Raw genomic sequence first — 230686 nt, 5'->3', positions numbered from 1 at the left:
CGGCGTCGGCGCCGTGTGGAACGTACTGAAGCCGACCCTCGGCTCCACAGTGGTCGTGCTCGGCGCCGGTGCCGTCGGCCTCTCGGCGGTCATGGCCGCCGCCCTCACCCCCGCCGCCACGATCGTCGCCGTCGACCGCGTCGCCGAACGCCTGTCGCTGGCCAAGGAGTTGGGGGCCACCCACACCGTCAACGCGGGTGAGACCGACCTCGCCGAGGCACTCGCGGGGATCACCGGCGGCCAGGGCGCCGACGGCGTCGTCGAGACCACCGGCAACGTCGGCGTCCTGCGCCAGGGCGTCGACGCGCTCGCCGCCCGCGGCACCCTCGTCATCGTCGGCGCCCCGCCGTTCGGCAGCGAGGTCGCCCTGGACGTGAACGGGATGCTCGGCGGCAAGCACGTCGTCGGCCTCACCCTCGGCGACGCCGAGACGCAGACCTTCATCCCCGCCCTGGTCAAGCTGGTGAAGGAGGGGCGGCTCCCGCTGCACCGCCTGATCAGCACCTATCCGTTCGCGGACATCGACCAGGCGGTACGGGACATGGGCGCGGGCAAGGCGATCAAGCCCGTGCTCACGTTCTGACCTCCGTGCTCACGTTCTGACCCCCTGGGTCAGTCGACCGTGAGGACCAGCTTTCCCGTGGTCCGGCCGGTGTCGCCCAGCGCATGCGCCTCGGCGGCATCGGCCAGCGGGAAGGTGTGTGCGATCGTGGGCCTCAGCTTCCCCTGCGCCACGAGGTCCGCGATCGCGCGCATCCCGGCCCGGTCGGCGTCCACGAGCATCCTCAGGGCCCGTACGCCGAGCCGCTCGGCCTCCTGGTAGAGGTCGTCCGACCCGACCGGCAGGATCGACACCACAAGCCCGCCCGGCCGCAGCACGCGCAGCGACTTCAGGGAGGTCTCGCCGCCGAGCGTGTCGAGTACGACGTCGACGTCCTTCACGGTCTCGGCGAAGTCCGTCTCCCGGTAGTCGATCGTCTCGTCCACGCCGATCTCGCGCAGGAAGTCGTGCTTGCCCGCGCTGGCCGTGCCGATCACGTACGCGCCGCGCGCCTTGGCGATCTGCACCGCCACGTGGCCGACTCCGCCGGCCGCCGCGTGGATCAGCACCCGCTGCCCCGGCTGGAGATCCGCGTTCTCGACCAGGGCCTGCCACGCGGTCAGGGAAACCAGTGGCAGCGCGCCCGCCTGGGTGTGGTCGATGACGGACGGCTTGTGGGTGAGGGCGCGGACCGGGGCGATGGCGTACTCGGCGTGCGCGCCGTGGCCGTAGGGGTACGGCAGCATGCCGAACACCTCGTCGCCGGGCTTGAAGGTGGCGACCCCGATGCCGACCGCCTCCACCACACCGGAGACGTCCCAGCCGAGCACGAAGGGCGGCTCGCCGAGGAAGCCGCCGGTCGCCCGGTGCTTCCAGTCGGTGGGGTTGAGGCCGGCGGCGCGGACCCTGATCAGTACCTGGTTCGGGCGCGGGCGCGGTCGCTCGACCTCCACCTGCTTCAGGACCTCGGGACCGCCGAGGACGTCCTGGCTGATCGCTCGCATCGTGTTCACAGTGCTCATGGTGAAACAGCCTGCCGGGAGCCTCCGGTCCGGGAAATGGCATGATTGCCAACCTTCGATAAGATCGTGCCATGACGCATCGGGAGCAGGGCGAAAGGGCCGAGCGGGCCGAGCGGGTCGTGGTGCTGGCCCTGGACGGTGTGTACCCGTTCGAGCTGGGCATCCCGAGCCGGATCCTCGGCGCGGCCGACGGCCGGTACGAGGTGCTGACCTGCAGCGTCGACGGCCGCCCGGTGCGCAGCAACGCGGACTTCACCATCGGCGTCGAACACGGCCCCGAGATCCTCGCCACGGCCGACACCGTGGTGATCGCGCCCGTCGACCCCTCGCACGTGGGCACCGACCTCCCGGACGAGGTGGTGGCCGCCCTCGCCCTCATCCGCCCCGACGCGCGGATCGTCTCCATCTGCACGGGCGCGTTCGTCCTCGCCGCGGCCGGTCTGCTCGACGGCCACATGGCCACGACCCACTGGCAGCTGGCCGACCGCTTCCGGCGCATGTACCCGCACATCGCCCTCGACCCCGACGTGCTCTTCGTCGACGACGGCCGGATCCTCACCTCGGCCGGAGCCGCCTCCGGCGTGGACGTCTGCCTGCACCTGGTCCGCCGGGACCACGGCAGCGAACTGGCCAACACGGTCGCCCGCCGCTGCGTGGTCCCGCCGTTCCGGGACGGCGGCCAGGCCCAGTACATCGAACAGCCGGTCCCGGAACAGGGCGCGGCCGGCACCGCCGCGACCCGCGCCTGGGCCCTGGAGCGCCTCGGCGACCCCCTGACCCTGGCCGACCTCGCCGGCCACGCCCGGATGAGCCTGCGCACCTTCGCCCGCCGCTTCAACGAGGAGGTCGGCCTCAGCCCCGGCCGCTGGCTCATCCAGCAGCGCCTTTCCCGGGCCCGCCACCTGCTGGAGGCCAGCGATCTGTCCGTGGACCAGATCGCCGGACAGGTCGGCTTCGCCACGGGTGCCTCCCTGCGCCAGCACCTGCACGCCTCCATCGGTGTCTCGCCCCAGGCATACCGGCGGACGTTCCAGACGGCGGCGCGCTGAACGTTCCGTACCGCTGCCGCGTCGGAGATCAGGAACAACGGCGGACGGACAGGGGCGGGGATGCGCGCAAGGCTGGTGGCAGTGGCGGTACTGGCGGCGACGGCGGCCATGGGGTGCGGTGCCGAGAAGGACGTGAAGGACGTGGTCGTCGAGGGGACAGCCCCGGCCACGCCCTACGAGGGACCGCTGTACGTGCCCACACGGGACCTGGACGAGAACAGCGAGGAAGCGGCCCTCGTCGAGTCGGGCGCGGCAGGACGGGCGTTGGAGTGTGACGGGGAGGTCTACTCGGGCGGTCAGGGTGAGACGTGGGGCAAGGGGGACGGCGGTTCGACACCCGAGGAAGGGCTGAAGCTGTACTTCGACATCGAGCAGCCGGAGATCCCCCGGTCCGGCTACCGCCTGGAGCGCGCTGAGGGCGACCGCGCGCTCTTCTCCTTCGACGTGAAGGGCAGGACCAAGGTCGCGGTCGTCGTCGCGAAGGACCAGAAGCACCGGCCGGGTTGGGGCCCGGAGACGAGTGCCTCCTGCGACCCGGCCGAACTCCCGGCGAGTTTCACCGACTCCGAGGAATTCGAGATCTGGACCGACCGGCAGGGGCGGCGGCTCCCGACCACCACCATCAGCAGCCACGCCGGCCCGGAACACTGCGACTGGCAGAGCGCGCACTTCCTGTACCTGGGCCGGGGCGAGGACCGGCGGCAGTACGTCCGCGATCCACAGTCGGCGTTCGAGAGTGACGCGCTGACCACCCCGTACGACGGGGACGTCCGTATGCCCGACGGCGCCCGCGACACCGGATACCGCCTGGCTGAACAGGAGTTGTGGCTCACGGACGATCGGTCCGTCGCCCACGTCCGCACTCCCGACGGCGTGGAGGCCTGGCCCGTCACGAAGCAGATGGTGGGGTGCATGTGACCGCTCACCTGCTGGCGTGCAGGGCGACCAGCAACTGCCAGACCTGGTCGGCGATGTCCCGGGTGTCGGCTTCGAGGAGTCCGTGCAGCCAGTCGGCCAGGACACCGGCGAAGGTGGCGGCGACGGCCGAGGCGACCAGCGGGGCGTCGGCCGCGCCCGCGAGTTCGCGCTCGCGCAGGCTGTAGGCGCGCAGATCCCGGTGCAGCACCCGGCCCAGGGGGCCACCGCCACCCGGGGTCAGCAGCGTGCGGTACAGCGCGGCGCGCGGAGCGAGCGAGTCGAAGAACTCGGCCAGCGCGGGCGGCGCGTGCACCGGGTCGGGCCGGCCGCGCCAGGCGTGCAGCGCGTCCACGGCCTCCCGTACGACGTCCGCGCAGGCGTCGACGGCCAGCGCCTCCAGGCCGTCGTAGTGGACGTAGAACGTGGCCCGACCGATGCCGGCCCGGCGCACCAGCGCGGCCACGCCGACCTCCTCCAAGGGGCGGTCGGCGCACTCGTCGAGCAGGGCCTGCCGCAGCCGCGCCCGGGTGCGCGCGGCCCGCGGGTCCTGCGGGGTGTCCCGGCTCACCGGGTGAGCAGGACGGCGCCCAGGGCGAGTGCGCCCGGCAGGGCCTGCGCGAACAGGATGCGCCGGTTCGCGGTGACCGAGCCGAAGACACCGGCGACCACCACACACACCAGGAAGAACACCTGCGCACCGAACCCGGTGGGATCCGAGGCGATCAGCCCCCACACCAGCCCCGCCGCGAGAAACCCGTTGTAGAGCCCCTGGTTGGCGGCCATCGGCGCGGTCGCCGCGGCCATCTCCCGGTCGAACCCGTGCAGTGCCCTGCCGGGCTTCTTCTGCCACAGGAACACCTCCAGCACGAGGATGTACGCATGCAACGCGGCCACCAGGCCGACCAGCACGTTCGCCAGGATCTCCATGAGCTGCCTCTGTTTCTTGGACGGGTGTCCACTATAGCTGGACAGCTGTCCAGGAAATCGCGCGGCCCCGAAGGTGCGTAAAGGGATTTGTCGATGTGTGGGTTCCTGTTCGGAGAGTGACGGAACCCTCACCTCCGCCGGGTGGCCGAGGTTGATCCTTTCGGGTTCAAACCCGATAAGCTCCCGTTCGACACTGCGAGTTGACGCGATCCGACCGATCGTCGCGCGGTGCGTACTCATGAGCGCGGTCCCCTTTGGCCACCCCCTGAACACTCCCTCAACCCCCCTCTGTTCGATCGTGTTGCTTCGAAGGATGCAGATGGAACTCGCCACTCCGCCGTCGGCGGCGCGGGCCCCTGTCGCCTGGTACAGCTGGTGGCTCATGCCGCTGGCCTTAGGAGGCGGGACGGTTGCCGCCACGTTCATGAGCGCGGACCGAATAACCACCGTCGTCGCGGGCGCCGCCGCGACGACAGTCGGCGTCGTGTGCGTTCGCCTCCTGCTCCGCACCCGCGGCCAACTACGCCGGGCGGAGGGCTCCTTCCGTACCTCGCAGGCCGAGCACTCCCAGCAGTGGCAGCAGCACGTCGCGGGCCTGGAGCGGAAGTTCTCCGCCGAACGCGCCTCGCAGGAAGCCCAGTTCGCCGACCAGGCAGTCGCCTACGACGTGCAACTGGCCGAGCTGTCCCGGACGTACGAGGAACGGATCGCCGAGCAGACCGCCGCGTACGAGGCACGGCTCGCCGACCAGGCCATGTCCTACGAGGCGCAGCTCGCCGACCAGGCCGAGGTCTGGAAGGAGCAGCTGACGCACCAGCAGGACGCGGTCGCCCGCCTCGCCGGCGAGCAGCTGCCCGACGCGCTGAAGCGGCTGCGTGCCGGCGAGGCCGTCGACGACCTGCTGCCCACCGCCAACCAGTGCGCGAAGGTCGACGCCGACCTCCAGGCCGAACTCCGCAAGATCCTCAGGACCGCCCTGATCGGCGTCGAGGAGGAGTTCAACCGCTCGACCTCCGCCGAGCAGGCCGTCATCAGCATCGGCAACCGCATCCACGTGCTGACCAGCAAGCTCCGCGGCCGGCTGCACGAGATGCAGGGCGAGCACGGCCGGCTGCCGGCCGTCGCCCGCGGCCTGATGGAGCTCGACCAGGAGATCGGCCCCGCCGACTGCCTCGCCGCCAGTATCGGCGTGCTCGGCGGCTCGGACCGGCCCGGCCGGCAGTGGCAGGAGCCGCAGCGGCTGCTGAGCGTGGTGCGCGGCGGCATCGGCCGGATCAAGGACTTCCACCGCGTCGAGGTGCGCCACCTGCCCGAACTCGGCGTCGACGGCGGTCTGGTCGACCATCTCACGCTGATCTTCGCCCATCTGCTGGACAACGCGGCCCGCTACTCGCCGCCCACCGAGCCGGTGCTCGTCTCCGGCAAAGAGGTCCCCAACGGCGTCGGCATCGAGATTCAGGACTCCGGCAAGGGCCTGAGCGAGGAGAAGAAGCGCGACGCCGAGAACGCCCTCGCGGGCAGCGCGGCCGGACCGGGCCTCGGTGGCATCTCCGAGGACGCCAACCTCGGCCTGCGGGTCGTCGGCGCCCTCGCCCGCCGCTACGGCATCCGCGTCACCTTCGCGGACTCGCCCTGGCTCGGCACCTCGGTCGTGGTCGTGGTCCCCCACACGTACTTCAGCCCCCTGCCCGCGGCCGTCCCCGCACCCCCTGTCGCCCAGTCCGCCACGGCGGCCCCCGCCCATGCCCCGGCCACCGCCGGGTCCGCGGCGCAGGAGACCGACGCCACGGACACCACGCCCGGCGGACTGCCCAAGCGCAGGAGCAAGCGGAACGAGGCGGCGCGGCCCCAGCCGGCCGAGCCGGCCGAGGAGACCGGCGTCCCGGCCGTCCCGCCCGACGCGTCCTTCACCGGCCTGGCCGCCTTCGCCACCGCCGGGCGCGAGCCCATCGAGGCGAACGACGGAGCGGCCGACGGCCCCGCGTCCGCAGAGCACCGCACTGAAGAGAGCGACTAGTCCACATGACGCAACATGGAACCGACGTGAGCTGGGCGCTGCGCGATCTGGTGGAATCCATCCCGGAGATCCGCTTCGCCCTCGTGGCCTCCAGCGACGGCAAGGCGATCACCTCGTTCGGTGCCGAAGACCCCGACGACGTGGACCGTTTCGCGGCCGTGGTGGCCGGCCTGCAGGCGCTGGCCCATCCGGTCGCCGAGCAGTTCTCGCGATCCGGCGGACAGCCGGGCCAATTGCGGCTGGCGATGATCGAGGTCGACGGCGGCCATCTCTTCGTCGTACGCGCGGGTGTGGAGACGTACCTCGGCGTCCTCGCCAGAGAAGGCCTCGACCAGGGGCTGCTCGGACATCAGATGAGGGATCTCGCCCGCCGGATGGGTGAGCTGCTCGGCACCACTGTGCGCCTGGAGGAGCACTCTGGATGAGTGCTCCCCGCCGGCCCACGGACCCTCCCCCAAGCTCTCGCCCTCGCCCGAGCAGGGGGGACCCCCAAGGTCTCGAGCGCTACTACGTCCTGACCGGAGGACGCAGTGGACCGGGCGGTTCGGCGTCGAGTCTCGACGTGGCGACACTGATCGTCTCCCGTACCGCCCCCGTACCGGGTATGCAGCACGAGCACGAGGAGATCCTGCGGCGCTGCCGCGATCCGCTGTCGGCGGCCGAACTCGGCGCCCATCTCGGACTGCCCTTCAACATTCTCGCGGTGCTGCTGGCGGATCTGCTCGAGGCAGGCCGCGTCGAAGCCCGTGACCCCATCCCGGCGCACCATGCCGGTCGCGGGCCGGACCTCGCGCTCCTTGAGGAGGTACTCAGTGGACTTCAACGGCTTTGACCATCCCGGCGGACCGGACCGCGGGGGCACCCGCTCGGTGAAGGTGATGATCGCCGGCGGGTTCGGCACCGGGAAGACCACGATGGTCCACTCGGTCAGCGACATCAAGCCGCTGACCACCGAGGAGACCCTCACCCAGGCCGGCGTCGGCGTCGACCGCCTCATCGGCGTGACCGACAAGACCGAGACCACGGTCAGTCTGGACTTCGGCAAGATCGGCATCAACGAGCAGCTGGTGCTCTACCTGTTCGGCACGCCCGGCCAGGAGCGCTTCTGGTTCCTGTGGAACGGCCTGTGCAAGGGCGCGCTCGGCGCGGTCGTCCTGGTGGACACCCGCCGGCTCGCCTCCAGCTTCCGGGCGATCGAGGAGATGGAGCGGCAGAACGTCCCCTTCGTGGTCGCCCTGAACGTCTTCCCCGACTCCACGGACCACCCGGTCGACGAGATCCGCGACGCGCTGGACATCTCCCCGCACATCCCGGTCGTGGCCTGCGACGCCCGCGACCGGGCCTCCAGCCGTGACGTACTCATCGCCCTGACAGGTCACCTGATGGAACGGTCCGCCGTGGCACTGGAGCTCCGATGACTGACCAGACCCCGAACGGTCCCGACGCCCCGAACGGTCCCGACGCCCCGGGCGGCTGCCCCGTCGCCCACGGCGGGACCGACGCCGCCCGGCTGTACGGTCCGGAGGCGGCGACCGACCCGCACGGCATCTACGAGCGGCTGCGCAAGGAACACGGTTCCGTGGCCCCGGTTCTGCTGGAGGGCGACGTGCCCGCCTGGCTGGTCCTGGGCTACCGGGACAACCGGCGGGTGCTGGACAACCCCCGTCAGTACAGCCGGGACGCCCGGATCTGGCGGGACTGGCAGGCCGGCCGCGTCGAGGAGACCTCGCCGCTGGTGCCGATGCTCGCCTGGCGCCCCGACTGCGTCTCCCAGGACGGCGAACCGCACCGCAGGCTGCGCGGAGCCGTCACGGACGGGCTGCTGGCCGCGTCCGCTCGCGGGGTGCGCCGCCATGCCACGCACTTCGCGAACCAGCAGATCGACGCGTTCGCGGACGCCGGACAGGCCGACCTGGTGGCGGACTACGCCGAGTACCTGCCGATGCTCGTCCTCACCCGCATCCTCGGGCTGCCCGCGGCGGAGGGCCGCAGCCTGGTCGAGTCCTGCGCCCAGGTCCTCAAGGGCGGCGAGGGGGCACTCGCCCACAACGACCGCATCGTCCACATCCTCGGCGAACTCGCCGAACGCAGGCGGGTCGAGCCGGGCTCGGACTTCACGACCGCCCTGCTCGAGCATCCCGCCGGCCTCGACCCGGACGAAGTCGTCAGCCATCTGCGGCTGGTGCTGATCGCCGCGCACACCACGACCAGCAACCTGCTGGCCCGCGTGCTGCAACTCGTCCTCACCGACGACTACCGGCTCGTCGGCCTGGTCAGCGGTCAGCTGAACATCTCCGCCTTGGTGGAGGAGGTCATGTGGAACGCACCGCCGCTGGCGGTCCTGCCGGGGCGCTTCGCCGCCACCGACCTCGAACTCGGCGGACACCTCATCAAGGAGGGCGACCTCCTCGTCCTCGGGCTCGCGCCGGGCAACGCCGACCCGGAGGTCCGGCCCGACCCCGAGGTGTCCGTCCAGGGCAACCAGTCGCATCTCGCGTTCAGCGCGGGCCCGCACGAGTGCCCCGGGCAGAACATCGGCCAGTCCATCGTCGAGATCGGCGTGGACATCCTGCTGCACCGGCTGCCGGGTCTGCGGCTGGCCGTATCGCCTGAGGAGCTCAGCTCGACCGCCTCCACCTGGGAGTCCCGGCTGGACAGCCTGCCGGTCGAGTTCCCCGTGTAGTGCCCGCCTCCCCGCTGCCCGGTCGGAGCACCGACCGGGCAGCGCCGGCCCGTCACACGGCCAGCAGGTCGTCCACCGAGCCCCGTCCGGCCAGTTCGGCGGCGGCCGCCGGGCCCTCCTTGGCCGCCGCGTAGCGGCCCGACACCAGCGCCCACTCGTAGTTGCCGTTGATCCAGTGCTGGACGGCCTCCACGCCGCTGCGCACCCGGGCCCGCTCGTCCTCGTCGAGACGGAGTTCGTCACACATCCGCGGGACGCGGGCCTCCAGTTCCAGGTACTCGTCGAGGCAGGCGGTCGTCATGCGGTACGCCTCGGCGGCCGCCTCCTCCCAGGAGCACCCCCGCTCCCGGTGCAGGACGGCGATCAGGTTGTGGCCGTCGCCCCGGCGCTTCTCGCGTTCGAAGGAGTGGATGTCGTTCATGAACCCGATGGTGTCCGCGGCCAGATCGCGCATCCGCTCCATCAGCGGATGGGCCATCGCCTGCGACGGCACCTCGAAGCCACGGCTGCGCTCGCCCGCGTCGATGCTGTGGTGGATGCCGACCGTACGGCGGCGGAACTCGGCGTACTCGGCCAGGCCCAGCGTTCCCGCGAGGCCACGGGCCGCCAGGTCGACCTCCTCGCAGTGCGCCACCAGGAAGCGCCCCCAGGAGGCGGCGAACCGGGTCCGCCAGGTCAGGGACATGCCATCGGAGAGGTGGTTCCAGACCTCCGCCCAGGCCAGGGTGATGGGGCAGACCACCCGGGGGCGGACTCCGGCCGGCCGCAGCGGGGTCACGATGAGCTCGCGCGCGACCTCCGCTATGCGGTCCGCGCGGTCCGGCCGGTTCGCGTCGAACTGGTCGTCGAAGAGGAAGGCCAGCGAGAACCAGTTCATCAGGACGACCATGTCCTCCGCCGTGGCGTGCGGATAGGTGCGGGCGGCGGCCTGGGGGAGGTCCCAGGACTTGTACTCCTCGAAACCGGCCAGGCTGCGTATCAGCCCCATGTCCCAGATCCAGCGAAGATGGCGTGCCCGGGCGTACTCCAGGTGCTCGCTGACGGGGGTGTCGAAGGGGAGATCGAACCGGACGTCCTGAGGCATGTGCTTCCTTTCGGGCGACGTGACGCAGAGCCCCCCGCCCCTGCGAGCGGGCGGTCGCCGCGACCGCCCTCGCACTCGAACTGGGCTTCTACGGCCGTAAGTTGAACCGAGAAGCAGTACGAGGCTGCCAGCGTAAATGATCTACGCCGGGTCCTGGCCCGTGATCTCCGTTACTGCTCACGCCAGTTGAGCTCCGGCGGCCGACTGAATCGGCCCGGCCGGGATATCCGGTAGGTACAGGGCGGCGGAACACCTCCGTTCCGCGCCCCGGACCCTCGGAGGAGACATGGCACTGGTCAAAACGGGTGTGGTCGTGCTCGACTGCGCCGAGCCCGAGAAGCTCGCCGTCTTCTACAAGGAACTGCTGGGCGCCGAGCAGACGCACGAGAGTGCGAACCGGGTCGAGATCAGGGGCGCCGACGGGATCCGCATGGCCTTCCGCCGCGATGTGAACGCCACGCCGCCGAGCTGGCCCCGGCCCGAGAACGCCCTCCAGGCCCACCTCGACTTCGTGGTCGAGGACATGGACGAGGCCGAACGCAGGGTGGTCGGCCTCGGCGGGCGGCCCCTGGAGACGAAGGACGCCGGCGGACCGTACGAGGAACGCGGTTACGCCGACCCGGCCGGCCACTCCTTCACCCTGCGCCTCGTGCCGTCGACTGCGCCGAAGCAGGGTTGAGGACTGTGGGGCGGGTTTGTGTCGGAGTGGGGCTGGGTCCTGTGGGTGTGTCTGTGCCGGAGTGGGGTTGAGGGCTGTGGGGCGCGTCCGTGCCGAAGCCGGGTTGAGCCCCGTGGGTGTGTCTGCGCCGGGGTGGGGTTGAGGGCTGTGGGGCGGGTTTGTGTCGGAGTGGGGCTGGGTCCTGTGGGTGTGTCTGTGCCGGAGTGGGGTTGAGGGCTGTGGGGCGCGTCCGTGCCGAAGCCGGGTTGAGCCCCGTGGGTGTGTCTGCGCCGGGGTGGGGTTGAGGGCTGTGGGGCGGGTTTGTGTCGGAGTGGGGCTGGGTCCTGTGGGCGCGACCGCGCCGGAGCGGGGGTGAGGTCCGCCGGGCGGCGTCAGCACCGAAGCCGGGTTGAGCCCGCCGGGCGGCGTCCGTACCGAAGCGCGGCTGAGCCCCGCCCGGGCGCGTTCGCGGCCGGGCGGGGCCGGGGGGCCGCCGTCAGTCCCGGCCGCCCTTCTCGCCGGCCGGCCAGACACCGGTCGAACGTTCGATGGCCTTGGCGCCCGTGCGGTCCACCGCGCTGCGTACCACGGCGAAGATCGCGCCCTGGATCGCGGCGGCCAGCAGGATCTCTCCCCAGCCGCGGTCCCGGTCCAGGGCGTCGGGCGCGTCGTCCTCGTGCCGGATGGCCTTCCAGGTCTTCTGGAAGGCCAGTCCTGCCAGCGTTCCGCTCGTCCAGCCCAGCACGAAGCCGACCGGCTTGTAGGCGAAGGGCAGTTTCTTCTTCTTGGCCACGTGAATCTCCTTGGTCAGCGGGTGGGTCGGTGGTCTTGGGGGACCTGCTCGTGCACGGGTACCGGACCCGGCGGCGTCCCGTCGCCGAACGGCCGGCCGCCCAGTTCCTGACGGTGATGGGGTGCCAGCCAGCCGGACAGGTCCGGTCCGAGGGGCACGATGCCGGTCGGGTTGATGCCGGTGTGCACCTGGTAGTAGTGCCGCTTGATGTGGTCGAAGTCGACGGTGTCTCCGAAGCCCGGCGTCTGGTAGAGGTCGCGGACGTACGCCCACAGGACCTCGTTCTCGGCCAGCTTCCAACGGTTGCACTTGAAGTGGCCGTGGTAGACGGCGTCGAAGCGGACCAGGGTGGTGAACAGCCGGATGTCCGCCTCGGTGATCGTGTCGCCCACCAGATAACGCTGCCGGGCCAGCCGGGGCGTCAGTAGCTCCAGGCGCCGGAAGACGCCCGCGCACGCGGCCTCGTACTCCTCCTGGTCCGTCGCGAAGCCCGCCCGGTACACGCCGTTGTTGACGTCCTCGTAGACCTCCGCCATCACCGTGTCGATCTCGTCGCGCAGCGCCCGCGGATACAGATCGGGTGCGCCCTCCCGGTGCAGGGCCGTCCACTCGGTGGCGAGGTCCAGGGTGATCCGCTGGTAGTCGTTGGTGACCAGCTTGCCGCTGGGCACGTCCACGATCGCGGGCACGCTCACGCCGCCCGGGTAGTCGGTCTCCCGCCGGTCGTAGGCCTCGCTGAGGTAACGGATGCCGAGGACGGGATCGCGGCCGTCGGGGTCGAGGGTGAAGCGCCAGCTGCGGTCGTCCTGGATCGGGTCGGCGACGGCGAGGGACAGGGCGTCCTCCAGGCCGAGGAGACGCCGGGAGACCACCGCGCGGCTCGCCCATGGGCAGGCGCGGCTGGCCACCAGCCGGTAGCGGCCGGCCTCCACCGGCCAGCCGTCCTGGCCGTCCGCGGTGATCCGGTCCGTGAAGTGGCTCTTGGACCGCTTGAACGCCTTCTGGCCGTACCCGCGGTTGCCGTCGTCTCCGGCACCCATGGTTCCTCCTTGCCTGTCCGGCTGCCTTTCGTGTGCCTTCCCTGGTGAACGCGTTCCCCGTTTTCCGCCGACGGCACGGTGTGAGCCTCATCGACCGGGGCAGTCGGCGGAGGTGACAGGGACATCCTCAAAGCAGAAGGCAGGCGAGAAGGCGGACGAGAGGGCAGACGAGAAGGCGGACCTGAAGGCGGAGCGGAAGCCCGACAGGAGTACGCGCGTCACCGTGCTCGTGGCGCTCGCGGCCAACCTCGTGATCGCGGTCGCCAAGGCCGTCGGCGGGCTCCTGGCGGCATCGCCGGCGCTGCTGTCGGAGGCCGCGCACTCCGTGGCCGACAGCATGAACGAGGTCTTCCTGCTCGCCGCGCTGCGCCGCAGCCGCCGCCCCGCCGACCGGCGTCACCCCTTCGGCTACGGCAAGGAGCGGTACTTCTGGTCGCTCCTCGCGGCCGTCGGGATCTTCGTGATGGGCGGCTGCTTCTCCTTCTTCCAGGGCTTCGAGGCCCTCAGGAACGGTGCCGAGGAGAAGTTCAGCGGGTATGTGGCGGGCCTGGTGGTGCTCGGCGTCGCTTTCGTGGCCGAGGGACTCTCGCTGCTCAGGGCCCTGTACCAGGTGCGCCGGCAGGGCCGGGGCATGGACGGTCTGCGCGACCCCGCCCTGCGCACGGTGGTCGCCGAGGACGGCACGGCCGTACTCGGCGTCACCCTCGCGATCACCGGCATGGCCCTGCACATGGTCACCGGGCAGGTGGTGTGGGAGGCGTCCGCGTCCCTGGCGATCGGCGCCCTGCTCGTGTACGTGGCCTACCGCCTCGGCCGCGAGGCACGGGACCAGCTGATCGGGGAGGCCGCCGACCCGGAGTCCAGCGGCAGGATCCGGGCGCTGCTTCAGGCGCAGCCCGAGATCGACAGCGTGGAGGCGCTGTTCACGATGAAGATGGGGCTGGACTCGCTCCTGGTGGCGGCCCGCATCGACCTGGTGCCCGGACTGGACAGCGAGCGGGTCGAGGAGGTCGCGGTGCGGATCAAGCGGTCCATCGCAAGTACCGTTCCCGAGACCGGCCAGATCTTCCTCGACGTGACCGACCGGCCCGCCGCCGAAGCAGGGGAAAGCCCCGCCGCGACGGGGGAACGCGGCGGGGCCTGACGCTCGGGTGCCCGGCCGATGCCGGTCCATGCCACCCCGGGCGAGAATTTTTTCCGGGAGGTTCAGTTCCCGTCCGAGGACTCCAGCACGAAGACCGGAATCTCCCGGTCTGTGTTCTTCTGGTAGTCGGCGTACGCCGGGTAGGCCGCGACGGCGCGCTCCCACCATTCGGCCTTCTCCGCTCCGGTGACCTCACGGGCCGTCATGTCCCGCTTGGTCGGCCCGTCCTGGAGTTCCACGTGAGGATCGGCCTTGACGTTGTGGTACCAGACGGGGTGCTTGGGCGCCCCGCCCAGCGACGCCACCGCCGCGTACCTTCCCTCGTGCTCGACGCGCATCAGCGGCGTCTTGCGGAGCTTGCCGCTCTTCGCGCCCCGGGTCGTCAGCAGGATGACGGGCATTCCCGTGTCCATCAGCGTCGTTCCCTTGGTGCCGCCGGAGCTCTCGTACAGCTCCACCTGGTCGCGCACCCACTGCTCCGGGCTGGGTTCGTAGTCGCCCTCAAGAGGCATGGCATCCGTCCCATCGTCGTTGATCAGGCCTTGCTCGTACCGGGGTTCAACATCGATACGAACGGCTTTCATCCGTACCACGTTCCCCGACGGCCCCGAAATGCGTCGCGCTGCCATTACTTCACGGGTAATCGCCCCGGTCCAGCACATACGGCACAGTCGGGACGGCACCGCACGACAGCCGTCCGTCCGAGGGAGAGGGCCCCATGACCACGACGACCCCCGCCACGACGACCCGCGCCGTGGTCGAGGAACTGCTGCTCAGGATCGGCCGGGGTGACCCCGAGCGGATCGCCGAGTTGTACGCCGAGCCCGCCGACTGGAGGCTGGACTGGCCCGAGGACGAGCACGGCCGCGGCGCGACCCCCTGGATCCGGCACCGCGCCACCCGGGCCGACGCCGCCGCCCACTACCGGGAGCTGGCCGCGCACCACGTCCCGGGAGAGGCGGCGACGGAGATCGAGCGCATCCTGGTGGACGGCGCCGACGCCGTGGTGCTCGGCGAGATCCGGCAGACCGCGGCCAGCACCGGGCGCGCCTATCGCGCCAGGTTCGCCCTGCATCTCACCGTCGAGGACGGACTGGTCGTCCGCCACCACGTCTACGAGGACAGCCTCGCGGTGGCCCGCGCCTTCGCACCGTGACCGCCGGCCCGCTCACGACCCGGACACCAGCATCCGCACGGCCAGCGCCGTCATCACGCCGCTCGACAGCAGCGCCGTCGCCAGCCGCCCACGACGCCCGGTCAGGGCCCGGCCCAGCAGGGCGCCACCCCCCGCCAGCAGCAGCTGCCAGCTCGCGGACGCGACCAAGGCCGCCAGGACGAACACGCCTTGTTCCAGGGGCCGCACGGACTCCTCGGCACGGCTGCCGAGCACCAGGGCGGCGAAGTAGATCACGGTGGTGGGGTTGAGCAGGGTGATCCCGAGCAGCGTCAGAAAGGCCCGCGCGGGGCTCGGCGGAGGCGGGTCGACACGGGTGGCGAGCCGGTGGCCGCGGTACTGCCGTAAGGCGGTGACGGTGCCGAGGACCGCGAGCGCCACCAGCACCAGGGCGGAGGCCCAGCGCAGCGGCCCGAGCGCCGGTCGCAGCGCACCCGCGAGGGCGGAGCCGCCGACCGTGGCCAGGAGGGCGTAGAGCCCGTCGGCGGCGGCGACACCGAGCGCGGCGCAGACACCGGTCCGCAGGGACGTACGGGCGGAGAGGGAGACGAGATAGGCGCCGACCGCACCGACGGGGATGGCGATGCCGTACCCCGCGAGCAGTCCCGCGACGAGCGCGGCGCTCATGAGCGCGCGGGCGCGGGCCTCCATGGACGGCCGGGCTGCTGCTGGACACGCACCGGACGAACGGCGGTGGCGGTCAGCGGCAGCGGGGCATCGGTTTTCAGCATGGCCAGATCCTGGGGGTGGCGGCCGTGCGGGGACAAGCGAATTTCCGAGGTGCGACGACCGGCCCCGGCCGGGCGGTGAATCCGGCCCTCCGATTCGTGTCCGGGCAGCGGCGATCTCCGGCCATATCGTGTCGGAGACGGTGGGCCGACGCACGGCGTACTGAGCTCGCCGGCCCCGCCCGACCTCAGCGGGACTCCAGCAGCAGTCGCGCCGCGTCGCGCGCCTCGGCGGCCGGCCCGGTGCTCCTGGTGATGCCCGCCGTGACCATGGCGCCCTCGGCCAGCAGGAACAGCGGGGCGGCCAGTGCGGCGGGCCGCCCCGCGTCGGCCACCAGCGAGGCGAGGTAGTCGCCGAACGCCCGCTTGTGCGCCCGTACTTGGGCCACCACCCGCTCCGAGGTGGCACCCAGTTCGCCGTACGAGTTGATCCACGCGCACCCGCGGAACCCCTCCTCGCCGAACCACTCCTCCAGCCAGTCGAAGACCGCCAGGATGCGACGCTCCGGATCGGCCTCGCGCTCCACATGTGCGGCCAGCCGGCCGCGCCAGCGCTCGTCCCGCCGCTCCAGATAGGCCTCGACCAGCTGTTCCTTCGCCGGGAAGAGCTGGTAGAGCCGCTTCAGGGAGACCCCGGACGCGCCCCGGACGGCGTCCATCCCGACGGACTGGATACCCCGCCCGTAGAACAGCTCCTCCGCTGCGTCCAGCACCCGCTCCCGGGCGACCGCGCTGTCCATGGACGATCACTCCTTGACGCGAGAACGGGCGTTCTCCTACGGTGACGATCGTACCGGAGAACGCTCGTTCTCCCTGTCGGCCACGGAGGAAGACATGACCGACCGCCCGCCCCTGCCGCCCTTCACCCGTGAGAGCGCCGCCCAGAAGGTCCAGGCGGCCGAGGACGCCTGGAACACCCGCGACCCGCACCGGGTGGCGCTCGCCTACTCGCCGGACTCGGTGTGGCGCAACCGCGACACCTTCGTCACCGGCCGCGCGCAGATCGTCGAATTCCTGACCGCGAAGTGGGCACGCGAGCACGAGTACGCGCTGCGCAAGGAGTTGTGGGCCTTCGACGGCGACCGCGTCGCCGTGCGGTTCCAGTACGAGTGCCGGGACTCGGACGGCCGGTGGTGGCGGTCGTACGGCAACGAACTGTGGGAGTTCGACGAGCACGGGCTGATGACCCGGCGCGAGGCGAGCATCAACGACGTGCCCATCGAGGAGAAGCAGCGGCGCATCCTCGGCCCGCGGCCGGAAGCCGAACGGGGGCGGCCCTTCCCGCTTGAGTAGGGTGCGCGGAATGACCGAACCGGACGGGAAACCCTTCCTCTACGTCGTCGTCTGCGCCGCCGGGATCGCGGCGGACGTCAGCCGGCTGATCGCCGCGGCCCAGGAGCGCGACTGGGAGGTCGGCGTGATCGCCACCCCCCTCGCGATGAACGGCTTCTTCGACACCGCCGCCGTCGAGGCGCAGACCGGGCGGCGGATCCGCTCGGCCTGGCGCAGCCCGGGCGACCCGCGTCCCTTTCCCCCGCCGGACGCGGTCGTGGTCGCTCCCGCCACCTTCAACACCGTCAACAAGTGGGCCGCCGGACTCGCCGACACCCTCGCCGTGGCGACCCTGTGCGAGACGTACGGCCTGGGCGTCCCGGTCGTCGCGCTGCCGTGCGTGTCCGACGCGCTCGCCGCCCACCCCGCCTACAACGACAGCCTCATACGGCTGCGCGCGATGGGCGTGCGGTTCGGCGAGCCGTACTCCGGCGAGCCGGGGGAGGACGGTACGCGCCCGGAGTTCGAGTGGGAGCGGGCGCTGGATCTTCTGGGGTGAGTCAGACGGTGACGTCCAGCGGAGTTCCGGCGGGCAGCCAGGTGAAGCGTGCGCTGAGATCGGCGTCGGCTGCTGCCAGCGCCGCCTCCACGGCCCGCCGTCCCTCCTGGAAGTGCGACCACCCCTCGTAGTGCACGGGCAGCACGGTTCGCGGGCGCAGCAGGCGGCACAGTTCCAGTGCCGGAGCCGCCGTCATCGTGTAACGGAGCGGACCGGTCAGGGGGAACCGCACGCCGCCCAGGTGCAGCAACACCGTTCCTACGTCGACCCGTTGGGCGACCTCGCGGACACCGTCGTACAGGACCGTGTCTCCCGTGACCCACAGCGCGCCGTGCCGCTGCCCCTCCCAGCGCAGCGCGAAGCCCGTCACCTCCCCGACCAACGGGCGGGACAGGGGCGGGCCGTGGCGGGCCGGGGTCGCGATCACCTCGATCGCCGGGCGGCCGGGGGACTCCAGGCGCCAGGTGTCCCACGGGGCGAGGCCGTGCGCGGTGCCGCCGAGCCGGACCGCCCCGGACCGCGTGGTCAGGACGACGTCCGCCGACGGCAGCAGGGCACGACCCGCCGTGTCCAGGTTGTCGGCGTGATGGTCGTGGGTGAGCAACACGGCGTCCAGCGGCGGGAGTTCGGACGTCTTGAGGGCCGGGCCGGAGGTCTTGCGGGACGAGGTTCCCCAGCCGAAGGAGTAGCGGCGGCCGGGCGGGTCGAACGTCGGGTCGGTGAGCAGCCGCCAACCGGCCGCCTCGATCAGCGTGGTCGGGCCGCCGATGTGGGTGATACGGGCCTCGGTCATGTGGTGGTCCCTTCCGGAAACCCGGGGCGGCACTCGTGCTCCGCCCCGGGCGCGCGGATCACTTGGCGTGCGACACGGCCCAGTCGAGGGCGAAGTCGGCGACCTCCTCCCAGCCCGGCGCGGCGGGCAGCAGGTGCGGGCGGCCCGCGTACTCCTTGACCTCGGTGACCGTGTTCGACTTGTAGTGCTTGGCGTTGGACTGCTGCACCTTCGGCGGCATCAGGTGGTCGTGCTCGCCCGCGACGAACAGCAGCGGAGCGCGGTCGTCGTTGTGGTAGTTCACGTACGTGCTCTGGTGGCCGGGGCGCAGGGTGGCCAGGGCGCTGTCGAAGAAGATGCTGCCGGAGGCGGGGATCGCGTACCGCTCGTACAACGCGCGGGACTCGTCCTCGGGGAACGTGTTGGTGAACGCGTAGTGCCACTGCTCGAAGTTCAGGGCGACCGCGCGATGCCGGTTGGCCGGGTTCTTCAGCACCGGGAAGGCCGCTTTGACCTGGGTCAGCGGCAGTACGGCGACGCCTTCCGTGGGCGCGGAGTTGATGGCGACGCCCGCCGCTCCGTACCCGCGGTCCAGCAGGAGCTGGACGAACACGCCGCCGGCCGAGTGGCCGATCAGGACGGGCGGCTTGTCCAGGCCGCGGACCAGGGTTTCCAGTCGCTCGACGATCTGCGGGACGGTGACCTTCTCGATCGGCGTGGTGTCGGCGTTCAGGGACTCGACCTCCGCCTCGAAACCGGGGTAGGCGGGGGCGAGTACGCGGTAGCCGCGCTTCTCGTAGTGGGAGATCCAGTGTTCCCAGCTCCTCGGGGTGACCCAGAAGCCGTGGATCAGAACGATGGTGTCCGGTGTGCTCATGGCCCCTCCTTGCGGGGGTGTCAGCGAGTGGCGCGGTATGCGGCCTCGATGTGCCGGACGACGCTGTCCGGGCGGGACATCATCACGACGTGGGAGGCGCCCCTGACCTCGACGACCCTGCTCCCCGCCCGCTCGGCCATGAAGCGCTGCACGGCGGGCGGGATGACGCGGTCGGCGGTCGCGACGACGTACCAGGACGGCACGGTCCGCCACGCCGGCACGCCGCTGGGGCCGCCCAGCCCGACCACGCTGCCCGGCCGTTGGGCCGCCGCCATCACCCTGGTCAGCGACGGCGGCAGGTCCTGGGCGAAGACGTCGTGGAACTTCGCCGGGTCGATGTAGCCGTCGATCCCGGGATCGGGGCTGCCGGGGACCGGGTACGGGCGGGGCAGCAGCGCACCCGGCAACCGGCTGCCCGGGAACATCTCGGCCAGACCGAGCGCGTTCTCGCCCTCGTCGGGGGCGAACGCGGCGACGTACACGAGGGCCTTGACGTTCGCGCGGCCGCGCCCGGCGTTGGTGATGACCTCGCCGCCGTAGGAGTGCCCGACGAGGATGACCGGGCCGGGGACGGTGTCGACGACGCTGCCGACGTACGCCGAGTCCTCGGCGAGGTCGCGCAGCGGGTTGGCGGGCGCGATGACCGGGAAGCCGGCCTTGAGCAGCCGGGCGATGACCTCGTTCCAGCCGGACGCGTCGGCGAAGACGCCGTGGACGAGGACCACGGTAGGTCTGGTGCCGGCGGTCGTGCGGGCGGCATCGGATGCCTCGGCGTCGGAGGCCTCCGCGGCCGCGGCGGCTCCCGTGGCGGCCGCGGTGGCGCCGAGTGTGGCGGCGCCCGCCGCGAGGAGACCGCCGAGCACGCGTCGGCGGGGGTGACTTTCGGGGACCATGCGAGAGCTCCTAGGAATCAGGGGAGTTCACGAGATGAGTTCAGGAATTCAGGAGTTGAGGAACTCGAGCAGGTCGGCGCCCAGCTGTTCCTTGTGCGTGTCCGTGATGCCGTGCGGGGCGCCCGCGTAGACCTTCAGCGCCGCGTTCTTGATCCGGGCCGCCGACGCCTTGCCGCCCACCTCGAAGGGCACGACCTGGTCGTCGTCGCCGTGGATCACCAGCGTGGGCACGTCGAAGGAGTCCAGGTCGGCGCGGAAGTCGGTGGCGGAGAAGGCGGCGACGCACTCGTAGGCGCCCCGGTGCCCGGCCTGCAGCCCCTGGAGCCAGAAGGAGTCCCGCACGCCCTGGGAGACACTGGCACCGGGCCGGTTGTTGCCGAAGAACGGCCCGTCGGCCAGGTCGCGGTACAGCTGCGAGCGGTCGGCGAGCGAACCGGCGCGGATCGCGTCGAACACCTCGACGGGCACCCCGCCCGGGTTGTCGTCGGTCTTGAGCATGAACGGCGGTACGGCTGACACCAGCGCCAGTTGCGCCACGCGGGCGGTGCCGTGCCGGCCCACGTAGCGGGCGACTTCACCGCCGCCCGTGGAGAACCCGACGAGCGTCGCGTCGCGCAGGTCGAGGGTGTCGACGAGGGCGGCCAGGTCGTCGGCGTAGGTGTTCATCTCGTTGCCGTGCCAGGTCTGGGCCGACCGGCCGTGGCCGCGCCGGTCGTGGGCGATCACCCGGAACCCGTGCGAGGCGAGGAACAGCTGCTGCGCCTCCCAGCTGTCCGCGTTCAGCGGCCACCCGTGACTGAGCACGACGGGACGGCCCGTCCCCCAGTCCTTGTAGAAGATCTCGGCTCCGTCGCCTGCGGTGACGTACGGCATGGAAGTGCTCCCGTCTGCGAGACGTGTTGTCGACCCGCGCATCGTCGTCCGGAGCGGGACCGTCCCGAATCCCGTGGAGCGCGTAGTCGTGACCGGGCTCAGAGCCCGGGCGCCTGGGCCAGCTGCCTGCGGGAGGTGATGTCGAGCTTGCGGAAGATCTTGCGCAGGTGGTAGTCGACGGTGCTCGCGCTGATGAACAGCCGGGCGGCGATCTCGGCGTTGGTGGCGCCCTCCTTGGCGAGGCGCGCGATGGTCAGCTCCTGCGGGGTGAGCGCGCTCGTCTCCCGGGCCGGTCCGCGGTGGGGGCGTTCCCCGGTCGCGGCCAGTTCCTGCGCGGCGCGCGTCGCGTACCCGGCGGCCCGCATGCCGTCGAACAGCTCCAGCGCCGTACGCAGCTGCTCCCGCGCGTCCTTGCGGCGCTTGCGGCGGCGCAGCCACTCGCCGTACAGCAGGTGGGCGACCGCGAGGTCCGCGCGGGCCCGAGTGCTGCGGAGCAGGTCGAGCGCCTCGCGGTACAGCGGTTCGGCGTCGGTCACGCCCGCCAGGAGGGCCCTGCAGCGCGCCAGCAGGCCCAGCGCCCACGGCGTTCCGGTGGCCCGCGCCCGGGACTCCAGCGTGCGCAGGACGGACGTGGCCAGGACGCGGTCGCCGCAGCGTACGGCGGCTTCGACCAGGTGGGGGAGGAGGCGGGAGTGGTACGCGAACACGTCGTGCCCGACGAGCTCGTGGGTGACGGAGCGGGCCCGGGCGTAGTCGCCGCTGCCGAGCGCCACGATCACCATGCCGATGCGGGCGATGGACTCGACCGCGCCGTTGCCCAGCCAGGTGCCGGCCTCCATCGATCCGCGCAGCACCGCTTCCAGATTCTCGGCCTCGCCGTGCCAGGCGAGCAGCTCGGGATGCCGGTAGAGCTCCCACATCTCGTTGGTGGCACCGATCGCCGCGCGGATCTGGTGGCCCTGGAGGTGCAGGTCGTCCGCGACGGCCAGCCTGCCGAGGATCGTCTCGTGCATCACCGTGCAGTACAGGGCGCTGTCCAGCTGCTGAAGGGCCCCGACCGCGCGGGCGACGTCCGCGGCCCGCTGCATCACCGCGCTCTGTGCGTCCTCGTCCCACAGCATCATCGACAGCGTGACCGTCGGCAGATAGGCCCGCAGCACGTCCTCGTCCGGCGTCTGGGGGTCCACCAGCATCGCGTGGGCCCGCCGCATGTGCGGGACCGCCCGCTCGTAGCCGTCGGTGACCAGCACCGCGAACGCGCGCAGCACCAGGTCGACGCCGGTCGCGGGCGCGGTGCGCGGCAGCAGGTCGTCCACCGCCCGGGCGATCTCGGCCACCGTCGTGTCCCGTATGAGGTGTTCGGCGGTGATGGCCCGGTCGACCGCCCGCAGCAGCGCCTCCCGGGCGAGGTCCGGTGCCCCTTCGGCGAGGGCCCGCGCGGCCCGCAGGCAGAGCGCCGGGGCCAGGGCGAACGAACCGGCGTCCCCCAGGAGCGTGCCCGCGTGTGCGCGCACCAGCAGCGCCCGGCCCCGGCCGACGTTCCCGAGCAGCCCCACGTCGAGCGCGTCGAGCAGCGACTCGGCCTGCAGCGGCGCGCCGGCACTCAGCGCGGCCTCGGCCGCCGCCAGCAGCCGCTCCGTACGGACCGCCCCCTCCGGCGTCAGCTCCGCCGCCCGGGTCAGAAACGTGGCCCGGGCCGCGTACCCGCCCCGACCGCCCGCCCGGTCCGCAGCTCGCTCCACCTCGGCGGCGATGTCCTCGTCCGGGCCGAGCGCGGCCGCCGCCCGATGCCAGGCCCGCCGGTCGCTGTCGACCGGGCGGTCGGTGACCTCGGCCAGCGCCCGGTGCGCGCGCCGCCGCTCGACGCCGGTGGCACCGCCGTAGACCGCGGACCGCACCAGCGGATGCCGGAACTCGGCGGTGGTCCGCAGCACGATGAGCCGCGCGGCCTCGGCCGGCCCCGAGTCCTGCGGCCCGGCCCCGAGCCGCCGGGCCGCGCTCGTGATGTAGCCGAGGTCGCCGCCCGGTTCGGCGGCGGCCAGCAGCAGCCAGGTCCGGGCCGGGGCGGGCAGCCCCCGGACCTGGTCGAGGTAGAGCGTCTCCAACCGGCTGCCCACTGGCAGCGGTTCGGGCAGGGCGAGGGAGCCGGCGAGCTGGTCGGCGGACAGTTCCTGCCCCAGGTCGGCCAGCGCGAGCGGGTTCCCGGCGGTCGCGGCCACGATGCGCGCCCCGACCCGGGCGTCGAGCGGGCGGGTGATGGCATGCCGGAGCAGTTCCAGGGCGAACGGCTCCTCCAGGCCCGCGACTTCGGCGACGGGCAGTCCCGCCGGCACCTCGAACCCGGTGCGCGCGGCCAGCAGCAGCCCGACGCCCTCCGCGTGCAGCCGCCGCCCCACGAAGGCGAACACCGCGAGGGACTCCTCGTCGGCCCACTGGGCGTCGTCGACGCAGACCAGTACCGGCCGGCCCTTCGCCGTCTCGGCCAGGAGGTTGAGCGTCGCGAGCCCCACCAGGAACCGGTCGGCGGGCGGACCGTCGGCCAGCCCGCAGGCCACCCGCAGCGCCTCGTGCTGGGCCGACGGCAGCCCGTCCGACTGCTTGAGGCCCTCCAGGAGCGGTACGAGAAGGCGGTGCAGTGCCGCGAAGGGGAACCCGCCCTCCGGCTCCACGCCCGCCACCCGCAGTACCCGCAGGTCGGCGGCCTGGCCGACCGCGTGGTCGAGCAGTGCCGTCTTGCCGATGCCGGCGTCACCGCGGAACACGACCACATCGCTCAGTCCCTCGCGCAGGGCCGTGACCAGTGTGCCGATCCGTTCCCGCTCTCCGGTGCGTCCGATGAGGCCCACGCCAACTCCCCCTGGAAGAACCCGTGTTGTGAGGTTCCTCTGTAGTTGTTGTGAAGATGCCTCATTCAAACAGGAACGGACACCGCGGGCGGCGGAACAACGGGACACGGGACCACTGTGGTGGACGTGGCCGACGGGAGCCGCTGTCGGACCTGGAGCGCGGGCGAAGTCGTACGCTCCTTTTCGTACCCATCCCGAAGGCAGGAGCAGCAACGATGCAGTACGTGAAGCTCGGTTCGACGGGCCTGGACGTCTCGCGGATCTGTCTGGGCTGCATGACGTACGGCCTGCCGGACCGCGGCGTGCACGAGTGGACCCTCGACGAGGAGGCGTCACGTCCGCTGATCCGGCAGGCGTTGGAGGCCGGGATCAACTTCTTCGACACCGCCAACGTGTATTCCGACGGCACCAGCGAGGAGATCGTCGGCAAGGCGCTCGCCGACTTCGCCCGCCGTGACGAGTTCGTGCTCGCGACCAAGGTGCACGGCCGGATGCGGCCCGGAGCCAACGGCGCCGGACTGTCCCGCAAAGTGATCATGACCGAGATCGACCACAGCCTGAGTCGCCTCGGCACGGACTATGTGGACCTCTACCAGATCCATCGCTACGACCCGCACACCCCGGTCGAGGAGACGATGGAGGCCCTGCACGATCTGGTGAAGGCGGGCAAGGTGCGTTACATCGGGGCGAGTTCGATGTACGCCTGGCAGTTCTCGAAGATGCAGTACACGGCCGAGCGGCACGGCTGGACCAAGTTCGTCTCCATGCAGAACCACTACAACCTCCTCTACCGCGAGGAGGAGCGCGAGATGCTGCCGCTGTGCGCGGACCAGGGCGTCGGCGCCCTGCCCTGGAGCCCGCTGGCCCGCGGTCGTCTGACCCGTGACTGGGGCACGGTCACCGAGCGCAGCGCGAGCGACAACTTCGGCAGCAACCTCTACTCCGAGGGCGACCGCACCATCGTCGAGGCCGTCACCCGCATCGCGGACGACCGGGGTGTCCCGCGCGCCCAGGTGGCCCTCGCCTGGCTGCTGCACCAGGAGACGGTGGCGGCACCCATCGTCGGCGCGGCCAAGCCGCAGCACATCGAGGACGCCGTGGCCGCCGTCGAACTCGAGCTCAGCGACAAGGAGATCGAGGAGCTGGAGAGGCCCTACGGCCCGCACCCGATTGTCGGTCACTCCTGAGGGGTCGGCCCAGGGCGGGGATCCGCGCGGTGCGAACCACGTGCCGCACGGATCCCCGCCCTCCGGTTTTTGTCGGCCCAATGGTTGGCGGATGAGTGGCGAAGAACGGTCTCAGGTGCGGTGGAGTGGCCGTTCAATGGTTGGCGCGAAGTCGACGCCCGAAGCAAGTGAATACCATTCCCGTTTGCGGCCCCTGATACCGCGGCACGGTAAAGCTGCTGCAAAGGGCCGCTATTGACCCGTTGTCGAATATGGGCGACCCGAACGCAATGCACAAAACCACGGGACGACTTGTTACACCTCGTTGACCTGTGCAAAAGTGGCCTGGTCGGCGCACGGACAATCTTGCTTTGCCGTGTGCGCGAGGCCTCTCCCGTGCGCTCCTCATGCTCCAAAAGAGCTTCCCCTGGCGGGCGTTCGAGATGCCGAACCCTGTGCGGACGGACTCCGGCGCCTCGTCGGCGGCACCGCATACCCATTGGTATGGACTTTGTGCAGAACGCCCTCGGAGGAATGCCGCTGTGAAAGACGCAGGCCTGTCGAATTCCCCGACTCCCGCTCGTCCCTCCGACGCCACGGACGAGCAACTGAGCGCCGAGCTCAAGAAGTGGAGCGGGGCGACGCCGGCGCTCCAACCAGTCGGTGAACTCCTGGACCGGCACTGGGAAGCGGCCTTCGCCTACGCACGGTTGTGCACCGACGGCGCCCGCCCCGCGGGAATGCTCACCACCGCCGCATTCACCCGGCTCTTCGGTGAAACGCTGCGCCAGAACGGGCCGACATCCGCCTGGCGGCCCCAACTGCTCGTCACCGTGCGCCGCATAGCGGCGGAATGGGACGCCGACGGCAGACGCGAGCTGCTGCACCCGGAGTTGAGAACCGAGGGCGGCGGGGACCGCATCGCCGCCCGCCTGCTGCCGCCGGCCAACCGCCGCCTGCTGTCCGGGGCGTTCCAGCGGCTGCCCCAGTCGGCCCGCTGCCTGCTGTGGCACACCGAGGTCGAGTCCGAACCGCTCGGCCTGCCCGCCGCACTGCTCGGCCTGGGCGAGGAGGACGCGGGCATCGAACTGCAGCGGGGCCGCGAGCGGTTGCGCGACGAGTGCCTCCAGGTCCACCGCGAACTCGCTCCCGAGCAGGAGTGCCGTCACTACCTCCGGCTGCTGGACGTGACCTATCGGCGCGGCGGTGCCGGCCTCGACGCCGACCTGAGCGAACACCTGGAGCGGTGCAAGCACTGCCGGTACACCGCCGACCAGCTGCACCAGTTCAACCACGGCCTCGGCGGCGCGCTCGCCGAGGCGGTGCTCGGCTGGGGCGCGCACGCCTACCGGGAGGCGCGCGCACACGTGGACGACGCTCCCGAGGAAGCGCAGGCCCAGCGCCCGGCCGTCGTGGGCGAGTCCTTCATGAGCGCGACGCCGGCCCAGCCCCCGGCCGCCCCGGGCGAGGCCTTCGTCCCGGCGCCGGACGCCCGGCCACCCGCCGTCGCGGGTGTGGCCTTCCAGGCGCCCGCGCGTCCGACCTCCGCACCCCGGGTCGGCCCGCGCCCCGCCTCCCGCCGTTCCGCCCACAAGGCCGCCCGCCGCGCGTCCCGCCGCAACCTCACCGCGGCCGTCCTGACCGTGAGCGGGCTGATCGTCCTCCCGCTGGCGTTGTGGTCCTCCCTCGGCTCCTCCGACGACAACGCCCAGGTCGACGACGGCCGTACGTCCGACGCCCCCGACGCGGGTACCGAGACCTCCGACCCGTCCTGGGCCGGCTCCGGAGAGGGCGAGCAGGGCACCATGCGCGGCCGGCTGCACAACGTGGCGTCCGGGCTGTGCGTCGGCGTGGTCGGTGCGAAGGCCGTCAAGGACGCGGAGACCGAGCTCACCGACTGTTCCGCGGAGCCTTCGCAGCAGTGGTCGTACGACGCCGACGGGCTGCTGCGCAACGCGGACGACCCCGATCTCTGCCTGGACTCCCACCTCGGCTACTCGGTGCGGCTCGCCCTGTGCACGGGCGCGGAAGAGGCAGCCGACAAGAGCATCCGCTACGACTTCACCCTCCAGGGCATGCTGGTGCCGCGCTGGGACCAGGACCTGGCCCTGAGCCCCTCCGCCACCGACGGAGCGGGCTCGCTGGTCGTGAAGACCCGTGACGACAGCCCCGCGCAGCGCTGGGTGATCGACACCTCGAAGACCGACCTCCAGATGGAGGTGGTCAACTGGGGCGCGGACAGCACCCTGTCGAGGGTGCCCGTGCCGACGCCCGAGCCGTCGAGAACACCGAGCCCGAAGCCCACGCCCACGCCGTCCGCGACTCCGTCGACGCCCCAGGCCACGCCCACGCCCGCCCCCACTCCGACGTATCCGTATCCCACCGACGGCAACTGCTACTACAACCCGTACTACTGCTCCGGGAACGGCCAGTACGGCGGCTGGCCCGGGTACGGCGGTTACGGCTATGGCGGCTACGGCTACGGCGGCGACGGCCGCGACCGCAACTGACCCGCCCCGCGACGGCAACCGGACGCTTCAGGCCCCGACGACCTGGAGCGACGCCCACAGCGCCACCACCGCGGGCACCAGCGCGGCCGGCGTGGCGAGCAGACCGAGCCGGGTGAACTCCTTGAGCCCGACCTCGTACCCCTGCCCGTGCGCGATGCGTCGCCACAGCAGCGTGGCCAGCGACCCGGCGTAGGTCAGGTTCGGCCCGATGTTCACCCCGAGCAGCACCGCGAGGAGCGCGCCCGGGCCGGCCGGGGCGGTCAGCGGCAGCAGGACCAGGACCGCGGGCAGGTTGTTGATCAGGTTCGCCAGGACCGCGGCCAGGGCGGCGATGCCGAGCAGCGCGGCCAGTCCCGTCCCCTCCGGCAGTGCGTGCCGCAGCGCGTCGGCGAGGCCGTTGTCGACCACCGCGCGCACGACGACGCCGAGCGCGAGCACGAACGCCAGGAAGGCCGGCGCCGCCGCCCGCACCACGGTCAGCGGGGTGGCCCGCCGCCGGACGAGAGCCCGACCGGCCAGCACCAGCGCCCCCGCCAGCGCGGCCCAGGCCGGCTCGACGTGGAGGGCGGAGGTCACCGCGAACCCCGCCAGCGTGCAGGCGACCGTGACGAGCGCGAACAGCGGCAGTTGTGGCGTCTGGGCGGTCACGGGGGAGTGGGTGACCTCGTCCAGGTCGCGCTCGAAGAAGCGCCGGAAGACCGCGTACTCGACGCCGATCGCGACCAGCCAGGGCAGCGCCATCAGTGCCGCGAACCGCGTGAAGCTCAGCCCGCTCGCCGCGAACGCCAGCAGATTGGTGAGGTTCGAGACCGGCAGCAGCAGCGAGGCCGTGTTCGACAGGTGCGCGCACGCGTAGACGTGCGGCCCGGCCCGGACTCCCATGCGGGCGGCGGTGGCGAACACCACCGGCGTCAGCAGCACCACGGTGGCGTCCAGACTCAGCACCGCCGTGATCGTCGACGCCAGCACGAACACCCCGGCCAGCAGCCGCCCGGGCGAGCCCGCCGACCGACGGGCCAGCCACGCCCCGCACGCCTGGAAGAGCCCCTCGACGTCGCAGAAGTGGGCCAGCACGAGCACCGCGGCGAGGAATCCGATCACCGGCCCGAGCTGCTCGGCCTCCGCCCGCGCGTGCGCCGGCGAGATCGCCCCGGTCATGATCACCACCCCCGCCGCCGGGACGGCCAGCACCGCCTCCGGCCATCCGTTGGGGCGAAGGACGGCCCAGGCGAGGACGGCGACGAGCAGAGCGACGGACAGGGCTTCGGCGAGCGGGGTGTTCAGGGCGGATCCTTCGGAACGTGGTCAGATGCTGCCCGGCCATCGAAGCAGGCGACGGTAAGAGGCAGGCGAGGACCCCGACAGGCGGCCGCTCAGGGGGCCGTCCCGGCGGCGAACACCGTCAGGAACACCGAGGACGTGTTGCCGGACACCGGCACCCGCCCCGCCGTCCACGCCACCTTCAGCGGGTCGCGCTCGTCCGGCGGGGTCACCAGCAGCGACTCGGGAGTGGCCGCCCGCGCCCCGCTGACCTCGGGATTGGAGAACGAGAGCCCGGCCCAGGCGCTCTTCCCCGGCGCCAGCGTGACCGTCACGGGCGTGTCTGCGGAGCGCCTCGGGTCCGGGCCCAGCTGCTTGCCGGACGCGTCCAGGAAGGCGGCGCCCGGATAGCCGCGCACGGTGCACGTCCGGTCGGAGGCATTGGTCAGGACGACCGGGAAGTTCCACTGCCCGGCACCCGGGTCGTTGCGCCCGACGGACGCGCGCAGCTCGGAGGTGTGGCAGCGGGTGCTCACGGCGGTGGGGGAGTCCTCGGCCGTGGGCGAGGCAGGGGGCGAGGTGGTGGGCGGGGCGGCGGACCCGCTGGGAACCGGACTCGGCGTGGGGTCGGCGGGGGCGGCCGAAGCAGTCGTACGGCCCTCGGTCGCGGGCGCGGCCGTACCGGCCACCTTCTGCGGCGGACTCGCCGTGCCGTCACCGCCGCCGCAGGCGGTCAGCAGGCCGAGCACCGCGACCGCGCCGGCGAGCCGGGCCGCCCGCGGCACGCCCTGGGACGTCTTCGCCATGTCTGTCCACACTCCCGGAAACTCCTCGCACGCGTGACACACGTGCGTACGGCGCCTTGTGCCCCGTCACTGAGGTCCGATGCGGCCGGGGACCGAAAAGTTCGCCCGTCATCCCAGGGAATCACGGCGGTCTGCCAGCCGTACGGAATCCAGGACACGGTCGGTCGCGGTCGCACCGCCGCTCTGCCGGATCTGCACATACACCTGTGGCTGTCCGCCGCCGTCCGCCGACGTGAGCCCGGCCTCCGTGACGGACCCGCCGCCCGGGCAGTCGCTCCAGCCGCGGACCCTGCCGTGCCAGACGCGGCCGGTGTAGGCGCGGGCGCCGTCGTAGTGGCAGCCGGGGTGGGCGAGGCCGGCGATCCGGGCGGTGACGTCGCCCTGCTCGCTCAGGCCGACGAACACGCCGTTCACGTCCGCGCCGAGATCCTGCCACCTGTCCAGGTGGTCCGCGACGACGAGCCCCGGCTCCTGCCCCGCGGGCAGACCGAGCACCCGCGGATCCCACCCCGAGTCGCGCAGCTGCCGCCCCCACGCGCCGGGTACCTCGGCGGCGATCCGGCCGGTCGCGTCCTCGACCCGTACGTCGGTGTCCCCGGAGGACCGGCTCACCAGCGCCGTGATCACACCGGCGGCCACGACCGCGAGCACTACGGCGGCCGACGCGACGCCCTTCGCGGACACGCGGCGAGGCCGGCCGGCCACCTGGGACGCCAGCCGCTCCAACTCCCCGGCGAAGGCCCGGGCATCGGGCCAGCGCCGCTCCCGGTCCGGGTGCAGCGCCCGCATCAGGGCGCGCCGGACACCGGGATCCAGGCCCGGACGCAGCCGGTCCGGGCGCACCACCTTGCCGGGCGGGCCCGGAACCGTGCCGGTGACCAGGTGGTAGCCGACGGCGCCGAGACCGTACACGTCGGCGCGCTCGTCGATGCCCGCGCCGGGCTCGGCCTGCTCGGGCGGCCGGTACCCCTCCGACCCCGCCGCCTGGGTGAGGCCGGAGGCCTGCGCGAGGCTCTTGGCCAGCCCCAGGTCGGCGAGCAGCACCCGGACGCTGCCGTCCGGGGCGCCGGCCAGCAGCACGTTGGTCGGCTTGATGTCCCGGTGCACGATCCCCGCCTCGTGCAGCGCGGCGGCGCCCAGGGCGGCCAGCGCCGTCAGCCGCAGCGCCCGGGGCACGGGCAGCGGACCGGCGGCGAGCAGGTCGGCGAGGGTGCCGCCGTCGGCGTACTCCATGACGAAGTACGGTCTGCCGTCCGGGAGTTCACCGAGGTCGTGGACCTGCACCACCCGCTCGGACCCGGCCCGGCGCAGCATCCGCGCCTCGGACAGGAACCGTTCGCGCACGTCCAGCCGCTGCGACCAGTTGTCGGCGAGGACCTTCACGGCCACCGGGGCGTCGAGTTCGTCGTCGTGGGCGAGCCAGACCGTGCCGAACGCGCCGGTTCCCAGGCGCCGTTCGAGTCGGTAGCGCCCGATCCGCTCGACGGAGTGCATACGACTATCATGCCTGGGCCGGGGTGATCCGCCGGGTTCACCGGGGCCCGGCGGGGTTCGCCGGCGTCCGCTTGGAGTCCGCGGGGGTTCTGGGGGGTTCACTGGGGTTCACCGGAGTCCGCCCGGGGACCGTCGGGTTCCGGTCCGGAGTCCGCCGGAGTTCACCGGGATTCGTCCGGGTTCCGCATCGAGTCCGCCAGGGTTCACTGGTGTTCCGCTGGAGTCCACGGGGTCCGCCAGGAGTCCGCGGGGGTTCACCGGGGTGCGCCCGGGATCCGCGGGGGTTCACCGGGGTGCGCCCGGGATCCGCGGGGGTTCACCGGGGTGCGCCCGGGATCCGCGGGGGTTCACCGGGGTCCGCCAGGAGTCCGCGGGGGTTCACCGGGGTCCGCCAGGAGTCCGCGGGGGTTCACCGGGGTCCGCCAGGAGTCCGCGGGGGTTCACCGGGGTCCGCCAGGAGTCCGCGGGGGTTCACCGGGGTCCGCCAGGAGTCCGCGGGGGTTCACCGGGGTCCGCCAGGAGTCCGCGGGGGTTCACCGGGGTCCGCCAGGAGTCCGCGGGGGTTCACCGGGGTCCGCCCGGGATCCGCGGGGGTTCACCGGGGTCCCCCGGGATCCGCCGGGGTTGACCGGTGTTCCGCCGGAGTCCACCGGATTCCGCCCGGGATCCGCCGTGATCCCGCCGAGACGAGCCCGAGGGGAGCAGCCCGTGCCGGACGCGGCACCGATCGAGGACCTCGCACGGCGGGCGGCCGCGGGCGACCGGGGCGCGCTGGACGAGCTGCTGGAAGCGATCCGGCCCGAAGTCCTGCGCCGCTGCGGGCGGTTCCTGCCCTGCCGGGAGGACGCGGAGGAGGCGGCGCAGGACGTGCTCCTCCAAGTCGCCCGGAAGATCGGGACCTTCGAGGGCCGCAGCCGCTTCAGCACCTGGCTCTACACCGTCGTCGCCAACTGCGCCCGCCAGAAGTACCGCGAGCTCAGGCGGCGGGCCGCCGAACAGCCGGCGCCGATCGACGCCGCCCAGTTCGTCGACCCGCGCACCACCAGCGTGATCGCCGGATCCCGCGTCGACCTGCTGGAGGCGCTGGAGCGGCTGGAGCGCGAACACCCGCACCTGGTCGCGCCGTTGGTGTACCGGGACATCTGCCAGCTGGAGTACGCGGAGGCCGCCGAACGGGCGGGCGTCCCGCTCGGCACGTTCAAGTCGCGGCTGCACGAGGCCCGCAGGCAGGTCCGGCCCTGGCTGTCGGCCACCTCCTGAAGCGCGCGCCGCTCACTCCTCGTCGGTCAGGCTGATCTCCGACCAGATCGTCTTGCCGTCGGTGGTGTGCCGGCTGCCCCAGCGCTGGGTGAGCTGGGCGACCAGGAGCAGACCCCGGCCGCCCTCGTCCCACGTCTTGGCGCGGCGCAGGTGCGGGGCCGTGTGGCTGGTGTCGGACACCTCGCAGATCAGCGTGGTGTCGTCGTGGATCAGGCGCAGCCGGATGGGGTGGGAGCCGTACCGGATCGCGTTGGTGACGAGTTCGCTGACCACCAGTTCGGCGGTGAACGCCGCCTCGCTCAGCTCCCATCGGCCGAGCTGGCCGACGACCTGCTTGCGGATCGGGGCGACGAGCGCCGGGTCGGCAGGGATGTCCCAGGTGGCGACCTGGGACGCGGGCAGCCCCCGGGTGCGGGCCAGCAGCAGCGCCACGTCGTCCAGCGCGCCGCCCGCCGGCAGCAGCCCGTGCAGGACGCGGTCGCAGGTCTCCTCCAGCGAGGAGGACGGGACCGCGAGGGCCTCGCAGAGCAGGGCGTGGCTGGCGTCCACGTCCCGCTCCCGGGTCTCGATCAGCCCGTCGGTGTACAGGGAGAGCACGGTGCCCTCGGTCAGTTCCAGCTCCGCGCTCTCGAACGGCAGGCCGCCCAGGCCGAGCGGCGGCCCCGGCGGCACGTCGACCTCCTGGGGCGCGCCGCCCGGCGGGAGCATGACGGGCGCCGGATGCCCGGCCCGGGCCATCGTGCAGCGCCGGGACACCGGGTCGTACACCGCGTACAGACAGGTGGCGCCGACCTCACCGGGGCGGCCCTCGCCGCCGGCCTCCGAGGACAGCCGTACGACGAGGTCGTCGAGGTGGGTCAGCAGCTCGTCCGGGGCCAGGTCGATGTCGGCGAGGGTGCGGACGGCGGTGCGCAGCCGGCCCATCGTCGCCGAGGCCTGGATGCCGTGGCCGACGACGTCCCCGACGACCATCGCCACCCGCATCCCGGACAGCGGGATCACGTCGAACCAGTCGCCGCCCACCCCCGCGCGGGCCGCCGGCAGATAGCGCGAGGCCGCCTCCACGGCGGCCGTGCGCGCCAGTGAACGGGGCAGCAGGCTGCGCTGCAGGGCGAGGGCGGTCTCGCGTTCGCGGGAGTAGCGGCGGGCGTTGTCGATGCAGACGGCGGCCCGGGCCGTGACCTCCTCGGCCAGGAGCACGTCGTCCGGGGTGAACGGGTCCGGCCGCCGGAACCGGGTGAGGACGGCCACGCCGAGGGTCTGGCCGCGGGCCTGGATCGGCACGGACATCGTGGAGTGGATGCCGTACTCCTTGATGCGGTCCTTGCGCACGGGGTCCCAGGCGAGCCACTCGGCGATGTCGCGGGTCTGGGTCGACGCCACGATGGTGTGGCCCACCACGAGGGAGTCGGCCTGGGGCGAGGGCGCGGGGTAGACGTCGACCTGGCCCGGCTTGGCCACGGCCTCGGGGGTGCCCGGGTTCACGGACTGGTGGGCCGCCCGGCGCAGCCTGACCGGCGCGGTCAGCCGGGCGGTGAAGGGCTCGCCCCCGGCCTCCGGCGGGTCCAGCAGGTCGACGCTGACGAAGTCGGCGAGGGCGGGGACGATCACGTCCGCCAGTTCCTGAGCCGTTCGGGTGACGTCGAGGGTGGTGCCGATGCGGATGCTGGCCTCGTTCACCAGCTGGAGCCGTTCCCGGGCCAGGTACTGGTCGGTGAAGTCGTGGGCGGCGACGCACACCCCCCGCACCCGCCCCTTGGTGTCGGTGATCGGCGCCATGCGGGCCAGCCAGGCGTTCATCCGGCCGTCGCCGCCGATCGGCACGTAGGTGCGCACGTCGTGCCCCCGGCCGGTGGCGAGCACGCGGTGCAGATGCTGCTCGATGTCCTCGCTCTGCGGTCTGCCGCTCATCTCGGGCACCCGCAGCCCCCGCACCCGCTCCTCGGGCAGTCCGAGCACCTCGGCCATGGCGGAGTTCATCCGGCGCAGCCGCAGCCGCTCGTCGTAGATCGCGACGGCGCAGGGGGACTGCACGAGCTCGGCCCGGTCCAGCGGGTCGTCGGGCGCGTGCGGGCCGTCGCCCGCCAGCGGAGTGACCACGAGCCAGTGGGCGGGGCCGTCCTCGGGCCGTCTGTGGTGGGCGAGCAGCCACACCGACACCGTCGATCCGTTGCCGTGGCGCAGCAGGAGGGTCCCGTCCCAGCGGGTCTTGTCCGGCTTGGGGAACTCGCCCGGGTCGGCGAGCAGCTCGACGGCGGGGCGGCCCACCACCTCGGCGGCCGGCCGGCCCAGGAGCAGGCGGGCGCCCTCGTTCCACTCGACCACCGTGCCCGCGTCGTCGACGACGGCCCGCGCCGTCGCGGCATCGTCGATCGGATACACCGGGCTCATCGTCGCCACTCCATCGCGGACACTCACAGTGAACAGGCGCGCCACATCGGTCCCAGCCTAGTGCGTCGCGCTCGCGCGCGGACGGGGAACCGCAGTGCGGGCAGTGGCCGCCTTCGAGCCGTGGTCAAGGGGGAAATCCGGCCGTTGTGACGCCCGGGGCAGAAGCAGCTCACCGCACCCTTGACGGGCGCGCGTGGCGCACCGTCAGAATCTGTTTGGTCACGATCAGTTGTGAGTACTTCTGGGCCCTAATGAGGGAGAGCCGCCATGACGGTCACTCGCAGATCGCTTCTCCTCGCCTCCGCGGCGGCGCCGGCGGCCGGCGCGCTCGTGGGCACCCCGGCGGCCTGGGCCGCCGAGGCCGCCCAGGGCGCGTCCGGTCGCCGGACGGTCGCGCTGCGCGACGGCTGGCGCTTCGCGCTGGTCGATCCGGGCGGGATCACCGACCCGACCGGTGAATACGCCGACGCCGCCGCCCCGGGGTACGACGACTCGGGATGGCGCGAGGTCGCGGTGCCGCACGACTGGAGCATCGAGCTGGCCCCGACCACGCAGCACGGCACCACCAGCGGCACCGGGTTCTTCCCCGGCGGCCTCGGCTGGTACCGCCTCGCCTTCACGCTGCCGCCCACCCTGGCCGGCAAGCGGATATCGGTGGAGTTCGACGGCGTCTACATGGACTCGTACGTCCACTGCAACGGCACGGAGGTGGGCCGCCACCCCTACGGCTACACCGGCTTCGCCTTCGACGTGAGTGACCTGGTGCACACCGACGGCACCACCGAGAACGTGATCGCGGTCAAGGTGCAGAACCGGCTCCCCAGCAGCCGCTGGTACTCCGGCAGCGGCATCTACCGCGAGGCCCGCCTGGTGGTCACCGATCCGGTGCACGTGGCGCGCTGGGGCACGTACGTCACCACGCCGGACATCACCGAGGAGCGGGCGCTCGTCCGGGTGCGGACCTCCGTGCTGAACGAGTCCGGCACCGCGAGCGAGGCCGAGATCCGCTCACTGATCAAGGACCCGGCCGGCCGCACGGTGGCCCGCACGGCCACCACGGTCACCGTCGGCACCGAGGCGACCGAGACCCACGAACTCACCGTCACCAGACCCAAACTCTGGGACTTCGCCTCGCCCCACCGCTACACCCTGGAGACCGAACTCCGCGTCGGCGGCAGAACGGTCGACACCTACCGCACCCCCTTCGGCATCCGCACCTTCCGCATCGACCCCGACGAGGGCTTCCACCTCAACGGCCGCTACGCCAAGATCAAGGGCGTCGACCTGCACCACGACCTGGGGGCGCTCGGCGCCGCCGTCAGCGTCGACGCGATCCGCAGACAGATGACCATCATGAAGTCGATGGGCGTCAACGCCTTCCGCACCTCCCACAACCCGCCCTCCCCGGAGATGATCGAGGTCTGCGAGGAACTGGGCATCGTGATGATGGTGGAGGCGTTCGACTGCTGGCGCAGCCCCAAGACGCGCTACGACTACGGCCGGTTCTTCGACGAGTGGGCCGACCGGGACATCACGGAGATGGTGCTGGCGGCCCGCAACTCGCCCGCCGTCATCATGTGGTCGATCGGCAACGAGATCTCCGAGTTCACCTCCACCTCCGGCCTCGCCATGGCGGACCGCCTGATCGCCGCCGTCAAGGCGTCCGACGACACGCGTCCGATCGTGATCGGCTCCCACCGGCACCGCAGCCTGCCCGCCGTGGGCTCCCCGGGCGACCTGATCCTCGCCAAGCTCGACGGCCTGGGCCTCAACTACAACACCGCCAAGTCGGTGGACGCCCTGCACGCCCGCTACCCGAACCTGTTCCTCTTCGAGTCGGAGTCGTCCTCCGAGACCTCCACCCGCGGCACCTACCAGGAGCCCGAACGCCTCAACACCGGCGAGAACCACACCCCGGGCAAGCGGGAGACCTCCTCGTACGACAACAACCTCGCCTCCTGGACCATGAGCGGCGAGTACGGGCACAAGAAGGACCGGGACCGGAAGTGGTTCACCGGGGAGTTCCTGTGGTCGGGCATCGACTACATCGGCGAGCCCACGCCCTACGACGTCTTCCCGGTGAAGGCGTCCTTCTTCGGCGCGGTCGACACGGCCGGCTTCCCGAAGGACATGTACTACCTCTTCCAGAGCCAGTGGGTCGGCGAGCCCATGGTCCACCTGCTGCCGATGACCTGGAACCACCGGCCCGGGGACACGGTCGAGGTGTGGGCGTACTCCAACGTCGACACCGTCGAGCTGTTCCTCAACGGCAGGTCGCTCGGCACGCGGCGGTTCGACACCAAGAAGACCACCGACGGCCGGGCGTATCTGGAGACCACCGAGGCGACCGGTGACGACAAGACCTTCACCGACGGCCCCTACCCCGGCAGCTACACCAGCCCGAACGGCAGCGCGGGCAAGCTCCACCTCACCTGGAAAGTGCCGTACAGGCCCGGCGAGTTGAAGGCGGTCGCCCGCCGCGGGGGCAAGGTGGTCGCCACCGACGTCCTGCGCACCGCCGGGAAGCCGCACGCCGTACGCCTCACCGCGGACCGCAGGTCCCTCGCCGCCGACGGCCGTTCACTGGCCTTCGTGACCGCGGACATCGTGGACGCCCGCGGGGTGATCGTGCCCGACGCCGAGCACCTGATCTCGTTCGAGGTCAGGGGCGGTTCCCTCGCCGGTCTCGACAACGGCCGCGAGGAGAGCGCCGAGCGCTACCAGGCGAGCACCCGGACCGCCTTCCACGGCAAGGCACTCGCGATCGTGCGGTCCGGCACCGAGCCGGGGCCCTTGAAGGTGACCGCACGGGTGGAGGGCCTGCGGTCGCACACCGTGAGCGTGCGGGCCACGCCCACCCGGTCGGCGGCCACCACCCCGGCCGCCGCCTTCGCGCCCGACCATCCGGCGCCCGTGAACTACCCCCACGCGGACGCCAGTTACTCCGGCCGCCCCGACACCCTCCCCGCCGCGATGCTCGACGGCGACCCGGCCACCGGCTGGTCCAACGCCTTCACCAAGGCGGCCACCGCCCTGCTGCCCGCGTTCAACGGCGCCAGGGCCGAGGACTGGGTCTGCGTGGACTTCGGGCGGACCCGCACCTTCGACCGCGTGGAGATCTCCTTCACCCTGAGTACGACCCACAGCCTGCCCGCCTCCGTGGTGGCCGAGGTGTGGGACGGCAAGGCGTATGCGCCGGTCGAGGGAGCGGCCGTGGACTGGGCTACCGCTTCGGACGAAGCGACGGTCGTCACCTTCGACGCCGTCCGCGGCTCGCGTCTGCGGCTCACCCTGACCAGCAGCCATCCGGGCGAGGCCCGGGGCGCGGTGCGCATCAGCAGGCTGGAGGTTCCGGCGGGCTGAGCGGCTCCCGGAGCGGTCCGGACGGGTGCCAGTCCCGTCCGGACCGTTGACGCGGTGTCATGTATCGCACAAACATGGCCTGCGTCCGCATCTGGGAGCGCTCCCACGAGGAGCGTCACCCGCACCTCCCCCGAGGAGCCCAGACGTGAAACGACGCAGAACCGCCTTGCTCTCCCTGACGGCCCTGATAGGGGCGGCACTGGTGGGCCTCCCCGCCTCCGGGGCCGCCGCCGACGAGGTCGAACAGGTCAAGAACGGCACCTTCGACACCACCACCGCCCCCTGGTGGACCACCAGCAACGTCACCGCGGCCCTGTCCGACGGACAGCTCTGCGCGGACGTGCCGGGCGGCACCGCCAACCGCTGGGATGCCGCCGTCGGCCAGAACGACCTCGCCCTGGTCAAGGGGGAGTCGTACAGGTTCGCCTTCACGGCGAACGGTTCGCCGGACGGACATGCCGTGCGCGCGATCGTGGGCCTGTCGGCGGCGCCGTACGACACCTACTTCGAGGTGACCCCGCAACTGAGCGTGTCGGGGAACTCGTACTCCTACACCTTCACCTCGCCCGTCGACACCGCCCAGGGGCAGGTCGGCTTCCAACTCGGCGGCGGCGCCGACCCGTTCCGCTTCTGCATGGACGACGTGTCGCTGCTGGGCGGGGTGCCGCCCGAGGTCTACGAGCCCGACACCGGTCCCCGGGTGCGCGTCAACCAGGTCGCCTATCTGCCCGCGGGACCGAAGAACGCCACGCTCGTCACCAGCGCGACCACGAAACTGCCCTGGGAGCTCAAGAACTCCACCGGCGCGGTGGTCGCCCGGGGCTGGACCGTGCCGCGAGGCACCGACGCCTCCTCCGGGCAGAACGTCCACTCGATCGACTTCGGCGCCTACAAGAAGCAGGGCACGGGCTTCACCCTGGTCGTCGACGGCGAGACCGGCCGGCCCTTCGACATCGGCACGGGCGCCTACGAGAAGCTGCGCCTGGACGCCGCGAAGTACTACTACACGCAGCGCAGCGGCATCGCGATCCGCGACGACCTGCGCCCGGGCTACGCCCGCCCCGCCGGCCACGTCGACGTGCCGCCCAACCAGGGCGACTCCGCCGTCCCCTGCCAGCCCGGCGTCTGCGACTACACGCTCGACGTCACCGGCGGCTGGTACGACGCCGGCGACCACGGCAAGTACGTCGTCAACGGCGGCATCTCCACCTGGGAGCTGCTGAGCACCCACGAGCGCGCCCTGACGGCCCGCACCGGACAGCCGGCCAAGCTGGGCGACGGCTCGCTCGCCATCCCCGAGAGCGGCAACAAGGTGCCGGACATCCTCGACGAGGTCCGCTGGGAACTGGACTTCCTGCTGAAGATGCAGGTACCGGACGGACAGCCGCTGGCCGGCATGGCCCACCACAAGATGCACGACGAACAGTGGACCGGCCTGCCGCTGCTGCCCAGTGACGACCCGCAGAAGCGCGAACTGCACCCGCCGAGCACCCAGGCGACGCTCAACCTGGCGGCGACGGCGGCACAGGCGGCCCGCCTCTACCGGCCCCACGACACGACCTTCGCGGCGAAGGCCCTCGCCGCCGCCCGCAAGGCATGGACGGCCGCCCTCGCCCACCCCGAGAGGTACGCCGACCCGAACGACGGCATCGGCGGCGGCGCCTACGCCGACTCCGACGCCACCGACGAGTTCTACTGGGCGGCGGCCGAGCTGTATCTCACCACGGGGGAGAAGGCCTTCGCGGACCACGTCCTCGCCTCGCCCGTCCACACGGCCGACATCTTCGGCCCCCTCGGCTACGACTGGGCCAGGACGGCGGCAGCGGCCCGCCTCGACCTCGCGACCGTGCCGAGCAGGCTGCCCGGCCGGGACAAGGTGCGGCAGTCGGTGATCAAGGGCGCGGACCGCTACCTGGCCACCCTGAAGTCACAGGCCTACGGCATGCCGTACGCCCCCGCCGACAACCTCTACGACTGGGGCTCCAACCACCAGATCCTGCACAACGCGGTCGTCATCGCCACCGCCTACGACATCAGCGGCGCCTCGAAGTACCGTGACGGGGCCGTCCAGAGCATGGACTACATCTTCGGCCGCAACGCGCTGAACATGTCGTACGTGACCGGCTACGGCGAGGTCAACTCCCACAACCAGCACAGCCGTTGGTACGCCCGCCAGCTCGACCCGAGCCACCCGGCCCCGCCCGACGGAACCCTCGCCGGCGGACCGAACTCGAGCATCCAGGACCCCTACGCACAGAGCAAACTCCAGGGCTGCGTCGGCCAGTTCTGCTACATCGACGACATCCAGTCCTGGTCGACCAACGAGCACACCATCAACTGGAACTCGGCCCTGACCCGGATGGCGTCCTTCGTGGCGGATCAAGGCTGACGCGCTCACGCTCCACCAGTTCCCCCGGCCGCTCATGGGCGGTCAGGGTGTGGAGCCGGGCCTGGTCGAGCGGCTGGTGCACCTCGACGTACTCGCCGTGCGGCAGCCGCTTGATCACGCCCGTCTCACGACCGTGCAACACCAGCTCCCGGTCCCGGAGTTGGAGCCCGAGGCAGATGCGCCGGGTGACGACGAAGACGACTACCGGGACGACGAACACCGCGATGCGCACCGCCCACGTCACCGCGTTGATCGACAGATGGAGACGGGTCGCCACGATGTCGTTGCCCCCGCCCGCCAGCAGGATCAGGTAGGCGCTGATCCAGGCCGCGCCGATCGCCGTACGGACGGGCCGGTTTCGCGGGCGGTCGAGGAGGTGGTGCTCCCGCCTGTCGCCCGTGATCCGGGCCTCCAGGAACGGATACACGCCGATGAACAGCAGGAGGAGCGGGAAGACGACGATCGGTATCAGCACCCCGAGGACGAGCGTGTGGCCCCACAGGGTGATCTCCCACCCCGGCATGACCCGCACCAGTCCCTCCGCGAAGCCCAGATACCAGTCGGGCTGGGCGCCCGTGGAGACCTGGTCGGCGCGGAAGGGACCGTACGCCCAGACCGGGTTGATCGTCGCCACGGCCGCGATCAGCGCCAGCACCCCGAAGACCAGGAAGAAGAAGCCGCCCGCCTTCGCCAGGTACACCGGCATGAACGGGGCGCCGACGACGTTGCGTTCGGTCCGTCCGGGACCCGCGAACTGGGTGTGCTTGTGGTACACGACCAGCAGGATGTGAGCCACCACGAGCGCCGCCATGATGCCCGGGATCACCAGGACGTGCAGCGCGTAGAAGCGGGCCACGATGTCGTCGCCGGGGAACTCGCCGCCGAACAGGAACATCGAGAGGTACGTCCCCACGACCGGGACCGCCAGCAGGGCGCCGTCGACGAACCTCAGGCCCGTCCCGGACAGCAGGTCGTCCGGCAGCGAGTAGCCGAACAGGCCCTCGAACAGGCCGAGGAAGAGCAGGGACCAGCCGAACAGCCAGTTGATCTCCCGCGGTTTGCGGAACGAGCCGGTGAAGAAGTGCCGCATCATGTGCGTGAACATCCCGGCCACGAACACCAGCGCCGCCCAGTGGTGCAGCTGCCGGATCAGCAGCCCGCCGCGCACGTCGAAGCTGATGTCCAGCGTGGAGGCGTACGCCTCGGACATGCGGACGCCGTTGAGCGGGGTGTAACTGCCGTGGTATGTCACCTCGTTCATCGACGGATGGAAGAAGAGCGTGAGCCACACGCCGGTGAGGATCAGGACGACGAAGCTGTACAGACAGATCTCGCCGAGCAGGAAGGACCAGTGGTCGGGGAAGACCTTGCGCAGGTACCGCCTGCCGAGGGTGTGGATGCCGAGACGGCCGTCGAACCAGTCGGCCACCCGCTCGCCCTTGCTTGTCACGTCTCCTCCCGGTGCACGTGCGTGAGCTTCTCGGGGTTGGTCACGATGTAGACGCCGGACACCTGGTCGCCCTCGGGGGTGAGGTCCATGACCATCACCGCGTACGGCGAGTCGCCCTCGAACAGCACGGCCGCGTCGTCGCCGTTGACGCGCCGGTAGCGCAGGTCCAGGTTCCGCGGGGTGCGTCGGCCGGCGTAGCCGGTGATGAGACGGACGGCCTTGTCCCGGCCGTGCACCGGGCGCAGTCCCGCCGGTTTGCGCAGGCCTCCGCCGTCCGTCCACACCGTGACGTCCGGCGCCAGGATCTCCATCAGCTCCGCGATGTCCCCGCCGAGCGCGGCCCGCACGAACCGCTCCGTCGCCTCCCGCCGCACTCGCGGATGCGCCCGGTACAGCGGCCGCCGCGCGTGCACATGGCCCCGCGCGCGATGCGCCAGCTGCCGTACGGCCGCCGGGGTGCGGTCGATGATCTCCGCGATCTCGGTGTGGGCGTAGCCGAACACCTCGTTCAGGACGAACACCGCCCGCTCCAGCGGCGTCAGGGACTCCAGCACCACCAGCAGCGCCATCGACACCGACTCGGTGCGCAGCGCCGGATCCTCGGCCCCGCCGTCGTCGCCCGCGACCAACGGCTCGGGCAGCCACGGACCGACGTACGTCTCCCGGCGGCGGCTGACCGCGGCGCGGCGGGCCAGCGCGTGGTTGACGGCGATACGGACCAGATACGCCCGGGGATTGTCGATGCCGTCCAGCGAGGCGCCGCCGCGCCGCCCCGTCCACGACAGCCAGGTCTCCTGGAGCACGTCCTCGGTGTCGGCGACACTGCCCAGCATGTTGTAGACGACGCCGAACAACAGCTCCCGATGCCCGAGGAACACACCGGTCGCATCGCCCGGCGGCCCGCCGGTCTCGGAACGGTCGGAAACGGTGTGCTCGGACATGTGTGGGCCTCCCCAGTGGCGCGCTCACCACTGCGACGGCGGGCGGGTGCCGGAATGTGACATCAGGCCGGTGGAATGTGACCCACGCCTCACCCCCGGGTGGCCGCCAGGTACCCGCCCGGTACCGCTGAACTACGTGCTTGACCTGGGGATATTTACGAGTAAGTACCCGCGCGGTACCGTGAAGGCATGCCAGCTCTCAACGTGGAGTTCAGCGACCGCGAGCTAGAGGACCTGCGGCAGATCGCCAAGGAGCGGGGAACGTCCATGAAGGCCCTCGTGCGAGAGGCGGCCGCCGCCGACATCGCCCGGCACCGAGCCCTGCAGGAGGGCGCGGAGGCCTTCCGCCGGTTCTTCGCGGCCCACGCCGACGAGTTCGCGGAGGCCTTCCCGGACGACGAACCGGCCGTCAAGGGCGAGGGGCGGGTCGCCTGACCCATGGCTCCCGTCGTCCACATCGACGTGCCCTGGCTGCTCCAGCGGCACGAAGAGGTCCTGCCCGACCAGCCCACGATCAACGACTTCTCCGCCTTAGTCGCCGCCGTCGCCCGGCACCGCGTCGACCCGCCCCGCCTCGGCGTGGACTCCGACCCGGCCTGGCGGGCCGCCGCCCTGCTGCACACCCTCGCCCTGCTCAAGCCGCTGCCGTCGGCCAACGCCCGCTTCGCCTGCGCGACGGCGGTGGCGTACATGTTCGTCAGCGGCGTCGGCATCGACCCGCCCTACGGCGCCCTCGTCGACCTCGCCCGCGACCTGATCTCCGGAAAGACGGACGTGTACGGCGCGGCGGACCGGCTGCGGTCCTGGCAGATCTGAGGCTCCCGGGCGTCGATCCGCCGTCCGCCCTCGGGGCCGCCGGCCGAGGGCGGGAGGAACGGGGCCGGCGGCCGACTGCGCGCAGAAGAGCCTCCCCCAAGCTCTCGGCTTCGCTCGAGCCCGGGGGGACCCCCACCCTGCGCGGGGGCCTCCGAGGAAAAGGCCGGTTCCAGTGCACTGCGCGGCCGGGTGTGCCGGGAGCGTGCGCACGGCTCCGGTATGTGCGCGTGAATCACACGGGGCGCATGCGAGGGCGAAAACCGGTACGGGCTCGGTGAGTTGCCCGCTGTCCCGGCGCGGTATCTGACTTTCTTTCAATGGTGTGGATGTTTCCCAAGTGTCTTGTTGGTCATGAGTGACTGTGCAAGGGTGAAGAACCGGTGTGGGGGGTAAGGGCCGGCTCGCATTCGTCCCGTGGGGAACCGGGACGGACGGAAGCCGGAGAATTCACGCTCCTCACGCTCGCGCCCGAAAGGCGAGAGCCGGTCCGGGCTTCTTTCCGGCGACCAGAACTTCTGTGTCCCCATGCGCGTGGGAAGGAATCCGCTCAGTGCCCACCCCCCACCCCCCTCGCCCTCCCTATCCTCCGGCAGGCGGGGTCCCCGAAGAATCCGACGAGAGCCTCGGCGCCGCGCTCAGAGGCCGCCCGGACGTCGAGGTCGGCAAGTCCGTCGCGCTGCTCATGGCGCGGCACTGGCAGCCGGTCCACGAGTACGCGGCGATCTGCCTGGCCTCGCCCGAGGACACCGCCTCGATGGTCACCGCCGCCGCCTTCCACCAGGTCTTCGACCGGCTCACCCTCGGCGAGCCGGCCGTGGCGTTGCGCCCGCGGTTACTCGTGACAGTGCGGGACACCGTCAGACAGTGGTCGGCCGAGGAGTACATATCGGCGGTATTGCCGGAATTGGGGAAACCCTCCGGAGGCCGCGGTATGCGCGCGGCCAAGTCACTGACGCCGGAAAATCGCAAGTTGGCGGAGCGTTCATTCCATACGCTCCCCGGACTCGCCCGGTGTTTGCTGTGGCACGTCGAGGTCGAGGCGGAGGGTATTGCCGTCCCCGCCGCCCTCCTCGGCATGGATACCGACACCGCGTCGGCGGCTCTCGAACAAGCGCGTGAAAAACTCCGCGAAGGATGTGTACATGCCCATCGGGAACTCGCGCCGACCAAGGATTGCCGCTTCTACAACCGTCTCCTCGACGTTCCCATTCGCCGCGGCGGGGCCCTGTTGCCGGATGTCCGGCAACACCTGGGGGAGTGCCGCCACTGCCGAAACGCCGCCGAACAACTGAGCCATTTCGAGGGCGGTTTGGGGATGCTGCTCGCCGAGGCGGTGCTCGGCTGGGGCGGCCGACGCTATCTGGAGACCCGTCCGGCCCGCACGCAGCAGCCGCCCCGCCCGCGCGGTTCCTCCCGGCACGGCGGCGGGCGCCGTCGACTGCTGCCGGGGATCCCGGCGCCCGGCCGCCGGCTCCCGGGCGTCGGTCTGCGCTCCTCCAGGACGCTCCTGACGGGCGTGGGCCTGGCCTCCGCGGGGCTGCTCGCGACCGCGCTCGTCGCCGGCCTGTGGTCGGACGAGGACGGCGTCGACCCGGCAGCCTCCACCAGCGCGAGCGGCGGCGTCGGCGCGGCCCCGGGCGCCGACACCCCGACCCCGCCGACGGCGTCCTCCGGCACCGCCCAGCTCCCCACCGTGCCGGGACGCACCAGACTGCGCAATGTCGCCGCCGACCTGTGCCTCGACATCACGGGCGAACCGAAGCCCGGGGCCGGTACCGAGCTGGCGGCCTGCTCGTCCGCCCCGACACAGCAGTGGACGTACGAGAGCGACGGGCTGCTGCGCAGCGTGGCGGAGCCCGACCTGTGTCTCGACTCGCACGCCGACGCCGGCGTGGTCATCCTCGGTACCTGCGCCGGGGAGAAGACGAAGCGGGCCGACGACGTGCGGTACGACCTCACCGTGCAGGGCGAGTTGCTGCCCCGTTGGGACGAACAGCTCGCCCTCACCTCCACCACCGACGACGCGGGTGCCGACATCGTCGTCAAGGTCCGCGACGGCTCCCCCGGGCAACGCTGGCTGACCGACCCGGCGTCGACGGCCACCCCCGGCTCGCTGTCGGACACCGGGACCAAGCCGCCCGGCGCGCGGGTGGTGGGGCTGTCGGACCGTATCTAGTGCCGGAGTCCGTCCGGCCTTACGCCGGCCCCTCCACCAGGTCGGCGGGGCCGACGGTCGCCGGGGTGGCGTGTCCGGACAGGGCCAGGGTGAGGTCCAACTCCGCGAGCAGACAGCGGATCACGTGCTCGACGCCCGGCTGGCCGTCGAGTCCGAGGCCGTAGACGTACGGCCGTCCGAGGAGTACAGCCCGGGCGCCCAGGGCGAGGGCCTTGAAGACGTCGTCGCCCGTGCGGACGCCGCTGTCGAACAGGACGGTCAGGCGGTCGCCGACCGCTGCCGCGACCCGCGGCAGCGCGTCGGCCGCCGCGACCGACCCGGCCACCTGACGGCCGCCGTGGTTGGACACCACCACCCCGTCCATCCCGGCATCGGCGGCGAGCCGGGCGTCGTCCGGGTGCAGAACGCCCTTGAGGACGATCGGTCCGTCCCAGTTCTCCCGCAGGAACGCCAGGTCCGGCCAGGTCTTGGCGGGATCCGCGAACATGCCGACGAAGTGCATCACCGCCGCGTTCGGATCCTCGTGCACCGGCTTGGCCAGGCCCGCCCGGAAGGCCGGGTCGGAGAAGTAGTTGGCGGTGCCCACGCCGTGCAGGAACGGCAGATACGCCTGGTCGAGGTCGCGGGGCCGCCAGGACAGCAGCGGTGTGTCGAGCGTGACGACCAGCGCGCTGAACCCGGCCGCCTTCGCCCGGTTCAGGAAACTCCGGGCCACCTCGGGGTCCTTGGGCCAGTACAGCTGGAACCAGCGCTCGGCGTCCCCCATCGCCTCGGCGACCTGCTCCATCGGCGTGCTGGACGCCGAGGACAGGATGTACGGCACGCCCTGCTCGGCGGCGGCCCGGGCGGCGGCCGGCTCGGCGTCCGGGTGCATGATCGACAGCACGCCGACCGGTGCCAGGGCCAGCGGCGCGGGCAGGGAACGGCCCAACACCTCGACGGACAGGTCCCGTTCGTGGACGTCCCGCAGCATGCGCGGCACGATCCGGCGGCGCTCCAGAGCGGCCCGGTTGGCGCGGGCCGTACTGCCGTCGCCCGCGCTCCCCGCCACATAGCCGACCGGCCCGGGGCCGAGCCGCTGCTCGGTCAGCTCCTCCAGCCGGGTCAGATCCGTGGGCAGGCGCGGTACGGCGCCCGACATCCCGTTCAGATAGATCTCGTACTGGAAGTCCGCCCAGTGCTTGCCCATCAGTACCGCCCCGCCTCTCCTCGTCGAGCAGCGTCGCCCCGACGATACCGGCGAGTAGGCGCGGGTCCGCCCGGCGGGGGCGGACGAGGCGTCAGGAGCCGGCGGCCGACTCGTACAGGCCGCCGGCGTCGGCTCGGCGCCGCCGGGCAGGCGCGGACGTAGGGGGCGGGGAGTTCGCCGAGGCGGCGGTCCACGACGGCCGCCCCGGGCAGGTCGACCTCGCGCCGATCGAGGCGCTCGACCTCGCCGGCGACGTCCGCCGCCGTCTCGTTCCACGCCCACCCCGAGCCCGGGGGGTACCGCCACCGGTACGAAGCCGGTCAAGCCCGCGACGCGGCGGAGGGGTCCGGCAGAGCCGTCTCCCCGGCCGGCGCACCGGGACCGGTGACCGGCGGCACAGGGGTGTCGACGGTCCGGGCCAGCCGGGCGCCCTCGGGGCCGTAGACGGCCCGCGGTTCGGGGAACAGCCGCAGCATCGCCAGGTACAGCACCGCGGACACGACCAGGGACAGCGGCAGGCTGATGTCGACGCCGTTCGCCAGGTCGCCGAGCGGGCCGACGAACTGGCCCGGGATGTTGGTGAAGAGCACGCCGACGAGCGCCGACACCCACCAGGCGGTCATGCCCCGCCAGTTCCAGCCGTGCGCGAACCAGTAACGTCCGCCGCGCTGACGGCGGTTGAAGACCTGGAGCGCCTCCGGGTCGTACCAGCCGCGACGGACGTAGAAGCCCAGGATCATCACGACCATCCACGGAGTGGTGCAGGTGATGATCATCGTGGCGAAGGTCGAGATCGACTGTACGAGGTTCAGCCCGAAGCGCCCGACGAAGATGAACGCGATGGACAACACGCCGACCAGTACCGTCGCCTGCACCCGGGACAGCCGGGGGAACACCGAGGAGAAGTCCAGCCCGGTGCCGTACAGCGAGGTCGTGCCCGTCGACATGCCGCCGATCAGCGCCAGCAGACACACCGGCAGGAAGAACCAGCCCGGCGAGACGGCCAGCAGCCCGCCCACGAAGTCGGGGGCGGCCGGATCGACGTACTCCGGTGCCTTCTTGGCGATGATGCTCGCGGTCGCCAGGCCGAAGACGAACGGCAGCAGCGTCGCGATCTGCGACAGGAACGCGGCGCCGACCACCCGCCGGCGCGGGGTGCTCGCCGGGATGTAGCGCGACCAGTCGCCGAGGAACGCCCCGAAGGACACCGGGTTGGACAGCACGATCAGGGCCGCGCCGATGAAGGACGGCCAGAACAGGGCGTCGGTCGCCGCGTTGGCCGAGTCGGTGAACACGCCCGCGTAGGACGGGTCGAAGTCACCGGCGAAGGCGATCGCGCCGAGCAGGAACAGCACGGTCGCCGAGGCCACCGCGACCTTGTTGACGAACAGCATGAACCGGAAGCCGTACACGCACACCGCGAGGACCAGACCGGCGAACAGCGCGTACGCGACGCCGTACGTCACGTCGTCGCGCTCCAGGCCGAAGAGCCGGTGCGCGCCGCCCACCAGGGCGTCGCCGGAGCTCCACACCGAGATGGAGAAGAACGCGATCGCCGTGAGCAGGGAGAGGAAGGAGCCGACCACCCGGCCGTGCACGCCGAGGTGCGCGGACGACGAGACGGCGTTGTTGGTGCCGTTGACCGGACCGAACACCGCCATCGGGCACAGGATCAGCGCACCCACCACGACGCCGAGGAGGGTGGCCGCGAGCCCCTGCCAGAAGGACAGGCCGAACAGGATCGGGAAGGCGCCCAGCACACAGGTGGAGAAGGTGTTGGCGCCGCCGAAGGCGAGCCGGAACAGATCGAGCGGGCTCGCGCTGCGGTCCGCGTCGGGGATGCGGTCGACGCCGTGCGTCTCGACCTTTGTCAGGGACGGCGCGGGGGAGGAGTCGGGCTGCGGGGACAAGGGGGCTCCAGCGAGGGGACGGCGGTGGAGCGCGTGGTGGCGCGGGGGCGAGGACGGCCGCTCGCTGTCGCCGGGGTGGGGGATGCGAACGGATGCCGTCCTCTTGGGGATCTGCCGACCGTAAGGCCGTGCGAAAGATCCGCACCAGAGGACGGTTCATCCATCCCTCGGGGCGTGACTGGACGAATCATCCGCCTCCCGGTCACTCACCGTCCGCCGCGGGCTCCTCGGGCTCGGCGTCGGGTCCCTGGGCCCGCACCCGTTGGACGTGCTCGAGGGAGTCCCGCAGTTCGGCGAGCCAGTCGTCGGTGTGGCGCTGCACCAGGCGGACGCACCAGGCGAGGGCGTCGCTGCGGCTGCGGGCGACACCGGCGGCCACCAGGGTGTCGAGGACCTGGCGCTCGGGCTGGCGCAGCCGGGTCATCACGGGCGCCGCCACATGGGTGAACAGGACCCGCTCCCCGCCGCACTCCACGCCCCAGGACACCTTCCGGCGGAACTTGTGCTGGGCCTCCTGTGCCACCTCCATGCGCGTCTCCCGGGTGCGCTCCCGGAACTCCTGGACCCTGCCCTGCACGGCGGCTTCCCGCTCGGCGGCCGAGACGTCCTCGGCGAGCCGGGGTTCGAGGATGCGGCCGATCACGGTGATCTCCTCGCGGTCGGCTGTCACCTCGACCAGCGCCTCGAAGAGGTCGTCCGGCACGCGGCCGGCGAACCAGCCGCGCAGCTTCTCCTGCTGCTCTGTCGTAATCATGTAATCACCATTACTCCGCTGGGACGTCAGCACAAGGGGCGGACCGGAAGTGCGCTGAGGGCTGAAGCGGAATGTTTCAGGACTATTAAATGGCGGAGGGGATCAGGCCATCCGGCCGGAAAGGGCGATCAAGAACCGTGCGATTCCCGAGTTGAAACGTTCGAATTCCGTTACTTCACGCCACTGATTCAATACGCAAGGTTACTGAAACCCATGGGGTCGATGTGAGTTCCGGTGCCGGACTCGGCAGACTCGCGCTCGCCGCACCGGCACCGACCGAGCCGGATCGCGGCGCAGCGACATCTCGTCGAATCGAAGCGGAAGGATGCACACAATGCGGAACACCGCGCGCTGGGCAGCGACCCTGGGCCTCACGGCCACCGCAGTCTGCGGACCCCTGACAGGCGCCGCCCTCGCCGAACCCTCCACCACCCCGTCCGCGCTCTACGCCCCCTCGGCCCTGGTGCTCACCCTGGGCCACGGCGACAGCGCCGCCACCGTCACCCCGGAACGCGCGGTCACCCTCACCTGCGCCCCGACCGCCTCCGGCACCCACCCCGCCGCCTCCGCCGCCTGCGCGGAACTGCGCGCCGCCGACGGGGACTTCGACGCCCTGACGGTCAGAGGCGACGTCCTGTGCACCAAGGAGTACGACCCGGTGGTCGTCACCGTCGACGGTGTCTGGCGCGGCCAGCGCGTCTCCTACGAGCGCACCTTCGCCAACGAGTGCGTGAAGAGCTTCCACGGGGACAGCGTCTTCACGTTCTGAGGGACCGGGATCGCATGGTCCCCGTGAACGTCCCGGGGGGCCCGCAGTAGGGGAGTGCGTACCCCTGTCACGGGGACCTGTGATCCCGCACCGGGGGTCGGCGGGCGGAGTGGGGCCGCCCGCCGATTCCTCCGGTCATTCGTCTTCCTTCGCCACCGGCCCCTTCTCCACGGCCTCCTTCTCCGCGGGAACGTCCGGCAGTGGAGGGAAGCGGCCCAACAGGCCGGATGCCCGCAGGAGTTGGTGGATGCGCGGCCGGTCGCTGACGAGGCGGAGCCGGCCGCCGCGCTGCCGGGCCCGGGTCTCGGCCCGGCACAGCACGCGCAGTCCGGAGCAGTCGAAGAAGTCGACGCGCCTCAGGTCCACCAGCACGTCCGGTTCGGGGCCCGCGGTCGCCGCGTCCAGGTGCTCCACCAGGAAGCCGGCCGACGCCAGGTCTATCTCGCCCGCGACCTCGACCACCGTGAAGTGTCCGCTCGCCCGGGTGTGGGCATGGGGGTTCGCCGCAGGGGCTTCGAAGGCGCGGTCGTCCGCGTCCGGCATGTCCGCTCCACCTCGGCAGGGGCGCATTCGATCTCGGTAGCTACCCGGCCGCGGCACGAACCATCCCCGCTACGGGTCCCGTACGCCCTGGTTCACTCGACCAGGTGAATTTCCGCCGGTTCGATTGACGATCGCGCGTTGTCTAGCCCCGGTCGCGGTGGCTGGTGTCGCACCAGGGATACCGCCGACTGCGGCGGCAGGTGCACAGGGCCACGAGGAAGCGGTCGGAGACGACCGTGGTGCCGTCCTCCAGTTCCACTTCCACCGGGCCCTCCACCAGCAGGGGGCCGCGGCGCTGCACGGTGATCCGGCGGGGCTTGTCAGACGGGGAGTTCGGCACGGACGACCACCAGCTCTTCCTTCTTTTCGGCGGGCGACAGCAGCCCCCGCTCCCGCAGCCAGCCCTCCCGTCCCCGCAGCACCGGACCGAAGTCGATCCGCTGCCGCCGGGTCACGGACGCCTTCAACCCGGCCGAGCGCAGATGCTCCAGCGTCCGGCCGGGGTCGCTCAGCGCGGAGTGCACGATCAGCAGGACACCCCCGGGGCGCAACAGCGGCGGCGCCTCCCGGCAGATCCGGTCCAGCACGAACCGACCGTCACGGCCCGCGTCCCAGGCCCGGGCCGGCCCGTGCGGCAGCCGCGCGCCCAGAGGCGCCGGCACGTACGGCGGGTTGGTCAGAATGAGATCGAACGACCGGTCCCGCACGGGACCGAAGAGGTTCCCGCGCAGGATGCGCACCGGCACTCCCGCCAGCCAGGCGTTCAGCCGTGCCGTGCACACCGCCCGCCAGGACACGTCCACCGCGGTCACCCGGGTGCCGCGGCGCGCGGCCTCGAGCGCCAGCGCACCGGACCCGGTGCCCACGTCGAGCACGTCCGCGTCCGGTGGCAGCGGCTCTTCCGACAGGGCTTCGGCGAGCAGGGCGGTGTCCTCCTGAGGGGCATAGACGCCCGGCAGGACCAGCGGCAGTACCAGTGGATTCACCTCGACCGGGTACCCCGGCAATCAGGAGCTATGGGGCATTTCGGAAGCGAGGGGCGTGCGCAGCGACGACCGTCCGGCCCGCCAGTCGGTGAGCAGACGGGCGGCCAGGCGGTCCTCGACGTGTCCGGTGGCGTCGATACCGAAGGCGACATCGGCCTCCAGTTGTGGCTCCTCGGCCAGCAGCCCGCCGATGACCTCATGGCGTACGACCTGCTCGTGCACCGCGTCGGCCTCGACGTGTTCGTCGTAGAAGAACTCGGCGGCCGGCCCGGCGCCGGTACGCCGCATCGCCTCGGCCAGCCGCCGCGAGCCCGGCGACGAGGTGATCTCCACCGCCGCGAAGTGGCCCACCAGCGCACCCCGGAGGGATCGGTGCAGGCCGAACAGGGACATGAGGTTCACCGTGGCCAGCACCTCCGCGGACGCCGCGTCGAGGTAGCGGCCGTACGTCGTGTCGAGGCCCAGGTCCGTCATCAGGTCGGCGAACAGCCGCGCGTGCACGCGGTCGGGGCGGCCGCCGCCGTACTCGTCGAACTCCACCGCCGCCATCCCCGCCTTGGCCCGGCCCCACAGCCGCGGCAGCACCCAGGCGTGCGGATCGGCCTCCTTGAGGTGGTACAGCGAGCGCTGCGCGGCGTACTCGCGCACCTGCCACAGCTCGCCCTCCTTGTGCAGGTAGTGGGTGACGCCCGTCCCGTCGACCGGTTCGACCAGGATCTCGGCCAGCGCGTCCGCCGCTCTCTCGTGCACGGCGGTGTCCGCGCGGAGGGCGGACAGGAAGCGCTGCTCCAGCGCGGCGCGGGTGCGCAGCAGGTCCGGGTCCCACTCGTGGTCCGGGGCGACGCCCTCGAAACCGCGGTAGTGCAGCTCGTAGCAGAGATACAGGGCCAGCTGGAGGTCGTCGCCGTACGCGGTCGCGCTCGCGACCTCCTCGGGGCGCGGCAGCGGCCCGGCACCGCGGAGGTACTCCGTCACGGCTGCCGAGACGGGCCCCCGGGCGGAGGGCAGGCGTGGTTCCTGACTCTCGTGTGGCATGTGCCCCGGGTACCCAGGCCGTGCGGCCTGCCACTCCCTGACTGGAGTCGGCGCGCAGGGGTACTCCGGGCCGACATGAAGGCGCTCGTGATCAACTGCACCCTCAAGAGGGCGCCGGAACCCTCCAACACCGGGGCGCTGGCGGGCGTCGTCGCCGAACGGCTCGAGAAGGACGGTGTGGAGGTCGAGGTCCTGCGGGCCGTGGACCTGAACATCGAACCCGGCGTGACCAGCGAGCCCGTACGCGAGGGCGACGTCTGGCCGGGGGTCCACGACAAACTGCTGGACGCCGAGATCCTCGTGACGGCCTCGCCGACCCGGCTCGGCCGGCCGTCCTCCGTCGCCTGGGGGCACCCCCTCTGGGGGAGGGTCCTGGAGCGGATGGACGCGCTGATGTCCGAGACCGACGACGAGGGCAGGCCCGTCGCCTACAACCGGGTCGCGGGCGTGGTCGTCACCGGCAACGAGGACGGCGCGCACCACGTCATCAGCGAGATCTCGGGCGCGCTCGCCGACCTCGGCTGCACGATCCCCGGCCAGGCGTGGACCTACTGGCACCTCGGGCCCGGGCCCGGTCCCGACCACCTCGACGACGAGCGGGGCCGGGACTGGTCGCACCGGACGGGCAGGGCCATGGCGGCCAACCTCTTCGGCGTGGCGAGCGCCCTGGCGGCACGCCCCGTGAGCGCGCCGCCGGGCTAGTCAGTCGCCCTCGGACTCCTCCTGGGCGCGGGTGTTCGGGGTGATGGCCTCCGAGGCCTCCCCCCGGTGCCGGCGCTGCTCGGCGGAGTCCCGGGTACGCGTCTCGGCGTCCTCGGTCTCGCGCAGGACCTCTTCGAGCGCGGTTTCGGGTCCATCGGTCCGGCCGCTGTTCCTGTCGTTCTTCTCGGAGTTCTTCTCGGGGTTCTTGGCGTCGGACACGGCTGTCTCCCTTCTCGGGTTCCTCAGAGTTCCTCCGGTGCCCCCGGTTCCCCCGGCTTCCTCGGTTCAGTTGCTCGCCGTCGCGAGGTGCAGCGGCACCGGATCCGGCAAAGCCGCCTCTTCGTTGCGGCGGATGATCTCCGCCCACCAGGGCGCCCCGTCCTCGATGTGACGCAGCAGCACCCCTTCGCGGATCGCCCACGGGCACAGCGTGAGCGTCCTGATCCCGGTCAGCTTCATAGCCGTGTGCCCGACCACCGCGCCGGCCAGGCTCTGCGCCGCGCGGGGCGCGGAGATGCCGGGAAGCGCGGCGCGTTGGGCGGCGGGCAGGACGGCCAGACGGGCGACCGCCTCCCGCAGGTCCTCGCGGTGCAACTGCCGTTCCGTGAACGGGCCGTACCGGCCGGGAGGGGCCCCGCACAGCCGGCCCAGCTGCTGGAAGGTGCGGGAGGTGGCCACCGCGGTGTGCGGTCCTTCCCAGCGGATCCGGGCCGCCACGTCCCGCAGTTGATGGCGGACCTTGCGGCGCAGCGCCCGTACCAGCTCCGGCGGAGGCGGGTCCTGGCCCTCGAAGAACTCGTGGGTCAGCCGGCCCGCGCCGAGCGGCAGCGAGGCCACGAAGTCCGGTAACCGGCCGCGGCCGAAGGCCACTTCGAGCGAGCCGCCGCCGATGTCCAGCAGGGCCAGCGGCCCCGACCGCCAGCCCATCCAGCGCCGCGCCCCGAGGAACGTGAGCTCGGCCTCCACCTCGCCCGGCAGCGTGCACAGCCCGACTCCCGTCCGGGTCCGTACGGTACGCAGCACCTCCTGGCGGTTCGGGGCGCCGCGCACCACCGCGGTCGCGAAGGCCAGGGGACTCGCCGCACCCCAGCGGGCCGCGGTCCTGTCCGCCTCGGCGACCGCATCGACGAGCCGTTCGACCGCCTCCTCCGGTACCGGGGCGCCGGGCTTCACATGATCGGACAGCCTCAGGCGCCACTTGGCGGTGTGGACGGGCAGCGGCACGCCGCCCTCCGCGTCCGCGACGACGAGTCTGACCGCGTTGGATCCCACGTCAACCACGCTGATTCGCATGCACCGTGGGTACCCCGTCGCGGGATCGTCCAACGTCAGCCGTGCGAGGAGGGGCCGCCGTCTCCCTGCAGACGGCGGCCCCTCGGTCTGATTGTGGCTCGGTTCGAGCCGGATCACATATGGACGACCGGTGCGGCCTCCGGGTCCTGCTCCGGCACCCCGCGCCGGTAGAGCAGGAAGGCGATCAGCGCGCCGGCGGCGAAGAAGCCGGCCGACCACCAGAAGGCGGTGGTGTAGCTCTCGATCGTCGCCTGCGCCTGGACCAGCTTGTCGCTGGGGTCCTTGCCCGCCAGGTAGTCGGTCGCGGCGCTCGCGGCCAGCGTGTTCAGCAGGGCGGTACCGATCGAACCGCCCACCTGCTGCATGGCGTTGACGGTGGCCGAGGCGACGCCCGCGTCCTCGGCCGCGACCCCGCCGGTGGCCAGCTGCATGGCCGGCGGCATGACCAGACCCAGACCGAAGCCGGTCACGATCAGCTGCGGCAGCACCGCGGTCGTGTAGTCGGAGCCGACGCCGATCCCGGTCAGCCAGGCCATGCCGACCGCGGCGACCGCGAAGCCCAGCGGGATGACCGCCTTCGGCCCGATCCGCGGGACCAGGACCGTGGTGCTGATCTGCGCGGCCACCATCAGCGCGGCGACCATCGGCAGGAAGGCGACGCCGGTCTTGGTCGGGCTGAAGGCCAGGTTCAGCTGCAGGTAGTAGGTGAGGAAGAGGAACACACCGAACATGCCCGCGCCGGAGATCAGTACGGCCATGAAGGAGGCCGCGCGGTTGCGGTCCAGCAGGATGCGCAGCGGCAGCAGTGGGTGCGCGGCGCGGGTCTGCCACCAGGCGAACGCGGTCAGCAGGGCACCGCCGGCGATCAGGAAGCCCCAGGTCGCGGGGGAGTTCCAGTCGTGCGTCTCCGCGTTGGAGAAGCCGTAGACCAGGGAGAACAGACCGGCGGCGACCAGAACGGTGCCCGGCACGTCCAGCTTGGAGTTGGCGGCGTCGCGCTTGTTGGACAGGAGTATCCAGCCGCCGACGAAGGCGAGGACGGCGATGAGGACGTTGACGTACAGCGTCCAGCGCCAGTCGAGCGCGTCGGTCAGGATGCCGCCGAGCAGCAGGCCCACCGCACCGCCCGCACCGGCGATGGCGCCGTACACGCTGAACGCCTTGGCCCGTTCGCGGGCGTCGGTGAACGTCGTGTTGAGCAGGGAGAGCGCGGCGGGCGCGAGCAGCGCGCCGAAGGCGCCCTGGAGGGCACGCGCGGTCACCAGCATCTCGAAGTTGGTCGCGGCGCCGCCGAGCGCGGAGACGGCCGCGAAGCCGACGACACCGACGAGGAAGGCGGGCTTGCGGCCGAACAGGTCCGCGATCCGGCCGCCGAGCAGGAGCAGGGAGGCGAACGCCAGGGCGTACGCGGTGACGATCCACTGCCGGTTGCCGTCGGAGAACCCGAGGTCGGCCTGGGCCGAGGGCAGGGCGATGTTCACGATGGTGGCGTCCAGCACCACCATGAGCTGGGCGAGGGCGACGACGGCGAGGATCCACCACCGCTTGGAGGCGGACGCGGTGGGGGCGTGGACGCCGCCCGCCGGATCGCTCTCGGTCAAGGTCTTCTGGGACATCGGGGAACCACTCCAGGGAAAGTCGTCCGAAGGTAACGTACTGGTAAACGAAACTGTTTCGTACACCTGGAGGCTAGACCACTTTCTGCGAAACGGCAACGTTTCGCTGGAGCGCCCGGGAGGCGCTACGCCATCTGCCGCCGCACCAGCTCGTGCAGCCGCCCGCCGGTGTCCGCCAGGAGGTGCGCGGGCGGGCCCTGCTGGGCGACCTTGCCGTCCTCCATGACGATCACGCGGTCCGCGTCCAGCACCGTCGACAGGCGGTGCGCGATGACGATCCGGGTGGCGTTGAGGGCCCTGGTGCTCTCGATGACCGTGCGCTGCGTCTCGTTGTCGAGGGCGCTGGTCGCCTCGTCGAAGAAGAGGATGCGCGGACGGCGGATCAAGGCCTGGGCGATCATGAGGCGCTGGCGCTGGCCGCCGGAGATCGCCCCGCTGCCCGAGACGATGGTGTGCAGCCCCATCGGCATCCGCTTGATGTCCTCGGCGAGCCCCGCCATCTCGGCCGCCGCGAGGGCCTCCTCCGGCGTGTAGGGCTCGGTGCCGCAGATGACGTCGAGGATGGACCCGGTGAACGGCTGCGCGTGCTGGAGCACCACCCCGCACTGCCGCCGTACGGCGGACTGGTCGAGGGCGGCCAGGTCCTGGCCGTCGTACAGCACACTGCCCGAGACCGGCCGGTCGAAGCCGATCAGCAGCCTGAGCAGGGTCGACTTGCCACAGCCGCTCGGGCCGACGATCGCCACGAACTCGCCCGGCCGTACGTCGAACGACACGTCGTCGAGGACCAGCGGACCGTCGTCCGAGTAACGGAAGGAGAGCCTGCGGGCCTCGATCCCGCCGGACAGCGGGCCGGGGCGGGTGCTGGCCGTCCGCACCTCGGGCGCGGCCTCCAGCACCGGCTTGATCTCCTCGAACAGCGGCAGCGCGGAGACCGCCGAGACGAAGGAGCCGGTCAGCTGGGCCACCGCCGTCAGCAGCATCGTCACCGAGGTGTTGAAGGTGAGGAACGCGGCCGCCGACATCGCCCCGCGCGCCGGACCCGCCAGCAGCATGAACATCAGCAGGGTGCACAGCGGCAGGTAGACCGCGCCCATCACCGTGGTGAGGTTCTTGATGCGGCCGACCTTCTGCTGGAGCTCGCGGCTGCGCGCGAACTCCGAGGCCCAGGCGGCGTAGGCGTAGTTCTCGGCCGCCGCGACCCTGAGCTTCGGCAGGCCCCGCAGGGTCTGGAACGCCTGGTTGTTCAGCTTGTTGCCGAGCACCACGAGGCGCCGCTGCCAGCGCACCTGCCACAGCCCGAGCCCGAGGAAGATCGCGGCGATGACGACGAGCATCCCGATCGCCGCCAACGCCATCGAGGCGCTGTACCAGAACAGCAGTCCCAGGTTCATCGCGCCGACGGTCACCGACTGGGCGATCACCGGACCGAGGCCCGCCATCGTCCGGCGGATCGCGCTGATGCCCATGGCCGCGCTGGCCAGCTCGCCGGTCGAGCGCTCGGTGAAGAACTTGGTCGGCAGCCTCAGCAGGCGGTCCCAGACCGCCGGCTGGAGCGTCGACTCGATACGGCCCTCCAGGCGGAGCATGGTCAGGTTCTGCATCAGCATGAAGGCCGCCGCCACCACGCTGCTGATCATCACCGCCAGACAGACCTGCACGATCAGGTGGGTCTGCGCCTTCGGCACGAACTCGCCGAGCACCTTGCCGGTCGCGATGGGCACCAGCGCCCCGATCGCCACCGTCACCAGACCGCTGATCACGAGGTTCGTCAGGTCGCCGCCCGTGCCGCGCATGCTGAAGCGGAGCAGCCCGAGCGGAGTGAGCGGCCGGTCGGGCAGCGGACGGTAGAACATCACCGCGCGCGGCTCGAACTCCTCCGCGTTCGCCTTCTCGATCGGTGTCTCGCGACCGGTCGCCGGGTGCACGGACACATAGCCGCCGCGCCGCCACAGCAGCGCCACCGGTGCACCGGACAGGGCCCGGTGGCCCACCAGCGGGCCGACGTTGTCCCGCCACCAGCGGCCGTCGAGGCGTACCGACCTGGTGCGCACCCGGGAGGCCAGCGCGATCCGCTCGACCGGGTCGAGCCGGTCGCTCTCGGTGCCGGACTGCGCGGGATCGGCAAGGGGGATCCCGGCCGCCCGGGCGACCAGCTTGCAGGCCGCGTAGCTGGCGTCGGCGTCGGCGGCCGTCGCACGCTTCGACGACTTCCCGATGGACGCGAGCAGGGTCCGGTCGGCCTGGGCGCGGACCGCCTCACCGGCCTTGATGCCGGCGGCCGTCCGGGTTTCGTGCGTGTGCTCCAGCTGTTCGATCCACCGGTCCAGCGTGGTCAGCAGCCGGTACTGCTGGTCGACCATGCTCTGCCACACGGCCGGGTCCATCAACAGGTCGGCCGCCGCCTCCGCCCCGTACAGCGAGCCGTACTGCACGCTGCCCGGCGGGACCTGCATCCAGAAGACGTCGTCGTCGGTGGGCGCGGCCGCCCGGTCCGTGGCCATCGGCGCCTGGAAGAGGATGGACAGACTGCGGCCGACGCCCAGGGCGAGGGCGTACTCCAGCGGGCTCGTCGTCGGCGGCACGTACTGGGGATTGCCGTACTCGTCGTAGGACCACGTCTGGGTGTTCGCGGGCTGGTACAGCTCGCGCAGGTTGATGCGGCGCACCACGCAGTCCCGGAGCGGACGGGCCACCAGGGTGTGCTGGGGCCCGGGGACCGGGCCGAGGAGCAGCGAGCCCGCCTCCAGCCGGCCGAGGTGGTGCCAGTGGCCCTGCCCCTCGGCGTCCACCGCGAACAGGTCCACGGCACCCGCCGCGACCAGCCACAGCACCTGCGGCCCCTCCAGGTCGATCCGGCTGAGGCCGACGCAGTCGACGGGCGTGCCCATGGTCCCGAGCGCGCCCAGCACGAGGTCCGGCTCGTGTGCGGTCGTCATCTCACCGTTCCCTGACCAGCTCGGCGTACGCGCCACCGCGCGCCACCAGCTCCTCGTGCCGTCCGCGTTCCACGATCGTGCCGTGCTCGAGTACGACGATCTCGTCGCTGTCGCGCACGGTGCTGAGCCGGTGTGCGATCACCACACAGGCACAGCCGCGCTTGCGCAGGTTGTCCATGACGGTCAGCTCGGTCTCCGCGTCCAGCGCGCTGGTGACCTCGTCCAGGACCAGGATGCTGGGCCTGCGCACCAACGCCCGGGCGATCTCCAGGCGTTGACGCTGTCCCCCGGAGAAGTTGCGGCCGTCCTGCTCGACCCTGCTGTGGATGCCGCCGGGGCGGCGCATCACGACGTCGTACAGGGCGGCGTCCCGCAGCGCGTCCACCACGGCGTCGTCGGGGATCGACGGGTCCCACAGCGCGATGTTGTCGCGGACCGAGCCCTCGAAGAGGAAGACGTCCTGGTCGACGAAGGAGACGGACGCGGCCAGAGCCCCGCGCGGAATGTCGTCGATGCGCTGGTCGTCGATACGGATCACGCCCTCCCAGGGCGCGTACAGGCCCGATATCAGCCGGGACACCGTGGACTTGCCGCTGCCGGAACCGCCGACCAGCGCGACCTGCCGGCCCGGGCCGACGGTCAGGTCGAAGCCGGAGAGCAGGGGCTTGTCGAGCGGGTTGTAGCCGAAGGTGATGTTCTGCAGCTCGACATGCCCCTGCAGGCGGCGCGTCGACTCGCCGGCGCCGGGACGGCCGTAGAGCGGGTCGGCCTGGAAGTTCTCCACGTCCTTCAGGCGGGCCACGTCGGCCGCGAAGTCCTGGATGCGGCCCGCGACGCCGTTCAGCCGGGTGATCGGAGCGGTGAAGCGGGTGACGAGCGACTGGAAGGCGACCAGCAGGCCGACCGAGATCCCGCCCTCGATCGCCCGCATCCCGCCGATCCACAGGATCAGCGCGCTGTTCAGCGCCGCCAGCGTCGGTGCGACCACACCCAGCCAGGCGCTCGGCACACCGAGCCGCTGCTGCTCCTCCAGCGTGGTGGCGTGCTGCCCGGCCCACTTGCGGAAGTAGCCGTCCTCGCCGCCGGTCGCCTTCATCGTCTCGATCAACTGCAGGCCGGTGTACGCCGTGTTGGTGAGCCGGGCGCTGTCGGCGCGCAGCTTCGCCGTACGCGTGGCGCGCAGTTTGATGACGACCCGCATGGCCACCACGTTCAGCAGGGCCACGCCGATGCCGACATAGGTGAGCTGCGGGTCGTACGTGTAGAGCAGCACCGCGTAGAGGACGACGACCACGGCGTCCACGCCCGCCGCCGCCAGGTCGCGGGCCAGCGTCTCGGCCACCTGGTCGTTGGACTGCAGGCGCTGCACCAGGTCGGCGGGGCTGCGCTGGGAGAAGAAGGTGACCGGCAGCCGCAGCAGATGGCGCAGGAAGCGGGCGCTGGAGAGCGTGGAGGAGATGATGCGGCCGTGCAGCAGGTTCGCCTGCTGCAACCAGGTCAGCACCAGGGTGAGCAGCACGGACGCGCCCATCGACGCGAACAGCACCCCGAGCAGGGAGGTCTGGCCCCCGATCAGGAACATGTCGATGTACTGGCGGCTCAGCGCCGGCACCGTCGCGCCGACCACGACCAGCAGCAGACTCGCCAGCACCGCGGCGGGCATGGTGCCCGCGGTGCCGCGCAGCCGGGCCGGCATCGCGCCCAGCACACCCGGCTTGCGCCCGCCCTTGGTGAAGCCCTCGCCGGGCTCCATGACCAGGACGACACCGGTGAAGCTGCCGTCGAAGTCCTCCATCGGCACGAAACGGCGGCCCTTGCCGGGGTCGTTGATGTACACCCCGCGCCGCCCGAAGCGGCGCCCCATGCCGTCGTAGACGACGTAGTGGTTGAACTCCCAGAACAGGACGGCCGGCGTGCGCACCTCGGCGAGGGCGGCCGTGTCCATCTGCATGCCCTTGGCGGTCAGGCCGTAACTGCGGGCCGCCTTGAGCAGGTTGCTGGCCCGTGAGCCGTCCCGGGAGACACCGCAGGCGATGCGCAGCTCCTCCAGCGGAACGTGCTTGCCGTAGTGGCCGAGCACCATGGCCAGGGAGGCGGCGCCGCACTCCACGGCCTCCATCTGGAGCACGGTGGGGGTACGGACCGTCTTGACCCTGCCCTTGGGGACCGGTCGTTTGGGCGGGGCGGCTCTGCGCCTGCTTCTGGTGTCCTGGGCGGCACTCACGGCAGCAGCCAATCGACGGGACGCTGATCGGCCAGCCGGATCGAGGCATTGGCCGTCGTCATGGAGGTGAGGGAGAACGGCGGCCCGTCCGCGGAGGACCACTTGTAGCCGCTCTTCGTGCCGGACGACTTGTCCAGCCTGACCAGCACGGCCACCGGCCGGCCGTCCTTGGTGAACTGCTCGCCGAGCTGGCTGTCCCCGAGGAACGCGCCGATCTGCTGGGCCGACTGGGCGGAGCGGTCCACCGTCTTCACATGGCCGCGCAGCACGCCGTACTCCTGGGTGGGCACCGAGGAGACGGTCAGGTCCACGGCGGCGTTCGCGGGGATGGAGGCCGCGTTCTCGGCGGGGACGTACACCGTGGCGTACAGCGGGTCGGTGGCGCGGGCGACCTTCTCGACGGCGGCGACGTTCGCGCCGGTCTGGATGATCTGGCCGATGGTGGCGGCGAGCGCGGTGACCCGGCCCGCGGCGACCGTCCGGACGACGGTGTCGCCCTCGGCCGTACGCACCTTCAGGACGGGGGCGTTGGCGGGCAGCCGCTCGCCCTGCTCGGCGACGACCGCCGTGACCTGGCCGGCCACCGGGCTCTGCAGGATGTAACTGCCCTCGCCGTGGGTGAGGATCGCGGGCGCGCCGACCGTGGAGGCCACCGAGCCGGTCACCGCCCACACGGACGCGGCGGCCATGACGACCACCGTCACGGACAGCACGAGCCAGCCCTGCGGGCGGGCGAAACGCACCGGAAGGTCGAGCTCCTCCGGCGACTGGAGCTTGGCGAGGGCCTGTTGGCGGAACTGCACGGAACTTTCCCTCACCTGCGAACGAGACCTGCGAACGAGTAAGGACCGGCTCGCGCGAGCCGGCTGGTTCACGACAACCGAGAGCCCCGGAGCCGTGTACGGCTCCGGGACTCAACGATCACAGAAGGTGCGATCAGAGACCGGCGACCAGGCTGGTGACCGGGGCGGTGTTCAGGCCGGTGGCACCCTCAACCGTGCCGACAACCGTGTTGACCAGGCCGGAAACCGGGGCGATGCCGTCCACCAGGCCGGTGACGGTGCCCAGGGCGTTCACGGACAGGCCGCCGGAGACGTTGTCGAGGTCGGCGTCGGAGATCTCGACGGTCTCAACCTGGGGGGTGGAGTTCATGATGGAACTTCCCTTCATATGGATATTCACAAGGGGGGAGCGGCACCCCTCTGGGGACAGACGGACGGCCGCGACCGCAGGCACCGGGCGCCCGTTTCCGGAAAGCCCTTGGCGGCCCCTGCGGTGCGATGGATCAAAGCACGCTGCGGGTCCGGGCATCCAATCAACCAACCGCCTCACCAGGGCACTTGTGCCCCAGGAGTACCCATCCGTGCAGGAGTGGGCACGGCTTGACGGCGACTTCTTCACACCTGACACGGCTGTGTGCCAGTACGGGCTCTTGCGCTCCCCGGCGCGAATCCGACACTCCGCGCCAATGACGTGCGGGACCCCCCGGCTTGTGCAGATCCTTCGCGTGCCGTGACCTCGTTGGGCATTCGATGTGCAGATTCCCTGGAGCAAGGATTCGACCCGGTGTTCGCGACAGACCGTTGCTGACCGATAGCTGAACGTGTCAGCCCAGTAGTGCGTAGACCGTGCTCGCCCGTGCCGCGATCTGTCCGGACCGCTCGTCGGTCAGCGTGATGTCGGCGAACGCCATCCGGCGGCCCAGCTTGGTGAGGACCGCTTCGATCAGGACATCCGAACCGGTCACCGCCCGCTGGAAGGACGTGGACTGCTGCACCGTCGTCATCGGCCCGTAGGCGCCCCGGGCGGCCGACACCGCGATCACGGTGGCCGTGTCGGCGGCGGCCATCAGGGCCTGCCCCGACAGCCCGCCGCCCTCCCGGGACAGGCGGTCCGACCAGGGAAGTCGCAGGGTCGCGCGGTCGTCGCCCAACGCCTCGACCCGCAGACCCAGTTCGAGGACCCAAGGGGCGAAGTTGTCGGCGAGGATCTTGTCGGCTTCGGCGGTGGTCATCGTCATATGGGGGATTGTTCCCCGCGCCGGGCCGTCGGGCGCGGTCGTGGCCGATTCGGTGTTTCACGCGGGGCGCACGGAAACGGAATTGAACGCGCCGTGAGCCCCGTGCGTACCCACTGCCATCCAGGCGCCCTTAACAACTGCCGCACACCGGCAGCAGACTCCGGTCCCTCAGGAGGTCGAGAAGTTTGAGTCACAAGCGAATTCCGAAGCGCAAGGCCGCGTTGGCGGCGGGCAGTGTGGTGGCGCTCGGAGCGGCGGCGATCCTCTTGCCGAACGCCAACGCCTCCCAGGACGGCTCCTCGGCCGACACCGCCGCCGCGCCCAGAACCCTCAAGGCGGGGGACGCCTCGGATCTCGCCTCGCAACTCGCCGGACTGCTCGGTGACGCCTTCGCCGGTTCCTACTACGACGCCGACCAGCAGCAGCTCGTCGTCAACGTCATATCCGGCGACAACAACAACGTGATCGTCCAGGCGAAGAAGGCGGGCGCCGCCATCCGCGAGGTCGACAACAGCATCCGCGAACTCGAGGCCGGCGCCCAGACCCTCAAGTCCGAGGCGACCATCCCCGGCACCGCGTGGGCCGTGGACCCCAGGACCAACAAGATCCTGGTCACCGCCGACAGCACGGTCACCGGCGCCAAGTGGGACACCCTGGAGTCGACCGTCGAGAGCCTCGGCTCCGGCATGGCCACCATCAAGAAGTCGGCCGGTACCTTCAAGACGTTCCTCTCCGGCGGTGACGCCATCTTCGGCGGCGGCGCACGCTGCTCGGCGGGCTTCAACGTCACCGCGGGCGATGGCAGCCCCGCCTTCCTGACCGCCGGTCACTGCGGGGTCGCGGAGGCCGCCTGGTCCGACACCCAGGACGGTGAGCCGATCGCCACCGTCGACCAGGCCACGTTCCCCGGTGACGGCGACTTCGCGCTCGTCAAGTACGACGACCCCGCGACGGTGGCGCCCAGCGAGGTCAACCTCGGCGACCAGACCGTGCAGATCTCCCAGGCCGCGGACGCGGAGGTCGGCCTCGAGGTGTTCCGGATGGGCAGCACCACCGGGCTGAGCGACGGCCAGGTCCTCGGACTCGACGCCACCGTCAACTACCCGGAGGGCACCGTCACCGGGCTCATCCAGACCGACGTCTGTGCCGAACCCGGCGACAGCGGCGGCTCCCTGTTCACCCAGGACGGTCTCGCGATCGGCCTGACCTCGGGTGGCAGCGGCGACTGCACGGTCGGCGGCGAGACCTTCTTCCAGCCGGTCACCACCGCACTGGCGGCGGTCGGCGCGACGCTCGGCGCGGGCGACGCGGCGGGCGGCGAAGAGGCCGGAGCGGGCGAAGAGGCCGGTGCCGGTGAAGAAGCCGGAGCGGGTGAAGAAGCCGGTGCCGGTGAAGAAGCCGGAGCTGGCGAGGAGGCCGGCGCCGGTCAGGAAGTCGGCGGCGAAGAGGCCGGCGGCGAAGCGGTCGGCGGTGAGGAAGCCGGTACCGGTGACGACACCGGCACAGGCGTCGAGGACGGCTCCGGCCTGACCGAGACCAACTGAGCCACGCGTCGGGAGCGGTTCGCCCCCACTGAGCCGCTCCCGACGCGCGACGACACGGACCGGTCCGGCCCTCCGGCGGGAGGGCCGGACCGGTCCGTCCCGCGTCAGCCCTCCGCCCGCGCCCTCAGCAGCAACAGCGCCACGTCGTCGCTCCGCTCCTGCGTGGCCGCGCTGTGGCGGACGAGTTCGTCGGCCAACTCGTCCAGGGGCCGGTCGCCGGCCTCGGCCAGCCGCCGGCCCAGCAAGGCGAGCGCGTCCTCGATGTCGACGCCGGGCGACTCGATCAGCCCGTCGGTGTAGAGGACGAGCACACTGCCGGGAGCCAGGTCCACCTCCGTGGTCGGATACACCGCCGAGCCGTCGATGCCCAGCAGCGGCCCGCCGGCCAGGTCCAGCACCCGCACCCGCCCGTCGGGACGGCGCAGCAACGGCGGCGGATGTCCCGCCCGGGCCATCACGGCCCGCCCCCGCTCCGGATCGAGCCGCAGATACAGACAGCTGGCGAAGAGATCCGAACCGAGGTCGATCAGCAGCCGGTTGGTGCTGCGCATGACCTCCTCGGGAGCCTGGCCCACGGTCGTGTACGCGCGTACGGCGGTACGGATCTGCCCCATCAGCCCGGCCGCGGTGACGTTGTGGCCCTGCACGTCCCCGATCACCGCCGCCGCCGGCCCCTGCCCCCGCACCAGGTCGTAGAAGTCGCCGCCGATCTCCATGCCCCGGGTGGCGGGAAGGTAGCGCGCCGCCGCGTCGATGCCGGGCAGCCGCGGCAGCGAGTGCGGCAGCAGGGCCTGCTGCAGGCCGTGCGCCAACTGGTGTTTGACGTCGTAGAGCACGGCCCGCTCCAGTGCCTGGGCGATCAGCCCGCCCAGGCTCGTCAGGACCGCCCGCTCGTCCGTGGGGAAGGGGTGCGGCTCGGCGTAGGCGAGGACACACGTGCCCACCGGGCGGCCGGACGCGATCAGCGGCAGATACGCCCAGGACGCGAAGCCGTCCGGCGTCGCGTGCCGCGCCGGATACAGCCGTTCCAGCTCCTGCCGGGAGTCGAAGAAGGCGGGCACCCCGCTGGTCAGGACATGCGCGCCGGGCGTCTGTTCGGTCAGCGGCAGCCCGTCGAAGCGTTCCACGAGGTGCGGGTCCTCATATCCGCGGTGCCCCAGCACATGCAGGCGGCCGGCCCGGGAACCGAGGACGACCAGCGCCTGGCTGCCCACGGCCGGGGCGATCTCGTCCGCGACCAGCTGCACCACGTCCTGCACGCTCACCGCCTCGGTGAGCGCCCCGGCCAGGCTCAGCACCTGGGAGATGGTCACGAGCCGGGACGGGGCGTCACCGGGCTGCGGACCCGCCCGTCTCATCTCCGCCACCGCCCGAGCCCGGCTGATGCGCACGCTCAGCCCGGTCGTGCTCGGATACAGGCGGAACGACAGCCAGTCGTCCGGCGGGCGCAGCGCCACGAACGACGTGGTGTGCTGACTCATCAGCGCGGCCCGGTAGCGGTCCTCGTACGCCGGGTCGTTGAGCCAGGGAACCGACGCCCACAGCGTGGATCCCAGCAACTGGTTCACCGGCACGCCCATCAGCTCGGCGGCGGCCGTGTTGGCGAAGGAGACCAGCCCGTGCAGATCGAGCGAGCACAGTCCGTACGGCAGCCGCGCCACCATCCGCGCCGCCTCCACCGTGCCGAGGGTGCCGGCCGCGCCGCCCACCGTCGGCGCGGCCAGCAGATCGGGTTCGGAGTGCAGCGGGACGCTGTCCTCGACGGCCCGCTCCAGCCGTACCGCCAGCCGGTCGCAGGCCGCGGTCAGGTGGTCCCGCTCCCGCTCGGACAGCTCCGGCGGATGCGAACCGGGCCAGGTCACGAAGACCGCGCCGTACTGGGTGGTCCTGGTGGCGACGGGCACCGCGGCCAGCGCGAAGGGGTAGGGCAGCACGACCGCGATCCGCGGATAGAGGCGCGCCATGTCCTCCTCGCCGCCCACCCAGACAAGCCGCCGCTCGCGCACCGCCTCGGCCACCGGGATCGGCGCGCTCACCCCCACCCGCTCCCACGGCGCCGCGAACGCCCGGGGCAGCCCCGCCATCACCGCCATCTCCAGCACCGAGGCGTCGTCCGCCAGCAGATACACAGCCCCGGAGTGTGCGTGGACCTCGTCCATCATCGCCGCCAGCGCCAGCGACAGGAGGGGCCGGCCGACGCGGGTCCTCGCGGTCACCGGCTGCGCGGACGTCTGCCCGTCGGTCACGCCGACCACCTCCTCGCCCGGCCGAGCGACGGCTCCCCAGGGCTCAAATCTGCCCCCTGGAGGCCCATCCCGCACGGCGAGCGGCGTCCGGGCCCATCGGCGCCGGCTCGCGTACGGCACAGGAATGCCCGCGGCACGGTGAAGCCGCCCGGGTACCCCGTCCGCCCCCGCCCATGCCCCCACAGTCGATGCGCGAGGCGGCGAACGAGCGCCGCGCGTGCGCCCCCGCGCATCCCGATGGCCGGTTCTCCGCGCCCACGAACGGTCACGGACGCGAACAATGGGGCACGCGCTCAACACATGGAACCGGTGTACGGCGAGCTGAAGGGGCGGCAGTGATCCGGGTGCTTCTGGTCCACGACGAGTGTCTGGTCCGATCGGTCCTGGCGGAGTGGCTCCGCGGGGAACCCGACCTGAGGGTGTACGACACCCCGTGGCGCGGCGCATCCGGCCGCGTCAGGTCCGTACGGCCGGACGTCTGCGCGGCCGACCTGGAGTGCGCGGACGCCTACGGCATCCCGCCGCTCGGCGACCTCTGCGCTCGCGGGCAGGACCCGGCGCACTCCCGGCTGCTCGTGCTGGCCGGCGCGAACAGGCCCGGCCTGCTGAAACGCGCCGTCGAGGCGGGGGCGCTCGGCTATGTCGGCAAGGAGGGCTCGCCGCAGAGCCTGGTGCGCGGGATCCGCAGCGTCGCCGAGGGGGAACGTTTCGTCGACGACTCGCTCGGCTTCGGTTTCCTCAAGGCCGCGCAGATGCCGCTGACCCGCAGAGAACTCAGCGTGTTATCCCTGGCCGCCGAGGGGGCCTCGGTCGCGGAGATCGCCGGGAGCCTGCACCTGTCCCACGGGACCGTGCGCAACTACATGGCGGCCATCACCCGCAAGACCGGGGCCCGCAACCGCGTCGACGCGATCCGCATCTCGCAGGGCGAGGGCTGGCTGTGACCTCGCGGACGGTACGGGCGTCCAGCCGCCGACGAGATCCCGGTACGGCGCGCAGCCCCGGACCAGCTCGTCATGCGTCCCGTACGCCGTGCGCCTGCCGTCCATCACCAGCACCCGGTCGGCCCGTCGCGCCGAGCTGATCCGGTGGGCGACGACGACCAGCGTGCCGCCCGGCCGGGCCGCGAAGGCCCGTTCGGCGCGTTCCTCCGCCACCGGGTCCAGGTGACAGGTCGCCTCGTCGAGCAGGGCGACCGGGGCGGGGGACAGATATGCCCGCGTCAGCGCGATCAGCTGCCGCTCACCCGAGGAGAGGGCCGCCGGGTCCACCGGCGCCGAGGGCCCCCCGAGAGCTTCGAGCAGCGGAGTGAGCCCGACCGCCTCCGCCGCGGTGAGCAGCTCCGCCTCGGGCACGGGGTCGGGCCGCAGATGCCCGAGGTTCTCGGCAAGGGTGCCGGTGAAGACGTACGCCTCCTGCGGGATCAGCACCCGCCGGGCAGCCGCCTCCGCCACCGGCAGCCCGCAGACCCTGATCGTGCCGTCCCGCGGCTGGAGCAGCCCGGCGAGCAGCGCGGTGAGCGTGGATTTGCCGATGCCGCTGGGGCCCACGACGGCCAGGTGGGCGCCGGTCGGCAGGGTGAGGTCGAGGTCGTCGATGACGGGGGCGGCGGCGGGGCCGTAGGCGAAGGTGACGGAGGTGAGGGAGAGGGCGGGGGCCTCGGGGGTGGGTTCCGGACCGGACCGCGCACAAGGTGCGGCGTCCGACGTGCCGGCCGGCTCACGCACCAGCCGCCGCAGCACCACCACGAGCCGTGAGCCGCTCGTGCCCAGGCCGTGGACCAGGTTGCGCAGGGCGGGGAGCAGGGACTGGGTGACGTAGGCGAGGGCGCCGACCAGAGCGCCCGTGGTGACTCCGTGGGCGAGGAGCCAGGGTGCCGCGACGAGGAGCAGGACGATCGGGAGTTGGCCGCCGACCGCGAGGGAGGCCACGCGCAGGACGTTCCAGCGGGCGAGGGACCGGGCGGTCCGGAACTCCGCGTCGATCCGGCGCCCGGTGTCGGTGGCGACCCGTGCCTCCGCGCCGGCCGCGGTGATGTCCCGCAGGCCCGGGCAGACGGCGCCGAGGTCGTCGGCCAGGGCCTCGTCCGCGACGAGGAACGCCTCCTGCCGACGGGCCAGCGGACGCAGCGTCGCCGCGAACAGGGCCACCCCGGCCAGCAGCGGAGGCCCGACGACCAGCAGGAGCAGCGGGTCGAGCGAGAACAGGCCGACCAGGGCGCCGACGGCGGTGAACAGGAACGAACGCGACACCATCACCAGCCCGGCGAACGTGTCCCGCGCGATCTCCACCTGCTGGGTGAGCCCGGACAGCGCCCCGCCGTCCGCCTCCCGCACCCCACGCGCGACGACCCGGGCGACGAGCCGGTCCCGGAGCGGTTCCACCAGCGCGGCCACGGCGGCGTACACCCGGGCCGTGCCGTACGCACCGAGGACCACCCCGAGCCCGGCCACTGCGAGCCAGCCGAGCCCGGCCTCCGGGCGACCGGCCAGGAAGCCCTCGTCCAGGGCGCGGGCGGGCGCGTACCCGGTGAGGAAGGTCTGCCCGGTCTCCAGCACCGACCAGCCGCCGAGCCGGACCAGGACCCGCCACCGACCTCGCAGGAAACGGATCCCGAGCCGGGAGATCTGTCCGGTCACGACGGGCCCTCCTCGGTGGACTGCCCGCTCTCCCCGAACACCGCCCGGTACCCCGCGTCCCGCCACAGCTCCTCGTGCGGACCCACCGCCCGCACCCGCCCCCCGTCCAGCCACGCCACCGCGTCCGCGCGGGCCGCCGTGGCCGCCCGGTGGGCGATCAGGAGCCGGGTGCCGCACCGGCCGCCGCTCACCAGCGCCTGCGTGATGTGCGCCTCCGTCACCGTGTCGAGGCTGGAGAGGGCGTCGTCGAGGATCAGCAGGCGGCCGCCGTGGGCGAACGCCCGTGCCAGACCGAGGCGTTGGGACTCGCCGCCGGAGCGCGGAGCGTCGGCGCACAGCGTGTTGTAGCCCCGGGGCAGGCGGCGGACGAAGTCGTCCGCGTGGGCCGTGCGGGCGGCCTCCCGGATGCGGGCGGGGGAGGGGGACGCCGGGCCGAGACCGATCGCGTCCTCGACGGTGCCCGTCAGCAGCGCGGGCCGTTCGAAGGCGTGGCCGACCGCGCGGCGCAGCTCGTCATGGGTCAGTTCGCGCAGCGGCATCCCGTCGAGGAGGACCTCTCCGGCGTCCGGGTCGGCGAGCCGCCCGGCGACCGCGGCGAGCAGCGACTTGCCCGCGCCCGCCCGGCCGACCACCGCGAGTGTCGTCCCGCCGGGTACGACGAGGTCGACCCCGTCGAGCACGGCCCGCCCGCCGCGCCGGGCGGTGACCCCGCGCAGTTCCAGCCGGCCCGGCCCCGGAGGCAGCCGGAGCGGGCCGTGGGCGGGGGCGGGCTCGGTCAGGACCTCGGCGAGGCGTCCGGCCGCCGCGCGGGCCCGGGCGAGCCCGGCCAGCTGTCCGACCAGCACGCCGACCCCGGCCGCGAGGACCGCGTAGCGCCAGGCGGCGAGCACCTCGCCGACAGACAGCCGGTGCCGGGTGAGCAGCACGCCGGCCACGGCCACGACCGAGAGCTGGAGCAGGGGTGCCACGGCGACGGCCTGGCCGGCCGCGCGGCCCTGTACCTGCCACATGCGGTGGCCGGCCCCGGACAGTTCGGGCAGCGGCCGCAGGATCCGCGCGGTCTCCCGGTCCGCCGTACCGGCCGCCGCGACGGTGCGATGTCCGCCGATCGCCTCCGCGAGCGCGGACGCCATCCGCCCCTGCACCTCCTGGTAGCGCGTCACGCACTCCGAGGTGTTCCGGGACAGGGTCCGCAGCAGCAGCGCCAGCACCGGCATGCCGGCGAGGAACACCCCCGCGAGCCACGGGTCGATCAGGGCCAGGGCCACGACGCCGCCGACCGGTCCGGCGAGCGCGGCGACCAGCGTGGCGCGCGCGGCCGGTGCCGTCCCGGCCTGCGCGGCGTTGCCGACGAGACGGGCGACGAGGTCGCCGGGCCCGAAGCGGGCGGCGGCCCGTGGGCCCACATCGAGGACGTGCCCGGTCAGCCGTCGGCGCAGCCACGCGGTGGTCCGGGCGTCGACCGTGCCGCTCAGCACGGTCTGGCACGCGTCGAGCAGGGCCAGCAGCAGGACCAGCCCGGCGCAGTACAGCACCCAGTGGGTCGCCGTGGCCTCGGCCAGCAGCAGGTCCAGGGCCCGGCCCAGGGCCGCCGGCAGCAGCAGACCGGCGCCGGTCGCGGCCGTGCTCACCAGGCACAGGGCCACGCAGTGGACGCGGATGTGCCGGGCGGCCGGTGTCGCCGGGTCGGGTTGGGCATGGGTCGTCATACGGCTGCGCCTCACATCCGGGGCGGTGCGCAGGACCCCGGACGGCCTCTCCCTCGCGGGAGCGGACCGCCCGGGGCCGGGGCGCGCGGTGTCCGTCAGAGACAGAGCGTGATGCTGGCCGCGCTGACGCAGGACAGCAGGCTGAGTGTGCTGTTGCCGGCGCCGTCGGTGCGCTCTTCGGGCTCCATCGTCTGCAGGTCGAGAAGTGCCATCTCGTGTCCTTCCTCTAGGTCGTCCACCCGTGGGGACGGGGTTGGGTCACGACTCCGTCAGGTCGCGGAGCCGCGTTCGGTGGGCCGCCCGAGCGGCGGCAGGAACGGCAGGTGTGCGGCGGGCCGGGCGTCGAGGGCCGCGCCGAGCGCGAGCAGGCACCCTGCCGTTCCGGTGCCCAGGTCCATCGACAGCCGCATCATCTGGTGCCCGGGGAAGGCCAGTTGGCCCTGGTAGGACATCGCGAACCAGCCGAGCCCGGCGATCTGCTCGCCGAGCCGTTCGTGGTCGGCGCCGGGCGCGGTGGTGCGGGCGAGGTGCAGGATCATTCCGGCGCGGCCCTGGAAGAGACCGGGCTGCGCGTAGAAGCGGGAGGTGGCGGCGGTCAGGACGCCGGCGCGGGCCCTGTCGAACGCCCCGGTGTCGTCGACGGCGTGGGCGAGGTAGTCGTCGAGGACCATCCCGAGACCCGCGCTGCCTTCGCCGAGGTACGGCAGCGTCCGCCAGCCCTCGTCGACCTCCAGCGAACCGCCCTCGTGGGTCACGCAGCACTCCAGGTCCCGGCGCAGCGCAGCGCCGGCCGCCGCCAGCAGCTCCGGCTCGCCGGTCAGCTCGTACTGCCGCAGCAGGCACAGCGCGGGCCCGGTCCACCCCCGCAGCAGCCCGGCCCGACGCCGAGGCGTGGCGGGAGGCGGCTGAGCGAGTCGTCGTACGAGAATCCGCGCGGCCTCGGCGGCCCGCTCGGCGAGCTCCTTCTCCCCGGTCGCGCGGGCCAGGTCGGCCAGGACCAGGCCGAGCCCGGCCAGTCCGCCGTGCAGGTCGGAGGAGAGGTTCTGCCAGCGCTCCTCGAGGATGCCGTCGATCAGGTCCAGGGCCCGCTGCCGGTGGCCGAGCCGGTCCAGGACGTGGGCGACGCCCGCGAGACCGTCGTAGAGGCCGAGCGGGGTGCCGACCGGCGCCGGGGCGGTGTGGTCGAGCAGCCAGCGCTCGCCCTCCTCGTACCGCTCGGCGCCGACCGCCTCCAGCGCGTACAGCACACCGGCCGCACCGTGCGCGAGGCCGAGCCCGCCGCCGTCGGAGAACTGGGTGATGTCGCCGGGGAAGAGCCGGTCGTCGCGCTCCGGGGTGGCGGAGGCGAGGAGTGCCTTGACCATGGAGTCGCGGCTGTAGGGCCAGTCGCCGGGCTCGACGAAGGAGACCGGTGGCGACGACGGCCGCGCCGCCACGTCCCGCGTGATCTCCGTGACCGCCTCGTCAAGGAACTCCTTCGGTACGTCCGGGAACTGGTGGGCGATGACCTCCGCCAGGTGGGCCGCCTTGCCGCGGTCCACCACGAACAGCGTGGTGACGGGCAGGAAGAGGGCGAGTCGGAGGCAGGCCAGTGCGTACCGGTCGACGTCGAGGCCCGTGCGGTCCGGCGGGGCGAAGTATCCGGGGTGGGCCACGACCTGCCGGCCCTGTTCGCTGACGGGGGCCGCGGCCTCGAAGTCGAGCAGGGACACCGACTCCTCGTCGGGGCCGACCATGATGTTGAAGACATGCAGGTCGTTGAAGACGATCCCGCGCGCGTGCACCGCCTCCACCGCCCGCTCCACGGCGCCGTGGATACGCACCGCCCACGCCGAGTAGGCGGCCACCGCCGCCGGATCCGGGTCCGGGGTGAGCAGCGGATGCCGCTCGGCGAAGAAGGAGTTGAGCGTCCGCCCCTCCAGCAAGTCCATCACCAGGAAACGGTGGTCGCCGAGCGTGAACCAGTCCCGCACCTCAGGCACCACACCGGTCCCCGACACCTGCTCCAGGGCGTACTTCTCCCGTTCGAGGCGGGCGATCGCGTCGGCTCCGTCGGAGGCCAGCCCCGCGTGCGGCCGCCCCTCCTTGAGGACGACCTTGCTGCCGTCCCGGATGTCGGTGCCCGCGTAGACCCCTCCGCCGTTGGAGAAGTGCAGCGCCTTCTCGATCCGGTAGGGCAGCTCGCCCACCGTGGTGGTGTTGCGCGCCGCCAGATGCGGCTCCAGGAAGGCCGGCAGCGTCACCCACTGGGGCACCTGGAAGGACGGCGCCCGCCGGTCCGGCACCAGCCGCCCCTCGCCGTCCCGCACCGCCGGCACCAGCGAACCGCGCTCGTCGACGACGAAGGTGCGGGCGAAAGCGCCGTAGCGGACGTAGAGCGGACCGTCGTACCAGCGCAGGTCGGTCAGGATGTACGGACCCTCGAAGCCCTCCAGGAGCTCGCCCAGCTCGCGCAGCACCTCGTGCAGCCGCGCCTCGTCGGCCGGATAGACGGTGACGAACTTGCCGCTGCTGTCGCGGCCCGCGTACTTGGTGTTGCGCAGGTGCAGCAGCTGCGGGCCCGGTACGAACTTGAACGGGATGCGGCGGGGCACGCAGTAGTCCCACACGATCGCGGCGATCTTCTCCGCGTTCGCCCCGGTGGCCGAGGCGTGGATCTTCCAGCCCTGGGCCGGGCCCGCCATCGGTGAGCCGTCCGGGCCGAGCGGCGTCAGGGTCAGCCAGTCGCCGATCCGTGCCGCGTCCCAGTCCTCGGGCACCGCGCGCCGCGCCGACTCGTACAGCGGCGCCCGGCGGCCCTCCGCGGACAGCCGGTCCGGCGTCTCGTAGAAGTGTCTGTCGGCGAGTGCGTACACCTCGTAGCGCTTGTCCATGCGTCCCCCTCCGTGGAACCGGCACCGAGCCTTCCAGTGGGTCCGCGGGCACGGACAGTCACGCCTGTCACGAGCTCACCGTGCGGAACGCATGCGTAAAGACTTGTTCGAGGAGTTTCGAGCACGGAGCCGCCCGTGGCTGCACCGAACGGTCACAGGGGCTGCGCAGGTGCCCCATAAGCGTTGTAATGGCGGACGTGGTCAGTGAGGGCGCGGCGGGACGCGGAACGAGAACGCTGCGCGCCGAAATCGCCCTCGCCTCGCTCAGGGACGAGCAGGACTCCCCCGAACGGCTGCGTCGCGTCCTCGAACAGGCGCTCGTCTTCGCGCGGGCGACCTTCGCCGCCGTGTACACCCCGGGCGAGGGCGGCGACCAGCTCTGCCTGGTCGAGTCGGCCGGCGTGCCCAGGAGGCTGTACGGGCTGCGCGACACCTACGCCCGCTCCGGCCGCTCCCCGGCGGCCGACGCCCTGCGCGACGCACGGCCCGTGTGGCTCGGCCCCGAGGAGCTCGCGGCCTGCGCCGAGTCCCGGCGGGCACCCGCGCGGGAGTTCCACCTGGCGGCCCTCCCCACGCACGGCGACGCCCCCGCGGCCTGCCTGCTCGCGGTCAGCGAGGACCCGGCCGGCTTCGACACCGACGGCCGCAAGTGCCTCGAACTGATCGCCGACGCCGTCGACGTCCCCGCCCCGGGCGAGCGAACCGAGGGCGGCGAGCTGTCCGCGGGCGCCTTCAGCCTCGCCATGGACACCGGCCGCGTCGAGGTCGGCGGCGAGATCCTGGAGCTGTTCGGTATCGGCCCCGACGAGTTCGACGGCAAGGTCGAGACCCTGCTCGGCCTGACCGTGCCGGAGGACCTCCCCTCGCTGATGTCCGTGGTGGAGGCCGACCACATGTCCATCGGCGAGCGCGAACTCGAGTTCCGGGTCCTGCAGCCCACCGGACCACCCAGATGGCTCAGGCTGCGCGGCCATCTCCTGCCCGGCGGCGACGGCCGCCCGGCACGGCTCGTGGGCACTGTCGCCGACGCCTCCACACTGCGCTCCGACGTCACCGACGTGGCCCGGGTCCAGCGCCTGGCCGCCGCCCTCGCCATCGCGGGCACCGTCCGTGACGTCAGCCAGGCCGTCGTCTCCGCCCTGCGCGGACCGCTGCGGGCCGACCGGATCGCCCTCGCCGAGCTGGAGGGCGACCGGCTCGTCGTCACCGTCCTCGACCCGCCCGAACCGGAGTTCTGGCCCGAGCTGTGGCGCACCGAGTGGCGCTCCGAATGGCCCGACGCGCCCGTCCGCTCCATGCCCACCCTCGCCGCCGCCCTGCGCGAGGGCCGCGCCCAGATCTGGCCCGCCGGCACCGCCCTGGAACCCGCCCTCGCCGAGGTCGGCCCCGGAGGCCTCGCCGTGCTGCCGCTGCCCGGAGTCGGCCGCATGGCCGGCGCCTGTCTCATCGGCTGGGACACCCCGCACGACTTCGGCCCCGACGAACGCGCCCTGCTCACCGCCTCCGCGGGCCTCGCCGGGCAGGCCCTGATGCGCGCCCACGCCTTCGACGCCGAGCACGAACTCGTCGGCATGCTCCAGCGCCAGCTGCTGCCACGCCGCCTGCCCAAACTGCCCGGCGCGGTCGCCGTCGCCCGCTACCTGCCGAGCACGGCCGGCCTCGAACTCGGCGGCGACTGGTACGACGTGATCCCGCTGCCCGACAACCACGTCGCCCTCGTCATCGGCGACGTCCAGGGCCACAGCGCGGGCGCCGCCACCCTCATGGGCCAGATGCGCACCGCCCTGCGCGCCTACGCCGTCGAGGGCCACCCCCCGGACGTGGTCGTCTCCCACGCCAACCGCCTCCTCATGGACATGGAGACCGACCTCTTCGCCACCTGCGCCTACGTCGACGTCGACCTGGAGGAGGGCTCCGCCTGGTACGTGCGCGCCGGACACCTCCCGCCGGTGCTGCGTCACCCGGACGGCGGCACCGAGATCCCCGAGGCGGACGGTGGCCCGCCGCTCGGCGTGGTGCGGCAGGCAGACTTCCCGATGAGCCCGCTGCGGCTGCCACCCGGCACGGTGCTCGCCCTGACCACGGACGGCCTGGTCGAGTCCCACGAGGCCGACATCGACGAGGGCATGGACCGCTTCGCCCACGAACTGGCCGTCTCCGACCCCGCCCACCTCGGACTCGTCGCCGACGCCCTGCTCGGCAACGCCCGCCGCAGCGACGACGTCGCCCTGCTCCTGCTGCGCTACGACGGCATGGCCGTGCGCCCGCAGCGCGAGGGCTGGACCGTGTGGCGCGTCCCCCAGGCCGTCGGGCAGGCCCGCCGCTTCACCCGCCGCACCCTGCGCAGCTGGGGCGTCCCGGCCGATGCCATGGACGCCGTCCTGCTCGTCGTCTCCGAGCTCGTCACCAACGCCCTCGTCCACACCGACGGCAGGGTCCGCCTGGACCTCATGCGCATCAACCACCGGCTGCGCGTCGCCGTCGCCGACTCCTCCGCGCGCACCCCCGTCAAGCCGACCAGCATCGGCTGGGAGGCCACCGGCGGCCGCGGCATCCTGCTCGTCGAGGCCATGTCGACGACGTGGGGGACCGTGCCCGTCAGCGGCGGCAAGCAGGTGTGGAGCGAGATCCCGCTGGAGGGGTGACGACGGCCCGCTCACCGGGGTACCCGGGGCAGGGAACCCCGAGCAGAGAGGCATGCCATGACCCAGCACGTCAGCGACATCATGACCAGCGCTCCGGTCACCGTGGAACCGCAGACCTCCGTGACGGCGGTGGCCCGGATCATGCGCGACCGGGACCTGGGAGCCGTCATCGTCACGGACGGCGACGAACTGCGCGGCCTGGTCACCGACCGCGACCTGGTGGTCCGCTCGCTCGCCGAGGGCGGCGACCCCGAGCAGATCACCGTGGCCGGCGCCTGCAGCGACGACCTGGTCATCCTGACCCCCGAGGACGACGTGGACCACGCCGTCGAGCTCATGCGTGAGCACGCCGTACGCCGCCTCCCGGTCGTCGAGGGCGGCCGCCCCGTCGGCATCGTCGCCCTGGCCGACCTGGCGATGGAACGCGACCCCGATTCGGCCCTGGGCGACATCAGTGCCGCCCGTCCGAACACCTGAGGACGACAGCCCGCACAAAAGTGCGACCGGTGCCCCGCAAGGGGGGGGCACCGGTTTGCTCGTACGGCCGCAGGGGACTCGGTGGCTCAGCACGGAGGGACGGAGCGCCCCGGCCCCGCGGGAGGGTGAGGGCAGTACCGGACGCAGAAAGAAGATGAAACGCCGTGAGTGCGCAGACCAGTGAGAAGCCCGTTGCCCGTAGGCCCGAGACCGGCTGGTCGAGGGCCCGCCGCCTGCGCGGCGAGCGCATCCTGCGAACCTGCCTGCCCGCGTTGGCGGACGAAAGCACCCAGCGCGTGGCGCAGCCGGGAGCCGAGGGAAACATCTTCAGGGGCGAGGACTGACCGCTGTGCTGTGGCCGTAACGCGCGCGCCACGCGGTCGCCATGGTCCGTTCGACCGGGCTATGGTGACGCAGATGAAGGCTCTCGTGTTGTCCGGCGGCGCCGGTACACGGTTGAGGCCGATCACACATACGTCGGCCAAACAGCTGGTGCCCGTTGCTAACAAAGCTGTCCTCTTCTACGGCCTGGAATCGATCGCCGAGGCCGGTATCACCGACGTCGGAGTGGTCGTCGGCGACACCGCCGCCGAGATCGAGGAAGCGGTCGGCGACGGCTCGAAGTTCGGGCTGGACATCACCTACATCCCCCAGGAAAGACCCCTCGGCCTCGCCCACGCGGTGCTGATCGCACAGGACTATCTGGGTGACGACGACTTCGTGATGTACCTGGGCGACAACTTCATCGTCGGCGGCATCACCGGCCTCGTCGACGAGTTCCGCGCGCACCGGCCCGACGCCCAGATCCTGCTCACCCACGTCCCGGACCCCCGCTCCTTCGGCGTCGCCGAACTCGACCCGCAGGGCCGGGTGATGAGTCTGGAGGAGAAGCCGGAACACCCCAGGAGCGATCTCGCCCTGGTCGGGGTGTACCTGTTCACTCCCGCCATCCATCAGGCGGTGCGCGCCATCGAGCCGTCCTGGCGCGGCGAGTTGGAGATCACGCACGCCATCCAGCACCTCATCGACGTCCGCGCCGACGTACGTTCCACCGTCATCCAGGGCTACTGGAAGGACACCGGGAACGTCGAGGACATGCTGGAGGTCAACCGCAGGGTCCTGGAGACCATGGACCCCCGGATCGACGGCGAGGTGGACGACGAGTCCGAGACCATCGGGCGAGTCGTGGTGGAGGAGGGGGCGCGCATCGTGCGGTCACGTGTCGTCGGCCCCGTCGTCGTCGGCGCCGGAAGCCTGGTCAGCGACTCCTACGTCGGACCCTTCACCTCCATCGCGGAGAACTGCCGTGTCACCGACAGCGAGGTGGAGTTCTCCATCGTGCTGCGGGACTCCTCGATCGACGGTGTCGGCCGGGTCGAGTCCTCGCTCATCGGCCGCCACGTCGAGGTGACCCCGGCACCCAGCGTCCCCAGCGCCCACCGTCTCGTCCTCGGAGACCACAGCAAGGTGCAGATCCACTCATGAACCTCCTCGTCACCGGTGCCGCCGGGTTCATCGGCTCCACCTACGTGCGCACGCTGCTGGCAGGCGACGCGCCCGAAGCGGCCGACGCACCCCGTGTCACCGTGCTCGACAAGCTCACCTACGCCGGCACCCTCGACAACCTCGAACTCGACCATCCCCGTCTGGAGTTCGTCCAGGGCGATATCCGCGACGCGGAACTCGTCGACAAGCTGATGGCCGAGGCCGACCAGGTCGTCCACTTCGCCGCCGAGTCGCACGTCGACCGCTCGATCACCGGCGCGGACGACTTCGTGCTCACCAACGTGGTCGGCACCCAGACCCTGTTGGACGCGGCCCTGCGGCACGACGCGGCACCCTTCGTACACATTTCCACCGACGAGGTCTACGGCTCCGTCGAGACCGGCGCGGCCACGGAGGAGGACCTGCTGCGGCCCAGCTCGCCGTACTCCGCCTCCAAGGCGTCGTCCGACCTGCTCGCCCTCGCCTACCACCACACCCACGGCCTGGACGTCCGCGTCACCCGCTGCTCCAACAACTACGGCCCGCACCAGTTCCCCGAGAAGGTCGTCCCGCTCTTCATCACCAACCTCCTCGACGGGAAGAACGTCCCGCTGTACGGCGAGGGCCTCAACGTCCGTGACTGGCTGCACGTCGAGGACCACTGCCAGGGCGTCGACCTCGTGCGCACCAAGGGCCGCGCGGGCGAGGTCTACAACATCGGCGGCGGCACCGAACTGAGCAACACGGAGCTGACCGGCCTGCTGCTGGAGGCCTGCGGGGCCGACCGGGACCGCGTCGACCGGGTCGCCGACCGCAAGGGCCACGACCTGCGCTACGCCGTCGACTGGTCCAAGGCCCGCACCGAACTCGGCTACCACCCCCGGCACGACTTCACGGTCGGCCTCGCCGCCACCGTCGCCTGGTACCGGGACAACCGCGCCTGGTGGGAGCCGCTCAAACGGCGAGCCGCACTCCAGGGCGCGTCATGAGCCGGCCGCTCACCGGCGCGGGCGGCATACCCCACCCCACCGACTCCGGCGAGGCCACCTGGTACGACCCGGCCCGTGAGGCGTTGCGTCTCCTCGGCGCCGACCCCGACCGGGTGCGCCCCGTCGGCAGCGAGGCCCCCGGGCCCGCACCCCGCATCACCCTGCACAACGCCCTTCCCCGGATCCGCAAGGAGTCCCCTGCGTGAAACGCCATGAGTTCCTGCGGGAGCTGCACAAGGTCAGCGCCAACCGCAACTACCTCGAAATCGGGGTCAACGACGGCCGCAGTCTCGCCCTGTCCCGCGTCCCCAGCATCGCGATCGACCCCGCGTTCAAGGTGGTCACCGAGATCCGGTGCGACGTCCACCTGGTGAAGGCCACCAGCGACGACTTCTTCGCCCGGGCCAACCCGCTCGGCCACCTCAAGGGCGGCCGTCACCCGGTGCGCAACCTGCGCCGCGGCCGCAGTCCGATCGGCTACTGGCGGCGCACCACCCTCGACCTGTCGTTCATCGACGGCATGCACCTGTTCGAGTTCGCGCTGCGCGACTTCATGAACGTGGAGAAGCACTCCGACTGGTCGAGCGTGATCGTCCTCGACGACATGCTGCCCCGCAACATCGACGAGGCCGCCCGCGACCGGCACACCGGCGCGTGGACGGGCGACGTCTACAAGGTCGCCGAGATCCTCGGCCGCTACCGCCCCGACCTGGTCACCGTCTTCGTCGACACCCAGCCCACCGGTCAGCTCGTCGTGTTCGGCGCCGACCCGGACAACACGGTGCTGCACGACAAGTACGACGAGATCATGGCCGAGTTCGACGTGCCGGACCCGCAGAAGGTCCCCGAGGCGATCCTGGAACGCGTCCGGGCGGTGCCGCCGAAGGACCTGCTGCAGGCGCCCTTCTGGGGCGCGCTGGCCAAGGCCCGCAACCTCGGCGTCGGCCGCTCCCGCGGCTGGGAGCCGCTGCGCACGGCCCTGGAGAAGGTCGCCGTCAGCCGCTGACGCCCGGGCCGCACAGGCCCTCGTAGAAGGCGGAGCAGGTCCGGTACGACAGTCAACGCCCCGGCCCGCTCCGCCTCCGCGAACGACCTCGGTCTTCAGTGTTCGTGCGCTGTCAGATCCTCCAGGCCCTGGCCCGGAAGGCGGCTTTCCAGCGGACCCGCCCGGCATGCGCCGTGCCCCGCGCGGCGGTCGCTGTACGGCGATGGGACCGTGCGGGCGCAGGACCGGATCGGTCCGCCTCGGCGATGCCCGTGCGGGTAGGCGAAGACCGAGGGTCCCGGCTTCCGGGAACTCTCGGTCTTCAGTGTTCGTGCGCTGTCAGGTCCTCCAGGCCCTGACCTGGGAGGCGGCTTTCCTGCGGACCCGGCCCAGTAGGTGCCGTGCCCCGCGTGACAGCCGCTGGACGGCACTGGGACCGGGCGGGCGCACCACCTGTACTCCGCCTCCGCTCACGCGCAGGGCCGGCGGGAGTGCCAGGAAGCGCGGCTCGGCGTCGGCGGGCGGGGCCGGGCTCAGCGCGATCCGCCAGAGCCCGCGCTTGAGGTCGGCGACGGGCAGTACGGCCTCCAGAAGCGCCCCGGAGCCGTCCGGGGACGGCGACAGCGTGCCGGGGATTTCGTGGCGGGCCGGGCCGGTGAGCCGCAGCAGCACATCGGTGTTGCCGGGCAGGTGCAGCGGCAGGGGCGCGCGGAGCCGGTCGCGGGTGACGGTGACGTCTTCGGCGGACACGCCCCCGAGACCCACCCGCTTGTCCGCGTTGTCGACGGCCAGGGCCAGGTTGGCGTGCGGGTCGGTCCAGTACGGCAGCACGACCCGGCCGGCCACCACACCGGCGGACGCGGCCGTCCGGTCCCTGCGGGGGCCCGGACGGACCGGACCCAGGCGGCAGTCCTTGGTCCAGCCGCCCAGCTTGACCCGGAGGAAGAAGTCCCACAGCCCGGCGCCCGGCGGGACGCCGTCGGCGGCGGTCGCCGGGTCCACGACGGCCGAGTTGCGCAGCACCAGGCGGACGCGCTCGCCGTTGTCCCCGACCGGGACGATCTCCCGGGTGACCTCGCCCGGCTGGAAGTACTGTGCGGAGGTGGCGCGTTCCCGCAGCAGCAGGTCCGCCGTGGCCGTGTGGAAACGGGCGACGCTGTCGGCCGCCACCCGGGAGATGGCGTCGGCGACGTCCCGGGGCGGATCGGCCGACGGGGTACCGGCCGGGTCGGACGGAAACGTCATCGGTTCACCGCCGACCGTGTATTCGACGGCGAAGTCGACGCGCAGCGTCCCGTCCTCCCACCGCACGCCCGCGGGCTCGGCCCTGAGGGCGACGGAGGCCTCCCACTCGGCGAACGCCACCACGTCCTCGTACCGGTCGGCGGCGATCAGCGCGGCGACGATCCGCTGTGTCGGCGGGAGCCCCGCCGCGACACCGGGCCCGAAGCGTTCGACGACGACTTTGTGGATCTCGTCGAACAGCTCCCTGCGGTAGTCCACGGGCAGCTTGAGCAGTCGTCGGCCGCGCATGCGCTCGACCATCTCGTTGCGCAGCCAGCGCCGCAGGAGCCGGTCGCGCAGCGGTCCCGGCTCGGTGTACTCCTCGACGACGTCGAGGGCCTCGCGGAGGTTCTTGAAGTACCCGCCCGGATCGAAGCGCTGGAACCCGGCGTTGGACGCGTCGTCCCGTCTGACGTGGTAGTAGCAGACGTAGTCGCTGAGCACGGAAACGTTACTCGCGCGCAAATACGCTTCTGTGACGAACACATGGTCCTCGAGGCGCCGCCTGCCCTCCGGGAACCTCAGCCCGATGTCGTCGAGGAACTTCCGGCGGAACATCTTGTGCGGGGTGAGGCTGTCGATCAGGGGGGCGTTCTCGACGGTGGCGCGCGGATGGTTGCGGCGGAACAACTCCACCGGAACCCCCCGGCCCTTGCCGGCCATCTTGCCGACGACGACGTCGGCGTCGTTGGCCACCCCGTAGTCGTACATGCGTTCAAGGGCCTCGTCGCCGAGGTAGTCGTCGTTGTCGACGAACATCACATACTCGCCCTCGGCTGCGGCGATGCCCACGTTGCGGGGCTTGCCGGACCAGCCGGAGTTCTCCTGGTGGACGACCGTCACCCGGGGGTGCTCGGCGGCCACCGCGTCGAGCCGGGCGGGCGTGCCGTCGGTGGAACCGTCGTCGACGAAGAGCACCTCGTACTCGTCGGGAGGCAGTGACTGTCTCAGCAACGAGGCGATGCAGTCCTCGATGTAGGCCCCGGGGTTGTAGACGGGAACGATGACGCTGACCTTCACCGGCATCGGGCTCCAGGCCCCCTCAGTTCGCTTGCCGTGGGTGTCGCTGGTACGCGTTGGCAGATGCTAACGCCACCGAGCCCTTTGTCCATCTCCGGCCCACCGTCGAGGACGCGTGGCGTGTCCCGGCGACGGGGTCGCGGCGGGCCTGCGGATCCCGTCGCCGTCGCGCGGGTAACCTGGCGCGGTGCGCCTGCTGTTGATGTCCGACACCCACCTCCCACGGCGGGCCAAGGAGCTTCCCGCGCCGCTGCTCGCCGAACTCCCGCGCGCCGACGTCGTGTTCCACGCCGGGGACTGGGTCGACACGGCCACGCTCGACCTGCTGGAGGCCCGCAGCGCCCGGCTCGTCGCCGTGTACGGCAACAACGACGGACCTCAGCTGCGCGCCCGGCTCCCCGAGGTGGCGTACGCCGAACTCGGCGGCCTGCGCTTCGCCGTCGTCCACGAGACGGGCGCCGCCCAGGGCCGTGAGGCACGCTGTGCCGCGCGCTTCCCCGACACCGATGTCCTGGTCTTCGGGCACAGCCACATCCCCTGGGACACCACCGCCCCCACGGGGCTGCGCCTGCTCAACCCCGGCTCGCCGACCGACCGCCGCCGCCAGCCGCACTGCACCTACATGACCGCCACGGTGGCCGACGGCAGCCTCATGGACGTACATCTGCACCGCCTGCCCCCGCGGTAAGGAACCGGGCGACCGTTCCGTCATCCGTCGTGCCGCGCCTACCCCCGGGCAGCGGCACCACACCGCCAATTCGTTGGACATCCGCGCCCTCGCCCCACTGGACTGGACGGCGTGCTGATCGACGCCACCCTCGTACGCCGTCTGCTCGCCGCCCAGTTCCCGCGGTGGGCGCGGCTTCCCCTGTCCCCGGTTCGGCAGTCCGGCATGGACAACGCCACCTTCCGGCTCGGCACCGGCCTGTCCGTACGGCTGCCGCGCTACGCCCACTGGGCGGGCCAGGTGGAGCGCGAACACCGCTGGCTGCCGTACCTCGCCCCGCACCTGCCCCTGCCCGTCTCCGAGCCGGTGGCGCAGGGCGAACCGGGCGAGGACTACCCGTACCCGTGGTCGGTGTACCGGTGGATCGAGGGGGACACGGCGACGACCGAAGGACTGGTCGATCCCGTCGGCACCGCATGTGACCTCGCCGGGTTCATCAAGGCTCTGCGGTCGATCGATGCCACCGGCGGTCCCGGGCCCGAGCCGAGCAACGCCTTCCGTGGCGTACCGATGGGCGACGCATCGGATTCTCTGGCCGCGGATTCACTCGTACGGGGCAGGATCGACGCCCTGGAGAAAACGCGCCTGGTTGACACGGACGCGGTGACGGAGGTCTGGGAGGCCGCCCTCGCGGCCCCTGCCTGGGACCGGCCGCCGGTGTGGATCCACGGCGACCTCGACGCGGGCAACCTGCTGACCGTTCAGGGCAGGCTCAGCGCGGTCATCGACTTCGGGACGCTGGCCGTGGCCGACCCGGCGGTGGACCTGCTGCCCGCCTGGAAGGTCCTGCCGGGCCCGGCGCGGGACGCCTTCCGGGAGGCGGTCGGCCTCGACGACGCCACCTGGGCACGGGGCCGCGGCTGGGCCGTCGCGGGCTCGCTGCCGGTGCCGGACGACCCGTTCTTCCAGGCGGACCACGCCCGGGTGACGGCCGCCCTGCGTCACCTCCACGCGGTCGTCGAGGACCACCGCCGCCACGGCTCCTGACGGCTCAGGCCCGGTCGAGAGGCCTTTCGAGCGTGCCGGTCACCGTATTGCCGTCATGGTCCTTCAAGGACGAGGACCAGGACTGACGAGGACCAGGAACGAGGACCAGGACTGGGGTCAGGACTCGTTCGGATGGATCGCCCCCGCCGTCGCCGTCAGCGGGGCGCCGCTGCCGCCCCAGCGCAGCGCGACGATCTCCGCGGCGACGGACACGGCCACCTCCTCGGGCGTACGGGCGCCCAGGTCCAGGCCCACGGGGGAGCGCAGCCGGGACAGCTCGCCCGGGGTGAGGCCGGCCTCCGTCAGCCGTCGCATGCGGTCGTCGTGGGTGCGGCGGCTGCCCATCGCCCCGATGTACGCGGCCGGCCGGCGCAGCGCCTCCTCCAGCAGCGGCACGTCGAACTTCGGGTCGTGGGTGAGGACGCAGATCACCGTGCGGTCGTCGGTGTCGGTGTCCCGCAGGTAGCGGTGCGGCCAGTTCACGACGACTTCGACGCCCTCGGGGAAGCGCTTCGGCGTGGCGAAGAGGGGGCGGGCGTCGCACACCGTGACCCGGTAGCCGAGGAAGTCGCCGATGCGGGCGACCGACGCGGCGTAGTCGATCGCGCCGAAGACCAGCATGCGCGGCGGGGGCGCGAAGGAGTGCAGGAAGACGGTGACCGCGTCCTCACGGCGTTCGCCGTGCGGGCCGTAGTGTCTGAGTCCCGTGGCGCCCAGGGCGAGTTCGCCGCGCGCGTCGGCCGTGACCGCCACGTCCAGGCCCGGCGTGCCGAGCGTGCCGGCGACCCGGTCGGGCCACACCGCGAGGGTGGCTCCGCGTGGCGCCGGCCCGTCGGTCACCGTGGCCACGGTCACCGGACGGCCGGCGGCGACCGACTCGGCGACCGCGCCGAAGGACGGATCCGACTCCGGGGTGACGGGCCGGACCAGCAGCGTGATCTCGCCGCCGCAGGTGAGCCCGACCGCGAAGGCGTCCGCGTCGCTGTACCCGAAGGTCTCCAGGCGGGCCTCCCCGCTCGCCACCACCTCCTGGGCGAGTTCGAAGACGGCCCCTTCCACGCAGCCGCCGGACACACTGCCCACGACCTCGTCCCCGGGACCCACGGCCATGGCCGCACCGGGATCGCGGGGCGCGCTGCGGCTGACCGCCACCACCGTGGCCAGGCCGAAGGGAGCGCGGGCCGCGTACCAGCCGCTCAGTGCCGGGAGAATGTCACGCACGATCCGCTCCTTCCACGCAAGCCGCGTCGGCTCCTCTCACCCTGTCACCCGGGTGAGCCGGGCGCTGATCGAGAACCTCCCGGACGCCACTGGTCGAGCGTTAATCCGTTGCGGCCGCGGCCCCGGACCTGCTGCACTTCAGGTGACCTTGTCACGCGTCACCGCACGAGCCAGGAGCACCAATGCGCGCACCGTTCATGTCCGCCCCGGAAGGAATGACCTCCTCTTCAAAGGACATGACGCTTCGTGCATCTGCTCAACCTCGGAATCCTCGCGCACGTCGACGCTGGTAAGACCAGCCTGACCGAGCGGCTGCTGCACTCGGTCGGGGTGATCGACGAGATCGGCCGTGTCGACGACGGGAACACGCAGACCGACACCCTCGCGCTGGAGCGCCGGCGCGGCATCACCATCAAGTCCGCCGTCGTCTCCTTCGCGATCGACGACGTGACCGTCAACCTCATCGACACCCCCGGACACCCCGACTTCATCGCCGAGGTGGAGCGGGTGCTCGGTGTCCTCGACGGCGCCGTGCTCGTCGTCTCGGCCGTCGAGGGCGTCCAGGCGCAGACCCGGGTGCTGATGCGGACCCTGCAGCGCCTGCGCATTCCCACCCTCGTCTTCGTCAACAAGATCGACCGTCGGGGCGCCGATCACGAGGGCGTGCTGCGGGCGATCTCCGAACGGCTCACGCCCTCCGCCGTACCGATGGGTACGGCCGGCGGACTCGGCACCCCGGGCGCCCACTTCGTCCCAGGGCTCGGCCCGGCCGCGCTCGACGTCCTCGCCGACCATGACGACGGCCTGCTGTCCGCCTATGTCGAGGGCACCGTCTCCGACGCCCGGCTGCGTGCCGCCCTCGTCGACGGGACGCGGCAGGCTCTGGTCCACCCGGTGTACTTCGGCTCCGCCGTCACGGGCGCGGGTGTGGACGAACTGATCGAGGGGATCAAGGAGTTGCTGCCCGCCGCCGACGGCGACCCGGACGGCCCGCTGTCCGGCACCGTCTTCAAGGTCGAACGGGGCCCGGCGGGGGAGAAGGTCGCCTACGCGCGGATGTTCTCCGGAACCCTGCGCACCCGCGACCGGATTCCCTTCGGCGACGCCCGCGAGGACGCCAGGATCACCGCGATCAGCGTCTTCGAACACGGCACCGACGTCCGCCGGGACACCGTTCCCGCGGGCCGGATCGCCAAGCTCCGGGGACTCGCCGACATCAGGATCGGCGACTCCCTCGGCGAACCCCGCAAGGCCTACGGCCAGGTCTTCGCCCCGCCGACCCTCGAAACCGTCGTCGTCCCCGGCCCGGGCACCGACGGCAGAGCCCTCCACCTCGCGCTCACCCGACTCGCCGAACAGGACCCGTTGATCGGCCTGCGGCACGACGAGGTACGGCGGGAGACCTCCGTGTCCCTGTACGGCGAGGTGCAGAAGGAGGTCATCCAGGCCACCCTCGCCGACGAGTTCGGACTCGATGTCACCTTCCGGGAGACCACGCCCCTGTGCATCGAGCGGCCGGCCGGCGCCGGGGCGGCGGCGGAGTTCATCAAGAAGGACGCCAACCCCTTCCTCGCGACCGTCGGACTGCGCGTCGACCCGGCGGCGCCGGGCACGGGGGTCGGATTCCGCCTCGAGGTGGAGCTCGGCTCCATGCCGTACGCCTTCTTCAAGGCCGTCGAGGACACCGTGCGCGACACCCTCGGCCAGGGTCTGCACGGCTGGCAGGTCACCGACTGCACGGTCACGATGACCCACTGCGGCTACTGGCCCCGGCAGAGCCACTCCCACCAGGGCTTCGACAAGAGCATGTCGAGCACAGGGGCCGACTTCCGCGGACTGACCCCGCTGGTCCTCGTCGAGGCGCTCAGGCGGGCGGGCACCCAGGTGCACGAGCCGATGCACCGTTTCCGCGTCGAGGCCCCGGCTGACACGCTCGGCGCCCTGCTGCCGGTGCTGGCCGCACTGCGGGCCGTACCGCAGACCACCGAGACACGCGGCGACACCTGCGGACTGGAGGGTGTGGTTCCGGCTGACCGGGTACATGAACTGGAGCAGCGGCTTCCGGGTCTCACCCGGGGCGAGGGAGAACTGGAGAGCGCCTTCGAGCACTACGCGCCCGTCACGCACGGCACGTTGCCGTGCAGGCCACGCACGGACAGCAACCCGCTGAACCGCAGGGAGTACCTGCTGAACGTGACGCGCCGGGTCGGCGGGTGAGGCCCGGCCGCCGAAGCGGATGCCAAAAGTAGAAACTTACTCAGCAGTCAGAACTGTTGACGTTGTCACGAAATCACCGGACTGTAATGGACATGCCGAATATACGCGCGCGTCTGCTCGTTGTTCTGGTTGTCCTCTCCGGATTCCTGACGGCGACGGGCGTGAGACCCGCCACCGCCGAAGCCCTCCCCGACTCCCTCTGGTTCGACGACACCCCCGTCACCGTGCAGGACGGCCGCTTCACCGACGGCCTCGGCCGCGAGGTCGTCCTGCGCGGCTACAACGTCTCCGGCGAGACCAAACTGGCCGAGAACAACGGCCTGCCCTTCGCCTCCGTCGCCGACGCGAAGAAGTCCGCGACCGCGCTGCGCGCCCTCGGCGGCGGCAACTCGGTCCGCTTCCTGCTCTCCTGGGCCTACGCCGAACCCGTGCGCGGCCAGGTCGACGAGGCCTATCTGGCCGCCGCCACCGCCCAGATGAGGGCCTTCCTCGACGCCGGTATCCGCGTCTACCCCGACTTCCACCAGGACCTCTACTCCCGCCACCTCTTCGACCCCGACAGCTGGTACACGGGCGACGGCGCCCCCAAGTGGGCCGTGGACGCCGGGAACTACCCGGACGAGAACTGCGGGATCTGCCTGTTCTGGGGCCAGAACATCACCCAGAACGAGGCAGTGAAGCAGGCGTCGTACGACTTCTGGCACAACGCGTACGGCCTCCAGGACGCGTTCCTCACCACCGCCCAGAAGACGATGGCGTACGTCAAACAGCACGTCAGCGCCGCCCAGTTCGCGGGCGTCGTCGGCTTCGACCCCTACAACGAGCCGCACGCCGGCGTGTACGACTCCGGGCAGACCAGCCGCGCCTGGGAACGCGACGTGCTGTGGCCCTTCTACGAGAAGTTCCGCGCCCGCATGGACACGGCCGGCTGGCAGGACAAGCCCGTCTTCGTCGAGCCGAACCTGTTCTGGAACGCCAACATCAGCTTCCAGAAGCAGGAGGGCGGACTGCTGGACGCCGGCACCCTCGGCCCGGACTACGTGTTCAACACCCACTTCTACGACCAGAGGGCCATCTCCGGGATCTTCATGCCGGGCAAGGCGGGGGACGGACAGTACTCGACCGACTTCGGCACGGTCCGCGACCGCGCCGCGGCCACCGACACGGCCGGGATCATCAGCGAGTTCGGCCACCCCTTGGCGGGCAACGTCTCCGACAAGGCACCCACCGTCCTCAAGGGGATGTACCAGGCCCTTGACTCCCGTCTGCCGGGGTCGAGTTGGTGGTCCAACCCGACCGCGTCCGGCCCGGTGCTCTCCGGCTCGCAGTGGCAGTGGGACATCTACAACGGACGTCACCACGAGTTGATGAACGGCAACCCCGACAAGGTGCTCACCGCCGGCGACGCCTGGAACGACGAGGACCTGTCGGCCGTACGCCTGAACGACTCGGGGACGGCCGTGCTGCGCCAGGACGCCCGGCTGCTCGACCGCCTCTACCCGAGCGCCACCGCGGGCACGACCGTCGCCTTCACCTACGAGGACCGCTCCCGCGACGGCTCCACCACCCTGACCTGGAACCCGGTACCGAGCTCGCTCCCGAACGTCTCCCGGCTGGTGGGATCCGGACAGTACGGACTGCTGCTGTGGCGCTCCGACGGCACGTCCGCGCCCACCGAACTGCACCTGCCGGCGACCTTCCCGACCGCGACCACCACGGTCGTCTCCGACCTGGGCACGTCCTACGCCCCGCCGGCCTACACCCGGACGACCCCGATCGCGGCGGCCCACGAGCCGGGCGGCACGGGCAGCCGCCGCCTCCTGCTCACCGCACCCGACAACGGCGTTCTGCACTACGCGCTGGTGACCAACGGGACGACCTCGCCCCCGGCGGACCTGCTCGCCGCGGCCAAGTCCGAACTGTCGGCGTGGGCGGCACAGCGGGCCGGCTGACCGCGCCCTGGAGTGGTGGTAGGCACGCTGCACCACTATGACAAGGCCGACCTGCTCACGCCGAGCGCACGCAGCCGGGCCGGATACCGCCTCTACGACGAGGCAGATCCGGCCCGGCTCCAGCAGATCCTCAGCGCCGGACGCGGCCGACGGGGATGACGTCCCGACGATTGGGGAAGTCCCGAACGCGTTTCCTTTCCCGCGGGTTGCCGCGGTGGTGCACCACGCCGGTGCGGGCACCGCGGCGGCCGGGCTGCGGGCGGGGTGCCCGCGGTGCCCGTGCCGGTGACGGCGGACCAGCCGTTCTGGGCGAGTCGGCCGGCCGCGATCGGTGCCGCCGCCGCCCCGATCCCCTTCACATCCCTCAGCGCCGAAGGGCTCGCCGACGCCCTCGGCCCGGTCGTGCGGCGGCAGACCTACGCGCGCGCCGCCTCGGTCGCCGCGCGGCACCTGGCGACCGAGGACGGGGCGGGTCAGGCCGTCAAGGCCCTTGAGCGGCTGACGGGTTGAGCCTCAGGAGGCCGTGCCCGTCCAGCCCGCTGTCACGTGGCCGAGGCGTACGCGCTGCGGGTGGTCGCCCACCGGGACGGACACCGTCTTCTTGCCGGTGGCGAAGTCGATGGCCGTGACCTGGTCGGCGCCGCTCTCCGAGACGACGCAGCTCTTGCCGTCGCCGCTGACGGTCGCCCAGTAGGGCTTGGCGACGGGCACGAGCGGGCCCTCCTGGAGCGTGGCCCGGTCCACGACGGTCGCGTAGTCGTCCATCGTGCCCGCCACGCACAGCTTGGAGCCGTCCGGCTTCATCGAGATGCCGTGGTGGCGCGAGTCGTTGACGAAGGTGGTGCGGTCGTCGCTGGTCGCCGGGTTCTTCGGCAGGGTCTTCGTCCGGGTGATCTTGTCGGTGGCGATGTCGTACTCGAAGAACCCGTTGAAGAACGACACCTGGAAGTACAGCTTGGACTCGTCCGGCGAGAAGACGGCGGGCCGTACCGCGTCGGAGTACTCCTTGAGGCCGATGGCGTCCAGCCGCTGCCGCATGTCGATGACCTTGACCTGCTTGTACGTGGTCGCGTCGACGACGGTGATGAGCCGGTTGCCCTTCGTCCAGTCCAGCCACGGCGCGTCGGTCGCGGTGTTCACGTCGCCGATGGACATGTTCCAGATGTACTTGCCGTCGTTGCTGAAGATGTTCTCGTGCGGCTTGTCGCCGGTGGCGAAGGAGCCGAGCTGCTTGCCGGTGACGATGTCCAGCACGTGCACGGTGTTCCCGGTCGACGCCGACACCGCGACCCGCTTGCCGTCGGGGGAGACCGCCATGTGGTCCGAACGGTAACCCGACACGGGGAAACGCCAGTTGATGCTCCCGGTGGCCAGGTCGATCGAGACGACGTCGGCGAAGCTCGGCCGCGAGACCACCACCGACCTGCCGTCCGGCGTGGAGTACATGTCGTCGACGAACTGGTCGTGGCCCTCGCCGACGCTGTTGCGGATGGTCATGAAGGCGATCCACCGGATCGGATCGGCGTTGATCTCCGCCATCCGCTGGTCCTTGTCGGGAATCACGTTGATCCGGCCGACCTTCGCGAAGTCCCCGGACGACTTGATGACGTCGGCGGTGCCCTCCCAGTTGTTGCCCACGAACATCACCTCGCGCAGGGCCGCGGTCGAGGAGTCCGGCGCGGCGCCGGCGACGGTCGCGGGGGCGGTGACGGCAAGGACCAGGGCGGCGGCCATGGAGCAAAGGTGCCTGGGTCTGATAGCAGGCATGACTGCTCTCTCCTCTGGGGTGGGCGGGTGCCGGGGGTGGCGACGAAATCTGAACACGGGTGCATTCAGAGTTGACTTACTCGAAAGTAAGGAGGGGGCGGCCTTCTCGGCAAGACCGCGTACACGACAAACTTGGTGTCCCACGACGGGCGAGGCAGTGAGGAGGGCACGGTGGCGGGCAGGCTCAAGGCGCCGAGCGGCCGCTATGGCGGCAAATCGGCCGAGGAACGGCAGGCCGAGCGGCGCCGCCGTTTCCTGGACGCCGCACTCCAGCTCTTCGGCGACGTCCCCGGATACCGCGGCACCACCGTCGCCGCGCTCAGCGAGGCCGCCGGGCTCTCCACGCGCCAGTTCTACGAGGAGTTCCGCACCCTCGAGGACGTCCTGGCCGCGCTGCACCTCCAGGTCAACGACTGGGCCGAGGAGGCCGTCCTCGCCGCGGTGCTCGGCGCGCAGCACCTGCCCCTCGCCGAACGAGCCGCCGCCATCTTCCGCGCGTACGCCGCGAACGTCACCGCCGACCCGCGCCGCGTCCGCATCACCTTCGTCGAGATCATCGGCGTCAGTCCCCGCCTGGAGGAGCAGCGCCTGGCCCGCCGCGCCCGCTGGGTCGACCTCGTGTGTGCCGAGGCGGAGGCGTTCGTCGCGCGGGGGGAGGCGGCGCCCCGTGACTACCGGCTCGCCGCGACGGCGTTCATCGGCAGCGTCAACGGCCTGCTGCACGACTGGAACGCGGGGTGGGTGGAGGCCACGCTGGACGAGGTGGTCGACGAACTGGTCCGGCAACTGCTGGGGATTCTGCAGCCGCCGGGGTGGGTGCCGGGCGGCTCCTTGCACCAGCCCGCCTAGGGCCTGTCCGGCGGATCAGGTCGCAGGAAATCGGCGGCGCGTACTCAACGCAGATGGGCGTGCCAGGCCCCGCGTCTGCGGCATGATCCGCCGGACAGGCCCTAGCCGCCCAGCCGGTTCACCGCGTCGAGCACCGGCGTCACCCCGTCCTCGCTCCGGATGCGCACCCCCAGCGCCCGCGCCCGCTCCCCGTACCCGGGTTCACGCGTGGCCCGTACGAGCGCCGAGGCCAGCGCGTCGGCCGTGAGGCGGCGCAGCGGCAGCGTGCGCGGGGCCACGCCCAGGCCGACCAGCCGCGCCGCCCAGAACCCTTCGTCGAACTGGATCGGCACCGGAACGGCCGGCACCCCCGCCCGCAGCCCGGCCGCGGTGGTGCCCGCCCCCGCGTGGTGGACGACCGCCGCCATCCGCGGGAAGAGCAGGGAGTGCGGGACCTCGTCGATGGTCAGCATGTCGTCGCCGGACGCCTCCAGCCCGGCCCAGCCGCGCTGGATCACCCCGCGCAGTCCGGCGGCCCGCAGGGCGCGCACGATCTCGGCGCCGAGCCGCCGCGGATCGGGCACGGTCGCGCTGCCCAGCCCGACGAAGACCGGCGGCGGCCCGGCGCCGACGAACTCCTCCAGCCGGGACGGGAGCCGGGTCCGACCGTCGTACGGCCACCAGTAGCCCGTCACGTCGAGCCCGGCCCGCCAGTCGCGCGGCCGGGCGACCACCAGCGGACTGAAACCGTGCAGCACCCGCCAGCCCTGCCGCTCCCGGGTCCGCAGCCCCGCGGTGGTACGTGCGCGGGGCAGCCCCAGCCGGGCCCGCACGGGCGGTACGGCCGCGGCGAAGACCTGCTCGACGGCCAGGCTCACACCCACCCCGGCGACCCGGTTGCCGAGGGGCCCCCAGGAGCCGACACCCAGCATCGGCGGGGGGAACTCCCGGGTGGGGGAGAGGGGTTGGAGGTGGACGCCCATGCTCGGCAGGGACAGCCCCTCGGCGATGGTGTGCCCCAGCGGGCCGAGGGAGGCGGCGAGGAGCAGCGCGTCGCTGGTGCGGGCCGCCGCCACCAGATCGTCGGTCATCCGCCCGGCCAGCGCCCGCGCCATCGCCACCACCCGCACCAGCTTGCCCACGCCGGTGGCGCTGCGGTGCAGCCCCCGCCCGCGAGCTGACTCCAGCTCCGCCCGTGGGTCCACCGGCAGCGGATGGAACCGCAGCCCCGCCCGCACCGCCAGTGGCTCGAACCGGGCGTGGGTGACCAGGGTGACCTCGTGTCCGGCCTGGGCCAGGCCGTGCCCCAGGCCGGTGTAGGGGGCCACGTCACCCCGGGATCCCGCCGTCATGATCGCTACGCGCACGACGGCCAGTATGGCGGAGGGGGCGCGCCATACCGGGCGAACGACCCGTGCACAACGGCGAGTTCACCCTTGTCACATCCGTTGACTTGCTCCTCCGGTGGCTCTACGTTCGGCGCGCACACCGTTCGAAGAACCGATCTCCGTTCGAAATCCCGACCGTCTCGGGTGTTCTTCCCGCACGAAGGAGCCGCATGTACCCCCCACCGCGTTCCCCCCGATCGGCCGTCAGAGGCCTGATGCAGCGCTGCAGAGCCACGGCCGTACGCGCCCTCGTCCTCGCCCTGACCGCGACGGCCGCCCTGCTGTTCGTCCAGCCGGCTCCTGCGCTCGCGGCGACGGCCCGTCAGATACCGGTGCCCACCGCCCCGATGGGCTGGGCCTCCTGGAACAGCTTCGCCGCGAAGATCGACTACAACGTGATCAAGCAGCAGGTCGACGCGTTCGTCGCCGCGGGCCTGCCCGCGGCCGGGTACAAGTACATCAACATCGACGAGGGCTGGTGGCAGGGCACCCGGGACGGCGCCGGCAACATCACGATCGACGAGACGGAGTGGCCCGGCGGGATGAAGGCCATCGCCGACTACATCCACAGCAAGGGCCTGAAGGCGGGCATCTACACCGACGCCGGCAAGGACGGCTGCGGCTACTACTACCCGACGGGCCGGCCCGCCGCACCCGGCTCGGGCAGCGAGGGCCACTACGAGCAGGACATGCTCCAGTTCTCGAAGTGGGGCTTCGACTTCGTGAAGGTCGACTGGTGCGGCGGCGACGCGGAAGGGCTCGACGCGAAGTCCACGTACCAGGCCGTCAGTGACGCGGTCGCGAAGGCCACGGCGACCACCGGACGCCCGCTCACCCTTTCCCTGTGCAACTGGGGCTACCAGAACCCGTGGAACTGGGCCCCGGGCCAGGGCGCGATGTGGCGGACCAACACCGACATCATCTACTGGGGCAACCAGCCCTCCATGTCGAGCCTGCTGACCAACTACGACACCAACCTGCATCCCACGGCCCAGCACACCGGCTACTACAACGACCCGGACATGCTGATGGTCGGCATGGACGGCTTCACCGCCGCCCAGAACCGCACCCACATGAACCTGTGGGCGATCTCCGGCGCCCCGCTCCTGGCCGGCAACAACCTGGCGACCATGACCGCGGAGACCGCCGAGATCCTGAAGAACCCCGAGGTCATCGCGGTCGACCAGGACCCGCGCGGCCTCCAGGGCGTCGAAGTCGCCGAGGACACCACCGGGGCGCAGGTCTACGGCAAGGTCCTGTCCGGCGCCGGCAACCGCGCGGTCGTCCTGCTCAACCGCACCTCCGCCGCCAAGAACATCACCGTGCGCTGGTCGGACCTCGGCCTGACCAACGCCAACGCCACCGTCCGTGACCTGTGGACGCGGTCCAACATCGGTACGTACGGCACGAGTTACACGACGAGTGTCCCGGCCGGCGGCTCGGTGATGCTCAAGGTCACCGGCGGCACCGAGGCGGCGAGCAGCACGTACACCGGCACGTCGAGCTTCACCGGCGTGGTCGCCGGGAGCACCGGCCTGAAGACGGTCGACGTCTCCTACACCAACAACACCTCCACCGCCCGGACGGGCACCCTCCAGGTCAACGGCCAGACGCCCACCAAGGTCTCCTTCCCGCCGACCGGATCCAGCCCGGGCACGATCTCCGTCGCGGCCTCCCTGTCCAAGGGCTCCGCCAACACACTGGCCTTCTCGGGGGCGTCGGGCATCGACTCGATCACCGTCAGACCCCTGCCCGGCACGAACGGCACACTGGCCGTCGGCCAGGAGTCCGGACGCTGCCTCGACATCTACGACAACACCATCACCAACGGCACCCAGGCCGAGCTGTGGGACTGCAACGGCGGCCAGAACCAGTCCTGGACATACACCTCCCGCAAGGAACTCGTGGTGTACGGCAACAAGTGCCTCGACGCCTACAACCTCGGCACCACCAACGGCACCAAGGTCGTCATCTGGGACTGCAACGGCCAGGCCAACCAGCAGTGGAACGTGGGCAGCGACGGCACCCTCGTCAACGTCAACGCGGGTCTCTGCCTCGACGCGAACAACAACGGCACGGCCAACGGCTCCCTGCTCGTGCTGTGGACGTGCAACGGCGGCGCCAACCAGAAGTGGACGTTGACGTAACGTCCGCCCCGGACGAGACACACCACCTCGGCCACCGCGGCGCCGCCAACAGGCGGCGCCGCCTGCTCAGATCACGCGGAAGAGATCGGCGGCCGCGTGGACGTCGGTGAGGTCCTCGACGCAGCGCAGGTTGTCGCACAGGGCGTCCAGGACCGAGTCGGCCTCGGCGACCCGCGGGGCGCCGATGGCCACGCCGAAGACGCGGAGGCCCAGCCGGTGCTTGGCGTCGTTCCAGCCGCGCATCCACTGCTCGGTCACGCCGCAGTCGTCGTCGGTGAGCATCACGATGTCGCCGCGCATGCGGGCGGCGTCGTTGAACTCCTCCGCCAGCAGTGCGCAGGCCGCAGACAGCGGCCTCTGGTAGCTGGTGCCGCCGCCGAGGAAGGTCTCCGCGAATTCCAGGGTCCGGGCGATCGGGGCCGGCTGGCCGGCCGGGAAACGGAAGACCTGGAGCTTGTCGGCGGCGGAGAACAGGATGCCGACGAAGTCACGCCCCGCGTGCCGGGCCTGATCCAGCAGCGCCAGGGCGCACGCCTTGGCCCACGCCTCCCGGGTGACTCCGCCGGGCCCCGCCTCGTACATCGAGTGCGAGGTGTCGACGCACGCGATGATGGCCCCCTGGCCGGTGGTCTGCTCTCCCTGGCTGTCGTAGAGCATCAGCTCCCCGGCGGCGTAGCGCGCGGCGAACACCGCACGCAGCTCGGGCAGGCCGAGGTTGGCCAGCTCGGAGGGGATCACGCGGGAGAGGTCGTCGCCGAGGGTGACGCCGACCAGTTCCCCGGTGGCGTTCTCCACCCTGCGGGCGCGCTCACCGCCGGCCATCTGCCGGAAACGGCCGATCAGTTCGGCCCACTGGGCGAGACGACCGGTGCGCAGCCGCTCGGCGAGGCGGGCGCGCCGGTCGAACGGCAGCCGCTCCAGCTCGCCGGGACCGACGCCCCAGGCCCGCATCAGCGCGGCCTCCTCCCGCACGGCCTCGGCGGCCTTGGCCGCCGCGTTCCGCGCGGCGGCCCGGATGCCGGGGGCCGCCGCCGCGAGGGCCTGCGCGGCGTCCCGGGCGGCCTCCCGCGCAGCGGCCTCGGCGGCTTCCGCGGCCTCGATCGCCTGTTGCACGGCGTCGGCGGCCGGGGCCGGCACAGCGCCTTCCTCGCCTTCCTCGTCGGCCTGGTCGGCGGCCCGCTGGAGCGCCTCTCCCACGGCATTCGCCGCGCCTTCGGTGTCCTGCTGCGCCTTCTTCGCCCGCTCGGCCTGTTCCTGGGCATCCCGGGAGCGCTCCACCATCTCGCGCAGCGTGGCGGCCTGGGCGAGCACGGCCATGGCGGCGGCGTAGGGATCGCCGGCCGTCTCGCGGTGCAGCTCGGCGAACTCCGGTGACTCCACCAGCGCGGTGACGACCTGGTGGTTGACCAGCCGGGAGGGGTCCATCTCCGCGCGCTCGCGCAACCGCGGGTTGACCTTGTAGGCGGCCAGGAACGCGTCGGTCAGGAGGTCAGTGGCGTAGGTGGTGTGGTTGGTGTGGTCGTAGCGCTCGTTCAGCTCCTCGGCCAGCTCACGCAGTCCGGCCGACCGCTCGTAGGTGTCGCGCCAGGTGATCCGGTCGAACCGGTCCGCGACGACGACCGTCGTGTGCCGTTCGGGAGCGGCGGTGGACAGGCCCAGCCACCTCCCGGCCCGGCTCGCCAGCTCGTTGAGTTCGCTCGGTGTCTCGCCCATCGCCCTGATCCCCGGTGTTCAAAGCTGGGCCTGCACCATGCAGTATTGGCTCGATCGTGTGATGGTCGACTCCCGGGCTTGCGGCTTCCTGAGCCGTTCGGGCTACGCTGATCGCGCGATCTGGGACGCCGGGTACGGCGCCAGCGTGCGGGGCCCCCGCTCCATCGGAGTAATGGTTCGGGGCCTCCCCGTCGCCTCTGGCCGCACCCATGTAGCCAGGTCGTGAGGGAACCGGCCTCCCGGGCCCGGACCACGGACAGGATCCGTGTCGCCGTTCCGGGGCTGAGTACGCCGGGGACCAGTGCGCCCAAGACCGTTCGGGGCGTGCGGCTGAGTAGGCTCACTCTTGCTCAGTCCCCAGGAACGGTTGACCAGGTGCAGCACCTCGCGCTCGACGGTCGGCAGGTCGGTCAAGGCGACCGCTCGGCGGCCGTCGAGGAACGCGGACGCCTGGAGCAGGCCCACCGCCTGCCGCCAGCGGCGGTCGGAGGCGACGAGTTCCTTGCGGCGCAGGGCGGCCCGCAGCGTGCACACCGCGTCCACGATTCCCTCGGGGACGTCCACGGCGGGGACGGCCTCGGTCACGGCGTGCTGCAACGCGGCCAGCTCGACGGTGGTCCGGGCCGGTGCCACGGGGCGGCTGACGGCGGAGCGGACCAGCGCGGCGAAGTTCGAGGGATCCGCCAGGTACCCGACCTCGATCCGCACCAGCAGCCGGTCGTAGATCGCGGCCGTGTCCTCCCCGCTCGGCAGCTCGTTGCTCGCCGTGATGGCCCCGATCAGGGGGCAGCGGATCGGCTCCCCGCCGCTCTCCGGGTGGTAGATCCGCTCGTTGAGGAAGCCCAGCGTCTCGTTCAGCGCCGCCGTGGAGCACTTGAAGATCTCGTCGATGAACGCGACATGCGCGGTCGTGGCACGGCCTTCGTAGACCTGGCGGTACTCGCCCCGGGCCAGCGCGGCGACGTCGACGGGACCGAACATCCTGGTCGGCGCGGTGAACTTGGACAGCAGGATCTCCCAGTACGACGCCCCCTCGACCCGGCCGGTGAGCTCCCGGGCCAACTCGGACTTCGCCGTTCCGGGCGGGCCGAGCACCAGCGAGTGCTGTCCGGCCAGCAGCGTCACCACCAGCGTCCGCACCACGTCGGCCCGCTCGTAGAAACGGTCCGACAACTCATCGCTGATCACCCGCAGTCTCTTGGCCGTGTCCTGCGCGTCCATGGTCAACTCCTTGCCTGCGGCGCCCCGGTCGGGCCGAAGAGACGGGCCTGTGTCCGAGCAAGATAACTTGACGGCCGCGCTCGCCCCCGGGACGGGAGCGACGAGCGTCACCCAGGACGGGTGTGACGATCACGAAGGTGCCGGACACGAACGGAACATGAGCAACGACGAGGACTTCGCCGCTGCCTATCGCGAGCACTACTGGGCGGTCAGCCGCTATGTCGCGCGGCGGTTGGACGGGCGTACCAGCGAGGTGGAGGAAGTGGTGGCGGACGTGTTCACGGTCGCCTGGCGCCGCCGGGCCGACCTTCCGGCGTCCCCCCTGCCCTGGCTGTACGGCGTGGCACGCAACTGCCTGGCCAACGCGGTACGCGGCCGCGGGCGCCGCCGACGGCTCGTCGACCGGCTCGGCAACGACGACACCGTGCACGGGCGGCACATCGCGGCAGGCCCCGACGCCGAGACACCGGGCGGCTGGGTGCACGACGCGCTCGCCCGGCTCTCCCCGGCCGACCAGGAGGTGCTGCGCCTGACGGCGTGGGAGGAACTCGGCATCGACGAGGTGGCCGTCGCCCTCGGCTGCGGCCGACGGGCCGCGTCGATGCGGCTGCACCGGGCCCGCCGCCGGCTGAGAGCCGAGATCGACCGCCTCCACCCCCCGCTCGCCGCCGGCGCACACCCGTCCAACCCGTCGAAGGAGCACGGCCATGGCTGACGAACTGGAACTCCTGCGCCGCGCCAACCCGGTCCCGGTCGACGCCCCCCACTTCGGCGACGGGCCCCTGGACCATCACGCCGAGCGGCAGCTGAACCGGCTCCTGCACGGGCAGACCCCCGGCCCCCGCAGCCGCGCCCGGCTGGCCTGGGGCCTGGTCGCCACCGCCGTCGTGGCCGCCCTCGCGCTGACCCTCGTACTCGGCGGCCCCAACACACCCCCCGCGGTCGCGGCCCCCCGCCCGCTGGTCGTGCGGGCCGACTCCACCCCCGTACCCCTTCAGCTGCTGGCCGAGCGTGCCGGGCAGGACGCGGCCGACGGTTCGCCCGGGCTGCGCAAGGGCACGCACGTCCTGACGTGGAGCATGGGGATGTCGCAGGACAAGCCCCCGGTCACGTTCGCCGAGGAGCGGATCGTGCGCTGGAAGGCCGACGACACGCACACGGAACTGGTCGTGGCGACCGATCCGAGGCATCCCGGCCGGCCGGTCCTGTCCGACGAGGACGGCGAACCCCGCCTGGTGGCGGACGGACACGTCATCAGCAGACAGACCTTCGGGCCGAGCTGGAGCGACGCGCCACCCGAGTCGGCGCCGCCGCACGACCCGACGCGGCTGCGCGCCTATCTGCAGGAGGCGGGGTACCGCGATACGCCGCTCAGCACGCCCCAACTGCTCGACGCCGTCGACGTGTTGCTCGATCACTGGACCCTCGGCGCCCGCGAGAACGCGGCGCTCGTCCGGCTCCTCGCGGATGCCGAGGGGCTGCGGCCGGTCGGTCAGGTGACCGACCGCCTCGGTCGGCGTGGTCAGGCGTATGTGTACGACGGTTCCGGCGCCCGCCGCATGCTGATCATGGACCCGGCCACGGGGGCCGTCCTCGGGCTGGAGAGCACCGCCACCGTCGCCGAGCCCGAGTGGGGCCTCAGGACCGGAGACGTCATGGAGTACAGCGCCTGGATGCGCTGATTCACACCCCGAGTTGCCGGGTGGCCGCGTCCACGGTCTGCTCCAGCAGCGTGGCGCTCGTCATCGGACCGACACCGCCCGGCACCGGCGTGATCAGGCAGGCCCGTTCCACGGCGGAGCCGACGTCGACGTTGTACCCGGCGTCGACCACCACGGCGCCGGGCTTGCCTGGCGAGCAGCAGCATGCCGACCGGCTTGCCGAGGATCGCGCTGCGGCGTCGTCAGTAACAAAGCCAGGGCCGCCGTCCTGACGATCCACTCCTGAGCTGAGTCCACGGGATCGCCCAGGCGCACGGCATTCGTTCACGGCGGGCCGCTCCCCGGTGGTGCTCAACCTCAGCGCCGGTCACGGCCCGCCGACAGCCTGACCTCCTGCTTCGGCTACTCGTCCCAGGCCTGGACCATGGTCTGGTCGGCGATCTTCCCGTCCCGCAGCGACACCATCGACTCGGAGAACACGCGTACCCCGTCGGAGTACTCGCAGCTCTCGGTGAAGGCGACGCGGTCTTCCTGGACGACGCACTGCTCGAGCTTGTGCGCCTTGATGTCGCGGCTGTACACGTCCTCGAGCATCTCGCCGATCTCGTCCCGGCCGTGCAGGACCTTGGGGTGGCTGGGCTGGGTGTTGCGGTCCACGACGCGTATCTCCGCGTCGTCCGCGTAGAGCGACAGAAGATTCGCCGCAGTGTGTCCTTCGATGGCCTGACGCAGGGTTTCGGCGTCGAAGCCGGAGCGTGCCGCACTGCCCATGGTGTGACCTCCTTCAAAAGGCCGCGGCCCGGCGCGGAGCGGGCCGGCGAGGGGCCTCTCCCTTCGAGGCTCCTCCGCCCCGGCGGGCTCGGCAAGCGCAGTCCGCGCGCTGCGCCTCACGGGTGAGCGGCAGCGGCCGCCCGTGTCCGGCAGGGCTCCTTAGGCGTTGCTGAGGGCATGATCTCAACACGACGTATCGTCGCCGCCGTGGGTCTTGCCGTCGGGGTCACCGGCCTCGCCGCTCCCCTCGCGAACGCGGCCGACGCGGCTGCCCCGGGTACCGGTCAGCTGAACCCCATCGCCACGCTCGACTCGCTCGTCGTGAGCGACCTTCCCGCGGAGCACAAGGGCGAGGTCCCGCGGATCTCGGAGCAGCTGGCCGCGCTCAACCGGGTCAACGAGCTGAACAAGCTGAACGAGCTGCACCAGGTCACCGACCTCGTCGCCCCCGTCACCGGGCTGCTGCCCGCTGTCCAGGCCTGACCGTTCCCGCCTGCTCCCCGAGGGCCGCCCGGATCTCTCCGGGCGGCCCTCGACGCGTGTCTGCGTCTCATCGCGCGGGAGGGGCGTCCAGGAAGTGGAAGCCGGGCCGGGGGTGCATCAGGAAGTCGTGGTGGGAGATGTTCCACGCGTAGGCACCTGTCAGCGAGAACGCCACCCGGTCACCGGCCTTCAGCCCGGGCGCGGGCACGCGTCGGGCCAGCACGTCCTTCGGTGTGCACAGCTGTCCGGCCAGGGTGATCCGCTCGCCCACGGACTCCGATCGCGGCCACGGATGCGGCCAGGCGTCCACCGGAAGTACGGAACACGGCTGGTCGTGCCCCTTCGTCGCCGGGGTGCGCAGATGGTGGGTGCCGCCCCGGACGACGGCGAACTCCTCGCCGTGACTGCGCTTCACGTCCAGTACCTCCGTGGCGTACCAGCCGCAGTACGCCGTCAGGGCCCGCCCCGGCTCGATGCGCAGGGTGAGTCCGGGGTGCGCCTCGGTCAGCCGGGCGAGGCCCTTGCCGTACGCGGCCCAGTCGAAGCGGTGTCCGGGACGGGTGTAGTCGACGGTCATGCCGCCGCCGACGTTCACCTCGGCGAGCGGCACACCGAGGTCCGTCGCCCACGAGACGACGGACTCGGCCACGGCCAGCTGCTCGACCGCCGCCAGGCCGCTCGCCAAGTGGGCGTGGACGCCGCGCAGTTCGAGGTGCGGGTAGGTGCCGTCGGCGAGCGCGCGGACTGCTTCGAGAGCCTGGGCGGGGTCCATACCGAAGGGTGTGGGCCTGCCGCCCATCGCCAGCGAGCTGCCCGCCAACGAGCCGTCGGCGACCGGCAGGTTGACACGGGGCAGCACCGGCACCCGCCGCCCCGGAGCGACGCGCCGCGCCAACTCGGCCAGCATGCGCAGCTCGTACATGCTCTCCACGTGGAAGCGTTCGACTCCCTGCTCCAGCGCGGCCGTCACCTCGTCCGGCGTCTTGCCGGGACCCCCGAAGGCGAGCGGCCGACCCGGTACCGCCCCGGCGACGTGGGCGAGTTCACCGCCCGAGGAGACCTCGTAGCCGTCGACGTACGGACCGAGCGCGCCGAGGATCTCCGGCTCGGGGTTGGCCTTCGCGGCGTAGTACAGCTCGACCCGCTCCGGGAGCGCGGCCCGCACGGCGGCGACGTGGGTGCGCAGTGCGGCCAGATCGTAGACGTACGCGGGAAGTTCACTGGACGGCAGGGACAGAACGCGGTCGCGGACCGCGGGCGTCGGATCGGTCATCGGGTGCTCCCGGTCGTGTCGCGCAGGATGCCCTCGGCGAGAGGGGACGGCAGCCGGACGTATCCGGCCGCGCGGTCGGCCTTGCGCTCCCAGCGGGTGAGCAGGTTGGCCTTGGCGGGCAGCGGCACCCCGGCGAGCAGGGCGGCCAGGCGCGGCGGACAGCCGCTCCGGTCGGCGTACGCCCGCAGGGTGTCCCGCATCCGGCCCCACAGCGCGGCCTCGGCCCGCGGGTGCAGGTCGGCGAGGGCGGCGAGCAGCTCGGCGGCATGGTTGACCAGCAGGCAGTACACCACCCGGTCCCAGCCGCGCTGTGCGTCGTACGTCATCGGACCCGCGACCTCGGGCGGCAGCGCGGCGAGCGTGTCCGCGTGGTGCTCGGGGACCAGCTTGGCGCCCTCCAGGTCGCGGAAGAGGACCTGGACGGGCATGCCGTCGCCGTCGACGCCGATGACGACGTTCTGCAGGTGCGGCTCCAGGACCAGTCCGTGGTCGAAGTAGGCGGCCAGGACCGGCGGGAGGAGGAGGCCGAGGTACGCCGACCACCAGTCCAGGGCCCGCCGCTCGTCCGCACCGGCCAGGAGGCGGGAGATGTGGGCGGCGCCGGTCGGGTACTCGTCGGCGACCGCGGCGGCCAGCAGGGGAGTGGTGCCGGGCGCGAGCCGGCGCGGCAGGCCTTCGCGGACGATGACGCCGAAGCCCTCCAACAGCGCCCGGTCCGGTGTCCCGTCGGGGCCCGGGAGGGCGAGCGAGCGGTAGGCGGGCTCGCGGAGCACGGCGCTGCCGGGGAAACGCTCGGCGAGGTCGGCGAGTGCCGGGGCCAGGGCGCGGGTGAGGGCGACCGCGCCGGACAGCTCGTAACTGCTGTTCTTACGCACGCAGTTGGTGATCCGCACGTTGAGGCTGAACTTCAGGAACGTCTCGCCGTCGTACAGCGTGCGCACGGAGGCGGTCGCGGCGAAGGGCTGTCCGCCGGGTCCGAGGTCGAGGATGTCACCGGCCGCGAGGGCGGCGCGCAGCGCGGGGTGCTCGCCGAGTGTCTCGTACTGCCAGGGGTGGGCGGGCAGCAGCCGGTAGCCGTCCGGGACGTCCTCGCGCTGCCGGTCCAAGGGGGCGACGGCCGCGGGGTCGGTGTACTCCTCGGCGATCAGGTGGCTGCGGACCGCGAGGTGGCGCAGCGGGAAGGCGGCGCCCGCCTCCGGGGCGTACGCGGACCAGGCGCGCGGGTCGCCGGTGCGGGCCTTGGGTGTCGGGTGGAAGCGGTGCCCGAACAGCAGCGACTGCTCGGAGGCGAGGTAGGCCGACAGCCGGTCCTCCGGGGCTCGGTCGGCATGTACGGCGGTGTCGGCCCGTACGGCCGTCAGGGCGGTCCTGATCGCCGAGTGGCTGGAGGCGATCTGCTCCAGGAACTCCTCGTTGCGCACGCCGGTGCGCAGCCACAGCTCGTCGTGGGTGCACTCGGCCAGGCGTCGCCAGTCCATCTCCGCCCAGCCGCCCTCGCGCCGCTCGCTCACCGGGCCGGTGAACCGGTGTGCGCCCAGCAGCGAGGTGCGGCGCAGCGCGACGCGCAGCAGGACACCGCGGCGCGGCAGCCGCAGCAGCAGCCGGCCGTCGGTCACGACGGACTGGCGTTCGGGGCCAGACACCTCGCGCAGCAGACAGTTGAGGAGCGTATGGGCCACCGCCTCGTCGGCGGTGGGCAGTGCGGCGGGAGCGACGGGCGTCCGCCCGGGCTCGAACGAGGTCGAGAGCTTCGGGGAGCTCGCGGGCGAGTGGGTCAGCGAGGGCATCAACGGCTCCAGCGGGTGCGGAACTTCAGCGGGGGGAAGGTGACGGCGAGGACGATGACGGCGGCAGCGGCACCGCCGGTCAGTACGGGTGCGGCCGGACCGAAGCGGGCACTGTCCGCCGCCACGGCCACGCCGGCCGGTGGCCCCAGCGCCGCGAAGGACGACACGAAGCAGCAGCCCGCCACCGCGTGCACCCGGCCCCGGCCGGGTGAGGACCGCGCCAGGCGCAGGGCTTCGGCGCTCATGCGCGATCCCGGGCGTTCAGCAGGTAGTTGGGGCCGGTGGTGTAGTGCTTGTTGATGTCGGCGGCGCCCGACCGCTCCTTGGACAGCAGGGTCCCGGCCGTGACCATCGCCTTCACCGGCAGCGTCGGCGCGTCCAGCACGCGGGCGCGCAGCGCCGCCCCGGCGTCCCCTGCCTCTGCCTCTGCCGCGAGCCTGTCGACGGCCTCCGTCAGCCGCTCCCGCACCAGCCCCAGCAGCGTGGTCAGTGGGGCGCGACCCCGCCGGGCGAGCCCGAACGCGTAGGCGCCCGCGCACAGATGGACGGTGATGGTGGCGAAGAGGTCGGCGACCGGCCCGTCGCCCCGGCCGAGGGTCCGTACGTCGTCGAAGCCCCACGGCCCGGGGAGTACGGCGTCCAGCCGTTCGGTGTTGACCCGGGGACCGTCGTTGTCCTTGAACAGCAGCCGCACACTGCCCGGTCGTAGCACCAGCGAGATGTTCTGCTGATGCGACTCCAGCGCGATCCCGTACCCGAACAGGGTCGTCTGCCAGTCGAACAGCAGCGTCAGACAGGCGTCGAGGAGAGCGAGGGGGTCCCCGTCGTGGAAGCGGTCGGCGAGGTGGTCGACGACCGGCCGTCCGTCGGGGGCCTCGGCGAGGAGCGCCGCCATCGGTACGACCACCGAGTCGTCGAGCCCGGCCGGATACAGGCGGCACAGGACGGCGAGCAGCTCGTGCCCGGCGTGTGCGTACGTGGTCTCGTCGGCGTGCAGGATGGTGTCCCGGAAACGGGGTTCACGGGCGATCACCGCCTCCAGCAGCCGCTGCCCCACCGCACCGTCGACGAGCGTCCCGGGTTTCACGGACCGTTTGTTGCGCAGGCCCAACGTGGCCGTGGCCAGGGGCAGTTTGAGATGCAGGGCCGGATCCGCGACCGTTGCCACGGTACGCATCGACAGCGTCGGGACGACGTCGAGGTGGGGCCGGCCGACGAGCACGGCGCTGTCCGCGAGGCCGGTGGTCCGCAGCGCCTCGTCGAGCGGGGCGCCGAGCGTCAACGGGTGGACCGGTAACGTCAGATGGGTGCTCTGCAGCTCGGGCAGACCGAGCACCGCCGGTGACGGCCAGACCTCCGGAAGCGTCCCCGTCAGGGTGACCGCGTCCCGGGGCACGGCGAGCCAGCGCAGCGCGAACCGGGGATGGAACTCGGGTGCGTACGCGCGCAGTTGGGCATCGGTGAGCCCCGCACGTCCGCGTGCCGTCGGGTAGACGGGGTGGTCGAGCCGGGCGGCGAGCGTGTCGTACGCCAGTCCGGCGGTCAGGCCGGTCCAGCGTGCCGGGTCGGCGCCGTGCCGGGCGGTCAGCAGCCCGGCCACCCGCGTCCGCGTCGCCGCGTGCAGCCGCAGTGTGGCCAGCGTCTGCCGGCACTCCTCGGCGAACGCGTCGAAGCCGCCCCGGTCCTCGGGCTCGGCGAGCGCACGCAGCGCGCCGAGCACGCTGTCGTACGAGGTCAGCTCGATGCCGTCCGACTCGCGCACGAGGAGCGGCAGCCGGGCGGCGTACACGCACTGGTAGCCGTCCTCGGCGACCGGCAGCAGCAGGGCGTCGCCCTCCGGTGTCGCAAGGCGCAGCCAGTCGCCGTCCGGCCGGTGCGCGAGCGTGCTCCGGGTGCGCAGCCCGACAACGTCCTCGCGCAGAAGGGCGCTCAGCACGCGGGTGAGCAGCTCCGCGGCGCAGGGGTCCGTGGGGGCGGGCGCGGTTGCGGGCGGATCGGTGGTCGCAAAGGTCGCAGCGGTCGTAGGGGGCGTAGCGGGCGCGGCCGGACCGGCCGTCGGCGCGGTCACGGCTGGATCTCCCAGTGCCGGGCGGCCAGGAACTCGGCCGAGACGCGGTCCACCGTCGACTGGTCGGTGCCGGCGGCCCGCAGGACACCGAGATAGTCCCGGTTGGTGCGGTACAGCTCGTGCCGCTCGCCCACCGCACGCAGTGGACGGTACGTCAGATGCACGTCGCCGACGGTGAGTTCGGTGGCGGCGGGGGCCCCGACGAGGGTTCCGGCGCGGTCGGCGCACGGGTACTCCACGCGCGCGGCCCCGTCACGGCGGGCGCCCAGGTCGGCGGGGAGCGGCTCGCCCAGGTGGGTGCGCAGGATGTGCTCGAAGAGCGGTACCTCCAGCAGCCGGGCCAGCAGCAGGTCGCACTGGTCGCCGATGGCACGGTAGTTGACCTCGATGATCCGCGCCCGGCCCGCGTCCAGCACGAACTCGGTGTGACAGGCTCCGAACCCGACGCCGAGCGCGTCCAGTTGTGCCAGGACCTGCGTGACGACCGGCTCGGGGTGGGCCGGGAGGAAGGTCATGCTCTCCTCGACGAAGTACGGCGGCGCCGACAGCTGGGTGTGGAAGCCGCCCAGGACATGGCGGGCGGCGCCGTCGCCGAGGGTCTCCAGGGTGTACAGCTCGCCGGGGAGGTACTCCTCCACGACCAGGACGGCACCCGGGCGCCGGTCAAGGATCTCCTTGGAGCAGGCGACCAGTTCTTCGGCGTTCTCGACGAGGACGACGTCCTCGCTGGCCACGCCCTCGCGCGGCTTGAGCACACAGGGGTACGGCGCGTCGAGCGCGGCGGGTTCGGTGAGCTCGGCCGACCACACGCGGTCCATGCCGGCCGCGGCGAGCCGGCGGCGCATCTCGGCCTTGTCCTTGGTGCGCAGCGTGGCCCGCCAGTCCTTGCCGGGAAGGCCGAAGTAGGCGGCGGCCAGGGCGGCCTGGGTCTGGAGGTGGTCGCTGTTGGTGAAGACGGCGTCGGGCCGGTGGTGCGGGGAGATCCGGGTGATCACGGCCCGGAAGTCACGGACGTCGCACCCCAGGATCTCGACGTCCGGATACGTGGCACGGTGCGCGGCGGGCTGGTCGGTGAGGACGGTGACGTCCAGGCCCAGCCGGGCGGCGGCGGGCAGGAAGCCCTCGGTGACGGAGTCGGTCGGGTTGAGGGCGAGCAGGTACAGACGCATGACTGAGGAACAACTTCCGCTAGCGGGCGGGGGCCGGGGCGAGCCGCGTCCGCGAGCATCTGATCCGCGCCCCGCGCAAGGGCTCCGAAACCGGCCGGGAAGAGAGGCATGTGCCTGAGGGCACGAAAGGGCACACCTGTGTCGGGTGCGCCCGGGTGGGTCGCAGTCACGAGGCGTGAGCTTAGGTGAGGCTTGCTTTAGTTCTCAAATGGCCATGGCGCCCCTGTGACGTGCGGGTTCTCGGGTCGGGGCAGGAGGACCCCTTTGATCAGCTCGCCATGATCTTATGGGTAAGGTAAGCCTTGCCTATCTCGATCCGCCGATTTCCTGCTCTGGAGCGCCGATGTCCGTGGCCCTGACGATCCCGCCGGACCGTGCCGTCTCCCACGCCCTCGCCGACGCGTACCGGCGACTGTCCGACGCCTGCGAGGCGCTCGCCGTACGGATCGGGGAACCGGGCGACGGGGGCGCTCAAGCAGGCGTGTCGGCAGCGGAACTGACGTCGGATCCCAGCGCGCTGGACGCCTTCGTCGATGCCGAGGCAGCCCGGATCGAGGACCGCTATGGGATCGTCCCGCGCCGCCATGTCGCCGCCTCCCGCGCCCTGCACGACTACGCCTGGTCCGTCGGGCTGCTGATGGGCGGGGTCTGGTATCTCGACCGGCGGGTGCCCCGGATCCGCCCCGAGGATCTCCGCCTGGACCTCGCCTCCGGCAGCTTCGTGATCACCCCCGGCAGCGAGCTCGCCTGTCTCGCCGGCGACCCCGCGGCCGCTCTGCCCGGTGTGCTGACGCTCCCTCAGGAGGAGCAGCTGCGGGCCGCGTTGAGGATGGCGGTCGCCGATCACATGCGCCCGCTGCTGGCCGCGATCGGCCCGACCGTACGACGCGGCGCGCGCACCCTGTGGGGCATGGTCTCCGACGACCTCGTCTCCGGCATCTGGTACCTCGGCCGGATGCTCGGCCAGGAGGGCGACGCCCTGCGGGCCGCCACCGAGGTCCTGCCGGCCCCCGTGCCGCCGTACCCCTCCGGCGCCGACTTCCGCCAGCTGGTCGGCGACGACGGCCGACGGCACGTCACCCGCACCCGCGCCGGCTGCTGCATGTTCTACGCGATCCGCCCGGCCGAGGCCTGCGTGACCTGCCCCCGCACCGGCGACGCGGAACGGCTGCGCCGACTCGAGAACTGAGCGGCCGGACGGCTCACCCGGCCGTCGCCAGGAACTGCGTGGCGGCCAGCTCCGCGTACAGCGGGTCGGCGGCGACCAGTTCACGATGGGTGCCCACGGCCCGTACCCGCCCCGCGTCCATCACGACGATCCGGTCCGCCATGGTCACCGTCGACAGCCGGTGCGCCACCACGAGCACCGTCGTCGTACGGGCGACGTCCGCGACGGTGTCGCGCAGCGCCGCCTCGTTCACCGCGTCCAGCTGCGAGGTGGCCTCGTCCAGGAGGAGCAGCCGCGGGCGCCGCAGCAGGGCGCGGGCGATGGCGACCCGCTGGCGCTCGCCGCCCGACAGCCTGGTCCCGCGATGCCCGACGAGCGTGTCGAGACCGGCGGGCAGCCGGGCGACCATCGCGTCGAGCCGGGTCGTCTTCACCACCCGTGCGACCGCGTCCTCGTCGGCCTCCGGGTTGCCCAGCAGCAGATTGTCCCGCAGCGAACCCGACAGGACGGGGGCGTCCTGTTCCACGTAGCCGATGGCGGAACGGAGCCGGGGCAGATCCCAGTCCGCGAGGTCCCGGCCGTCCAGCGTCACGGTCCCGGACTCCGGGTCGTAGAACCGCTCGATGAGCGAGAAGACGGTGGTCTTGCCCGCCCCGGACGGCCCGACGAACGCCGTCATGCCCTGCGCGGGCACGTCGAAGGTCACCCCGTGATGGACGTACGGCAGGTCCTCGGCGTACCGGAACCGGACGTCCGCGAAGGCGACGGACGCGGGCTCCGCGCCCGTGGACGGCAGCGGCGCGGGCTCGGCCGCCGGTTCGGCGGGCAGCCGCATCGCCTCCTGGATGCGGGTGAGGGCGGCGGCGCCCGTCTGGTACTGCGTGATGGCGCCGACGACCTGCTGGATCGGCGACATGAGGTAGAACACGAACAGCAGGAACGCCACCAGCGTGCCCACGTCGATCGCCCCGGTCGCCACCCGCGCCCCGCCGGCCGCGAGCACCGTGATGAACGCGATCTGCATGGCCAGCCCCGCCGTGTTGCCCGCCGCCGCCGACCACTTGGCGGCCCGCACGCTCTGCCGCCACGACTCCTCGGCCGCCTCGTGCAGCGTCCGCTCCTCCCGGTGCTCGGCGCCGGACGCCTTCACCGTGCGCAGCGCGCCGAGTATCCGCTCCAGCGAGGCCCCCATCACGCCGACCGCGTCCTGCGCCTGCCGGCTCGCCCGGTTGATGTGCGGCACGATCACTCCGAGAACCGTGCCCGCACCCGCGATCACCGCCATCGTCACGCCGAGCAGTACCGGATCCACCAGGCCCATCATGACCACCGTCGCGACCAGCGTGAGCCCGCCGGTGCCCAGGCCCACCAGCGAGTCCGTGGTGACCTCGCGCAGCAGGGTGGTGTCCGAGGTGATCCTGGCCATCAGGTCGCCCGGCTCGCTGCGGTCCACGGCCGTGATCCGCAGCCGCAGCAGATACGACGACAGGCTGCGCCGCGCGCCGAGCACCACCGACTCGGCGGTACGGCGCAGCACGAACGAACCCAGCGCCCCCAGGGCCGCGTTGGTGATCACCAGCCCCGACATGAGGACCAGCCAGCCGGTGATGGCCCGGTCGTGCGACAGGTCGTCGATCAACTCCCGTGCCACCAACGGAAGCATCAGCCCCGTGGCCCCCGTGACGAGCGAGAGCGCGGCGCCCGCCAGCAGCGCCCACCGGTGTGGCCGTACGTATCCGAGGATCAGCCGCCACGCGGGCGGTCCGGTCTCGGTCTCTGCGATGCTCACGGCACTCCTTCTGGCCTGCGGCGGGCGGGGCATTCAGGCTACGTCGGCGCCCCGGACGGATTCCCGGCCCAAGGCCGGCACCTGCTTTGTAAGGATGTCGTGCCGTTACTGATCAGTTGTGCGTAGGGTCGGAGCAGGGACGGACACGAGTCGATGGAAGGGGCCGGCACCATGGCGCAGGAAGTACGCGGCGTGATCGCACCGGGCAAGGACGAGCCGGTGCGAGTGGAGACGATCGTGGTGCCGGATCCCGGCCCCGGTGAGGCCGTGGTGCAGGTGCAGGCCTGTGGGGTCTGTCACACCGACCTGCACTACAAGCAGGGCGGTATCAGCGACGACTATCCCTTCCTGCTCGGGCACGAGGCGGCCGGTGTCGTCGAGTCGGTCGGCGAGGGGGTGACCGACGTCGCCCCCGGCGACTTCGTGATCCTCAACTGGCGTGCGGTGTGCGGGCAGTGCCGGGCCTGTCTGCGCGGTCGGCCGTGGTACTGCTTCGACACCCACAACGCCGACCAGAAGATGACCCTCGCCTCGACCGGCCAGGAACTGTCCCCGGCGCTCGGGATCGGCGCGTTCGCCGAGAAGACCCTGGTGGCGGCCGGCCAGTGCACGAAGGTGGACCCGTCGGTCTCGGCACAGGTGGCGGGCCTGCTCGGCTGTGGCGTGATGGCCGGGATCGGTGCCGCGATCAACACCGGCCAGGTCGGCCGCGGGGACACGGTCGCCGTCATCGGCTGCGGCGGCGTCGGCGACGCGGCGATCGCCGGGGCGAACCTGGCGGGCGCGGCGAAGATCATCGCCGTCGACATCGACGACCGCAAGCTGGAGACCGCGCGCTCGATGGGCGCCACCCACACGGTCAACTCCCGCGAGACCGATCCGGTGGAGGCGATCCGTGAGCTGACCGGCGGGTTCGGCGCGGACGTGGTCATCGAGGCGGTCGGCCGCCCGGAAACCTACAAGCAGGCCTTCTACGCCCGCGACCTGGCCGGCACGGTCGTCCTGGTCGGCGTGCCCACCCCTCAGATGAAGCTCGAACTGCCGTTGCTGGACGTGTTCGGGCGCGGTGGTGCGCTGAAGTCGTCCTGGTACGGCGACTGCCTGCCCTCCCGCGACTTCCCCATGCTGATCGACCTGCACCTCCAAGGCCGCCTGGACCTGGGCGCGTTCGTGACCGAGACGATCGCACTCACCGACGTGGAGAAGGCCTTCGAGCGGATGCACGGCGGCGACGTCCTGCGCTCGGTGGTGGTGCTGTGATGGCCGCCCGCATCGAACGCCTCGTGACCTCCGGACAGTTCACGCTCGACGGCGGCACCTGGGACGTCGACAACAACGTGTGGATCGTCGGCGACGACCACGAAGTGATCGTCATCGACGCCGCCCACGACGCCGACGCCATCGTCGAGGCCGTCGGCGACCGCCGGCTGACCGCCATCGTGTGCACCCACGCCCACAACGACCACATCGACGCCGCGCCCGCCCTCGCCGAGCGCACCGGAGCCACCATCTGGCTCCACCACGACGACCTGCCGCTGTGGAAGCAGACCCACCCGGACCGGGACCCCGACGCCTGGCTCCAGGACGGCCAGGTCATCGAGGCCGCCGGCGCCGACCTGCGCGTCCTGCACACCCCCGGGCACGCGCCCGGCGCGGTCTGCCTCCACGACCCGGGCCTCGCCACCGTCTTCACCGGCGACACCCTCTTCCAGGGCGGCCCCGGCGCCACCGGCCGCTCCTACTCCCACTTCCCGACGATCATCGACTCGATCCGCGACCGCCTGCTGGCGCTCCCGCCCGAGACGAAGGTCCTCACCGGCCACGGCGACCCGACGACCATCGGGGCGGAGGCACCGCACCTGCAGGAGTGGATCGCCCGTGGCCACTGACGAGGCCGCCGCGCCCGCCGACGACATCGTGCGCCTGCACGGTGTGGGCTGCGGGACTTCGTCCACGCTCCGCGCGGCTGGGTGAAGTCGCCCTGAAAGCCGGGTGACCTCGCCCGGAAAGACGACAGAAGATGTCCGGCTTACCCGGCACCCTCGTAGCGAGAACGATCGTACGGACAGGGAAACGGGAGGCCGGACATGCCGGAAGAGCTGAAGGACAGGGTCGCACTGGTCGCCGGGGCGACCCGGGGAGCCGGGCGGGGCATCGCCGTGGAGCTCGGGGCGGCCGGCGCCACGGTGTACGTCACCGGCCGCAGCACCCGCACCCACCGCTCCGAGTACGACCGCCCCGAGACCATCGAGGACACCGCCGACCTCGTCACCGAGGCCGGCGGCCACGGCATCGCCGTACCCACCGACCACCTCGACCCGGCCCAGGTCCGCACCCTCGTCGACCGCATCGCGGGCGAACAGGGCCGCCTCGACGTCCTCGTCAACGACGTCTGGGGCGGCGAGACCCTCTTCGCCTGGGACACCCCCGTCTGGGAGCACGACCTCGACAAGGGCCTGAGACTGCTCCGGCTCGCCGTCGAGACGCACGCGATCACCAGCCACCACGCCCTGCCGCTGCTCCTGCGCCACCCCGGCGGGCTGGTGGTCGAGATGACCGACGGCACCGCCGAATACAACCGCGACACCTACCGCGTCAACTTCTTCTACGACCTCGCCAAGGCGTCCGTGCTGCGGATGGCCTTCGCCCTCGCCCACGAACTCGGACCTCGCGGCGCCACCGCCGTCGCCCTCACCCCCGGCTGGCTGCGGTCCGAGATGATGCTCGACAACTTCGGCGTACGTGAGGACAACTGGCGCGAGGCCACCACCCGCGTCCCGCACTTCGCCATCTCCGAGACACCCCGCTACGTGGGCCGGGCCGTGGCCGCCCTCGCCGCAGACCCCGACGTGGCGCGATGGAACGGCCAGTCCCTCTCCAGCGGCGGGCTGGCCCAGGTGTACGGCTTCACCGACCTCGACGGCAGCCGCCCGGACGCCTGGCGCTACCTCGTCGAGGTGCAGGACGCGGACAAGCCGGCGGACACGACCGGCTACCGCTGAGGTGTCGCGTCGCCCGAGGGCAGCGGCCAGCTCGCCGCATGCCCCGGCGGCGGCAGCGCCAGATCCTCCCGCACGGCGGCGTAACGGCCGGGGAGCAGCCGCCGGAGTACGTCTGGCCAACGTGCCCGGCGGCCTCCCCGGACGGATCCCGGGCCTCCGTCGCCTCGGCCATCAGCGGGGCCACCTGCGCACGGTGGAACCTGGCCCGGTCGCTGCGCACGAGGGCGACGTACGAGCCGACGCGGACATGGCGGCACGGTACCTGCCCGGTTGATCGTTCCGGCACTACCTTCGGCACCATGACGCACACACAGCGCTTCGAGGGATACGGCGTTCTCGTCACCGGCGCGGCCCGCGGCATCGGCGCGGCCGTCGCCCGGCGGTTCGCCGAGGAAGGGGCACAGGTCCTGGTCACCGACGTGGACGCGCCCGCGGCGGAGCAGACCGCCGCCGCCCTGCGCCGACAAGGGCACACCGCCGAGGCCCACCCGTGTGACGTGGCCGACCGGGACGCGGTCGAGGCGGCCGTCGCGCACGCCGTCCAGACCTTCGGCGCACTCGACGTCCTCGTCAACAGTGCCGCCTGCTGCACGCCCGACGTCCCGCTCTTCGAGGACGAGCCGGACGAGGAGTGGGCGCGCGACCTCGACATCACGCTGACCGGCGCCTACCGCTGCTGCCGTGCGGCGCTCCCGCATCTGGTCGCCTCCGGCCGCGGCGCCATCGTCAGCGTCGGCTCCGTCAACGGCCTCCAGGACTTCGGCAACCACGCCTACAGCGCCGCCAAAGCAGGACTGGTGTCCCTGACCCGCACCCTCGCCGGACACGCGGCCGCGCGGGGCGTCCGCGTCAACCTGGTGGCACCCGGCACCGTACGCACCTCGGCCTGGGAGGGCCGCGACGACGACCTCGAAGCGGTGCGCGGCCTCTACCCCCTGGGCCGGGTCGGCGAGCCCGAGGACATCGCGGCGGCCGTCGCCTTCCTCGCCTCGCGCGACGCGTCCTGGATCACCGGCACCACCCTCACGGTCGACGGCGGACTCATGGCGGTCAACACGGGATTTCGTCGCGCTGTTCAAGGAGGTGAGGATGTTTAGGTAGGGATGCTTAAGTGTCCCTGTAGATCTTTTCACTTGTCCTTACGCCTTGTGCGGGGCAGCGTTCTCGTGTGCAGCCCGAATCCCCTTGGCGTACCGCCGACTTCCGCGCCCTGTTCGCCGCGACCGCGCTCAGCCAGCTCGGCACGAACATCGGCTACGTCGCCCTGCCCCTGTTGGCCGTCGCCGCACTGGACGCCGGCCCGGGACAGGTCGGTGCCCTGGCGACGCTCGGCACCCTGGCGTTCCTGCTCATCGGGCTGCCGGCCGGGGCGTGGGTGGACCGGATGCGGCACCGCCGGGTGCTGATCGCGGCGGACCTCGCACGTACCGCGCTGTTCGCCTCGATACCGCTCGCCTGGTGGCTGGACGCGCTCACGCTCGGCCAGCTGTACGCGGTCGTGCTGCTCAGCGGCTGCGCGACCGTGTTCTTCGACGTCGGCTCGCAGAGCGCCCTGCCCCAACTGGTCGACCGGGACGCCCTGGTGCCGGCGAACGCCGCCATGGTCGGCCTGCAGGCGGTGGGCAACGTCGCGGGGCGCGGCGCGGGCGGCGGCCTCGTCCAGCTCCTCGGCGCGCCCGTGGCCGTGCTGTGCACCGCGGTCGCCCATCTCGCCTCGGCCGTCCAACTCGTCTTCGTCCGGGGCAAGGAGGCCCCGTCCGGACCGGCACGGGGCACGGGGCTGGCCGCGCAGATCGCCGAGGGCCTGCGGCACGTCCTCGGCAACCGGGAACTGCGCGCGCTCGCTCTCACCGGGGCCCTCACCAACCACGGTTCCCAGCTGGTCAACACCATGCTGCCGATCCTGTTCGTGCAGGAACTCGGCCTCTCCGCAGGCGCGTTGGGCCTGTACTGGGCGGCAGGCGGCCTCGGCCTCCTGCTCGGCGCCCGCTGCGCCCGCCCCCTCGCCGCCCGCCTCGGCCACGGCCGAACGCTGGGCCTCGGAGGCCTCGTCCTGGCGCCCGCCGGACTTCTGGTCCCGCTGATCGGCCCCGGCCCCTGGCTGTGGATCGCCGGGGCGGGCTGGACGCTGGCCATGTTCAAGACCGGCGTGGACAACGTCCTCGGCGTGAGCCTGCGCCAGAGGATGACGTCCGACGACCTCCTCGGCCGTATGAACGCCACGTTCCGCTTCCTGCTGACCGGCGCGCTGGCCATCGGTGCCGCCGTGTCGGGCCTGCTCGGTGAACTGGCCGGTGTGCGGGCGGCGCTCTGGGTGGGCGGAGCCTTCCTGGCGGTGGCCTTCCTGCCGGTCTTCCTCTCGCCGGTCCGCACCCGCCGGGACCTCCCGCGTCAGCACACGGAGGCGGAGCCGGAGCCGAAGGTCGGAGAACCGGAGCCGAGGTGAGGGCGCAGGCCGCAGTACGCGAAACTTCACCGTTTTGTCACAGCCCGACCAGCCCTACAACCGACACCCCCGCACACCGGTCTAGCAGTCGAAGAAACGTCACACGCAGGGAGAGGTCGGGCCATGGGGGACATACGCAGACGGGGCGCCGTCGCACTCGGGATCACCGGACTGGTGGTTCCGCTCACGCTCGCGCTGGGCGCCACGCCCGCGCAGGCGGCGAGCTGCACCACACAGACCGGCCCTTACCAGAAGCAGGTGGAGAAGTTCCTCGGCCGGCCGGTCGACGGCAAGCAGTCCGCCGCCGACTGCAAGGCCATCCAGGGCTTCCAGAACAAGCACGGCATCACACCGAACGCCGGCTACGCGGGCCCCGTCACCTGGGGCGTGATGGACCTGATGCTGAAGCAGAAGGCCGTCGGGACCAACCCCAACAAGGCCGGCAAGTGCCCGGTCAACAAGGGCCGCATCGCCTGCGTGAACCTGACCCTCCAGCTGAGCTGGATCCAGGACGGCAAGAAGCTCGTCTACGGCCCCGTCCCGGTCCGCACCGGCCGCAACGGCTACGAGACCCGCACCGGCCTGAAGAAGATCTACTGGCGGAACATCGACCACGTCTCCAGCATCTACGACGTGCCGATGCCCTACAGCCAGTTCTTCGACGGCGGCCAGGCCTTCCACTCGGTCGGCGTCAGCATGTGGAACCCGCCCGGTTCGCACGGCTGCGTCAACATGACCAAGACCTCCGCCAAGAAGTACTGGTCGCTGCTGAAGAAGGGCGACGACGTCTTCGTGTACGGCCGCAAGCCGGGCACCTGACGCAGCCCAGGTACCCGGCCGGCACGGGACGCTCAGGCCCCCGGCGCGTCCCCGAAGTCCGGGATCTCCAGCCTGGCCCCGCCCTGCCGCGCGGAGTCGTGCGCGACGATGCCCGGCAGGGTGTAGCGGGCCGCCACCCACGCGTTCACCGACGGCAGGGTCCGCGTGTTCACGGCGGTCACGAAGTCGTCCACCAGGAAGTGGTGGCTGCCCTCGTGACCGTTGTGCAGGTTGTCGAACTCCCGCGGCAGCCGCGCCCGGTCGTGCACCGGCGCCGATCCCGAGGTGAACGCGGCCCGCAGGTCCGGCGCGATGTGCTGAAGCGACGGATCGTCAGGAGACATGGTGGGCTTGGGCTCGAGCAGCTCGCTGATGTCCTTCACCCCGTTCTTGTCCTGCCACAGGGCGACAGTGGCGAGCTGCTCCATGCTCCCCTCCGTCCCGAAGAACCGGAAACGCGACTCCCTTATGTGGGAGGGATAGCCGACCCGCCGGAACTCGTTGGTACGGAACGACCCGCCGCCCGCCACCTCGAACAGCGCGGTCGCGTTGGAGACGTCGTTGCCGAACTGGCTGACGTCCTTGTCGAACACCCCGTCCCCGCGGTCGTCGACCACTCCGATCGCCGACACGCTCACCGCGTGCGTCTGCCAGGCGCCCAGCACGCCGCCGATCGAGTGTGTCGGGTACAGCAGCGGGGGATAGCTGGCGGTCGCCTTCCAGCCCTCCCCGCCGCTGTACTGGTACGCCTCGTAGAACCCGAGATCCATGTCGTGGACGTAGTCGCCCTCGGCGTAGAAGATCCGCCCGAAGGCGCCCTCGGCGATCTGGTTGCGGGCGTGCACCGTCGCCGGGTTGTACTGGCTGGTCTCACCCATCATGTACGTCAGCCCGGTCGCCTTGACCGCGTCGATGATCGCCGCGATCTCCGCGGCGGTGATCGCCATCGGGACCGCGGAGTACACGTGCTTGCCGGCGTTCAGGCCCTGGACGACGAGCGGTCCGTGCGTCCAGCGCTGGGTGAAGATCGCGACCGCGTCGACGGCCTGCGACTCCAGCATGGCCTCGTACGAGGGGAAGGTGCCGGCGAGGCCTTCGGCGGCGGCGAGTTGCTCGGCCCGCTCGGGGAGCAGGTCGGTGACGTAGACGTCGCGGACGCCGGGATGGGCCAGGAACAGCTTGGCGAACTGGCCCGAGAACTGTCCGGCGCCGACGATGCCGAGGGAGAACGTCATGGATGGCGTGCCCTTCACTGGTCGATTGACTGGTCGATTCACTGGTCGAGAATCAGATTGATCTGGTCGTTGGTCTCGTCGAGGCTGCTCACGGGCTTGCCGTTGCCGTAGACGTCCTGCATGGCCGGGTGCATCAACGCGTACACGTCGGCCGCGTAGTTGGTGATCGGATAGGAGAAGGTCGTGAACTCCTTCTTGTCGGCGACCGGCTCGGTGAACGCCGAGACGTCGATGCCCTTCTTCTCGTACGCCGCCACCGCCGCCTTCGTGCCGTCGGGCGTGGCCGGGAAGACGATGCCGTAACTCCCCACCGTCTTCTGGCACTCGTTCGACGCCAGGTACGTCACCCACTTCTTCGCGCCCTGCTTGTTGTGGGCGTTCTTGGTGATCGAGTCGGCGAGGCCGTTCATCATGGTGGCGCGCTTGCCGGTCGGGCCGAGGGGGGTGACGGCGGTGGCGATGTCCAGCCCCTTGAAGCCGTCGTACGACGAGACCATCCAGGCCCCGTCGAAGGCGGCGGCCGCCTTGCCCGCGGCGACCTGCGTGTTGGCCTGGTTGGACGCGGAGTTGTAGTCGGTGAAGGGGGCCAGGTAGCCCTTCTTGGCCAGGCCGAAGTACCACTTGATGACCGACTGGAAGGTGTCGCTGTCGTACTGGTACTGGGTGCCCCAGCGCTTCTTGTCGGTGTAGGACCAGCCGGCGGAGGCGGTGAAGGTGCTCCACTGGGTCTGGCCGTCGCCGTCCCCGCCGCCGTTGGTGGCCAGGCCGTACACCTTGACGTTGTTCTTGTCGAAGCCGGGCTCGTCGCCCCGCCTGCCCTTGTCGTCGATCGTCAGGTGGGCGATGGCCTTCTCGAACGTGCCGCCGTCCTTCGGGTTCCAGGCCAGGTCGTTCAGCTGGTCGGCGGTGAGGCCCGCGTCGTTCGCCATCTTCCGGTTGTAGAAGAGGGCGACGGTGTCCCAGTCCTTGGGGGCGCCGTAGCGGTGGCCGTCCTGGCCCATCCAGTTGGCGGCGAGGCCCGGCTGGTAGTCGGCGTCCTGGATACCGAGATCGTCGAGCGGCTCCAGGACCTTGAGGTCGGCGAACTGGCCGAACTTCTGGATGTGGTCGGTGAACACGTCCGGCTGGGTGCCGGCGATGAAGCTCGCGGTCAGTTTCGTCCAGTAGTCGTCCCAGCCCAGCTGGGTGAGCCTCACCTTCAGCCCGGGGTTCTGCTTCTCGAAGTCCTTGGCGCACGCCTGGTAGGCGGGCAGCTGGTTGGCGTCCCACAGCCAGTACGTCACCGTGTTCGCCGACGCCCCCGTGCCGGCGCCCTGGGCGCATCCGCTCACCAGGGAGAGCGCCAGCGCTCCGGCCAGTGCCGCGACCGTACGAATTCGCATGTCGTCCCCTTACTTGATTCCGGTGAAGCTGATGGAGCCGACGATGCGGCGCGCGAAGAACCCGAACAGCACGAGCATCGGCAGGGCGGCGATGAGCGTGGCCGCCATCAGGCCCGACCAGTCGATGCCGGTCTGCGGGGTCTGCGCCCGGAAGATGGCCAGGGCCACGGTCAGCACCCGCGAGCTGTCGCTGTAGGACACCATCAGCGGCCAGAAGTAGTCGTTCCAGGAGGTGATGTACGTCAGCACGGCCAGGGTCAGGACCGGTGTGGACGCCATCGGCAGCAGCACCCGGAAGAAGATCCGCACCTTCCCGGCGCCGTCGAGGAGGGCGGCCTCCTCGACCTCCCTCGGAATGTTCATGAAGAACTGCCTCAGGAAGAACACCGCGAACGGCGTCATGAACATCGTCGGCAGGGAGATCCCGAGCAGCGTGTCCACCAGGCCGAGTTCCTTGATGAGCACGAAGTTCGGCAGCAGCGTGAAGATGGTCGGCACCATCAGCCCGGCGAGGAACAGCGCGAACACCTTGTCCCGGCCGCGCCAGCGCAACCGCGCGAAGGCGTAGGCGGCCATGGCGGAGAAGAAGATCTGGCAGACGGTGACAAGGGTCGAGACGACCAGCGAGTTGAGCAGATAGCGCCAGAACTTCAGCCCGCCGCCCGCACCGCCCTGGGCGATCGCCTCCTGGGTCGACTGCAGGCCGAGCGCTCGCTCGAAACCGCCGGTGGTCACGTCGACCGGCAGCGGGTCGGCCGGGTTGGCGGCGAGCCCGGGGTTCGAGGACAGCGCGGTGCGCAGGATCCAGTAGAACGGCAGCAGGGTGATGAGCACGATCGCGGCCATCACCGCCCAGGCCGCGATCCGCCCGGGGGAGGGCCGGCGCCTGAGGGGTCGTTCCAGTGTCCGTGTCGTCGGGGCGGTCACAGTGGCCATGTCGGACTCCTTCCGCTCAGCCGAGGTCGGACTGGCCGGCCCGGGTGAGCCGGTACTGGATGACGGTGATCGCGCTCAGGACCACGAGCAGGGCCACGGACATCGCGGACGCGTAGCCGAACTGGAAGCGGCCGAAGGCGGCGCCGTAGATGTAGAACTGGAGCACGTTGGTGGCGTTCGCCGGTCCGCCGCCGGTCGTCACGGCGACCGTGTCGAACACCTGGAACGAACCGATCACCGTCATGATCAACACGACCGCCAGGACCGGCCGCAGCAGCGGCATCGTGATCCGCCAGAACATCCGCCACTCGCTCGCGCCGTCCACCCGCGCGGCCTCGTACATGTCGCCGGGGATGGCCTGCAGCCCCGCGAACAGCAACAGCGCGGTGTAGCCGACGTGCCGCCACACATTGATCAGGGCGATCGTCGGGATCGCCCACGTCTCGTCCGCCAGGAACGGGATCCGGTCGGCACCGACCGCCGCGATGATCTCGTTGCCGATGCCGAGCTGGGTGTCCAGGATCCAGAGCCAGACGATGCCCGCGACCACGTTCGACATCAGATAGGGGGTGAGCACGATGCCGCGCAGCAGGGCGGACTGCGTCAGCCGCTGGAGCAGTACGGCGATGGCGAGGGCCGAGACCGTCTGCACACCGATGTTGATGATCACGTACTCGACGGTGACCGTCAGGGAGTCCCAGAAGATCGGGTCCTGGACCATCCGCGTGTAGTTGTCCAGGCCCACCCACTCCGCCGGCGTGAGCAGGTTGAAGCGGGTGAAGCTCAGGTAGATGCCCCGCAGCGTCGGCCAGAGCAGGAAGACCACGAATCCCAGGAGCGCCGGCGCGATGAACACCGCGGCCAGACGCCCGTCGCCCCGGTTCTCGCCGGCCCCCGCCCGGCCCGTCCTCGGTTTTGTCCGTACCCCCTCGGCGCTGCCCACTGGCAGACGCGACGGAGGGCTGCTGGAGGCGATAGTCATCGGGAGACTCCCTCGTCTACGGCGGCTCGTCCTCGGGCCATTTACTTTTGTCGCGGAAGAATCCAGCCGTCAAGGGGCGTGCAAACATCTTTTCCGGGACGCCCGGAACGCCGTAGAGTGGTCACATTGTTTTTACAGCGAAAGAAATCACTGTGGGAGTCTTGCCTACATGACCGCAGGTGCCGCCAGCTGGCTTCCCCTGAGCTCCGGCGAACGCTCGGTGGCGATCGAGGTGCTCGTCCACGGCCCCTTGTCGCGCACCGAGCTCGCCCGGCGCCTCGACCTCTCGGCGGGCAGCCTCACCCGGCTGACCAAGCCGCTCATCGAGTCCGGCCTGCTGGTCGAGGTCCCCGAGGCGGGCACCCCGGCGGAGGTCCGCCAGGGGCGTCCCTCGCAGCCGCTCGACGTCGTCGCCGAGTCCCGCTCCTTCCTCGGCTTCAAGATCACCGACGACATGGTCTACGGCGTCGTCACCACCCTCCGCAGCGACATCGTCGCCCGCCACGACCGCCCGCTCACCACCCACGACCCCGCCCGGGTCGCCGACCTGCTGGCCGAGATGACCGATGAACTCACCCGGAGCCACCCCCGGATCGCGGGCGTCGGCATCGGCGTCGGGGGCCTGGTCCAGGACCGGGCCGTGGTCGGGGAGTCACCGTTCCTGCACTGGCGCGAGGTCCCGCTGGCCGCGCTCGTCGAGGAGCGCACCGGGCTGCCGGTGGTCGTCGAGAACGACGTCGCCGCCCTCGTCGAGGCCGAGAGCTGGTTCGGTGCCGGGCGCGGCCTCGACCGGTTCGTCGTCCTCACCATCGGCGCGGGCATCGGCTACGGCCTCGTCCTGGGCGGCAAGCGGGTGCCGTACGCCGAGGAGGACCGCGGCTTCGGCCGGCACTGGATCGTGAACCCCAACGGCCCCCTCACCCCCGACGGTGAACGCGGCAGCGCCGTCTCCCTGCTGACCATCGGCAACATCCGCTACCAGGTCCAGGCCGCCACCGGCCGCGACCACACCTACGAGGAGATCCTCGCCCTCGCCGCCGCCGGGGAGCCCATGCCCACCCGCGTCATCGACGAGTCCGCGCGCGCCCTGGGCACCCTGGTCGCCCAGATCGCGAACTTCGCTATGCCCCAGAAGATCCTGCTCGCCGGCGAGGGCGTGGGCCTGATGGACGTGGCCGGCAAGACGGTCGAGGACACCGTCCGCGCCCACCGGCACCCGCTGGCCGCCCCGATCGACCTGGAGACCAAGGTGTCCGACTTTCACGACTGGGCACGCGGCGCCGCCGTGCTGGCGATCCAGGTGCTGGTGCTGGGAGCAGGCGAAGTGTGAACTGGGACACGGGTCTTGACGGATGGACGTGATCAGCAACACGGTCCGGAATGTCCATTTAGCTCACGATTACTCACGTGGCCTTCACGTCCGGAGCCGTATGCTTCACATCATGTCCACCAGTGTTGAACCCGCTACCGAACGGTCGGCTGACGAGGTCAACGAGGAGATCAGGGCCCTGTGGCTCCGGTCGGGCGGGACACTGAACGGCGAGCAGCGCGAGGAGTACCGGCGGCTCGTCATGGAGTGGGCCGCCGCGGCCCCGCCGTCGGCGGAAGCAGCCTGAGTGCTCCTCGAAGACCCCGCCGTCACCTCCTGAATCCCACCGCCGTTTCCCGAGTACCACCGCTGCTTTCCGAAATCCTGCCGCTATGTTCCGAGCCGGGCCGCTGGGCCCGGCATCCCGACGCAGCCCGCCATGACTCATGGCGCCGTCCCGGGGCATCCCCGACAGGATGGGCCCCCTTCTGGCACTGGCCTCGGCCGTCTGCTAGGGCATCGTCGTCCCCCAACTCTCGGCTTCGCTCGAGCCGGGAGGTGCCCCCATCGCCGGCGGGCTGCTGTCCCGGCGTACCCACTTCGCCGCCGTCACCTTCCTCGGCCAGATCGGCGGCCTGCTGCCGGCCCTCGCGGCAGCCCTCCTCCTTCCCGCCGACGGCGTCCGGTCGGCGGACCTCCTGTGGGGTGCGCTGTCCGGCGTGGGCAGCGGCACCGCCATGCACTGCCTCAACAGGGGGCTCAGCCGCGGCGCGATGAGCGTCGTGGTGCCGTTGAGCGCGGTCACGGGGGTCGCGCTGTCCGTGCTGTGCGGGGTGCTGCTGCTCGGCGACCGGCCGACGCCGCTCGCCTGGGTGGGCATCGCCGTGACGGTGCCCGGGCTCTGGTTCGTGGCCGGGGGTGACGGGGACGGCGGCGGGGGAGTGCCGGACGGCCTGCTCGCCAGCGCGGGCGTCGCCGTGCAGTACATCGCGCTCGCCCAGGCGGACGCGGCGAGCGGGCTGTGGCCGGTGGCCGCGGGCCGGGTCGCCGCCGTCCTCGTCCTGCTGCCCGGCGCGGTACGGCACGCCCGGCGCCTGCGGATACCGGCGGGGCGATGCGCCGAGGCGCTGTTGGTCGGGGCGGGGGCGGCCCTCGGACTCGTGCTGTATCTGCTCGCCGCCCAACGGCAGTTGCCGGCCGTCACCGTGGTGCTCGCCTCCCTCTGTCCGGCCCTCCCGGTCGTCCTCGGACTCGCCCTGCTGCACGAGAGGGTCACCCGGAGACAGTCGGCCGGTCTGCTGGGGGCAGCCGTGGCCACGGTGCTGCTGACCCTCGGATGAGCCCCCTCGGGAGCCCCGGCCGGTCAGCCCCACGTCGCCGAGTAGTACCGCCGATACGCCTTGCGGTCCTGCTCCGCCCGGATGTACCGGGTGGCCACCAACGCGACCAGGCTGCCCGCGATGACCAGCAACCCGGGACCGACATTCCTGGGGTCGGTGAGCCGGGTCAGCAGCGGCTCGCCGGCCGTAGCGCCCGCCACCGGACCCGACGTCCCGGGCGTGGCCGCACCGGGCGCGATCGCGCTCTGCGTGGCCGAGGCAGACGGCGTCGGCGAGGGTGCCGCGCTGCCGCCCGCGGCAGGGGCCGCCACGAGCAACTGGACGTCGAGGTCGGTCAGGGCCTTGGTGATCGGCTGGAAGAACGTCGTACCACCCGACTGACAGTCCCCGCTGCCGCCCGAGGTCACGCCGAGCGCGATGCCCTCGGAGAACATCGGCCCCCCGCTGTCGCCGGGTTCGGCGCACACGTTCGTCTCGATCAGGCCGGTGACCGTTCCCTCGGGATAGTTCACCGTCGCGTTCAGCGCCGTCACCTGACCGTCGCGCAGCCCGCTCGTACTGCCGCTGCGGAACACCCGCTGGCCGACGGACGGATCGGCCGCGCCCGTGATCTGCACGCCCTTGCCGTCACCGATGGCCACCACGGCGGCACCGTCGCCGGCCTTGCCGTTCGCGTACTGCACCAGGGAGAAGTCGTTGCCCGGGAAGCTCTGCGTGACCGTCTTGCCCACCTGCTCCCTGCCGCCGGTGTCCGAGAACCAGACGGAACCGGTGGGTCCGCAGTGCCCGGCGGTGAGGATGAAGTCGCGTTGCCCGTCGGTCACGTTGAAGCCGGCCGAACAGCGTCCGGCGGTCGACAGCAACGGCAGCGCGCCGTTGAGCCGGGGCGTGAACGTGCCCTCGGTGCGTTCCATGCGGACGAACGTGCCGATGCCGTCCGCGACCTGCGTCATCCGGGACCAGTCGTCGGCCGAGACGGTGCTGTCCCCTCGTACCACGATCTGGTTGGTCCGGTAGTCCATCGCCCACGCCGTGCCGGTCACCCGGGGCGCCGAACGCAGCGTGGCCGTCGCCGACTTGAGCTCGTTCATGCTGTGCGAGACGACCTTGGCCTCGGCGCCCGCGCGCCGGACCTCGGCGGCGGCCTCCTTGTCGGTGACCGCGACGACCGGCCGGCCGTCGTCACCGATCCAGGTGCCCGCCGTACGGGAACTGCCGAGCCGTGAGACGAGCCCGGCCCCGGTGTCCGTGGACTCCTGGGCGTACGTCCGCGGGACGGCCGAGGCGGCGGGCGGCTCGCTCGCCATGGCCCGCGTCACCATCGTGCCTCCCAGGAGGAGTCCGCCGACGGCCGCCAGCCGTGTCACTCGCCGGACGACCCGTCGTCGTGCGTGCCTCATGCATGGCTCCCGAACCCGAACTCGCGGTGTGAACACCGCGGGGCCCTCCGGTCGTTGAGCGCCCACCATCCATACGTGGCCGGGGACCGGCATGTTCACGGCACGGGCGATCTCTGCGAATCCGCCGAGGCCGGGCCCCTGCCCGACCGGCGTCGACCGGCGCGTCGACAGGCGCGTCGACCGGCGTCATCCGGCGGACCGGACGCCGGAGTCGACCGGTGTGCCGCCGGGCGCCGGACCGAGCCGCGCCCAGCTGGGCGCGTCGCCCCACACGGACGCCGTGTCGACGTAGGGGCGCAGCAGCGCGGTGAGCACGGGATCGCCGCGTCCGTTCAGCTCGTCCGAGGCGATCCTGCGGGCGACACCGGCGAGGAAGTCGGCGAACTGCACCCGTGGATCCTCCCGCGCGACCACGAGCCGAAACCCGTCGAGGCCGGCCCCGGCCCGCCGGGCCGTCTCCTCGATCCACGCGATGCGCTCCGGCGTCAGCATGTTCTGACGGTCGTGCACCAGCCGGACGGGCCGGCCGTCCGCGCTCCAGTGCGCGGCCGTGGCGACGATGGCCGGCAGCAGGGGGTTGAGGACCGGGATCAGGGTGGGGCCGCCGGTGACGACCGCCCGGTAGGAGTCGGCACGGGACCGGGTCGCCGCGAGCCGGTCGAGGATGCCCGACACGGGCGGACGGGGTTCCGCGCGCCGCAGGCTGTCCACGCTCCGGAAGAAGGCGTCCACGGGCTGTTGCGGCTCGCCGTCGTTCCTGACCCGCAGCAATTGGTTGGCCGCCGCGAGGAACTCGCGCCACCGCTCGGCACCGAAGGTCCGCCGCCCCTCCCGGAACAGCGTGACGGCCTCGCCCGACGTGTCGCCGGCGCCGTCGCCCTCGCCGAGCAGCAGGTCGACGGCCCGGTCCACGACGAAGAACGTCTTCTCGGTGAGATGTACGTGCGCGTGCCCGTGGATCGGACCGGCGGGCGCGAGCAGCCACTCCAGTACGGCCCGGTGCTTCTCCCGCAGCAGGTGGTTCGCCTTGTACTCCTCGGCGGGCGAGCGGATCCGGTCCCGTATCTCCTGCACATGCCCGGCGGCGGATTCCACGGACAGCCGGACACTCGCGTGCGCGAACACGTCGGTGTTCCCGCCGGTGAGGTTCTCGCCGTCCGACCCCGACTCGTCGCAGGCCACCTCACGTTTCCAGGTCACACCACAGCCCCCTATCTTGTGCCCCATGACCAGGATCCCGCACGCCACGTCCGGTGAACCGAATCCCCTGCGCGCACTCGCCCCCGCCCGCCTCCGACGCCGTACGAGCATGAAATGGCGTACCTATCCCGAGGACGTCCTTCCCCTGTGGGTCGCCGAGATGGACGTCCCGCTCGCCCGGCCCGTGGTCCGCGCGGTCACCGACGCCCTGGAACTCGGCGACACCGGCTACCCGGCCGGCACCGCGTACGCCGAGGCGCTCGCCGCCTTCGCCGGCAAACGGTGGGGCTGGAACGGGCTCGCGGTGGAACGCACCGCGATCGTTCCGGACGTGATGCTCGGCGTGGTCGAAATGATCAAACTGGTCACCGGACCCGGCGACCCGGTCGTCGTGAACCCGCCCGTCTACCCGCCGTTCTTCCAGTTCGTCGACCACATGGACCGACAGGTCGTCGAAGCCCCGCTCGGCCCGGACGGGCGCCTCGACCTCGGCATCCTGGAGGACAGCTTCCGGCAGGCGGTCGGGGGCGGCCGCCGTGCCGCCCACCTCCTGTGCAGCCCGCACAACCCGACCGGCACGGTGCACACCGCCGGTGAACTGGCCGCAGTGGCGGCCCTCGCCGACCGGTACGGCGTGCGGGTCGTCGCCGACGAGATCCACGCGCCGCTCGTCGCCCAGGGCGTGGACTTCGTGCCGTACCTGAGTGTGCCGGGCGGCGAGAGCGGCCTGTCCCTGATGTCGGCGTCCAAGGCGTGGAACCTCGCCGGTCTCAAGGCCGCGCTCGCCGTCGCGGGCCCCGCGGCCGCCGCCGACCTCGCCCGGCTGCCCGAGGAGGTCGGGCACGGCCCCAGCCACGTCGGCGTCATCGCCCACACCGCCGCCCTCAGCGACGGCACCGCCTGGCTGGACGCCCTGCTCACCGGCCTCGACGACAACCGGCGCCTGCTCGCCGACCTGCTGGCCGAGCACCTGCCCGCGATCGGGTACCGCCCCGGCGAGGCCACGTACCTGGCCTGGCTCGACTGCCGTGCACTGGATCTCGGCGACGACCCGGCGGACGTCTTCCTGCGGTGCGGCCGGGTCGCGCTGAACTCCGGGCTCCCGTTCGGCACCGGCGGCGCCGGGCACGTACGCCTGAATCTGGCGACTTCGCCGGAGATCATCGAGGAGGGCGTACGGCGGATGGCGGCGGCGCTGCGCTGACCCGAGCACGCACGGCGGCCGGGGCGGCGCGGTAATTCGGGCCGCCCCGCCCTCCCTCGGGTGCCGTGCGGCTGCCTAGACTGCCCGCCATGGACGACACGCCGCTGGAGCGGCTCGGCGCGGGCAAGTACCTGCTGCTCACCAGCTACCGCAAGAACGGCACACCGGTCGCCACCCCGGTGTGGGTGGTACGGGACGGGGACACGCTCGGAGCCTGGTCGGCCGCCGACGCCTGGAAGGTGAAGCGGATCCGGGCGCGCGGTGACGTCCTCGTCGGCCCCTGCGACCTGCGGGGCAACCCGACCGGCGACCAGGTGCCCGCCACCGCCGAGATCACCGACGCGGAGACGACCGCCCGCTACCGCAGGCTCCTCGCCCGCAAGTACGGCATCGTCGGCCGTCTCAGCCTGCTCGGCAGCCGGCTGCGCCGGGGACTGGACGGGACCGTCGGGATCCGCGTGACACTGTGACGCACGGGGGCATGGACCGGGCGGTCCGTGCCCCCGTACGCGAGCGGGTTACGACGCGTCCAGCACCGTGCCCGTCAGCACCGGACGGTCCGGCAGCGGCTCGGCGTCCCAGTCGGTCAGCGCCAGGCGCATCGACTCGGTCGGCTCGGCCACCTGGTCCCGCACCGTCGGCACGGTGAACTCGACGCTGGTGGTCCCGGCCGGGATCCCCATCCACACCCACAGGTTCGCCTCGGACAGCGGGCGCTCCGGGTCGGGCGAGTCACCCGAGTAGTCCAGGAGCCACTGCGGATCCACGTCCTTGGTGGACAGCTCGGCGCCCTCCAGGACACCGAGCACCCGCACCGGCTGCCAGATCTCCACGTCCGCCGCCTCGTCCACGGACATCCGCCAGGTCAGCGTCCCCCCTTCGGTCACCCGGTCCGTCACCGGCGTCAGGGTGACCGCGGGCTCGGGATCGTCGTTCTGGGCGGTGACCCCGCCCCGGTGCGAGCCGACCACCGCGTTGCGCACCGCCTTGACGACGATGTCGTGCTGCACGTCGTAGGAGAAGCGCGTGTCGCCCTTCACCTCGACCGGTACGTCGATGGCGTTGCTGCCCCGCCGTACCGTCACCAGCTTGTCCGTGCCGAGACCGGTGTCCGGGTCCAGGACGTACACGCGGACCTGACCGCTGCCGCGCCCGGAGATCTCGACCGGAACCCGGTAGGTGCGGGTGCCGGAGTCGCCCTCCTGGACGATCGTGCGGCCGATGTCGACGCGTGGCAGCGCCGCCGGCCGCACCGCCGCAGTGCCGGGTGCCCAGCCCCAGGCGTCCATCAGCCAGGCCTGCCCCGACGGCGAACGCGGGGTCAGCTCAAGGGACTTGACGTGCTTCAGGTCGAGACCGGCCCGGGCGGCGGCGGTCAGCGGGACGCGGACCTCGCGCGCCCAGTACGAGGAGGTGCGGTCGCTGCCGGGCAGCCCGTCCACCTGTACCTGGCCGAGTGCGGCCCGGCGTCCCGAGGCGTCGGTGACGGCGACGTCGAGCTTCGTGCCGGTCGTGTTCGGCGGCACGAAGACCCGCAGCGCCAGGTCCTTGGAACCGGCGAGGGAGAGCGGCTGGGAGGGGCTGACGCGCGCCGCCGTTCCCGGCGTCGACCACTTCAGCGCGACCGCGCGGCGGCCGGCCTCCCGTTCCGTCTCCCACCACGCGAAGTGCGGCGAGGACCCGGCGGCCTCGGGGTCCAGACAGGCGACGGCCGGGTCGGGGTCGATCGCCGAACACAGCTCCGCGCCGGTCACCGTCACCGGGCCGTCCGGCAGGAGTCCGGCACCGCGGCGCGCACCGACCGCGTGGGTCAGGACGCGGGCGGGGTCCGCCGAGGGCGCCCGCCTGCCCGAGCCGTCGAGCAACGGGAGCACCCGGTCGTCGCCGCCGACGAACAGCCGGGCCGCGGCGGCGATGTAGGTGGCCCCCGCCTGGTGCTGCTGGTCGGCGGTCAGCCGGGTCGCGGCGCTCGGCGAGCACACCGGGTCGGGTGCTTCCTCGTCGTCCCAGAAGTCGTCCCAGGCGGGCGCCTCGGCCTGGCCCGGGGTCCACTCGCTGTTGAAGTAGTTGTGGTTGGCGCCGACCATGTAGACGGCGCTGTGCAGCGCGGTGCCCTTGCTGACACCGCGTGTCCCGTCGACGTACACCTCGCCCTGGAGGTCGGACACGTCGCCGTCGCAGCCCGGCAGGATCGTCACCGACGGCACGTCGGCGACCGGATTCTGGCCGAAGATGGTCGGTCCGATGAGCACGGTGCCGCGCACCTTCCAGCGGACCGGGCCCCGGTAGCCGTCCTGGGCGGCGGGCGGCGGGTAGAGGCTGTCCATGGCGGCCCGGTTCACGCCCTCACCGCCACGCGAGTGGCCGACGAGCAGGACACGCGAGAGGTCCGCCTTCGGTGCCTCGCGTACGGCGGCCGGGGCGGTGGAGGGGCGGGCCGACCAGTCGGCCCAGCGGGCGAGATGCTGCCGTACCAGTGACGAGCGCGCCTGCGCACCGGCGTCCTCGGCGTCCGAGTCCTGGGCGTTGATGCCGTTCGCCGAGATCGACACCGTGACATAGCCCTGGGAGGCCAGGAGCTTCTGGTCGCGCAGGTAGCCCTTGTGACTGGGGATCGGCTTCGTCCCGGCCGGGCAGGGCCAGTCGCCGGTCACGTCGTCCTCGGCGCCCGGCTTGTAGCAGGTGGAGTGCCGGCCGTGCAGGAACAGCGCGAGCGGGCGGCTGCCGGTGGCGCCCTGCGGGGCCACCACCTCGGCGCGCATCTCGATCGGGGCGGGGAACCCGGGCAGCTTCACCGGGTCGAGGTCGTACTCGCCGGTGACCGTGCGGTACGAACCGGGCTTGCCGGGGTCGACACCGCCCGCCGGCAGCGGGGCCGGCGGCTCTTCGGCGGCACGGGAGTCCCGCTCCCGCGGCCGAGCGGCCCCGTCGGTCTCCTTCGCGTCCAACCGTCTTCCTCCGGCCAGGACTTGAAGGTCGGTCAGTTCCTCCGAGCGGGCCTCGCCGAGGTTCAGCCGGAACGTCCGGCCGTCCTTCCCGGCCTGCGGCACCCCGAGCAGCCGGCCCTCGGCATGGAACTCGACGCGCGCGTCCCCCATGGGCACGGTCTTCGGCGCACGCCAGACCAGCTCACGCGCCTCGCCCTGACCGGTGAGCCGCCAGCCCGGCGGCAGCCCGTTGTCGGCATGCGCGGTCGGCCGCCCCGCCTCGGGCGGCTGTTGGGCCTGTGCCAGTCCTGGCGAGCTCGCCAGGGCCGCCAGCACCGCCACGGCGGTCACACATATTCGCCGGGCACGGATCAATGGTTCCCCTCCTCAAAACCCAAGCGCAGACGCCTCGTTGGTCCCGGACGCCTCTCGCGTCACGAAGGACGGAAAGGAGGGTGCTGTGGGTTGTCTGTGCAGAGGAAATGACCGGAGCCGGGCGATGCGATCAAGCCAGCAGGGCGCGCAGGACTAGTCGGGACCGCGGCGGGGGAAGCGCTTTCCATGAGCCGAACCGCCCACCACCGCGCGGCCGTCGTCGGGACCGGCCACCGAGCCCAGATGTTCACCCGCGCCCTCGCCGAACGCCCCGGCCACCGCGTAGCCGCCCTCTGCGACCCCAGCCCGACCCGGATGGCCTTCCACAACCGGCTGCTCACCGAGGCCGGTGAACCCGCCGCCACCCCGTGGGAACCCGACCGCTTCGCCGACCTGCTCGCAAAGGAGGACATCGACGAGGTCGTCGTCACCACCGTCGACGCCGCACACGACCGCTACATCGTCCCGGCCCTGAAGGCCGGCTGCCGGGTGGTCACCGAGAAGCCGATGACCGTCGACGCCGAGCGCTGCGCCCGCATCCTCGACACGGTCCGGGAGACCGGCAACACCCTGACCGTCGCCTTCAACTACCGCTTCAACCCGGTGCACGAGAAGGTCCGGGCCCTGCTCGCCGAGGGCGCGATCGGCGAGGTGCTGTCCGTGCACTTCGAGTGGCTGCTCGACGTACGGCACGGCGCGGACTACTTCCGCCGCTGGCACCGGGAGAAACAGAACAGCGGCGGCCTCATGGTGCACAAGTCGAGCCACCACTTCGACCTGGTCAACTGGTGGCTCGCCGACCGGCCGCAGGAGGTCTTCGGCTACGGACGGCTCGGCTTCTACGGCCGTGAGGCGGGCGAACGCCACGGACTGCGCCGCGCCTACGACCGCGCCCACGGCGCCGCCCCCGCCGCCGACGACCCCTTCGCCCTGGACCTCGCGGCCGACGACACCCTGCGCGCCCTCTACCTGGACGCCGAACAGGACGACGGCTACCTGCGCGACCGCAACGTCTTCGACGGCCCCGTCACCATCGAGGACGACATGGCGGTCCTCGTCCGCTACACCCGCGGCGCGACGATGACGTACCACCTGACCGCCTACTCCCCGTGGGAGGGCTACCGGGTCATGTTCAACGGCAGCGCCGGCCGCCTTGAACTCGAGGTGGAGGAGAGCCGCTGGCAGCCGCCCCGGATCCGGATCACCTCCGGCAGCGGCGCGCTGCACGGCGACACCGCCGCCGAACACGCGGGCGGGGCTCGCCTCACCCTGCGCCCGCTGTGGCGGCCCCCGGTCGACGTCCCGCTCGAGACCGCCCACGAGGCCCACGGCGGGGGTGACCCGCGCATGCTCGACGCGCTGTTCGGGAGCGTGGACGGGGGTGCGCCTGCCGACTTCGGCGCCGAGGGGCATCCGACGGCCACCGAGCGCGACGGGGCGCTCGCGCTGGCGGTCGGGCTGGCCGCCAACCGGTGCTTCGAGACGGGGCGGCCGGTGGGGGTGCGGGAGCTGGTGCCCGGGGTGGGGGAGGGGTGAGGCGGGGAGGTGCGGTCCTCGTCAGCTCCAGGCCCGGTAGGGCTCGTCGACCAGCTGGAAGACAGGCTCGCCCCGGACCGGGTCCTTCGCGGTGGACAGCCGGACCCGGTCACCGCTGTGGATGCCGATCGGCGGGCCCATGACGCGGCCGCGCACGACGAAGCCCTCGGCCATCTCGATCAGGGACACGTTCCGCGCGGCGGGGGTGTTTCGGTGCACCACCGTGGAGTGCCGGACCGTCCCGGCGCCCTCACTGCGCTCCGTGCGCAGGTCGCTGCCCTGGCAGACCGGACACAGCAGCCGGTGGTACATGGCGGTGCCGCACCAGGTGCAGCGCTGGAAGAGGATGGCGTCCGTGTCCGCGCTCCTGCGATCCGGAAATCCGGGATCCAGGAGGCCCGTCGCGGAGCCGGCTGTCTGACGAACGACGCTTCCTGAGGGGTGGTACACGCTGGTCAACTCCCTGCACTCGGCCGGAATCCGCGTGCGCGGGTCACCGTGCACGCACGTGCCCGGTTGGCCGTGCCACCGTGCACGCCCTCAGGGTATGGCACTCAGTGCCACTCGTAAAGGCACTCCGTACCCCTCAATCTCGGAACATCGAGTGGGTGTGCGCGTCCGAGTGCCGGTTCAGTCGCGACCGAGCGTGGTCTCGATCTCCTGGACGACCCGCCACAGTGGCGCCCCGCGCCGGGAGACCACGACCACCACGTCCTCGGGCTGCTCGCCGCCGGGGCACGCGGGCGGGTCGCCGAAGGCGGACTGGACGTATCCGAGGGCGTGGTCGACCGTGGTGTCGGCGTCGCCCTCTCCGTCCGAACGCAGCCAGGAGCGCAGCGCGTTGTTGTGCGCCGCGACCACGGCGGCGGCGATCACGTCGGCCCGCAAAGTCCCGTCGCGCCGGCCGGCGAACCGGCCCCGCAGATACTCGGCGAGGGCCCGCTCGTAGCGCCACACCACGGACAGTTCGTACGCGCGCAGGCCGGGCACCTTCTTGGTGAGGCGGTAGCGCTGCACGGAGAACGTCGGGTTCTCGGCATACATCCGGAGCACCAGCCGGGCCGCGTCGCAGACCCGGCCCACCGGTTCGTCCCCGTCGTCGCCGGCCGCGAGGAACTCCGTCATGTCGGCCAGGCACCGCTCGTGGTCGGGGAAGACCACGTCCTCCTTCGAGGGGAAGTAGCGGAAGAAGGACCGCCGTCCGACCCCGGCCAGCGCCACGATGTCGTCGACCGTGGTCTGCTCGTATCCCCGCTCCAGGAACAGCTGGAAGGCCGCCGCGACCAGCGCGTCCCGCATGGGCGGCTTCGCTGCCGCCGCCTGCGCCTTCTCACCGCGACGGGGCGTGGGCGCTGCGCTGCTGGAGCTCATGGACGGGAAAGTAGCATCTGACCGGGGCTGATGGCACTCAGTGCATCGTTTGAGGGGAACTCAGTGCTCTCTGTGGTCACGGTGTCCCCCGCTCGGGCGTCGAACGTGCGTCGCATACGATCGGCCCTCCGCACTGCCGAGGAGCCCGCGTGTCACTCGCCCGTCCCCGCCTCCTGTACGTCACCGACCTGGCCTACCAGGCGCGCGGGCGGCGCTACTGCGACGAGGACATCTTCCTCACCGCCCGCCTGCGCGAGGACTTCGACCTCGCCCTGTGCCATCCGCGGGACGCGGCCGCGCTGATGGGCGCCTTCGACGGCGTCGTCGTCCGCAACAGCGGTCCGGTCCTGGGCCACCGGGAGGCGTACGAGGCGTTCCGCGAACGTGCGATCGCCGACGGCACCCGCGTCTACAACCCGCTGTCCGGCAAGGCCGACACGGCCGGCAAGCAGTACCTGCTCGACCTGAGCGCCGCCGGGTACCCGGTCATCCCCACCGTCGACCGCGCGGAGGATCTGCACCGGCTGCCCGAAACGGACCGGTACGTCGTCAAGCCGAAGCTCGGCGCCGACTCCGTGGGCCTGCGGATCGTCTCCGCGGAAGATGTGCGCGACCTTGTCGACGGAGAGGTCCTGGTGCAGCCGTGCGTCGACTTCGCCTACGAGGTGTCCTTCTACTTCGTCGACGACGACGTCCAGTACGCCCTCTACGCTCCGCACCCCGAGCGACGCTGGCAGCTGGAACCGTACGAACCCACCGCCGAGGACCTGGCCTTCGCCCGGCGGTTCATCGACTGGAACGGCATCGACCACGGCATCCAGCGGGTCGACGCCTGCCGTGCCCCGGACGGGCAGCTCCTGCTCGTCGAGCTGGAGGACCTCAACCCCTACCTGTCCCTGGACGCCCTGAGCGACAAGGAAAGGGACACCTTCGTCACGGCGATGAAGGCATCCCTGCACCGGTTCCTCGCCGCGGAACGACGCAGGGACTGAACTCCTCGTGCGGCAGGTGCGTATCACTCCCCGGGGGATGCCGGAGGTCCCTGCGCAGGGGACGGGAGGAGACGCTGTATGCCGAAGCCGACCGATCGCGGGCAGCCGCCCGAGCGACCCGACGGCCCGCCCCTCGAACCGGTCCGGGTGCTGCGCCCGCGCAACACCGACGCCCTCGCGGAGCTGATCAGGGAGTTCCGGGAGCAGACCGGGGCGTACCAGGAACGCAGGGACCACACCGGGGACTATGAAGTGGTGCCGCTGCCTCGGGTCGAGGCGGAGACGCAGCAACTGCCTCCCGTCGCGGACAACGCACAGGTGACCTCCGCCGGCCACCCGACCGCGAGCGGCCACTACGCCGTACGCGGCGGCGGTTCCGTCGGCCGTGTGCCCGGCCTGCGTCGCACCGCCGTCGTGGGCGCCGTCGCAGCGGCGGCCCTGATCGGCTTCGGCTGCGCCTTCCTGCTGCCCGACCGAGGCGACGCCAGCGCGGCGCAGCCCGCCCTCCCGTCCACGCCCGCCTCCGCCACGCCCACTCCCACCGCCTCGGCCGCCACCGACCCCGACGGCCCGGGCACCCTCCGCGAAGGAGCCGCCGGCCCCGAGGTGACCGACCTCCAGCAACGCCTGCTGCGCATCCCGAACGTGTACGACCACGGCTCGACCAGTGGGAGCTACGACGCCACCCTGACCGAGGCGGTGGCCCGCTTCCAGGTCTGGTACGGCATCCGCGGCGACGAGACCGGCGTCTACGGCGACGACACCCGGCTCGCCCTGGAATCCCGTACGGGCGGCTGACGGGAGGCCGTCCGGAACCGGGGTACCCGTCGCGGGACGTCCGGCGAACGGGAGCGAGGTGAGCATGGCGGGCATCGACGCGTTCATCGACCGGCTGGACCCGGACATGTGCGTGGTCACCGCCACGGCGAACGGGGAGCGGGCGGGCTGTCTGGTCGGGTTCGCCTCGCAGTGCTCCATCCGGCCGGTGCGCTTCGTCGTATGGCTGTCCAAGGTGAACCACACCTACCGCGTCGCACAGGACGCTCCGTTCCTCGCCGTGCATCTGCTCACCCCCGGACAGCGGGACCTGGCCGAGCTGTTCGGCGGGCGCACCGGCGACACGACGGACAAGTTCCAGCATGTCGGCGTGCGGGAGGAGCACGGCGGGGCGCTCGTCCTGGAGGACGCGGCGGCCTGGTTCGTGGGCGCGGTCGTGCTGCGCGCCGACGGAGGCGATCACGTCGGTTTCGTCCTCGAGCCGGTGGCCGGCGGCGGGCGTGAGCAGGCCGACGACGGACCGCTGCTGCGGCTCGACGACGCCCGCACCATCGCACCAGGTCACCCGGTGGAGTGAGGTTCCGCCCCGCTGCTCGAACACCCGGCAACACATCGGGAAAGTGGCGGCGCCCAGGGCGTGGCCGCCGTCAGCATGGGCAGCTCCCTGAGCGAGGGACCCCGCACTCCCCGAGCCGAAGGCCACGCCGATGAGCGCCTCCCGTATCCCGGGCCTGGTAATGCCCGCCGTGTTCCTGCTGGCCCTCGTGGTGGGAGCGTTCTGGTACTGGCGCCATCGCGGCGACGACTGAAGGCCGGCACCGCGGGACGACTGAACGGCGACAGGGCCGCTACCCCCTTGCCGCTCCTTCGCCGCGTGTCACTCGGGCTCGGTGGGCACCCGGACGTCGACCACGCAGACGTCGTCCCGCCGCTCGCCCTCCAGCAGCGCCGCGAGCAACGGGTTCAAAGAGCCGGGCTCGTCCGTGTGGTGGGCGACGACCGCCTCGGCGAGCCGCTCCAGGCCCAGGTCGATGCCCTCGGTGGGCCGCTCGACCAGCCCGTCCGTGTACAGCATCAGCCGGTCGCCGGGCTCCAGGCGGCACTCCGCCTCCTGGTACACCGGCGAGGAGCTCGCCCCGAGCAGCATCCCGCCCGGCCGGCCCAGATAGCGCACCTCGCCGTCGCGCAGCAGCAACGGCGGCGGATGGCCCGCCTGCGCCCAGACCAGCCGGCGCTCGGCGGGGGTGTAACGGGCCAGGACCATGGTCGCGGTGCCGTGGGAGTCGCGGGAGTGCAGCAGCAGCGCGTTGAGACGGGCGAGCGCACCGGTCAGTGACGAGCCGGTGATGACCATGCCCTTCGCGGTGAAGCGCAGCTGCGCCATCGTGGCGACGGCGTCGATGCCGTGCCCGGCGACGTCGCCGACCACGAACAGGGCGTCGCCGTCGGGGAGTTCGATGGCGCTGAACCAGTCGCCGCCGACATGGATCCCCGACTGGGCGGGCAGGTAGGCCACTTCGACGCGCAGGCCGGCCAGCCGCACCGGCCGGGTGGGCAGCGGCAGCAGCGCGTGCTGGAGCCGGGCGACGAGCGTCCGCTCGGCGCGCAGCACGACGTGCTGGGTCAGGATCTCCTGCTCGCTCTTGACGAGGGCGAGTTCCGCGCTGCGCTGTGCGGTGAGGTCCTGGACGAAGCCGTGCACCTCGACGGGCGTGCCGTCGGCGGCCGGCACCGCCTCGGCGACGGCCCGCAGATGCCGGACCCCGTCCGCCGTCCTGATCCGGAACGGGACGTCGAACGGACGCCCGTCGCGCGCGAGTTCCCGGACGGCGCGGGCCAGCGCCGGCACGTCCTCGGACAGCGCGAGACCCGGGAGGTCGGCGAGCTGGACCGGGCCGTGTGCGGGGTCCCGGTCCAGGATGTCGAAGACCTGGGACGACCAGTTGACCTCGTGGGTGACCAGGTTCCAGGTCGCCCAGCCCAGGTTGCCCAGCCGCTGCACGTCCGCCAGCCGCTGCTCCTGCCGGTCCGAGGAGTCCTGCCGGACCCAGGCGAGGACCAGCCCGCCGCCCAGCCGCGCCACCCGCACCGAGTACGTCGAGAGCTCCGCGGAACCGGCCACGACCTCCTGATGGGCGAACGGCGGACCCTCGAACGGCTCCCCGGTCCGCAGCGTGCGCAGGCACCCGTGCCACAGCTCCTCGCCCGCCATGCCGGGGAAGCACTCCAGGATCCGGTGCCCGACCAGCTCGCGGCCGGTACGGCCGACGATGTCGACCGCGTCCGCCGTCGCCGCGTCGATGCGGTAGTCCTCGACCTCCCCCGAGGGCGCCGTCAGCGGGGAGAGCAGCATCGCCGCGCCCGGCAGCGCGTCGAACACCGCCTGGGCGGCACCGTCCGCGGCGTACTCCTGCCGGACGCCGAACGCCCGGAGCCGGCCCGCGCACAGCCGGGCGACGGCGCGCAGGAGCTGCCGGACCGGCGGGGTGAACGGCCCCCCGCGGCCGCGCAGGACGCCGATGCAGGCCTCGGCGGTGTCCCCGGCCGGCACCGGCAGCCAGGCGCGCGAGCGCCAGCGCTCGGGCGGGTCCCCGATGAGCAGGTACCGCTCCCGGTCCGAGTCGATGTCCTCCAGCCAGCGCGGCTCCCGCGCCACCAGCGCTTCCAGGGCGGCGATCCCGGTCAGCGGCGGCACCTGACGCCACTGGGCGGCCAGGGTGTCCTCGATGCCGGCGTGCCCGACGAGTTCCAGCCCGCCTGTGGGCAGGCGCCGGAAGATCATGACCGCTTCGGCGCCCGCCTCGGGCGCCAGGTGGTCCAGCAGGCACCGGGCGAGGTCCTGCGGGGTGCCGACGCGGACCAGGGCCTCGCCGAGCCGGCCGAGTGCGGCGAAGGCGTCGTCCGTACCGTCGGTGCCGTCCGCGTCGAGGGTGTCCCTGGTGGCGGGCATGCCGGGCCTGGGAACGACGACGGGGAAACCGGCGGGCTCGTCGAGTGGGGGCTCGGGCCGCGGTGGGGACTGGTGCAGCGGGGGCACCAGCCCGCCGAGGGTGATCCAGCACTCCTCCAGCAGGGTGCGGTTCCCGGCCTTGGCGCGCTGCCGCAGTTCCTCGCCCGCGGCGTCCGGCGTGCAGCCGGTCAGCGCCATCAGGGCACCCTTGGCCCGCTCCAGGACGGCCGATGTCGCTGCCTGGTCACGCAGCCGGTCCATCTCGGCACGCTGCCGGGCGACGACCTTGGCCAGCGCTGCCATGTCGGGCGCGGCGCCGGACTCGGCGGGGCTGGCGGGCTCGCTGGTCACGCGTTGAGCATCGCACATCAGGGGTGCTTCGATCGCGGCCTTGTGGACGGAGATCGCACGCACCGGTGAAGCCGGGTCGGCGGGCTCGTCGACCCCCGCTGCCGCGCTGTCCTCCCGTGTCCCCGTCAGTGGTCCGGCGGCGGGTACAGCCACAGCCGCAGCAGGCGGCTCAGCCGAGGCATGACGAGGTAGGTCAGGGTCGGCAGCAGCACGACCGGGAACACCGCGGCGCGCAGCGGCAGGGCCCAGGTCATCGTGTGGGGCGCCGCCAGCCACTGGATCAGGAACGTGAGCGGATAGGCGCCGAGGAAGGTGGTGAGCAGCATCTTCCACCGGGGCGGGGCCTGCGCGGTGGTGCCGGGCAGGGCGAACCAGGTCTCCAGTCCCGTCGTCGACTGCCGTTCACTGCCGATCTCGGTCGCGATGCCCTCGATCCGTCCGTGCCAGGCGGCCCGCTCCTCGGACTCCAGCCAGGCGGCCAGCCGGTGCGGATCGGACCAGCGCAGCACCGCGTGGAAGAGGTGACCGTCCTCGGGCCGCAGCCAGGAGACGCCCTCGTTGCCGGGGAAGGCTCTGGCGCAGCGGGTGATCCCGTGGGTCCAGTGCTCGAACTCGTGCTCGTGGCCGGGGCGTACTCGCCAGGTGAGGACCGTGGTGACCGGATCGCCATGCCGTACATCGGTGGTGCTCATGCTCACCACGAGTGCCACGGCAGACGCGCCTCATGCCCCTGGGAGGGTCAGCGTCCGTGCCCGTGCTCGATGAGGGCCTGGGTGACCGCCCGCACGCTGCGGGCGATGTGCTGCAGCTGCAGGACCTCCGCCGCGTACAGCTTGATCGTGTGTTCGATGACCGACTCCGGCATGCCGAGACCGGGCAGGTCGGCCCGGGCGGTCTGCAGGGCGGTGCGGGCGACCCGGACCTCCTGCTGGACCTGGATCTGCGCGTGCCGGGCGAGCAGCACGGGGTGGCGGATCAGGGCCGGGTAGCTGGCGTAGCGGGCCGGTACCAGCTCGCGCAGCCACTTGGCCGCCGAGCGCTCCCAGTCGTAGCTGCCGGGGTTCTTGACCTGGCACGGCCAGTCCGGGCTGATCCGCGTGGTGGTTCGCGTGGTCGTCAGGGGCATGGTCATCGCTCCCGGGTGTGCGGCGTCGTGGGGGGTGGTCCGACGGTTTGGTGCGGCCCCGGTCTAGGGGATGACCGGGGCCGCCACGGGCGCTCGCGCAGGCGATGCCCGACCGAACACCCTGGGCGCCGACGCGGGTAGGAGACGGCGGCTTCAGGTGTCCGTGCAAGGGCCCGTGGGGTCAGACGGTGCCCGCGCGAGGTGTGGTGCAGCGTGCGCATGGGCGGACCGTCGTCTCTGTGCGGGCGGATGCGGGGTAGTGGAACGTGTGTCCCGGAATGGCCGGGGTGTGATCCCTGAGCAGTATTTATATATGCCGTCCGGTTTGCAAGACGCATGAAAACATTCATGCGGGATATGTGACGGATGACCCCCTTGTGCCCTCATGTGAGGGAAGTGGGTCTCAGTCCCGCAGGAAGAACTGGTGCTGGTCGGAGATGTGCTCGTAGTCCTCGAGCCGGGCCTGGGTGCGTTCCGGGTCGGCGTCGGTCATGGCCTGGAGCAGCGCGGCGGCCATCACGCCGGGCGCGGCGTAGGAGTCGAAGACCAGACGGGACCCGGTGCCGGTGGCGAAGACGACGTCCGCCTCGTCGGCCACCGGCCCGAGTGCCAGGTCGGTGATCAGGGCGACCTGGAGTCCGGCGCTGCGCGCGACCCGTACGGCGGTCAGGGTCTCCTGGGCGTGCCGGGGCATCGAGAACGCCAGGACCCAGGTGCCGCCCGCCTCGCGGGACTGGAGCAGGGCGTCGTAGGCGACGCTGCCGCCCCGGGTCACCAGCCGCACGTCCGGGTGGACCCGGCGCGCGGCGTACGCGAAGTACTCGGCCAGGGACGCCGAGATGCGCAGGCCCAGGATGGTCAGCGGGGTCGACCGGGACAGTTTGCGGCCGATGTCGATCACCTGGTCGGGGTCGGCGAAGTCGCGTCGCAGGTTCTCCAGGTTGTCGATCTCGGCGTCGACCGCCGCCTGGAGTTCGTTGCTGCCGTTCTCCTCCGCCGCGGAGGGACCGCCCGCGAGGGTGCCGAGGGCGATCGTCTGGAGCTTCTCCCGTAGCGCGGGGTAACCGCTGAAGCCCACCGCCGCGGCGAAACGCGTCACCGACGGCTGGCTCACACCGACGCGTTCCGCGAGATCGGTGATCGAAAGGAAGGCCGCCTCGGTGATGTGCTCGATCAGGTACTGGGCGATGCGACGCTGCCCAGGGGACAGCCGTGGCCGGTCGAACAGGCCCCTGAGCTGGGAAGTCGGGGAGGCCTCCGCTTCCGGTGCGGTCTTGCCCGAGGTGATCGCGGACGCCTGGGCGCGTGCCTGCTGCGGCGATGGCACGTCTGCGCCTCCTTTGTCTCCCACAGTGCCTCAACATAGCTCACACACCGTGGCGACCAGGGCTTGCGCGCAAGGGCCCGACGACCGGCCCGGGCGACGGACGGACCCGCCGAAAGGACGGATACGCGCGTTCCGTACGGGAACCCGCCCCCGCGAAAGCCATTCGGTGACGACCGGCGACGCGCTGCGAAACCGGCGGCACCCCGCAACCAGACCCTTCGGCAGGTGAGAGGCGAATGAGCGCACTCAGCGCGGTGGAACAGGCCCTGGAGAACCGGTGGGAGGCGCTGTGGGCGCGGGTCTTCGACAAGGAACCCGTCGAACTCGTCGACGCGCTGCGACGCGAGTGCGACAGCAACGTGGTCGTGTGCAGCGAGAGCAGGGTCGTGGTCCCCAACGCCTACGACATCGAACTCGCCGACTCCGTCCACGACGAACTCACGCGCCGGGGCACCAACGTGGGCCAGGCGCTCACCGACAGCCTGATACGGCACGCCGAACACAAGGGCTACGAGTGGGCGGGCCCGCTCGCCGTGCACATCACGAGGTCGGCGTACGTGCCCAACGGCCGTTATCGCGTGGCCAGCAGCGTGATGTCGCATGTGAGCGCCGACGGTTTCCAGTACGCGGCCCACTAGGAGCGGAGGTCAGCGGCGATAGATGGTGATCGAATGGCCGACCTGGTCGATCGGACGACTGCTCTCGATCAACTCGGCCAGCCGGCCCTTCGCTTTGGCAACCGAGGAGTCCGACACGACCAGCAGTCCGCGCACCGCACCGCGGGGTACCGCGAGCGGATCGGACGCGTCGATGCCGTAGTACGACGGCACCCCGCTGCCCTTGTACACCAGCCAGACCCGCTCGCTCCGGTACCGTTCGCGCAGCCGGTCGGCGAGCCGGCCGAGGTCCTGCCCCCAGTCGACGTTGGAGTCGTGCAGCCTGAGCCGGGTCTTCGACGGCCCGCCGAACGCCTCGTTGGAGTACGGCAGATAGTAGGGGAACGTCCGCACGGAGCTGACCGCGACGAACAGCACCAGCGCCGCCGTCAGCACCGGCGCCCACCGCCACCGCAGGACCAGGACACAGCCCGCCGCCACCGCCAGGAACATCGGTAGGAAGAGGGCGTACCGGGTGCCGAAGTCCCGCGCCCCTTCCATGGAGGCCGCCAGCAGCACCGCGGACGGCAGCAGCAGGTACGGCGCCACGGGCCGCAGCCGCCGTACCGCCACCACCACGACGGCACCGGCCGCCCACAGCGCGAGCATCCCGAGCGGCGTCTTCACCAGCAACGCGACCGGCAGGTAGTACCAGAGGGACCCGGTGTACACCTGGCCGAACAGGAAGCCCTCCCACGGCCGGTTCTCCAGAGCGAACTGGATCCGCATCCCGTCCCGGAACGCCTCCGGGAACGGCAGCAGCTCCACCAGCAGCCCCCGCCGCCCGCGCACGACGGGCACATACTGCTGCGGCGACCAGCGCAGCAGCGGATCGACGGCCAGATACGACGCCCATACGACGGCCACGGCGACCAGCGCAACGACGGCGGCGCCCCCGGCCGCCCGCAGCAGCCGCGTCCGCCGATCCGCCGAACCCGCGCTCGCGCACCACATCGACACGGCGGCCAGCACCAGCAGCACCGGAAACGCCGCCAGCGCGCTCATCTTCGTGGCCAGAGCCGCCCCGAGCGCCACTGAGGCGAGCGGCAGGTACAGCCGAGGCCGGCGGCGCGCACGCCACAGCAGCCACACCGACGTCAGCAGGAACCCGGCCATCGGCACGTCGAGCGTGGCCAGCGAGCCGTGGGCGATGACGTCGGGGGAGAAGGCGTACAGGGCGAGCGCCACCAACGCGCCCACCGGACCGGCGAGTTCACGGGCGAAGGCGAAGACGACCAGGCCGAACAGCAACGTCAGCGCGATCACCGGAAGACGGGCCCAGAGCATCAGCTCCCAGGGGTCGTTGCCCCACTTGTACAGGAGGTGCTGCCCGAAGCGGCCCTGGCCGCCGGTGAAGGACGGATCGACGTGCGGGTCGGCCAGTGCCACGCCGGTGGCGATGACCAGTTTGCCCAGCGGCGGGTGCTCGGGGTTGAAGCGCAGGCGGTGCTCGTGCAGATAGTCGGCGGCCGTCCCCACGTACACCGGCTCGTCGATGGTCGGGGTCTGCTGGACGGCGGTGGACACCATCGCGGCGGCCATCTGGACGAGCAGCACGACCACGAGGAGCGGCACCAGCCACCGTGTGCGGGACCGTGAACGCAGCGCCGGCCACACGTCGGGCGCCCCAGGGGCCGGCGTCAGGACCGGGTGCCGTTCGTGCGTCATCATCCGCCCCGCGGTGACACCGGGCGGGCGGTGGCGGGAGCGAAACAGGGGCGTCTCATGCGCCTACTCTGCATCAGCTCCCGCCACCGGGGGCGTTACCGCTTCAGGAGTCGTACCGACAGACCCTCCGCCGTGTGGACGGGTACGGCCCGCAGGGTGTCGGAGTTCAGCTCGACGCGGTCGAACTGGCCGCGCAGCACCGGGGCGCCGAGCACCCGGACCGTGCTGCCCGCGGCCGGCGGCCGCTTCGCGTCGAGGCTCAGCGACAGCGTGCTGCCCCGGCCGAGCACCGCCCGGCGCGTCACCTCCAGGACCGGCTCCTGCCCCGAACGCAGCGTCACCTCCAGCGTGCCGGACTCCTGCGCGTACGTGCCGTGCACCTGCAGCGACTTGCCCAGCCTCAGCGTCCCGCCGGTCACCCGCACATCACCGTGACCCAGCGCGTGCGCCGAACCGGCGACCAGCACACCGTCCTTGAGCACGGTGCCGCCCGTGTACCGGTTGTGGCCCGTCAGGGTCAGCGTGCCGGTGCCGCCCTTGGTCAGACCGCCGTCGCCGTCGATGTCGTTGCGCCAGCTGTCGGCCGCCCGGAAACCGCCGGCCGCGGCGTCGAGCGTGACACTCACGTCGGCGTCGAAGGAGCCGTAACCGTCCGCCGCGGCGAACAGGTTCAGACGCCCCCACTGCTCGAAGCCGTCCAGCAGGACGTACCCGGAGGGCAGTGCGGTGGTCCGCAGCACCTCGCGGCGCTGGGCCGCGTCCAGGTACGGCAGCCGCGTCTCCAGCAGCACCTCGGCGCCCTTCGGCACGGTCAGCGGTTCGTTGCGGCCGCGCCGGGTGAGCACGTAGGTCAACCGGGGCTTTACGGCACGCTCGTTGTCGTCCCGGTCGGCGTACGGGTCGGAGCCGTCCGAGTGGGCGTACGCGTACAGCGTGTTGGCCGTGGTGCCGGTCTTCTCCTGGAAGTACGCCAGGGCCTGGGCGCGGGCCGCGGCCTTGAGGGCGGCGTTCGCCGGGTCGGCCAGCGCGGCGGCGGCCAGGGCGGTGGCCATGATGCGGCCGCCGAGGACGTCGACCGTGGAGTGCATGCCCGACATGATCCGGGTGTGGCTCAGCTCGAAGGCGCGGGTCACCAGCTCCTGGAACCGCTCGGGCACCGCGTACGCGAAGGCCAGGGCCGCCAGGTGGAAGGCGTTGGTGTGGCCGCTCGGGAAGCCGCCGTCCTCGGCCGCGTTGGTGCTTCGCTGGCGCAGCAACTGCGTGACGACGACCACCTCGGAGTCGTACACCGGGTAGCCGAGCGCGTCCTTCACGCCGGTGTCGACGACCTCGCTGTCCTCGTTCATGCGCCACGGACGCGGGTACTGGAACGTGAACTTGGCGGGGTTGCCCGACGCGAACGGACCGCGCACGGTGTCGACCAGCTTGGCGACCTGGCCGAGCGCCGAGTCGTAGGAGCCCGCGCCGACCGCGGAGCCCGCGGGGGCGCCGGCCGGGACGGCGTCGCTGATCGTGGTGGCCGGCGTGCCCTCGGGAGCGCTGGTGATCGAGGTGACCGCCTTGGCGCCCGCCCGGTACAGGTCGGCCAGCGGGCCGAGGGCCCCGATCATCGCGTAGCTCTGGTGCTGGCGGTCGTAGACGAACGCCTCCTTCGCCTGCTCCTCGGTGCGCGCGGACGTGATGCGGGCGCAGTAGCGCATGTTGGCGCGCAGCACCTCGGGCATCAGCGGCGTGCCGGTGTTCCAGGCGTCGCCGGTCTTCCACACCTTGGCGAAGCCGCCGAGGATGCGGACCACGGCGTTGGTCTCGGGCGTCGTGTTCGCGACGATGTTGGTCTTGTAGTCGTCGACGAACGCGGCGAAGGCCGTGGCCGCCTTCGCGTCCGTGGCGGCCAGCCAGGTGGCGAGCGTGGGAGCGGCCAGTACACCGGCCGAGGCACCGAGGGACGTCTTGAGGAACCCCCTTCGGTTCACGGCGCGGTCACGGACCGACGAGGGGGAGGGGTGCCCGGCTGGTGACGGCATGCGTCTGCCTCTCTTGAGTTCATCGGCCCTGCGGCCGGGAGTAAGAAGAAGGTGGTGCGATCGATGGCGGCTCGCGGGGCGACGCGTGACATGAGGGCCGAATGCGCTTTCCCGAGCCGTACGAGCGAAGATCTACGGGCGAGTTGTGTCGGATCGGGGATGATCCGGCGTCCGCCACCTGTCATACGAGTGAACGGGCCATCGCCACCGCTCCCTCGACCGGCGCCACCGTCAGCGGCCTCGGCCGGGCCCCCGGCACCCGTGCGGCCAGGGAGGACACGAAGGCGTCGTACAGGGCGGGTTGGGCGAGGACGGTACTGCCCGCGACCACCACGTCGTCGACGGCGACCCCGCGTGCCGCGAGTCGTCCGACGAGCGAGGCCAGCGCGCGACCGCCCTCGGCGATGACCGTACGGGCGAGAGAGGAGCCCGCCTCGGCGGCCGCGAACAGCACGGGTGCGTGCCGGCCCCACTCGGCGGAGACGTCCGTGGCGCTCTCCAGCGCCGCCCCGAGCGCCGGTACCTCGGCGACGCCGAACGCGGCGATGAGGCCCTTGGCCAGTTCGTCGGGTTCCTCGCCGCGGTCGTGCGCCGCCCACACGGCCCGCGCGGCCTCACGGACCAGACCGGCCGAGCCGCCCTCGTCGCCGAGCAACGCACCCCAGCCGCCGACCTGGACGGGGCTGCCGTCGTCGAGCCGGCCGACCGCGACCGAACCGGTGCCGGCGACCAGGCCGACGCCACGGTCCAGTCCCGCGGCGGGTACGAGGAGCTCGGCGTCGCCCAGAACCTTCGCGGGCGCGTCGAAGTGGAGTTGCAGCGCGGTGCGGATCTGGGCGCACTGCCGGGGCGTCTCGCAGGCGTGCCCGCCCACGGCGACGGCCGACGGGCGTGCGCCCGCCGGCAGTGCCTCGGCGACCAGCGCGGCCAGCCAGCCGGCCGCGGCCACGGGGTCGTGCGGCCGCCAGCCGCTGCTCGGCCGGACGTGGTCGGCGACGGCCCGCTCGCCCGCGAAGGCGCGCAGGTGCGTCTTGGTGCCGCCCACGTCGATGCCGACCACGAGAGGGCACGAGGGGGAGTCCTGCACGGATCCTCTTTCGTCGTTGCGCTTGGCTGCGACGGTGGGCGAACCGTGCCTGGGGCAGGGGGAGTTGGGGAAATCGAAGAGCTAGGGAAGCCCCGGGACGGGCCTCTGACGGACCACGGCAGGCGAGTACCGTGACGTTCGTTAGGAAGTTAACTAACGAAGTACAGTGCGTGTCAATAGGCATCGCACACTCGACCACCCAAGGGCCCGCCCGGCCGGCGCGGTGGGGAAATCCGCGACGCCAGGGCATCCCATCGCCGCTTCCCGCGAAGACGATCGACCCGGGAGAGCGGCCTTGACCTGTGTGGGAGAACTGTGGAACACGACGTGGCGAAAGCGCCCCGCCTGACCGAGAGCGCGAGCGCGGTGTTCGCCGTGCTCGCCGGGGCGGGCAGCGCGACCCGGCCGCAGCTCGCGAGCCTGGCGGGACTGTCCAAGCCGACGGTGTCCTCCGCCGTGGCGGAACTGGAGGGCGCCCGGCTCGCGGCCTGCTCGGGCACCTCCTCCAGCGGCACGGGCCGCTCCGCCGCCGTATACGGTCTCGGCCCGGCGGCCGGCGCCGTGCTCGCCGTCGACCTCGGACCCGCCCTCACCCGGGTGCGCGGCTGTGCCCTGGACGGCAGCCTGCTCACCCAGGCGACCGGCTCCCGGGCGGAGGCCGCCGACGTCGTGCGCGAGGCCCTCTTCGCGCTGCCCGCCGACGCCCCGCTGCGCACGGTCGTCGTCGCCGTCGGCGATGTCACCGCGCGGGAGAAGGAAGGCGCCGGTATGCGCCCTGCGACCGCCAAGGCCGGTCCCGTCTTCGACGCCATGGCCGTCGCACTGCCGTCCGGCGTTCCCCTCCACCTCGAGAACAACGTCAACTGCGCCGCCCTCGCCGAGCTGCACGAAGGCGCCGCGCGCGGTCACCACACCTTCGGCTACCTGCGCATCGGCGTGGGCATCGGCCTCGGCATCGTGATCGGCGGCCAGGTGCTGCGGGGAGCCAACGGCGCCGCCGGAGAGCTGGCCCGGCTGCCCTACCCCTGGGACGACGGCAGCGAGCCGCGCCAGGAGGCCCTGGAGGAGTACATCGGCGCCCGCTCGCTGCTGCGCCGGGCCGCCGAGGCCTGGCAGGGCACCGACGGACCGTGCCCCCGCACCGCCGAGCAGCTTTTCGCCCTCGCCGCCGAGGGCCGGGCCCCGGCCCGCGCGGTCGTCGGCCGGCATGCCACGGACGTGGGCCGCCTCACCGCCGCGGTGACCGCCGTGCTCGACCCGGGGCTGATCGTGCTGGGCGGCAGCACCGGCGCCGACCCGCAGCTCCTGCCCGGGGTACGGGCCGAACTGGACCGGCTGAGCTGGCCCACCGAAGTGGTCAGCAGCACGGTCGGGGAACTCGGCACGGTCGTCGGCGCCTCCAGGCTCGCCGTCGCCCGGGGAGTCCAAACCGTGACCGAGCCCGCGCGGGCGAAGGATTGACGGCTTCCGACTCGGTCTGCCAATGTCCGGACAAGCGCTTTCTAAGTCGGCCGGGACGCCGACTCGGGGTGAGCCTCCCGCCCGTACGCGAAGTACGGCAGCCGCACGAGGGCGTGCTTGTGCGACATCGGCCGTCATGGCCGGGGACCCCACCCGTCAAGGCGACACGGCCGGGCGAGGCCGTGCCCCCGGAAAGCGAAATCCCCTGCACAATGCACCCGTGCCGCCTCGGCTGGCGCCGTGCTTCTTCTGCTACGACGAAAAGGGATCGAACATGACCAGTGTGGGTGTGCGGCGCTCCCGCCGACTCGGCCGCGGCGGTATACGCCGCCTGGTTCCCCTCGCTGCCGTGGCCACGGCAGGTGCCCTTCTGCTCTCCGCCTGCGGTGGGTCGGGATCCGACTCGGGCGGGAACTCCAAGTCGCTGACGTTCTGGATCTCCACGGTTCCGGGACAGGACGCGGGCTGGAAGAAGATGGTGGCGCAGTACAAGAAGGAAACCGGCGTCGACGTCAAGCTCGTCAACATCCCCTACGACGGCTACGCGCCGAAGCTGCGCAACGCAGCGCAGGCGAACTCGCTGCCCGACGTGGCGACCGTGCCGGCGCTGGACCCGATCTGGTCGAACAAGCTGATCGACCTCAGCGACATCGCCAACAACAAGAGCAACAAGATCAACGCCAACTTCCTCGCCAAGGACTCGTCCGGGAAGGTGCTGGCCATCCCCTCGGACGTCACTGCGTCCGGCATGTTCATCAACAAGACGCTGTTCGAGAAGGCCGGCGTCGCCGTCCCGACCTCGCCCCAGGACACCTGGACCTGGACCGACTTCATCAAGGCGGCGGACGAGGTCCGGGAGAAGACCAAGGCCAAGTACTCCCTGACGTTCGACCAGTCGCCGTCCCGGCTCCGCGCCATGGTGTACGAGATGGGCGGGAAGTACGTCCACGCGGACTCCTCCGGCAAGTTCTCGGTGGACGCGGCGACCAAGAAGGCCGTGGACTACTTCGTCGGACTGAACGACGACAAGACCATGCCGAAGTCGGTGTGGACCAGCGGCGCCGACCCGTCGGCCATGTTCCAGAGCGGTGACGTCGTCGCCTACTGGTCCGGCGTGTGGCAGGTCCCCGCCTTCGCGGAGAGCATCAAGAAGTTCGAGTGGGCGAGCGTCCCGACTCCCGCCCAGCCGGTGCAGGCCAGCGACGTCAACAGCGGCGGCATGACGGTGGGCTTCAACAACAACGCCGACGCGGCCACCGCCGCGACGAAGTTCCTGACCTGGCTGTACGAGCCGGCCCACTACCAGGCGCTGTGCGAGGCGTCCGGCTTCCTGCCGGTCGAGAGCGGTCTGAACCCGAAGTACCCCTTCAAGTCCGAGGCGGCGCAGGCGGCGTTCAAGCTGTACAACGAGTCGATCCCGCTCTACGACCCGATCTCCGGCTACTTCAACAGTGCGCAGACGAACTGGGTGCTGAAGGGCAAGAGCCTCACCGAGGACCCGACCAAGACGGAGCTCGGCAAGGCGATCAACGGCCAGCAGTCGGCCGACAAGGCCCTGGAGAACATCGTGGCCGGCTACAACCAGCAGGTCGGCGGCTGATCGTAGGCCGGCGGGCCGGGCGGCGGGTCGAGACTCCGCCGCCCGGACCTGGGAGCCCACGTCATGCCGGGCTCATGGCGTGAGCCCACCGCAATCCAATCCCCCAGCACGGAGTCAGGAAGATGACAAAACGCGCCTCGGACGTGTCCGCCGTGTCCGTGAGCCCGCCCAGGAGACGCAGTAAGTACACCCTTGCGCCGCTCGTTCTCATCGCGGCCAATGTCGTGCTCTTCGCACTGTTCTTCGTCTGGCCGGCGGTGATCGGGCTCGTCTACTCGTTCACGAACTACACGGGTGTGGGGGCGTTCCAGTACATCGGACTGGACAACTACAGCAAGCTGCTCGGGGACTCCACGTTCTACGACGCGGGGATCCGGACGCTGCTGTACACCGTGCTCTTCGTTCCGCTGAACTTCGTGTTCTCGCTGCTCATCGCCAACGTGCTGGTGAGCAAGCACGCCAAGGGCGTGTCGGTCGCCCGCGTCTTCTTCTTCATCCCGTGGCTTCTGTCGCCCATCGTCGTGGGTGTCCTGTGGCGGTGGCTGTTCGGTGAGAACTTCGGACTGGTCAACTACCTCATCGAGAAGCTCGGCGGAAGCGCCGTGCCGTGGCAGTCGAACGCGGACCTGTCGCTGATGGTGGTCGTGGTGGCGGCATCCTGGGCCTGGACGGGCTTCTCCATGCTGCTGTTCATCGCGGCGATCAAGAACGTACCGACGTCGTACTACGAGGCGGCCGCGCTCGACGGCGCCGGTCCGTGGCGCCAGTTCATCAGCATCACACTGCCGAGCATCGCGCCCACTTCCTTCATCGTCATCCTGCTCAACACGATCCACGGGATGAAGGAATATCCGCTGTTCGCCTCCCTCAACAACGGCGGACCCGGAACCTCGAACAACCTGCTCGTCCAGTACATCTACCAGACCGGCTTCAAATCAGGCCAGATCGGCTACGCGAGCGCCGCGTCGTTCGTGCTCATGCTCTTCCTGATGGGCGTCGCGCTCATCCAGCTGATGGTCAACCGGCGGGTGGAGAACCGATGACAACCACAGACATGCCACGCCCGGTCGACGCCGGGCCCGGACGGGCCGTTCCCAAGAAGCGGCCCCGCAGCACGGCCGGCGGTGGGTTTCGGCGCGCGGTGCCCGCGACGACTCTGCTGTGGGTCCTGGCGGCCCTCTACTCGGTGCCGGTGCTGTGGTTCGTCCTCAGCTCCTTCAAACCGGCGGGAGACCTGTTCTCCCTTCCGCTGACGCTGTTTCCGCAGAACCCCACGCTGTCGGGTTATACGGAGGCGTGGCGCAGCGCCAACTTCGCCCAGTACTTCATCAACACGACCATCGTGTGTGTGATCGCGACGATCCTCACGGTGGGAGTCAGCTGCTGCACGGGGTACGCGCTGGCCAAGTACGACAACAAGTGGCTCAAGGTCTTCTTCGTCGGCATCCTGGCCACCACGATGCTGCCGTCCGAGGTCATGCTCGCCCCGCAGTTCCTGGTGGTCCGCGACCTCGGCCTCTACAACTCGCTCGCCGGCATCATCCTCCCGGCCGTGCTCACCGCGACCGGCTGCTTCATGTTCCGCCAGTTCTTCCTGACGGTCCCCGACGAGCTCATCGAGGCCGCCCGTATCGACGGCGCGCCCGAGCTGAAGATCTTCCTGAGGATCATGGTGCCGATCTCCCGGCCCATCATGCTGACGCTCGCCATCCTGTCGTTCCAGTGGCGGTGGAACGACTACATCTGGCCGCTGCTGATGCTCAACGACCCCGAGAAGTTCACCGTGCAGATCGGCATCCAGAGCCTCGTCGGCGCGCAGAACATCAACTGGTCGGTGCTGCTCGGCGGATCGGTCATCTCCATGGTTCCGCTGATCGTCGTCTTCCTGGTGTTCCAGCGTTACGTCATGAACGCCGACATCAACGCCGGACTGAAGGACTGATCGTGCCCACCGCGCTCGACCACGAGTTCGTCCGCGCGGCGGCCCGCGCCGCCGACCGGCAGGCCGTCCCGCTGGCGGCCCGCCCGGACGAGGAACCCGCCGGTGTGCCGCACCGTGGTCTGGCGCGCCGGGTGAAGACCCTGGTCGCGGCGTACCGTTCCCCGGACTCGGCACTGCACGGCAGCAGGCAGGCCGTCGCCGCGACGATGACCCACCTCGGCGCCCTGCGGGCCGCCCAGACCACCACCGGCCTCTTCGCCGGCGGCGACAACGTGCAGTCGCCGCCGGACTCCGGCTTCACGGTCAACGACGTGTGCGACGCGCACGTCCTCGCCGTCGGCGCGGGGCCGGAACTGGGGGACGCCGCGGCCGCCCTCGCCGAGATCGCCCGGTCCGCCTCCGGCAGTCTCCTGACCGGTGGGGTGCACACCCCGAACCACCGCTGGGAGCTGTGCGCGGCGCTGGCCCGGCTGCACCGCTCGTTCCCCGACGACCGGCTGCTCGACCGCGTCGAGGAGTGGCTCGCCGAGGGCGTCGACATCGACGCGGAGGGCCAGTACTCGGAACGGAGCGCCAACTACGCGGCCCACGTGTCCAACCCGTCGCTGCTGCTGCTGGCCGAAGTGCTCGGCCGCGCCGACCTGCTGTACGCCGTCGAACGCAATCTCGCCACGACCCTGGACCTGATCAGGCCGGACGGCACGGTGGAGACCGTCCACTCGCGACGGCAGGACCAGAACCACCCGTTCCCGCTGGCGCCCTACCTGCCGCACTACCGGCTGCTCGCGATCCGCACCGGCCGGGGCGACTTCGCCCGGGTGGCGCGGCTGGCGGCCGCCGGCGGTATCGACGACCCCGACCTGCTCGCCGAGACGCTCCTCACCCCGGACCTGTGCCTCGCCCTGCCGGTCCCGACCGCTCAGACCCTTCCGCGCGACCGGTACCTCACCACCGCACGCCTCGCCGCCCGCGCCTCGGCCACCGCGCACACGGTGGTGTACGGCGGCTCCGACGTGCCCGAGCACCGGCGCATCCGCTCGGGCCTCGCCTGCAACCCCACCTTCCTGCGCCTGTTCGCCGGCGACGCCGTCCTCGACGCGGTCCGTCTCTCACGGGGGTTCTTCGACCTGGGCCCGTTCCGCGCCGCCGACATGCAACAGCTCGCCGACAACCGGTACCGGCTCACCGAAACCCTCACGGCCGCCTACTACCAGCCGCTCCCGCCGGACCGGCGACGGGACGACGGCGCCTACCGGATGGCGGACGAGGGACGCTTCTCGGCAGCGATGGCCTTCCCGGACCGGCCCAGGGACGAGGTCTCCCAGACGACCCGCGTCGAAGTGGACCTGCGGGAAGACGGTGCCGACCTGCGGATCGACATCAGCGGACCACCGGTCCCCTGGGCCCTCGAACTGACCTTCCGGCCGGGCGGCGTGACAGAGGGCGCCGTACCGATCGGCGATGGACGCTGGTGCCTGACGAACGGGCCGATGACCTACCGGGTCGGTGACGACGAGATCCGGGTCGAGGCCGACGTCGAGGCGGGCGAACCCCTCGCCGGGCCGGACCGGAGCGACGTACTGCGCTACGACCCGGGTCAGGACTACACCGTGGTGGGCGGCACCGACGCGACGACCGGGAACCGCGTCTACCTCGGTGGACACGGCCCGCACACACTGACCGTCGCACTGCACGCCCGCCGGCCCGCATCTGTCGTGTGACCCAGACGACCCACACCATGGCCACCTCAGGCATGAAGGGCTGATCCCCGTGCACCTCACGCCCCCTCCCGTGCACCTCGCGCACCAGCGCGGCCCGCTGCACGACCTGCCGGACACTCCGCAGGCGTACGACGCCGTCCTCGCCGACGTCGTCGAGCAGGCCCTGGCCCGGCTCACGCCGGAGGGCAACCTCGAACACCCCGACTGCGTCGACGACATCGGCGACACCTCACTCGGCGTCACCTCCCTGCTGGCCCTCGCCTGGCAGCGCACCAAGGACCCGCGTCTGCCGGAGGCCGTACGCCGCAGCCTCGCCTTCCACCTGCGGGAGCGGGTGTACGTCGACGACAACCCCGGCTACCCGAACCTGCGGGCCCGCAACTCCCGCCTGCCGTACGCCCGTTACACCCTCGCGACGGGCGCGCACCCCATCGGCGACTGGCCGAGCACGGTGTGGGCGCTGCTCCAGGCGGTCAACGTGCTGGACGCGGCGGACGGCCTGGTCGACGCCGAACAGCGCACCCGTCTCCTGGAGTTGGCGCACGGCTACTGGCACTGGCTGACCGAGGCGACGTTCTTCAACCCGCAGGAGGCGGGCAACCAGGCGATCGGCTGCGTGGTCGGCGGCCTGATGCTGGCCGGTCATCTGCCGCCGGAAGAGGGTGAGCCGGTCCGCGCGCGGGCGCTGGAGCTGTACGCCGACGAGATCCGCGCCCACCGGGTGCGCGACCGCGGCGCCCTCCTGCCCCCCGAGCACGGCGGCGCCTACGACAACAACTACGGCCCGATCTCCCTGTCCTTCCTCGCCCAGGCCCACCGGGTCAGCGGCGAGGAGATCTTCGCCGAGGACGGCGACGCGCTGGCCCGCTACATCGACGCCCGCCTCACGAGCGGGGGCTTCGACAACGGCGGCCCCCGCTACAGCGAACAGCACTCCGCCTTCGAGTCGGTCCTCGGCCTGCGCTACTTCGGCGCCCGCATCGGCTCCGACCTGGGCCGCTACCGGGGCGACAGCCGCTGGGCCCGGCACGCGGCCAAGGCGGACGGCGGGGTCGACGGCCACTTCGCGTGGATGCTGGTCTGGCAGATCCAGGACCCCACCCGCTGGCACCGCGAGCCGTCCACGGCGACCGCACGGCACCAACTGCGCGCGGGCACGGTCTCGGTGGCCTTCGACGACCGCATGACCCCGGCCGTGGTCGAGGCGGGCGGCACGTACTGCCTGCCCGCCGCCGTCAACCGCCAGCACGGCTTCGGCCCCGTCACCGACGGCTTCCTGCTGTGCCGCCCCATGGGCGAGGTCCGCGTCCGCGACGTCCGCGCCGACGGCCTGACGGCCAAGCTGGTCACCAAGCCGGTCGTCGGCCGCGACCACGTCCTGCGCCATGTGCGCTCCCTGTACGTCACCGACGGCACGCTGCTGTGGACGACGGTCGCCGTCGAACGCCTCGACGGAACGCCGTACCTGCTGGCCGGCCTGCCCTACGCCGAGGACGACGGCGACCGGGTCCGCCGCACGGCCCACGCTCCAGTGTTCTCGGCGGGCACCCTGCGCCTGACCCACCCCGACGGGCAGGGCCCGGAGCACTTCGACGCCCGCGCCGAACTCACCCAGGAGCAGGCCGCGTTCGCCCTCGCCGAGGACCCGCGCGGTTACGGCAACCCGGACCAGGGCTGGCGGCACCTGGTCAGCTCCACGGCCCTGGAAACCGGACCGATCCAGGACGCGCCGGACGACCTGCATGTCTTCGCGGTGCGGTACGGCTCCGAGGAGCCGTTCACGGTGTCGGTCGAGCGGGGCGGGGAAGGGCTGACCGTGCGGACGGACGCCTTCACCGCCGTGATCGGGGACCTGGCCGGGGACGCCCACGCGGAGCCGGAACTGACGCTGCGGCGCTGACCACGGGGCCGACGTCAGGCGGTCAGACCGAGCAGGCCCCATCCGCGCCGGGCGGTCTCGGCGACCACCTCGGCCCACTGGCGCACCAGGGCGTCGAACGCGTCGAAGTCAGGGATCCAGCCTCCTGGGTGCGAGGCGTGGGCGTCGTAGGTCGCGCGGAGCGCGGCCACCCGCGGTTCGGCCCGGGTCCAGTGGGCGGCGAGCGCCCGTACCGAGGCCGGGGGGCGGACGAGCAGTCGGCGTGGCCCAAAGGGCTCGGGATCCGAGGGGAAGAGACGGCCGTCCGACTCGTCGTCCTCGTCGTCCTCGTCGTCCAGGTACGGTCCCCACCAGATCAGGCCGCGGAGGAAGCCGTCCAGGGGCTCGCGGAGGGCGGGGTCCGCGAACTCCCGGGCCTTGTCCCAGCCGTCCGCCGCCCAGAAATGCGGCTTGTACGAGCCAAGAGTGAGGCGGAACTCGTACCGTCCGCTCCACGGCACCTTCGGCGAGGCGGGAAACACCCAGCCCGCCTCGGGCCCGAGCCGCGGGCCGGGCTCGTCGTCGGGGTCCACGGCCTCGTACAGCAGGCCCTCCCGCTCACCCGCCGGCGTCCGCTCCAACCGCCCCCAGTCCACCGCCAGCACGGTGATGTCCAGCCCCATCCGGCCACCCTACGGCGCCCCGCACCACCAGATCCGCCCGCTCCCGCGTCGCGGCCACCAGCTCGGCGTTGCGCTGATCCGTACCGAGCACCCACGCCACCGCCTCGTCGTGCCCCTTGCCGAACTCCTCGTGCCGGGCGACCAGTCGGCGCACGCGCTCGTCCTCGTCGAGGTCGCAGAACCACACCTCGTCCAGCTCGGCCCGGACGCGCGCCCACACGCCCGTGTCCAGGAGCAGATAGTTCCCCTCCGTCACGACCAGCCGGGCGGTCGGCGGCACCGGAATCGCGCCCGCGATCGGCTGCTCCAGCACCCGTTCGAAGCCGGGCGCGTACACGACCTCGCCGTCCGACTCCGGCGAGCGCAGCCGCCGCAGCAGCGCCGCGTACCCCGCCGCGTCGAAGGTGTCGGGGGCACCCTTGCGGTCACGTCGACCGAGCCGGTCCAGTTCGGCGTCGGCGAGGTGGAAGCCGTCCATCGGAACGTGCGCCACCCAGGGGGCACCGCCCGCGTTGAGCGCCCGTACGAGGCGCTCGGCGAGCGTGGTCTTGCCCGCGCCCGGACTGCCCGCGATGCCGAGGAGCGCACGGCGGCCGTGGCGGGTGAGGGCCCGGGCACGGATGAGGAGGTCGTCGAAGGTCAGCGGCACGTGTCCGAGTGTGTCACCCGGCGTCGAGTCGATGACTCCGGATGTGCGGGGCAGTCTGGACCCAGGGGGAGTAGGGAGCCGACTCCATGTCCGACGACCAGGCGCAGATCCGCACGCTGATCACCAAGTGGGCCGAAGCCGTCCACCGGGGCGACCTCGAGGGTGTCCTCGCGGACCATGCCGAGGACCTCGTGATGTTCGACGTACCGCCGCCCCACGAGGGCATCCATGGTCTGGCCGCCTACCGTGCGAGCTGGCCGCCGTTCTTCGCGTGGCAGGCCCAGGGAGCCTGCTTCGACATCGAGACCCTCGACATCACGGCCGGGACCGACGTCGCCTACGCCCACGCGCTGCTGCGCTGCGCCTCACCGGAGGAACTCGCCGCACAGCCCACCCTGCGCCTGAGACTGACCTTCGGCCTGCGCAAGGAGCGGGGCCGCTGGCTGGTCGCCCACGAGCACCACTCGTTCCCGCACGACTGACCGCCCGCGTGCAGCCCGCGGCGGGGACAGCACGTGATTGACGGGAGTCCGCGGACGTCTGTAGCCTCACAGATGAGTTTGCTTTGAAAACAAACTTTTCTCGGAGGTCTCCATGCCCGTTCCCCAGGACATCGACAGCCGCGCCGCCGGCCGGCAGCTGCTCATCGGACACCGGGAACTGCGCGCGCAGCTCGCGGCGCTGCGGGCCGCGCTCGACGAGGAGGACGGGCTCACGGCCGCCGTGAGCGGCGCTGGCGACGGCGCCTTGCTCGTCCAGCAGTTACGGGCCCGCTGCCTGGAGTACTGCGTGGGACTGCACCACCACCACACCATGGAGGACGGCGCCTTCCCCGTCTTCGAGCAGCGCTATCCCGAGATCGCCCCCGTCATCGAGCGGCTGCGCGAGGAACACCGGCAGGTGGCCGCGGGCCTCGACCGGCTCAGCAAGCTCGTGGAGAACGACGAGGGCCAGGACCTGACGTGGCTGCGCGCGGAGTTGGAGCGGACAGTGGCCGGCCTCGAGGAGCACTTCGTCTACGAGGAGACGTACCTGCTGCCCGCCCTGGGGGTGACCGCGCCCGGCCCCACCTCGTAGGACGGCACCGCACCAGGGTCCGGTACCGTGGCTGACCTGGAGGTCGAAGCGATGTCAGAGGAGCCGGACGCGGGGAACCGCCTCACCACCGAAGAGGCGGTACGGGCCATGCTGGTCAGCCTGCCCCGGCTGGTGTCCCGCGCCAAACGCGCCCCCGTGCCCGAACAGCTCCGCTCCCTGCGGCTGGCGCCCAGGCACCTGTCGTTGCTGTCCTGTCTGCTCTTCGACGGACCCACGTCCGTCAAGGACCTCGCGGCCCGGCTCGAGGTCGCGCCGACCACGGTCAGCCTGATGGTCAGCGACCTCCAGCGCCAGGGCGTCGTGGAGCGTCACTCCGATCCCGGCGACCGCAGGCGCAGCATCGTCTCGCTCTCCGAGGACCCCGGCACCCGCGCGGCCGTCGACGCCTGGCTGGCCAGCGGGGCCAGGGCCTGGCGCAAGGTCTTCGACGATCTCAGCCCGCAGGATCGCGCGACCATCGTGCGCGCCATCCAGAGCTACGAGGAAGCGGTCGAGGAAGCACCCTGAACGGGGTCGGCCACCGGGTACCGCGCCTTCCGCAGACGGAACAGCGCCGCCGTGTACGGCCCCACCCCTCGCAGCGCCACGCGCGCCAGGTCCTCCGGGGTGTCCACATCGAGCCGGACACCGCAGTCGCTCGGCATCTCCAGGGGGAACGCCCCGCTCAGGGCGTGCCGGTGTCCGGAGCCGGAACCGAAGGCGGGCGCGAGGCCGGCGGTGGTGAGCGCCGTCAGGACAGTGGTTCCCTCACCGGTGTGGTCGGCGACGAAGGCCCGCCGATGGTGGCGTGCCTCCCGCAGGACATGGTCCAGCTCCTGCGGACGCAGGCCCGGCAGGTCCGCGGTGAGCACCGCCACCGGGCCTTCCGGGCCCACCGCACGGCACTTGGCGGCCCCGAGGCGCACGGCGGCGTTCAGACCGACACCGGGTGCGTCCGGGCAGACCACCGCTCCCAGGGTGCGGGTCTGCGCGGCGGCCAGCGGATCGGCCGTCACCACCACGACCGTACGGACCCCTTCGGTGTTGCGGACCGCCCACAGCGTGTCCAGGAAGAAGGCGTGGGCCAGTTCGTGGCGCCACGGGCCCAGCCCCGCCGCGAGCCGGGACTTGGCCCTGCTGAACGGCTTGACCGGGATCACCACCGACCACACGTGCTCAGCCCTGCGCCCGCGCGCGCAGCACGAGGTCGTCCCGCTCGATGACCCGGGAGCGGTTGCGCAGCACCCCGCCCACCCGGACCAGGGTGTCCCGGACGAAGCAGGTCGGCTCCACCAGCACGGAACCCTGCGCGGAAGTGACCGTCACCGTCGCGTAGTAGCTGGTCGACACCGTGCCGTCGTCGGCTTCCTCGACCGTCATCATGTCGAACCAGTGCCGCGGCTGCGCGCCGTCGAACCGGACCGCCGCCGCCCGCGCGCCTGCCTCGATCGCCTCCGGGCCGATCAGCTCGGTGCCGCCCGCGAGAGCGAACACCGCGTCCGCGACGAACGTGGCGGCGAAACCGCCGAAGTCGTCCGTGTCCATCCGGTGCATCTGCCGGGCGTAGAACTGTGTCACCTCCACGTACAGCTCGGCGGAGGGAAGCTTGGGACCGTTCACCAACTCGTCAGTGGTCATGGCCCGATGCTGCGGTCGCCGACTGGAGGCAGGATCGAGCGGTGGCGGAGCCGACGGCGTCCGGCTGCCGTCGAGCCGGTCTCCAGCCCCCGTCGAGTGCGACCGCACAGGGTGTGCCGCATGGCCACCTTCACCATCACCGAGTTCCAGGGCATCGTGAACGCCTGCTTCGACGGAACCACAGCTGAGGAGATCAAGGATTCCACCCTGCACACCGAGTTCACCGACCTGGGTTTCGACTCGCTCACCGTCTACGAGATCGTGACCCGCATTCAGGACGACTACGCGGTCACCGTCCCCGACGAACAGCTCGACGAACTCACCACCCCCGCCGCCCTCATCCAGTACGTCCAAGGTCAGCTCACCGCCGTGTGATCGCGCTGGTCCCCCAACCGGTGCACCGCCTCGGCGAAGACCGTCGCGTCGGCCGGGCCACCGGCGTCCCGGCCGGCGGCCAGCAGGGGGACGACCTCGCTGGCGCCATCCCGCACCGCGGGGTGGTGCCGCGCCGGGGCGCTCAGGCTCCGGTCCGCGGAGCCGTCGAGCAGCACCAGCCCCGGCCGCCTTCCCCAGGTGTCCAGCAGTGCGCGCAGAGCCGGCCAATACCTCACCGGGGCGGCCAGTTGCCCGCCCCAGAAGTGCGGATCCCGCGCCTGCTCCGAGGTCACCGCGACCCCCGTACGGGTGGACACCACGGTGCTGCCCGGCCGCGGAGCACGCGGCCCGAATTCCGCCAGCGCCGCACCGAAGCGCAGCGCGGCCCCTGCCATGACAGGGCTGTGGAAGGCGTGCCCCGAACGCAGCGCGCGCACCAGGAACCCGCCGTCCCGCAGCCGTCGCTCCAAGGCGGCCAGCGCCATGGCGGGTCCTGCCAACACCGTCTGACGCGGTCCGTTGAGCGCGGCGACGGCCACCCCGGGGCCCAGATCCTCGGGCAGGTCCCCCTCCGGGGCCGCCACCGCGAGCATCCCGCCGTGCCCGCTGTCCTCCAGCGCCCGGGAGCGGGCGGCGGCCAGCGCGCCGACGTCCGCCGGATCGAAGACGCCCACCAGGCAGGCCGCCGCCAACTCGCCCACACTGTGGCCGAGCAGCAGCCCGGGAGGCCCCGTCGCCGCCCCCACCGCACGTCCCAGTGCGTGTCCCACGGCGAGCAGCAGCGGCTGCGCCACCGCGGACTCGTCCAGCTCCCCATTGGGCGCCGGGCGCAGCCACGCCGACCGCAGCCGGGCCCCCGCCGCGCCGAGCCGGCCGAAGAACTCCTCCATGGGCGCGGTGAATTCCTCCTCCACCCCGTACAGCCCGGCGGCCATGCGTTCCCGCTGCGCGCCCTGTCCGGGCAGCAGCAGCACACTTCGACGGTGCTCCACGGAACCCCCCTCCCCTCGGCCGCCGGCACCTCCGGCGGGCGGGCCGAGCCTGTCCGTCCCGTCTCGACCTGGAGTGGACCGCCGCTGGACCGGCGCCGCGGGGCCGCCAGCCGAATTCGAGCGGTGGTCGAGGAGCTGCGCCGACAGTCGGAGGCAGCCGAACGAGGGGCAGGACAGTGAACCGAAGTGTCGCAATCACCGGGATAGGCGTCGTCGCGCCGGGCGGGGTGGGCAAGAAGGCCTTCTGGGACCTCCTGGTCTCGGGCCGTACCGCCACCCGCACCATCTCCTTCTTCGACCCCTCCCGTTTCCGCTCCCAGGTCGCCGCCGAAGTCGACTTCGATCCCCGGCGGAGCGGACTCAGCCCGCGGGAGACCAGGCGCCTGGACCGGGCCGCACAGTTCGCCGTGGCCAGCGCCCGGGAATGCATGGCGGACAGCGGCCTCGAATTCGTCGAACTCGATCCGCACCGCACCGGGGTGAGCGTCGGCAGCGCGGTCGGCGGCACCACGGGACTCGAACGCGAATACCTCGTCCTCAGCGACAGCGGCCGGCTGTGGGAGGTGGACAGCGACTACGTGTCGCCGCACCTCTTCGACGCCTTCGTGCCCAGTTCGCTGGCGGCCGAGGTGGCCTGGACCGTGGGCGCCGAAGGCCCGGCCACGGTGGTCTCCACCGGCTGCACCTCCGGGCTGGACTCCGTGGGCTACGCGCGGGACCTCATCGCCGAGGGCACCGTCGACGTCATGATCGCCGGGGCGGCCGACACCCCGATCTCCCCGATCGCCGTCGCCTGCTTCGACGCGATCAAGGCCACCACCCCCCGCAACGACGACCCCGAGCACGCCTCCCGGCCCTTCGACCGCACCCGCAACGGCTTCGTACTCGCCGAGGGCGCCGCCATGTTCGTCCTGGAGGAGCTGGAGCACGCACGGGCCCGGGGCGCCCATGTCTACGGGGTGATCGGCGGCTACGCCACCCGCTGCAACGCCTACCACATGACGGGCCTGCGGCCGGACGGCCACGAGATGGCCGAGGCCATCCGGCACTCACTCGACCAGGCGCGGCTCGACCCCTCTCTCGTCGACTACGTCAACGCGCACGGCTCGGGCACCAAGCAGAACGACCGGCACGAGACGGCCGCCTTCAAGGAGACCCTCGGGCAGCACGCCTACGAGGTGCCGATCAGCTCCATCAAGTCCATGGTCGGGCACTCGCTGGGCGCCATCGGCTCCATCGAGATCGCCGCCTGCGCGCTCGCCATGGAGAACGGCGTCGTCCCGCCCACCGCCAACCTCCACGAAGCCGACCCCGAATGCGACCTGGACTACGTGCCGAACGAGGCCCGGGAGCACGGCGTGGACGCCGTCCTCAGCGTGGGCAGCGGTTTCGGCGGCTTCCAGTCCGCCATGGTCCTCACCCGAGAGGAGACCGCGCGATGACACTGGCCACGTCCGCGGCCCAGGAGACCCCTGAGCGCACCGAACGGCCGACCGCCGTCATCACCGGCATCGGCGTCGCCGCCCCCAACGGCCTGGGCACCGAACAGTGGTGGCAGGCCACGCTGAGCGGCGCGAGCGGTATCGGACCGGTCGTCGACTACGACGCCTCGCGCTACCCGTCCCGGCTGGTCGGGCGGATCGCGGGGTTCGACGCGGCCGAGCACATCCCGGGCCGACTGCTGCCGCAGACCGACCGGGTGACCCGGCTGGCCCTCGTCGCGGGGGCCGAGGCGTTGGCCGACGCCGACGCGGACCCCGCCGAACTGGCCGGACAGGACGGATACGGCGAGTACGGCTGCGGTGTGGTCACCTCCAACGCCACCGGTGGATTCGAGTTCACCCACCGGGAGATCCGCAAACTGTGGACCCAGGGCCCGCAACAGGTCAGCGTCTACGAGTCGTTCGCCTGGTTCTACGCGGTCAACACCGGCCAGCTGTCCATCCGCCACAAACTGCGCGGACCCAGTGGCGTCCTCGTCTCCGAACAGGCGGGCGGCCTCGATGCCATCGGCCAGTCCCGCCGTACCCTGCGCCAGGGCGTCAAGCTGTCCCTGACCGGCGGCATGGACTCCTCCCTCGACCCCTGGGGCCTGGTCTCCCACCTCGCGAGCGGCAGGCTCTCCCGCTCCGACGACCCCGCCACCGCCTACCTGCCCTTCGACACCCGCGCGGCCGGCCAGGTGCCCGGCGAAGGCGGCGCGATGCTCGTCCTCGAAGAGGAGACGGCGGCCCGCGCGCGCGGCGCCCGGGTGTACGGCGAGATCGCCGGGTACGCCGCCACCTTCTCCCCCCGGCCGGGTTCGGGACGCCCTCCCGGTCTCGAACGCGCCGCACGGCTCGCCCTCGCCGACAGCGGGCTGCCCGTGGAGGCCGTGGACGTTGTCTTCGCCGACGCCGCGGGGCTGCCCGCCGCCGACGACGAAGAGGCCGCGGCACTGCGCTCCCTGTTCGGCCCCTACGGCGTGCCGGTCACCGCCCCGAAGACCCTCACCGGCCGGCTCTACGGCGGTGGGGCCCCGCTCGACGTGGCCGCGGCCCTGCTCGCCCTGCGCGACGGCGTTATACCGCCCACCGCGGGAATCGACCGGCCGGTGCCCGAGCACCGTCTCGACCTGGTGCGCGGCGCACCCCGCGACGCACCGCTGCGCACCGCCCTGGTGCTGGCGCGGGGGCACGGCGGTTTCAACGCCGCCGTGGTGGTCCGCTCGGCCGAAGCCGCCTGATGTCCGATCCCCGCCCCACCCCCGCTCCGATCCCACCCCAACCGCATTTCCTACGCGAGGAGTTCACCTCATGACCATCACCCTCAACGACCTGGTCCGTGTGCTCACCGAGTGCGCCGGCGCCGACGAGGACGTCGCGCTCACCGCCCAGAAGCTGGACGTCCCCTTCACCGACCTCGGCTACGACTCGCTGGCACTGCTGGAGACGGCGGCCCTGATGAAGCAGCGGTTCGGGGCCACGCTCACCGACGAGGACGTCACCGAGATCGAGACGCCCCGGGAGTTCCTCGACCGGGTCAACCACGCCGCGGCCCAGGCCGCCTGAGAGAGCGGGCCGACACCATGGAGCAGATACAGGCCCTGCGGGGCACCGCCGTCGTCACCGGCGCGACCCGGGGCATCGGACGATCCGTCGCGGCTTCTCTGGGCGCGCTCGGGCATCCCGTCTATCTCTGCGCGCGGGACGGGGAGGCCCTCGCCCAGACCGTCAAGGAGCTCCAGGAGAGCGGGGTGACGGCTGACGGAACCGTGTGCGACGTGACCTCGGCCGACAGCGTGCGGCAGTTCGTCCAGTCCGCCGTCGACCGCTTCGGTCCGGTGGAGGTCCTGGTGAACAACGCCGGGCGCAGCGGCGGCGGCGTCACCGCCGAGGTCTCCGACGAACTCTGGTTCGACGTCATCAACACCAACCTCAACAGCGTCTTCCTGGTGACCAAGCAGGTGCTGACCACCGGCCGGATGCGTGAGCTCAAGCGGGCCAGGATCGTCAGCATCGCCTCCACGGGCGGCAAGCAGGGCGTCGTGTTCGGGGCGCCCTACTCGGCCTCCAAGCACGGCGTGGTCGGGTTCACCAAGGCCCTGGGCCTCGAACTGGCCAAGAGCGGCATCACCGTCAACGCGGTCTGCCCCGGCTATGTGGAGACGCCCATGGCGGGCAACGTGCGCGAGCACTACGCCCACATCTGGAACACCACCGAGGCCGAGGTCCTCGAGCGGTTCAACGCCAAGATCCCCCTCGGCCGCTACACCGACCCCGACGAGGTCGCCGCGATGGTGGCGTATCTGGTCTCGGACGCCGCGGCGGCCGTCACCGCGCAGGCGATCAACGTCTGCGGCGGCCTCGGCAACTACTGATTCACCCCGGCCGTCACCGAGACGCCTCGGCCATCACCGACATGGAGGAGAACCACCGCGTGGACACGCAGACGCATGTAAGGACCGCGGAGGGCCCCACCCGGTCCGCCGAGCACGTGACCGAGCTGGCCGCGTCGGCGCGCCGCGCCTACGGGCTCATCGAGGACGTCGGCCGCTGGCCGTTGCTCTTCGCGCCCTGCATCTGGTCCCAGCAGCTGGACCGCACCGGGGACGTCCAACGCATCCGGCTGTGGGCGGTGGTCGGCAGCGAGGTACGCAGCTGGACCTCGCGGCGGGTGCTCGACCCGGCGAGCAACCGCATCGACTTCGCACAGGAGAACCCGGCCGCGCCGCTCACGGAGATGACCGGTCACTGGCGGTTCGAGGACCCCTCGCCGGACAGCCCCGGCCGGCTGGAACTCGGCCACCGCTGGACCACCGCCGGCGATCCGCACGCGGCCGACCGCATCGCCGCCGCGCTGGACTCCAACAGCACCGCGGAGATCGGCGCCCTCCGCACCTGGGCGGAGCGCCCCGAGGGGCCGGACGAGCTGATCCTCAGCTTCAGCGACGACGAGCTCGTGGCCGCGCCGGTCCCGGAGGTCTACGACTTCCTGTACCGCGCCGACCTGTGGCCGAAGCGGCTCCCGCATGTCGCCGGGCTCGACGTGGAGACCACCCCGGCCGACGCCGCCACCGCGGGTGCGGAGGTGCAGACCATGGACATGGAGACCTCCGCCGCGGACGGCAGTACGCACCTGACCCAGTCGGTACGGCTGTGCTTCACGGACGAGCGGATCGTCTACAAGCAGACCACCCCGCCGCGCGGACTGCTGGCGCACTCCGGCGAGTGGCTCTTCAGCACCCGGCCGGAGGGCACCCGGGTGACCGCCTGGCACACGGTGGCCCTCGACCCCACCGCGGTGGAGAGCGTGTTCGGACCGGGCACCACTTTGGCCGAGGCGCTCCGCAAGGCCCGGGACATCATCGGTGCCAACAGCCGGGGCACCCTTCGGGCGGCCCGCAGCCATCTCGAGCAGGGGGCCGCCGAGTGAGCGGTCGGACCGTGACCGGGGCAACCCGGCCCTTTGCCCCGGCGAGGCTGGAAGAGCTGGCCGACGGCGTGTTCGCGTACATACAGCCCGACGGCGGCTGGTGCGTCAGCAACGCGGGCATCCTGCTGGAACCGGGGCGCGGCGGCGGGCCCGTGCTGGTGGACACGGCCGCCACCCAGGCTCGGGCGAGTGCCATGCGGGCCGCCCTCGGCGAACTCACGCCCGAGTCTCCCCGGCTGATCGTCAACACCCACTTCCACGGCGACCACACCTTCGGCAACGCCGCATTGGCGGGCCCGGGCACCGTCGTCGTCGCCCACGAGGACACCCGTACCGAGATGGAGGCCGCCGGACTCGGACTGACCGGACTGTGGCCCGACGTCGAGTGGGGCGGCATCCAGTTGCGGCTCCCCGACCTGACGTACCGTCAATCGCTGACCCTGCATCAGGGGGAGCGCCGGATCGAGCTGATCCATCCGGGCCCCGCGCACACCACCAACGACACGCTGGTGTGGCTGCCCGAGGAACGCGTGCTGTTCGCCGGCGACGTCGTGCTTCCCGGCTGTACGCCCTTCGTGCTGATGGGCTCCGTCGCCGGGTCCCTCGCCACCCTGGAGCTCATACGGAAGCTGGAGCCACGGACCGTCGTCGGCGGCCACGGACCCGTCAGCGGCCCCGAGTCGCTGACGCAGACCGAGGAGTACTTCCGCTGGCTGACGGAGCGGGCCGCCGAGGGCAGGGCGGCGGGGCTGACCCCCCTCCAGCTCGCCCGCGAGACGGGGCCCGGTCCCTTCGGCGACCTGCGCGATCCGGAGCGGCTGGTGGCCAACCTGCACCGCGCCTACGCGGAACTGGCCGGCGAAGCGCTCGGCAGCGCCCTCGACGTGGTGTCGGTCTTCGGCGAGATGGTCGCGTACAACGGCGGTGTACTTCCCCTCTCGCACGCCTGAGAGCCGCTGCGTCCGCGAGGCCCTCCGACGGAAGAGCCGGCCGAGCCCTCCAGGGCCCGGCCGGCTCTTCCGCGTTGCGTGGTCGCTACCGCGCCGCCACTGCCGAACTGCCGGTCTCCGTGGTCCACAACCGGCCCTCGGCGTAGGCCAGTGCCGCCGATTCGAACTGGAGAGCCACGTGGGTGGCCGAGGTGTTGACATCCCGCCAGTAGCGCTGCAACGGGGCGCCCTCCCCGTAACCCGTGGTCCCGCCGTTCGCCGCGAGCCGGTTGACCGCGGAGGCCAGCATTCGCACCGACAGGGCGGTGTCACGGAGATTGCGCCGGGTCTGCTCGGGCGTCACCTCCGCGCCCAGGTCGGCGACGCGCGCGCACCGTTCGAGCAGCAGCCGCGCGGCGTCCGTCTCCCCGGCCGAGTGGGCCAGCACGCCCGCGAGCGCCTCACGGCTGGGGCCGGGCGCCTGGGGCCGTGCGAGCGCGGCGCGTGCCTTGGCCTCCGCGTAGGTGGACCACTGGGCGAGTGCGCCCTCGGCGGCGCCCAGCAGCGGCCCGGCGAAGGAGAGGCCGTTGGCCGCTTCCAGCGGCACGGTGTGACAGGGTGCCGCGGACGCCGTGGGGCGGCCCGTCAGCAGGTCGGCGCGGGCGAAGCCGCGCCGCTCGGGAACGAACACGTCGGACGCGACCACCGTGTGGCTGCCGGTGGCCCGCATGCCGACGCTCTCCCAGCTCTCCACGACCTCGACCGCGTCCCGGGGCACCGCGAAGACCCGGGGCCCGGCTCCGTCGGGCAGCGTGCCGCACAGCAGCAGCCAGTCCGCGTACGCCACAGCGCTGATGTAGGGCCAGCGCCCGGACAGCGTCCAGCCGCCGGCGGCGGGGGTGGCCTTCCCGAAGGGGGAGAGGGACCCGGCGACCAGCGCGTCGGGTCCCTGCGCCCACACCTCCCGGTAGCCGTCGGCGGGCAGATAGGCCGCCATCCGGGCCAGGTTGGCGGCCAGCGAGGCGCACCAGGCGGTGGCGGGACAGGCCGCGCCGACCCGTGCCACCGCCTCGGTGAGCTCCGCGAAGGTGCCCTCGGCGCCGCCGCATTCCCGGGGTACGAAGTGCCGGGCGAAGCCGACCTCGACCAGCAGTTTGACCACGTCCGGTTCCAGCCCGCGGGCTTCCTCGGCCCGTCGCGCGGATTCGGCGGCTTGTTGGGCCAGTTCCTCGGTGTCCAGCATCCTTGCGCCTCCCATGGACCGCCTCGTGCGGGGAAGCAGCCGTGGGCATGGACGTCGCGCTCCAGGCGGCCATGCCGTCAGCGGCGTGCGTTCGCGCACCCGTCGTCCGCCACGCTGCCGTCGTCCGCTGGAAGGCGCCTGGAGGCCTGCTCGACAGGGGGCACCGCCGCTTCCGGCGGCAGCGTGCCGTGCAGCAACTGGTCGAAGCCGCTCTTGATCCGCTCCGGGGAGAAGCCCCTGGCCCGGCACTGGTGGTCGATCAGGCTGGGCGCGAAGGGGGCCAGCAGCGCGTCGGCCAGGAAGGCCGCGTCGGCGTCCGGGCGCAGTTCGGCGATCAGGCCGGTGGCATGCGCGTGCTGAAAGGCGTAGGAGTCGCTGACGAAGCGCGCGGGCGGCGAGCTGGACTCGGCGAGCAGCAGCAGTTCGCGCTGCCCGACCGAGAGGTCGACGAGCGCGTGCAGGAAGGCCCGCAGCCGGTCCCCGGTGTCGGCTCCCGGCCCCAAGGGGGGCGGGCCCTCCAGCACCCGGGTCCGGAACAGCTGATGCTGTTCGTCCAGCAGCGCGAAGACCAGCCCGGCGCGGTCGCCGAAGCGGCGATAGACCGTGCCCACGCCCACGTCGGCCGCCCGGGCCACCTCGTCGAGGGAGAGTCGCTCCGCCGCCCCGGCGGCCACCAGACGGGCGGCCGCGGCCAGGATCTTCTGTCGATTGCGCGCCGCGTCGGCGCGTTCGGCGGGGGCTGCGGACATGGCCGTGAGCATAGTTCGCCGCTGCTCCAGCGGCGTGCGAGGACGTTGCTTGCGAGACGGAAGTCTCTCCGCTTAGTCTCGACGCGCACCGATATGGAGAAGTTTCCGTTTGTCTCGCCGAGAGGAAGTCCCCGTGGCTCTGGACCAGTTCGACCCCGCGCCCACCACGCCCGCCGAGGATGACCCGGGCAGCTACAACCTCCCGGTCATGCAGCAGTTCCGGGAGAACGGCGGCAAGGTCGGCGGCCCCTTCGAGGGCGGCTCGCTCATCCTGCTCACCACCAAGGGAGCGAAGTCCGGTGTGGCGCGCACGGTGCCCACGCTCTACTTCGCCCAGCCCGACGGCAGCCTGCTGATCTTCGGCAGCAACGGCGGCGCGGACACCCACCCCGCCTGGTACCACAACATCAGGGTGAATCCCCGGGTGACCGTCGAGACCGGCCAGGAGACCTACTCGGCCATCGCGACGGAGGTGCCGCCCGGGAGCGAGGAGCGCGACCGCCTCTTCGCCGAGGCCTCCGCCGAGGTACAGGCCTTCGCCGACTACCAGGCCCAGACCGAACGGAAGATCCCCCTTGTCCTGCTCAGCCGGAAGGACTGATCGCCGTGCGCTACACGCTCCTCGGCAGGACCGGCGTCCGGATCTCCCGGCTGGCGCTGGGCACCATGACCTTCGGCGACGACTGGAAACTCCCCGAGGCGACGCGCGCGCAGCTCTTCGACCAGTACGCCGAGGCCGGCGGCAACTACCTCGACACCGCCAACGAGTACGGCGACGGCTCGGCGGAGACGACGCTCGGCAAGCTGCTCGCGGGGCGCCGCGACGAGTTCGTCCTCAGTACCAAGTACACGATGCAGATGCTGCCCGGCGACCTCAACTCCGCGGGCAACCACCGCAAGAACCTGGTGCGTTCGCTGGAGGCGAGCCTGCGTCGGCTCGGCACGGACCACGTGGACATGCTGTGGGTGCACGCCCGGGACACCCTCACCCCGGTGCCCGAGGTGATGCGCGCGCTGGACGACCAGGTGCGCGCGGGCAAGGTGCTCTACGTCGGTGTGTCCGACTGGCCCGCGTGGGAGGTGGCCCAGGCCAACACCCTGGCCGAGCTGCGTGACTGGTCGCCCTTCGCGGGACTCCAGATCAGGTACAACCTGCTGGAGCGCACCGTCGAGCGTGAACTCCTCCCGATGGCCCACGCCTTCGACCTGCCGGTGTTCGCCTGGGGCCCGCTGGCCGACGGGCGGCTCACCGGCAAGTACCTGCGGTCCGAGGAGGGGCGGCTGGACCACGTGGCCTGGGGGCAGGGCGGCACCGGTCCCGGCGACGACGTCGTCGAGGAGACCGTCCGCGTCGCCGAGGCCGCCGGCCGCAGCCCCGCCCAGGTGGCGCTGGCCTGGCTGCTGTCCCGGCCCGGGAACGTGGTGCCGATCCTCGGCGCCACGAAGCCCGAGCAGCTCGCCGACAACCTGGGGGCCACCGAGGCGCTGCTGGAGGACGAGTGGCTGGCGGGCCTGGACCGGGTCAGCCGGGTGGAGCCGGGCTTCCCGCACGACTTCCTGCGCTTCCCGGCGATGCGGGACGCCATCTACAGCGACGGCTGGCAGCAGGTCGAGGACCGGCGGACGACCGTACGACGGGTGCCGGCCGACGACCAGTACGGGGCCGCCCGATAAGCAGGGACCCGAAGGGAACACGCGGGATCACGCGGGATCACGCGGGATCACGCGGGATCACACGCCAGTGCGGCGGAGGGGGCAACCGGCCCCCTCCGCCGCACTGTCGCGTCACCGCGTCGGCCCCCGAGGGAGCTACGACTCCTTCACGTTCACGGTCTCCGACAGATTCACCTTGGCCACGATCTGTTCCACCTTCACCCGGACCACCACGCCGTTGGGGATGGTGAACCGCTCGGAGAACTCCTCCTCGCGCCGCTTGCCGTGGTACCGGCCACCGATCCGGGCGGTCCAGGCGCGCAGTTCGTCGATGTCCTCGCTGAGCGTCGCCCGCCCGCGCACCAGCACAAACGAGAACGGCGGACGCTCGTCGTCCCACAACATCGCGATCCTGCCGTCCCGTTGCAGGGAGCGGCCCTTCACGCTGTCCTTCTGGCACGTGTAGATGATGTCGTCGCCGTCCATGATCACTCCGACCGGGACGACATGGGGGCTGCCGTCCTTGCGGACCACCGAGGCCTTCGCGGTCCTGGGCGGATCGGCCATGATGAACTCCCGCCACCAGCCGTCGGGCGCGTCCACGTAACTGGGCATCAGTCCGTCTCCTTCTCCTGCTGTGCCGCCGTGTCGTCGGAGGCTGTGTGATCGGACGCCGTGCTGCCTGAGGCCGTGTCGTCGGGCTTCGCGCGCCGCCAGGTGAGCAGGCGTTCCGGCGCGCGGCCTCCCACCGGTGTCACGGCCGTGCCGCGCAGCGTCAGCGTGTCGCCGTCGAGCGCGACACGGCGTAGCTGTTCGGTCCCCGCCATCCGCGGGTGGGCGCTGACCAGGACCCGGTGCGTCATCCGGTCCCCGGCCAGCCGCCAGTGCCCGGAGTAGCCCATGTAGGTCTCCAGGGCCGGGGTGTCACCGGTCTTCATCATGCTCACCGCGACATGGCCGTCCGCGGTGTAGATCAGCAGCCCGGCCGGTGCCTCGCCCAGCGGCCCCGGCGCCGTGGTCCCGTCCTCGTCCACCTCCGTGTACGAGGCCAGCCGCCACACTCCGACGACCTCTTCCGGGGTCACCGCGAGCGCCTGCTGGTGACGCGGTAGGAACCGAGCCGGACGGCCGCGCCCTGTCCGAAGAGCCGCCCGGCGTCGGTGCTGTCCTCGTCGGCGAAGGTCTGCTCCTGCGGCGCGCCGACCGAGGGCCGGTAGTACGTGGTGTGCTTGCGCGCGGACAGCCGTACGAGGCCTTTGTCCGTGGGCCAGGACGCGTCCAGCAGGGTCAGCAGCCCCAGCCCGGCGTTGAGCTGCCGCGGCCTGACCAGCGTCTCCTCGCCGCCCTCGTCCAGGGTGGCGGTGGACCGGTCGAGACGGTGACCGATGCGGTCCACCCGGAACAGCTCCCGGCCGTCGACGATCCAGCGCACCACCCCGGCGGCGCGGTCGTAGGCGATGCCGAAGTCGTGGCTGTCGCCGGGCTGCCGGGTGGCCAGCGGCACGGTGTGCGCGAACGAGGCGTAGTCGCCCAACTGGCCGCGGAGGAAGGTGGGGCGCCCGTACCAGGCGTAGATCCGCTTGTTGGTGACCACGAAGTCGAAGGAGACGGAGGTCTCCGGGTCGGTGGTCAGCATCATCGCGGAGGCCAGCCGCAGATCGTCGTCCGGATCCTGCACCGCGTCCCCGAAGGGGTGGCCCGCGGTGCCGTACGTCCGGCCGGAGAGCCGCGTCTCGAAGAGGAGTTCGTAGCCGTCGTGGGCGTCGAAACCGGGGTGGCCGCTCGTCGCGGTGTGACTGGTGTACGCGATGAACTTGGCGTGGTCCCCGGAGCCCGGCATGCCGACCGGGTTCTCGGCGGGGATGGTCTGCGTGAACGCCGGCTCGCCGGTCACGGGGTGGCTGCCGCGCGCCCGCACGGACAGCTCGCCCCGGCGGGTGGTGACGATGCCGTCGTCGGCCCGGTAGGGGCCGCCGGCCACGTGGAACCAGCGGGCGTCCTCGCCCTCGGTGCGGAAACCGTCGGCGAAGTCGTCCCAGACCAGCCGGTAGGCGCGGCTGCCCGGTTTGGCGGTGGAGGTCCCCGCCGTCGTCATGACGGTGCCGAGTGCGGCGACGGCGAGCAGCAGGCCGTGCCGGGAGACGAACGTTCTGCGCGGCATCGGAGCCGCTCCTTTCCTCGGGGTGTCCAGCAGCGCTGTGCGCGGGCGCGCGGTGCGGGGTGTGCGTGGCGTGTTCACCGGTGTCCCTCCAGTACGGCGGTGACCGCCGCCGGGAAGGAGTCCACGACGGCGTCCGCCCCCGCCTGCTTCAGTTCGTCCGGCCCGGACACGCCGTACGAGACGCCGAGCACCGTCATTCCGGCGGCCCGCCCCATCTCGGCGTCGGGCACCCCGTCACCGATCACCAGGCACTGCTCGGGAGGGAGCCCGAGCTCCCGGGCGACAAACAGGGCCATGTCGGGATGCGGCTTGCCGCGCTCCACGCTGTCGTCGCCCGCGATGACCGTCAGCCGGTCGTCCAGACCCGTGAGTTCCGCGATGGCGCGCGCGGCCTTCTCGACCTTCGAGGTCGCCATGGCCAGCCGGAAACCGGCCGCGGACAGCCGGTCGAGCCCTTCGAGGACCCCCGGAAAGAGCAGCTCGGGACCGGCCGCGCGGACGTGGGCCCCGAACCGCCGCCCGTACTCCTCGGTCGCCTCCGCGACCCGGGGGTCCTCCGCATGAAGGCCCATCAGCCCGGCGAGAGAGGCCGGCAGCGGCCGCCCGACCGTGGCGAGGATCGCCTCCCGGGACACCGCCGTGCCCATCGTCGCCAGGACCTCGGCGGTGATGGTGGCGATGGCCGCGGGGGTGTCGGCGAGCGTGCCGTCGAGGTCGAGGATCACGCCACGGACCGCCGCGGTGGGGGCGCCGGTCACCGCTCGGCCTGCACGGCGCTCAGGGCGGCGGAGAACTCTCCCGCGACCCGGGCGGTGCTGAGCAGCAGCGAGCGACCGGCCTTGGGCAGCATGCCGCCGGAGGCCCGGGCGAGCGCCTTCATCAGATACGGGCTGACCGCGTTGCCCACGATGCCGTCCTCGTCGCACTGCGCGAGGGCCTCGGTGATCGCCGCCTCGACGATGGCCTCGTCCACGGCGTCCTGCTCGTCGATGGGACTGGTGAGCAGCACCGTGCCGGCTCCGTTGACCTGCCAGTGCGCCTCGGCGGCGCGCGCGGCGACGTGCAGATCGTCCATGCGGGTCACGGGCACATCGGCCTCGCGCACCACGAAGGCCGGGAGCTTGTCCGTGCGGTAACCGAACACGGGGATGCCGGCCGTCTCCAGGTACTCGGCGGTCAGCCGATGGTCCAGGATGCTCTTCGCGCCGCCGCAGACCACGGTCATCCTGGTCCGGCGGAACTGGAGCAGGTCGGGGGAGATGTCGAGGGTGTCCTGGCCCCGGCGGTGCACACCGCCGATGCCCGCCGTGGTGAAGACCTCGATGCCGGCCCGCTCGGCGATCACGATGGTGCCGGCCACCGTCGTCGCCCCGAGGCCGCCGCCCGCCAGCGCGCCGCCGATGTCCCGCGCGCTGATCTTCGGAATGCCCTTGGTGGTGGCGAAGCGTTCGATGAGGGAGTCCGTCAGACCGACGACGAGTTTCCCGCCGGCGATCGCGATGGTGGCGGGTACCGCCCCGGCGCCCCGTACCGCCTTCTCGATCAGCGAGGCGGTCTCGGAGGAGGGATCGGTGGTGATGAGCGAGGACTCCAGCGCCACCACCGGACGTCGTTCCGCGAGCGCGGTGGCGATCTCCTCGCTGACCTCTAGCAGCGGATCGGGCTGTCGTTCCATGTCCGGGGTGTCCTTCCTGAGGTGCGGGAACTGACTCGCGGTCACCATCCCCGCCCCCACTGGAGCCCCGGTCGAGCAGCTGTCGAAGCTCGTGCCGCAGTGGGCCTCAAGAGAAACTCCGGTGCCCTCCGGCACGGTCGGGGCACCGGAAACCGCCGAAACAGGGGGTAGTTGTGGCAAGGGGAACGATGAGGCACAAGGCCGCGTACGCAGTGGTGGCCGCAGCGGCCGTGGTGGCGCTTCTGCCGGCCACCGCGCAGTCCGCGCAGACGGAGGGGCAGGCACGGTCCGGCGGCGGCACGGTCCTGTTCCAGGACGGGTACGACACCGGGTTCAGAACCGGCGAGGACGGCAACTGGCTGCTCCAGGGCGATGCGGAGTGGCCGGCCGGGGACGCCGTCGTCACCACGCCGGGCGGCGTGCTCAACGTGGTGCCCACCGGCGTCAACCCGAAGACGGGGGATCCGGCCTACGCCCGCAGCACCGGACCGGAGGGCGGTGCGGACTCCGACGACCACATCAAGTGGATCGCCTTCCCCAACCGGTTCACCGCCGAGAACGTCCCGGGCTTCGAGGTGCCGGACACCGGCTCCATCAGCTGTATGCACAAGGTGGCGGCCCGGACCTTCGGTACCGAGAACCCGTTCGGCGCCACGGTCAAGGACCCGGCGTCCGACATCCGGCTCGCCTCGATCGCGCTGATCACCGCCGACTTCGAGTCGCGGGCGATCGCCGACTTCTCGGTGACCAACGACACCGTCTACGCCATCTACGAGCGCCTGCCGAGCGACACCGAGGACTACGCCTCGTACGGTTACGCGATCCCGATCGCCAGGACCGACCGGGGAGCGATGCACGAACTGGAGGTCCGCATAGACCAGGGCGGCAAGCGGGTGACCTGGTTCGTGGACGGCCGGCAGAAGCTCCAGACCGACAAGATCGGCACGCGTGCCTTCGACCGCAAGTACATGACGCTCGACCACGGCGGCGTCGAGGAGCCGGTGACGCTGAACCAGATCACCTGCGGCATGGGGCTGGGCAGTCTGTTGGACGGCGCCAAGCCGGGTGCCGCCGACGGCGGGGCGCTGGTGCGGCTCAAGAACAAGGACGGCTTCTACTTCGATCCGCGGCGCGGTGAGCCGGTGGAACAGCGGTTCCTCGACGACGAGAGCCGGATCGAGAACCGGCTCTTCGGCCAGGGCTCCGAGATGAAGATCGACTGGACCAAGGTGGTCCGCAGGCCCTGACCGGGCCAGGGGCACACCGGGCACGACCAAGCGGGGCCGTCCAGGACGAGGACGGCCCCGCTGCTGTGTGCCGTGTGCGCTGAGCGGCCTTGGTGAGGTCGACTGCGGTTCGGCAGCGCCCCGCAGGGGCGCGGGGAACTGCGCGACCATGCCACGACGGACCCGCAGACGATCGACCGGACTGTCGCGGCACGTCCCGCGGAGCGCTCAGCGCAGTTCGAGGGAGAGGTCGCGCTCCACGTGGGTGCTGCGCGGCCGGCCCATGTTTCCGCCCAGGACCTGCTGGTGCAGCCGCTGTATTTTGGCGGACGGTTCGACGCCCAGTTCGCCCACGAGTGTGGAGCGCAGCTGCTGGTAGACCTCAAGGGCCCGCCAGGTGTGCCCGGAACGGCACAGGGCGATCATCAGTTGCGCGTGAAAGCTCTCGTGCAGCGGATGCTGGGCGACCAGCATCCGTAGCTCGCCGATGAGTTCGGCGTGCCTGCCAAGGCGCAGGTCGGCCTCGATCCGCAGTTCGAGCGCCCGTGCCCTGCCCTCCTCGATGCCGAGGATCTCGGTGTTCAGCACATGTCCCGTCGGCACGTCGATGAGGGCCGAGCCGTGCCACAGGGCAAGGGCCCGGCCGAGCACCTCGGCGGCCCGGCCGGCCTCGCCTCTCTCCAGTGCGGCGCTGCCCTCCGCCGTGAGTCGCTGGAAGGTGCCGACATCGCTGCTGTGCACCGGCTCGGACAACTGGTATCCGCCGAACCGGGTGGACAGTACGTCCTTCGCCGTCGGGCGTCGGACGTCCGGCCGGGCGGCGCTGATCCTGCGGCGGAGTTGCAGGATGTAGGTCTGCAAGGTGGTCTGCGCACTGCGGGGTATTCGGTCACCCCAGATCTCCTCCATGAGAACCGGGACGGGCACGATCCGTCCGGCTCGCAGCGCGAGGAGTGCCAGTATCTGTCGAGGTTTGCCCGCGCTCGGCACGATCGATGTGCCGTCCAGACGGATGTCGAGCGGTCCTAATACTTCGATATCCATACCCAGCCCCCCTGTTGGGAATTCCAGTCGGGAGCCTCGCAGAGGATTTCGGATCGCCATAGTGAATCCACCATGGGTGTGCCTATGAATTCCTCATACCCGGGCAGGGGTGATGGGCGCACGGACTGTGGGGAGGGCGAAATCAAGCCAATATCCCGTGGCGCTGCGCTGCCGGCCGCCGGACCGGGGGATGTGAATTCTGGCACAGTTTCGTCGGCGTGAACAAGCGTATGTAACGTAAATTTGTCGTGCTGTAGGCCGGGATGTAAAAGCCCCGGCCCGAGGGCGGGCGCGGGGCTGTGTGCGGTGCTCTGAGCGGCTCCGGGGCGGCGGGGCGCCGCCTTCGGTTCAGGACCGGCGGCAGTCCACATGGCTGATCTGCTTCCACGGCTGTCCCTCGAACCGGATGTAGGCGTCGTCGGTGTACCGGTCGCCGTTGATCACCCGGAACTCGTCCTTGCTGTCCGCGTGCCCGCCGGGCGTGATGTACGGCCCCTGGAAGCGCAGCATGCCGCGCTTCCAGCCGGGGGAGGATGCGGTGCCGGTGTTGCCCCAGGTGTCCCAGTAGAAGGAGGTGTACTGGTTGTCGACGGTGTTCTCGCCGAAGACCCAGCGTCCCTCGAAGTCGGGGCTGCTGAGGTGCATCTCGTAGAACTTGCCCTCGAGTGTCTTCTCGGTGTCCCAGCGAAGGGTGACCGTGGTGGGCTCCTCGAGGGTGAGGTCGGTGTACGCGCAGGTGTATTCGCCGAGCAGGAAGTCGAGTTCGGTCATGGAGACCGCCGGAGCCGTCCCGCTCGCGGCCTGCTGGGCGCCGGCGGGGGCAGAACCGAGCAGCGGGAGCACAAGCACGCCGGCGAGGGTCGCCAGGGTGCCTCGGGTGAGCCGCCTCGAAGAAGTGGAGAGCATGGGCACGTCCCTTTCATGGAGATTCTGAAGGACCCGTGAAGGTCCTGTGCCGCACACTGTGGTCCGTGATGATCGAGGATCGGTCGAGGGTGCCCGGGGCCGGACATGCCGGTGCCCCGCCGCGATCGCTCGCGACGGGGCACCCCTGGCGAGGGCGGGTGTCCCTCTCAGGGCGCGACGCGCGCCTTCGGCTCGGCCTCTGGGGGCAGGGCCGGGCCGGCGGTCGCCGCCGCGTGGTCGTGGTCGGTCTCGTCATCGGTGTCGTCGGCGTCGCTCACGTCGACGCGTCCCGGCGGCAGCACGAAGGCGAGCAGTCCGGCCAGTACGTAGAGTCCGACGACGGTCAGCAGGCCGACGACCGCCGAGTCGGTGGGCGAGTGTCCGTCCTCCAGGAACGTGAAGTAGACGGTGCCCACGATCGCGACGCCGGTGGCCACTCCGACCTGGATGGACGTGTTGATCAGCGAGGACGCGGCGCCCGAGGCGGACTTGGGCATCTGTGCCAGCACGATGGTGAGCAGTGTCCCCGCGACCATGGCGAGGCCGATACCGGAGACGATCATGCCGGGTGCCAGGTGCCACCACTCCAGCGAGCCGGAGTAGTGGTCGACGGTCCAGGTGATGACCCCCATGCCCACGGCCATGACCGCGCAGCCCAGGAGCACCACCCGGCGGCCGAGCGGCATCAGTTGCGGGGCCACGGACGAGCCGATACCCACGCCCACGGTGAACGTGACCAGTGCGACCGCGGTGCGCAGCGGGGAGTACCCCTCGCCCGTCTGGAGGTGGACGGTGAGGACCAGCTGATAGGCCATTCCGCAGAAGAACAGGATGGCGACCAGCAGACCGCCGAGCGAGCTGCGGTGGTGCAGCAGTGCCGGGTTGATGATCGGTGACTCGCCGCGGGCGATCACCCGGTGTTCGTAGCGGACGAACAGCCAGAGGATCACCGGGCAGGCGATCATCAGGGCGAAGGTCCACCAGGGCCAGTCCAGTTCCCGCCCCTGCACGAGCGGGAAGAGCAGGCTGATCAGGCCGACCGTCGCGATCAGGGTGCCGCGGATGTCGAAGCTCTCCCGGGTCTCCACGCGCGACTCGCGGGTGAGGACGGCGGCGGCGATCAGCGCCGCCAGTCCAACGGGGACGTTGATGAAGAAGACCGGCCGCCATCCCAGGTCGAAGAGGTCGGCCTCCAGCAGGACACCGCCCAGCAGCGGGCCGCCGATGCCGCCCACGGCCAGCGACATGCCGTAGAGGGACATCGCCTTCGGGCGCTCGGACTTCGGGAAGTCCACCTGGAGCATCGCCAGGACCTGCGGCACCATCAGCGCGGCCGCGACGCCCTGGAAGACGCGGGAGATGATGAGCATCTCGGGATTGACCGCCGCGCCCGCAAGTGCCGAGGTGGCGACGAAGCAGCCGAGGCCGATGAGGTAGATCCGCCGGCGTCCGAGCTGGTCGCCGAGGCGGGACCCGGTGATCATGGCGGCGGCGAAGGCCAGCGTGTACCCCGCCACCGACCACTCCAACTGGGCGGACGAGGCGTCCAGGTCCTCCTGGACGGCGGGCAGGGCCACGTTGAGGACGGTGTTGTCCACCATGTCCATGAACACCGCGAACAGGGTGACGGCCAGCGTCGCCCAGCGCTTGGGGCTGTACTCCGCCGTGGGCGTCGTATCAGCTTGTTGTTCCACCGTCATGGGACGGCCCTTCCGGTAGGCTCGGGACCAGCACGGGAAGCAAGACAAATCTATTTTGCTTTCAAAGCAAAGCTATTGCGGGGGCTGTGTCATGTCAAGCGATGGTCATGAGGGGACAGAGCTGAGCGTCGACGACGGAGTCCGTACGCTCCTGCTCCTCATGCCGCGTGTCGTCGCACGAACCAAGCGCACACCGGTGCCCCGGCAGTTGGAGGAGTACAACCTCGCTCCACGCCACCTGTCCCTGCTGGCCTATCTGTTCTTCGACGGACCGCTCGCCGTCAACGAGCTGGCCACCCGGCTGGAGCTGGTCCCGGCCACCGTCAGCCTGCTCGTGGGGGAGCTGAACCGGTACGGCGTGGTGGAGCGCAACGAGGACGAAGCCGACCGGCGCCGCAAGATCGTCAGCATCGCCGAGCCCTATCGGGACGCGGTGCGCTCCTGGCTGGAGAACGGGGTCCGCGCCTGGCGGGTCGCACTCGAACCGCTGAGCCCGGCCGAACGACGGACCTTCATCGACACCCTGCGTGCGTACGAGCGGGAGCTCATGGGCGCGCAGGAGCGACAGACGGTCGCCACCACCGCAGACTGATCGACGTCCGCAGGCGCGCGCCGTGGCGCGCCTCTCGCGGGAACGGTCCACCCTTGGGCGGGCCGGCCATTCCTGTGACGCGACGATTGTTCGCACGCCCCCGTGAACGGCTGCGGGGGTCGGTCCATGTATGCGCAGGGGGAAAAGCTACGTGGTCTACGCAGAGAATCGACTCCACGACGACGCCGACTTCGATGACCGTGAACCGGGAATCGGTGTGGAATTGGACAGAACGGGGCCGCGCCTGGCCCTGTTTCTCACCGCCGCGGTCCAGCTGGGCTACGCGCTGATGGCCATACTGAATCTGCTCAAGTGGCACCACGAATCCTTGGGTCTCGTGAGCGCCGTACTGATACTGATCGCGTTTTTCGGACTGCAGCTGTTCCACTGCAATCCCTATACCGCTCACCTCAGGGCCAGGATCGGCCCCTGGACACTCGCTCTCCAGGCCGCACTGGCCTATGCCCCGCTCCCCATGTTCGGCGTGCTGTGGGGCGGCTTCGGCGGATTCCTCTCGGGCTCCGTACTGGTCGTGCTCCGGGGCTCGGTGCTCGCCTGGATCCTGTTCGTCCTCAACGCCTGTGCCGTGTTCGGGCTCGCCGTCGCCCGGTTCACCCTCGTCGAGTCGCTCTATCTGACGCTCGCCACCGTGGTCATCGGGCTGATGGTCCATGGGCTGACCCGGCTGAGCGACATCGTCGTCGAGCAGTACAGGCTGCGCCATCGGGCGGCCTGGGCCGCCGTCTCCGGAGAGCGCCTGCGCTTCGCCCGCGATCTGCACGACCTGCTCGGCTACAGCCTCTCCGCCATCACGTTGAAGAGCGAACTGACGCTGCGGAAGGTGGGAGTGGACGACGATCACGCCCGGAAGGAGCTGGTCGAGACCCTGAACATCGCCCGGCAGGCCCTGGCCGACGTCCGGGCCGTCGCCCACGGCTACCGGGAGATGTCCGTCGTGGCGGAACTGCGTTCGGTGACCGGAGTGCTGAACGCGGCCGGTGTGGAGACCGCGATCGAGGGCGAGCCCGGTGAGCTCGACCCGCGAACCGGCACGATCCTGGCCATCGTGCTGCGGGAGGCCGTCACCAATCTGCTGCGCCACAGCGCCGCGAGGCGCTGCCGTATCGAGTTCGGCGAGACCGACGGACGGTTGTGGATGGCGATCTCCAACGACGGCGTCGAGGCCGAGGCGTCACCCGTCGAGGCCGACCGCTGCAGCGGTGGCCTCGGCAATCTCGCCTACCGGCTGGGTGCCGTCGGCGGCGGGCTGATCAGCACCACCGAGTGGGGCTGGTTCCACCTGCGCGTCGTCGTGCCGACCCGGCTCGCCGGACCGTGGCCCACTGCTGGGCGACGGCCCACTCCGCACCATGCGAGCTGACGGGCAGGGCGGTCAGATGACCCCGTTGTCCCGGGCGATCCGGACCGCGTCGACCCGGTTGCGGGCACCGAGCTTGTGGACGATCGTCGTGAGGTAGTTGCGCACCGTACCGACGCTCAGGTGCAGTTCCTTCGCGATGGCGCGAACGTCCTCGCCCGCGGCGGCCAGGCGCAGTACGGACACCTCACGCGGGGTCAGCTGCTGCGCCGGGCCCTCCCAGGCCAGCAGGGCGAGTTGCGGATCGATGACCCGCTGCCCGGCCGCCACCTTGCGTATCGCCTGGGTGAGCTCGCTCGGCAGCGCGTCCTTGAGGATGTATCCGTCCACCTGGGCGGCGAGTGCCCGCCGCAGGGCCGCCGGATTGCCGAGGCTCGTGATGATGAGCACCCGGCAGGAGGGGAGACAGGAACGGAGCTTCGCGGCGGCCGTCAGTCCGTCGGTGCCGGGCAGATCGATGTCGATCACGGCGATGTCGGGCCGGAATTGCAGCGCGGCGGGCAGGATGTCGTTCCCGTTGCCCACCTCCGCCACGACGCTGAGGTCCTGCTCCAGTTGTAGGAGCGCCACCAGCGCCCCACGAAGCATGGGCACATCCTCGGCGATGATCAGCCGTATCACGAGCCTTTCCCCCCACATGGTTGATCTGCTTCTGTTCGCCGGCCGGCGGCTCGAGGCGGCCCGCAGCCGGCCCCTTTGGCCGTGCCGGAGCGTTTCGCCCGCCGACGCGAGGCGTCGCGGCGGACCGGACCGACCGGAGTCCGGGCGGGGTGCGGCCGGAGCCGCTCGTCGTCGAACCATGGCGGGAGTCGGGCCGGTGCCGGGCGCGCCGGCTCCCCGTCGTCGGTCCTCTGCAAGGGATGACCAGGTCCCGAACAGGGCCAGCGCGAGGGCGTGATGCCGTCGTCCGGTTCGACGGACAGCGCGATGAGGAGAGTGTCCGGTTCGGTGTGCACGGCGATCCCCCCGGGCCGAACGAGCTTCAACACCACCAATTCCGGATACTCTTCGCCTGTCCGGGCAAGCCGGAAGGCAGGTCAGTCATCGAGCCGCCGTCATCGTAGTCCGAACTTTCTTGCGATCGGCGGATATCTCTCCGCCTTCGACATGGGCGAGTCACGGCGAAACCGGGTCAAAACACGGCCATTTGTGCAGAGATCGTGCGCCCGGTGTGCGGATCACGGCCGCGGCCCATGCCCTGAGCTGAGCTCAAGGGCTTCTCCACCGCCCCCCTCGACGCTGGGCGCGATGGACGTATCCGTTCAGGATGCCGCAGCCGATACGGAGGAGACGGTGATGACACGGACCGTCATGACAGCCGAGGCCCGCCACAGCGCGCTTCTCGGGATCGGCGGCTACCGGCCGCGCCGGGTGGTCGGCAATGCCGAGATCTGCCGGCTCATCGACTCCACCGAGGAGTGGATCGAGACCCGCAGCGGCATCGTCGAACGCCGCTTCGCGGACCACGACGAAACGCTGCCGATGATGGCCACGGCGGCGGCCGAGAAGGCCCTGGCGCAGGCCGGGACCACACCCGCCGAGGTCGACCTCGTGCTGGTGGCCAGCATGTCCAACCTGGTGCAGACCCCTCCGCTGGCGGTGCGGGTGGCGCACGAGCTGGGCGCGGGCTCCGCCGCGGGCGTCGATCTGTCCGCCGCCTGCGCCGGTTTCTGCCACGCGCTGGCCATGGCCTCCGACGCGGTCCGTGCGGGCAGTGCCCGCCGGGTGCTGGTCATCGGTGCCGAGCGCATGACGGACCTCGTGGAACCCACCGACCGCACGATCTCCTTCCTCTTCGCGGACGGCGCGGGCGCGGTCGTCGTCGGCGACTCCGTCACGCCCGGGATCGGCCCGGTCGTACGGCGCGCGTACGGCGCCCACGGCGACGCGCTGAGGATGACCGCCCCCTGGGCCTCGGCCGACGGCGCCGCCCCCGAACGGCCCTGGATGCGCATGGACGGCCGCCGGGTCTTCCGCTGGGCCATGGACGAGGTGGCCCCCGCCTCCGCCCGTGCGCTCGGCGAGGCCGGGGTGACGCCTAGCGGGCTCGGTGCCTTCGTTCCCCACCAGGCCAATCTCCGCATGATCGAGCTGATGTCCGAGCGGCTCGGGCTCACCGCCGCCACCGCCGTCGCCCGCGACGTGGTCCGCTCCGGGAACACCTCGGCCGCGTCCATACCGCTCGCTTTGGAGGCGCTGCTCGCCTCCCAGCAGGCGTCCGCCGGGGACACCGCGCTCCTCGTGGGTTTCGGAGCCGGCCTCAACTTCGCCGCCCAGGTGGTGGTTCTGCCGTGAACCGCACCGATCGGCGGGCCGTCGCCGACGTCGAGCCCTCCCAGGTCCGTGAGGGGTTCCGGGCCGCCATGGCCCAGCTCGCCGGCGGAGTAGTCGTCGTCACCACCGACGACGCCGAGGGCCGTCCGCACGGCTTCACCGCCACCTCGTTCTGCTCCGTCTCCATGGACCCGGCACTGGTCCTGGTCTGCCTCGCCGAGACCTCCAGCTCCTATGCGGCGTTCATGGACTGCGGGGGGTTCGCGGTCAGCCTGCTGCACCAGGAGCAGAGCGTCCTCGCCACCCGTTTCGCCACCACCGGCGCGGACAAGTTCCGCGCCGAGGACACCGTGACCACCCCGCGCCTGCTCCCGGCCGTGGCGGGCGCGCTGGCGGTCCTGGACTGTGCCGTGCACGCCCGTCATCCCGCCGGCGATCACATCATCCTGGTGGGCGCCGTACGGCATGTCCTCTCCGGCCGGGGCGAAGCAGGCCGGGGCGAGCCGCTGGTCTACCACGACCGGGCCTTCCGGCAGCTGCGCAGCCCCGACCACGCCCGTCTGCCACGTCCCTGACCGCGGGTCTCGCAGCGGCACCGGCGGACCAGAGGGCGTGCGGAGGCGCGGGAGGGGTGAGAACTTGTCGTGAAGTGCGCCCTGTGTGGCGTGCGCCACCCGCTGGAAGCGGTCTTCTGGGGAACCGTGTCCTGTATGACGGAGCTCGGTCTTCCCGAAGACATCCTGGCCTGCCTCTTCGACCTCGACGGTGTGGTCACCAAGACGGCCGTCGTGCACGCGGCCGCCTGGAAGGAGATGTTCGACGCGTTCCTGCGCGAACGCGAGGGCGAGCATTTCCGGCCGTTCAGCGATGGCGACTACGACGAGTACGTCGACGGCCGCCCGCGCGCCGACGGCGTCCGCACCTTCCTCGCCTCCCGCGGCATCGAACTGCCCGAAGGCGCCCCGGACGACCCACCGGCGGCCCCGACGGTCCACGGCCTGGGCAACCGCAAGAACGTCCTGGTGCTGGAGAAGATCCGCACCGACGGCGTCGAGGCCTACGACGGCACGCTGCGCTACCTCGAGGCGGTCCGCGCCCACGGTCTGCGCACCGCGATCGTCTCCTCCAGCGCCAACTGCCGTGACGTCCTGCGCGCCATCGACGCCGAGGACTGCTTCGACGTCCGCATCGACGGCGTGGTCGCCGCCGAGCGGAAGCTGCCGGGCAAGCCGAACCCGGACACGTTCCTGGCCGCCGCCCACGACCTGGGCGTCGACCCCTCGCGCTCCGCCGTCTTCGAGGACGCCCTGGCCGGCATGGACGCGGGCCGCTCCGGCCACTTCGGATACGTCGTCGGCGTCGACCGCGTCGGACAGACCAAGGCCCTGTACGCGCACGGCGCGGACGTCGTCGTGAAGGACCTCGCCGAACTGGGAGGCAAGGCGTGATCACCCACAGGGCGTACACCGTCGAACCCTGGGCCGTGCGCGAGACCGACCTCAACCTCGACGTCATCGCCCAGAGCGAGTCCGTGTTCGCGCTGTCCAACGGCCATGTCGGCTGGCGCGGCAACCTCGACGAGGGCGAACCGCACGGCCTGCCCGGCTCCTACCTCAACGGCGTGTACGAACTTCACCCGCTGCCCTACGCCGAGGCCGGCTACGGCTACCCGGAGTCCGGCCAGACCGTCATCAACGTCACCAACGGCAAGGTGCTGCGGCTGCTGGTCGACGACGAGCCGTTCGACCTGCGCTACGGCCGGCTCGTCGCCCACGAACGAACGCTGGACCTGCGCAGGGGAGTGCTGGAGCGGACGTGCGAGTGGGTCTCGCCGGCCGGCTCCCGGGTACGGGTGCGCTCGACGCGGCTGGTGTCCCTCACCCAGCGGGCGATCGCGGCCGTGGCGTACGAGGTGGAACCCGTCGACAGCCGGACCCGGGTGGTGATCCAGTCGGAACTGGTCGCCAACGAGAGCCTGCCCGAGCCGAACGGCGACCCGCGCGCCGCGCGGGCCCTGAAGTCGCCCCTGGAGCCGGAGGAGGATTTCGCCTCCGGGTCCCGGCTGCGCCTGGTGCACCGCACCCGCCGCAGCGGCTTCCGGGTCGCCGTGGCCGCCGACCACGTCGTCGACGGACCCGAGCGGACGACGACCAGCAGTGAGAGCAACGTGGACGTGTCCCGGCTGACGGTCACCTCCGTCCTGGAACCGGGGCAGCTGCTGCGCGTCGAGAAGCTCGTCGCCCACGGCTGGTCCGGCGCCCGCTCCCGCCCCGCGATGAGCGACCAGGTCGAGGCGGCGTTGGCGGCGGCCGCGCACAGCGGCTGGCAGGGACTGCTGGACGAACAGCGGGCCTACCTCGACGACTTCTGGGCCCGCGCCGACGTCGAGGTCGACGGCGACGAGGAGATCCAGCAGGCCGTCCGCTTCGCCCTCTTCCACGTCCTGCAGGCCGGCGCCCGCGCCGAGCAACGCGCCATCCCCGCCAAGGGGTTGACCGGTTCCGGCTACGACGGGCACGCCTTCTGGGACACCGAGACCTTCGTCCTGCCCCTGCTCACCTACACCGCGCCCGACTCCGTCGCCGAGGCGCTGCGCTGGCGGCAGAACACCCTGCCCGCCGCCCGGGAACGCGCGACCCAACTCGGCCTGCGCGGAGCGGCGTTCCCCTGGCGGACCATCGAGGGTCAGGAAGGATCCGCGTACTGGCCCGCCGGCACCGCCGCCTTCCATGTGAACGCCGCCATAGCCGACGCCGTCGTGCGCTACACGGCTGCCACCGGCGACACCCACTTCGAGCGCCACACCGGCGTCGAACTCCTGGTGGAGACCGCCCGCCTGTGGCGCTCGCTCGGCCACCACGACCACCACGGCGTCTTCCACATCGACGGCGTCACCGGCCCCGACGAGTACAGCGCGGTCGCCGACGACAACCTGTACACCAACCTCATGGCCCGGGCGAACCTCCTGTCCGCCGCCGACGCCTGCGAACGCCACCCCGAGGAGGCGGCCCGGCTCGGCGTCGACGAGGAGGAGAGCGCCGCCTGGCGGGACGCCGCCGAGGCCGTGCACATCGCCTACAACGAGGATCTCGGCGTCCACGAACAGCACGCCGGCTTCACCCGCTACCAGCGCTGGGACTTCGCCGGCACGAAGGCGGACCAGTACCCGCTGCTCCTGCACTTCCCCTATTTCGACCTCTACCGCAAACAGGTCGTCAAGCAGGCCGACCTGGTCCTGGCGATGTACATGTGCAGCGGCTGGTTCGAGGAGTTCCACGACGAGGAGCAGATCGCCCGCAACTTCGCCTACTACGAGCCCCTGACCGTACGGGACTCCTCGCTCTCGGCATGCTGCCAGGCCGTCGTCGCCGCCCAGGCCGGCCATCTCGGCCTCGCCTACGAGTACACCGCCGAGGCGGCGCTCATGGACCTCGCCGACCTGGAGCAGAACACCCGCGACGGGCTGCACATCGCCTCCCTCGCCGGCACCTGGACAGCGCTGGTCGCCGGCTTCGGCGGGCTGCGCCGCGACGGCGACTCACTCCGCTTCTCGCCCCGCCTGCCCGACCGGTTCAGCCGCCTCGCCTTCACCGTCCAACTTCTTGGCCGCCGCCTGCGTGTGGAGATCGGCCCGGACAAGGCCACGTACACCCTGGTGTCGGGCGATCCCCTGACCATCCGCCACCACGGCAACACGCTGACCATCAACGGCGAGGGCCCCGTGGTCCGCCCCGTCCCGGCGCAGAAGCCCCGCCCCGCCCCCGAACAGCCCCCGCACCGCCGCCCCAACGCCCGCTGACTACGCGGGAGTCCAGTCGGCGATCAGCTCCAGCAGGCCCGGGAACCGGGCCTGCAGGTCTTCGACGCGTACGTGGCTGCGCCGCTCCAGGCCGTACTGCCGCTGTCTGATCAGCCCGGCCTCGCGCAGCGCGCGGAAGTGGTGCGTCAGGGACGACTTGGGCCGGTCCAGACCGAACCAGCCGCAGGGATGGTCGTACGCCTGCGCGTCGAGCAGCAGTGTCCGGACGATCCCCATCCGCAGCGGGTCGCTCAGCGCTCCCATGACCGCCTCCAACCGCAGCTCCCCGCGGGCCGGTTCGGGCAGCGGGGCGGGCAGGCCGGCGGGCGCCGGGAACGGTCCGGCGAAACGGTGGGCCCTGGTGGCCGGCGCCATCTCCATCACCTCGCGGGTTCGGTACGAGCCTCAGTACGAGTTGAATCGTACAGCCATCCATGTTCGACTTCAGTCGTACTGATAGTTCGACTTTTCTCGTACTGTTCCGGAGGAGTGCACATGCGTGCCACCCGTCGTGCCGTCCCGTCCACAGCCGTGGCGCGCCCTCCCGGCCCCTCGCGGCGCGCGGTGTGGCTGGCCGCCTGGCCGGTGACCGCGGTGTTCGTGCTGTCCAACACGGCCACCCCGCTGTACGTGGTGTGGCGGGACCGGCTCGGCTTCTCGTCCGGGATGCTGACCGTCGTCTTCGCCGGTTACATCGTCGGTCTGCTCGCGGCGCTGCTGGTGGCGGGCGTGGTCTCGGACCGGGTCGGGCGCAAGCCGGTGCTGCTGCCCGCCCTGGTGCTGGGGGTCGTGGCGAGCGTGCTGTTCGCCACCGCCGGGTCCGTGCTCACGCTGGTGGCGGCGCGGCTGCTGAGCGGGATCGCGGTGGGGGCCGTGGTCTCGGCGGGCATGGCGGCGGTCGTCGATGTCGCGGGACCGGGGCGCAGGCGCTTCGCCGCACTGCTCGCGTCGACCGCGATGGTCCTGGGTGCGGGCACCGGCCCGCTGCTCGCGGGCGTCCTCTCCGAGACCCTGCCCGGGGCGACGGTCACCGTGTTCCTGCTGGAGATCGTCCTGCTCGCGCTCGCCGTCCTGGTCGTGTGGCGGCTGCCGCTCGACCCTCCGGCCGGGCCGCGGGCGGGGGCGTGGATCCGGGTGCCGTCCGTGCCACGTGTGCATCGCACCCGACTCCTCATGGGCGTCGCCGTGTTCGCGCCCGGCATCACCTCCACGTCGTTCGTGCTGTCCCTGGGGCCGTCCCTGCTCGCCGACGTGCTCGACACGACGAGCCGGATCGTGGCCGGCGCCACCGCGTTCGTCATGTTCACCGCCGCCACGGCCGTCCAGTTCGCCGTCCGGCGGCTGCGGGTGCGCACGATCCTGCTCACCGGCGCGGCCTCGGTCGTCGCGGCGATGGTGCTGCTGACCGCGGCCGTCCACCTCTCCTCGGCGCCCCTGCTGGCCGCCGCCGCGATCCTGGCGGGCGGCGGCCAAGGGCTCGGGCAGCTCGGCGGCCTGACCCTCATCGGCGCGCACGTCCCCGCCGACCGCCTCGCCGAGGCCAACGCGGCCCTGAACGTGGGCGGGTACGTCCCCGCCGGAGTGCTGCCCGTCACGGTCGGCTACCTCGGCGACGCGGTGGGGCTGTCCGCGGCGACGACCGCGTTCGCCGCGACCCTCGCCGCCGCGGGGCTCGCGGGCGCCGTGTTCGTGGCCCGCGGGGCGGCCGACTGACCCGCGAGGGCGTCAGGCACGTGGCCGAACCCGACCCTGCACACCAGTCCGAAGCGAGTTAGTTTGTCCATGTTTTCCTTGTTTTCCTTGTTTCCCTTGCTGCCCGAAACCGCCTCCCGCCCGCCGGGACGCGGAGTCTTAGAAGCCCTACGACACGTAGGGGTGAGGGGTGGACGATGGCCCACGGCACGAAGGCCATGCTCGTCGGTATTCGGCGAGGCGAACCGGCACCCGTGCCCGGCACGTCCTGGCGCACGCGCGGCGAGTGGCTGCTCGCGGCCGTGGCCGGCGCCTTCACGCTCGCCCAACTGGTTCTCGTACGCCCGGGCTTGGGCCTCGGCTGGGACGAGACGGTGTATGTCAGCCAGGTCGGCACCCAGGCCCCGGCGGCCTTCTTCAGCGCACCGCGCGCCCGGGGCGTGTCCCTGCTGGTCGCGCCGATCGCGTCCTGGTCGACCTCCACCGAACTGCTCCGCGTCTACCTCGCCCTGCTTTCCGGTCTCGGCCTCTACCTGGCCCTGCGCGTATGGCGCGGCCTGTTCCCCACCCGGGTCCTGGCCGTGGGCGGCGCGCTCTTCGCCTCCCTGTGGATCACCCTCTTCTACGGCCCGCAGGCCATGCCCAACTACTGGGTCGCGGTCGGCGCCCTGGTCGGCGTCGGCTGCTTCCTGCGCGCCCGCGCCGACCGCACCGACCGGGCCGCCCTGTGGGGCATCGCGGCGGGCGCCGCGCTCATGGCGTGGATGCGGCCCACCGACGCCGTGTGGGTCACCCTGCCGCTGCTCGTCCTGGTGGTGGCGGCCCGCCGGTGGCGGCTCGGGGTCGCGCTCCTCGGCGGGCTCGTCGCGGGCGCGGCGGAGTGGGTGATCGAGGCGTACGTCGGCTACGGCGGACTGGGCCGGCGGCTGTCCGACGCCTCCGACATCCAGGGCGGACTCGGCTGGAACTTCGCCGTCGACGACCAACTGCGCAGCCTGGCCGGACGGGCCCTGTGCCGCCCGTGCGCCGGAGCGCTGCCCAACCCGGCGGTCATGGCCTGGTGGTTCGTGCTGCCGCTGCTCGCCGCCGTCGGACTGGTGGTCGCGGTACGCGCCCGGCGCACCGCGCCCACGCTGCTGCCGCTGGCCTGCGCCACGACGGCCGCCGTGCCCTATCTGTTCATGATCGGATACGCGGCTCCCCGCTTCCTGCAGCCCGCCTACGCCCTGCTCGCGATCCCGGTCGCCGACGCCCTGTTCCGCCTGGTCGCCACGCCGGGCGGCCGGTGGCGTCCGTCGGTGGCGAGCTTGCTGGCGGTCGGACTGGCCGGGCATCTGGCGGTGCAGTACGCCGTCCTGGACCGCACCGTGGACCGCACCACCGCCGACCGCCGCGACTGGGCCCGCAACGCCGCCGAACTGCACCGCCTGGGCGTGAGCCCGCCCTGCCTGCTCACCGGCCGCGAGTCCATCCCCGTCGGCTACTACACCGGCTGCTCCTCGGCTGCGACCGGCGGCCCCAACGCCAACAGCACCCCCGCGGACATCCTGCGCACCGCCCGCCGCCAGCCGACCGCCACCCTGACCCGGCCCGGCGCCGCACCGCCCGCGTACGCCCGCGACTGGGAGACGCACCGCTCCGCGGGACTGGACCTGCACATCGCACCGGCGCCGGACCGCCGGGACGGGCCCGGATGACGTCGGAGCGGGTCGCCGACGTAGGCCCGCCAGGGCGGGTTCGTACGACGTCCGAGCAGGTCGCCGTCACGCCCACCCGAAGACGCGCCTGCCGGCACACCGTCATCGCCCTCGCCGTCCTGGTGGCCGCCGTCTGTCTGGCCGTGCGCCACTGGCCCGTGCTGGAGACCGGCGCCCTCCGGCTCGCCGTGGCCGACCAGGGCTGGCTGCTGGTCGGGGCCACGGCGGCGGGCCTGACCTGGCCGTGCGCGGCGCTCGCCCAACAGGGCGCCGTGACCTCGCGGTTGCCCCCCGGACGGCTCTTCGCCACCCAGTTCGCCGCCTCCGCCGCGGGCCACGTCCTGCCCGCCGGGCTCGGCGCGGGTGCCGTGAACCTGCGCTTCCTCATGCGCTGCGGGATGCCCGCCGGCCGCTCGGCGACCGCGGTCGCGGTCAAGGCCGCGGCCGGCGGGATCGCGCGGGGCGCCCTGATCGCCGTACTCGCCGCCGCCTGCCCCGGCGTCCTGCGGATCCCGTCCGGCTGGGGCGGCTGGGCGGCCCTCGTCGGCGCGGCGCTCGGCGGCACCGTTCTGCTCGGCGTGCGGCGGTGGCCCCGATGCCGACGCGCCCTCGGCGTGGTGCTGGCCGACATCCGGGCCGTCCACGCGCGACCGCGGCGGGCGGCGGCCCTGTGGGGCGGCTCGCTGGCGTTCGCCCTGCTGCACGCCCTCGTGCTGATCGCCGTCACCCGGGCCGTCGGACTGCCCCTGGCCCCGGCCCTTGTGGCCCTGCTCTACCTCGCCGCGAGCTGCGCCGCCGCCCTGCTGCCCACCCCGGGCGGCCTCGGCTCACTCGACGCCGCGCTCGGCCTCGCCCTCGCGGCCGCCGGAGCGCCCCCGGCCGCGGCCGCCTCCGCCGTGCTCGGCTACCGCCTGCTGACGATGTGGCTCCCACTGGTCCCGGGCCTGCTGGTGCTCGGCATCCTGATCCGGCGCAAGGCGCTGTGACCGGGCGGCGTTTCCGCGCCGCCCGCATCTGGTAGGAGTCCGGTTGTCGGTCCGGAGGCGAGGGGGAACGCGATGACGTGGAACGAGAACGGCGGACGGCTGGGGGAGGAGTTCTTCACCCCGGGATCGTCGTCCTTCACCGAGTTCCTGGCCGCGCACCGCCCGGAACTCCTCAGCACCCGCCGCGTCCTGCCGGACGGCGTGGTCGCCGCACCCGGCCAGGTCCCGCACGGCACCACCGTGCTCGCCCTCACCTTCCGCGACGGCGTGCTGCTCGCCGGCGACCGCAGGGCCACCATGGGCAACCTCATCGCCCAGCGCGACCTGGAGAAGGTGCACCCCGCCGACGACTACTCGGCGGTCGCCTTCGCCGGCACCGTCGGACTCGCGGTGGACATGGTGAAGCTCTACCAGGTCGAGCTGACGCACTTCGAGAAGATCGAGGGCACGGCGATGACCCTCAACGCGAAGGCGCGCCGCCTGGCCGGCATGATCCGGCAGAACCTCGGTCAGGCCATGCAGGGCCTCGCCGTCGTCCCGCTCCTCACCGGCTACGACCCCTTGGCCCCCGAGGGCGAGCGGGGCCGCATCTTCAGCTTCGACCTGGCCGGGGGACTGTACGAGAAGACCGACTTCCACGCCGAGGGATCCGGATCGCCCTACGCCCGGGGCGCGTTGAAGAAGCTGTTCCACCGGGGCATGGACCGGCGCGAGGCCGCCCTGGCCGCGCTCCAGGCGCTGTGGGACGCGGCCGACGACGACTCCGCGACCGGCGGCCCCGACATCAACCGCCGGATCTTCCCGATCGTGTCGGTCATCACCGAGGACGGCTTCGAGCGGCTGACCGAACCGGAGACCGAGGAACTGAGCCGCGAGATGGTCGAACAGCGTAGCGGCCGGCCGGACGGGCCCAACGCGACCGCGTGACCGCGGCCCTCTGACAGGGGGCTTTTCCCACTCGTGGTGAAGACCTGTCACGGGCTTTACTGCACATGACTTGCAGCTGCCGGAGGATGGCACGAGGCTGCTCGACGCGGCCGTACGACGGAAAGAAAGATCCTCCCCCCGATGACGGCCGCCCCTGACTCCACTCCGCCCCTCCTCCCCGCCACCGCCCCCGAGAGGGGCCCGGCCCGGCACCGCGTCCGCGGCTCCATGACGCGGCAGGAGTGGATCAGGGTGGGCGGGATGGCCGCCGTGGTCGTGGCCCTGCACGTGATCGGCTGGTTCACGCTGGTCGTGATCGTCGCGCCGCACCACTACGGCATCGGCGAGAAGACCTTCGGTATCGGGATCGGCGTGACGGCGTACACGCTCGGCATGCGGCACGCCTTCGACGCCGACCACATCGCGGCGATCGACAACACCACCCGCAAGCTGATGGGCGAGGGGCAGCGGCCGCTGTCGGTCGGCTTCTGGTTCTCGCTCGGCCACTCCAGCGTCGTCTTCGTCCTCGCGCTGCTGCTCTCGCTCGGCGTGAAGACCCTCGCCGGACCGGTCCGCGACGGCGACTCCCGGCTCCACGACGTCACCGGCCTGATCGGTACGGCCGTCTCCGGGACCTTCCTCTACGTCATCGCGGCGATCAACCTCGTCATCCTCGCCGGTATCTGGCAGGTCTTCCGCCGGATGCGCTCGGGCCACTACGACGAGGCCGCCCTCGAGGAGCAGCTGAACAACCGGGGCCTCATGAACCGCCTCCTCGGCCGCGTCATGAAGTCGATCACCAAGCCCGGCCAGATGTACCCGCTCGGCCTGCTCTTCGGCCTCGGCTTCGACACCGCCACCGAGATCGCCCTGCTCGTCCTGGCCGGCTCCGGCGCCGCCTCCGGGCTGCCCTGGTACGCGATCCTGTGCCTGCCCGTGCTGTTCGCAGCCGGCATGTCCCTCCTGGACACGATCGACGGCACCTTCATGAACTTCGCCTACGGCTGGGCCTTCTCCCAACCGGTCCGCAAGGTCTACTACAACCTCACCATCACCGGCCTGTCCGTCGCCGTGGCCCTCCTCATCGGCACCGTCGAACTCCTCGGCCTCCTCGCGGAGAAACTCCACCTGCACGGCGCCTTCTGGAACTGGATCGCCGGCCTCGACCTGAACGTCCTCGGCTTCGTCGTCGTCGGCCTGTTCGCCGCCACGTGGATCGTCGCCCTGGTGGTGTGGAAGGTGGGCCGCATCGAGGAGAAGTGGACGGCGGGCCTGGCCGCCCGGGACGCCTGATCGGAGGAACCGGCCACCCTCACCCGATCGGCCCAGCGACAGAACGATTCGCCGGGTGAACGACCACGGCAAACGATCAACCGCTGGGGCGTACCGGCGATCCTGGAGCGGCAGTCCCACCCTCCACCGACCTGGGAGATTCCCTTGCGTGTTCGTCGTATGGTGACCAGCGCCCTCGGTTCCGCCGCCCTCGTCCTCACGTCCATGGGCGCGGTGACCACCACCGCGACCCCCGCGGCGGCCGACCCCTGCGGGTTCTACGAGACCGGCTCGGACGCCTTCTACAACCACTGCACGTCCGACGGTTCACAGGTCGTCATCAAGGTGGAGGTCGCCCTGGCGCCCGACTACGAGCGCTGTGTCGGCCCAGGCAAGTCCTGGCTGGGTTCCGCGAGCAAGATCACCGGCGCCCACTACGTCGGCCGCACCTGCTGACCAACGCTCTCCCGGCAGTGCTCCGTACCACCCGGCCGCGGGTGGTACGGAGCACTCCGTGTTTTCCCCGCTCACTCACGAACGCGCCTGAACTCCTTGTGCCACTTGACGAGTTGTTTCTCCGGATCCCCGGTGTACGACCACGGCGTACGCGTGGCACGTTCCCCCAGCATCCGCAGCAGTGACGCGGCGACATCCTGGAGTCCCGCGGAACAGGCCCCGTGGGCCAGGTAGTTGACGTCACGCAGCTCTCCCGGCTCCACCGCGCTCTCGGTCCGGCCCATGATCCAGCGCTGCCAGGTGCGCCGTACGTCGCCGGCCGCGCCGTCGTTGTTCCAGTGCTGGCCGAGGCCCATGGACGCCCGGCTGTCCTGCGCCGCGTCCAGGTGTTGCCGGTACTCCTCGACCCGCGCGTACTGCACCAGCACCGGCAGTGCGCAGCCGGGCGGCGCCACGCCCGCCGCGTCGCGGGCGAAGTCGTACATCAGGCCGTGGGAGCCGTGCCAGCGGGCCGAGTAGTAGTGCAGCACCTGGAGGTGGCCCTCCACGCTGTACTGGTCCCGTCCGTGCAACTCGTCCCACCAGCGCCCCAGTTCCTGTCGGCGCACCCCGGACGGGTACAGCCGCGCCACGGAGATCAGCGAGATCCACGGCGTGGGATCGTCGGGATACGCCTCCGCGGCCCGCAGACACGCCATGACCGCGCTGTCGACGCGGCGCCGGTCGATCGGCACGCCCCGGCCCGCGGCGATGGCCAGGCTGAACGCCCGGGCCGTCTCGGTCGCCGCGTACAGCACCAGCGCGTCGGCGCCGTGCGGCTCGGCCGCGAGCCAGGTCTCGGCGGTGGAACTGCTCGTGCAGGCCTGGGCGAGCAGCCGGACGCGATGGCCGCGGGCGAGCCAGTGGGGGCCGGTGGCGCGCAGGAGTTCGCGCAGTCCCTGCCAGCGGCCGATGACGATGTCGTGCCGGGTCGAGCTGAGGGCCGTGTCCCCGCAGTCGGGGTCGAAACGGGGAGCGAAGCGGTGTCGCGTCATCGGGGTCTCCCTCAGAAGTCGGTGGGCAGACCCTCGTGGACACGGAAGTGCGCGCCGACGCGGTCGTCGGGGAGGTAGTCCGACTCGACGGTCCGGGTGGCGTCGAGCTTCGCGGGCCGGTAGTAGTCGCTGCCCTGCCGCCAGTACCAGAGCATCGGGATCAGGCCGACGGCCAGTCCGCCGATGCCGATCGCGACCGCCGCGGTGCTCAGTCCGCTCAGCGACTCGACGAACACCCAGAACATGAACAGGGCGCCCAGCAACGGCCACAGCCCGCCGAAGACGAAGTTCGCCGCCGACTTCAGCAGCGTCTTGCGGTAGGCGACGACCACCGCGAAGCCGGCCAGCCCGTAGTACACGGCGATCTGCAGTCCGATCGCCGAGATGGCGTCGGAGAGGATGTCGCCGACCGTGCCCAGGGCGTTGGAGGCGATCAGCATGACCAGCGCCACCGTGCCGACGACCAGGATGGCCACCCAGGGCGTGTTCCAGCGGGGGTGGACCCGGCCGAGTGCGGACGGCATCGTACGGTCGCGGCCCATCGCGAACAGCGAGCGCGTGACCTGGATCAGCGTGGTCTCCAGCGTGGCGATGGTGGACAGCATCACCGCCACGATCAGCAGCTTGCCGCCCCAGCCCGGCCAGACCTCCTCACCGAGCACGGCCAGCACGTTGGCGTTGTTCTCCTCGATCTGCCGCGAGGAGAGGATCACGTTCACCGCGATGGTGAACGCCTCGAACAGCAGGAAGACGATGCCGATGCCGACGAGGCCGGCGAGTCCCGTCGTACGACGGCTGTTGCGGGTCTCCTCGCTCAGGTTGCTGGTGACGTCCCAGCCCCAGTAGTAGAACGCGGCGATGAGCGCGCCGGACGCGAAGCCCGCCATGCCGTCGAAGTGGCCGAAGCCGAGCCACGACCAGTCGAAGGCACGGGCGCCGTCGGTGTGGAAGAGGGCGAGGACCGCGAACGCGGCCAGAATGGCCAGCTCCACCCCGGACATGACGAGCTGTGCCCGGACGGTGAGCCGGGCCCCGCCGAGGACGACGCCCAGCATGGCCAGGAACCAGGCCGCGCCGACCACCGTGGACAGCGCGGTGTCGTCCGCGAGGTTCTCGTCGAAGAGGGCGAGCGTCATCGACCCGGCGGGCAGCGAACCCGCCACCATGAAGATGGTCGCCGAGATGACCAGAGCCCAGCCGCTGATGAACCCGAGAAAGGGATGGAGCGTACGTCCCACCCACGAGTAACTGGCGCCCGCGTTCACGTCGATCCGGCCGAGATAGCTGAACGCCAGCGCGATGCCGAGCATGGGGATCGCGCAGTACAGCAGGGCCGCGGGGCTCGCCAGGCCCACCGCGGAGACCAGGACCGCGGTGGTCGCGGCCAGCGAGTAGGCCGGGGCGCTGCCCGCGACGGCCATCACCACCGTGTCGAACGTACCGAGGGCATCGGCCTGCAGCCCTCTGCCCCTGAACTTGCTCATGGTTGCGCTGCTTTCCGTCGTGCACGACGCGAGGGCAGGCCCAGGCGGCGTAAAGGGGGTGGGGGGTGGCTGCGCCCCGGACGACGCAGGGATGGCCTCGGGTCAGGGGCGGTGACGAGAAGAAGGGGTGGCGGATACCGCGCAATCGCTGTGTAGACAGACGGTCACACCGTGTGTGCGTGTGATGATAGCGGCACTCGTTGACCTTTCAAGATTGACCCGGAAGTAACCTCCCCGGGCCCTCGAAGGCCCCACTCCCACAGCTGTTTTGAGGTTGGAGATCCCGTACCGGGAAACGCGGTTCAGGACACCCGAGACAGACGAGTGCGACGCGCGAGGAGGCGACGATGGACACGGAGCGGTCGAACCCCGAATCGATGGCGGACGACGCGTACCAGCCCACCGGAACCAACGAGGAGCAGGAGGACGCGGCCCCGCTCGACCTGCAGGACGCCGTCGACGAGCGGACGTACGACGAGACCCTCGCCGAGGGCTACTCGCCGCCCGAGAAGCCGCTCGGCGTCACCAAGCACGGCACCACCGCCGCCGAACAGCACGACGGGGAGACCCTCGACCAGCGTCTGGCCCAGGAGGTCCCCGACGCACCCGGGACCGCCGGTGACGGCATCGGCGACGCCCCCGACGGGGAGGGCGAACCGGTCGACCCCGAGGCGGGCACCACGCGCGCCGGCCGCCTCGTCGCCCCCGACGAGGGCGCTCACACCGACACCACGAAGGAGGTCGTCGCCTCCGACGTGGGCATCGATGCGGGAGCCGCCGGCGCGGAGGAGGCCGCCGTCCATGTCGTCGAGGACGACACGATCCTTCCCGACGGACCGCAGGACGAACTCGGAGACGTGCTTCCGGACGAAGAGCAGAGTTGAGTGGCCGCTCAGTCCCCGATCCGGTCGATGAGACGGAGCTTGTTGGTGGCGTCCAGGGCGGCGACCTTGTAGGACTCCGCGAGGGTCGGGTAGTTGAAGACGGCGTCGACCAGGTAGTCGACGGTGCCGCCGCAGCCCATCACGGACTGTCCGATGTGGATGAGCTCGGTGGCGCCGGTGCCGAAGCAGTGCACCCCGAGCAGGGTGCGGTCCTCGGGGGAGACCAGCAGCTTCAGCATGCCGTGCGAGTCGCCCATGATCTGACCGCGGGCCAGTTCCCGGTAGCGGGAGATGCCGACCTCGAACGGCACCCGGTCCTCGGTGAGTTGGTCCTCGGTCCGGCCCACGAAGCTGATCTCGGGGATGGTGTAGATGCCGATCGGCTGGAGGTTGTGCATCCGGGCGACGGGCTCCCCGCACGCGTGGTAGGCCGCGGCCCGGCCCTGCTCCATCGAGGTCGCCGCCAGCGCGGGGAACCCGATGACGTCACCGACGGCATAGATGTGCGGCACCTCGGTGCGGTAGTGCTCGTCCACCGTGATCCGGCCCCGCGGGTCCGCCGACAGCCCCGCCTTGTCGAGGTCCAGCTCGTCGGTGAGGCCCTGCCGGCCCGCCGAGTACATCACCGTGTCGGCCGGGATCTTCTTGCCGCTCTCCAGGATGGTGAGCGTGCCCCTCGGGTGGTGCTCGACGGCGGCCACCGTCTCCCCGAAACGGAACGTCACCGCCAGGTCCCGCAGGTGGTACTTGAGCGACTCGATCACCTCGACGTCGCACATGTCGAGCATCCCGGCACGCTTCTCGACGACGGTGACCTTGCTGCCGAGCGCCGCGAACATGGACGCGTACTCCATGCCGATGACACCGGCACCGACGATGACCATGGAGCGCGGCACCCGTTCCAGTGCGAACACGTTGTCCGAGTCCATGATCGTCCGCCCGTCGAACTCGACACTGTCCGGCCGCGCGGGCCGGGTGCCGGTGGCGATCACGAAGTGCTCGGCGTTGACCAGCCGTTCGTGGCCGGTGGCCTCGCGCAGGGCGACGGTGTGGGCGTCGACGAACCGGGCGGTGCCGGCGAAGAGGGAGATGTGGTTGCGGGACAGCTGATTGCGGATGACGTCCACCTCGCGGCTGACCACATGCTGGGTGCGGGCGGTCAGGTCGCCGACGGTGATGTCCTCCTTCAGGCGGTAGCTCTGGCCGTACAGATCGCGCTGGGTGAGACCGGTGAGGTACAGCACCGCCTCGCGCAGGGTCTTGGAGGGGATGGTGCCGGTGTGGATGGAGACCCCGCCGACCATGTCGGGGCGGTCGACGACGGCGACCCGGCGGCCCAGCTTGGCCGCGGCGATGGCGGCCTTCTGGCCGCCGGGACCTGATCCGATGACAAGCATGTCGAAGTCGGGCACGCTCCGGAGTGTGTCAGTCCCGGTGCCCGCCGCGTAAGGGCGAACGGTCAACTGCCCTGCCACGCGGGGGATCACGGAGGCGCGGGGGAACTCCTGGCAGACCGGCGGCAGTTGTGATCGCCGGAGTGGTGATCACGGCAGTGGTGATCACCGCGGGGCGGCCGACCGTACGACGACTCGCCCCCACGGGCGTCCGGTGCCGCGTGCCCGCTAGGGCAGCAGCTTGTCCAGCGCGGCCGGGCCCTCGGCCTCCAGCTTGCGCCGGGCCCATTCCAGGTTGCGCGGGGTGATGTCCTTGCCCGAGGCGAGGACCACGTCCTCGGGTGACACGTCCGTGCCGGTGCGGGCGTGGAGCAGGGCGTCCGGGGTGGCACGGTCCTCGGACGGCCCGGTCGCGTCGGGTTGTGACGTCGGCATGATGTCTGCTCCTCGGATCCGGATCGTTCCTCGGTCCCGGTTTCCCTCACCGGTCCCGATATCACCATTCATCGCCTGGACGCACCCTGCATCCCGAGGGACTGCCGACCCGTCCCGGAAGACCGGTCCGCCACCCCGCCCGGCCCGGGATGCCCGAACGATCACCAGGGCGTCCAATGGGGATATCGGGCGCCTCGACGGACGGGAAGACCAGGGCCATGCCACCTACGCACACCGGCGAAGAGGGAGGGGAAACCGCCGCTCCGGGGGTACTGCGGCGGCTCGGGGAGTGGTGCGCACGCCACTTCGTGATCGTCATCGTGGCCTGGCTCGTGGCCCTGGTGGCCCTGCAGGCTTTGAACCGTTCCCACGGCGGCACCTACTCCGACGACTTCTCCCTCCCCGGCGTGCAGTCCGAGCAGGGCCTCGACGTGCTGAAGCAGCACGACCCGGCGGCGGGCGGCTACGGCAGCCAGATCGTCCTGCACGACGGGCAGAAAGCCCTGACCTCGCTGAGCTCGCAGATGTCGACGACCGTCGGCGACCTGCAGAAGCTCCCGCACGTCCTCGCCGTCCAGAACCCGCTGTCCGGTTCGTCGTCGAGCGTCGGCCCGCTCTCCTCGGACGGGAAGACGGCGTACATCACCGTCCGGTTCGACGTCCAGCCCTCGACCCTCGGCGACGACTACCTGCACGGGGTCGACGACGCCGTGCAGCCGCTCCGCTCGGCCGGTGCGGACGTCGAGTACGGCGGACCGCTCGGCGAACTGGCCCGGCCCGCTGCCGACGACCGGGTGAGTGAACTGATCGGCTTCGCGGTGGCGATCGTCGTCCTGCTGGTCGGCTTCGGCAGCGTCCTCGCCGCTGGGCTGCCCCTGCTGACCGCGCTGATCAGCGTCATCGGCGGGCTGGCCTGCCTCGGCCTGCTGGCGGCGGCCTTCACCTTCGCCACCGTCTCACCGACCCTGGCCACGATGATCGGGCTCGGCGTCGGCATCGACTACGCCCTGTTCCTGATCACCCGTCACCGGCAGAACCTCATGGACGGCAAGGACCCCGTCCGCTCGGCGGGGCAGGCCGCCGCCACCAGCGGGCGCGCCGTCCTGGTCTCCGGCTGCACGGTGATCGTCGCCCTCGCCGGTCTGTCCGCGTCCGGGGTGTCCTTCATCGGCAAACTCGGGCTGGCCGCCGCCGTCACGGTCGTCTCGGCCGTCCTGGGCGCGCTGACCCTGGTGCCGGCGCTGCTCGGCCTGATCGGCACCCGCATCGACCGCTACCGGGTGCGTCGCCCCGTCGCCGAGGCCGAGGCCGCCGCCGCGGGCACCGTGTCCCAGGGCACCTGGCACCGCTACGCCCAACGGGTGGAGCGGCGGCCGTGGCGCTTCCTGGCGGCGGGCGTCACGGCCGTCGTGGTCCTCGCCATCCCGGTCCTGTCCCTCCAGCTCGGCCACATCGGCGACGGCGCCGATCCCACGTCCTTCACCGACCGGCGGGCCTACGACCTGATGACCGACGCCTTCGGTCCCGGCTCCAACGGCCCCCTCACCGTCGTCATCGACCAGACCGCCGTACCGTCGTCACAGCGCGACACCCTCAGCTCCACGGCACAGAAGGACCTCAACGCCGTCGCCGGGGCCGCCACGGTCACCCCGCTGACCGCCACCCAGGACGGCGACGTGCTCATCGCCACCGTCTACTCGAAGAAGTCCCCGCAGAGCGCCGACACCACCGACCTGACCAACCGTCTCGTCGACGACACCCTCCCCGACGCGGTCTCCGGCACGGACGCCAAGGGCTACGTCACCGGGACGACCGCGGCCCAGGTCGACTTCCGGGACATCGTCGCGAGCCGGCTGCCCCTCATCATCGGCGTCGTCGTCGCCCTCTCCTTCCTGATCATCCTCATCGTCTTCCGCGGTCTGCTCGTGGCGCTCAAGGCGGCCGTCCTCAACGTGCTGTCGATCACCGCCTCGTACGGTGTCGTCGTCGCCGTCTTCCAGTGGGGCTGGGGCGGGCCCGCGCTCGGTGTCTCCGGCAAGGTGCCCATCGAGAGCTACGTACCGATGATGATGTTCGCGATCATCTTCGGGCTCAGCATGGACTACGAGATCTTCCTGCTCTCCCGCGTCCACGAGGCATGGCTGCGCACCGGTGACGCCAAGGCCTCGGTCGCCCACGCGCTGGAGATCACCGCGCGGGTCATCTCCTGCGCCGCGCTGATCATGGTGAGTGTCTTCGCGGCCTTCATCGTCAGCGACAACATCGTGGTGAAGATGCTGGGGCTCGGCCTGGCGGTGAGCGTGCTCATCGACGCCACCGTCGTACGCCTGCTGATGGTCCCCGCGGTGCTGACCCTGCTGGGACGGCACGCCTGGTGGACACCCCGCCCGCTCGACCGGATCCTCCCGCACTTCGACACCGAGGGGGAGCACCAGGGGGCCCCGGGTGTCAGGGACGCTCCCGCGGACCGGGCGCCAGGACGAGCATCGTGACGTCGTCGTGGAGGGCCCTGCTGTAGCGGGTGAGGTCCGCCCACACACGCCCCGCCAGGGCGTCCGGGGCGTCCTCGGTGAAGCCCGTGAGCCGCTCGGTGAGTGGGTAGAAGACGCCGGCCGTGTCCCTGGCCTCACTGACCCCGTCGGAGGCGAGGAAGAGCCGGTCCCCGGGCCGCAGGGGCACCGTGCGGCCGACCGGGGGCACGGCGTCGGACAGCCCGAGACCGAGCGGGCTGCCGGCCGGGACCTCCAGCTCGACGACCCGCCCGCCCCGCAGCAGCAGGGGAGCGGGATGCCCGCACGCCACGATCCGCACCGCCCGCCCGTCCGCGGCGAACTCCAGCAGCACGGCCGTGGCGAACAGCTCCGAGTTCGCCACGTCGGCCGAGTCCAGCACCAGCCTGCGGTCCAGCCGGGCCGCCACCGACTCCGGGTCCGGCTGGTCGAGGACCGCCTCCCGGAACGCGCCCAGCAGCGAGGCGACCGTCGCGACGGCCGACAGCCCGTGCCCCTGCACGTCACCCATGACCGCCCGGACACCGAAAGGCCCGTCGCGCACGTCGAAGAAGTCACCGCCGACCAGCGTCCCGCGCTGCGCCGCCCGGTACAGCCCCGCACACCGCACGGGCCCCACGTTCGGCGGCAGCGGCGACATCACGGCGTGCTGCGCGGCCTGCGCCACGGCCCGCTCGGTGACCAGCTGGGCGTCCCGGCGGCTGCGCACGAACGACACGAACACGCTCAATGCCGCCACGAAGCAGACGGTGAGCAGATCGGTGCTGCCGGGATCGTTCAGGTGGAAGGCCGGGACGAACAGCACCGCCACCACCAGACCGCCGAGCACCGCCGTCGCCGCAGGCCCGTACGACAGGACGGCCAACGGCGGGATGGCGCCCAGCACGAACCCGATGTCGAGCGGCTCGGAGCTGACCAGCGTCGCCCCGCACACCGCCGCCAGCAGAGCGGCCGGCAGCACCCGCACCCAGCGCGGCGGAGGCGCGCCCCGCAGCCAGCCACGCCGGTCCCGGTCGGGGCGCGACCACCGGCCGCGCACTGTGCTCACACCCCTACGCTGCTCCCTCGGCCCCCGCACCGCATGCGGGGGCCGACGGATCCTCCTGGAACGGGTGAGGGTCGGCCGTTCTAATTCCGCCTTGAGGACCGCCCCATCGGTGTAGCGTGAGGCGCCACGCCCCGAGACCGACGGAAGGAGGCGAGTGCCGTGCAGTCCACAACCACCCAGCGCTCCCTCTCCGTTGCCCCGGCGTGCTTCGCCTGACCGGGAGCGCATCACGCAGTACGCATCCCGGAGGACACACCCATGACCGACATGGTCATCCGCGCGCTCGACGAGCGTGACACCCATCTCTTCGACGCCCTGCCCGACCCGCTCGGCGCACGCGAGGGACACCGGCACACCCGGCACCGCCCCGACTGGAAGCGGATCGCCCTGCGCGACGGCGAAGTCGTGGCTCGCGGCGCCTGGTGGGGCGGCCCCGACGACACCGAACCCGTCAACGTCAACTGGTTCGACGTGGCCGAGGGCGAGGAGGAGGCCGGCGCCGAACTCCTGCGCACCGCACCCTGGCAGGTCGAACTCGAACTGAACCTGCCCGGCGGCTGGCGCGAGGACCCCGCCCTGCGGGCCGCCGCCGAAACCCGCTTCACCGCCGCCCGCAAGGCCGGATACGAGCTCCTGGTGGAACGCTTCCTGTACCGCTGGACACCGGAGTGCGGCCTGCCCGAACGGCCCGGCCGTCTGGTCTTCGGCCCTGAACCGGACGACGAGGTCTTCCTCGACGCCCTGCGCCGCATCCACTCCGCCACCCTGGACGCGCACTCCCTGCTGGCCATCGAGGAGGGCGGAGTCGAGCAGGCGGCCCAGGAGGAACTCGACTTCTTCCACTGGTGCCCGTCGCCGCGGGAGTGGTGGCAGGTCGCCCACACCCCGCAGGGAGACCCGGTCGGCATCCACATCCCGGCGCACAACCCGGCGGGCCCCTGCATCGGCTTCATCGGGGTCCTGCCGGAGCAGCGAGGACGGGGCTACGCCTACGACCTGCTGGCGGAGTGCACCCACTTCCTGGTCGAGCAGGGCGCGGAGTTCGTCTCGGCCGCCACGGACCAGGGCAACTTCCCGATGGCCGCCAACTTCGCCAAGGCGGGCTTCCCCGTGGTGCGGGAGCGCATCAACTTCCAGGCTCCGCGCATCGGCTGAGGTGATCGAGGCCTCCCGGCACCGGCAGGCGGTCTTGGCCGTCTGTCAGTGCCGGGTGGCATGCTGATCGTCGGGTGGACCGGCGGTTGGGCGACGGAGGCGCGGTGGGGTTCGACGGTGAGGTCTGGCGGGTGCACAGCGGCGACGAGGCGGTCGGGGAGATCCTGATCGACGACGCCGACTTTCCGTGGCTCGAGGGCCGGTTCACGGCCGGTCCGGCCTACGGCGCGGTCCAGGAGCTGTTCGCCCGCGAACTCGCCCTGGCCAAACGGGACGACGAGGACCACTGGAAGGAATGGGAGACGGTCCACGACGAGATCCGGCGCCGTGTGTCGCTGTCCTCGCCGGACGGCCCGGTGCCCGAGTTCCTGCTGCACATCGAGGGCGAGCGGGCCTGGTTCCGGTGGAGCGACGAGCCGTTCGCCGACGAGGAGTGAGCGCGGGCACCTTGCGGCTGTGGGTCAACCGGCGTCCAGCATGCCTTCGGCCGCCGCGAGGATCTCGGTGACCCGCAGTCCGAAGCGGGCGTCGCAGGGGTGCGGGCGGCCGGTGCGGGCGGCGTCGAGCAGGGCGTCCGCGGCCCGGGAGAAGGCGGTGAGGACCTCCTCGGAGCTCTCCGGAAGGAGCGTCACCCCCGTCTCGCCCCTCAGCTCCACGGTGACTCCCGCCGCCGCGGGCGGTGCCGTGAGGCTCAGCGTCAGCGTGCTCGACGCGCCGCCCGCGTGGTCGAGGACCAGGTGCACGGTGTCGCGCGGCCCGTGCGCGGCCGCCGCCACTCGCCGCACGTCGCCGAGTACCGGCAGCAGTACGGACAGCGCATGCGGGCCCACGTCCCACAGGGCGCCCTTCTCCTGCCGCCACGGCGAATCGGCGAAGGGGCTGTCATCGGTGAACACCGAGCCCAGCCACTCGGCCCGCCCGGTGAACCAGCTCTGTGCGCCCGCCTGTTCGGCGATCCACGTCTCGGGCTCGGACTGGAAGCGCGCGGTGAAGAAGACGACCGAGGCGACACCGGACGCCTCGACGGCCTCGACGACGGCCCGCCCGTCCTCGACGGTCGCGGCAAGGGGCTTGTCCAGCAGCAGATGGCACCCCGCCCGCGCCGCCCGCACCGCGAGCGGCGCCTGCACGGCCGGGGGCAGGGCCACGGCCACCGCGTCCACGTCGGCGAACAGCGCGTCGACATCGTCGTAGGCACGCGTGCCGTACAGGTCGGCCAATTCCTTGGCCGCCTCCGGACGACGGCCCCACACTCCGGCGAAGTCCAGTCCCTCGTGTCCGCCGAGGGCGGGGGCGTGGGCCATCCGGGCCCAGGGACCGGTGCCGAGCAGTCCGATGCGCATGCCGTCGCCTCTCCATGCCGTACGACCTCGTCACGACCGTGCCGGAGGTCCGACCGGTCGGGGTGAGCGTGTCACACGGGCCCGTCGGACGCGCAAGCCCCCCAAGGCCCTTGCCCCGCCGGTGGGATGCGGCGGGTCACGAGACCGGTGACATTGCCGGTCCCCGTTCCGGGGTCGCCCGCCGACAGTGGCACGGCCAGCAGTCGGCGGCGCCCGCCGGTGCGGCACCCGCGGGTGCCGTGCCCAGGCCGGGCCGCCCGCCACGACCGAGAGGACGACTCGTCGTGCACCAGCACCCGCAGCACAGCGCCCCCGCCCGGGCATCCCGCCCGTCCCCGCACCGCGCCGACCGCCCGAGGGCCCGTCGGTTCACCGGAGTCCTGGCGGCGATCGCCGCGACCGTGGGGCTCGGCACCCTCGCCGTCCCCGGCGCCCAGGCGGCGGACAACCCGTACGAGCGCGGCCCGGCACCCACCAACGCCTCCATCGAGGCGTCGCGCGGCCCCTACGCGGTCTCCGAGACGACCGTCTCGCGCCTCGCCGTCAGCGAGTTCGGCGGCGGCACGATCTACTACCCGACGAGCACCAGCGACGGAACGTTCGGCGCCGTGGTCGTCTCGCCCGGCTACACCGGCACCCAGTCCTCCATCGCCTGGCTGGGCCCGCGCCTGGCCTCCCAGGGCTTCGTGGTCTTCACCATCGACACCCTCAGCACCCTCGACCAGCCTGACTCGCGCGGCCGTCAGCTGCTCGCCGCCCTCGACCACCTCACCGAACGCAGCTCGGTGCGGGGCCGCATCGACGGCAGCCGGCTCGGCGTCATGGGCCACTCGATGGGCGGCGGCGGCAGCCTGGAGGCCGCGAAGTCCCGGCCCGCCCTGCAGGCGGCGATCCCCCTGACGCCCTGGAACCTCGACAAGTCCTGGCCCGAGATCAGCACGCCCACGCTGATCGTCGGCGCGGACGGCGACAGCGTCGCATCGGTCGCGAGCCACGCCGAACCCTTCTACGAGAGCCTGCCCGCGTCCCTCGACCGCGCCTACCTGGAGCTGAACAACGCCAACCACTTCGCGCCGAACTCCTCGAACACGACGATCGCCAAGTACAGCGTTTCCTGGCTCAAGCGGTTCATCGACAACGACACCCGCTACGAGCAGTTCCTGTGCCCCCTGCCCCGGCCCAGCCTGACGATCGAGGAGTACCGCGGCAACTGCCCGCACGGCTCCTGACGGCGCCGGTGGCGTTGTGCCGGTGCCCGGGTCCCGGCCGGGGACGCTGGGCACCGGCACAAGCCGTCTCCCCGTTCGGACCTGCGGCTTCCGCCTCTCATTACGGCTGAGTAACGTCGCGGGAATGACCGGACAGAGGACCGTGCCGACGACGGACGGGCCGAACCGGGCGGAGCGGTGCACCGTCGCGGCCGAGCAGGCGCTGCTGGCCGGGCGCCCGCACCGGGCGCTCGGGTTCCTCGCCGCGGCCGGCGGCGCCGCGGCACCGCCCGCACTGCGCGGCCGCGCCGAACTGGTGCGGGGACTGGCGCAGCTGCGCGACGGCCCCGTCGGTGACGCCCACGCCTCCCTCCTGCTCGCCGCGGCCCTGCTCGCCGCCGACGCCCCCGAGAAGTCCGCCCGCGCCGCTCTCGCCGCCGCGAACGCCGCGTGGGCCGCGGGCGACCGGGCGGCCTGCCTCAAGGTCCTCGCGTGCGAGGCCTTCGGCAGCGACACCACAGCGGCTCTTTCGTCGGCGGGCGCGGGGGAGCCCCAGTTACGCGAGCCGTACGACCCGGTGCGGGACCATGCCCTCGGCATGCGCGCCGTACTGGAGGCACGCTTCGACGAGGCGGGCCCGCCGCTGCGACGCGTGGTGGAGCACGCCCGCACCGGTGAGAAGCCGGAAGGGCTGCTGCGGTCGGCGGCCGCGGCACTCCTGCTCGGTGACCCGGCCGCGGCCCGCCGGGCCGGCGCCCGGGCCCTGGCCGCCGCCCGCAACCGGGGCGCGGTGGCGCTCGTACCGCAGGCCCTGGAGTACCTGGCCTACGCCGAACTGCGCGCGGGACGGCACGCGCAGGCCCGCACGCACGCCGGGCAGGGGCTGCGCGCCGCGCTCCGGGCCGGACAGCGCAACACCGCGGCCCACCACCATGCCGTGCTCGCCCTGGCCGCGTCGATCGAAGGGGACACGACCGCGGTCGCCGGGCATGTCACGGCCGCGCTGGCGACCGCCCGTCGGCACGGCCTGGCCCAGGCGGCCACCCTGGCGCAGTGGGCGGCGGCCCGCGCCGATCTCGGACGTGGCCGCCCCCTCGACGCCGCCGACCGGCTCGGCCCGCTGGTCCACCCCGGCCCCCGGCGCGGGCACTTCGCGGTGTGGATGCTCGCCGTGCCCTGCTACGTGGAGGCCGCGGTGCTCGCCGGATGCCCCGACGACACCCGCACGGTCGTCGAGGAGTTCGCCCTGTGGGCCGCCTTCGGCGCCGATCCGCACGCCCCCGCCCAGCTGGCCCGCTGCCGCGCCCTGCTCGCCGCCCCGGACGAGGCCGACGCCCTCCACCGCCGGGCGCTGGCCCTGCACGACGAGGCGGGCGGTGACTTCGAGCGGGCCCGGACCGAGCTCCTGTACGGGAAGTGGCTGCGCCGACGGCGCCGGCTGCGCGAGGCGCGGGACCGGCTCGGGGCCGCCCTCGTCGGGTTCGACCGCTGCGGTGCCCGGGTGTGGGCGCAGCAGGCCGGCGCGGAGCTGCGGGCGAACGGGACCGCCTCCTGCCCCACCGGGACGGACGCCCTGTCCCGCCTGACACCGCAGCAGCTGCGCATCGCACGCCACGTGGCCGAGGGCGCCACCAACCGGGAGGTGGCGCAGCGCCTCGCGGTGAGCACCCGCACGGTCGACTACCACCTGCGCAACGTCTTCGCCGTCCTCGGCCTGCGTTCCCGGGTCGAACTGGCGCGCATGGTCGAACAGACGGAACCGACCGGTGCACGACCCTAGGGACCGACCGGACGGTATGCCATCCTTCGGGGCAGGACGCCTCGGGTGGCAGGCGCCGCGAGAAGGGCCGTGGACCGGCAAGTGGTCCGCCGCGGGCGCGCTGCCGCGCCGCCGAACGTGGGGGAGGACCGTGATGCACCACGCCGTACGGCCACGACCAGCGCACCGCCCCGGACCGGTGCCCGCCCCGCAGCCGCGCACCCGGCGCGTGCGGTCGTTGATCGACGCCGACGCGCTGCACGTCCTTCATCGCGCCGCCCGCGTGCTGCTGGACGACCTGCCCGACCTGACCGACCGGCTGCTGGCCGTCCTGCAGGAGCAGGAACCGGCCTACCGGGCCGCGGTGGAGAGCGACCCCGTCGGGACCTGGCAGGAGGTGCAGCGGTCGCTGCGGCACAGCGTGACCTCGCTCATCGACCCCCGCAGCGCCCGGGACGCGGCCCGCCGCTGCTCGTGGAAGATCGGCGCCACCCGCGCCGAACAGGGGCTGCCGCTGGACGCCCTGCTGCACGCGTTCCGCCTCGGCGGGTCGCTGGTGTGGCAGGGGCTGGTCGAGGAGACCTCCAGGACCGCTCCCGAGGACGTACGCCTCCTCGTCCACGTGGCGTCCGACGTCTGGAACTTCGTCGACGAGCACTGCACCCTCGTCGCGGACGCCTACCGGCAGGTCGAGCGGCAGCTGACCTGGCGCCGCGAGAACCGGGTGCGGCTGCTGGCCACCGCCCTGCTCGAGGGCACCAGCCGCATCGCCGACCTGCCCGAGACCGCCCAGGTGCTGGACCTGCCCGAACACGGGCGGTACGCCGTCGTCGCGGTCGCAGGCGAGGACCCCGCCGGATGTGCCGCCGCCCGGGCCGCGGCGGTGCCCGACGGCCTGCGCGTCCACTGGCACACCGGCGTGGAGGTGGACTACGGAATCGTCCTGGTCGGCACCACCGAACCGCCGGAGCCGGCGCCCCGGCCGGACGGCCCCGGCGCGGGGATCAGGATCGGCGTCGGCGGCGCCGTCGAAGGGCTGGCCGGCATCGGCGACGCCCGCAGGCAGGCCGACACCGCGCTCCGCATCTGTCCCGCGGGCGGCGGCGCGGTCCGGCTGACCGACCACCTCCCCGCCGCCCTCGTCGTCTCCAGCCCGGAGCTCGGCAGGGCCCTGGCCGACCGGGTGCTCGGCCCGCTGCTGAGCCTGGAGCCGGGGGACCGGGACGTCCTGCTGGAGACCCTGGCCACCTGGCTGGCCTGCGACGGCTCCGCACAGCGGGCCGGCGAGCGGCTCTACTGCCACCGCAACACCGTGCTGAACCGGCTGCGCCGCTGCGAGCACCTGACCGGACGCTCGCTGGCCCGCCCCACGGACGTGGTGGAGATCAGCCTGGCCCTCACCGCGCGCAGGCTGCTGCGCGACTGAGGACACCCGCCGTCCCCGTACCTCCTGGGCATCCGCACAGGCTCACCGGGCGGGCACTGGGACGGCGCCCCGACCGCGCTCCAAGTCCTGTACCGGCGGCCGACGCGCGTGCTGTCGTGAGCTCCCCTTACCCCGCAGCCCGTGCCGCCCGGCACGGATCCGAGGAGCCGCGATGCCCGCAAGCCCACCGGACGAGGAACGCGCCGCCCTGCACGTCGAGGATCTCGACGTCGCCTACGGCCGGGCCCTGTCCGCACTCCGCTCCGTGTCACTGACCGTCCCGCACGGCGGCGTCGTCACCCTGCTCGGCGCCAACGGCGCCGGCAAGACGACCCTGCTGCGCGCGGTGTCGGGCACCCTGCGGCTGCACCGCGGGGCGATCACGGGCGGCCGGATCCGCTACGGCGACACCGCCCTCGACGGCCGGGACCCCGTCGCCGCGGTCCGCGCCGGAGTCGTCCAGGTGCCCGAGGGCCGACGCGTGTTCGCCGGGCTCACCGTCGACGAGAACCTGCGCAGCGGCGGCCTCGGCCTCGGCCGGCGCAGCCCGGCACTGGTGCGCGAGGGCCGCGAGAGGGTGTTCACCCTCTTCCCCCGGCTCGCCGAACGCCCCCACCAGGCCGCCGGTCTGCTGTCCGGGGGAGAACAGCAGATGCTGGCCATCGGCCGTGCCCTGATGGCGGCCCCCCGACTGCTCCTGCTCGACGAGCCCTCGCTGGGCCTCGCTCCCCTGATGGTGGCCCGGATCGCCGAGGTCGTCCGCGAGATCAACGCCCAGGGCACGGCCGTCCTGCTCGTCGAACAGAACGCCGGCATGGCGCTCGCGCTCGCGGACCACGCGCACGTCCTGGAGGTGGGGGAGATCCGGCTGTCCGGACCCGCCGACGAACTCGCCCGCACCGACGCGGTGCGGCGCCTCTACCTCGGCGAGGAGACCGGCACCGACCACCCGTCCGACGCCGGCCAGGGGGTCGCGTGAGCACCTCCGCACCACGTCCGCAGGCCACCGAGCCCCCCGAGCTGCGGGTACAGGAGGTCACCGTGCGCTTCGCCGGGCTCACCGCGCTCGACGACGTGTCCTTCACCGTCTCCCCGGGGTCGGTGCACGCGCTCATCGGACCCAACGGCGCCGGCAAGTCCACCTGCTTCAACGTCCTGTCGGGTCTGTGCCGGCCCGCCTCCGGCACCGTCCGGCTCGGCGACGCGGAACTGACCCGGCTCGCCCCGCACCGCATCGCCGCCCTGGGCGTGGCCCGCACGTTCCAGAACATCGTCACCACGGAGGGAACCGTCGCCGACAACCTCATGCTCGGCCGGCACGTGCACTCCCGCGCCGGCTTCACGGCCAGCGCCCTGCGCCTGCCGCGAGCCGTACGCGAACAGCGCGAGCACCTCGCCAAGGCCCGAGAGATCGCCGAACTCACCGGACTGGAACGGCACTTCGACACACCGGTCGCGCTGCTGTCGTACGGCGACCGCAAGCGGGTGGAGTTCGCCCGCGCCCTGTGTCTGGAACCGAGCGTGCTGCTGCTCGACGAACCCGTGGCCGGGATGAACGCCGCCGAACGCGCCCGTACCGCCGAGACCGTCCGGGACGTCCGCGCCGAACTCGGCCTGTCCGTCGTCCTCGTGGAACACGACATGGGCCTGGTCATGCGCCTCGCCGACGAGGTCACCGTCCTCGACTTCGGCCGCCGCATCGCCCACGGAACACCCGACGAGGTCCGCGGCGACCCCGAGGTGCTGCGCGCCTACCTCGGCACCGAGACCCCGCAGGAGGACGTGGCATGACCGGCCTCCTCGACAACCTCCTCAGCGGCCTCGCCCTCGGCTCGGTCTACGCCCTCGTGGCTCTCGGCTTCGTCGTCATCTTCAAGGCGTCCGGCGTACTGAACTTCGCCCACGGCTCCCTGCTCCTGCTCGGCGGCTACCTCATCGCGGTCCTGCACGACGACCTCGGCTTCGCCGGTGCCCTGGCCCTGGCCGTGGTGGTGACGGCGGCCGTGGCCGGAGCGCTCGACCGCTTCCTGCTGCAGCGCGGCGAGCCGGATCCGCACGCCGCCCACGTGCAGACCATCGTGACCATCGGCATCGACATCATCCTGGTCACCGACCTGTCCCGGCGCATCGGCGGCGACCTGCTGTCCCTGGGAGACCCCTGGGGCGACTCGGTGCACGACCTCGGGCCGGTGACCGTCGCCGACAGCAGGCTGGCCGCGATCGTCGTGTCCGCCGTGGTCATCGGCGCGGTCTTCGCCCTCTTCCGGTACACCGCCTGGGGGCTGTCCCTGCGGGCGGCGGCCGAGGACCTGGAGGCCGCCTCCCTCATGGGCGTACGGCTGGTGCGGGTACGCACCCTCGCCTGGTGCCTGGCGGGCGCCCTGGCCGCCCTGGCCGCCGTCTTCCTCGTCGCCTTCCCGGCGCCCGGACTGGAACGCACCACCGGCCAGATCGCCCTCAAGGCCTTCCCGGCCGCGATCCTCGGCGGGATGACCTCACCCGGCGGTGCCCTCGCCGGCAGCGTGCTGATCGGCCTGACCGAGGCCTTCGTCGTGGGATACCAGTCCGAACTGCACGTCCTCGGCGAGGGGTTCGGCGACGTCGCCCCGTACGCCGTGATGGTGCTGGTGCTCCTCGTACGGCCCACCGGACTGTTCGGCGCGAGGGGAGCGGCACGTGTCTGAGCCCACGGCCCGCACCCGGGCGCTGCACTGGGGACGGAGAGTCCTTCCCCTAGTCCTCCTGTGCGTCCTGCCCTTCTACCTGGACGCCTTCTGGCTGCGCATCGGCCTGTTCTCCCTGGCGGCCGCCATCGGCGCCGTCGGCCTCGGCCTGCTGACCGGCACCGCGGGACAGCTCTCCCTCGGCCACGCCTTCTTCCTCGCCGTGGGCGCGTACGGATACGTGTGGCTGGCCGGCGAGCCCGGACCGGGACTGCCGCCCGTGCTCGCCCTCGTCCTGGCGGTGCTCCTCGCCGGAGCGGCGGGCGGACTGTTCAGTCCCGTCGCCGGCCGGGTGCGCGGCATCTACCTGGGCGTCGCCACGCTCGCGCTCGTCTTCCTCGGTCACCACGTCCTGCTGACCGCGGACTCCGTCACCGGCGGATTCAACGGCCGCTCGGTCCCCCCGCTGCCGGGCTTCACCGACAGCGATCCCCAACTGGTGCTGCTGGGCGTGCCGTTCGGATCCGCGGAACGGCTGTGGTACCTCGGCCTGGCACTGTTCGCCCTCACCTGGTTCACGGCACGCGGCCTGCTGCGCGGACGCCCCGGCCGTGCCCTGACGGCGCTGCGCGACAGCGAGACCGCGGCCGCGGTGATGGGCGTGCACGTGGCCCGGTACCGCTCGACGGCCTTCGTCGTGTCCTCGATGTACGCGGGCCTGGCCGGGGTGCTGCTGGCCCTCGCCTTCCGCCGGGTCGTGCCCGACTACTTCGCCCTCGCGCTCTCGGTCGACTACCTCGCGATGATCGTCATCGGCGGTCTCGGCTCCGTGGCCGGAGCCACCGCGGGAGCCGTCTTCGTCACCGCGCTGCCGCTGCTCATGACCCGCTACGCCGACCAACTGCCGCTGGTCGCGGCACCGGGGGCGGCGGACGGCGTCGTCGGCCCGACCGAGGCGGCCCGCTACCTCTACGGCGCGGCGATCGTCCTGGTCCTGCTGTACACACCCGACGGACTGCGTGGCCTGACCCGGCGCCTGCGCACCCGACGCCGCCCCGACCGTCCACCCGCCACCGCGACCTCCTCCCGGGAATCCACCCCAGCCGTACGAGCCAAGGAGCACACCCCGTGAACGTCAAGCACCACAGGAACCGCCTCACCGGGATCGCCACCGCCGCAGCCGTGGCCCTGCTCATGGCGGGCTGCAGCTCCAAGGCCGGCGACCAGAGCACCGGCGACGGCGCCGACGGCGTGAAGACGGGCCCCGGCGTCACCGACAGCACCCTCAGGCTGGGCGCGCTGACCGACCTGACCGGCCCCTACGCCACCCTCGGCAAGAGCATCGTGCAGGCCCAGAAAATGTGGGCCGACGAGACCAACGCCAAGGACGGCATCTGCGGCCGGAAGGTCGAGATCGTCGTCAAGGACCACGGCTACGACGTGCAGAAGGCCGTCGCCGCGTACGCCGACATCGCCGCGGACGTGGTGGCGCTGCCCCAGGTCATCGGGTCGCCCGTGGTCGCCGCGCTCCTCGACGACATCGAGCGCGACCAACTGCTGACCTTCCCGCAGGCCTGGGCGGCCTCCCTGCTCGGCAAGGACTCCGTGCAGGTCCTGGGCACCACCTACGACGTGGACATGATCGCCGCCGTCGACTTCCTCACCCGCACCAAGGGGCTGGGCAAGGGCGACACGATCGGCCATGTGTACTTCGAGGGCGACTACGGGACCAACGCGCTCGAAGGCTCCCGCTGGGCCGCGGGGCGCGCGGGGATGAAGGTCGTCGACCAGAAGATCAAGGCGACCGACACGGACCTGTCCGCGCAGGTGTCCGCGCTGCGCAAGGCGGGCGTGAAGGCGGTGCTGATCAGTGCGGGGCCGGCCCAGACGGCCTCCCTGACCGGCGTGGCGGCCTCCCGCGGGCTGCGCGTGCCGATCGTCAGCAGCGCCCCGGGCTTCGCACCCCAGCTCATGAAGACGCCCGCGGCGGCCGCGCTGGAAGGCATGCTGCACGTCGTGAGTGCGGCCCCGGCCGTCAGCTCCGACCTGCCCGCGGTACGCAGCATGGTCGCCGACTACCAGAAGAAGTACCCCGGCTCCCCGGTCGACTCCGGCGTGCTGTCCGGGTACAACGCCGCCCAACTCCTGGGCGCCGACCTGAAGAAGGCCTGTGAGGGGGGCAGCCTGGCCCGGGAGGACGTGGTCAAGGCGCACCGCTCACAGAAGAACGCCGACACCGGCCTCGGCTCACCGCAGGACTTCTCGGACGTGGCCCGGCCCGCGAGCCTGGCCACCTACGTGCTGCGGCCCGACCCGAAGGCGGTCGGCGGGCTGGTGGGCGTGGAGGACGCGCACAGCGCCCCCGGAGTCGAGGAGTACCTGACGTCGAGCGGCTCCTGACCTACCGACAGCTGCCGCACTTCGCGTAGCTCCTGACCGAGAACGGATTCAGCGCCCCGGCTGCTGAATCCGTTCTCGTTCTTCTATTGGACCTTCGGGGCCCGGTCCGGCGACGCTGGAGGGCGTCCGGCGCCGCCGCGCACCCCGGTCCACAGGCGCGTCGGACGGCTCAGTACCGCGCGACAGCCGAAAGAGGTCACGAACCCATGGACACTCGCCGCATCGGTGACGTCGACGTCAGCGCCATCGGCCTGGGCGCCATGCCCATGTCGATCGAGGGACGCCCGGACGAGGCCCGCTCCCTCGCCACGATCCACGCCGCCCTCGACGCCGGCATCACCCTGATCGACACCGCGGACGCCTACCACCTGCACGCCGACGACGTCGGACACAACGAGACCCTGATCGCCAAGGCCCTCGCCTCCCACGACCGGGGCCGGGACGTCCTGGTCGCCACCAAGGGCGGCCATCTGCGCCCCGGGGACGGGAGCTGGACGCTCGACGGCAGCCCCCGGCACCTCAAGGAGGCCTGCGAGGCCTCCCTGCGCCGGCTCGGCGTGGAGGCCATCGGGCTCTACCAGTTCCACCGCCCCGACCCGAGGGTGCCGTACGCGGAGTCCGTCGGCGCGATCCGGGACCTCCTCGACGAGGGGAAGATCCGCATGGCGGGTATCTCCAACGCCGACCCCGAACAGATCACACTGGCCAACGAGATCCTCGGCGGCCGACTGGTCGCCGTGCAGAACCAGTTCTCCCCGGCCTTCCGCTCCAGCGAGCCGGAACTGCGTCGCTGCGACGAACTCGGCATCGCCTTCCTGCCCTGGAGCCCGCTCGGCGGCATCTCCCGCGCGGGCGAGCTGGGCTCCGCCCACGCCGCCTTCGCAACGATCGCCGAGGCGCGCGGGGTGAGCCCGCAGCGGGTGTGCCTGGCCTGGATGCTCGCCAAGTCGCCGGTCGTCGTACCGATCCCGGGCGCGAGCCGCCCCGAGACGATCCGCGACTCGGCAGCCGCCGTGGACCTCGTCCTCACCGCGGACGAACTCGCGGAACTCGACGCCGCCTGAGACCGGGTGGGGGCGCGGACTGGCATCCGCGAACGTCCGGTCTCTAGGATGGACTCCCTGTCCTGCCAGGCCAGTTGGCGTGGCACGAAGCTGGGGGAACGATGGAGACCGGTAACAAGCTGTCCACGTCGATCGACGCGACGGTACCCACGGCCGCGCGCATGTACGACCACTACCTGGGCGGTAAGGACAACTACGCGGCCGACCGGGCGGCGTGCGAGGAACTCGACAAGGTCGTGCCCAGCACGCGCCGGCTGGCCGTGAACAACAGGCGTTTCCTCCAGCGCGTGGTCAAGACGCTGGCGGCGGAGCACGGCATCCGGCAGTACCTGGACCACGGCTCAGGCCTGCCCACCCAGGACAACGTCCACCAGGTCGCCCAGCGCATCGACCCGGACACCCACGTGGTCTACGTCGACAACGACCCCATGGTGCTGGTGCACGGCCGCGCCCTGCTGGAGCAGGACGAGCGCACCGCCGTCATCCACGCCGACATGCGGGAGACGGACGCGATCTTCTCGCACCCCGAGACGCAGCGGCTGATCGACTTCGACCAGCCGGTCGCCGTGCTCTTCAACTCGGTGATGCACTGCATCCCCGACAGCGAGACGGACGGCCCCCTGGCCGTGGCCCGCCGCGTGGCGGAACGACTGGTGCCCGGCAGCTACATGGTGATGTGCCAGCTGGTCAGCGAGGACCCCGAGGTCCGTAAGTTCGTCACCGACTTCATGGACCAGGCGACCCAGGGCCACTGGGGCCGGGTGCGTGAGGAGAAGGACGTCGCCGAGTGGTTCGAGGGCCTGGACATCCTCGACCCCGGTTTGGTCGAGGTCTCCACCTGGCGCCCGGACTCCGAGGTCGCACCCCGTCAGCTCACCCACGAGTGGATCGAGTTCGGCGGCGTGGGCCGCATTCGCTGATCCCCGGCAGAGCGCGAGAACGCCCCTCACGAGACATCCCCGTGAGGGGCGTTGCCATGCGGTGCCCGGGCTCAGGCGCCGTAGCGTCGCTCCATCGTCTCGCGCAGCAGCTCCAGTGAGGCCCGCGGTTCGAGCGCCTCGTCGGCCAGCCGGTCCAGCGCCAACCGGTACTCCTCGGTCTCGTCCTGGTCCTCGAGGAAGTTGGCGCTCTTGATGTGCTCGAGGTAGACGACGTCGGGCAGATCCAGGCCGCCGAAGCGGAGATAGGTGATCGGGATGGACGGCGCCGAGGCGTTGGTGACGTCCAACGGCACGATCTGCACGGTCACATTGGAGCGCCGGGACATCTCGACGAGGTGTTCGAGCTGCGCCCGCATCACGTCCTTGCTGCCCATGACCCGCAGCAGAGCCGACTCGTCGATGATCGCCCACAGCTGCGGGGCGTCCGCGCGCAGCAGCAACTCCGCCCGCCGGGTCCGCAGCTCCACGCGCCGCCTGACCTCGGCGGAGGCCGCGGCGGGCAGACCGCGCTCGACCACCGCCCGCGTGTAGTCCGGGGTCTGCAACAGGCCGGGAACGTACTGGATCTCGAACGTACGGATCGCCGCGGCCGCCTCCTGGAGGCCGACCAGCCGGTCGAACCACTCGGGCATCAACCGCTTGTCGTAGCGCTGCCACCAGCCGGGCTCACCGGCACGCTGCAGCAACTTCAGCAGCACCGAGGCCTCGTACTCATCGGTGTCGTACAACTCCAGCAGTGCGCGGACGTCGCCCTCGGCCGGCGGCCGGCGGCCCTTGCCCGACTCGATGCGGGACAGCTTCGCGGCGCTGAACCCGAGGCGCCGCGCCGTCTGCTCCTGAGCAAGCCCGGCGTCCTCGCGGAAACCGGCCAACTGCACGCCGACCAGCATCTTCAGCAGGGTCGGGGCCGGCTCGGGCCGGTCCAGATACGGCTGCAGTCGGGAGATGCGCTGCGAATCGGCGGACATCCAGACTCCCAGTGAACCGGCATAGAGACGACTTACATTATCGCACTCCATCGTCTCGCAGCGCATCCGTCCGAACACACAAGGGAGTTGGACCCTCTTCGCCCCGGGACCTCACAGCAGATGGTCGAACTCGCCCTCCTTGGCCCCCGCGACGAACGCCGCCACCTCGGCCGGTGTGTAGACAAGCGCCGGTCCGTCGGGAAAACGGGAGTTGCGCACCGCGATGCCCCCGTCGACCAGAGGGGCCACTTCGACACAGTTGCCCTCGGCATTGCTGTGACGGCTCTTGATCCAGCGGGCGTCCAACGAGCTGGCCCGCACTCCGTTCTGCACTGGTGGCACCGCATTCTCCTTGCTGCTCACGTTCCATGCGCCGGGCACTGTGCCCGGCTGCCCGGGTGGGCCGGGCCGGATGTCACCGGCCCCTCCCGCCCCACCCGAATTTCGTGCAATTTCTCGTGCAATTGCACGCGGGCGCTTTCAGCGTGGATAATAGCTGTGGCGTCAACCCCCGGGGAGACGCCCCGTCTTGACGTCGCATCAGGGAGATGCCGTGTCGTCACCTGCGAACCACGTGCTCAGGGAGCCGGGTCGGGCTGCGCCGGGAGCAGGTGGAGCGGACATGACCGGTCCTCCGCCGCGGCCCCGGCCGGTGGACCTCGGTGAACATCCGGCCTTGAGGCTCACGCCTTTGGGTGAGGCCACGGACTCCGCCGCGCTGCGCATCAGATGCAGCGGGGAAGGGTTCGCCCTGGCCCGCACCTTCACCCGGGACACCTTGCGCTGCTGGTCCCTCGACCACCACAGCGACGACGCCGTCCTCGTGATCACCGAACTCGCCGCCAACGCCGTCGCCCACGCGGTGCCCCGGGCGCCCGCGGGCGAGACGGAGGTGTGGCTGGGGCTCCTGCTCGACCCCGCGCACGTGGTGCTGAGCGTCTCCGACCCGGGTGACAACGTGCCCGAGTTCACCGGCGCCGACGCCACCGACCTGCGGGAGCACGGCCGAGGGCTGTGCATCGTCGACGCCCTGGCCGAGGAATGGGGCTGGACCCTCAAGCCCCCGGCCGGCAAGACCGTCTGGGCCAGGCTGTCGACCTGCCCTCCCCCCTGAGACCACCGTCCGACATGACCGCCGCGGAAAGGCCCCACGCCATGCGCACCGCTCCGACGCACCGACCGAGCACCGAGCGCACCGACGACCACCTGCCGCCGACCGGAGTGGCCAGGACCACGCCCCTCATGGCGCTGGAACGGGTGCCGTGGCGGGACATCAAGGACTCCACCGGCTGCGCGGCCGCCATCCCCCTGCTCCTGAGCAGCGTCGCCTGGGGCGACCCCGAAACCGCCCGGGCCGCCCTCGCCGACCTGCGGATGCGCATCTGCCAGTACGGCTTCGTGGTGGAGCAGGCGACCGCCGCCACGGTCCCCTTCCTGTGGGAACTCGCCCAGCTTCCCCAGGTGACCTGCCGCGCGGAGATCATCCACTTGCTCAGGAGCATCGCGGACGCCCGGCAGTGGGAGTCCACGGCCGCCGTCTACCCCAAACTGCTCAACCACCGCGAGAATCCCGTGGTGTGGGAGCGCGAGGCGCGGCAGGCCGTCCGCGACCGGCGCGGCGCCCTGCGGCGGCTCATGGCCGAGGAGGACACCGAGGTCGCCCGGGCGACCACGGAACTGGCCCGCGCGCTCGGCGAGTGACGACCGGTCCGCGAACCCGCGACCGTCCCCTGACCGCAAGCGCCTTCCCCTGCCCGGTGTAGTCCTGGCCGGCCAGGGAAGAAAGCGCTTGCCCCAAGGTCGGAAACCGGGAAGGACCACCGCCGATGGCGTCGTCGCTCGAGAGACCCCTCGACCATCGCTACCGAGGCGAACACCCGATACGCACCCTCGCCTACCTGTTCCACGCCGACCGACACCGCCTGGCGGCGGCGGTCGGCATCTTCACGGTCAAGCACAGCCCCGTGTGGCTGCTGCCGCTGATCACCGCGTCCATCATCGACACCGTCGTCGAGCACCGGCCGATCTCCGAACTCTGGACGAGCACCGGGATCATCCTGTTCATCCTGCTGGTCAACTACCCGCTGCACATCCTCTACGTCCGCCTCCTGTACGGCAGCGTGCGCCGCATGGGCACCGGGCTGCGGTCCGCGCTGTGCACGCGCATGCAGCAGCTCTCCATCGGCTACCACTCCCGCGTCAGCGCCGGCGTGCTGCAGGCGAAGGTGGTGCGCGACGTCGAGACCGTCGAGCAGATGGTGCAGCAGACCGCGGAGACCGGGCTCGGCGCCACCACCGTGCTCGTCGGCGGCCTGGTCATCATCGCCGTCCGCACACCGGAGTTCGTCCCCGTCTTCCTCGTCGTCGTACCCGCCGCCGCTCTCGTCGTCGCCCGCCTCAGGTCCCGGCTGCGCACCCACAACGAGCACTTCCGCCACGAGGTAGAAACCCTCTCCTCACAGGTCACGGAGATGACCCGGCTCATCCCGGTCACCCGCGCCCACGGCCTGGAGGGCAAGGCGCTGCGCCGCATGGACGGCACCCTGCACCGGGTCCTGACCTCCGGAATGCGCCTCGACCTCGTCAACGGCCGCTTCGGCTCGCTGGCCTGGGTCGTCCTCAACGTGGTCGGCGTGCTCGTCCTCGCGGGCGCCGCGCTGGTGTCGTACTACCGCGTCTGGGGCGTCACCGCCGGCGACGTCGTCATGCTCAGCGCCTTCCTGACCACCCTCACCAACTCCACGACAACGTTGGCAGGCCTCGCCCCGGTCATCACCAAGGGGCTTGAGTCCGTCCGCTCGGTCGGCGAGGTCCTCCAGGCACCCGAACTGGAGGACAACGCGGGCAAGGCCGAACTCACCGCGCTGCGCGGCGCCGTCACCTTCGAGGGCGTCGGCCACGCGTACGACAGCGGCCGGCCCGCCGTACGGGACTTCACCCTGTCGGTCACGGCCGGCGAGACCATCGCCCTGGTCGGCGCGTCCGGCGCGGGCAAGTCCACCGTCCTCAACCTCGTCATCGGCTTCATCCGGCCCACCTCGGGACGCCTGCTGCTCGACGGCACCGACATGGACACCCTCGACCTGCGCACGTATCGCCGCTTCGTGTCGGTGGTGCCGCAGGAGTCGATCCTCTTCGACGGCACGATCCGCGAGAACGTCGCCTACGGCATGGACGACGCCGACGAGAAGACGGTGCGGGCCGCTCTGCGCGACGCCAACGCGCTGGAGTTCGTCGACCGGCTGCCGCAGGGACTCGACACCCTGGTCGGCGAGCGCGGGGCCCGCCTGTCCGGCGGGCAGCGGCAGCGCCTGGCCATCGCCCGCGCCCTGATCCGCGACCCCAGGGTCCTGATCCTCGACGAGGCCACCTCGGCGCTGGACACCACGTCGGAGGCGCTGGTCCAGGAGGCGCTGGCGCGGCTGCTGAACGGCCGCACCACGTTCGTGGTCGCGCACCGCCTGTCCACCGTGCGCGGCGCGGACCGCATCGTGGTGATGGGCGACGGCCGCATCCAGGAGATCGGCACGCACCAGGAACTCCTGCGCAGGGGAGGGGCGTACACGGCCCTGCACAGCGGCCAGGTCGCCTGACGGCGCACGGGCCGCGGACTGCCGCGCACACGGGTCGTGCGCCGGAACGTAACAAAATCCCGCCAAATGCGCCCCCAATGGCCCCGAAGACGAATGGTCTTGCGCTGTTCGGGCATACGCAGCGAAAAATCGAGAGAGGGGCGCTACGTGCTCGTTCCGGACCCGAAGGTCGTCAGGAAGCTGCTGACTCGCTACGCATCGCTGCGTATCGCTCAGGCGGAGAGGGAAAGGGAGGCCACGGCACGTGAACTGGAGGACGTCAGCTACACGCTGTGCGTGATGATGGGCACCACCGACATCCATGACGCGGTCGGCAGGGCGGACGCCCTGCTCGCCGAGGCCGGGCGCACGCCGGCCACCACCGACGCGGACGGGGAGAACGGTCTGCGGCTCGCGGTGTGACGCCGTACCGTCCCGGCGGCCGAAGGGCTAGGAGCGTGCCGCCGGGACGGTGTCCGTCTTCCCGTGGAAGGCGGCGCGGTAGGCCTGCGGGGTGGTGCCGACCACCCGGCGGAACCGTTCGCGGAACGCGGTGGGCGAACCGAACCCCGCCTGCCGCGCGATCCGTTCCACCGGGTGGTCGCTGTTCTCCAGCAGGTACTGGGCACGCCGGACCCGCGCCCGCAGCAGCCACTGCAAGGGCGTGGTGCCCGTCTGTTCGCGGAACCGACGGCTGAAGGTGCGCTCGCTCATACCCGTGCGGGCCGCCAGCGCCGCCAGGGTGATGTCGTCGGCGAGGTGGTCCTCGATCCATTCCAGGAGCGGTTCGAGGGTCGAGCCCCGCGGCACCGGCGGGAACTCGTGCACGATGAACTGGGCCTGCCCGCCCTCCCGTTCCAGCGGCATGACCGACATCCGGGCGGAGTGCGCGGCGACGGCCGAGCCCAGATCCCGGCGGATCATGTGCAGGCACATGTCCATGGCAGCGGCAGCCCCGGCCGACGTCAGGATCTGCCCGTTGTCGACGTACAGCACGTCCGGCCGCACGTCGACGCGCGGGAAACGGCGGGCCAGCGCATCGGCGGCCACCCAGTGCGTGGTGGCGCCGAGCCCGTCCAGCAGTCCGGCCTCCGCCAGCACGAAGGCCCCCACGCACACGGACGCGATCCGTGTCCCGGCCTCGGCGGCCCGCCGCAGTGCCGCCAGTACGGCGGCGGAGGGCGGCCCGGCCTCCTCGGAGCAGCCCGGCACGATGATCGTGTCGGCGTCCGCCAGCGCCTGAAGCCCCCACTCGACCCGCAGGCCGAAACCACCGTCGGAACGCACCTCGGGTGACTCCGCGCACAGGCGCACCCGGTACGGACGGCGCCCGTCGGGCAGCCGCGTCCAGTCGAACACCGTCATGGGCGCCGCCATGTCGAACGGCACCACATGGTCGAGAGCCAGGATCGCCACCGTGTGCATAACCGCAACGATAGGCGGATTCCCGCCAGGGCCGTAAACCCCTGCTGAGCGCGGAAGCCACCCGGTGGGGCCCTGAACAGGGCGTTGGCGGGAATCCGTTGGAACCTGTCGTTTCCGCCCCTGTGTGATCACTCGCAGGTTTCCTAGGTTGGGCGGGCACCGTCGACCGCAGCACCGAAGGACACCCCACCCGATGACCAAGTTCCTGCTGACCCTGCACGTCCTGGCCGCCATCGTCGCCGTCGGCCCCGTCACCGTCGCGGCCAGCATGTTCCCGCCCGCCGCCAGACGCGTCCGGGTGGACGCGGACGAACCCGACACGGCGGGGATCGGCACCGTACGGCTGCTGCACCGCATCTGCCGCGTCTACTCCGGCATCGGCCTGGCGGTCCCCCTCCTCGGATTCGCCACCGCGGCCGCGATGGGCGTCCTGGGCGACGGCTGGCTCACCACGTCCATGGCCCTGACCGCCGCGGCGGCCGGCGTCCTGGTCGCCTTCGTGCTGCCCCGCCAGGAGGAACTCCTCGGCGAGCTCACCGAGCACAGGGCCGTCGAGCGCAGCGGCACGGTCCAACTCGCCATGTTCACCGGCATCTTCAACCTGCTGTGGGCGACCGTCACCGTCCTCATGATCGTCCGGCCCGGCTCCACGACCGGCGCTTGAGCCGCTAACGGCAACCGGCGTTGACGTCAAGCCCTCCACCGGAATGTGCGTGTTGGTGTGCGGGGGCGCCTACACTCGACAGTCGTGCCCAAGTGCATGGGCCATGACACGAAAGGCGCGTTGACGGGTGTTCCAGGATTCCCCCATCTACGACCGGCTCGTCGCGGAGCGCGGCGACGTTCCCGCCCAGGTACGCAGGGAGGCCGAGCGGGTGAGCAGGGAGCTGGAGTACGTCATGCGCCCGCTGCAGTCCTCTCTCGGCCCTTCCCTCGGCTCCTCCCTCCCCACCGACCGTCAGGCCGCCCCGGGCGCGGGCTGGCAGCGAGCGGCCCTGCCCGGCCCGCGGTCCTACTGACCCGGACTCAGCGCACCGCCGAGTCGGCGCCGTTGACGCGAGCTCGCGGCTGCGGGCGGGGTCGGGCGAGCCACTCGGCGACGCTGAGGGCTATCGGCTGGCCCGTGTCCACCTCGACGAAGCCGAACTGCCCCGACTGGTTGCACTCCAGGAACCACCACATCCCGTCCGCGTCCTCCGCGAAGTCGAAGGCGCCGTAGGCCAGTTCGGCGTCACTGACGTATGCCTGGACCGCCGCGGCGACGCGCGGCGGGACCTCGACGGGACACCAGGGCGCGGTGCTCGGCGCGAAACGGACGTCCACCGCGTCGGGGTCCGCGTCCTCGGCGACGGCCTTGCGCGCGGCCAGCATCCGCTCGCCCACGACGGTCAGGCGGATGTCGGCCCGCTTGGCGACCCGCCGTTGCAGCAGCGTCGGACCGAACGCGACGGCCGAGAAGTCGGTGTCCGGGGCGACCCGGCTGGTCGGCACCGCCCGGGGCGGGTTCTGCGGATGCGCACCGGAGACCGGCTTGACCACCAGGTCCGGGTAGCGATCCGCGAACTCGCGGGCGGCCTGCGGAAACGTGGTGATGAGCGTGGCGGGCACGGGCAGCCCGCAGCGCTGCGCGAGCCGCAGCTGCCAGGGCTTGTGGCGGGCCCGGCGCGCGGCGTCGGGATGGTTCATCCAGCGCGCGCCGCAGCCACGAAGCATGCCGTAGAGGGCCTGCGAGGCCTCCTCGGTCAGCCAGGCGGAGGGCGCGGCCGCCCGCGCGGCCGGGACGCCCGGCCTGCGCACCCAGATGGAGCGCAGCCCGTCGATGCTCACGAGGCGCCCCCCGGACGACAGATGGCCCCGGAACGCCCCGTGCACGAACTCGCCGGACAGCGCCACCCCGCCGGTCAGGTCGGCAGGGTCGAGCCGGACCACCGGAACCCCCGTCGCGTTGAGGTGCACGACCACCATGTCGGCGGTCACGTCCTCTTCACAGGTCAGAATCAACACGGTCATTTCGGCCGCGCCGTGTTCAGTCGTCGAAGTGCGTCTTGGAGCCCGCGGTGGAGGTCGTGGTCCCCAGTTCCCTCATCAGGCCGTGGTCGCGGGCGGCTATCCGCCCGTCGAAGAGCACGTTCAACTGCAGTCCGTAGTCATAGACGTACGGAGTCGTGGATTCCAACTCCGCTGCCGGACGTGCGTAGTTGAGCGCGAACGGTTGCATCGTCTCTCCCTCGCCGGTGCTGCTCGATCAAACGACGGTCGCCCCGCGGCCTCGCTCGGTCCGCCGACTTCCTCGGGCTTCCAGAGACTTATACGAATCGAACGGGTGATTGGTTTCCTTACGGTGCGTAGTCATGGCCCGGGCGGACTTCCTGCTCGCGTCCGCCGGGGGAGGCGCGCAGGGTGCGCAGTGCAAGAAGCAGTACGCCGATGTCGTCCAGGTACACCGGATCGGGCAACAGGTCGGTCGGCAGCACGAAGTACAGCAGCGCGCCCCAGAACACCCAGCGCGGCCCGGTCGGCAGTCCCGCCCGCCGCAGACTGCGCCGGGCCCGCACCAGCCGCACCAGCAGCGTCACCGCGACGGCCAGTAGCAGAGCCGCCAGTACCGCGGCGACGACGATCACCGTTGTGGTCGAGTCCACGGCCCGCCCCCTCCTCCAGCGGGCGGCAGCGCGCGCCCGTCCCTTGTCGGATTCCCGGTTACGGCCCCGGTATGGCCTGCCGAACGCGGCGCTCATACCTGTGGGTCACCCGGGTGGCACGCGGCGCCGGGGGCGCCTAGTAATGGTCACCGTAACGTCGCCCGTCGCACATCGGTGGCGCAGGAGCGACCGCACTCTTCCCCTGGAGCCGAGGATGACGATCCGTCCATCAGAAGCCCAATCGAACGCAGCCGACATACCCCTGACCGAGCCGACCGTGCCCGCGAGCGATCCCGTCGTCGTGTCCTCGTACGGCGATCCGGTCGGTGAACTCGTGCGTGCCGCCGTGGCCGACCGGTCCCTGGAGGACATCGTCCACCTGGTCACGCTGCTCGAACGGTCGCCGGAGTACGCCCAGGCCACCGTCGCCGCCCTGCGCGCGGTCGGCGTCGACCGTTCCGTGGACGACGTCGCCCGGCTGATCGCCCTGCTGACCCGGCCGCCGCGCGACGCCGACAGCGCGGACGAGGCGATCCGCGCCGCGGCCGAGTGCCGTCCCCTGGAGGACGTGACCCGGCTGGTGGCCCTCCTGCACCGGACCCCGCTGGAACCGCACTGCGGCCAGGAAGCCGTCCGGGCGGCCGCCACCGGCCGGCCCGTCGAGGAACTCGTGGAGCTCATCGGCCGGCTCGCCGAGGAGCAACCGGCCCACCCCCGGGCGCCGGCGGAGCAGTCCGGGCCGGACTGGGGCCCTGCCGACGAGGCCGTATCCGTCGATGACACTCCCGCGCCAGACCACTTGGCCGGACCGCGGTCCGCCCGCGCCCCGGGCCAGACCCTGCGGCCGGCGTCCTGGCCGGCCCGGCTCGCCGCGCTCGTCCTGGTCGTCTGCGGACTGCTCGGTTTTCCGCCGCACCGGGACGGCGAGTCCCTGCGCGTCTACGGCTTCGCCCTCGGCGTGTCGGTGCTCTGCCTGGCCCTGGGGCTGCTGCTGACGATGCGGCCCGCCGTGCCGGTTCTCGTCGCGGCGGTGCTGGTGCCGGCGGGGGTGGCCGCGCCCCAGTTGTTCGAGAACCGGTTCCACTCGGCGGGACTCTCCCGTGCCATGGACCTCTCCCTCGCCCCGGACTGGCTCGTCGGTACGGCCGCCGTGTGCGCGTCCCTGGCCGCCCTCACCGCCCTGCTCGCCCGCCTGGCGGTGCCGCAGTCCCACCGGAGCGTCCCGGCGGAACGGCAGATGGCCGGCGCGAGCCGCGTCGCCGACTGACCCGAACCCACCGCGCACCCTTCGCGGACGTGGAACGCCTGCCCCGGAGCCCGACGGCGGCCGTCTCCTGTTCGTCAGCCGACCTCGCGTCCGGGTGTGTCCGGCGGGTCCTGGTCGTCGTCTTCGGCGCGGGTGGGGCGGAGTGTCCTGGTGGAGCCCTTGAGGCGTTCGAACGTCCGGGTCAGCTGCTGGAACGGCGATCCGGCGGGCGCACCGGCCGGCCCGTCGGCTGCCGGGCCCGGCACGGCCTCGCGGTAGGCGGCCAGCGCCTCGTTGGCCCGCTCGGCGGCCTCCCGGTACAGGTCCCGGGACCTGGTCATGGCCTCCAGCGCGTCGGCGTACATGGCCACCAGAGCGCGCTCCCGGGCGAGTTCCTCCTCCGGGGTCAGCAACTGCCACTGCTCCCGCAGCGCGGTGAGCGCCTCGTCGGCGCCGTCCGGCAGGGGCTTGGGCAGCACGGCGTAACGGGTCACGGTCTCGATCAGCTCGGTCGGCTCCGAGCCGTCGAGGAAGACGCTGCGGACGGCGAAGTCGCCGCCGTCGTAGCCGGGCGGCACCGGATGCCCGGGCAGGACCACGGCCCCGCCGCGCGGCACCTCCACCCCGAGGCTCCGCAGGGCCCAGTTCACGACCCGCAGCTGGTCCGGGGCGGCCCGGTGCTCGACCACCCGGTGCCGCAGGCCCGGCGGCAGCCACCGGGTCAGCGGGCGGCGGCCGCGGTCGTCGGTGGTCATGGCCTCGTGGACGACCACGTGGACGGCCCAGCCGCGCACGGCCTCCTTGAACAGGCGCCGTATGGCCTTGTCCTCCGAGGGCAGTGGAGTGAGGTCCCGGAAGGGCAGGCCGGTGACGGCCTCGTGGTCCCAGGCCGCGTCCGGCGTGTCGGGCCAGAACAGGGTGGCGGGAGAGGGCCACGACTGGTCCCACGGCTGTTCCGCCTCCGCCACCAGCGTCCACTCGGAGCCGTCGTCCCCTGCGGGTACGAGTGTCAGCCGGGCGCGCACGGTCACCTCGCCCGGCACTCGCCATCGGGCCTCGAGGATCCGTTCAGGGGAGTCCTCGGCCGCGGGCAGTTCCTGGAAGTCGTCGAGGGTGTCCTCGTCCTTCAGGCGCCGCAGATGGTGCCGGAGGACGTCGTCAGCGTCCGGTCCGACATGGCGGCCGCGGGCCGCCCAGACGGTGGAGGGGGTGGTGGGACGGTCGGTGGGGGAGCTTGGCATGGATCCATCTGTGAGTGGGGGCGGGTGCGGGTTTCAGTATCGTCGCGGCGGGTGGGTGGAGATCAACCGGGGGTCCGGCCCGTGGACACACGCGGCGTACGGCGGTGCTGTTCCCGCCTGCGGTCACGTGGATCGTCGGCGATCGTGGGCAGGAGCACAGCGGCCGACCGTATCGCGCGAGAAGGAGTGACCTCATGCACCTCGACCTGACCGGGCGCACCGCACTGGTGACGGGCTCCTCCCAGGGCATCGGCGCGGCGATCGCCGCAGGTCTCGCCCGCGCCGGTGCGCGCGTAGGTGTCAACGGACGCCGTGCGGACCGCCTGGACAAGAGCGTCGACGAGCTGCGGTCGCAGGTCCCGGACGGGGAGTTCGTGCCGGTCGCGGCGGACCTGGGCACCGAGGAGGGCGCGGCCGGCGCCGTCGACGCGCTGCCCGACGTCGACATCCTGGTCAACAACCTCGGCATCTTCGGACCCAGGCCCGCACTGGAGATCAGCGACGACGAATGGCGCCGCTACTTCGAGATCAACGTCCTCGCGGGCGTCCGGCTGACCCGGGCGTACCTGCCCCGGATGAGGGACCGGGGCTGGGGCCGGATCCTCTACATCGCGAGTGACTCGGCCGTCGTCGTCCCGGCCGAGATGATCCACTACGGCATGTCGAAGACCGCGCTGCTCGCGGTCAGCCGCGGTTTCGCCAAGGAGGCGGCCGGCAGCGGCGTCACCGTCAACTCCGTGATCGCCGGGCCCACCCATACGGAGGGCGTCGAGGACTTCGTGTACGAACTCGTCGACCGCGACCTGCCCTGGGACGACGCCCAGCGTGTGTTCATGCGCGACCACCGTCCCCAGTCCCTGCTCCAGCGCCTCATCGAGCCCGAGGAGATCGCCAACATGGTGGTCTACCTGAGCTCCGAGCAGGCCTCCGCCACGACCGGCGGCGCCGTGCGGGTGGACGGCGGCTACGTCGACTCGATCCTCCCGTAGCGCGCGCACTCGGGGCGCGAACCTTGCGCACCCATCAGCAGCCGTTCACTCCTGCCCCG

Annotated in this window: 207 protein-coding genes, 6 pseudogenes and 1 riboswitch (1 of these 214 only partly in view); of the genes and pseudogenes, 113 read left to right on the top strand and 100 right to left on the bottom strand. The window is 71.9% G+C overall.

Annotated elements, in window-relative coordinates:
* Positions 1–583 carry the 3' portion of an NAD(P)-dependent alcohol dehydrogenase gene (locus tag OG252_RS07375; protein WP_329334617.1) on the top strand. It extends 524 nt beyond the left edge of the window, so 583 of the gene's 1107 nt are visible here — the last part of the coding sequence; its start codon lies beyond the left edge, outside the window; the stop codon is at positions 581–583.
* Positions 584–612: 29 nt separating this feature from the next.
* Here OG252_RS07375 and OG252_RS07370 read toward each other — a convergent pair whose 3' ends face one another.
* The gene (locus tag OG252_RS07370) at positions 613–1563 is read right to left on the bottom strand and encodes an NADP-dependent oxidoreductase (protein ID WP_329334615.1); all 951 of its coding nucleotides are present in this window, start codon (positions 1561–1563) and stop codon (positions 613–615) included.
* Between the two features lie 71 nt (positions 1564–1634).
* Here OG252_RS07370 and OG252_RS07365 point away from each other — a divergent pair, with 71 nt between their 5' ends.
* Positions 1635–2612, top strand: coding sequence for a GlxA family transcriptional regulator (locus OG252_RS07365; RefSeq protein ID WP_329334613.1), 978 nt, complete (start codon positions 1635–1637; stop codon positions 2610–2612).
* A 60-nt stretch (positions 2613–2672) separates the two neighbouring features.
* A complete protein-coding gene (locus OG252_RS07360; protein WP_329334611.1) occupies positions 2673–3530 on the top strand; it encodes a hypothetical protein in 858 nt (285 codons plus the stop codon).
* Positions 3531–3534: 4 nt separating this feature from the next.
* Here the strand turns inward: OG252_RS07360 and OG252_RS07355 are convergent, their stop codons facing one another.
* Both OG252_RS07355 and OG252_RS07350 read right to left on the bottom strand, forming a co-directional pair.
* Positions 3535–4098, bottom strand: coding sequence for a TetR/AcrR family transcriptional regulator (locus OG252_RS07355; RefSeq protein ID WP_266451142.1), 564 nt, complete (start codon positions 4096–4098; stop codon positions 3535–3537).
* On the bottom strand, positions 4095–4457 hold the full coding sequence (locus OG252_RS07350) for a DUF1304 domain-containing protein (RefSeq protein WP_329334609.1): 363 nt from the start codon (positions 4455–4457) through the stop codon (positions 4095–4097). The genes OG252_RS07355 and OG252_RS07350 overlap by 4 nt, the downstream gene beginning before the upstream one ends.
* A 319-nt stretch (positions 4458–4776) precedes the next feature.
* Here OG252_RS07350 and OG252_RS07345 point away from each other — a divergent pair, with 319 nt between their 5' ends.
* Genes OG252_RS07345 through OG252_RS07325 form a run of 5 tightly spaced genes read left to right on the top strand, consistent with a single transcriptional unit; the run spans position 4777 to position 9157 of the window.
* Positions 4777–6474 (top strand): ATP-binding protein, encoded by a 1698-nt coding sequence (locus tag OG252_RS07345; RefSeq protein WP_329334607.1) that lies wholly within the window; start codon positions 4777–4779, stop codon positions 6472–6474.
* 5 nt (positions 6475–6479) lie between these two features.
* Positions 6480–6899: a roadblock/LC7 domain-containing protein gene (locus OG252_RS07340; RefSeq protein ID WP_266451145.1), complete on the top strand. Its 420-nt coding sequence runs from the start codon at positions 6480–6482 to the stop codon at positions 6897–6899.
* Entirely contained in the window at positions 6896–7306 is a 411-nt protein-coding gene (locus tag OG252_RS07335) for a DUF742 domain-containing protein (protein WP_266451146.1), read from the top strand. The genes OG252_RS07340 and OG252_RS07335 overlap by 4 nt, the downstream gene beginning before the upstream one ends.
* A complete protein-coding gene (locus OG252_RS07330) occupies positions 7287–7892 on the top strand; it encodes a GTP-binding protein (protein WP_266451147.1) in 606 nt (201 codons plus the stop codon). The genes OG252_RS07335 and OG252_RS07330 overlap by 20 nt, the downstream gene beginning before the upstream one ends.
* Positions 7889–9157: a cytochrome P450 gene (locus OG252_RS07325; RefSeq protein ID WP_329334604.1), complete on the top strand. Its 1269-nt coding sequence runs from the start codon at positions 7889–7891 to the stop codon at positions 9155–9157. Before OG252_RS07330 ends, OG252_RS07325 begins: the two co-directional genes overlap by 4 nt.
* A gap of 52 nt (positions 9158–9209) precedes the next feature.
* Here the strand turns inward: OG252_RS07325 and OG252_RS07320 are convergent, their stop codons facing one another.
* The gene (locus OG252_RS07320) at positions 9210–10241 is read right to left on the bottom strand and encodes a 7-epi-alpha-eudesmol synthase (protein WP_329334602.1); all 1032 of its coding nucleotides are present in this window, start codon (positions 10239–10241) and stop codon (positions 9210–9212) included.
* 286 nt (positions 10242–10527) lie between these two features.
* Between OG252_RS07320 and OG252_RS07315 the strand changes: the two genes are divergently transcribed.
* On the top strand, positions 10528–10920 hold the full coding sequence (locus tag OG252_RS07315) for a VOC family protein (protein WP_266451150.1): 393 nt from the start codon (positions 10528–10530) through the stop codon (positions 10918–10920).
* A gap of 475 nt (positions 10921–11395) precedes the next feature.
* Here OG252_RS07315 and OG252_RS07310 read toward each other — a convergent pair whose 3' ends face one another.
* Both OG252_RS07310 and OG252_RS07305 read right to left on the bottom strand, forming a co-directional pair.
* A complete protein-coding gene (locus OG252_RS07310; protein ID WP_266451151.1) occupies positions 11396–11692 on the bottom strand; it encodes a DUF4235 domain-containing protein in 297 nt (98 codons plus the stop codon).
* 14 nt (positions 11693–11706) lie between these two features.
* Entirely contained in the window at positions 11707–12732 is a 1026-nt protein-coding gene (locus OG252_RS07305; RefSeq protein ID WP_266451152.1) for a glutathione S-transferase family protein, read from the bottom strand.
* Positions 12733–12844: 112 nt separating this feature from the next.
* Here OG252_RS07305 and OG252_RS07300 point away from each other — a divergent pair, with 112 nt between their 5' ends.
* Positions 12845–13876 (top strand): cation diffusion facilitator family transporter, encoded by a 1032-nt coding sequence (locus OG252_RS07300; protein ID WP_329334597.1) that lies wholly within the window; start codon positions 12845–12847, stop codon positions 13874–13876.
* Positions 13877–13938: 62 nt separating this feature from the next.
* Here the strand turns inward: OG252_RS07300 and OG252_RS07295 are convergent, their stop codons facing one another.
* Complete coding sequence (locus OG252_RS07295) at positions 13939–14388, bottom strand: nitroreductase family deazaflavin-dependent oxidoreductase (RefSeq protein WP_266453101.1); 450 nt, start codon at positions 14386–14388, stop codon at positions 13939–13941.
* A 206-nt stretch (positions 14389–14594) separates the two neighbouring features.
* Here OG252_RS07295 and OG252_RS07290 point away from each other — a divergent pair, with 206 nt between their 5' ends.
* Entirely contained in the window at positions 14595–15032 is a 438-nt protein-coding gene (locus OG252_RS07290) for a nuclear transport factor 2 family protein (RefSeq protein WP_329334595.1), read from the top strand.
* Positions 15033–15044: 12 nt separating this feature from the next.
* On the opposite strand, the gene OG252_RS07285 is transcribed toward OG252_RS07290, so the two are convergent.
* Together OG252_RS07285 and OG252_RS07280 are read right to left on the bottom strand one after the other, a co-directional pair.
* A complete protein-coding gene (locus OG252_RS07285; protein ID WP_329345098.1) occupies positions 15045–15677 on the bottom strand; it encodes a LysE family transporter in 633 nt (210 codons plus the stop codon).
* Between the two features lie 289 nt (positions 15678–15966).
* On the bottom strand, positions 15967–16518 hold the full coding sequence (locus OG252_RS07280; protein WP_329334593.1) for a TetR/AcrR family transcriptional regulator: 552 nt from the start codon (positions 16516–16518) through the stop codon (positions 15967–15969).
* Positions 16519–16612: 94 nt separating this feature from the next.
* On the opposite strand from OG252_RS07280, the gene OG252_RS07275 reads away from it, so the two are divergent.
* Positions 16613–17071 carry a nuclear transport factor 2 family protein gene (locus OG252_RS07275; RefSeq protein ID WP_329334591.1) on the top strand — a complete coding sequence of 153 codons (459 nt, stop codon included), beginning with the start codon at positions 16613–16615 and terminating at the stop codon, positions 17069–17071.
* Between the two features lie 10 nt (positions 17072–17081).
* Positions 17082–17609 (top strand): flavoprotein, encoded by a 528-nt coding sequence (locus tag OG252_RS07270; RefSeq protein ID WP_329334589.1) that lies wholly within the window; start codon positions 17082–17084, stop codon positions 17607–17609.
* Position 17610: 1 nt separating this feature from the next.
* On the opposite strand, the gene OG252_RS07265 is transcribed toward OG252_RS07270, so the two are convergent.
* The 5 genes from OG252_RS07265 to OG252_RS07245 all read right to left on the bottom strand — a co-directional run bounded on the left by OG252_RS07265 (position 17611) and on the right by OG252_RS07245 (position 23870).
* Positions 17611–18402 (bottom strand): MBL fold metallo-hydrolase, encoded by a 792-nt coding sequence (locus OG252_RS07265; protein ID WP_329334587.1) that lies wholly within the window; start codon positions 18400–18402, stop codon positions 17611–17613.
* A gap of 58 nt (positions 18403–18460) precedes the next feature.
* A complete protein-coding gene (locus OG252_RS07260; protein WP_329334586.1) occupies positions 18461–19258 on the bottom strand; it encodes an alpha/beta hydrolase in 798 nt (265 codons plus the stop codon).
* Between the two features lie 20 nt (positions 19259–19278).
* On the bottom strand, positions 19279–20151 hold the full coding sequence (locus OG252_RS07255; RefSeq protein WP_329334584.1) for an alpha/beta fold hydrolase: 873 nt from the start codon (positions 20149–20151) through the stop codon (positions 19279–19281).
* 48 nt (positions 20152–20199) lie between these two features.
* Positions 20200–21024, bottom strand: coding sequence for an alpha/beta fold hydrolase (locus OG252_RS07250; protein ID WP_329334582.1), 825 nt, complete (start codon positions 21022–21024; stop codon positions 20200–20202).
* 98 nt (positions 21025–21122) lie between these two features.
* Positions 21123–23870 carry a helix-turn-helix transcriptional regulator gene (locus OG252_RS07245; protein ID WP_329334580.1) on the bottom strand — a complete coding sequence of 916 codons (2748 nt, stop codon included), beginning with the start codon at positions 23868–23870 and terminating at the stop codon, positions 21123–21125.
* A gap of 215 nt (positions 23871–24085) precedes the next feature.
* Between OG252_RS07245 and OG252_RS07240 the strand changes: the two genes are divergently transcribed.
* Entirely contained in the window at positions 24086–25057 is a 972-nt protein-coding gene (locus OG252_RS07240) for an aldo/keto reductase (RefSeq protein ID WP_329334578.1), read from the top strand.
* A 521-nt stretch (positions 25058–25578) separates the two neighbouring features.
* Complete coding sequence (locus OG252_RS07235; protein ID WP_329334576.1) at positions 25579–27546, top strand: RICIN domain-containing protein; 1968 nt, start codon at positions 25579–25581, stop codon at positions 27544–27546.
* Between the two features lie 27 nt (positions 27547–27573).
* On the opposite strand, the gene OG252_RS07230 is transcribed toward OG252_RS07235, so the two are convergent.
* The 3 genes from OG252_RS07230 to OG252_RS07220 all read right to left on the bottom strand — a co-directional run bounded on the left by OG252_RS07230 (position 27574) and on the right by OG252_RS07220 (position 31106).
* Positions 27574–28830, bottom strand: coding sequence for an SLC13 family permease (locus OG252_RS07230; RefSeq protein ID WP_329345097.1), 1257 nt, complete (start codon positions 28828–28830; stop codon positions 27574–27576).
* 89 nt (positions 28831–28919) lie between these two features.
* Positions 28920–29612 carry a DUF4232 domain-containing protein gene (locus tag OG252_RS07225; RefSeq protein WP_329334574.1) on the bottom strand — a complete coding sequence of 231 codons (693 nt, stop codon included), beginning with the start codon at positions 29610–29612 and terminating at the stop codon, positions 28920–28922.
* 108 nt (positions 29613–29720) lie between these two features.
* Complete coding sequence (locus tag OG252_RS07220) at positions 29721–31106, bottom strand: serine/threonine-protein kinase (RefSeq protein WP_329334572.1); 1386 nt, start codon at positions 31104–31106, stop codon at positions 29721–29723.
* A 708-nt stretch (positions 31107–31814) separates the two neighbouring features.
* Between OG252_RS07220 and OG252_RS07215 the strand changes: the two genes are divergently transcribed.
* A complete protein-coding gene (locus OG252_RS07215) occupies positions 31815–32366 on the top strand; it encodes an RNA polymerase sigma factor (RefSeq protein WP_266451168.1) in 552 nt (183 codons plus the stop codon).
* Positions 32367–32378: 12 nt separating this feature from the next.
* On the opposite strand, the gene OG252_RS07210 is transcribed toward OG252_RS07215, so the two are convergent.
* Positions 32379–34757 (bottom strand): SpoIIE family protein phosphatase, encoded by a 2379-nt coding sequence (locus OG252_RS07210; RefSeq protein ID WP_329334570.1) that lies wholly within the window; start codon positions 34755–34757, stop codon positions 32379–32381.
* 267 nt (positions 34758–35024) lie between these two features.
* Here OG252_RS07210 and OG252_RS07205 point away from each other — a divergent pair, with 267 nt between their 5' ends.
* Both OG252_RS07205 and OG252_RS07200 read left to right on the top strand, forming a co-directional pair.
* Positions 35025–38120 carry a glycoside hydrolase family 2 TIM barrel-domain containing protein gene (locus OG252_RS07205; RefSeq protein ID WP_329334568.1) on the top strand — a complete coding sequence of 1032 codons (3096 nt, stop codon included), beginning with the start codon at positions 35025–35027 and terminating at the stop codon, positions 38118–38120.
* 145 nt (positions 38121–38265) lie between these two features.
* Entirely contained in the window at positions 38266–40509 is a 2244-nt protein-coding gene (locus tag OG252_RS07200; protein ID WP_329334566.1) for a glycoside hydrolase family 9 protein, read from the top strand.
* On the opposite strand, the gene qcrB is transcribed toward OG252_RS07200, so the two are convergent.
* Positions 40454–41959, bottom strand: coding sequence for a cytochrome bc1 complex cytochrome b subunit (qcrB, locus tag OG252_RS07195; protein WP_329334563.1), 1506 nt, complete (start codon positions 41957–41959; stop codon positions 40454–40456). The two genes, OG252_RS07200 and qcrB, sit on opposite strands and share 56 nt — an antisense overlap.
* Complete coding sequence (gene sigJ / locus OG252_RS07190) at positions 41956–42900, bottom strand: RNA polymerase sigma factor SigJ (protein WP_266451173.1); 945 nt, start codon at positions 42898–42900, stop codon at positions 41956–41958. The genes qcrB and sigJ overlap by 4 nt, the downstream gene beginning before the upstream one ends.
* 189 nt (positions 42901–43089) lie before the next feature.
* Between sigJ and OG252_RS07185 the strand changes: the two genes are divergently transcribed.
* From OG252_RS07185 to OG252_RS07175, 3 genes are all read left to right on the top strand, one after another.
* A complete protein-coding gene (locus OG252_RS07185; RefSeq protein ID WP_266451174.1) occupies positions 43090–43335 on the top strand; it encodes a hypothetical protein in 246 nt (81 codons plus the stop codon).
* A gap of 3 nt (positions 43336–43338) precedes the next feature.
* On the top strand, positions 43339–43716 hold the full coding sequence (locus OG252_RS07180; protein WP_095755268.1) for a toxin Doc: 378 nt from the start codon (positions 43339–43341) through the stop codon (positions 43714–43716).
* Between the two features lie 550 nt (positions 43717–44266).
* Positions 44267–45892: an RICIN domain-containing protein gene (locus OG252_RS07175; protein ID WP_329334558.1), complete on the top strand. Its 1626-nt coding sequence runs from the start codon at positions 44267–44269 to the stop codon at positions 45890–45892.
* Positions 45893–45911: 19 nt separating this feature from the next.
* Here the strand turns inward: OG252_RS07175 and OG252_RS07170 are convergent, their stop codons facing one another.
* The 3 genes from OG252_RS07170 to OG252_RS07160 form a co-directional block, all read right to left on the bottom strand.
* Positions 45912–47081: a lactate 2-monooxygenase gene (locus OG252_RS07170; protein WP_329334556.1), complete on the bottom strand. Its 1170-nt coding sequence runs from the start codon at positions 47079–47081 to the stop codon at positions 45912–45914.
* Between the two features lie 320 nt (positions 47082–47401).
* On the bottom strand, positions 47402–48991 hold the full coding sequence (locus tag OG252_RS07165; protein ID WP_329334554.1) for a purine-cytosine permease family protein: 1590 nt from the start codon (positions 48989–48991) through the stop codon (positions 47402–47404).
* 202 nt (positions 48992–49193) lie between these two features.
* The gene (locus tag OG252_RS07160; RefSeq protein WP_329334552.1) at positions 49194–49745 is read right to left on the bottom strand and encodes a hypothetical protein; all 552 of its coding nucleotides are present in this window, start codon (positions 49743–49745) and stop codon (positions 49194–49196) included.
* A gap of 334 nt (positions 49746–50079) precedes the next feature.
* On the opposite strand from OG252_RS07160, the gene OG252_RS07155 reads away from it, so the two are divergent.
* Positions 50080–50514, top strand: a complete 435-nt coding sequence (locus tag OG252_RS07155; RefSeq protein WP_329334551.1) for a protease inhibitor — start codon at positions 50080–50082, stop codon at positions 50512–50514.
* A gap of 135 nt (positions 50515–50649) precedes the next feature.
* On the opposite strand, the gene OG252_RS07150 is transcribed toward OG252_RS07155, so the two are convergent.
* The 4 genes from OG252_RS07150 to OG252_RS07135 all read right to left on the bottom strand — a co-directional run bounded on the left by OG252_RS07150 (position 50650) and on the right by OG252_RS07135 (position 53078).
* Positions 50650–51057 (bottom strand): STAS domain-containing protein, encoded by a 408-nt coding sequence (locus OG252_RS07150; protein WP_329334549.1) that lies wholly within the window; start codon positions 51055–51057, stop codon positions 50650–50652.
* 142 nt (positions 51058–51199) lie between these two features.
* Positions 51200–51397 (bottom strand): CDGSH iron-sulfur domain-containing protein, encoded by a 198-nt coding sequence (locus tag OG252_RS07145; protein WP_266451181.1) that lies wholly within the window; start codon positions 51395–51397, stop codon positions 51200–51202.
* On the bottom strand, positions 51378–52043 hold the full coding sequence (locus tag OG252_RS07140) for a HemK2/MTQ2 family protein methyltransferase (protein ID WP_329334546.1): 666 nt from the start codon (positions 52041–52043) through the stop codon (positions 51378–51380). The genes OG252_RS07145 and OG252_RS07140 overlap by 20 nt, the downstream gene beginning before the upstream one ends.
* Before the next feature lie 21 nt (positions 52044–52064).
* Positions 52065–53078 (bottom strand): iron-containing redox enzyme family protein, encoded by a 1014-nt coding sequence (locus tag OG252_RS07135; protein WP_266451183.1) that lies wholly within the window; start codon positions 53076–53078, stop codon positions 52065–52067.
* A 75-nt stretch (positions 53079–53153) separates the two neighbouring features.
* Between OG252_RS07135 and OG252_RS07130 the strand changes: the two genes are divergently transcribed.
* Positions 53154–53780 carry a flavodoxin family protein gene (locus tag OG252_RS07130; RefSeq protein WP_329334544.1) on the top strand — a complete coding sequence of 209 codons (627 nt, stop codon included), beginning with the start codon at positions 53154–53156 and terminating at the stop codon, positions 53778–53780.
* Here OG252_RS07130 and OG252_RS07125 read toward each other — a convergent pair whose 3' ends face one another.
* The 8 genes from OG252_RS07125 to OG252_RS07090 all read right to left on the bottom strand — a co-directional run bounded on the left by OG252_RS07125 (position 53781) and on the right by OG252_RS07090 (position 63872).
* Complete coding sequence (locus tag OG252_RS07125; protein WP_329334542.1) at positions 53781–53999, bottom strand: hypothetical protein; 219 nt, start codon at positions 53997–53999, stop codon at positions 53781–53783.
* 66 nt (positions 54000–54065) lie between these two features.
* Entirely contained in the window at positions 54066–55073 is a 1008-nt protein-coding gene (locus tag OG252_RS07120) for a Ppx/GppA phosphatase family protein (protein ID WP_266451186.1), read from the bottom strand.
* Positions 55074–55186: 113 nt separating this feature from the next.
* Entirely contained in the window at positions 55187–56689 is a 1503-nt protein-coding gene (locus OG252_RS07115; RefSeq protein ID WP_266451187.1) for an MFS transporter, read from the bottom strand.
* Between the two features lie 125 nt (positions 56690–56814).
* A complete protein-coding gene (locus OG252_RS07110) occupies positions 56815–59628 on the bottom strand; it encodes an NHLP bacteriocin export ABC transporter permease/ATPase subunit (protein ID WP_329334540.1) in 2814 nt (937 codons plus the stop codon).
* 1 nt (position 59629) lies between these two features.
* A complete protein-coding gene (locus tag OG252_RS07105) occupies positions 59630–61852 on the bottom strand; it encodes an NHLP family bacteriocin export ABC transporter peptidase/permease/ATPase subunit (protein WP_266451189.1) in 2223 nt (740 codons plus the stop codon).
* A complete protein-coding gene (locus OG252_RS07100) occupies positions 61849–62655 on the bottom strand; it encodes an HlyD family efflux transporter periplasmic adaptor subunit (protein ID WP_266451190.1) in 807 nt (268 codons plus the stop codon). The genes OG252_RS07105 and OG252_RS07100 overlap by 4 nt, the downstream gene beginning before the upstream one ends.
* 133 nt (positions 62656–62788) lie before the next feature.
* Positions 62789–63004, bottom strand: a complete 216-nt coding sequence (locus tag OG252_RS07095) for a type A2 lantipeptide (RefSeq protein ID WP_266451191.1) — start codon at positions 63002–63004, stop codon at positions 62789–62791.
* Between the two features lie 454 nt (positions 63005–63458).
* Positions 63459–63872 (bottom strand): PaaI family thioesterase, encoded by a 414-nt coding sequence (locus OG252_RS07090; RefSeq protein ID WP_266451192.1) that lies wholly within the window; start codon positions 63870–63872, stop codon positions 63459–63461.
* A 185-nt stretch (positions 63873–64057) separates the two neighbouring features.
* Between OG252_RS07090 and OG252_RS07085 the strand changes: the two genes are divergently transcribed.
* The gene (locus OG252_RS07085) at positions 64058–65416 is read left to right on the top strand and encodes a S1 family peptidase (protein ID WP_329334535.1); all 1359 of its coding nucleotides are present in this window, start codon (positions 64058–64060) and stop codon (positions 65414–65416) included.
* 104 nt (positions 65417–65520) lie between these two features.
* Here OG252_RS07085 and OG252_RS07080 read toward each other — a convergent pair whose 3' ends face one another.
* The gene (locus OG252_RS07080) at positions 65521–67671 is read right to left on the bottom strand and encodes a SpoIIE family protein phosphatase (protein WP_329334533.1); all 2151 of its coding nucleotides are present in this window, start codon (positions 67669–67671) and stop codon (positions 65521–65523) included.
* Positions 67672–67835: 164 nt separating this feature from the next.
* Between OG252_RS07080 and OG252_RS07075 the strand changes: the two are divergent.
* A pseudogene (locus tag OG252_RS07075) lies at positions 67836–68522 on the top strand (LuxR C-terminal-related transcriptional regulator); the annotation flags it as partial.
* Here OG252_RS07075 and OG252_RS52290 read toward each other — a convergent pair.
* From OG252_RS52290 to lanKC, 4 genes are all read right to left on the bottom strand, one after another.
* Complete coding sequence (locus tag OG252_RS52290) at positions 68445–70301, bottom strand: ATP-binding cassette domain-containing protein (protein ID WP_443068391.1); 1857 nt, start codon at positions 70299–70301, stop codon at positions 68445–68447. The pseudogene OG252_RS07075 and the gene OG252_RS52290 overlap by 78 nt on opposite strands.
* On the bottom strand, positions 70298–72010 hold the full coding sequence (locus OG252_RS07065) for an ABC transporter ATP-binding protein (protein WP_329334529.1): 1713 nt from the start codon (positions 72008–72010) through the stop codon (positions 70298–70300). Before OG252_RS07065 ends, OG252_RS52290 begins: the two co-directional genes overlap by 4 nt.
* Before the next feature lie 95 nt (positions 72011–72105).
* Positions 72106–72222, bottom strand: a complete 117-nt coding sequence (locus OG252_RS07060; protein WP_329334527.1) for a SapB/AmfS family lanthipeptide — start codon at positions 72220–72222, stop codon at positions 72106–72108.
* Between the two features lie 57 nt (positions 72223–72279).
* On the bottom strand, positions 72280–74883 hold the full coding sequence (gene lanKC / locus OG252_RS07055; protein ID WP_329334525.1) for a class III lanthionine synthetase LanKC: 2604 nt from the start codon (positions 74881–74883) through the stop codon (positions 72280–72282).
* Between the two features lie 188 nt (positions 74884–75071).
* Here lanKC and OG252_RS07050 point away from each other — a divergent pair, with 188 nt between their 5' ends.
* From OG252_RS07050 to OG252_RS07020, 7 genes and pseudogenes are all read left to right on the top strand, one after another.
* The gene (locus tag OG252_RS07050; RefSeq protein WP_266451200.1) at positions 75072–77528 is read left to right on the top strand and encodes a SpoIIE family protein phosphatase; all 2457 of its coding nucleotides are present in this window, start codon (positions 75072–75074) and stop codon (positions 77526–77528) included.
* 57 nt (positions 77529–77585) lie between these two features.
* The gene (locus tag OG252_RS07045) at positions 77586–78005 is read left to right on the top strand and encodes a CBS domain-containing protein (RefSeq protein WP_266451201.1); all 420 of its coding nucleotides are present in this window, start codon (positions 77586–77588) and stop codon (positions 78003–78005) included.
* 164 nt (positions 78006–78169) lie between these two features.
* The gene (locus OG252_RS07040; protein ID WP_266451202.1) at positions 78170–78349 is read left to right on the top strand and encodes a hypothetical protein; all 180 of its coding nucleotides are present in this window, start codon (positions 78170–78172) and stop codon (positions 78347–78349) included.
* 73 nt (positions 78350–78422) lie between these two features.
* Positions 78423–79490 carry a glucose-1-phosphate thymidylyltransferase gene (locus OG252_RS07035; protein ID WP_266451203.1) on the top strand — a complete coding sequence of 356 codons (1068 nt, stop codon included), beginning with the start codon at positions 78423–78425 and terminating at the stop codon, positions 79488–79490.
* Positions 79487–80479 carry a dTDP-glucose 4,6-dehydratase gene (gene rfbB / locus OG252_RS07030; protein WP_329334521.1) on the top strand — a complete coding sequence of 331 codons (993 nt, stop codon included), beginning with the start codon at positions 79487–79489 and terminating at the stop codon, positions 80477–80479. The genes OG252_RS07035 and rfbB overlap by 4 nt, the downstream gene beginning before the upstream one ends.
* Before the next feature lie 23 nt (positions 80480–80502).
* A pseudogene (locus OG252_RS07025) lies at positions 80503–80695 on the top strand (dTDP-4-dehydrorhamnose reductase); the annotation flags it as partial.
* On the top strand, positions 80682–81485 hold the full coding sequence (locus OG252_RS07020; RefSeq protein ID WP_266451206.1) for a class I SAM-dependent methyltransferase: 804 nt from the start codon (positions 80682–80684) through the stop codon (positions 81483–81485). The pseudogene OG252_RS07025 and the gene OG252_RS07020, both read left to right, overlap by 14 nt.
* Before the next feature lie 318 nt (positions 81486–81803).
* Here OG252_RS07020 and OG252_RS07015 read toward each other — a convergent pair whose 3' ends face one another.
* Entirely contained in the window at positions 81804–83774 is a 1971-nt protein-coding gene (locus tag OG252_RS07015) for a glycosyltransferase family 2 protein (RefSeq protein ID WP_329334517.1), read from the bottom strand.
* Between the two features lie 181 nt (positions 83775–83955).
* Here OG252_RS07015 and OG252_RS07010 point away from each other — a divergent pair, with 181 nt between their 5' ends.
* Both OG252_RS07010 and OG252_RS07005 read left to right on the top strand, forming a co-directional pair.
* A complete protein-coding gene (locus OG252_RS07010; protein WP_329334515.1) occupies positions 83956–84456 on the top strand; it encodes a metallophosphoesterase family protein in 501 nt (166 codons plus the stop codon).
* A gap of 111 nt (positions 84457–84567) precedes the next feature.
* On the top strand, positions 84568–85482 hold the full coding sequence (locus OG252_RS07005; RefSeq protein ID WP_329334513.1) for an aminoglycoside phosphotransferase family protein: 915 nt from the start codon (positions 84568–84570) through the stop codon (positions 85480–85482).
* 117 nt (positions 85483–85599) lie between these two features.
* Here OG252_RS07005 and OG252_RS07000 read toward each other — a convergent pair whose 3' ends face one another.
* Complete coding sequence (locus tag OG252_RS07000) at positions 85600–86703, bottom strand: XdhC family protein (protein ID WP_329334511.1); 1104 nt, start codon at positions 86701–86703, stop codon at positions 85600–85602.
* A 246-nt stretch (positions 86704–86949) separates the two neighbouring features.
* On the opposite strand from OG252_RS07000, the gene OG252_RS06995 reads away from it, so the two are divergent.
* From OG252_RS06995 to OG252_RS06980, 4 genes and pseudogenes are all read left to right on the top strand, one after another.
* Entirely contained in the window at positions 86950–88920 is a 1971-nt protein-coding gene (locus tag OG252_RS06995; protein ID WP_329334509.1) for a translation factor GTPase family protein, read from the top strand.
* 86 nt (positions 88921–89006) lie between these two features.
* A complete protein-coding gene (locus tag OG252_RS06990) occupies positions 89007–90872 on the top strand; it encodes a cellulase family glycosylhydrolase (protein ID WP_329334507.1) in 1866 nt (621 codons plus the stop codon).
* A 12-nt stretch (positions 90873–90884) separates the two neighbouring features.
* A pseudogene (locus OG252_RS06985) lies at positions 90885–91004 on the top strand (MerR family DNA-binding transcriptional regulator); the annotation flags it as partial.
* A pseudogene (locus OG252_RS06980) lies at positions 91003–91382 on the top strand (nucleotide disphospho-sugar-binding domain-containing protein); the annotation flags it as partial. The pseudogenes OG252_RS06985 and OG252_RS06980, both read left to right, overlap by 2 nt.
* A gap of 3 nt (positions 91383–91385) precedes the next feature.
* On the opposite strand, the gene OG252_RS06975 reads toward OG252_RS06980, so the two are convergent.
* Positions 91386–92639, bottom strand: a complete 1254-nt coding sequence (locus OG252_RS06975; protein WP_329334505.1) for a YncE family protein — start codon at positions 92637–92639, stop codon at positions 91386–91388.
* Between the two features lie 171 nt (positions 92640–92810).
* Between OG252_RS06975 and OG252_RS06970 the strand changes: the two genes are divergently transcribed.
* Positions 92811–93488 (top strand): TetR/AcrR family transcriptional regulator, encoded by a 678-nt coding sequence (locus tag OG252_RS06970; RefSeq protein WP_266451284.1) that lies wholly within the window; start codon positions 92811–92813, stop codon positions 93486–93488.
* 101 nt (positions 93489–93589) lie between these two features.
* Here the strand turns inward: OG252_RS06970 and OG252_RS06965 are convergent, their stop codons facing one another.
* On the bottom strand, positions 93590–94819 hold the full coding sequence (locus OG252_RS06965) for a glycosyltransferase (protein WP_266453106.1): 1230 nt from the start codon (positions 94817–94819) through the stop codon (positions 93590–93592).
* Positions 94820–95070: 251 nt separating this feature from the next.
* On the opposite strand from OG252_RS06965, the gene OG252_RS06960 reads away from it, so the two are divergent.
* The gene (locus tag OG252_RS06960; protein WP_266451285.1) at positions 95071–97002 is read left to right on the top strand and encodes a ricin-type beta-trefoil lectin domain protein; all 1932 of its coding nucleotides are present in this window, start codon (positions 95071–95073) and stop codon (positions 97000–97002) included.
* A 66-nt stretch (positions 97003–97068) separates the two neighbouring features.
* Here OG252_RS06960 and OG252_RS06955 read toward each other — a convergent pair whose 3' ends face one another.
* Positions 97069–98715: a VWA domain-containing protein gene (locus OG252_RS06955; RefSeq protein WP_329334501.1), complete on the bottom strand. Its 1647-nt coding sequence runs from the start codon at positions 98713–98715 to the stop codon at positions 97069–97071.
* A gap of 102 nt (positions 98716–98817) precedes the next feature.
* On the bottom strand, positions 98818–99936 hold the full coding sequence (locus OG252_RS06950; RefSeq protein ID WP_329334499.1) for an AAA family ATPase: 1119 nt from the start codon (positions 99934–99936) through the stop codon (positions 98818–98820).
* A gap of 157 nt (positions 99937–100093) precedes the next feature.
* Between OG252_RS06950 and OG252_RS06945 the strand changes: the two genes are divergently transcribed.
* A complete protein-coding gene (locus tag OG252_RS06945; protein ID WP_329334497.1) occupies positions 100094–100651 on the top strand; it encodes an RNA polymerase sigma factor in 558 nt (185 codons plus the stop codon).
* On the top strand, positions 100644–101618 hold the full coding sequence (locus OG252_RS06940) for a CU044_5270 family protein (RefSeq protein WP_329334495.1): 975 nt from the start codon (positions 100644–100646) through the stop codon (positions 101616–101618). Before OG252_RS06945 ends, OG252_RS06940 begins: the two co-directional genes overlap by 8 nt.
* 1 nt (position 101619) lies before the next feature.
* Here the strand turns inward: OG252_RS06940 and OG252_RS06935 are convergent.
* Positions 101620–101833, bottom strand: a pseudogene (locus OG252_RS06935) (bifunctional 5,10-methylene-tetrahydrofolate dehydrogenase/5,10-methylene-tetrahydrofolate cyclohydrolase); the annotation flags it as partial.
* A gap of 60 nt (positions 101834–101893) precedes the next feature.
* Positions 101894–101978, bottom strand: a riboswitch (ZMP/ZTP riboswitch).
* A gap of 21 nt (positions 101979–101999) precedes the next feature.
* Entirely contained in the window at positions 102000–102368 is a 369-nt protein-coding gene (locus OG252_RS06930) for a nuclear transport factor 2 family protein (protein WP_266451290.1), read from the bottom strand.
* A gap of 177 nt (positions 102369–102545) precedes the next feature.
* Here OG252_RS06930 and OG252_RS06925 point away from each other — a divergent pair, with 177 nt between their 5' ends.
* Complete coding sequence (locus tag OG252_RS06925; RefSeq protein WP_266451291.1) at positions 102546–102851, top strand: hypothetical protein; 306 nt, start codon at positions 102546–102548, stop codon at positions 102849–102851.
* Positions 102852–102918: 67 nt separating this feature from the next.
* Here OG252_RS06925 and OG252_RS06920 read toward each other — a convergent pair whose 3' ends face one another.
* From OG252_RS06920 to OG252_RS06900, 5 genes are read right to left on the bottom strand one after another with little or no spacing between them, the layout of a single operon-like run.
* Positions 102919–104124, bottom strand: coding sequence for a type III PLP-dependent enzyme (locus OG252_RS06920; protein ID WP_329334493.1), 1206 nt, complete (start codon positions 104122–104124; stop codon positions 102919–102921).
* On the bottom strand, positions 104121–105911 hold the full coding sequence (locus OG252_RS06915; RefSeq protein WP_329334491.1) for an IucA/IucC family protein: 1791 nt from the start codon (positions 105909–105911) through the stop codon (positions 104121–104123). Before OG252_RS06915 ends, OG252_RS06920 begins: the two co-directional genes overlap by 4 nt.
* Positions 105911–106156, bottom strand: a complete 246-nt coding sequence (locus OG252_RS06910) for a hypothetical protein (RefSeq protein WP_329334489.1) — start codon at positions 106154–106156, stop codon at positions 105911–105913. The genes OG252_RS06915 and OG252_RS06910 overlap by 1 nt, the downstream gene beginning before the upstream one ends.
* Positions 106153–107979 (bottom strand): IucA/IucC family protein, encoded by a 1827-nt coding sequence (locus tag OG252_RS06905; protein ID WP_443068390.1) that lies wholly within the window; start codon positions 107977–107979, stop codon positions 106153–106155. Before OG252_RS06905 ends, OG252_RS06910 begins: the two co-directional genes overlap by 4 nt.
* On the bottom strand, positions 107976–109148 hold the full coding sequence (locus tag OG252_RS06900) for an ATP-grasp domain-containing protein (protein ID WP_329334487.1): 1173 nt from the start codon (positions 109146–109148) through the stop codon (positions 107976–107978). The genes OG252_RS06905 and OG252_RS06900 overlap by 4 nt, the downstream gene beginning before the upstream one ends.
* Positions 109149–109491: 343 nt before the next feature.
* On the opposite strand from OG252_RS06900, the gene OG252_RS06895 reads away from it, so the two are divergent.
* Positions 109492–110337, top strand: a complete 846-nt coding sequence (locus tag OG252_RS06895; protein WP_329334485.1) for a (2Fe-2S)-binding protein — start codon at positions 109492–109494, stop codon at positions 110335–110337.
* A 13-nt stretch (positions 110338–110350) separates the two neighbouring features.
* Here OG252_RS06895 and OG252_RS06890 read toward each other — a convergent pair whose 3' ends face one another.
* The gene (locus OG252_RS06890) at positions 110351–112105 is read right to left on the bottom strand and encodes an ABC transporter ATP-binding protein (protein ID WP_329334483.1); all 1755 of its coding nucleotides are present in this window, start codon (positions 112103–112105) and stop codon (positions 110351–110353) included.
* 171 nt (positions 112106–112276) lie between these two features.
* Between OG252_RS06890 and OG252_RS06885 the strand changes: the two genes are divergently transcribed.
* From OG252_RS06885 to OG252_RS06860, 6 genes are all read left to right on the top strand, one after another.
* Positions 112277–113365 carry an S-(hydroxymethyl)mycothiol dehydrogenase gene (locus OG252_RS06885; RefSeq protein WP_266451298.1) on the top strand — a complete coding sequence of 363 codons (1089 nt, stop codon included), beginning with the start codon at positions 112277–112279 and terminating at the stop codon, positions 113363–113365.
* Complete coding sequence (locus tag OG252_RS06880) at positions 113365–113994, top strand: MBL fold metallo-hydrolase (RefSeq protein WP_266451299.1); 630 nt, start codon at positions 113365–113367, stop codon at positions 113992–113994. Before OG252_RS06885 ends, OG252_RS06880 begins: the two co-directional genes overlap by 1 nt.
* 198 nt (positions 113995–114192) lie before the next feature.
* Positions 114193–115107: an SDR family oxidoreductase gene (locus OG252_RS06875; RefSeq protein WP_329334480.1), complete on the top strand. Its 915-nt coding sequence runs from the start codon at positions 114193–114195 to the stop codon at positions 115105–115107.
* Positions 115108–115406: 299 nt separating this feature from the next.
* Positions 115407–116204: an SDR family NAD(P)-dependent oxidoreductase gene (locus tag OG252_RS06870; protein ID WP_329334478.1), complete on the top strand. Its 798-nt coding sequence runs from the start codon at positions 115407–115409 to the stop codon at positions 116202–116204.
* 71 nt (positions 116205–116275) lie between these two features.
* The gene (locus tag OG252_RS06865) at positions 116276–117553 is read left to right on the top strand and encodes an MFS transporter (RefSeq protein ID WP_329334476.1); all 1278 of its coding nucleotides are present in this window, start codon (positions 116276–116278) and stop codon (positions 117551–117553) included.
* A 123-nt stretch (positions 117554–117676) separates the two neighbouring features.
* Positions 117677–118372 carry a L,D-transpeptidase family protein gene (locus OG252_RS06860; RefSeq protein ID WP_266451303.1) on the top strand — a complete coding sequence of 232 codons (696 nt, stop codon included), beginning with the start codon at positions 117677–117679 and terminating at the stop codon, positions 118370–118372.
* A gap of 32 nt (positions 118373–118404) precedes the next feature.
* Here OG252_RS06860 and OG252_RS06855 read toward each other — a convergent pair whose 3' ends face one another.
* Genes OG252_RS06855 through OG252_RS06840 form a run of 4 tightly spaced genes read right to left on the bottom strand, consistent with a single transcriptional unit; the run spans position 118405 to position 122907 of the window.
* A complete protein-coding gene (locus OG252_RS06855) occupies positions 118405–119607 on the bottom strand; it encodes a Gfo/Idh/MocA family protein (protein WP_266451304.1) in 1203 nt (400 codons plus the stop codon).
* Between the two features lie 38 nt (positions 119608–119645).
* A complete protein-coding gene (locus OG252_RS06850; protein ID WP_329334473.1) occupies positions 119646–120989 on the bottom strand; it encodes an ABC transporter substrate-binding protein in 1344 nt (447 codons plus the stop codon).
* 9 nt (positions 120990–120998) lie between these two features.
* The gene (locus tag OG252_RS06845) at positions 120999–121925 is read right to left on the bottom strand and encodes a carbohydrate ABC transporter permease (RefSeq protein WP_329334471.1); all 927 of its coding nucleotides are present in this window, start codon (positions 121923–121925) and stop codon (positions 120999–121001) included.
* A gap of 16 nt (positions 121926–121941) precedes the next feature.
* Positions 121942–122907: a carbohydrate ABC transporter permease gene (locus tag OG252_RS06840; RefSeq protein ID WP_266451307.1), complete on the bottom strand. Its 966-nt coding sequence runs from the start codon at positions 122905–122907 to the stop codon at positions 121942–121944.
* A gap of 169 nt (positions 122908–123076) precedes the next feature.
* On the opposite strand from OG252_RS06840, the gene OG252_RS06835 reads away from it, so the two are divergent.
* From OG252_RS06835 to OG252_RS06825, 3 genes are all read left to right on the top strand, one after another.
* Complete coding sequence (locus OG252_RS06835) at positions 123077–124237, top strand: ROK family transcriptional regulator (protein ID WP_329334469.1); 1161 nt, start codon at positions 123077–123079, stop codon at positions 124235–124237.
* Between the two features lie 100 nt (positions 124238–124337).
* Positions 124338–124523: a hypothetical protein gene (locus tag OG252_RS06830; protein WP_266451309.1), complete on the top strand. Its 186-nt coding sequence runs from the start codon at positions 124338–124340 to the stop codon at positions 124521–124523.
* 211 nt (positions 124524–124734) lie between these two features.
* A complete protein-coding gene (locus tag OG252_RS06825) occupies positions 124735–125556 on the top strand; it encodes an EamA family transporter (RefSeq protein WP_329345095.1) in 822 nt (273 codons plus the stop codon).
* 23 nt (positions 125557–125579) lie between these two features.
* Here the strand turns inward: OG252_RS06825 and OG252_RS06820 are convergent, their stop codons facing one another.
* Positions 125580–126956 (bottom strand): S1 family peptidase, encoded by a 1377-nt coding sequence (locus OG252_RS06820; RefSeq protein WP_266451310.1) that lies wholly within the window; start codon positions 126954–126956, stop codon positions 125580–125582.
* 186 nt (positions 126957–127142) lie between these two features.
* Positions 127143–128156, bottom strand: coding sequence for a hypothetical protein (locus OG252_RS06815; RefSeq protein ID WP_329334468.1), 1014 nt, complete (start codon positions 128154–128156; stop codon positions 127143–127145).
* A 25-nt stretch (positions 128157–128181) separates the two neighbouring features.
* Between OG252_RS06815 and OG252_RS06810 the strand changes: the two genes are divergently transcribed.
* Positions 128182–129360 carry a MalY/PatB family protein gene (locus tag OG252_RS06810; protein WP_329334467.1) on the top strand — a complete coding sequence of 393 codons (1179 nt, stop codon included), beginning with the start codon at positions 128182–128184 and terminating at the stop codon, positions 129358–129360.
* A gap of 89 nt (positions 129361–129449) precedes the next feature.
* Entirely contained in the window at positions 129450–129830 is a 381-nt protein-coding gene (locus tag OG252_RS06805) for a PPOX class F420-dependent oxidoreductase (protein ID WP_307679031.1), read from the top strand.
* Positions 129831–129878: 48 nt separating this feature from the next.
* Here OG252_RS06805 and OG252_RS06800 read toward each other — a convergent pair whose 3' ends face one another.
* Positions 129879–132662 (bottom strand): hypothetical protein, encoded by a 2784-nt coding sequence (locus OG252_RS06800; RefSeq protein WP_329334465.1) that lies wholly within the window; start codon positions 132660–132662, stop codon positions 129879–129881.
* Between the two features lie 186 nt (positions 132663–132848).
* Between OG252_RS06800 and OG252_RS06795 the strand changes: the two genes are divergently transcribed.
* Positions 132849–134198, top strand: a complete 1350-nt coding sequence (locus OG252_RS06795; RefSeq protein WP_266451315.1) for a Gfo/Idh/MocA family protein — start codon at positions 132849–132851, stop codon at positions 134196–134198.
* Positions 134199–134219: 21 nt separating this feature from the next.
* Here the strand turns inward: OG252_RS06795 and OG252_RS06790 are convergent, their stop codons facing one another.
* Both OG252_RS06790 and OG252_RS06785 read right to left on the bottom strand, forming a co-directional pair.
* Positions 134220–134648 carry a Zn-ribbon domain-containing OB-fold protein gene (locus OG252_RS06790; RefSeq protein ID WP_266451316.1) on the bottom strand — a complete coding sequence of 143 codons (429 nt, stop codon included), beginning with the start codon at positions 134646–134648 and terminating at the stop codon, positions 134220–134222.
* Positions 134649–134828: 180 nt separating this feature from the next.
* Positions 134829–135569: a TetR family transcriptional regulator gene (locus OG252_RS06785; RefSeq protein WP_266451317.1), complete on the bottom strand. Its 741-nt coding sequence runs from the start codon at positions 135567–135569 to the stop codon at positions 134829–134831.
* Between the two features lie 149 nt (positions 135570–135718).
* Here OG252_RS06785 and OG252_RS06780 point away from each other — a divergent pair, with 149 nt between their 5' ends.
* The 3 genes from OG252_RS06780 (at position 135719) to OG252_RS06770 (ending at position 137915) form a co-directional block, all read left to right on the top strand.
* Positions 135719–136561: a hypothetical protein gene (locus tag OG252_RS06780; RefSeq protein WP_266451318.1), complete on the top strand. Its 843-nt coding sequence runs from the start codon at positions 135719–135721 to the stop codon at positions 136559–136561.
* Between the two features lie 78 nt (positions 136562–136639).
* Positions 136640–137359 (top strand): peptidoglycan-binding domain-containing protein, encoded by a 720-nt coding sequence (locus tag OG252_RS06775; protein WP_266451319.1) that lies wholly within the window; start codon positions 136640–136642, stop codon positions 137357–137359.
* 64 nt (positions 137360–137423) lie between these two features.
* The gene (locus OG252_RS06770; protein ID WP_266451320.1) at positions 137424–137915 is read left to right on the top strand and encodes a flavin reductase family protein; all 492 of its coding nucleotides are present in this window, start codon (positions 137424–137426) and stop codon (positions 137913–137915) included.
* Between the two features lie 300 nt (positions 137916–138215).
* Here the strand turns inward: OG252_RS06770 and OG252_RS06765 are convergent, their stop codons facing one another.
* The 4 genes from OG252_RS06765 to OG252_RS06750 all read right to left on the bottom strand — a co-directional run bounded on the left by OG252_RS06765 (position 138216) and on the right by OG252_RS06750 (position 143092).
* Positions 138216–140591 carry a SpoIIE family protein phosphatase gene (locus tag OG252_RS06765; RefSeq protein WP_329345094.1) on the bottom strand — a complete coding sequence of 792 codons (2376 nt, stop codon included), beginning with the start codon at positions 140589–140591 and terminating at the stop codon, positions 138216–138218.
* A 173-nt stretch (positions 140592–140764) separates the two neighbouring features.
* Positions 140765–141331: an antibiotic biosynthesis monooxygenase gene (locus tag OG252_RS06760; protein ID WP_266451321.1), complete on the bottom strand. Its 567-nt coding sequence runs from the start codon at positions 141329–141331 to the stop codon at positions 140765–140767.
* Between the two features lie 47 nt (positions 141332–141378).
* Positions 141379–141771, bottom strand: a complete 393-nt coding sequence (locus tag OG252_RS06755; RefSeq protein WP_266451322.1) for a hypothetical protein — start codon at positions 141769–141771, stop codon at positions 141379–141381.
* Positions 141772–142168: 397 nt separating this feature from the next.
* Positions 142169–143092, bottom strand: a complete 924-nt coding sequence (locus tag OG252_RS06750; RefSeq protein WP_329334458.1) for a MurR/RpiR family transcriptional regulator — start codon at positions 143090–143092, stop codon at positions 142169–142171.
* A gap of 236 nt (positions 143093–143328) precedes the next feature.
* Here OG252_RS06750 and OG252_RS06745 point away from each other — a divergent pair, with 236 nt between their 5' ends.
* Complete coding sequence (locus OG252_RS06745) at positions 143329–143730, top strand: DUF3662 domain-containing protein (RefSeq protein WP_329334456.1); 402 nt, start codon at positions 143329–143331, stop codon at positions 143728–143730.
* A gap of 9 nt (positions 143731–143739) precedes the next feature.
* On the opposite strand, the gene OG252_RS06740 is transcribed toward OG252_RS06745, so the two are convergent.
* The 3 genes from OG252_RS06740 to OG252_RS06730 form a co-directional block, all read right to left on the bottom strand.
* On the bottom strand, positions 143740–145419 hold the full coding sequence (locus OG252_RS06740; RefSeq protein ID WP_329334454.1) for an ArnT family glycosyltransferase: 1680 nt from the start codon (positions 145417–145419) through the stop codon (positions 143740–143742).
* Positions 145420–145511: 92 nt separating this feature from the next.
* A complete protein-coding gene (locus OG252_RS06735; RefSeq protein ID WP_329334452.1) occupies positions 145512–147440 on the bottom strand; it encodes a phosphatase PAP2 family protein in 1929 nt (642 codons plus the stop codon).
* A 181-nt stretch (positions 147441–147621) separates the two neighbouring features.
* Entirely contained in the window at positions 147622–148527 is a 906-nt protein-coding gene (locus OG252_RS06730) for an N-acetylglucosamine kinase (RefSeq protein WP_266451327.1), read from the bottom strand.
* Positions 148528–148854: 327 nt separating this feature from the next.
* Here OG252_RS06730 and OG252_RS06725 point away from each other — a divergent pair, with 327 nt between their 5' ends.
* The 6 genes from OG252_RS06725 to OG252_RS06700 all read left to right on the top strand — a co-directional run bounded on the left by OG252_RS06725 (position 148855) and on the right by OG252_RS06700 (position 157151).
* Positions 148855–149988, top strand: coding sequence for an ROK family transcriptional regulator (locus OG252_RS06725; protein WP_266451328.1), 1134 nt, complete (start codon positions 148855–148857; stop codon positions 149986–149988).
* Positions 149989–150262: 274 nt separating this feature from the next.
* On the top strand, positions 150263–151588 hold the full coding sequence (locus OG252_RS06720) for an extracellular solute-binding protein (protein WP_266451329.1): 1326 nt from the start codon (positions 150263–150265) through the stop codon (positions 151586–151588).
* A gap of 122 nt (positions 151589–151710) precedes the next feature.
* A complete protein-coding gene (locus OG252_RS06715) occupies positions 151711–152631 on the top strand; it encodes a carbohydrate ABC transporter permease (RefSeq protein WP_266451330.1) in 921 nt (306 codons plus the stop codon).
* Complete coding sequence (locus OG252_RS06710) at positions 152628–153530, top strand: carbohydrate ABC transporter permease (RefSeq protein ID WP_266451331.1); 903 nt, start codon at positions 152628–152630, stop codon at positions 153528–153530. Before OG252_RS06715 ends, OG252_RS06710 begins: the two co-directional genes overlap by 4 nt.
* Before the next feature lie 2 nt (positions 153531–153532).
* Positions 153533–155251 (top strand): hypothetical protein, encoded by a 1719-nt coding sequence (locus OG252_RS06705; protein WP_329334444.1) that lies wholly within the window; start codon positions 153533–153535, stop codon positions 155249–155251.
* A gap of 70 nt (positions 155252–155321) precedes the next feature.
* Entirely contained in the window at positions 155322–157151 is a 1830-nt protein-coding gene (locus OG252_RS06700; RefSeq protein ID WP_329345093.1) for a hypothetical protein, read from the top strand.
* Between the two features lie 14 nt (positions 157152–157165).
* On the opposite strand, the gene OG252_RS06695 is transcribed toward OG252_RS06700, so the two are convergent.
* Complete coding sequence (locus tag OG252_RS06695; RefSeq protein ID WP_329334442.1) at positions 157166–157792, bottom strand: hypothetical protein; 627 nt, start codon at positions 157790–157792, stop codon at positions 157166–157168.
* Positions 157728–158441, bottom strand: a complete 714-nt coding sequence (locus OG252_RS06690; RefSeq protein WP_329334440.1) for a nucleoside/nucleotide kinase family protein — start codon at positions 158439–158441, stop codon at positions 157728–157730. The genes OG252_RS06695 and OG252_RS06690 overlap by 65 nt, the downstream gene beginning before the upstream one ends.
* An 86-nt stretch (positions 158442–158527) precedes the next feature.
* On the opposite strand from OG252_RS06690, the gene OG252_RS06685 reads away from it, so the two are divergent.
* From OG252_RS06685 to OG252_RS06675, 3 genes are all read left to right on the top strand, one after another.
* Entirely contained in the window at positions 158528–158923 is a 396-nt protein-coding gene (locus tag OG252_RS06685; protein ID WP_329334438.1) for a YybH family protein, read from the top strand.
* Positions 158924–159035: 112 nt separating this feature from the next.
* Positions 159036–159518 carry a hemerythrin domain-containing protein gene (locus tag OG252_RS06680; protein WP_329334436.1) on the top strand — a complete coding sequence of 161 codons (483 nt, stop codon included), beginning with the start codon at positions 159036–159038 and terminating at the stop codon, positions 159516–159518.
* Positions 159519–159569: 51 nt separating this feature from the next.
* Positions 159570–160046 carry a MarR family winged helix-turn-helix transcriptional regulator gene (locus OG252_RS06675; protein WP_266453116.1) on the top strand — a complete coding sequence of 159 codons (477 nt, stop codon included), beginning with the start codon at positions 159570–159572 and terminating at the stop codon, positions 160044–160046.
* Here the strand turns inward: OG252_RS06675 and cofC are convergent.
* Both cofC and OG252_RS06665 read right to left on the bottom strand, forming a co-directional pair.
* Positions 160016–160690 (bottom strand): 2-phospho-L-lactate guanylyltransferase, encoded by a 675-nt coding sequence (gene cofC / locus OG252_RS06670; protein WP_323186302.1) that lies wholly within the window; start codon positions 160688–160690, stop codon positions 160016–160018. The genes OG252_RS06675 and cofC overlap by 31 nt on opposite strands.
* 4 nt (positions 160691–160694) lie before the next feature.
* On the bottom strand, positions 160695–161156 hold the full coding sequence (locus OG252_RS06665; protein ID WP_266451338.1) for a nuclear transport factor 2 family protein: 462 nt from the start codon (positions 161154–161156) through the stop codon (positions 160695–160697).
* A 120-nt stretch (positions 161157–161276) separates the two neighbouring features.
* Here OG252_RS06665 and OG252_RS06660 point away from each other — a divergent pair, with 120 nt between their 5' ends.
* Positions 161277–161531, top strand: coding sequence for an acyl carrier protein (locus tag OG252_RS06660; RefSeq protein WP_266451339.1), 255 nt, complete (start codon positions 161277–161279; stop codon positions 161529–161531).
* On the opposite strand, the gene OG252_RS06655 is transcribed toward OG252_RS06660, so the two are convergent.
* Entirely contained in the window at positions 161513–162523 is a 1011-nt protein-coding gene (locus tag OG252_RS06655) for an acyltransferase domain-containing protein (RefSeq protein ID WP_329334432.1), read from the bottom strand. The two genes, OG252_RS06660 and OG252_RS06655, sit on opposite strands and share 19 nt — an antisense overlap.
* A gap of 176 nt (positions 162524–162699) precedes the next feature.
* On the opposite strand from OG252_RS06655, the gene OG252_RS06650 reads away from it, so the two are divergent.
* The 6 genes from OG252_RS06650 to OG252_RS06625 all read left to right on the top strand — a co-directional run bounded on the left by OG252_RS06650 (position 162700) and on the right by OG252_RS06625 (position 168387).
* Positions 162700–163965: a beta-ketoacyl-[acyl-carrier-protein] synthase family protein gene (locus OG252_RS06650; protein WP_266451341.1), complete on the top strand. Its 1266-nt coding sequence runs from the start codon at positions 162700–162702 to the stop codon at positions 163963–163965.
* Positions 163962–165248: a ketosynthase chain-length factor gene (locus OG252_RS06645; protein ID WP_266451342.1), complete on the top strand. Its 1287-nt coding sequence runs from the start codon at positions 163962–163964 to the stop codon at positions 165246–165248. Before OG252_RS06650 ends, OG252_RS06645 begins: the two co-directional genes overlap by 4 nt.
* Before the next feature lie 70 nt (positions 165249–165318).
* Positions 165319–165573 carry an acyl carrier protein gene (locus OG252_RS06640; RefSeq protein ID WP_266451343.1) on the top strand — a complete coding sequence of 85 codons (255 nt, stop codon included), beginning with the start codon at positions 165319–165321 and terminating at the stop codon, positions 165571–165573.
* 17 nt (positions 165574–165590) lie between these two features.
* The gene (locus OG252_RS06635) at positions 165591–166382 is read left to right on the top strand and encodes an SDR family NAD(P)-dependent oxidoreductase (protein WP_329334428.1); all 792 of its coding nucleotides are present in this window, start codon (positions 165591–165593) and stop codon (positions 166380–166382) included.
* Positions 166383–166441: 59 nt separating this feature from the next.
* Entirely contained in the window at positions 166442–167437 is a 996-nt protein-coding gene (locus tag OG252_RS06630; RefSeq protein WP_329334427.1) for an aromatase/cyclase, read from the top strand.
* Positions 167438–167448: 11 nt separating this feature from the next.
* Positions 167449–168387 carry an MBL fold metallo-hydrolase gene (locus OG252_RS06625; RefSeq protein ID WP_329334425.1) on the top strand — a complete coding sequence of 313 codons (939 nt, stop codon included), beginning with the start codon at positions 167449–167451 and terminating at the stop codon, positions 168385–168387.
* 85 nt (positions 168388–168472) lie between these two features.
* Here OG252_RS06625 and OG252_RS06620 read toward each other — a convergent pair whose 3' ends face one another.
* Together OG252_RS06620 and OG252_RS06615 are read right to left on the bottom strand one after the other, a co-directional pair.
* The gene (locus OG252_RS06620) at positions 168473–169609 is read right to left on the bottom strand and encodes an acyl-CoA dehydrogenase family protein (protein WP_266451347.1); all 1137 of its coding nucleotides are present in this window, start codon (positions 169607–169609) and stop codon (positions 168473–168475) included.
* A gap of 77 nt (positions 169610–169686) precedes the next feature.
* Entirely contained in the window at positions 169687–170358 is a 672-nt protein-coding gene (locus OG252_RS06615) for a TetR/AcrR family transcriptional regulator (RefSeq protein ID WP_329334422.1), read from the bottom strand.
* A 133-nt stretch (positions 170359–170491) separates the two neighbouring features.
* Between OG252_RS06615 and OG252_RS06610 the strand changes: the two genes are divergently transcribed.
* Both OG252_RS06610 and OG252_RS06605 read left to right on the top strand, forming a co-directional pair.
* Positions 170492–170959 carry a nitroreductase family deazaflavin-dependent oxidoreductase gene (locus tag OG252_RS06610; RefSeq protein WP_266451349.1) on the top strand — a complete coding sequence of 156 codons (468 nt, stop codon included), beginning with the start codon at positions 170492–170494 and terminating at the stop codon, positions 170957–170959.
* A gap of 5 nt (positions 170960–170964) precedes the next feature.
* Positions 170965–172032 carry an aldo/keto reductase gene (locus tag OG252_RS06605; RefSeq protein ID WP_307679066.1) on the top strand — a complete coding sequence of 356 codons (1068 nt, stop codon included), beginning with the start codon at positions 170965–170967 and terminating at the stop codon, positions 172030–172032.
* A 135-nt stretch (positions 172033–172167) separates the two neighbouring features.
* Here the strand turns inward: OG252_RS06605 and OG252_RS06600 are convergent, their stop codons facing one another.
* The 5 genes from OG252_RS06600 to OG252_RS06580 all read right to left on the bottom strand — a co-directional run bounded on the left by OG252_RS06600 (position 172168) and on the right by OG252_RS06580 (position 175847).
* Positions 172168–172626 carry a PPOX class F420-dependent oxidoreductase gene (locus tag OG252_RS06600; RefSeq protein ID WP_266451351.1) on the bottom strand — a complete coding sequence of 153 codons (459 nt, stop codon included), beginning with the start codon at positions 172624–172626 and terminating at the stop codon, positions 172168–172170.
* Positions 172626–173096 carry a lipocalin-like domain-containing protein gene (locus OG252_RS06595; RefSeq protein WP_266451352.1) on the bottom strand — a complete coding sequence of 157 codons (471 nt, stop codon included), beginning with the start codon at positions 173094–173096 and terminating at the stop codon, positions 172626–172628. Before OG252_RS06595 ends, OG252_RS06600 begins: the two co-directional genes overlap by 1 nt.
* Positions 173093–174172 carry a DUF6081 family protein gene (locus tag OG252_RS06590; RefSeq protein WP_266451353.1) on the bottom strand — a complete coding sequence of 360 codons (1080 nt, stop codon included), beginning with the start codon at positions 174170–174172 and terminating at the stop codon, positions 173093–173095. Before OG252_RS06590 ends, OG252_RS06595 begins: the two co-directional genes overlap by 4 nt.
* A 74-nt stretch (positions 174173–174246) precedes the next feature.
* The gene (locus tag OG252_RS06585) at positions 174247–174930 is read right to left on the bottom strand and encodes an HAD family hydrolase (protein ID WP_329334416.1); all 684 of its coding nucleotides are present in this window, start codon (positions 174928–174930) and stop codon (positions 174247–174249) included.
* Positions 174927–175847: a pseudouridine-5'-phosphate glycosidase gene (locus tag OG252_RS06580; protein WP_266451355.1), complete on the bottom strand. Its 921-nt coding sequence runs from the start codon at positions 175845–175847 to the stop codon at positions 174927–174929. The genes OG252_RS06585 and OG252_RS06580 overlap by 4 nt, the downstream gene beginning before the upstream one ends.
* Before the next feature lie 188 nt (positions 175848–176035).
* On the opposite strand from OG252_RS06580, the gene OG252_RS06575 reads away from it, so the two are divergent.
* Entirely contained in the window at positions 176036–177094 is a 1059-nt protein-coding gene (locus tag OG252_RS06575; RefSeq protein WP_266451356.1) for a DUF6081 family protein, read from the top strand.
* Between the two features lie 207 nt (positions 177095–177301).
* Here the strand turns inward: OG252_RS06575 and OG252_RS06570 are convergent, their stop codons facing one another.
* From OG252_RS06570 to OG252_RS06560, 3 genes are all read right to left on the bottom strand, one after another.
* Entirely contained in the window at positions 177302–178117 is an 816-nt protein-coding gene (locus OG252_RS06570; RefSeq protein ID WP_266451357.1) for an AfsR/SARP family transcriptional regulator, read from the bottom strand.
* 348 nt (positions 178118–178465) lie between these two features.
* Positions 178466–179023, bottom strand: coding sequence for a hypothetical protein (locus OG252_RS06565; RefSeq protein WP_266451358.1), 558 nt, complete (start codon positions 179021–179023; stop codon positions 178466–178468).
* A 167-nt stretch (positions 179024–179190) separates the two neighbouring features.
* Complete coding sequence (locus OG252_RS06560) at positions 179191–180723, bottom strand: MFS transporter (RefSeq protein ID WP_266451359.1); 1533 nt, start codon at positions 180721–180723, stop codon at positions 179191–179193.
* A 160-nt stretch (positions 180724–180883) separates the two neighbouring features.
* On the opposite strand from OG252_RS06560, the gene OG252_RS06555 reads away from it, so the two are divergent.
* Positions 180884–181315, top strand: coding sequence for a MarR family winged helix-turn-helix transcriptional regulator (locus OG252_RS06555; RefSeq protein ID WP_406497461.1), 432 nt, complete (start codon positions 180884–180886; stop codon positions 181313–181315).
* Positions 181316–181532: 217 nt separating this feature from the next.
* The gene (locus OG252_RS06550) at positions 181533–182696 is read left to right on the top strand and encodes a sensor histidine kinase (protein ID WP_266451361.1); all 1164 of its coding nucleotides are present in this window, start codon (positions 181533–181535) and stop codon (positions 182694–182696) included.
* Positions 182697–182708: 12 nt separating this feature from the next.
* Here OG252_RS06550 and OG252_RS06545 read toward each other — a convergent pair whose 3' ends face one another.
* Complete coding sequence (locus tag OG252_RS06545; RefSeq protein ID WP_406497463.1) at positions 182709–183332, bottom strand: response regulator; 624 nt, start codon at positions 183330–183332, stop codon at positions 182709–182711.
* A gap of 657 nt (positions 183333–183989) precedes the next feature.
* On the opposite strand from OG252_RS06545, the gene OG252_RS06540 reads away from it, so the two are divergent.
* From OG252_RS06540 to OG252_RS06525, 4 genes are all read left to right on the top strand, one after another.
* A complete protein-coding gene (locus OG252_RS06540; protein WP_329334411.1) occupies positions 183990–184988 on the top strand; it encodes a beta-ketoacyl-ACP synthase 3 in 999 nt (332 codons plus the stop codon).
* The gene (locus OG252_RS06535) at positions 184985–185542 is read left to right on the top strand and encodes a flavin reductase family protein (RefSeq protein WP_329334409.1); all 558 of its coding nucleotides are present in this window, start codon (positions 184985–184987) and stop codon (positions 185540–185542) included. The genes OG252_RS06540 and OG252_RS06535 overlap by 4 nt, the downstream gene beginning before the upstream one ends.
* Positions 185543–185677: 135 nt before the next feature.
* A complete protein-coding gene (locus OG252_RS06530; protein ID WP_266451365.1) occupies positions 185678–186415 on the top strand; it encodes an HAD family hydrolase in 738 nt (245 codons plus the stop codon).
* Positions 186412–188766 carry a glycoside hydrolase family 65 protein gene (locus OG252_RS06525; RefSeq protein ID WP_266451366.1) on the top strand — a complete coding sequence of 785 codons (2355 nt, stop codon included), beginning with the start codon at positions 186412–186414 and terminating at the stop codon, positions 188764–188766. The genes OG252_RS06530 and OG252_RS06525 overlap by 4 nt, the downstream gene beginning before the upstream one ends.
* Here OG252_RS06525 and OG252_RS06520 read toward each other — a convergent pair whose 3' ends face one another.
* Positions 188767–189141 (bottom strand): ArsR family transcriptional regulator, encoded by a 375-nt coding sequence (locus OG252_RS06520; protein WP_266451367.1) that lies wholly within the window; start codon positions 189139–189141, stop codon positions 188767–188769.
* A 120-nt stretch (positions 189142–189261) separates the two neighbouring features.
* Between OG252_RS06520 and OG252_RS06515 the strand changes: the two genes are divergently transcribed.
* The 6 genes from OG252_RS06515 (at position 189262) to OG252_RS06490 (ending at position 195796) form a co-directional block, all read left to right on the top strand.
* Positions 189262–190479: an MFS transporter gene (locus tag OG252_RS06515; protein ID WP_329334406.1), complete on the top strand. Its 1218-nt coding sequence runs from the start codon at positions 189262–189264 to the stop codon at positions 190477–190479.
* Positions 190480–190655: 176 nt separating this feature from the next.
* Positions 190656–192155, top strand: coding sequence for a hypothetical protein (locus tag OG252_RS06510; RefSeq protein WP_266451369.1), 1500 nt, complete (start codon positions 190656–190658; stop codon positions 192153–192155).
* The gene (locus OG252_RS06505; RefSeq protein WP_329334404.1) at positions 192152–193141 is read left to right on the top strand and encodes a lysylphosphatidylglycerol synthase domain-containing protein; all 990 of its coding nucleotides are present in this window, start codon (positions 192152–192154) and stop codon (positions 193139–193141) included. Before OG252_RS06510 ends, OG252_RS06505 begins: the two co-directional genes overlap by 4 nt.
* Positions 193142–193213: 72 nt before the next feature.
* Entirely contained in the window at positions 193214–194068 is an 855-nt protein-coding gene (gene prcB, locus OG252_RS06500; protein WP_329334402.1) for a proteasome subunit beta, read from the top strand.
* Positions 194069–194209: 141 nt separating this feature from the next.
* Positions 194210–195361, top strand: a complete 1152-nt coding sequence (locus OG252_RS06495; protein WP_329334400.1) for a HoxN/HupN/NixA family nickel/cobalt transporter — start codon at positions 194210–194212, stop codon at positions 195359–195361.
* A gap of 159 nt (positions 195362–195520) precedes the next feature.
* Entirely contained in the window at positions 195521–195796 is a 276-nt protein-coding gene (locus tag OG252_RS06490) for a DUF6355 family natural product biosynthesis protein (protein WP_373464571.1), read from the top strand.
* A gap of 71 nt (positions 195797–195867) precedes the next feature.
* Here the strand turns inward: OG252_RS06490 and OG252_RS06485 are convergent, their stop codons facing one another.
* On the bottom strand, positions 195868–196830 hold the full coding sequence (locus OG252_RS06485; RefSeq protein WP_329334395.1) for a hypothetical protein: 963 nt from the start codon (positions 196828–196830) through the stop codon (positions 195868–195870).
* An 11-nt stretch (positions 196831–196841) separates the two neighbouring features.
* Complete coding sequence (locus OG252_RS06480; protein WP_329334393.1) at positions 196842–198314, bottom strand: APC family permease; 1473 nt, start codon at positions 198312–198314, stop codon at positions 196842–196844.
* A gap of 347 nt (positions 198315–198661) precedes the next feature.
* Between OG252_RS06480 and OG252_RS06475 the strand changes: the two genes are divergently transcribed.
* The gene (locus OG252_RS06475) at positions 198662–199198 is read left to right on the top strand and encodes a DUF5709 domain-containing protein (RefSeq protein ID WP_329334391.1); all 537 of its coding nucleotides are present in this window, start codon (positions 198662–198664) and stop codon (positions 199196–199198) included.
* Between the two features lie 8 nt (positions 199199–199206).
* On the opposite strand, the gene sthA is transcribed toward OG252_RS06475, so the two are convergent.
* Both sthA and OG252_RS06465 read right to left on the bottom strand, forming a co-directional pair.
* Complete coding sequence (gene sthA / locus OG252_RS06470; protein ID WP_329334389.1) at positions 199207–200610, bottom strand: Si-specific NAD(P)(+) transhydrogenase; 1404 nt, start codon at positions 200608–200610, stop codon at positions 199207–199209.
* 210 nt (positions 200611–200820) lie between these two features.
* Positions 200821–201027 carry a hypothetical protein gene (locus OG252_RS06465; RefSeq protein WP_266451378.1) on the bottom strand — a complete coding sequence of 69 codons (207 nt, stop codon included), beginning with the start codon at positions 201025–201027 and terminating at the stop codon, positions 200821–200823.
* A gap of 218 nt (positions 201028–201245) precedes the next feature.
* On the opposite strand from OG252_RS06465, the gene OG252_RS06460 reads away from it, so the two are divergent.
* Complete coding sequence (locus tag OG252_RS06460) at positions 201246–203519, top strand: MMPL family transporter (RefSeq protein ID WP_266451379.1); 2274 nt, start codon at positions 201246–201248, stop codon at positions 203517–203519.
* Here OG252_RS06460 and OG252_RS06455 read toward each other — a convergent pair.
* Positions 203476–204585, bottom strand: a complete 1110-nt coding sequence (locus OG252_RS06455; RefSeq protein WP_329334387.1) for a PP2C family protein-serine/threonine phosphatase — start codon at positions 204583–204585, stop codon at positions 203476–203478. The two genes, OG252_RS06460 and OG252_RS06455, sit on opposite strands and share 44 nt — an antisense overlap.
* 258 nt (positions 204586–204843) lie before the next feature.
* On the opposite strand from OG252_RS06455, the gene OG252_RS06450 reads away from it, so the two are divergent.
* Positions 204844–205740: a GNAT family N-acetyltransferase gene (locus OG252_RS06450; protein ID WP_329334386.1), complete on the top strand. Its 897-nt coding sequence runs from the start codon at positions 204844–204846 to the stop codon at positions 205738–205740.
* Positions 205741–205844: 104 nt separating this feature from the next.
* On the top strand, positions 205845–206177 hold the full coding sequence (locus OG252_RS06445) for a hypothetical protein (protein ID WP_266451382.1): 333 nt from the start codon (positions 205845–205847) through the stop codon (positions 206175–206177).
* 24 nt (positions 206178–206201) lie between these two features.
* Here the strand turns inward: OG252_RS06445 and OG252_RS06440 are convergent, their stop codons facing one another.
* On the bottom strand, positions 206202–207083 hold the full coding sequence (locus tag OG252_RS06440; protein ID WP_266451383.1) for a Gfo/Idh/MocA family protein: 882 nt from the start codon (positions 207081–207083) through the stop codon (positions 206202–206204).
* Between the two features lie 284 nt (positions 207084–207367).
* On the opposite strand from OG252_RS06440, the gene bdeA reads away from it, so the two are divergent.
* From bdeA to OG252_RS06390, 10 genes and pseudogenes are all read left to right on the top strand, one after another.
* On the top strand, positions 207368–208312 hold the full coding sequence (gene bdeA / locus OG252_RS06435) for a bis(hydroxyethyl) terephthalate hydrolase (RefSeq protein WP_266451384.1): 945 nt from the start codon (positions 207368–207370) through the stop codon (positions 208310–208312).
* 157 nt (positions 208313–208469) lie between these two features.
* Positions 208470–210071 (top strand): annotated as a pseudogene (locus tag OG252_RS06430) (response regulator transcription factor); the annotation flags it as partial.
* 133 nt (positions 210072–210204) lie between these two features.
* Positions 210205–211476, top strand: a complete 1272-nt coding sequence (locus tag OG252_RS06425) for a PucR family transcriptional regulator (protein WP_329334384.1) — start codon at positions 210205–210207, stop codon at positions 211474–211476.
* A gap of 172 nt (positions 211477–211648) precedes the next feature.
* A complete protein-coding gene (locus tag OG252_RS06420; RefSeq protein ID WP_266451386.1) occupies positions 211649–212455 on the top strand; it encodes an ABC transporter ATP-binding protein in 807 nt (268 codons plus the stop codon).
* Positions 212452–213267, top strand: coding sequence for an ABC transporter ATP-binding protein (locus tag OG252_RS06415; protein ID WP_266451387.1), 816 nt, complete (start codon positions 212452–212454; stop codon positions 213265–213267). Before OG252_RS06420 ends, OG252_RS06415 begins: the two co-directional genes overlap by 4 nt.
* Positions 213264–214160 (top strand): branched-chain amino acid ABC transporter permease, encoded by an 897-nt coding sequence (locus OG252_RS06410; RefSeq protein ID WP_266451388.1) that lies wholly within the window; start codon positions 213264–213266, stop codon positions 214158–214160. Before OG252_RS06415 ends, OG252_RS06410 begins: the two co-directional genes overlap by 4 nt.
* A complete protein-coding gene (locus OG252_RS06405) occupies positions 214153–215271 on the top strand; it encodes a branched-chain amino acid ABC transporter permease (protein WP_266451389.1) in 1119 nt (372 codons plus the stop codon). The genes OG252_RS06410 and OG252_RS06405 overlap by 8 nt, the downstream gene beginning before the upstream one ends.
* A complete protein-coding gene (locus OG252_RS06400) occupies positions 215268–216539 on the top strand; it encodes an ABC transporter substrate-binding protein (RefSeq protein ID WP_329334380.1) in 1272 nt (423 codons plus the stop codon). The genes OG252_RS06405 and OG252_RS06400 overlap by 4 nt, the downstream gene beginning before the upstream one ends.
* A 206-nt stretch (positions 216540–216745) precedes the next feature.
* A complete protein-coding gene (locus tag OG252_RS06395; protein WP_329334378.1) occupies positions 216746–217603 on the top strand; it encodes an aldo/keto reductase in 858 nt (285 codons plus the stop codon).
* 101 nt (positions 217604–217704) lie between these two features.
* Positions 217705–218523: an SAM-dependent methyltransferase gene (locus tag OG252_RS06390; protein WP_266451392.1), complete on the top strand. Its 819-nt coding sequence runs from the start codon at positions 217705–217707 to the stop codon at positions 218521–218523.
* A gap of 71 nt (positions 218524–218594) precedes the next feature.
* Here the strand turns inward: OG252_RS06390 and OG252_RS06385 are convergent, their stop codons facing one another.
* Positions 218595–219512 (bottom strand): helix-turn-helix domain-containing protein, encoded by a 918-nt coding sequence (locus tag OG252_RS06385; protein WP_329334376.1) that lies wholly within the window; start codon positions 219510–219512, stop codon positions 218595–218597.
* 111 nt (positions 219513–219623) lie between these two features.
* Positions 219624–219854 (bottom strand): DUF397 domain-containing protein, encoded by a 231-nt coding sequence (locus OG252_RS06380; RefSeq protein WP_266451394.1) that lies wholly within the window; start codon positions 219852–219854, stop codon positions 219624–219626.
* A gap of 187 nt (positions 219855–220041) precedes the next feature.
* Here OG252_RS06380 and OG252_RS06375 point away from each other — a divergent pair, with 187 nt between their 5' ends.
* The 4 genes from OG252_RS06375 to OG252_RS06360 all read left to right on the top strand — a co-directional run bounded on the left by OG252_RS06375 (position 220042) and on the right by OG252_RS06360 (position 223507).
* Positions 220042–220626 (top strand): ATP-binding protein, encoded by a 585-nt coding sequence (locus OG252_RS06375; RefSeq protein ID WP_329334373.1) that lies wholly within the window; start codon positions 220042–220044, stop codon positions 220624–220626.
* A gap of 41 nt (positions 220627–220667) precedes the next feature.
* The gene (locus OG252_RS06370) at positions 220668–221213 is read left to right on the top strand and encodes a hypothetical protein (protein WP_266451396.1); all 546 of its coding nucleotides are present in this window, start codon (positions 220668–220670) and stop codon (positions 221211–221213) included.
* A gap of 125 nt (positions 221214–221338) precedes the next feature.
* Positions 221339–223105 carry an ABC transporter ATP-binding protein gene (locus OG252_RS06365; protein WP_266451397.1) on the top strand — a complete coding sequence of 589 codons (1767 nt, stop codon included), beginning with the start codon at positions 221339–221341 and terminating at the stop codon, positions 223103–223105.
* A gap of 147 nt (positions 223106–223252) precedes the next feature.
* Positions 223253–223507 carry a DUF5133 domain-containing protein gene (locus tag OG252_RS06360; RefSeq protein ID WP_266451398.1) on the top strand — a complete coding sequence of 85 codons (255 nt, stop codon included), beginning with the start codon at positions 223253–223255 and terminating at the stop codon, positions 223505–223507.
* Between the two features lie 27 nt (positions 223508–223534).
* Here the strand turns inward: OG252_RS06360 and OG252_RS06355 are convergent, their stop codons facing one another.
* Positions 223535–224509 (bottom strand): GlxA family transcriptional regulator, encoded by a 975-nt coding sequence (locus tag OG252_RS06355; protein WP_266451399.1) that lies wholly within the window; start codon positions 224507–224509, stop codon positions 223535–223537.
* A gap of 193 nt (positions 224510–224702) precedes the next feature.
* Between OG252_RS06355 and OG252_RS06350 the strand changes: the two genes are divergently transcribed.
* The gene (locus OG252_RS06350; RefSeq protein ID WP_266451400.1) at positions 224703–225173 is read left to right on the top strand and encodes a hypothetical protein; all 471 of its coding nucleotides are present in this window, start codon (positions 224703–224705) and stop codon (positions 225171–225173) included.
* Between the two features lie 127 nt (positions 225174–225300).
* Positions 225301–225528 carry a hypothetical protein gene (locus OG252_RS06345; RefSeq protein WP_266451401.1) on the top strand — a complete coding sequence of 76 codons (228 nt, stop codon included), beginning with the start codon at positions 225301–225303 and terminating at the stop codon, positions 225526–225528.
* Between the two features lie 7 nt (positions 225529–225535).
* Here OG252_RS06345 and tgmB read toward each other — a convergent pair whose 3' ends face one another.
* From tgmB to OG252_RS06330, 3 genes are all read right to left on the bottom strand, one after another.
* Positions 225536–226519, bottom strand: a complete 984-nt coding sequence (gene tgmB, locus OG252_RS06340; protein ID WP_329334368.1) for an ATP-grasp ribosomal peptide maturase — start codon at positions 226517–226519, stop codon at positions 225536–225538.
* Positions 226520–226535: 16 nt separating this feature from the next.
* Entirely contained in the window at positions 226536–226727 is a 192-nt protein-coding gene (gene tgmA, locus OG252_RS06335; protein ID WP_266451403.1) for a putative ATP-grasp-modified RiPP, read from the bottom strand.
* A 118-nt stretch (positions 226728–226845) separates the two neighbouring features.
* Positions 226846–227151 (bottom strand): YkvA family protein, encoded by a 306-nt coding sequence (locus OG252_RS06330; RefSeq protein ID WP_266451404.1) that lies wholly within the window; start codon positions 227149–227151, stop codon positions 226846–226848.
* A 277-nt stretch (positions 227152–227428) separates the two neighbouring features.
* Between OG252_RS06330 and OG252_RS06325 the strand changes: the two genes are divergently transcribed.
* Complete coding sequence (locus OG252_RS06325; protein WP_329334364.1) at positions 227429–228418, top strand: hypothetical protein; 990 nt, start codon at positions 227429–227431, stop codon at positions 228416–228418.
* 74 nt (positions 228419–228492) lie between these two features.
* Here the strand turns inward: OG252_RS06325 and OG252_RS06320 are convergent, their stop codons facing one another.
* Positions 228493–229638 carry a hypothetical protein gene (locus OG252_RS06320; protein WP_329334362.1) on the bottom strand — a complete coding sequence of 382 codons (1146 nt, stop codon included), beginning with the start codon at positions 229636–229638 and terminating at the stop codon, positions 228493–228495.
* Positions 229639–229832: 194 nt separating this feature from the next.
* On the opposite strand from OG252_RS06320, the gene OG252_RS06315 reads away from it, so the two are divergent.
* Positions 229833–230627, top strand: a complete 795-nt coding sequence (locus OG252_RS06315; RefSeq protein WP_266451407.1) for an SDR family NAD(P)-dependent oxidoreductase — start codon at positions 229833–229835, stop codon at positions 230625–230627.
* Positions 230628–230686 lie beyond the last annotated feature (59 nt).

This window comes from Streptomyces sp. NBC_01352, from assembly GCF_036237295.1.
Taxonomy (GTDB): Bacteria; Actinomycetota; Actinomycetes; order Streptomycetales; family Streptomycetaceae; genus Streptomyces; species Streptomyces plumbiresistens.
Note: the sequence above shows the minus strand (reverse complement) of the source record. Positions and strands in the feature narration are given on the sequence as shown.

Bases quoted from the DNA above. Each gene is read 5' to 3' on its own strand.
- OG252_RS07340 (WP_266451145.1), top strand. From the start codon at position 6,480: ATGACGCAACATGGAACCGACGTGAGCTGGGCGCTGCGCGATCTGGTG.
- OG252_RS06520 (WP_266451367.1), bottom strand. From the start codon at position 189,141: ATGGCGCCGGCCACCAGGGCCCACCGTTTCGCCGGACCGTTCCCGGCG.
- OG252_RS07315 (WP_266451150.1), top strand. From the start codon at position 10,528: ATGGCACTGGTCAAAACGGGTGTGGTCGTGCTCGACTGCGCCGAGCCC.
- OG252_RS06315 (WP_266451407.1), top strand. From the start codon at position 229,833: ATGCACCTCGACCTGACCGGGCGCACCGCACTGGTGACGGGCTCCTCC.
- OG252_RS07220 (WP_329334572.1), bottom strand. From the start codon at position 31,106: ATGCACTCCGTCGAGCGGATCGGGCGCTACCGACTCGAACGGCGCCTG.
- OG252_RS06895 (WP_329334485.1), top strand. From the start codon at position 109,492: ATGTCCGTGGCCCTGACGATCCCGCCGGACCGTGCCGTCTCCCACGCC.
- OG252_RS07150 (WP_329334549.1), bottom strand. From the start codon at position 51,057: ATGCCGGACGCGGACGACCGCGCCTTCGAAGCCCCTGCGGCGAACCCC.
- OG252_RS07345 (WP_329334607.1), top strand. From the start codon at position 4,777: ATGGAACTCGCCACTCCGCCGTCGGCGGCGCGGGCCCCTGTCGCCTGG.
- OG252_RS06930 (WP_266451290.1), bottom strand. From the start codon at position 102,368: ATGGGCAGTGCGGCACGCTCCGGCTTCGACGCCGAAACCCTGCGTCAG.
- OG252_RS06560 (WP_266451359.1), bottom strand. From the start codon at position 180,723: ATGACGGTGGAACAACAAGCTGATACGACGCCCACGGCGGAGTACAGC.
- OG252_RS06820 (WP_266451310.1), bottom strand. From the start codon at position 126,956: ATGAGGCACGCACGACGACGGGTCGTCCGGCGAGTGACACGGCTGGCG.
- OG252_RS07320 (WP_329334602.1), bottom strand. From the start codon at position 10,241: ATGCCTCAGGACGTCCGGTTCGATCTCCCCTTCGACACCCCCGTCAGC.
- OG252_RS06485 (WP_329334395.1), bottom strand. From the start codon at position 196,830: ATGACGCGACACCGCTTCGCTCCCCGTTTCGACCCCGACTGCGGGGAC.
- OG252_RS06505 (WP_329334404.1), top strand. From the start codon at position 192,152: ATGACGTCGGAGCGGGTCGCCGACGTAGGCCCGCCAGGGCGGGTTCGT.
- OG252_RS06880 (WP_266451299.1), top strand. From the start codon at position 113,365: ATGGCCGCCCGCATCGAACGCCTCGTGACCTCCGGACAGTTCACGCTC.
- OG252_RS07370 (WP_329334615.1), bottom strand. From the start codon at position 1,563: ATGAGCACTGTGAACACGATGCGAGCGATCAGCCAGGACGTCCTCGGC.
- OG252_RS06695 (WP_329334442.1), bottom strand. From the start codon at position 157,792: ATGGGGCTGGACATCACCGTGCTGGCGGTGGACTGGGGGCGGTTGGAG.
- OG252_RS06990 (WP_329334507.1), top strand. From the start codon at position 89,007: ATGGACATGCCGAATATACGCGCGCGTCTGCTCGTTGTTCTGGTTGTC.
- OG252_RS06355 (WP_266451399.1), bottom strand. From the start codon at position 224,509: ATGCACACGGTGGCGATCCTGGCTCTCGACCATGTGGTGCCGTTCGAC.
- OG252_RS06910 (WP_329334489.1), bottom strand. From the start codon at position 106,156: ATGAGCGCCGAAGCCCTGCGCCTGGCGCGGTCCTCACCCGGCCGGGGC.
- OG252_RS06645 (WP_266451342.1), top strand. From the start codon at position 163,962: ATGACACTGGCCACGTCCGCGGCCCAGGAGACCCCTGAGCGCACCGAA.
- OG252_RS06920 (WP_329334493.1), bottom strand. From the start codon at position 104,124: ATGACCGATCCGACGCCCGCGGTCCGCGACCGCGTTCTGTCCCTGCCG.
- OG252_RS06475 (WP_329334391.1), top strand. From the start codon at position 198,662: ATGGACACGGAGCGGTCGAACCCCGAATCGATGGCGGACGACGCGTAC.
- OG252_RS07130 (WP_329334544.1), top strand. From the start codon at position 53,154: ATGAAGGCGCTCGTGATCAACTGCACCCTCAAGAGGGCGCCGGAACCC.
- OG252_RS06600 (WP_266451351.1), bottom strand. From the start codon at position 172,626: ATGCCCAGTTACGTGGACGCGCCCGACGGCTGGTGGCGGGAGTTCATC.
- OG252_RS06765 (WP_329345094.1), bottom strand. From the start codon at position 140,591: ATGGCAGCGCTGGCCAAGGTCGTCGCCCGGCAGCGTGCCGAGATGGAC.
- OG252_RS07280 (WP_329334593.1), bottom strand. From the start codon at position 16,518: ATGGACAGCGCGGTCGCCCGGGAGCGGGTGCTGGACGCAGCGGAGGAG.
- OG252_RS07180 (WP_095755268.1), top strand. From the start codon at position 43,339: ATGGCTCCCGTCGTCCACATCGACGTGCCCTGGCTGCTCCAGCGGCAC.
- OG252_RS07285 (WP_329345098.1), bottom strand. From the start codon at position 15,677: ATGAGCGCCGCGCTCGTCGCGGGACTGCTCGCGGGGTACGGCATCGCC.
- OG252_RS06685 (WP_329334438.1), top strand. From the start codon at position 158,528: ATGTCCGACGACCAGGCGCAGATCCGCACGCTGATCACCAAGTGGGCC.
- OG252_RS07205 (WP_329334568.1), top strand. From the start codon at position 35,025: ATGACGGTCACTCGCAGATCGCTTCTCCTCGCCTCCGCGGCGGCGCCG.
- OG252_RS07115 (WP_266451187.1), bottom strand. From the start codon at position 56,689: ATGTCCCAGAAGACCTTGACCGAGAGCGATCCGGCGGGCGGCGTCCAC.
- OG252_RS07185 (WP_266451174.1), top strand. From the start codon at position 43,090: ATGCCAGCTCTCAACGTGGAGTTCAGCGACCGCGAGCTAGAGGACCTG.
- OG252_RS07275 (WP_329334591.1), top strand. From the start codon at position 16,613: ATGACCGACCGCCCGCCCCTGCCGCCCTTCACCCGTGAGAGCGCCGCC.
- tgmB (WP_329334368.1), bottom strand. From the start codon at position 226,519: ATGACCGTGTTGATTCTGACCTGTGAAGAGGACGTGACCGCCGACATG.
- OG252_RS06575 (WP_266451356.1), top strand. From the start codon at position 176,036: ATGAGGCACAAGGCCGCGTACGCAGTGGTGGCCGCAGCGGCCGTGGTG.
- OG252_RS06395 (WP_329334378.1), top strand. From the start codon at position 216,746: ATGGACACTCGCCGCATCGGTGACGTCGACGTCAGCGCCATCGGCCTG.
- OG252_RS06555 (WP_406497461.1), top strand. From the start codon at position 180,884: ATGCCGCGTGTCGTCGCACGAACCAAGCGCACACCGGTGCCCCGGCAG.
- OG252_RS06590 (WP_266451353.1), bottom strand. From the start codon at position 174,172: ATGCCGCGCAGAACGTTCGTCTCCCGGCACGGCCTGCTGCTCGCCGTC.
- OG252_RS06635 (WP_329334428.1), top strand. From the start codon at position 165,591: ATGGAGCAGATACAGGCCCTGCGGGGCACCGCCGTCGTCACCGGCGCG.
- OG252_RS06830 (WP_266451309.1), top strand. From the start codon at position 124,338: ATGCTTCACATCATGTCCACCAGTGTTGAACCCGCTACCGAACGGTCG.
- OG252_RS06835 (WP_329334469.1), top strand. From the start codon at position 123,077: ATGACCGCAGGTGCCGCCAGCTGGCTTCCCCTGAGCTCCGGCGAACGC.
- OG252_RS07065 (WP_329334529.1), bottom strand. From the start codon at position 72,010: ATGACGACCCATGCCCAACCCGACCCGGCGACACCGGCCGCCCGGCAC.
- OG252_RS06855 (WP_266451304.1), bottom strand. From the start codon at position 119,607: ATGACGTTCTCCCTCGGCATCGTCGGCGCCGGACAGTTCTCGGGCCAG.
- OG252_RS07060 (WP_329334527.1), bottom strand. From the start codon at position 72,222: ATGGCACTTCTCGACCTGCAGACGATGGAGCCCGAAGAGCGCACCGAC.
- OG252_RS07240 (WP_329334578.1), top strand. From the start codon at position 24,086: ATGCAGTACGTGAAGCTCGGTTCGACGGGCCTGGACGTCTCGCGGATC.
- OG252_RS06510 (WP_266451369.1), top strand. From the start codon at position 190,656: ATGGCCCACGGCACGAAGGCCATGCTCGTCGGTATTCGGCGAGGCGAA.
- OG252_RS06805 (WP_307679031.1), top strand. From the start codon at position 129,450: ATGGACGACACGCCGCTGGAGCGGCTCGGCGCGGGCAAGTACCTGCTG.
- OG252_RS07050 (WP_266451200.1), top strand. From the start codon at position 75,072: ATGGCGGACGTGGTCAGTGAGGGCGCGGCGGGACGCGGAACGAGAACG.
- OG252_RS06870 (WP_329334478.1), top strand. From the start codon at position 115,407: ATGACGCACACACAGCGCTTCGAGGGATACGGCGTTCTCGTCACCGGC.
- OG252_RS06615 (WP_329334422.1), bottom strand. From the start codon at position 170,358: ATGTCCGCAGCCCCCGCCGAACGCGCCGACGCGGCGCGCAATCGACAG.
- OG252_RS07135 (WP_266451183.1), bottom strand. From the start codon at position 53,078: ATGCCACACGAGAGTCAGGAACCACGCCTGCCCTCCGCCCGGGGGCCC.
- OG252_RS06620 (WP_266451347.1), bottom strand. From the start codon at position 169,609: ATGCTGGACACCGAGGAACTGGCCCAACAAGCCGCCGAATCCGCGCGA.
- OG252_RS06875 (WP_329334480.1), top strand. From the start codon at position 114,193: ATGCCGGAAGAGCTGAAGGACAGGGTCGCACTGGTCGCCGGGGCGACC.
- OG252_RS07270 (WP_329334589.1), top strand. From the start codon at position 17,082: ATGACCGAACCGGACGGGAAACCCTTCCTCTACGTCGTCGTCTGCGCC.
- prcB (WP_329334402.1), top strand. From the start codon at position 193,214: ATGACGTGGAACGAGAACGGCGGACGGCTGGGGGAGGAGTTCTTCACC.
- OG252_RS06915 (WP_329334491.1), bottom strand. From the start codon at position 105,911: ATGCCCTCGCTGACCCACTCGCCCGCGAGCTCCCCGAAGCTCTCGACC.
- OG252_RS06410 (WP_266451388.1), top strand. From the start codon at position 213,264: ATGACCGGCCTCCTCGACAACCTCCTCAGCGGCCTCGCCCTCGGCTCG.
- OG252_RS06785 (WP_266451317.1), bottom strand. From the start codon at position 135,569: ATGAGCTCCAGCAGCGCAGCGCCCACGCCCCGTCGCGGTGAGAAGGCG.
- OG252_RS06570 (WP_266451357.1), bottom strand. From the start codon at position 178,117: ATGGATATCGAAGTATTAGGACCGCTCGACATCCGTCTGGACGGCACA.
- OG252_RS06350 (WP_266451400.1), top strand. From the start codon at position 224,703: ATGACCAAGTTCCTGCTGACCCTGCACGTCCTGGCCGCCATCGTCGCC.
- OG252_RS06530 (WP_266451365.1), top strand. From the start codon at position 185,678: ATGACGGAGCTCGGTCTTCCCGAAGACATCCTGGCCTGCCTCTTCGAC.
- OG252_RS06385 (WP_329334376.1), bottom strand. From the start codon at position 219,512: ATGTCCGCCGATTCGCAGCGCATCTCCCGACTGCAGCCGTATCTGGAC.
- OG252_RS06370 (WP_266451396.1), top strand. From the start codon at position 220,668: ATGCGCACCGCTCCGACGCACCGACCGAGCACCGAGCGCACCGACGAC.
- OG252_RS06710 (WP_266451331.1), top strand. From the start codon at position 152,628: ATGACAACCACAGACATGCCACGCCCGGTCGACGCCGGGCCCGGACGG.
- OG252_RS07305 (WP_266451152.1), bottom strand. From the start codon at position 12,732: ATGGGTGCCGGAGACGACGGCAACCGCGGGTACGGCCAGAAGGCGTTC.
- OG252_RS06320 (WP_329334362.1), bottom strand. From the start codon at position 229,638: ATGCCAAGCTCCCCCACCGACCGTCCCACCACCCCCTCCACCGTCTGG.
- lanKC (WP_329334525.1), bottom strand. From the start codon at position 74,883: ATGGACAAGCGCTACGAGGTGTACGCACTCGCCGACAGACACTTCTAC.
- rfbB (WP_329334521.1), top strand. From the start codon at position 79,487: ATGAACCTCCTCGTCACCGGTGCCGCCGGGTTCATCGGCTCCACCTAC.
- OG252_RS06885 (WP_266451298.1), top strand. From the start codon at position 112,277: ATGGCGCAGGAAGTACGCGGCGTGATCGCACCGGGCAAGGACGAGCCG.
- OG252_RS06660 (WP_266451339.1), top strand. From the start codon at position 161,277: ATGGCCACCTTCACCATCACCGAGTTCCAGGGCATCGTGAACGCCTGC.
- OG252_RS06840 (WP_266451307.1), bottom strand. From the start codon at position 122,907: ATGACTATCGCCTCCAGCAGCCCTCCGTCGCGTCTGCCAGTGGGCAGC.
- OG252_RS06440 (WP_266451383.1), bottom strand. From the start codon at position 207,083: ATGCGCATCGGACTGCTCGGCACCGGTCCCTGGGCCCGGATGGCCCAC.
- OG252_RS06950 (WP_329334499.1), bottom strand. From the start codon at position 99,936: ATGGACGCGCAGGACACGGCCAAGAGACTGCGGGTGATCAGCGATGAG.
- OG252_RS07120 (WP_266451186.1), bottom strand. From the start codon at position 55,073: ATGCGAATCAGCGTGGTTGACGTGGGATCCAACGCGGTCAGACTCGTC.
- OG252_RS07250 (WP_329334582.1), bottom strand. From the start codon at position 21,024: ATGCCGTACGTCACCGCAGGCGACGGAGCCGAGATCTTCTACAAGGAC.
- OG252_RS06735 (WP_329334452.1), bottom strand. From the start codon at position 147,440: ATGCCGTCACCAGCCGGGCACCCCTCCCCCTCGTCGGTCCGTGACCGC.
- OG252_RS06515 (WP_329334406.1), top strand. From the start codon at position 189,262: ATGCGTGCCACCCGTCGTGCCGTCCCGTCCACAGCCGTGGCGCGCCCT.
- OG252_RS06545 (WP_406497463.1), bottom strand. From the start codon at position 183,332: ATGTGGGGGGAAAGGCTCGTGATACGGCTGATCATCGCCGAGGATGTG.
- OG252_RS07015 (WP_329334517.1), bottom strand. From the start codon at position 83,774: ATGCCGGTGAAGGTCAGCGTCATCGTTCCCGTCTACAACCCCGGGGCC.
- OG252_RS06760 (WP_266451321.1), bottom strand. From the start codon at position 141,331: ATGAGCACCACCGATGTACGGCATGGCGATCCGGTCACCACGGTCCTC.
- OG252_RS07265 (WP_329334587.1), bottom strand. From the start codon at position 18,402: ATGACCGAGGCCCGTATCACCCACATCGGCGGCCCGACCACGCTGATC.
- OG252_RS07335 (WP_266451146.1), top strand. From the start codon at position 6,896: ATGAGTGCTCCCCGCCGGCCCACGGACCCTCCCCCAAGCTCTCGCCCT.
- OG252_RS07295 (WP_266453101.1), bottom strand. From the start codon at position 14,388: ATGCCTCTTGAGGGCGACTACGAACCCAGCCCGGAGCAGTGGGTGCGC.
- OG252_RS06495 (WP_329334400.1), top strand. From the start codon at position 194,210: ATGACGGCCGCCCCTGACTCCACTCCGCCCCTCCTCCCCGCCACCGCC.
- OG252_RS06665 (WP_266451338.1), bottom strand. From the start codon at position 161,156: ATGACCACTGACGAGTTGGTGAACGGTCCCAAGCTTCCCTCCGCCGAG.
- OG252_RS06775 (WP_266451319.1), top strand. From the start codon at position 136,640: ATGCCGAAGCCGACCGATCGCGGGCAGCCGCCCGAGCGACCCGACGGC.
- OG252_RS07090 (WP_266451192.1), bottom strand. From the start codon at position 63,872: ATGACGATGACCACCGCCGAAGCCGACAAGATCCTCGCCGACAACTTC.
- OG252_RS06565 (WP_266451358.1), bottom strand. From the start codon at position 179,023: ATGCTCTCCACTTCTTCGAGGCGGCTCACCCGAGGCACCCTGGCGACC.
- OG252_RS06740 (WP_329334454.1), bottom strand. From the start codon at position 145,419: ATGATGACGCACGAACGGCACCCGGTCCTGACGCCGGCCCCTGGGGCG.
- OG252_RS07045 (WP_266451201.1), top strand. From the start codon at position 77,586: ATGACCCAGCACGTCAGCGACATCATGACCAGCGCTCCGGTCACCGTG.
- OG252_RS06450 (WP_329334386.1), top strand. From the start codon at position 204,844: ATGACCGACATGGTCATCCGCGCGCTCGACGAGCGTGACACCCATCTC.
- OG252_RS06540 (WP_329334411.1), top strand. From the start codon at position 183,990: ATGACACGGACCGTCATGACAGCCGAGGCCCGCCACAGCGCGCTTCTC.
- OG252_RS06490 (WP_373464571.1), top strand. From the start codon at position 195,521: ATGGTGACCAGCGCCCTCGGTTCCGCCGCCCTCGTCCTCACGTCCATG.
- sigJ (WP_266451173.1), bottom strand. From the start codon at position 42,900: ATGTCCGAGCACACCGTTTCCGACCGTTCCGAGACCGGCGGGCCGCCG.
- OG252_RS06640 (WP_266451343.1), top strand. From the start codon at position 165,319: ATGACCATCACCCTCAACGACCTGGTCCGTGTGCTCACCGAGTGCGCC.
- OG252_RS06755 (WP_266451322.1), bottom strand. From the start codon at position 141,771: ATGACCATGCCCCTGACGACCACGCGAACCACCACGCGGATCAGCCCG.
- OG252_RS07225 (WP_329334574.1), bottom strand. From the start codon at position 29,612: ATGGCGAAGACGTCCCAGGGCGTGCCGCGGGCGGCCCGGCTCGCCGGC.
- OG252_RS06465 (WP_266451378.1), bottom strand. From the start codon at position 201,027: ATGCCGACGTCACAACCCGACGCGACCGGGCCGTCCGAGGACCGTGCC.
- OG252_RS06390 (WP_266451392.1), top strand. From the start codon at position 217,705: ATGGAGACCGGTAACAAGCTGTCCACGTCGATCGACGCGACGGTACCC.
- OG252_RS07290 (WP_329334595.1), top strand. From the start codon at position 14,595: ATGACCACGACGACCCCCGCCACGACGACCCGCGCCGTGGTCGAGGAA.
- tgmA (WP_266451403.1), bottom strand. From the start codon at position 226,727: ATGCAACCGTTCGCGCTCAACTACGCACGTCCGGCAGCGGAGTTGGAA.
- OG252_RS07210 (WP_329334570.1), bottom strand. From the start codon at position 34,757: ATGAGCCCGGTGTATCCGATCGACGATGCCGCGACGGCGCGGGCCGTC.
- OG252_RS06975 (WP_329334505.1), bottom strand. From the start codon at position 92,639: ATGCCTGCTATCAGACCCAGGCACCTTTGCTCCATGGCCGCCGCCCTG.
- OG252_RS06900 (WP_329334487.1), bottom strand. From the start codon at position 109,148: ATGCGTCTGTACCTGCTCGCCCTCAACCCGACCGACTCCGTCACCGAG.
- OG252_RS07260 (WP_329334586.1), bottom strand. From the start codon at position 19,258: ATGAGCACACCGGACACCATCGTTCTGATCCACGGCTTCTGGGTCACC.
- OG252_RS07325 (WP_329334604.1), top strand. From the start codon at position 7,889: ATGACTGACCAGACCCCGAACGGTCCCGACGCCCCGAACGGTCCCGAC.
- OG252_RS06810 (WP_329334467.1), top strand. From the start codon at position 128,182: ATGACCAGGATCCCGCACGCCACGTCCGGTGAACCGAATCCCCTGCGC.
- OG252_RS06720 (WP_266451329.1), top strand. From the start codon at position 150,263: ATGACCAGTGTGGGTGTGCGGCGCTCCCGCCGACTCGGCCGCGGCGGT.
- OG252_RS06460 (WP_266451379.1), top strand. From the start codon at position 201,246: ATGCCACCTACGCACACCGGCGAAGAGGGAGGGGAAACCGCCGCTCCG.
- OG252_RS06940 (WP_329334495.1), top strand. From the start codon at position 100,644: ATGGCTGACGAACTGGAACTCCTGCGCCGCGCCAACCCGGTCCCGGTC.
- OG252_RS06480 (WP_329334393.1), bottom strand. From the start codon at position 198,314: ATGAGCAAGTTCAGGGGCAGAGGGCTGCAGGCCGATGCCCTCGGTACG.
- OG252_RS06420 (WP_266451386.1), top strand. From the start codon at position 211,649: ATGCCCGCAAGCCCACCGGACGAGGAACGCGCCGCCCTGCACGTCGAG.
- OG252_RS07360 (WP_329334611.1), top strand. From the start codon at position 2,673: ATGCGCGCAAGGCTGGTGGCAGTGGCGGTACTGGCGGCGACGGCGGCC.
- OG252_RS07095 (WP_266451191.1), bottom strand. From the start codon at position 63,004: ATGAACTCCACCCCCCAGGTTGAGACCGTCGAGATCTCCGACGCCGAC.
- OG252_RS06795 (WP_266451315.1), top strand. From the start codon at position 132,849: ATGAGCCGAACCGCCCACCACCGCGCGGCCGTCGTCGGGACCGGCCAC.
- OG252_RS06715 (WP_266451330.1), top strand. From the start codon at position 151,711: ATGACAAAACGCGCCTCGGACGTGTCCGCCGTGTCCGTGAGCCCGCCC.
- OG252_RS06580 (WP_266451355.1), bottom strand. From the start codon at position 175,847: ATGGAACGACAGCCCGATCCGCTGCTAGAGGTCAGCGAGGAGATCGCC.
- OG252_RS07160 (WP_329334552.1), bottom strand. From the start codon at position 49,745: ATGATTACGACAGAGCAGCAGGAGAAGCTGCGCGGCTGGTTCGCCGGC.
- OG252_RS07035 (WP_266451203.1), top strand. From the start codon at position 78,423: ATGAAGGCTCTCGTGTTGTCCGGCGGCGCCGGTACACGGTTGAGGCCG.
- OG252_RS07110 (WP_329334540.1), bottom strand. From the start codon at position 59,628: ATGACGACCGCACACGAGCCGGACCTCGTGCTGGGCGCGCTCGGGACC.
- OG252_RS06850 (WP_329334473.1), bottom strand. From the start codon at position 120,989: ATGCGAATTCGTACGGTCGCGGCACTGGCCGGAGCGCTGGCGCTCTCC.
- OG252_RS06675 (WP_266453116.1), top strand. From the start codon at position 159,570: ATGTCAGAGGAGCCGGACGCGGGGAACCGCCTCACCACCGAAGAGGCG.
- OG252_RS06945 (WP_329334497.1), top strand. From the start codon at position 100,094: ATGAGCAACGACGAGGACTTCGCCGCTGCCTATCGCGAGCACTACTGG.
- OG252_RS06770 (WP_266451320.1), top strand. From the start codon at position 137,424: ATGGCGGGCATCGACGCGTTCATCGACCGGCTGGACCCGGACATGTGC.
- OG252_RS07350 (WP_329334609.1), bottom strand. From the start codon at position 4,457: ATGGAGATCCTGGCGAACGTGCTGGTCGGCCTGGTGGCCGCGTTGCAT.
- OG252_RS06365 (WP_266451397.1), top strand. From the start codon at position 221,339: ATGGCGTCGTCGCTCGAGAGACCCCTCGACCATCGCTACCGAGGCGAA.
- OG252_RS07155 (WP_329334551.1), top strand. From the start codon at position 50,080: ATGCGGAACACCGCGCGCTGGGCAGCGACCCTGGGCCTCACGGCCACC.
- OG252_RS06860 (WP_266451303.1), top strand. From the start codon at position 117,677: ATGGGGGACATACGCAGACGGGGCGCCGTCGCACTCGGGATCACCGGA.
- OG252_RS06425 (WP_329334384.1), top strand. From the start codon at position 210,205: ATGCACCACGCCGTACGGCCACGACCAGCGCACCGCCCCGGACCGGTG.
- OG252_RS07170 (WP_329334556.1), bottom strand. From the start codon at position 47,081: ATGGGCAAGCACTGGGCGGACTTCCAGTACGAGATCTATCTGAACGGG.
- OG252_RS06960 (WP_266451285.1), top strand. From the start codon at position 95,071: ATGCAGCGCTGCAGAGCCACGGCCGTACGCGCCCTCGTCCTCGCCCTG.
- OG252_RS06965 (WP_266453106.1), bottom strand. From the start codon at position 94,819: ATGACGGCGGGATCCCGGGGTGACGTGGCCCCCTACACCGGCCTGGGG.
- OG252_RS06745 (WP_329334456.1), top strand. From the start codon at position 143,329: ATGAGCGCACTCAGCGCGGTGGAACAGGCCCTGGAGAACCGGTGGGAG.
- OG252_RS07365 (WP_329334613.1), top strand. From the start codon at position 1,635: ATGACGCATCGGGAGCAGGGCGAAAGGGCCGAGCGGGCCGAGCGGGTC.
- OG252_RS06680 (WP_329334436.1), top strand. From the start codon at position 159,036: ATGCCCGTTCCCCAGGACATCGACAGCCGCGCCGCCGGCCGGCAGCTG.
- OG252_RS06955 (WP_329334501.1), bottom strand. From the start codon at position 98,715: ATGGGCGAGACACCGAGCGAACTCAACGAGCTGGCGAGCCGGGCCGGG.
- OG252_RS07255 (WP_329334584.1), bottom strand. From the start codon at position 20,151: ATGGTCCCCGAAAGTCACCCCCGCCGACGCGTGCTCGGCGGTCTCCTC.
- OG252_RS06845 (WP_329334471.1), bottom strand. From the start codon at position 121,925: ATGGCCACTGTGACCGCCCCGACGACACGGACACTGGAACGACCCCTC.
- OG252_RS06925 (WP_266451291.1), top strand. From the start codon at position 102,546: ATGATCTCAACACGACGTATCGTCGCCGCCGTGGGTCTTGCCGTCGGG.